The organism is Amycolatopsis sp. VC5-11 (assembly GCF_037034185.1).
Lineage (GTDB): Bacteria > Actinomycetota > Actinomycetes > Mycobacteriales > Pseudonocardiaceae > Amycolatopsis > Amycolatopsis nivea.
Genome location: NZ_JBAGKF010000011.1, coordinates 1 through 228,262 on the forward strand (window position 1 = coordinate 1; position 228,262 = coordinate 228,262).

Genomic DNA, 228,262 nt, shown 5'->3' on the forward strand with positions numbered 1-228,262 from the left:
TTGCGGAACCGGTTGCACGACGCGATCGCGGAGCTGACCGACGACGCGCCGCTGCACCCGGCGGTGAGCATGGCTGGCCCGCTCGACGCGGTGCCCGCCCAGCTGGCCGAGCACGTGGAAGCGGTGGTGCGGGAGGCGGTCAGCAACGCGGTCCGGCACGCGGGGGCTTCGGCGCTGTCGGTTTCCGTCGCGGTGCGAGACGAAACGGTGCGGATTTCGGTGACCGACGACGGAACCGGGCTGCCGGAGGGGGTTTCGCCGAGCGGGCTGGGGAATCTGCGGGAACGCGCGGAGTCGGCGGGCGGGGAGTTCATGCTCGGAACGAGCGCGGGCGGTGGGGTGCGGCTGGACTGGTCGGCTCCGCTGCGCTGACCTGGTCGTCCGACGCGCGACTCTGCAGGTTGGTGAGAAATCCGGCGCCCGGGCGTTTGACAGTCCACTGTGGACCTATGAATTCCCGGTGCAGGGCCGATTTCCCGATTGTCCATTGTGGACTCCGCTTGGTGCGGCGGGGAAACTGGTTGAGGCCGCTGCGACGGCGGGCCGAGCCGGGAGTAGGGTGGCGAAGCCGTCCGAAAAGGCGCAGTGCCGTTGGCATATTCGCGTTTCCGCTGCGGCCCAGAAAGGAGAAAACATGACCGACACGGCCGCGTCCTCCGGCGACCACGAGTTGCTGCGCGCGTTCGTGGACATGGCCGACACACTGGCCGACGAATACGACGCGACGGACCTGCTGCACCGGCTCGCGAGCTACTGCGTCACGCTGCTCGGAGCCTCGGCCGCCGGGCTGCTGCTCGCCGATCAGCGCGGCGGACTGGAGACGATCGCTCCGGACGAGAGTGCCCCGATCCGCGAGCTGCTGCGGGCCGAGCCGGGGCCGTGCCTGGACGCCTACCGCAGCGGCGAACCGGTGCGCGTCGAGGACATCGCCGCGGAGGCCGCGAAATGGCCGCGCTTCGCGGAGCAGGCGACTGCGGCGGGATTCCGGTCCGTACAAGCGCTTCCGTTGCGGTTGCGCAACCAGGTGATCGGCACGCTGAACCTGTTCGGACAGGGCCCGGACCCGGTGAGCGGGCCCGCGCTGAACGTGGCCCGCGCGCTGGCGGACGTCGCGACCATCGGGATTCTGCAGGAACGCGCGATCCGGCGCGGGGAACTGCTCGCCGAGCAGTTGCAGCACGCGCTCAACAGCCGGGTCGTCATCGAACAGGCGAAGGGCGTGCTGGCGCATGCCAGCGGGCTGGAAATGGACGCGGCGTTCGACCGGCTGCGCGCCTACAGCCGCGCGCGCAACGAACGGCTCAGCGCGTCGGCCGGGGCGGTCGTGCGCGGCGAACTGCGGCCGGAGCGGGTTCTCGGCGACGCGAGCTGAGCGTCACCCGCCGCGGCCGGGATGACCGCGCTCGTTCCTGATTCCTCGCGCGTCGATCCTGCCGATTGCTGCCCGAGTTCGCCCGCCAGGCTGTTCGACGCGGCGCCCGCTGCCGTCCTTGTCAGGCGGGCAATCCTGCTGACCCCGCCGCTCCCCGGAGAAGGCGGTGTTCCGTCCGCGTTTTCCGCGGATTCCGTTCCACTGCGCCGAAGAATGAACCGCATTCGCCGACCAACCCGTCGCAGCCGGTCCGGCGGAGCGAATCCGATCCCTGACAAAGACCATTCTGCCCGGGAATTTGACAGTTTCGGCGCGACCGAACGGAGGTTGTGCCGTTTCCCGCCGCGCCCAGACTGGAGGCAGGCGGGAACGAGCGGTCCGTGCCGTTCTCGCGGCGGCGGCCGGGAAAAGGCCGCCGGTGATGTCGAGCCCATGCCGGCAGGCCGCCTGATCGGTGCGTGGATGCCGCTCGTCGTGTCCCGCACCTTTCCGTCCGGCTCTCCCGGCGAGGCGGGAGCGAAGGAGGACGGATGAGACTTGACGGGAAGGCAGGCGTCGCGCTGGCGGCCGTCGCACTGGCGGCGGCGTCGCTGGCCGGTTCGGCGTCCATGGCCGGCGAGCGGGCCGCGGCGGCACCCCCGCCGGCGTGCTCGCCGGACGCGACGGTGACCACCGACGACGGCCCGGTGTGCGGGATCGCCGGCCCGGATGTCCGGTCGTGGGAAGGGATCCGGTTCGGCGCGCCGCCGGTCGGCGATCTGCGCTGGGCACCGCCGCAGCGTCCGGCGAAGTGGACCGAGCCGTTCCCCGCGACCGCGCCCGGCAACGCGTGCCCGCAGCTGGCCGGGCTCGGCCCCGGATCGGAGACCGAGGACTGCCTGAACCTGAACGTCCGCGTGCCCGCCAACCCGGGGCACGAGAAGCTTCCGGTCATGGTGCAATTCCACGGCGGCGGATTTCTGATCCTGCAGGCGCAGGACGCGAGCCGGCTCGTGACCGAGGGCCGCGTGATCAGCGTCGAGGTCAACTACCGGCTCGGGATTTTCGGGTTCCTCGCGCACGCGGCGTACGGCGAGCACGCGGGCGATTACGGGCTGCAGGACCAGCAGGCGGCGCTGCGCTGGGTGCAGCGCAACATCGCGAAGTTCGGCGGAGACCCGCACAACGTCACGATCTACGGGGCGTCCGCGGGCGGTTCGAGCGTCTGCGACCACACCGTTTCGCCCACTGCGGCGGGGTTGTTCCAGCGTGGCATCGCCCAGAACGGCGAGTACAACTCGTTGCTGGGCACGGACATCCAATGGCAGGCGCAGGACTGCAAGGCCGATCTTCCCGACGAGGAGGAGGCCCAGCAGGCAGGCGCGCGGTTCGCCAAAGCGCTGGGGTGCGAGTCGAATGCCGGGGAATGCTTGCGCAAGGTGCCCGTGGCGACCTTGCTGAAGCAGGCGGGCAACGGGATGAAACCGGACAGCGGCACGATCGCGCCGATCGTGAACGGGACCACGCTGCCGATGTCGCCGGGCGAGGCGTTCGCCAAGGGACGGGTCAACAAGGTCGCACTGATGCACGGCGTGGCCCGCGACGAGGTCCAGCTGCCGTCCGCCTCCACTCCGGAGGACTACCGGAAAATGGTGGCGCAGCAGTACGGCGAGCACGCGAAGGAAGTCAGCGAAAGCTATCCGCTGAAGCGATTTCCCAATCCCGCGCCGTTCCTCGCCTTCCGGACCATCGTGGCCGACTCCAATTCGGTCTGCCCCGCGCTGCTGAACGATGAGCGGCTGTCCCGGCATATTCCGGTGTATGCCTACGAAATGGACGACACCGACGTGCCGCCCGCGTTCTTCCTGGATCCCACCAAACCGAACGGCGCGTACCACGTCTCCGAGGGGATGCTGCTGACGCCGCCGCCGGGAGTTCAGCTCAACCCCAACCAGAAGGTGCTCTCCGACCAGCTGGTGGCGCAGTGGACCGGCTTCGCGCGCACCGGAAACCCCACTGTGGACGGCACTCCGCAGTGGGATCCCTTCACCGAACGCAACCCGGTCGTCATGTCCCTCAACGCGGCGGGGGACAGCCAGCTCACCACTGAGATCCCGCGCCAGCACCGGTGCGACGGCCTGTGGAACCCGTTGGCTCCGTTCGCGCAGCATCGGTGAGACGCCGGTGCCGGCAGGGTTTCCTCCTGCCGGCACCGGTTTCAGGGCCGTCCGCCTTCGAGGTGGATGGTTTCGCCGGTGAGGAATTCGGCCTGCAGCATCCACAACACCGTGTCAGTCACGTCGGCGACGGTGCCGGTGCGCCCGACGAGGGTTCGTTTCGCGGCGTTGGCGAGGACATCCGGTTTTCCGTCCCAGACACCGGAGTCGATGATCCCCGGCGACAACGCATTGACCCGGACCGGCGCGAGTTCGGCAGCAAGGTGTTGCGCGGCGAAGGCGGCCGCCCCGTTGGTCACGCCGGTCACGACGCTTCCGCGCGCCGGACGCCAGCCGACCTGCCCGGAGAACAGCAGCAGCGACCGTCGGATCGTGAAGTGTTTCGCGAGCAGCAAGGGGCCGATGACCTTGGCCGCGAAGGCGTCGACGGTCTTGTCCCGGTCGAGTTCGCGGACCGGCACCGCGTGGGGCGCCGCCGCGGTGTTGACGACATGATCGACCGGCCCGAGTTCGTCCGCCGCGGCCGCGATGGTCGCCTCGTCGCGCAGGTCGATGTGCAGTCCGCCGGGCCGATGGGACGCGACGTGCACCTTCGCACCCTCGGCGCTCGCGGCGTCGGCGATCGCCATGCCCAGGTGCCGTCCGCCCAGCACCAGCACTGTCTGTCCGGCCAGCCGGTTGTTCATGGTCCTTCTCCGTTCCGTCGGTTCGCCGTGGCCGCAGTAGGCTATGGAAAAGTAACCAGGTACTTCAACGTAACCGGAACCGGAGGAATCGCCGTGCGCTACAACGTCATGTCCGCCCGCTGCCCGTCCCGGGTGGTGCTGCACCGGATCGGGGCGCGGTGGACGGTCTTCGTGGTCAACGCGCTGGAGCACGGGCCGATGCGCTTCACCGCGCTGGTCGACCGGATCCAGGGCGTCACCCCGAAGGTGCTGACCGAAACGCTGCGCGCGATGGAGGAGGACGGCCTGCTCTCCCGCGTCGAGTACGCGGAACAGCCGCCGCGCGTGGAGTACGGGCTCACCGACCTCGGCCAGTCCCTGCTGGTGCCGCTGCGCGCGGTCCGCGAATGGGCCGAAAGCCACGTCCCCGAAATCCTCGAAGCCCGCGAACGCGCCCAGGCCGCACGGCAGAGCTGAGTTTCTTCCGGGGTCTGTCGGAGAAAATCCCGTCACCCGCTGGCTTCCGGCACGCATAGCCTCCGGGAACCGCCCGGTCGAGGACCGTGGTTGGCTAATCGGGAAAGGCTGCGGATCGTGACGCTGCGGGAAAAGGTCGAGAGCCGGCTCGCCGGAGAACTCGCGCCGGGGGAGCGTGTGCTGGACGCACTGGTCGCGTTCCGCACCGGCGGCGTGCGCAAGACGATGGTCGCCGGCGCGGCGGGCATCGCGGGCCTCGCCGGCGCGGCCGGGATGGCGCTCGCCGCGCGTCGCGGGCAGATCGAAGCCCCTCAAGTGCCGATCTCGACCCCGGGCCGGTTCGTCTTCTCGCTCACCTCGCACCGCGTCGCGCTGTTCACCGTCGGCGGCATCGTCCGGGCAGCCCCGGGAAAGCCGCTGCGGTCGTGGACGCTCGACCAGCTCGCCTGGGTCTCGGAACCCGAACTGAACTCCGGCGTGGCACAGGCGCTCCGGGGCCAGATCGGCGTCGCGGGAGAAGGCGTCCTCGGCTACGAATTCGCCCGGCTCCAGGTCGACGCGGGACGGTCCATGATCAAACGACTGGCCCGCGCGCTGCAGGAACTCGAATCCTGACTGGTTCACCGTTGCTCAAGCGGGGCGAGCTCGTCCGGCACCGGTCCAAGATGGACGATCCCCAGCCGCCGGGTCGCGCGCGTCATCGCGACGTAGAGGTCGTTGCGCCCGCGCGGAGCTTCGAGGATTCGGGCCGGGTCGACGATCAGCACTGAATCGAACTCCAGCCCCTTCGCTTCCGCGGGTGTCAGCACCGTCGTCGTGCCGCTTTCGCGCAACGACGCCAGCCGCCCCGGCGGAGCGATGACCGCGAACTGCCCGCCACGGTGCTCCTCGGCAATCCCGCCGACGACCCGCGCCAAGTCGGCAAGCGTGCTCCGTACCCGCCACGGCGATTCTCCCGCTGCCCGCACTGACCGGGGCCGCAGCTGCCCCGCGGCCAGCAACTCGTTCGCAGCCGCCATGATCTCCGTCGGCGTCCGGTAGTTGACACTCAACTCCGCCACCCGCCACCGGTCCGCCACGTGCGGCCGCAGCACCTGCTCCCACGACTCCGCTCCCGCCGGATCGCCCGTCTGGGCAAGGTCTCCGACCACCGTCATCGACGTGCCGGGACAGCGCCGCATCACCATCCGCCACGCCATCGCGGACAACTCCTGCGCCTCGTCGACCACTACATGCCCGAACGCCGGGACGGAGTCGCCGAGCACCGCGGCCGCCTCGTCCAGCAACGGAATGTCCGCCGCGCTCCATCCCTCGCCGCCGAACACCTCAACCACCACCTCGGCAGTCAGCGGTGGCCACAGCTCGTCCAGCGCCCCACACACCGCGACGTCGGCCAGCAACGCTTTACGCAGGTCAGCGACGTCAGCCTCGTCCAGCAACCGCCGCGGCCCGTCGTCCTGCTCCGGTCCGAGCACCACTCCCGCCGTCGCCAACGCCCGCAGATCCGCCGGGCTGAGCCGCCCGTCCGCACTGCCGCCGTCGATGGCCTCGCCGCCTTCGGTGAAGACGACGTTCTCCAGCTGATCGGCCAACCGCTGCGCGAGAAGTTCCGTCATCCGCTGCTGAAACACCAACCGAGCCTGCTGATATGGCAGTCCCTTGCCGAGGGCGAACTCGACCGCACCACGCCACTCGGCTGGCTCCAACCGCACGACCTGCTGCTCGAACGTCACCTCGACGGCTTCGCTGTCCTGATTCCGGACTGCCCCCACCCGTTTCCAGACCGCCGTCGCGATCCGTCCCGCCGCCTCCGCTCGCCCCTTGCCCTCCGCGACCCCGACCGGATCCACCCGGCTGACCTCGACGTCCGGCCGCAGCCCGGCGATCGTCGCCGTCACCACCGCCTGCTCGCCCAACCCGGGCAGCACCTGCCCGATGTAGTCGAGAAAGACGTCGCTGGGCCCGATCACCAGCACCCCGCGGGTACGCAACTGCGGCCGCGTGTACATCAGGTAGGCCAGCCGATGCAGCGCCACCGCGGTCTTCCCGGTCCCCGGCCCGCCCTGCACCACCAGCACACCCGCGTACCCGTCGCGGACGATCCGGTCCTGCTCGGCCTGCAACGTCGTGACGATGTCGCCCATCCGCCCGGTTCGGTCCGCTGTGAGCGCCGCCATCAACGCCGCCTCCCCGACGAGGCCCCCGGTGTCCGCCGCGGCGGGATCGAGCAACTCGTCGTCCAGCGCGGTGACCACCCGCCCCCGGGTCGTGATCCGCCGCCGCCTCCGGACCCCGTGCGCCTCCGCCATGGTCGCGGTATAGAACGGCTGCGCCGCCGGAGCCCGCCAGTCGAGCAGCAACGGCTCGTCCGCCCCGTCCTCGAACAGCCCCAAGCGGCCGATGTACCTGCGGATTCCGTCGTCCGTCTCCAGCCGTCCGAAGCAAAGCCCGTCCTCGACCGCCGCCAGCCGAGCCGACTCCGCCCGCCAGCGCGCCGCGGCCTCCGGATCCGCGCTGTCGAGCCCCCTCACCGCCTCCTCGCGCAACGCGTCGAGCCTGTCGTAAAGGCTGGTCACGCACTCCTGTTCGAGGACAAGCTCCCGCTCGACACGGTTTTCCTCCGGCACCCCAGAACTCCCCGCTGTCGGGTGATCGATGGCATCGAGGGTGCGCGGCAACCGGGGGAAAGAACAGTCTTGTCTTTGCGGGCGGCGTCAGCCGAGCCGACCGGGGGAGCACTTGCCGCGGCATCAGACCCTTGCCGCACAAGGAGTTCCGGCCTTCGTCCGGTCGCCGGAGATTCGTGCCGTGGTTGCTCGGGTTGCGTCGCTGTCCGGTTTTGTCGGTGGGGCCGGGTAGCGTTCCGGTTCGTGGACGTTCGGGAACGTATTCAGGAGCTGGCCGATCAGGTCGTAGTGCTGCGCGACGCGTACTACCGGGGTTCGCCGGTGGTGGCGGACGCGGAGTACGACGCGATCGAGGACGAGCTGCGCGGGTTGATCGAGGCGAGCCCCGAGCTGGCCCCGGACCCGAATCCGCTGGACCAGGTGGGCGGGCCCGCGGTGCTGCACGCGCCGATCCGGCATTCGCGGCCGATGCTGTCGCTGGAGAAGGCGACGAAGCCGGAGCAGGTCGAGGCGTTCTTCGACCGGTTCCCCGGCCAGCCGGTGGTCGTGATGCCCAAGCTGGACGGCCTGTCGCTGGCCCTGGTGTACGAGGACGGCCGGCTGGCCCGAGCGGTCACCCGCGGCGACGGGACCACCGGCGACGACGTCACCATGCTGGTGCGCGCGCTGACCGACGGCGTTCCGCACCAGGTCAGCGCCCCCGGCCGGGTCGAGGTGCGCGGCGAGGCGGTGATGCTGCGCTCGACGTTCGCCGCCTACAACACCGCGCACCCGGACAAACCGCTGATCAACCCGCGCAACGCCGCGGCAGGCACGCTGCGCGCGAAGGACCCGGCCGCGGTCGCCGAGCGCCGGTTGCGCTTCTTCGCCTTCGACCTGGACACCGAACCCGGCAGCTCGGAAACCGACCTGGGCAGCGGCCTGCTGGCGCTCGGGTTCACCGCGGCGGACATGCGCCGCTGCGCCGACGCGGCCTCCGCGCAGGCCGTGATCACCACGATCGAGCAGCAGCGCAACGACCTGGACTACGACATCGACGGCGCCGTCCTGCGGCTCGCCGACCGGGCCGCGTACGCCGCCGCGGGCACCCGGTCGAGTTCGCCGCGCGGGGCGCTGGCGTACAAGTTCGCCGCCGAGGAGAAGACCACCGTGCTGTCCGATGTGGTCTGGGACGTCGGCAAAACCGGCAAGATCGCCCCGGTCGCGTGGCTGGAGCCGGTCTTCGTGGGCGGGACCACGGTCACCCGCGCGACGCTGGCCAACCAGGAGGTCATCCGCGCCCGCGGCATCAAGATCGGCGACACCGTGCTGGTGCGCCGGGCGGGCGACGTCATCCCGTTCGTCGCCGGCGTGCTCGACGAGTCGAAACGCACCGGAGCCGAGCGGGAGATCGTGCCCCCGTCGACGTGCCCGTCGTGCGAACAGCCGCTCACCGAACAGGGCAACAGCCGGGAACTGTTCTGCACCAACGTTTCCTGCCCCGCGCAGACCGTGCGGCGGCTGATCCACTGGGCGTCCCGCGCGGCCGCCGACATCGACGCGATCGGCGGCGTGTGGATCGAACGGCTGGCCGAGGCCGGGATCCTGGAACACCCGTCGGACTTCTACCGGCTCACCAAGGAACGCCTGCTCGAATTCGACCGCATCGGCGAGGTCTCGGCGACGCGGATGATCGAGTCGATCGACGCCAGCCGCCGGGTCGGCCTGCGCCGGGCGCTGATCGGGCTCGCGATCCCGATGGCATCGGAAGGCACCGCCGCCCGGCTGTGCCGCGCCGGATTCGCCTCCCTGGAAGCGGTGCTCGACGCGGGCGTCGACGGTCTGGTGGAAGTAGAGGACATCGGACCGAAGGTCGCCGCCTCCCTGGTGGAACACCTCACCCGGCTTCGCCCCGAGCTGGAACGCTTGCGAGAACGCGGAGTATCGCTGGACGTCCTGGAAGAAGACCTCCCGCCCGCCGTCGTCGCGGGCGCGCCGCTGGAAGGCAAGACCGTGGTGGTCACCGGCGCGATCAGCGACCCGCGATCCGGGGAGAAAGTGCCCCGCCCCACCTTCCAACGCCTGTGCGAGACGGCAGGCGCGACCACCGCGTCGTCGGTGTCGGCGAGCACCGACCTGCTGATCACCGGTGCCGATGTCGGCGCGAGCAAGCTCACTAAGGCCGAAAAACTGGGCGTCGAGGTCGTGGACCAGGGGGTGATCTGGGAACAGCTGATCGCGGCCGGAGTGGTCTGAGCCCGCTGTTTCCCCGAACGGGCGACCGCCGCCTGGGGAAACCGGCGGGAAGAGGTCGCCGGATCGTGGCGACGGCTCGCGCTGGCGCATGCCGGAATGGTCGAGAATCCTTTGCCTGGCAATGCGTTCGTCGGGACCTTGGCGCGCCGCGCGTTCGCGACTTCGGATGGCTCGTTGATCGCTAGCTGCGCCAACGACGCGTTGTTCGTCCGGATGCCCGAGGTGCTTGGGCGTCCGGAATGGTCGAGAATCCTTTGCGCGGCAACGTGTTCGTCGGATCCTTTCGCGCCGCGGGTTCGCGGCCTCGGGCGGCTTGTTGATCGTCAGCTGCGCCAACGATGCGTTGTTCGTCCGGCTGTCCGAGGCGCACGGGCAGCCGGAATGGGCGGCCAACCCGCGGTTTCGGCGGCCGAACGCCAGGCGTCGTGCGCATTCGGCAGTGCGCTCGCTGCGCGGGCCCGGCAACAGTCGGGTCAGCGCGAGCGTGCGGTGTGATTGCGGCGAGAGGCTCGCGCGAATGGCGGGGCTCCGAGACAACAAACCCCCGGGCTCGCGCGAACCGTCGACACCCGGCGAGGCGATCAGCCGCGGCACCTCGCTGGCGTCCAGAACCCGATCCCACCGAAACGGTTTCTGGCAACACTTCGAGAAAGCCGGGGCTCACTCTGTCCTTTCCAGACCGAAGTACGGTTCCGCCGCCTCCAGCCGCGGCACCGTCACCCCCAGCCGTCGGGCCTCAGCCAGTACGTCACGGCAGATCTCGCGCGGCTCGCGGGCGTCGGGATCAGAGTGCGCCTCGAAATTCAGCCGCGCCGGGGGAAAGTGGGCCAGCATCCACCCGAGCACGGGGACCGTCAGCCAGGTCGGTGCCCGGAACAGCAGCAACGCGCCCCGATGCCGCCGCACGTCGATGCCCCGGGCTTCGAGAAGCGGCACGAGCTCGCGCCCGGCCAGCAACGCCTCGCGCAGATCGCCCCGGGACCCGGCCAGCGAACTCAACGAACCAACCCGCACGCCCTGCGAGTGCAGGCCCGCGTCCGAGACGAAGTGCACCCAGAGCCAGCCGCGAAAGTCAGGTCGCTCGCGGATCCGGAACCCAGCGTCGCGAAACACCTGCCGCACCACCCGCACGCGTTCGGTCGGAGGCTCGCCGAGCGTCCCGAACACGGCGAGCGGCAACAGCATCCCGCGCAGCACCCCGTCCTCGCCGAAACCGCCGCCGCCCTGCGGAAACCCCCACGCGACCTGCTCGACGGGAAGATCGCCGATCGCGGCCAGCGGCTCGGACCAGACGTTCCCGAAAATCAGCACCGTCGCCTTCCCGAGCCGCGGCGCCAGAAAGGCCGCCGCCTCCGCGAGCCGATAGTGCTGGACGCTCACCACAATCAGATCGAACTCATGACCCGGCCCCAGTTCCTCGCGATACCGCACCGGCCAAGTCCGGACGCCCCGCCGCCTCCGCGCCCGCAGATCACGAACATCGAGGCTGATCGACTCCCCGTACTCCGCCGCGCGACCCGGACGGACATAGAACTCGACGTCGTGCCCCGTCTGTTCCAAGGCCCAGCCGTACATCGTCGCGATCACGCCGCGTCCGAACATCAAGATCTTCACAGCCGCACCTCACGGGAACCCTGAAACTGGAGACAATCTCCGCTTTCCAAGATATGGAGACTGTCTCCAGTTGTCAACGCGCGCCGACGCCCAGCAGTCGCGGTGCCTGTTGGTTCAGGCCCGACATTCCTTCGCGACAGGCGCAGGACGGGCCGAAGTGCGAATCCGGGCGGCGACGTCGACCCCAGTGCAGCCGAGCCTGACTACGGCACGAACCGAGGATGCGCGGAAGTACCTCGGTTGCCGGGCCCAGCATGGTCCGGGAGGCGGATGTGTGTCTTCGCCCGGCCGGGGTGCCGTCCGCGCCGAGGCCGCCGGGCGTCCACTCGGGACTTCACGCAAAATCCCGCGCAGCGAGCCGCGGCGAAGTACGATTCCGCTCGGAATCGAGCATCCCTGGGGGAAATCCATGAAACGCATCGCCATCGGTCTCGTCGTGTCCGCAGTCGCCGCACTCGGCGGCGCGGGGATCGCGGACGCGGCGGGTTACCCGACGTCGGACTTCGGCGGCGACATCAGCGGCGGCCGGACTGGCGGCACGCTGACCTGGTACAACCGCGCAGTCGGCGTGAGCGGATTCGTCCGCGACGACCCGACGGCGGGCAGCACCACGGTCACCTTCGAGTTCCGCCAGGCGGGAACCCTGTTCGACGTCCAGACCCGCACCGCCTCCGACGACCAGAAGAACTTCGGCTGGACAGAACCCGGCCCGGCCGGAGGGTTCAGCAAGGTCGACATCTACCTCGGCCGCAACGGAAGCAAGATCCTCATCGCCTCGGTGCCGCGCAAGGTCTGAGCGAGGCATGGTGCCGGTGGCGGGACAGCCTTCCGGGAACGGGAAACGCGGTCGAAGCGGGGCACGTCGTGGTCGACCCGCTTGGCGCGCTGTGCCCGTGCGGAATGCGGGGCTGCCTGGAGATCTCCGCCGACGGCCGTGCGCTGACCGCGGAAGCGCCAGGCGACCCCGCGGGCCTGCTCGGCCGTGCTTTCGGAGGCGAGCCGCCGGCGGCTGCCCGGGCAGCTGCAGCCGCGGAGCACCTCGGGCGAGCGCTGGCGATCCTGACGAACTTGTTCGATCCCGAGCGTGTCGTGCTGAGCGGATTGTTGGGGCAATACCTGAGCATCGCGCCGCGCCGGATCCACGCGGAGCTGAGCGTTTCGGTGGTGGCGAGAGCGCGAAGCCGCGTCGTGATTGCGGGAAGCCTCGCGAACCCGGTGCTGATCGGCGCGGCGCAGCAGGCGTTCACGAGGTTGCTGGCTCGTCCGCGGTTGGCGGCGAAGTTCGCTCAGGTTCGCATGGCGGACCGGGTCCCGGGCGGCGGGTTTGCGGCCGGCTGATCGCACCGCGGAAGCCGCTCCGGGGAATCGGGCGGCGAACTAGTCGGTGGTAAGAATCTTGTCGTGGGCTTCCCTGAGTTCGGCGAGCGGGTCCAATCCGAGTTCGTCGTTGAGCAGACTGCGCACGCTGCGGTAAGCCTCGAGAGCTTCTTTGCGGCGGCCGGCTTTGTTCAGCGCTTCGATCAGTTGGGCGTGGAACCATTCGTTGAACGGGTGGGCGGCCGCGAGCGACCGCAGTTCGGCGATCATCTCCCGGTATCTGCCGCGTCGCGAGTTGATGGTGATGCGCAATTCCAGCGCGGATATGCGTTTGTCCTCCAAGTGCGTGGAGTAGCTTTCCAGCATTGTCCCGCAATGGACGTTGGACAGCGGGGCCCCGTTCCACAGCGACAGCGCTTCCTCGGTCGTCCGCGCGGCCCGGTCGAGTTCGTTGGCCGCGGCGAGCCGGTGGGCCTCGGCGACGAGCCGGTCGAAGACGCAGCTGTCGAGCCGGTCGGGGGAAACGTGCAGCACGTACCCGGGCTGGGTGGTTTCCAGCAGCTTCTTCGCCTGGTCGATTCCCGTGGAGAGGGCGATGACCTTCCGCAGCTGGTAGACGTAGGTTTGAAGGGTCACCACGGCGCTGCGAGGCGGCGTCTCGCCCCACATTTCGTAGACCATCGCGTCCATGCTCAGCTTGCGGTTGGCGTGCATGAGCAGCATCGCCAGCACCTTGCGGACCTTCGCGGGACTCGGCGTGACGCGGGTGCCGTGATGAAGAATTTCCAAAGGTCCTAAAATGCGGTACTCCACGAAATCCCCCATTTTTCTTTAGTTGTTCCGTAGGTTGTCCTCGCATATGTTCCGGATTCAGAGCGCGATCCCGCGAGCGAATTCAGGTGAGATCGACTTCTGCGAACCAAGTTACTCGGGATCTTGGGCACGGCTCAACAAACCTGTATCGAACGGTGCACCGGGTACGTCGGGGGAGCGTGTTCCCTGCGCCGTTCGGCGTACCGCGCGCCGCCGGGCCCGGGGGAACCCCAGAACGCCTTGACGATTGCTCAAAGGCCGCTTCGTAGATTCTCGCCATGGCATCCGAGGACGGAGGGAACTGACATCGTGATAGGCAAACTCCAGGATTTCCCTTGGGCTGCCCTCGAGCCGCACCTTCACCGCGCCGCGCAGCATCCGGACGGTCTCGTGAACCTGGCTTTCGGCACGCCGGTCGACCCGACTCCCGACGTGGTCCGGCGTGCGCTGCGCGAGGCCGCCGACGCTCCGGGGCTGCCCAGGACCGAAGGCGTCCCGGAGCTGCGCGAAGCCGTCGCTCGCTGGATCCGCGAGCGGATCGGAGCCGACGTCGCGCCGGACGCGGTGCTCCCCGTCGTCGGCAGCAAGGAACTGATCGCCTGGCTCCCGGCCCTGCTGCGGGTCCAGCCGCACGAGAAGGTGGCTTTTCCCGCCTTGGGTTTCCCGACGTTCCGCGCGAGCGCGGTGCTGGCCGGCGCGGTGCCGTTCGAGTACGCGGGTCTTGCGGAGCTGCGTGCCGAGCGCCCCCGGGTGGTCTGGCTCAATTCGCCGTCGAACCCGGACGGCAGGGTGCTCGGCGCGGCCGAACTGCGCGCCGTCGTCGAATGGGCACGCGAACACGGCGCGCTCGTGGTCAACGACGAGTGTTATCTCGACCACGGCTGGGAAACCGAGCCGGTTTCGGTCCTGCACCCCGAGGTGTGCGGCACGGACCAGCACGGGGTGCTCGCGGTGCACTCTTTGTCGAAACGTTCGAACATGGCCGGCTACCGGGCGGGCAGCGTCGCCGGCGATCCCGGCGTGATCCGGGACCTGCTCGAGGTCAGAAGGCACGCCGGATTCGTGGTGCCCGCCCCGGTCCAGGCCGCCATGGTCGCGGCACTCGGCGACGAGGACCACGTGACCGCGCAGCGCGAGCGCTACCGGCGCCGGCGCGCCGCGCTGCGGGAGGCTTTGGAGCAGGCCGGGTTCCGCGTCGAGCGGTCCGAGGCCTCGCTCTTCCTGTGGGCCACCCTGGACCAGCCGTGCTGGGACACCGTGCGGGATCTGGCCGATCTCGGCGTGCTCGTGTCGCCGGGCGAACTGTACGGACCGGACGGGGCCCGGCACGTGCGGATCGCGTTCACCGCGACGGACGCGCAGATCGAAGCGGCGTGCGCGAGATTGGCCGCATGAGGAGGCACGGGCCGCGCCGCGAGCCGCCGAAGGGGCTTGCCGTGCCGGGAACGCCAGCGGGCCGCCGGGTCGTGATCACCGGGATCGGGGTGATCGCCCCGCAGGGCAACGGGGTCAAACAGTACTGGGAACTGCTCGCTTCCGGCCGGACGGCGACCAGGGCCATCTCCACGTTCGACGCCAGCCGGTTCCGCTCCCGCGTCGCGGCCGAATGCGATTTCGATCCGGTCGCGGCGGGCTTGACCCAGCGGCAGCGTCGGCGGTGGGACCGCACGACGCAGTTCGCTGTGGTGGCCGCGCGAGAGGCGCTGGCGGACAGCGGGATCCTCGGCGAACTGGACCCGGCGAGAACCGGGGCGATGATCGGGACGGCCTGCGGGATGACGCAGAGCCTCGACCACGAGTACGCCGTCGCCAGCGACGAGGGGAGCAAGTGGCTGGTCGACGAGGAGCACGGTTCGCCTTACCTGTACGACTACTTCCTGCCCTCGTCGATGGCTGCCGAGGTGGCCTGGCTGGCCGAGGCGGAGGGCCCGGTCGGCATCGTGTCCACCGGCTGCACCTCGGGCATCGACGTGCTCACCCACGCCTGCGACCTGATCGAGGAGGGTTCCGCGGACGTGATGATCGCCGGAGCGTCGGACGCGGCGATCTCCCCGATCACGGTCGCCTGCTTCGACGCGATCAAGGCGACCACGCCGCGCAACGACGATCCGGCCACGGCTTCCCGTCCCTTCGACCGCACCCGCAACGGGTTCGCGCTGGGCGAGGGAGCCGCGGTGTTCGTCCTGGAGGAACTCGGGAGGGCCCGCCGGAGAGGCGTGCACGTCTACGCCGAGATCACCGGGTACAGCTCGCGCTGCAACGCCTACAGCATGACCGGGCTGCGGCTCGACGGCAGGGAAATGGCCGAGGCGATCACCGGGGCCCTGAACCGCTCCCGCCTTTCGCCGTCGGACGTGGACTACGTCAACGCGCACGGTTCGGCCACCAAGCAGAACGACCGGCACGAGACCGCGGCGTTCAAGCTGAGCCTGGGAGACCACGCCCGGCGCACCCCGATCAGTTCGATCAAGTCGATGATCGGGCATTCGCTCGGGGCGGTGTGCGCGCTGGAGGTCGCGGCGTGCGCCCTGGCCATCGAGCATTCGGTGATCCCGCCGACCGCGAACCTGCACGAGCCGGACCCGGACTGCGACCTGGACTACGTGCCGCTGGTGGCCCGGGAGCAGCGGGTCGACGTCGCGCTCAGCGTGGCCAGCGGATTCGGCGGCTTCCAGAGCGCGATCGTGCTGGCCAGGCCGGAGCGGGTCCGGTGACCGGCGGCACGGCGCCCGTGATCACCGGGCTGGGCGTGGTGGCTCCCAACGGGGTGGGGGCCGAGGCGTACTGGGCGGCGACGCTGCGCGGGGTGAGCGGCATCGGGGTGCTGACGAGGTTCGACCCCTCCGGCTACTCCTCGCGGATCGCCGGCCAGGCGGACATCGACGCGAAGGCTCTGCTGCCCGGCAGGCTGCTGCCGCAGACCGACCACATGACCCGGCTGGCGCTGATCGCGGCCGAGGAGGCGCTGGCGGACGCCGGCGTGACGCCCGGTTCGGCTCCGGCATACAGCACGGGAGTGGTCACGGCGGGTTCCGGAGGCGGATTCGAGTTCGGCCAGCGCGAACTGGAAGCGCTGTGGTCCAAAGGAAGCGCCTACGTCAGCGCGTATCAGGCGTTCGCGTGGTTCTATCCGGTCAACTCGGGGCAGATCTCCATCCGGCACGACATGCGCGGCCCCGGTTCCGCGCTGGTCGCCGAGCAGGCGGGCGGACTGGACGCGGTGGCCAAGGCTCGCAGGCTGATCCGGCAGGGCACGGACACGATGCTCTGCGGAGGGGTGGACGGATCGCTGTGCCCGTGGAGCTGGCTGTGCCATCTCCGGTCCGGCCGGGTGAGTGCCGCGACCGATCCGGCGGCCGCCTACCTTCCGTTCGACGAACGAGCGTCCGGGCACGTGCCGGGCGAGGGCGGCGCGCTGCTCGTGGCGGAAGACCCCGGCGCGGCTCGCAAGCGCGGCGCGGACCGGGTCTACGGCGCCGTCGCCGGGTATTCCGCGACGTTCGACCCGCGAGCCGGCTCCGGGCGGCCGTCCGGTTTGCGCCGCGCGGTCGAACAGGCTCTCGCCGACGCGAGGACGCGCGCCGACGAGGTGGACGTCGTGTTCGCTGACGCCGCGGGACTGCCCGCCCAGGATCAGGCCGAGGCCGAGACGCTCGCCGGGGTGTTCGGCGCGAAAGCTGTTCCGGTGACCGCGCCGAAGACGATGACCGGACGGCTGCTCGGCGGCGGCGCGGCGCTCGATCTGGCGACGGCGGCGCTCGCGCTGCGGGACGGCGTGATCCCCCCGACTGTGCACATAGGACAGTTCGGGTACCCGGACCTGCTCGATCTCGTCGGCGACACTCCGCGGGAGCTGCCGCTGCGCACCGCGCTGGTGCTCGCTCGCGGCTTCGGCGGATTCAACTCCGCGCTCGTGCTGCGCGCCGCCGTTTGACCATCGCAGGAAACCAGGAGAGGACAGCGCATGACCGAGTTCACCCTGAAGACGCTGATCGAGCTGCTGCGCGAGTGCGCGGGCGAAGACGAGGGGGTCGAGCTCGACGGCGAGATCCTGGACGTCCCGTTCGACGAACTCGGCTACGACTCCCTCGCCTTGTTCAACACCGTGGCCAGGATCGAGCGCGACTACCGGGTGAGCCTGCCCGACGAGGTCGTCACCGAGGCGCGGACCCCGCGCGAACTGCTGGCCGAGATCGCGGCGGGCCTCGCCGCCGTTTCCTGAGCGGAAGCGGGGCGCCATGTGCGGAATCACGGGCTGGGTCGAATTCTCCGGCCGGGCCGCGGCCGGGCGGGAAGCCGTCGCGCGGGCGATGACGGCCACGATGGCGTGCCGGGGACCGGACGCGCAAGGCGTGTGGACGGGCAGGCACGCGGTGCTCGGCCATCGGCGGCTGGCGGTGATCGACCTCGCCGACGGCAGGCAGCCCATGGCGGCCGTCCGCGACGGCGAGCCGGTCGCGGTGCTCAGCTTCTGCGGCGAGGTCTACAACTTCCGGCAGCTGCGGGGCGAACTCGCGGCGCGAGGGCACCGGTTCCGCACGCGCAGCGACACCGAAGTCGTGCTGCACGCTTACCTGGAATGGGGCGAAGGACTGGCCGACCGGCTCAACGGCATGTACGCCATGGCCGTCTGGGACGTGCGTGCCGAGCGGCTGGTCCTGCTGCGCGACCGGATGGGGGTCAAACCGCTCTACTACGCGTTGACGCCGAACGGGCTGGTCTTCGGCTCGGAACCCAAGGCGCTGCTGGAACACCCGGAGGTCGGCCGCAAGGTAGGCGCGGACGGCGTGCGCGAGGTGCTGGACATGGTGAAGACCCCGGGACAGGCGGTCTTCGCCGGAATGGCCGAGGTCCGGCCCGGCAGCCTGGTCCGCTTCGGCCGGTCCGGCGCGGCGGAGCGCCGCTACTGGTCGCTGCCCGTCCGCGAGCATTCCGACAGCCTCGCGACCACGGTCGCCACAGTCCGGGAGCTGTTGGAGGACATTGTCTCCAGGCAACTCGTGGCCGACGTCCCGCTGTGTACGCTGTTGTCCGGCGGCCTCGATTCTTCCGCGGTGACCGCGCTGGCGGCGAGGAAGCTGGGGACGGCGGTCCGGAGTTTTTCGGTCGACTTCGCCGGGGCGGCCGAACGATTCCAGCCGGACGCGGTGCGCGGCGCCGCGGACGCGCCGTTCGCTCGCGACCTTGCCCGGCACGTCGGGGCCGAGCACACCGAGATCCTGCTGGACAGCGCGGACCTGGTGGACCCCGGGGTGCGGGCCGCCGTGCTGCGGGCGACCGACCTGCCGCCCGCGTTCTGGGGCGACATGTGGCCTTCGCTGTATCTGCTGTTCCGCGCCGTCCGTGCGCGGTCGACGGTGGCGTTGTCCGGCGAGTCGGCGGACGAGCTGTTCGGCGGGTATCGCTGGTTCCGCAATCCCGCGGCGGCGAACGCGGACACGTTTCCGTGGCTGACCAAGGGATCGGCACGCTACTTCGGCGGTCTTTCCCTGCTGGACAAGGGATTGGTGGCCAGCCTCGACCTGCCCGGCTACCGCGCGGACCGCTACCGGGACGCACTGGCCGAGGTGCCCGCGCTGCCCGGGGAGCCGGAAACGGACCGCCGGATGCGGACGGTCACCCACCTCAACCTCACCCGGTTCGTGCAGACGCTGCTGGACCGCAAGGACCGGATGAGCATGGCCGTCGGACTCGAGGTCCGCGTCCCCTTCTGCGACCACCGGCTGGTGGAGTACGTCTACAACGTGCCTTGGGCGATGAAGACCTTCGACGGCAAGGAAAAGAGCCTGCTGCGGGCAGCGGTGGCCGACCTGCTGCCCCGGTCGGTGCTCGAACGGGTCAAGACGCCGTACCCGGCGACCCAGGACCCCGCTTACGAACGGGCGTTGCGGGCCGAGCTGGCGGGAGTGCTCGAGGACGGCGACGGGCCGGTGCTGCCCCTGCTCGACCTGGACCGGGCACGGCAAGCCGTTGATCGTCCGCTGCGCGACGTCAGCCTGCCCTATGCCCGCGGGGGACTGGAGATGGCGTTGTGGCTCAATCGGTGGCTTTCCGAGTACCGGGTGGAGCTCGACCTGTGAACCGCCGCGGCAGCGCGGTCCAGGGCCGAGAAATCCCGGGGCCGGCGGCCCCGGGACCGGGTCTCCCTCCCCGCCCGGTCAGGGGACGCGGCAGGTGATCAGGTGCAAGTAGCTGTCGACCGGCTCGACGCCGGTCACGGCCAGCCCGGAGCGCTCGGCCAGCGCGGAGAACTCGGCCGCGGTCCGCTTGCGCCCGCCCACGTTGAGCAGCAGCAACAGGTCCATGGCCGTGGTGAAGGCCGGCTCGGCGCTGCTGTCCGCCAGGTTCTCGATGATGAACACCCTGGCGCCCGGCCGTGCCGCCGCCGCCACGTTGGACAGCGTCTTCACGGTGCTCTCGTCGTCCCAGTCCAGGACGCTCTTGAGCAGGTAGGCGTCGGCCCGCACCGGGACGGCCGCCCGGCAGTCGCCGGCCACCAGTTCGACCCGGCCGGCGAATTCGCTGCCCTCGCGCAGCTGAGGGTCGGCTTTCGCCAGTGCCGCGGGCCGGTCGAACAACGTGCCGTGCAGCCGCGGGTGCCGCGCGAGCACTGCGGTCAGCACTTGGCCGCGTCCGCCGCAGATGTCCGCGAAGGACGTGACGCCGGTCAGGTCGAGCAGGTCGGCGATGCTCTCGATGGACAGCGAGCTGGCCTGGACCATCGCCTTGTCCATCACCTCGCCCGATCCCGGTGCTTCGGTGCGCAGATAGTCGAAGAAGGCGAGGTCGTGCACCTTGCCGAACACGCTTTCGCCGGTGCGCACGGCTTGGTCGAGGCGGGGCCACAGCTCCCAGGTCCACGGCTCGGTGCTCCACAGCACGATGTGCTTGATGCTGCCGGGTTCGTCCTCCCTGAGGTAACGGGACGCTTCGGTGTGGCGGTAGCGGCCGTCCGGCTCGGCGGCGAAGACGCCGAGCGCGGCGAGCGCGCGCAGCAGCCGGCGCAACTCCGCGGGCTTGGCCTCCACCCGCTCCGCCAGTTCGTCCACTGTGGATGGTTCGTCGGCGAGCGCGTCGGCGACGCCGAGCAGGGCGGCGGCCCGCACCGCCGCGGCCCGGGCTCCGCTGAGCGCGACCTCGCGCAGATGCCGGAGCCCGGCCGGCAGGCGGTGCGGCATCTCCTCGGACGGGTCTCCGGCCGGCGCGTTCACGCGGACACCGGGATGAACGGGCCGGGTTCGGCCTTGGCCAGCCGGAGGATTTCCGCCAGCCCTGCGCGGAATTCGGCGCCGCCGGTCGCCGACCGGTGGGACTCGGCGCGGTCCCACTCCGCGATCTCCACGTAGGTCCGCGGGTCCTTCGCCGAGCGGTACAGCCGGTGCGACAGGTAGCCTCGCTGGCCGGCCATGTACTGGTGGATGCGGTCGAGCACCGCTTCGAACTCGGCCGGCGTCCCGATGACGGTGTAGCGGTTGATGAACGTGAACACGCTGGTCCTCCTTGCCGGGTGAGAAGTCATTTCGCGGCGAGCACGGCGGCGCGCAGGTCGGCGCGGCGCACTTTCCCGGTGGGCGAACGCGGGATTTCGTCCACCGCCGACACGTGCTTCAGGTGCTCGTAGTAGGGAAGCTGTTCGTTGACGCTGGCGGCGATCTCCTCGGGCGAGGCGTCCTGCGCCAGCACGACCTGCGCATAGGCCACCGCTCCGCTGACCGCGTCGGGATAGTCGAACACGACGCAGTCGGACACCGCGGGGTGACGCAGCAGCACGCGCTCGATCTGGCTGGGGCAGACCAGCCAGTTGTCGGTCTTGAACACGTCTTTGATCCGGTCGGTCACGAACAGGTGGCCGTCCGCGTCGAGCAGGCCGACGTCGCCGGTCGCGAACCAGCCGCCGGGGAGGAAGTCCTGGCCCCGGTCCCGTCCGGAGTAGCCCAGCATCAGCTGCGGCCCCCTGACCTGGATCTCGCCCTTGTCGCCGAGCGGGACGGTCTTGCCGTCGCCGATGCCGACGACGCGGATTTCGGCGCCGGGCACCGGGATCCCGGACGAGCCGCTCTTCGGGCGGTCCAGATCGCCCAGCGTCGCCGACGGCCCGGTCTCGGCCAGCCCGAAGCCCTGCACCACCGGGACGCCGAACTGCTGCGAAAGCGCGGTCGCGGGGGCCGCCGCCAGGGTGGACCCGCCGGAGAGGATCGCCCTCAGCGCGGGCAGTTCGAGTTCGCCGAGACTCGGGTGCGCGGCGAGCCTCGTCAGGCGCGAGGGCAGCGTGTAGAAATGCGTCGCCTGCTGCCGTCCGGCTTCCGCTGCCGCTTCGACCGGGTCCTCGCCCGGGTGCAGTACGTGCGTCGCGGCTGCCGTGACCCCCGCGTTGAGATGCATCAAGTGGAATGTTGGCAAGTAATTGAACAGCACCGACTCCGGGCCCAGCTGATGCCCGTACGCGGTCTGGGCGGCATTGACCACCAGGTTCCGATGCGTCAGCTGAACGGCTTTGGCGGCGCCAGTGGTCCCGCTGGTGAACTGGAGACAGGCCACCGCCTGTTCCGGGGGCGCGGCCGGCCGCGCCCCCGGAACAGGCGGAGCGTCCCCGGCGACCAGTTCCGGCACCGTCGGCAGTTCCGGGAAATCCGGATCACGGCCGGTCAGCACCACGAGGTCGAGATCCGGGAGCCTGGACAGAACAGGGGCGAGCCGCCGGTACAGCTCCGGCGGCACTATCGCCGCGCGGGCCCGTGCGGTCGACAGCACGTGCAGCAAGGCCGATTCCCGGAGCAGAGGATTGACCAGCGCGCTGATGTTCCCGGACCGCGCGACGGCGTAGTAGGCCACCGCGAACACCGGGTCCAGCACCATCGCGAGCGCCACCACGGAATCCGGCCCGGGCACGCGCGCGGCCAGCGCCGCCGCGCAGGCCGCGGCTCGCGCGTCCAGTTCGGCGTAGCGGATTTCCGTTGTCCCGCACCGGAGGGCGACGCGTTCCGGGGCCGTTTCGGCCGCTCTGGTCAGGAGGTCCTCCACCCGGGGACCGCCGAGCAGCGCACCCAGCGCCGTCAGCGGCGGCCCGGCGGCCACGCTCGGCGGCGCCGTTGAAGGGTTCGTCATGGCCCGAGCATGCGACCCGGCGTTCGACCCGCGTTGGAGCGCGCGGGACCGGCCTCGCTCCAACCGGGATCCAACGCGCGCGGACAAGGTGGCCGGAAGGTCGTGCCGCCGGGAAGCGAGGAAACCGGGAAGCGAGGAAGCATGGACGAACGACGCGTTGAGGTGCTGGTCGCGGGCGCGGGCCCGGTCGGGCTGACCGTCGCGCACGAACTGGCCCGGCGCGGGGTGCGCGTCCGGGTGGTGGATCGCGCGGCCGGGCCCGCGACCAGCAGCCGGGCCACCGCCAACCACGCCAGGACGCTGGAGGCCTACCACCAGATGGGGGTGCTCGACGAAATCCTTCCGCGCGGGCGGAAGGCCGAGAACTTCTCGATCCACCAAGGCGGCCGGATGCTCATCCGGTTCGGCACCGACTATTCGCGGCTGCCGACCCGGTTCCCGTTCACCCTCCAAGTGGACCAGGTGATCGTCGAGAGCGTGCTGCGCGACCGGCTCGCCGGACTCGGAGTCCCGGTCGAGTGGTCGGCGGAACTGTGCGATCTGGAGCAGCGACCGGACGGGGTCGCCGTCGGTCTCCGGCATGCCGACGGAACCCGGGAAGAGTGCACGGTGCCCTGGCTGGTGGGCGCGGACGGCGCGCACAGCACGGTACGGCAGCGTCTCGGGTTGGCGCTGCGCGGCGATTCCTCCGAAACCTGGCTGGTGGCCGACGCCGTGGTGGACGCGGATCTGCCGGCCGACAGCCTGCACTGGCTGCACGCGGACGGCGGTCCGGTGCTGCTGGTGCCGTTCCCCGAACGGGGCAAATGGCGGCTGCTCGACACGGCTCCGCTCGATCGGGACACCAGCCCGGAGGCGGTCGCGGCACGTTTCGCCGAGCGGATCTCGCCCGCGCTCGGCCACCGGGTGCACGTCGAGGAGCCGACCTGGCTGTCGGTGTTCACCATCCAGCAGCGAAAGATCGACCGGATGCGAGCCGGTCGCTGTTTCGTCGCCGGCGACGCCGCGCACGTGCACAGCCCCGCGTCCGGCCAGGGCATGAACACCGGTGTCCAGGACGCGGTCAACCTCGGGTGGAAACTCGCCCAGGTCGTGCGGGGACACGCGCGGGAGGAACTGCTGGACAGCTATGACGCCGAACGGGTTCCGGTCGGCGCGGCCTTGCTGACTTCCACGAAGAAGGCCACCTCCCTGATCGCGCTGCGCAACGCGGCGGCTGCGCTGCTGCTCCCGGCCGGCCTCGGCCTTCTCGGCCTGCTCAAGCCGCTCAAGCGCCGGGTGGAACGCAAGCTGCTCAAGGGGATGTCCGGTCTGGCGCTGGAGTACTCCGCGAGCCCCCTGACCGCCCACGACGCCCGGGCGGGCGGCGTCCGGGCCGGGCACCGCGTCGCCTTTTCCGCCGAACTGGCGGCGAACTGCCCCGGGTGGCGGGAACTGCACGAGCTGTCCGCCGACCCCAGGTGGATTCTGCTCGCCTTCGCGCCCACCTCGACGGATCGCCGCGCCGCCTTGGACCACGTCGCCCGCCGCTACTCCGACACGATCGCGGTCCGTGCCGTAGCGGAGCGGACGGAGGAAGCCGACCCTTCGGCGTGGGCAGACCCGGGCGGCGCGCTGCGGGCCGGATTGGGCGTGGCACCAGGGGATTTCGTGCTGATCCGGCCGGACGGCTATCTCGCCTGCCGGGGCGCGCTGGTCGACACACCGCAGCTGAGCGCGGTGCTGCGCCGCGCGCATCTGGTTCCCTCGGCCGCCGTCGGCGTTCGCTGACCGGGAGGAGACGCCCGTGCGCATCATCGACCTGTCCACCGCGGTGGACGCAGAGCAATGGGAACCGAACCCGGTGACGCATGTCGTGCTGTCGCCTGCCGAAGGAGGCCGGCACATGGCGGAGGCGATGGCCGCCCGGTACGGCATCGCGTTCGATCCGGCCGAACTGCCCGAGGGCGAACTGCTCTCGCTGGACACGCTCACCCTGACCACGCACACCGGGACCCACGTCGACGCGCCGTCGCACTACGGTTCCGGTGCGGCCTATGGCGTGCCGAGGCACATCGACCAGATGCCGCTGGACTGGTTCGTCGGCGACGGAGTGCTGCTGGACGTGTCGGACATGCCGTGCGGAACCGTCGGCGCGGACCGGCTGCACGAGCAGTTCCGCCGCATCGGGCGGCGGCCGGGCCGGGGGGACATCGTGCTGCTGCGGACCGGCGCGGACCGGCTCGCGGGCACCCCGGCGTACTTCACCGATTTCGCCGGCCTGGACGGGCCCGCCACGGACCTGCTGCTGGACCTGGGAGTCCGGGTGATCGGGACCGACGCGTTCAGCCTGGACGCACCGTTCGGCCACATGCTGCGCCGCTACCAGCGGACCGGGGACAAGTCCTGGCTGTGGCCGGCGCACTTCGCGGGGCGGCGGCGCGAGTACTGCCAGATCGAGCGGCTGGCCAACCTGGCCGCGCTGCCGTCTCCGACCGGATTCACCGTGTCCTGCCTGCCGGTGAAGATCGCCGGGGCCGGCGCGGGATGGGCGCGGGCGGTGGCGATGCTCCAGGACTGACCGCGAGCGGGCGGCGCCGGGACCGCTGGCGCCGCCCGGCCGGTCAGTGCGAGTCGTCCCGGGTCACCCTGCGGGTGCGCACCTTCAGCACGCCGTCCTCGCGCACCAGCACGTCTTCGCAGACACACACGCGGTGCAGCGTCGACGGGTTGTCGCGGACAGTCCGGAACACCAGCGCGTAGCAGCGCACGCCGATCGAACCGTCGAGGCGCTCCGTCACGTCGAGCATGCCGTGCCAGTGCCGCCGGGTCTCTCCCGCCGCGGCGAACGCCGCGGCCGAACGGGACATCGACTCGACGATCGCCGCGCGGCCGCGCACGGGCTCGGCCGCCCCGGGGAGGTCGAGGCTGCCGTCCTCGGCGAACGTCTCGGCCCACGCCGTCGCCGACCCGGAGTCCAGCACCTGCAGGTGGCGGGCGTAGAACTGCTGAACCTGTGCGTAGAGCTGGGCAAAAGCGCTGTCCTGCAACGGGTCGTGCGATTCGGCGCGCATCGTCTGTCCTTTCGGGGCCGGGCTGGGGGCTCCACTGTCGGCCACCGGCTTGGAAACCGGCTGGAGCGGACGCGGTCCGGCAGGGCTCGAAGCGGGCCCGAACCGGGATTGTGATGCTGCCCTTCTCCGGGCGCGCGACCGGCACGCCGGGCTCCGCAACGGTTCGACAAGAAAGGAATCGCCGATGTCGGCATCCACTTCCCCGGACAGCTCGGTTGCCAGGGCGCGCTCGCTCATGCAGCTGAACAACGCCTACTTCCAGTCGAAAGTGCTGCAGAGCGCGTGCGAACTCGGCGTGTTCGAGGTGCTGGCGGACGGACCGCTCACGGCCGAGGAACTGTGCGCGAAGACCGGCATCCGGCACCGGATGTCGCGGGAGTACTTCAACGCGATGGTCGGGCTCGGCCTGCTCGACTGCGACGAGGGGGCCTACCGCAACAGCGCGCTGTCCCGGCAGTTCCTGGTGCCCGGAGCCGAGGCCTACCTCGGCGGCACCGCGCAGCAGCACGCCAAACTGCACTTCCTCGCCTGGGCCAAGCTTTCCGAGTCGTTGCGCGACGGGCACGCCAAGGGGGACGTCAAGCACCAGGGCACCTCGGCGTTCACCGACTTCTACAGCGACCTGGACCGGACGCGCCGGATGATGGCCCACCTGGACGCGCACAACGGGTTCATGGCCGACGATCTCGCGAAGCGGCTGGACTGGCGGGATTACCGGCACTTCGCCGACGTGGGCGGCGCGCGGGGCAACGTGGCGGCGAGGCTCGTGCGGGCGATGCCGCACCTGCACGGGGTTTCGATCGACCTGCCGCAGCTCGCGCCGTTGTTCGAGGAACGGATGCGGGAGCTGGGCACGACGGGCAAGGTCGAATTCCTCGGCCTCGACTTTTTCGCCGAGCCGTTGCCCGAGACCGACGTGCTGATCTCCGGGCACGTGCTGCCGGACTGGCCTGCCGAGCAGCGCGAGGAACTGGTGGGCAAGTTCGCCGAGGCGGTCCGTCCCGGCGGGACGGTGGTGATCTACGACGCGATGGTGGACGACGTCACCGACAGCCAGGACCCGTACGACCCGGACGCGCTGCTGCGCCGCATCGGCAGCACGCTCCTGCGCGACACCCACCTGACTCCGCTGGTCTCCGAGTACCGGGAACTCCTGGAGAAGGCGGGGTTCCGATTCGAGCAGACCTTCGTCTCGGACACCATCGCGCGCGACCACGTGGTGGTGGCGGTCAAACCCTGAACATCCGTCGTGCGAAGAAGAACTGCCGGGTCGCGAGTGGGAGCGACCCGGCAGTCTCCTTGCCGGCGGGGGTGGCCGGCAGGTCAGCCGAACGAGATGGGAGCCTGCGCGTAGGTGGTCAGCGCTTCGTTGCCGCCGCCGATGTAACAGCCTCCTGAAATCAGGGCACAATCCACGGAGCCCCATTCCTTCCCGTCCGGCGTGGTGCCGGGGAACACGGAACGCACGGTCAGGGTGCTCGTGGCGGTGCCGCTGCCGTCGGTCGCCACGAGCTTGCTCTCCGGGCTGTTGCAGACGACCTCGTGCTCGCTGGGGTGCGCGCACTGGGCCAGGAGGATGTTCTCCTTGGCCGCGAACCCGCTCGCGGTCACCGTCACCACGGAGCCGTCGTGCAGCCCGGACGACGGAGTCGCGGTGACCGTCGCGGTGTCTGTCGCCGCGAAGGCCGCCGAGGAGAGCCCCAGAGCGAGTGCCGTCGCCGACATCGCGACCGCGAGCACCCGGGAATTGCGTCGTGAAATCACTTGTCTGCCATCCTTAACTGTGAGGGATGCAACCGTGAGATGGGCGGATTGCCCAGGAGCGTAATTCCGGGCTGGAATGTTCTGCCGCCCACTGTGAATTTATGGCCAGATTTCCTGGGCTGTCAATAGGTTTGTCGCGGGCTTCCGGTATTCGTTTCGGGGGTGCGGCTGGGCGCGCGAATACGCCGCGGCGTATTCGCGCGATCGGCGGGATTCAGCGACTGGCCCGCCCGTAACGCCAGACCGCGACCGGGACGGCGACGGCGATGATTGCCGCGCACCAGATGAGCGAGGTCAGCACCGGATGCTGGAGCGGGAGCGCGACGTCGGTCCCGCTCCGGAAACCGGGGTTGCCCCACAGTTCCCGGCAGGCGTTGGTGATCGCGCTGATCGGGTTCCAGTCGGCGATCACCCGCAGCCAGGCGGGCATGCCGTCGGTGGGCACGAAAGTGTTGGCCACCATGGTGAACGGGAACAGCAGCGGCACCGCGTGGTCGGCCGCCTCCTCGGTCTTGAACAGCAGTCCGAGCATCACTCCGATCCAGCCCACCGCGTAGCGGAACAGGAACAGCAACCCGAATCCGGCCACGGTGGGCCACAGGCCCAGGTGCGGCCGCCAGCCGACCAGCAGCGCGCACGCCGCCACGGCCACGAAGTTGAGCGTGCCCAGCAACAGGGACGAGGCGGTGTGCCCGATCGGCACCGCGGAACGGGCCATCGGCATCGAGCGGAACCGGTCCATCACGCCCAGCGTCAGGTCGCTGGCGACGGTCGTGATGGTGACGCCGATGCCCATCATCGCCTGCATGGCGAAGATTCCGGGCATCAGGTATTCGCGGTAGTCGCCGCCGCCGGGGACAGTGATCGCGCTCCCGAAAATGTAACCGAACAACAGGACCAGAATGGCCGGAAGAATGAATTCGCTGGCCAGTTCGCCCGGCTGGCGCACAAGGTGTTCGATCTCCCGTCGCACCAGGGTCCAGCCGTCGCTGACCGCCCACCGCGTCCGGGCGGCGAAGGTCGTCGCCACCGCGGGGCGCACGGGCAGATCGGAACCCGGCTGCGAGACGGCGCCGGCCCGGGTGGTCGTGGTCATGCCGCCGCCTCCTCGCCCGCCGTTTCGGCGTGGTGCCCGGTCACCTGGAGGAACACGTCGTCCAAGGTGGGCCGCCGCAGGGTCATGTGCTCGATGGTGATGCCGGCGTTGTCCAGTTCCCGCACGATGCGGGCGAGGCCGCCCTCCTGGCCGCCGAGCGCGATGCTGGCCTCGCAGCGGTCGGGGTAGAGCGCCGGGCTGTTCCCGGTCGTCTTGCGCAGCACTGATTCGGCGACGCCCAGTTCCGCGGTGCCTGCCACGACGATGTCCACGTGCTCGGCGCCCACCTGCGCCTTCAGTTCCGCCGGAGTGCCGGTGGCGACGACCTTGCCGGTGTCGATGACCACGATCGAGTCCGCGAGCTGATCCGCCTCGTCGAGGTACTGCGTGGTCAGCAGCACGGTCGTGCCGGTGTCGGCGAGGCCGCGCACGGCGGTCCACACTTCGGCCCGGCCGCGCGGGTCGAGTCCGGTGGTCGGTTCGTCCAGGAACAGCACGGCCGGCGCGATGAGCAGGCTGGCGGCCAGGTCGAGACGGCGCCGCATGCCGCCGGAATAGGTCGAGACGACCCGGTCGGCGGCGTCGGAGAGGCGGAACCGCTCCAGCAGTTCGTCGGCTCTGCGCCGGGCGTCTCCGCCGGTCAAATGGTAGAGGCGGCCGAACATGCGCAGGTTGCCGCGGCCGGTCATCTTCTCGTCGACAGCCGCGAACTGGCCGGCCAGCCCGAGCCGGTAGCGCGCCTGGTCGGCGTCCCGGACCACGTCGATCCCGTCCACGAACGCGCGGCCGGAATCCGGGAGCAGCAAGGTGCTCAGGATGCGCACGGCGGTGCTCTTGCCCGCTCCGTTCGGGCCCAGCACGCCGTAGATCGTCCCCGCCGGAACGACCAGGTCGAGCCCGTCCAGTGCTTGTGTCGCGCCGAAGCGCTTGCTGATGCCCTCGACGAGCACCGCGATGTCCGATCCCACTGCTGCCCAACCCCTCTGATGATCCACTGTACGCGTATTGATACGCCGTATCACTCTGGATACAGAGTATCGGCTTGCTAGAGTGGGCCGCAAGGAGGCAGGTGAACGTGTCAGCTGAGGACGCCAAGCAGCCGAGGCTGCCGCAGATCTGGACCGAGGGCGGCGCCGCGCGCAAGCCGATGCTGACGAGGGAAAGCATCATCGAGGCCGCGATCGCGCTGGCCGACCGGGACGGGCTGGGCGCGGTGTCGATCCGGCGCATCGCCGGCGAGCTGGGCGCCCGGCCCATGTCGCTGTACCGGCACGTGCCGAGCAAGGACGATCTGCTCGAGCTGATCAACGACGAGGTGCTCGGCGAGGAGCCGGTGCCCGAGCAACCGTCCGACGACTGGCGTGCCGACCTGCGGCTGGTGGCGAACTTGCAGCGCCAGGTCGCGATCCGGCACCCGTGGTGCATCCAGACCGCCATCGGCAGGCCGCCGGTGGGGCCGAACGCCATGCGGATCAACGAGTTCGCGATGGCGACGCTCGACCGTTTCGGGCTCGACATCAACACGATCAACGCGCACGTGGACACCCTGAACGGCTATGTGGCGGGCACCCTCGCCGACGATCTCGCCGAGGCCGACAACGTGCGCGACGCCGAGGCCACTCCCGAGGAGTGGCAGGCGATGCTGCAGCCCTGGGTCGAGCAGCTGAAGGCGGGCGGCAAGCATCCCATGACCGTCCGCTTCATGCTCGAGGAAAACCACTGGGACGACGAGAAAAGCTTCGCGTTCGGCGTCGAACGCGTGCTGGACGGGATCGCGGCGGCCTTGCCGGAGCGCTGATCCCGCCGTCCGGCCCCCGGCTCCATCCTCGCTCAAAGTCCGGTCGACCTTGGTCGGCGAAGCTGGTCCCGCAGCGACGCCGACGAAGGGAACCGCCGTGCCGGACGCCCGACGCATCATCGATCTCAGCCACGCCATCGTCCACGACATGGTGACCAACCCGTGGCTGCAGAAGCCGTTGATCAGCGAATTCGTCACCCGTGACCAGTCCGCCTCGTTCTCCGAGACCGGGGTCACCTTCCACATGGCCCTGTTCAGCATGCCCGGGATGACCGGCACCTACCTGGATTCCCCGTTCCAGTTCCACGCCGGCGGGGCCGACGTGTCCTCGGTTCCGCTCGAGCAGCTTTTCGACGTCCCGATCGCGGTGATCCGGATCCCGGCCGGCATCCGGCCGATCGGACCGGAGCATTTCCGCCCGTTCGAAGCAGACCTCGGCGGCGCGGCGGTCCTGGTGCACACCGGGCATTCCCGGCACTGGGGCACCGGCGATTTCTTCCGCGATTCGCCGTACCTGACCGCGGACGCGGTGGACTTCCTCGTTTCCGTGCGCCCCCGCGTCGTCGGCATCGACTCGCAGAACATCGACCTGGGCACGGACAAGACGAAGCCGGCGCAGCACCGGCTGCTCGGTGCGGACGTCGTCCTGCTGGAGTGCATGACCGGCCTGGCCGAGGTGCCCGACCGGGGAGCCCTGCTGCGGGTGCTGCCGACGCCGATCCGCGGCGCGGGCTGCTTCCCCGTCCGCCCGGTCGCTCTCGTCGGCGCCTGACCGGCCGAACCCGAAGGGAAACCGCAGTGAGCAGCAAGCGCCTGGTCGACCTCAGCCACGTGCTCTACCACGACATGCCGATCCATCCGTGGATGCCGCAGGTCCTGGTCAGCGAATACATCAGCCGCGAGCAGTCCGCGAAGTTCCTCGCCGACGGCGTGAGCTTCTCCATGGTGCAGGTCACCATGCCGGGCAGCACCGGGACCTTTCTCCAGGCTCCCTTCCAGTACCACGAGGACGGGCCGGACATCGGCTCCGTTCCGCTGAACCAGCTGGTGGACCTCCCGATCGTCGTGGTCGCCGCCGAGGGGCAGGACAAGATCGGACCCGAGCTGTTCGAGGAGTGCGGCGACCTCGCGGGCGCCGCGGTGCTGGTCCGCACGGGCCACGACCGGTACTGGGGCACCGAACCGTTCTACGAGCACACCTGCTACCTGACGGCCGAGGCCGCGAAATTCCTGATCGACGCCCGCCCAGCGCTGGTCGGCATCGATTCCAAGAGCGTGGACAACGGCGCGGACCAGGCCAAGCCGGTCCACCACGGGCTGCTCGGAGCCGGGATCGTCATCCTCACCTCGGTCACGCGTCTCGAGCGACTGCCTGCCAGGGGCGCGCTGCTCACCGTGCTGCCCGTGCCCGCGCGGGGGATGGGCAGCTTCCCGGTCCGCGCCGTCGCCACCGTCGAGTCCTGAAACCCTTGTGCCAGAGAGGAAAGCCATGACGAGTTCGAAGATCGTCAGCAGTCAGGCCCGGATCGACGCACCGGTCTCCGTGCTGCGCGATCTGGTGGCCGACGCCGAGGGCTGGGTCCAGCTGCACCAGACCGCGGCGCACGCCGAATACCTGGAGCGCGGCGAGCACGAGGACGTGGTGCGGCAGTGGTCCGTCGCGGACGAACGCACCGCGCGCACCAGGGTGGTCCGGCGCCGGTTCGCTCCGGACGGGGGCGAGATCTCTTTCACTGTCGAGGAACCGGCGGGCGGCCCGGTCACCGGCGGCGGCTGGACCTTCGACGACTCCGGCCGGGGCGGCACCACCGTCACCATGCATCACGATCTCGGGCTGGGTACCGAGGCAGGCAACGGCGAAGCCGTCCAGCGGGTGCGCCAGGGAGGCGAGGCGTACCTGGCCACGCTGAAAGACGCCGCCGAGCGGCGGGAGGAACTGGCGGAGCTGACCGTTTCGTTCGAGGACCCGGTGTTCGTGTCCGGCTCGGTCAAGGACGTCTACGAGTATCTGTACGAGGCGGACAAATGGCCGCAGCGGATCCCGCACGTGACCCGGCTGGAGCTGGAGGAACCCGAGCCGGACATCCAGTTCTTCGACATGGACACCGTGAGCGCGGACGGCTCCCGGCACACCACCAGGTCCGTCCGGATCTGCCTTCCGCCGCATCTGATCGTCTACAAGCAGATCCGCACCCCGCCGCTGCTCACCGTCCACACCGGACACTGGAAATTCGCCGAGACGCCGGAAGGCGTGCTCGCCTCGGCCCGGCACACCGCGACGATCGACCCCGGACGGCTGCACGTGCTCGGCGAGGGCACCACGGTGCGGGACGCCCGCCGCTACCTGCGCCGCGTGCTCTCCGCCAACAGCGTCGGGAACCTGCGGCTGGCCAAGGAATTCGCCGAGCAGCGCGCCGGCGTGTGAGCCGGAGGAGCCATGACCGCGAGCGAGCTTTCCGCCATGGAACCCTTTCTCCCCGACTTCCAGCTCGATCCCTATCCCGCGCTGAAACGGATCCGCGACGCGGGCGGGATCGCCAAGGTGCCGCATCCGCTGCTGGACGAGATCTGGCTGGTCACCAGCTACGACCTCGTGCGGTCGGTGCTGACCGACCCGCTCTGGGTCAAACCGCTCGACGACGACGAGGTCGCTTCCTTCGACTCGGCCCCGCCCGACCACACGAGGCTGCGCGGCTTGGTGGGCAAGGCGTTCACCGGCCGCCGGGTGGAGGCGGCCAGGGCATGGGCCGAGCGGGTCACCGCGCAACGGCTGGCCGAGCTGGCCGCCCGGGACTCCGTCGACCTGGTCTCCGAGTTCGCCGACCTGATGCCGGTCGAGGTGATCTGCCATCTGTGCGGCATCCCGCGCGACCGGGCCGCCGAGCTCGGCGCGCAGATGCTGACCTTCCTGGATTTCGAGAATCTCGAACAGCACGAACAGACCTTCGCCGCCGCCGAGGGCTACGTCGCCGAGCTGATCGCCGCCAAGCGCGCCGATCCTGGCGACGACCTGGTGAGCGATCTCATCCGGGCCCGCGACGGCGGCGACCGGCTGTCCGAGGCGGAGCTGGTGCGGATCCTGATGGTGCTGCTGTCCAACGGCGCGGTGACCACCACCAACGTCATCGGCACCGGCGTGCACCACCTTCTCGAGAACCCCGATCAGCTCGACCTGCTCCGGAACCGGCCCGACCTGATCGGATCGGCGGTGGAGGAAATGCTCAGATTCGAGACGCCGCTGTCCGGCATCGCGTGGCTGGCCACCGCGGACACGGAGCTGGGCGGCGTGCGGATCGCCGAAGGGGAGCACGTGGGGGTCTCCTTGCAGGGCGCCAACCGCGACCCGAAGTGCTTTCCCGACCCGGACCGGTTCCTCGTCACCCGTTCGCCGAATCCGCACCTGTGCTTCTCGCACGGCATCCACCACTGCCTCGGTGCCGCCCTGGCCAGGATGGAACTGCAGGCTGCGATCGGCACTCTCGTCCGCGACTGGCCGGATCTGCGCCGGGCGGGAACTGCCGCGTGGCGCGGCGGATTCGCCATCCGCGGCCTGGTCGAATTGCCCGTGTGCCTCGGCGGGAAGCCGTGATTCCCGAGCAGCCGCTGCCGACTGAGCGGGAAGTGCTCGCGGGAGCGGCAGGCTACTCCCGGTTGACCCTCGCCTGGTACGACCTGTTCGTGCTCGGCCTCGTCTGCCCGGTGGTGTGGCGCTGCCACCGCCGGGAGATGCTCCGCTGGTACGACGAGAACGTCGGAGCGAGCCACCTGGATCTCGGTCCTGGCACGGGTTTCTTCCTCGACCGCTGCGCTTTTCCGGTCGCCCGGCCGAGCGTCACCCTGGTCGATCTGAACGATGCGGTGCTGCGCAAGGCCGCGGGCCGGGTGGCTCGGCTGCGGCCGGTCACCCGGCGCCGCGACGTCCTGCGGCCGCTCGACCTCGGCGGGGACCGGTTCGACTCGGCCGGGCTCAACTTCCTGCTGCACTGCTTGCCCGGCGGCATGCGGCACAAAGCCAGGGTATTCGACCACGTGCTGCCCTATCTGAAACCGGACGGCCGGGTCTTCGGCTGCACCGTGCTCGCGTCCGGCGTGGCACACGGCCGGTTCGCCCCGGCCGCGCTGCGCTCGCTCAACGAGGACGAGACGTTTCACAACTCCGACGATTCGCTCGAGGAGCTCGACCGCGAGCTGTCCGCCCGGTTCGGCCGGTACGAGCTCACCGCCTGCGGATCGGTCGGGTTCTTCCGGGCGGAGGCGGCCGGCCGGCGGCGATAGCCGTGCGGCGGCCCCGCGAGCAGGGCCTTGTTGACCGCGTCTATCCGCGAGACCGCGCCGAGCTTCGTGTAGGCGTTGTGCAGATGCCGTTTCACCGTGCCTTCGGCGATGTCCATGCGCATCGCGATCTGCCGGTTGCTCAGGCCTTCGGCGACTCGCGCCAGCACCTCGAGCTCCCGTGCGGACAACGGCTGTTCGATCCGCGGCGACGGGCGCGAGCCGCCGTCGGCCAGCACGCTGCGCACGACGTCGACGAGTTCGGCCAGGCCCGCGTCCTTGGTCAGGTACCCGCTGACGTTCAAGGCGAGAACCTCCTGCACGGAGCTGAGATCGGTGAGCGAGCTCAGCACGACCAGCCGGGACTGCGGAGCCAGGGCGTGCAGGGGCACGAGCCTGCTCGCGATCGCGCCGGCGTGGTCGACCGCGACGACGATCACCCGCGGCCGGGACTGCACCGCGATCCGCATGGCGAGCTGGTCGTCGCCGGTGTGCGCGGTGGCGGTCAGGCCCAGCTGGTGCTCCAGGACCTCGCACAGCGCCTCCCGGAGCAGCGGCTGCGCGTCCACCACCAGCACCGTGTCGCGAGCCAGTCCGTCGGCGCGGGCGGGATCGGGTCGCGATTCGGTGTGTCGTAGCACGATTCCACCCCCAAGATCGGCATCGAGCCGGCGCCCCCGCGCCGGTGTCACGCCCGCGCGCGACGGAGGGGCGGACCGGGCCCGGACCCAGCGCGGCCGGATCGCCACGGCCGTCCGGCGTTCTCGAATTGCCCGGGCAGCGCGTTCGCGATAAGCGCCCGCCGGGTCGGAATCGCATTTCGTCGGCCCTGGACGGTCCGTTCTCCGGAATTCACCTTCCCGGGTGCGCCCGGGCGGGCCGATTCGTGTTCTGCGCTGAATTCGAGGCCAGCCCGGCCGGATTCGAGCTTCCTTGAAGCAGCGCCGCCGTGTGCGTCGCAGACTAAGCGGCGTCTTCCGATTCCCCTCCGGCGGCGCTCGTCCGGGTGCGCTTTCATCAGGCGTTCTCCTGGGTCTTGCTGCGGTATCGGGCGAAACTCCGGGAAGAATGAAAATATCCGAATCGACTCTACACGTTTGTTCTTGGGTCTGACATGCCTTCTTGGTGATATGTCCTATATTCCCGGCTGCTTTTTTCCGGGCTCCCGCCGCGCCGCCGTCCTGTCCGCGACCCCCAGAGCTGCTCGAACCCATCTCGACGAGGCGTCCTTAGGCTGTTCGCCTGAGGTTGTCGTCGCGCGGGGCGCGAGGCCGCGGCTCCGGTGCTTCCCCTTCGGGCGTCCCCGGCGCCGATCCGGCGCGCACCCGTTCTCGCGCGCCTGCCTAAATCGAGGAGTGGTGAATGGAGAAGAAGAGACGTGCCCTGGTTTTCCTGGTTCAGCAGGGGGTCTGGGAAATGCCGCTCGAGTCGATGCCGCTCGCCTCTGGTTATCTCAAGGCCACTGCCGAGGCGGACGACCGGATCGCCGGTGAAACGGAAATCGTCATCCGCAACTTTCGCGGCGGGAAGACGCTTTCGGGAATGGCGAACACGCTCTTCTCGGGCCGCCCTCCGGACGTGCTCGCGTTCTCCGTGCTCGGGTGGAATTACCGCGCCTTCGGGGCGCTCGCGGAGACGTTCAAGCAGATCAATCCCGCAGGATGGGTGGTCTTCGGCGGAACGCACGTCGCCGAGCAGGCCGAGCGGGTCTTCCGGATGTTCCCCGAGGTGGACGTCGTGGTCAACGGCGAGGGTGAGTTCGCCTTCCGGGACCTGCTGCACGCCTACCTCGACCGGGTGCCGCGCACCGGTCTCGGCGCGGTGGAGGGGATTTCCTACCGCGATCCGGAAGGGAGCACGGTGACGACGCCCGCCCGCAAGCGGATCGCCGACCTCGACGAGATCCCGTCGCCGTTTCTCACCGGCGCTCTGGAGATGACCGACGAAGAGGGCCGCTTCCGCTATGACGTCGCGCTCATGGAAACGAATCGCGGCTGCCCGTACAAGTGCGCGTTCTGCTATTGGGGCGGCGCGATCGGGCAGAAGGTGCGCGCGTTCTCCCGGGAACGGCTCCGCGCCGAGCTGGAACACTTCGCGAAGCTGCGGGTCCATACGATCGTCCTGTGCGACGCGAACTTCGGGCTTCTCCCGATCGACGTGGAGTTCGTCGACGCGCTGATCGACGTTCGCGAGCAGTACGGTTTTCCGCGGGCGCTGGAAACCTCGTGGGCGAAGAACAAGTCCAAGACTTTCTACGAGATCGTCCGGAAGATGAAACAGGCCGACCTGCGCAGTTCGTTCACGCTCGCGCTGCAGACCCTCGACGAGGGCGCGCTGGAACGGATGAACCGGCGCAACATGAAAGTCAACGACTGGGAGGACCTGGCGGACTGGCTGGTCGGCGAAGGCTTCGACCTGTACGCCGAGCTCATCTGGGGCGCGCCGGGGGAGACGATCGAGTCGTTCATGGAGGGCTACGACAAGCTCGCCCGGCGCGTGTCGCGCATCGCCTGCTATCCGATGCTGCTGCTGCCGAACACCGACTACTCGGAGAAGAAAGAGGAGTTCGGCCTGATCACGGTCCGCGGCGACCACGACGACTTCGAGTACCTGCTCGCGAACGAGACGGTGTCGTTCCGCCAGAACCAGCAGATGCAGCGGTTCCTGTTCTGGGCGAGGGTGCTCGCCGAGATGGCGGTGCTGCGGCACACCTGGGCCGGACTGCGGGAATTCGGCGGCATCAGCCAGTCGGAGGCGCTGCGGAGCTTCGGCCGGTGGGTCGAAGAGACCGACGACCCCGCCGCTCCGCCGCTGCGCGCGGCCATGGAGAGCGCGATCGCCGGAACGGGCGATCTGGTGGCGGCGATCAGCTTCCTGTACACCGACCCGGCGGCCGAGAGCCTGCTGCGCCGCTGGTGGCGGGAGAGCGTGCGGAACCGGGTGCCGGCCGCGCGGGGGCCGGTGCTCGACGAGATTTTCGAGTACGACCTGCTGACCCGGCCGGTGTGCGAGCAGCGCGGAGGCGGCATGGCCGAGGACGGCGCACTCCCGGTAGTCGAAGTCCGGGGCGAGGATTACTACCTGCGCGCCGGGGTCGAACTACGGTACGACGTCCCTGGCATCATCGCGGCGGTCCGAGCGGGTGCCGAGCCGGACCTGCGAGCGCGTCCCGTGACCCTCGACTTGTACTACAAGACGGGCGCGGAGAGCGCGGTCAACTCGACCAACCACGAGACGATCGTGCATTTCATGGGGATGAGCAAAGCCGCCGTGCTGGCCAACGCCGCTGGTGGCGGCGAAGGGCGGGGAGACTCCGCCAGCCAGGCTGGCGATCGGCCAGAGAATGGAAACCCCGGCGAGCCATCGCATCCGGCCACGCCGTAGTACCGGTCGCCGGACGTCGGCCGGGCCAGTCCAGCGGCCGGTGCGCCTGGCTCAGCTGGCTTCGAGCTGCGATTTTCGTTGTTCCGGCAGCCAAGCCCGCATCATCTCGGCATACCGCGGCGATGCGGCCAGCAGTTCGTCGTGTCGGCCCAGCACCGTTTCCTGTCCGTCCATCAGCAGCACTCGGTGCGCCCGGACTGCCGACGACAGCCGGTGCGCGATCACGATCAGGGTGCCTCCCCGGGCGGCGAAGGCGCGTTCCGCGTGGACCTCCGCTGCTGGGTCCAAAGTGGACGTTGCCTCATCGAGCACGACGACTCCGGCTGGCGCGGCGTAGGCCCTCGCCAGTCCGAGGAGTTGGGCCTCCCCGGCGGAAATGCCCTCCGCGCCGGGGCCGAGTTCGGCGTCCAGGCCGCCTAGGCGGGCCAGCAGCGGGGCGGCGCCGACGGCTTCCGCGGCTGCGATCAGGCGGCGGTCGGAGGCTTCGGGGTGGAACAGGGACAGGTTTTCGCGCAGGGTTCCGGCGAAAAGGTAGGCCTGCTGCGGGACCAGCACGAGATGCCGAGGGCGGTCGGCCAGTTCGCTGGCGCGCACGCCGCCCAGCCGGACTTCGCCGTGCTGCGGGGTCAGCAGGCCGGTGAGCAGCGCGGCGAGGGTCGATTTCCCGATGCCGCTCGGGCCGACGACCGCCAGGTGTTCCCCGGGGCGCAGGTCGAGGTTCAGGCCGCGGACGACCGGTTCCGGCGCCGCGCCCCAGCGGAACGTCAGGTCGCGCACGGCGAGCCCGAGTCCGGCGGGGCTTTCGGTCGCCGGGCGGCTTTCGGGCGGGGCGGTGGTTTCGGCGAGCCGGCGCAGTGCGACGAGCAACCGGAGGACGACCGTCGACGCGGTGGCGGCGAGTCCGCGCAGCGCGGGTTGCAAGGTCGTGGCGAGGTAGACGAGCGCCCCCAGCGCGGCCCCCGCGGTCAGCTCGCCGCGGGCGACCATCGCCGGTGCGAGGGCGAGCGCTAGCACCAGCGGGACGAACCCGCCGAGCGCCACGATCACCGACCGCAGCGCCGCCGACCTGGCGACCCGTACCGCAGCCGCGGCTTGCCGGTCCACCGCGTCGTCGGCCGTCAGCGCGGCGACCGGTTCGGCTCCGCACGCGACGACGTCGCGCATCCCGGCGAAGATCGAGCCCGTGGCGGCTGCCGTTCCTTCGTCCGCCAGAGTGAGCGCGCGTTGCCGCCGGGCGAGCGAGGGCAGCAGCGCGGCGAACCCGGCCAGCGCGAGCACCACCGGCACCACGACCGGCAACGCCAGCGACCCCGCGACGGTCACCAGCCCGGCCACCGCCGCCGCCGTGGTGACGAGCATGCCGCGGGCCTGGACGAGGAGCCCGCCAGTAGCGTCGCGCACGACCTCGACATGCTGGGTGATCCGCGCGACGCCGCGCGCGTCCGGCCCACTCCGCGGCGGCGCGGGATCATGCAGCACCCCACGCACGACGGCAGTCACCAGCGCGTCCCGCAACGGCTCGACAACCTTGCCCAGCTGCCGCCACACCAGCCGCGACCCGAACGCGCCCCCGAGCGCGGCGAGCCCGAACACCCCGAGCCACCCGAGGCCGACCCCGGGCTTGCCCGCCGCGAACCCGCTGTTGACGGCCAGTTCGACGAGCCGCCCGGAGAAGAACGCGGGCAGTCCTTCGAGGACAGAGCAGGCCAGGAGAACCAGCCCGCCGCGCCATTGCCCGGCAAGGGCGCTCCAGTAGAGGCGGCCGACACTCATGGCCGCTCCGTGCGGGCGGTGCGGTGGCGTGCGTGGGTTGGTTGTGCGGTGAGGTCGGTGCGCCGTGGCGCGGGGTTCGTTTCTGGAGTGTGCTGCGGCAGCGTGGGCGTGGTGTGGTTGCGTGCGTGGGTTAGTTGCGCGGTGAGGTTGGTGCGTGGTCGCGCGGGGGTTGGTTGTGGAGTGTGCTGCGGCAGCGCTGACGTGGTGCGGTGGCGTGCGTGAGTGGGTTGCGCGGTGAGGTCGGTGCGCTGTCGCGCGGGGTTCGTTTTGGGTGTGTGCTGCGGCGGCGCGGTGCGGTCGCGAACGTGGCTTGGCTGCGCGGGATTCGTTTCTGAAGTGCCACTCAGCAGCGTGGACGCGGTGAGTGTTGCGGGCGCGGATGATCCTGGGGGAGCGGTGTACTGCGGTCCGCCATTCGCGGTCGCGCCGTGGGCGTTCCGCCACTGCACCCCGCTCACGTTTCCTCCGTGAACACCGCGCGATACCCCGGCATCTGCCACAACCGCGCATGCGGCCCAACCGCCCGGACTTGCCCCGCCGCCAGCCATATCACCACATCTGCCCGTGCGGCCATCGCGGCCCGGTGTGTCACGACTACCCTCGTCCGGCGGCCCAATTCCGCTGTCACGGCGCGTTCGGTGATCGTGTCCAGGCTGGCGGTGGCGTCGTCGAGCAGGAGCACCCGCGGGTTCCGCGCGAGCGCCCGCGCGAGGCCCACCCGGGCGCTTTCCCCGCCGGATAGCGGAGTTTCGGCTAGCGGAGTGTCGTAACCGCGCGGCAAGCGCACGAGGATGTCGTGAATGCGGGCAGTCCGGCAAGCCGCATCGACCGCCGGGACGCTCGCCCACGAGCCATAAGCGACAGCATCGGCGACAGTGGTGCCGAGCAGCGCGGGTTCGGCGGCGGCATACCCGACGACGGCTCGAAGCTCCTCTGGACGCAGTACGGCGAGGTCGCGGTCGTCTAGCAGCACCTGTCCGGCGTCGGGGCGGCGAAGACCGGCCAGCAGGGAGACCACAATGGACTTTCCTGAGCCGGAACTTCCTACTATCGCGGCGAAACAGCCACCCGGGATGGTGAGGTCTACGTCGGCTAGTGCGCCGTGCACGGTGGCGCTGCGGAGTTCCAGGGTGCCGTTTCCGGGCAGCAGTCCGAGAGTGCCGCGCGGCGGGGGTTCGGTGTCGAGGACTTCGGTGATCCGGAGCGCGGCCGAGCGGATCCGGGAAAGGGTGGTGAGCAATGGAATCTGCGTGACCAGACCGAGTCCGAGCGCGACGTAGCCCAGGGCGGCGAGCACGTCTCCGGCGCTCAAGCGTCCGTCCAGGACACCGAAACCGGCGGCGGCGAGGGTGACGATTTCCACCGTGGGGAGCAGGAGGCCGGCTCGCCACACCATCCGCGCTTGGGTGCGCCACATGCCCTGGCCGGCGAGGTTCAGCCGCGGCAGCGGGCGCAGCACCCGGGCGGCTTCGGCGTCGGCGGTGCCGGACGCGGCGATCGTTCGCAGGCCGGCGACGGCGTCGAGCAGCCGGGCGGACAGTTCCCCGGAAACCCGTTGGTAGGCAAGCACATCCTTTGCCGTTCCGCGCAGGTGCGAGCGCGCCAGCAGCAAGGCGAAGGGGAGGCTGCCGAGGAAGACCAGGGCGAGCCGCCAGTCCAAGAGCGCGAGCAGGACTATCGCGCCCGAGGACATGAGCCCGGTCGCGGCCAGCTGCACCACGACCGCGGCGATGCCTCCGGCGGCGGCGCAATCGCCGCTCACCCGGCTGACCGCGTCGCCCGGGGCGAACGGCGAGCCGGTGCCTAAGGCGAGCACGCGGTCGGTTACCCGGCGGCGCAGCCAGGCGCTTGCGTTGCTGGTCAGGCGGGCGGGAAGGACCACGATGACGGCGTCCGCGGCGATCTCCGCCGCGCCTACGGCGAGCAGCCACACCACCGCGCCGGTGCTGCTTCGGCCGCTGAGCACCGCGTCGGTGGCGGCGGCGAGGGCACCGGGCAGCAGCAGTCCGGCGCCGGCGGAGATCAGTGACGCCACGATCAGCGCGGCGAACCGGGGACGGTCCAGGCGGGCGACCGAGGTCAGGAGGCGATCGGCGGCTCCGGCCATGTCGCTCCCTTCGCGTGGTGGTCGGCGAGTTGAGATCGGCGGGTGGCGTCGGTGCCGGCAGCGAGCGTGGCGTCGGCGGAAGGCGAGGACTGGACGACAACCGAACGCACCGGAAGCCTCGCCGTGCCCGCCGACCCCCGGCAGTCGCCTCGCGGCGCTCGCCGTTTCCCGGCGGTTGCCTCGCCGCGTCCGTCGACCCTCGGCGGTTGCCTGGCCGCGCCCGTTGACCCTCGGCGGTTGCCTGGCCGCGCCCGTCGGTCCCCGGCAGCTGCCTCGCCGCGACCGCGACGAACAGTCAGTGCAGAATGAACGGGGCGGGAACGGCGCACTTGTCCTGCGCCGTTCCCGCCCTGCCCGCGCGGTCAGTAGCAGAGAAGCAGGCTGAGCGTGCTCTCGCCGCACCATGCGCTGTAGTGGCTGTGGCCGTGGTGGTCCAGTCCCTGGCCTTCGAGGGCTTCGGGGGCCTCCAACGCCTGCAGCTCCAGGACGTGTTCCATGGGTGTTCCCTTCTCTCGGGGTCCGCCGGCGCTCATCGGCCGGAGGTGTGCGGGGACGGTGCGGAGCCCAGGAAGGGCAGCAGTTCCGCGCCGTCCAGTAGTGCGGCGAGCGTGCGGAGGACCCCCGCGCTGCCGGTGCTGACGTCGGTCGACAGGCGAAGCAGCTGGTTGCCGGGGAAAGCCAGCCCGCCGTGGTACGGGACGCCGTGCCACGACAGCCGCGCCAGGTGCAGGTCGATGGCTTCGCGGTCCGGCTCGTCGGCGAAGGACAGCGCGGCGGCGAGCCCGCACCGGCCGTAGAGCAGGCCCGGGTGGATCACGAACTCCCCGCGGCACGCGGCCCGCAGCCCGGGCAGGCTCTGGGCGGCGGCCGAGTCCGGCAGGCTCCGGGCGACCTGTTCGGCGACCAGCAGGATTCCGGCGCTCCCGATCGCGGCGTAGGGGAGCAGGCGCAGGGTGCCGTCGCGGACCTGCAGCGATCCGTCGGACGCGGCGGTGCATTCCTCCAGGTCGCGGGCCAGCACCCGGTCGGCGAGCGTGAGCCACGACGGTTCGCCGGTGTGCTCGTACAGGCGCAGGAACAGCAGCGCGGGCCCGGACCAGCCGCTGAGCAGTCCGGCCCTGGCGAAGCGGCCGGGCGGGTCGGCGGTCTCGAACGCGGTCGCGAGCTTGAGGGCGATGTCCAGCGCCTGGCGGCCGAATTCGTTGTCGCCGCGAGTCGTCGCGAAATGCAGACGGGTGAGGCCGATTCCGGCGAGCCCGCTTTCCAGGCCATGGTCGGTGGTCTGGTTGACCAGCGACTGCGACGCGGACAGCAGCTCGTCGGCTTCTGCCGTGTAGCCGAATTCCTCGAGGACGTACGCGATGCCGTGGCTGCCGTCGAAGAATCCGGGCCGCGAGGGCGGTTGCCGCCGGGCGGCCGCCAGCAGCCACTGTTCGTATTCCGGAAAACGGCCGGCTCCGGCGACGTGCAGCGAGTGCAGCACGCCCGCGGCGCCGACGCCGAACCCCGCGCCGCCGGAGCGGAACTGCTCGATGTCGCCGGGGAACAGCCGGTCGGTCCGCTCTGGCGTGGCACTCGCGAGGATGGCTTCCGCGATCTGCTTGCGGACCAGCGCCCAGTCCAGCCGCGGCTCGTCCAGCGCGGTGTGGGTCGCGGGCCGGTCGGTGCGCGGGGCGAGCACGGAGACCACGCGGTCGGCGTACCCGTCCGGCAGGTCGAACCGCTGCTGGGCGAAGTCGGCGAGCCCGCGCAGTTTGCCCGGTGCGAGTTCGAGCAGCATCACCAGCGGAAGGAAGAGCCACAGCCGCAGCGCGGCCAAGGCGTGCTCGTCGATCTCGAAACCGTGCCGGTCGGCCGGCGCGCGGAAGCCGGGCGCACCCAGCCCCGGCCGGTCGCCGGAATCGGCGTCGACGGCCAGTTCGAAGTCGATCAGCGACACCCGGTCCTGCTCGTCCACCAGGATGTTCTTGCCGTGCAGGTCGCCGAACACGATCCCGTGCCGGTGGATGTCCGCGACGATGCGTTCGACCTGGGCGAGCACCGCCAGCGCGCGATCGCGGAAGGACTCGAGACCGTCTTCGCCCCGGGTGCCGCTGGTGAGCGGGTAATGCCGGGCGAGCCAGCTGCTCAGCGTGCTGCCGGGCAGGTGCTCCATCGCCAGGTAATGGTGCTCCCACACGGTGAACTGCTCGTACACGCGCGGGACGCCCGGGACGTCCGCCAGCCTTTCGAGCACCTCGCGCTCGTGGTTCAGCCGGGCGACCGCGTCGGCGCCGTCGCGGTCCAGCCCGGCGTGCGGCCGGGCCTCCTTCAGCACGACGGTCTTCCGGTCGACCCCTCGTTCGGCCAGATAAACGCCGCCGCCGTTGGAAAAGTGCAGGGAACCGGTCACCCGGTACGGGAATTCGGCTCCGCTCTTGCGCGCGGCCAGGCTGTCGGACAAACAGGACGGAATCGGCGCCCATTCCGGCACGGAAAAGGACGGTTCCCGCCGGTCGGGCACGAGCGTGCCATCCGGACGGCGGATTGCCAGCACCCTCGTTCCGGCGTGTTCGGTCCACTGTTCGGCGAATCCGCCGTATCGGACGTAAAGCGGGCCTTCGCGGTAGCGCAGATCGCTCAGAATATACGCACCGTGCTCGCCTTCTAGCTCGGCGGAAAGGTCGGACAGTATCGTCGCGAGCGCGTCTTCGGAGTGCGGGTAAATCGTGATCAGCTTGCCGCTTCCTTCGCGGGGCGCGTATTTCGAATTGCGGCTGAGCAGGGTCGCCCGGGAGCCCAGATGCTTGTACGCGACCTGATGCTCCACACAGTACCGGTGCACCCGGGACAGTACGCCGGCCGCGTTGTCCAGACCGGCGGAGACGTGGATTTTCCAGCCCTGGGCGGGAAGTTTCCGCCCGGCCGGGCGCAGCGACCGCCAGATCCCGTGCGTCTCGTCCGTCCACCCGGGCCCCGGCAACGGCAGTCCCGCGGCCAGGTCGCCTGCCGCGCCCGGGGATTCCCGCGGTTCGTCGAAGAACAGCGGATCGGCGAAGCAGAAAGCCTCGTACCGGACGTCCATGAAAACGAGCCCTTCCCTTTTCCTGAGGAAAACCGGGCGACTTCGATGTCGGACGGTGACACCATTCCCGCACGAGGGGGGTGCCCCGGCCAATCCGCCAACCCGGGGGTTCGAGGCTCCTCGTCAGGGTGACGGACGCGGGTTCGGGCCGCGAAAACCGGGACTGCGCGTGAGTCATCCCTACCCGATCGGGGTGTAACGAAGACGTTTCCCGGCGACTCGCCCAGGTCGGCGCGGAAAGAGCGGGAGAAATTGGCGGAAGGTCATCAACCCGTTCCGGTGACCCGGCTTCCGCCCGTCGTCCGGCGCGAACCCGGTGCGGATTGGGCCATTCGGGGTGGCGGCGGCGCATTCGCGTCGGGAATGTGCCGCATTCGTTACCGGAGAAGGGGGATCCGCGCGATTCTCGCCCCGCCCAGCGCGCGGTGAAGGACTCCTTGAGGGAATCAGATTCCCTCAAGGAGTCCTTCACGGCGTTTCCGGCCCGCGTTCCTGGCCGCGCGGGCGGAACCTCGGCAATCCCGGGCTCGCGGATCGGCCGTCCGTGAGGGGAACCCTCATGGCTTTCCCGGCCGCGCCTCGCCCAAGCTCCCTACCCGGCCAGCGCCTTCCCCGAACACACCAGGCTTTCCAGCAACTCCACCGCCCGCCGCGCAGCCGGGTGCTCCGCGATCGGCTTCTTCACCGCCAGGCTGAGATGCCGCACCGGCGCGGGAGAAGCCAGCGCCACGGTGGTGAGCCCGTCCGGCAGTTCGCCGATGCCGAGCTCCGGCACCACCGTCAGCCCGATTCCCGTTGCCACGAAAGACATCGCGGTGCGGTAGTCGTGCGTCTCGACGACGAAACTCGGCGAGAACCCGGCTTGCGTGCAGGCGTTGAGCAGCACCTGCCGGCACGGGCCTTCGCGCAGGTCGTTGTCGACCCAATGCCGTTCGGCGAGCGCGGCCAGCGGTACCTCCGGCAGTCCGGCGAGCGGGTCGTCCCTGCGGACGACCGCCAGGTACGGGTCCTCGGCCAGCCGGTGCACGACGACCGACCCGGGATGTTCGGCCCCGGTTTCCTCCACGAAGATGTCGATGTCCGGGTCGCCCGGGGTGAACTCGGTCAGCATCAGGTCCAGCCGCAGGCCGGGGAATTCGGTGCGCAGCGCGGCGACGGTCGGGGCCAGCCAGGTCGAGCCTGCCGAGCCGAAGTAGCCGATCGACAGGCGGCCGACGCGTCCGGCGCGCAGTTCGCTCACCACCTGCTCGACCCGGCTGAACGCCTCGAACAGCGTCTCGGCCTCCGCGGCGAGGGTGCGCCCGGCCTCGGTGGGCTCGATGCCGCGGCCGGACCGTTCGAACAGCTGCAGCCCGGTCTCCCGTTGCAGCGTGGTGATTTGCTGGCTCACCGCGGACGGCGTGTAGCCGAGCGCGGCGGCGCTCGCGCGGATCGATCCTGACGCGACGACTGCGCGCAGCACGCGGAGCCGGGGAATGTCCAGCATGCGGCGAATGTACAGCACTCCTTAACGGAGGTACAGAACTCATCGCTTGTGCTGTACAGCTGACCGAGGCGACGATGGCCTGGTGACCGATCTCGTGGAAACCGTCCCGCCCGCCGGCAAGACCGACCTCGGCAAGATCGCGGCCGCCGCCGGGCTCGCCGTCGTGCTGTGGGCTTCGTCGTTCGTCGCTATCCGCAGCGTTGGGCACGCGCTGTCCCCGGCCCCGCTGGCGTTGCTGCGGCTCGCCGTCGCAGCCGTCACCCTGACCGTGTTCGCCGTGGCCAAGGGCGCGGTTCGCGTCCGGCTGTCGCGCAAGGCGTTCCTGCTGGTCGCGGCCTACGCCGTGCTGTGGCTGGCCGCATACACCGTCGTCCTCAACGCGGGGGAGCGGCACGTCGACGCCGGGACCGCGGCGCTGCTGGTGAACCTGGCACCGCTGATGGTCGCCGTCGCGGCGGGGAAGTTCCTCGGCGAAGGCTTCTCGCGCTCGCTCGTCATCGGCTCGCTGGTCGCGCTGGGCGGGGCCGCGCTGATCGCGACCGGAGCCACCGGAAGCAACGACTGGGCTGGCGTGCTGCTGTGCTTGCTGGCCGCCGTGCTCTACGCCGCCGGGGTCATGGTCCAGAAGATCACGTTGCGCCACGTCGACGGGCTGACCGCGATCTGGCTCGGCTGCGTCGTCGGCACCGTGGTCCTGCTGCCGTGGGCACCGCAGCTGGTCGGCGAACTGCAGGTGGCACCGGCCGGCGCGGTGCTCGGCAGCGTCTACTTGGGAGTGTTCCCGACCGCGGTCGGCTTCACCGCGTGGGCGTACGCGCTGCGCCGCACGGACGCGGGTCGGCTGACGATGGTGACCTACGCCGTGCCCGCGGTGGCCGTACTGCTGTCCTGGCTGCTGCTCGCCGAAACCCCGACCGCGTACGGACTCGTCGGAGGCGTGCTCTGCCTGGCCGGCGTGGCGATCTCCCGCCGTCGTTAACGGCGTCCCCACCCCGACACGAGGGGATAGGACGACACGGTGAACCGCGGATCGGCGAGCACCCGGCGGAACTGCTCGATGTCCGCCGGCGGCACGCCGTCCGCGGCCAGCTTTTCGGCCAGCTCCACCGAATTCGCCGCCAGTAACCGGATTTCCGGCCCGCCGCCCGGCCACCGGGTCGTGACCCGCGCGCTGCCGACCTCGCGCAACCCGGCCCCGGCGAGCACCTCCGGCAGCTGCCCGGCCCATTCGACGTCGCTGCCCGCTCGTTCGAGCAGGTCCAGGATCCGGCCTTGTACGGAACGGAAAACCGTCGCGCTGGTCTCATCGGGCGTTGCGAGCACGGTTTGCCCGCGCGGCTCGATTTCTTCGAGGACCAGCCAACCGCCGGGAGCGAGCGCGCCGGCGAGTTTCGCGACCAGTTCGTCCCGTTCCGGGAAGTGGATCAGCACCAGGCGGGCGTGGATCAGGTCGAATTTCCGGTCCGGGACCGGCTCCGCGCGGACGTCGTGGCGCACCGCCGAAGCGTTCGCGGGAAGGTCGGCGAGCAGCCGGGTGTCGAGGTCGGTGGCCAGCACGTGCCCGTCCGGACCGGCCTGCCTGGCCAGCCACCGGGCGACCGACCCGCCGCCCGCGCCGATTTCCCAGCAGGACCATCCCGCGCCGACGCCGAGTTTCCCCAGGTGCTCGAACGTCGTCCGGTCGTAGCTGGCTTCCAGTGCGGACATCCGGTCGCTCGCCGGGGCGCTCGCGTTGTCGAACGGGTACTCGTCGGCCATTCCGCCACCCTGCCAGCATCCGCGCGGCGGCGCTGGCAGGATGACGGAAGTCTCAGCAGGTTTCGCGGACGTAGCCGGATTCGCCCTTCGGCGTGACGTCCCGGTCGCGCCGGACGACGCTCAGGCTGCTGCCCCACTTGGCGCACGCGTTGTGCAAACCGTCCGAGGTGTATTCGATGACGATCACGTGGTCGCCGAAATACTGGGTGTATTCCTCGCAATTGTCCTGCTCGCCGCATTCCTCGGCGACGGCGAAGTCCAGCCCGTTGTCCGTCCGCGACGAGGACAGTTCCGAGGTGTTCTTCTGGGCGATCGCCAGGCCTTTCCCGTGCGCGCGCGAGGAAAGCAGCTTGACGAGGTCCTGTGCGTTCCGCGCGCTGAGCAGGCCTTGGGACCGGGTGAAGCTGTCGTAGTTGTCCGGCTCGATCGCCTGGTAGCCCTTGCCGGCGCACTCGTCGATCCACCCGCCGACCTTGTCCGCGATCCGGCTCCGCTTGTCCGCGGTGCGCAGGTCGAGCAGCGCCTCGTTCCAGTCGGGATCCATGACGACGTCGCCGTTGCCGTCGCGCAGGACCAGGTCGCCCCATTCGCCCTCGGCGCCGGGCTGGGCCTGGAAAGCGTTGACGTAGCAGATGTTGTACACCCCGGCGGCGGCCGGGGCGCTGTGGTCGCGGCTGACCGCCTGGACGCCCGACGGCGGCGTGTACGGACCGCCGATCTGATAGTCGAACCCGGCATGCGGAGCGGGCAGCGTGACGCTGTGCGGCGCGGGCAGCGGCGCGCTCTCCGCCGGGCCGGCGGCCCCGAGCGCGCACGCCGAACTGCCGACGAGCAGTGCGGCCGCCGCGGTTCCCCGAGAAATCCGACCAGGAAGCGAATGCATCTGGTGACTCCAGCGATGGTGAGTACGGCCCCGCCTCGGAGGGTTCGAAGACATCCTGGCGACTGGGTCCGGGCTCGCGGGGCATTTCCGCATTACCGGCTGGGCGTACTTCTGGCGCCTGCCCGTCCGGCAGGCACCAGAAGTTTAGCGGATCACCGCGCCGCGCCGTCAAGACTCGTTAGCTGCCCAGGGTTTTCCGCAATCCGGGCTGGAGCGCGTCGCCGTGCGCGAGCACCATTTCGTCGCACAGTTCCCAGATCCGTTCGACCGGAAGCGCGGCCGCCGTCGCGGGATCGGCCATCGCGGCGTGGCGGATGTGCCGGGGATCGTCCTCGACCGCGGCGCGCACCACGAGTTCGGTCGTGCTCAGATACGTGCGGTTGAGCGCCGCCAGCTGCGGCGGAAGCGCGTCGACGCGGGTGGGGCGGATGCCGGTCGCGTCGGCGAGACACGGCACCTCGACGGCTCCGGTCGCGGGGAGATTCGGGATCAGCCCGCGGTTGAGCACGTTGCCGTAAACGGTCCGCGGCGTCCCGGTGACGACACTGTGGATGATTTGCGGCGCGTATTCGTTGGTGCCCTCGACGGTGAGCGGTTCGTCGCGTTCGATGGCTTGACGGGTGTGTTCGTATTCGGCCTCGTTCTCCGCCACGACGTCCAGATACGCGCCGATCGGCAGCCGCAGCCGCTCGATTTCGCTGGCGTGGCCCAGATACCAGGGCACGTATTCGGACGAGTGCTCGCTGGTTTCGGTGGGGTAGTACCCGAGCCGCCGGAACATGTCGAACCGCACGCGCCGCCGCAGCTGCGGGTCTTCGGCGAGTTCGGCGAGCCGCGGGTACAGATCGTTGCCCTGATGCTCCAGACGCAGGATCCAGGCCTGATGGTTGATGCCCGCGGCGTGGTAAGTGACCTCGGAAAGCGGCACCTCCAGCAGCTTGGCCAGGTCGTGCACGGTCCAGTACACCGAATGGCACAGGCCGACCACGCGGTCCGGGCCGAGCGTTTCGGAGAGGTACTGCACGTTCATCGCCATCGGATTCGTGTAGTTCAGCAGCCACGCCCGCGGGCACACCTGCGCGATGTCCTCGCCGAGTTCGCGCAGGAACGGGAAAGTGCGCAGGGCCCGGAAGATCCCGCCGACGCCGAGCGTGTCGCCGATGGTCTGCTTAACGCCGAACCGCGCCGGAATGTCGAAGTCGACGCGGGTGGCTTCGCCCATTCCGATTTGGACCATATTGACGACGAAGTCCGCGCCTTCAAGGGCTTCGCGACGGTCGAGGTGCGCGGTGAGGACGGGCTTGGCGCCGCGGGCTTCGGCGATGCGACCGGCCGCCGCGTGCGCGACGCGCAGGCGTTCCGGGTCGATGTCGTGCAGCGCGACGTGCACCTCGGCCAGTTCGGGATAGGCGAACAGGTCCGCGAGCAGGCCCTGGGTGAACACGACGCTGCCGGCGCCGACGAACGTGATCTTGGTGGTCATGCACTTTCCGTTTCAGTGAGGTGGAGCTCGTTCCAAGTCGGTTGGCCGTCGATCCCGCCGCGCGCGAGCGTCGAACGGCCGCCGCCTTCGACCCCGGCCCGGAGCGCGTCGGACAGCGGAAGCCCGCGCAGCATCGCGGCAAGGAACGCGGCGTTGAAGCTGTCGCCCGCCCCGACGGTGTCGAGCGGGCTGATCGGGGACGCGGGAACCGTGACGGTTTCGCCGCGGTGGCGGGCGATCGCGCCGTCGGCGCCGTTCTTGACGACGACCGTCGGCCCTTGTGCGGCGAGGTGCGCCACGGCGTCGAGCAGGCTGGATTTTCCGGACAGCTCGAGTGCTTCGGCGGCGTTGGGCAGGAGGAAGTCGGTCTCCTGAAGTACCAGCTTGATGCCGCTGGGATCCCACTGCCGCGCCGGGTCGTCGTTAGTGTCCAGCGATGTGGTCGCGCCGTGCGCCCGGGCGGTGCGGAACAGCTCCGGCAGTCCGGCGGCCAGCTTGGGCATCAGGAAGTACGACGAGGCGTGGACGTGTCGCGCGTTCGCGAGCAGCTCAGCCGGGACGTCCGCCGCCGACACCGCGTCCAGCACCCCGGAGCTGGTGACGATCGCCCGGCTGTCGTCGCGGGTCAGGATCGCGGTGAGCGGGGTCGGCAACGCCGGATCCACGGTGAGGGCCTGGGTGTCGACGCCGCGTTCGTCGAGGATGTCCCGGACGAAGCGACCGGCGGCGTCGTCGCCGATCCGCCCGGCGAAGGCGACATCGAGCCCCAGCCGGGCGGCCCCGGCGGCGGTGATCGCGGCGGACCCGCCGAGCGTGAGCGAGCCGTGGCCGACGAGGTTCTCCCGTTGCCGGAAGTCGAGGTCCCCGGTCAGCGGCCCGAGGACGACGTCGGGGTTGACGTCGCCGAGCACGAGCAGGTCGAAGCGGTGCGGCATGCGTGGTTCCTCTGGAGGAGTGCGGTTCAGCCTTTGAGGCCGCTGGAGGTGATGGACTGGATGAAGGTTTTCTGCGCGCCGAGGAAGGCCAGCAGCACCGGCAGCACGGTGATGACGTTCCCGGCCATCACCGCCGCCCAGTTGGTGTGGTGCTGTCCCTGGAAGGTGGTCAGGCCGAGCTGCAGCGTGTACTGGGTGTCGTGGTTGATCGCGATCAACGGCCAGGTCAGGTCGTTCCAGGTGCTGAGGAAGGTCAGCACGGCGACGGTGCTCAGCGCGGGCCGGGACAGCGGGAGCACGATCCGGATCAGCACCCGCAGCCGCGAGCAGCCGTCGATCCAGGCCGCCTCCTCCAGCTCGCGGGGCAGCGACAGGAAGAACTGCCGCAGCAGGAACACCGCGAACGGCGTGACCAGCGACGGGACGATCAGCGCGCCGAGCGAGTCGATGAGGCCGAGCTTCTTCATGACCAGGAACGTCGGGATCATGGTCAGCTGGAACGGCACCGCCATGGTCGCCATCATCAGCCCGAGCATCACCTTCGAACCGCGGAACCGCATGCGGGCGAACGCGTAGCCGCCGAGCGAGCCGAAGACGAGGTTGGCCGCCACGGTCACCACCGACACGATGAGCGAGTTGGTGAACCAGCGCAGGAACAGCGCGTTCTCCAGCACGTAGCGGTAGCCGGAGAAGTCGATCCCGGACGGCCACAGCGACGGCGGGAACCGGTTGATCTCCGCGTTGCTCATCACCGAGTTGAGCAGCAGCCACACCAGCGGGGCGGCGAACACCAGCGCCAGCGGGGCCAGCAAGAGGTGCCACGGGCTGAATCGCAGCCGCCAGCGCCTGGGCTGACGGATCACGCCGGGCAGTTGAGATGCCGAAACCGGGGCAACATGGGCGCGCGTGGTCATCGGACCTCCTTGTCGCGGCGCAGCAACCGGACGCCCAGCCCGAGCGCCAGCAGCACGACGGCGAGCACGTAGGCCGCGGCGGCGCCGTATCCGGCGGTGAAGTTCTGGAAGGCCTGCTGCCAGATGAAGTAGACGATCACCGTGGTCGAGCCGAGCGGTCCGCCCTTGGTGGTGACGTACGTCAGGTCGAACACCTGGAGCGATTGGATCAGCTGCCACAGCGTCAGGAACGTGGTCACCGGCAGCACGGCGGGCAGGGTGACGTGCCGGAGGATCCGGAACGGACCGGCGCCGTCCAGCCGCGCGGCTTCGATCAGCGACGGCGGCACGTCCTGGAGCGCGGCCAGGAAGACCACCATGCAGAACCCGGTGCCGCTCCACAGCGTGATGGCCACGAGGACCAGCAACGCCTGCGACGGGTCGGTCAGAAACCCTTGCGGGCTCAGGCCGATCCGGTGCAGCAGCGAGTTGGCGACGCCGAACTCCGGGTCGAGGATGAACGAGAACAGCACGCCCTGCGCGGTGGCCGACAGCACGAACGGGACGAACATCAACGTCCGGTACGCGCCGATGAAGCGCACCCGCCGGTTCAGCGCGAGCGCCAGCGCGAGGCCGAGCACGATGCTCAGCGGAACGTATAACGCCGTGTACAGCAGCGTGTTGCCGACCGCTTGGCCGAAGTGCGGGTCCTGCGCGAGCGCCGCGTAGTTGTCGACGCCGACGAAGCGGGACGGGGTGACGAGGTCGTCGGCCTGGAACGACAGGATCAGCGACCACACCACGGGCACCAGGCCGAGGCCGATGATGACGACGACCGAGGGGCTCAGGTAGGCCCAGGCGGCGGCGGTTTCGCGGCGGCGGCGGGTCTTGGCGGCCGGAGCGACTGTGATCGGGCCGGGATGTACGGACATGGGCGGGGTCCTATCGGGGGATGATGAGGGCGGCGTTGGCCGCGGAAGCGCAGTCGCGCATGGCATCGGCGGGGGTCGCGCGCCCGAGCAGCACCGAGACGATCGCCGCGGCGACGGCCTGCGAAACCTGCGGGTAGGCGGGGTGGTTCGCGCGGACGTGCGAGTTGTCGAGCGACTTGACGAACACGGAAAGCCCGGCGGTGTCCTGGGTTTTCTGCTGCCACTCCGGAAGCCGCTGCGATCCGGCGCTCAGCGGGAGGCTGCCGGCGCCGACGTCCCAGACGACGTCCTGCTTGGGCGCGGTCAGCCACCGCAGGAACGTCTTGGCCGCGGTGAGCCGCCGGTCGCCGTTGTCGAAGACCGTCCAGGTGTCGGGGCCGGAGATGGTGATCGGCTTTCCGGTGAACGTCGGCAGCGGGACGATCTGGTAGTCGATTCCCGCGTCGGCGATGTCGGGCAGCTGCCACGGACCGGTCGGCACCATCGCGATCCGGCCCGAGGCGAAGGCCTGGTACATCTGCTCGGAGCCGGGTTTCGGGTCGATGTAGACACTGCGGTCGACAGCCAGGTTCCGGATCACCTCGAGCGCCCGCACGCCGCTGTCGGCGAAGCCGATGCTGCGGCCGTCCTGGCCGACGATGGTGCCGCCGAGGTCCCAGATCATCGGCCACAGCCGCCAGACGGTGTCCTCGTCGCCCGCGCCGGGCCAGGCCGTGCCGAACTGGCCCTGGTCGCGGTTGGTCAGTTTCTTCGCGGTGGCCACGAAATCCGGCCAGCGCCAGGATTCGTCCGGCAGCGGGACGCCGTGCTGCTGGAACAGTTTCTTGTTGCATGCCACGGCCAGCGAGTCGAGCATCGCGGGCACGGCGCGGACGCGTTCGTTCACGGTGACCGCTTCGAGTGCGGGTTTCCAGAACTGGGTGCCGTCGTTGACGACGTCGCCCATGTCGGCCACGCGCGGGCTGCGGGCGATGCTGGCGAGGTCGGAGCCGAAGATGTACGCGATGTCGGGGTAGGAACCGGACGCGAGCGCCGCGGTCACCTTTTGCAGCATGGCGTCGGCGAGCACGCCACCGCCGAGGTCGATGCGGATGTCGGGGTGCTCGCGCTGGAACGCGGCGACGAGCTGCTTGAGGACTTTGAGACCGGTGTCGCTCTGGCCGTGCCACATTTCGACGGTGACCGGTCCGGACGTGGCGGCGGGGGCCTCGGCGCACGCCGCGGCGGCGGGCACCAGCGCCATCGCCGCCGCGCCGCGGAGAAAACCGCGCCGGGTCAGGGTTCGCACGCGCATGGGAGTGTTTTTCCTTCCCTTGCGCTAGCGGCGGGGACGGCGGGAGGGCGGGGTCATCTGCGATTTCCTTCCGGCGGGGAGAAATAGGCGGCCAGTTGTTCGGGCAGGGGAGGGACGTCGACCGGCACGGAGCCGGAACGCAGGGATTGCGTGGCGAGCGCACCCGCCGCCACGGCTTCGCGGGCGGCGATCGGGGACAGTTCCGGCGGGTCGCCGTGCACCACGTAACGCAGGAATTCGGTCATGGCAAGGAGATCAGCGTCCTGGTGTCCTGATGCGACACCGTCGATCGGGTACTCGCGGTCTCCGTCCAGCGCCCATCCGCGGCGGCGGTTCCATACCTTCACCACGCCGCCGCCGGTGTCGCCGAAGTTCTCCGCGCGGCCTTCGGTGCCGATCACCGTGTAGTTGCGCCAGTAGTCGGGGGTGAAATGGCATTGTTCGTAGCTGGCGAGGACGCCGTTGTCGAGTCGCATGTGGACCATCGAGAGGTCTTCGACGTCGACGACCGGGTTGAGGCCGGTTTGCGCGGCGGGAGGCCAGTTGTCGAAGGAAAACCAGTCGTCGGCGAGGCGGTCGCCCTGGCCGCTGCGGTCGGTGATGCCACCGTAGACGGTCAGGTCGCCCATCGCGGTGACGCGGCGGGTGAAGCCGCCGGCGAGATGGTGGATGACGTCGAGGTCGTGGCTGGCTTTCTGCAGCAGCAAGGAATTCACGCGGCTGCGGTCGGCGTGCCAGTCCTTGAAGTAGTAGTCGCCGCCGTTGCCGACGAAATGACGGCACCAGACGGCTTTCACTTCGCCGATCTCGCCGCGCGTCACGACGTCGCGGAGCGTGCGGACGACGGCGGAGTGCCGGAAGTTGTGTCCAATGTAGAGCGGAGTGCCGGTTTCCTGGGCGGCGGTGAGGACCGCGTCCGCGTCGGGAAGCGTTGTGGCCAGCGGCTTTTCGAGGTACACCGCGACTCCGGCGCGGAGCAGGTCGACGGCGATCTCGGCGTGCGTCCAGTCCGGCGAGGTCACGATCGCGGCGTCGACCAGATTCGCGAGTTCCCGGTGTCCCGGCACGATCTCGATGCCGCCGAACATTTCGCGCGCTCGCGCCCGGCCGCGCTCGTCGGGATCCGAAGCCGCCGCCAGTTCCGCCGCGACGCCGGATTCCGCCACGTGCCGGGCGATCCCGGCCCGCAGGCCGACACCGACCACACCGACCCGCAGCACCCCGGGGTTCACCACCGCGCCACCTCACCTCTGCGTGATATTGATCTGCATGATGGCAAAACAATCATAAATGCGCAATGGTGCGGGTCTGCTCATGGGGCGATGACCGGCTCCGCGGAGGTCGCGGCGAGGTCGGCGGGTGCTCCCTTGTGGACGGCAGTGCGGTACCGCCCGCGGACGCCGAGTCGGCTGGTTCGCAGGTCGCGACGATCTTGACCTGCGCATGGACCGACGGCTCGCAGGTGTTGGGGAGGACGGTCGAGCTGGGCTTGCCGGACCTGCACGCTCTTGTCCGGCGCGCGGGCGACCCCGTTGGGCCCCGCCGTTTCGCCTGGTCGCGGCAGGTCTGCGGTGCGGGCGGCAGTCTTGCGCTGCGGCGGCAGCTCGTACCCAGCGCCCGGTACGGCGCGGGTGGCGGTCTTGCATTGCAGCGGCAGCCCGTGCCCGGCGGCCCGTACGGCGCTGTATTGCAGCGGCAGCTCGTACCCGGCGACGCCGTGCGCCGCGGGTGGGTGATCAGCCGCTGGTCGGCAAGGGTCGAGGGATCCCGCCGCGCGGTCGCGAGCGCGTCGCCGACCTCCGCGATCGCGCCGCTGCCCCGTTAGCCCGCTCATTCGAGCAGGACGTTCGGGTGTTGCCGGGGCGTCATGCCGGGTCTCTCGTTCCTGGTCGGAGGCGGTCCGGTGCTCATTCTAGAGGCCGCACGGACTCGACTTTGTGATTGAATCTGCGCTATAACGCAAGTAGCAAGCAAAAACACTCAAGCAGAGTGCCGGAGTCGGTCACGTCTCCCGCCCTGGATCGAAAGGCCTCCATCCCGTGTCCTCCCTTCCGGATGCTCCCGGCTCCTTCGTGGCCGCCGAACTGGCTTCCCAGCCCGAAATGTGGCGCGCGGCGGCCGCGCTGGCCCCGTCCGCCGCGCTGCCTCAGCCGGGCGAACGAGTGGCCGTCGTCGGCTGCGGCACTAGCTGGTTCATCGCGATGAGCTACGCCGTCGCCCGCGAACAACGCGGTCACGGGGTCACCGACGCCTTCGCCGGCTCCGAATACCCGGCTTCGCGCGAGTACGACCGCGTCGTGGCGATTTCCCGCTCCGGCACCACGACCGAGATCATCGACCTGCTCACCGCGATGCCCGCGCAACGCACCGTGCTGATCACCGCGGTCGGCGACAGCCCCGCTGCGGCGGTCGCGGACGAGGTCGTCGAACTCTCCTTCGCCGACGAACAATCCGTGGTGCAGACCCGCTTCGCGACCACCACGCTCGCCCTGTTGCGCGCCGGTCTGGGCGACGACATCGACCAGCTCGCCACGTCCTGTGCGGACGCGCTGACCGAACCGATCGACGACCTCCTCGACGCCGAACAGGTCACCTTCATCGGCCGTGGCCCGGCAGTGGGCTTGGCTTGCGAAGCCGCACTGAAAACCCGCGAAGCCGCACAGTTCTGGGCCGAGTCGTACCCCGCCATGGACTACCGCCACGGACCGATCGCGATCGCTCAGCCAGGCCGTCTCGTGTGGTCGCTGGGCGAGGCCCCGGCCGGGCTCGCGGACGACGTCGCCTGCACCGGCGCGCGTTTCGTCCACCACGACCTGGACCCGCTCGCCGCACTCGTGGTGGCGCAACGCTTCGCCGTCGCACTGGCGGCCCGGCGCGGCCTGGATCCCGACCGTCCGCGCTCGCTGACGCGCTCGGTGATCCTCGTCTGATGATCGTCACGCTGACGCCGAACCCGGCCATCGACGTCACCTACCGGGTCGGCACCCACACGCCCGGCGACACGAACCGGGTGCTGGAGGTGCAGCGACGGCCGGGCGGCAAGGGCGTGAACGTGGCCCGGGTGCTCGCCGCGGTGGACATCCCGGTCCGGACGCTTCTCCCGCTGGGCGGCGACGCGGGCCGGTGGCTCGGGGGAGCGCTGGATGTTCCGTTCGAGGCCGTCCCGATCTCCGGCGAAACCCGGACCACCGTGACGGTGACCGGCGACGGCCATCCGACGGTCTATACGGAACCTGGCCCGGAAGTGTCCGAAGAGGAATGGGCAGCTTTCGATTCGCGCCTGTCCAGTGGCCTGTCTGCGGCCGACCTGCTGGTCGTCTCCGGATCTCTGCCCCGGGGCGCCTCGCCGGACTTGGTCGCAGATTGGGTCCGCATCGCCCGGGAAGCCGGGGTGCGGACGCTGGTCGACGCCTCCGGCCCGGCACTGCTGGCCGCCGCCCGAGCAGGTGCGGCAGTGAAGCCGAACCAGGCCGAACTCCTCGCCGCGACCTCTGCCGCGGACGAGGCTGCCGGTGCCGCGGCCCTGCTCCGGCTGGGCGCACAACTGGTCGTCGTCTCACGCGGGGCAGACGGCATCGCCGCCTACACCTCCGGTGGCGTCTTCGCCGTCCCCGCCATCCCTGATGTGCAGGGCAACCCCACCGGCGCCGGGGACGCCGCGACGGCCGGGCTGGCCGTCGCCCTCGCCGCCGGCTGCCCCCTGATCGAAGCCCTGCACAACGCCGCCGCCCTGGGTGCCGCGGCCGTCCTCCGCCCGGTTGCCGGAGAAGTCGATCTCGCCGCGTACCGCCGATTCCTGAACGGAGCCCCCGCATGATCACCCGCCCCGACCTGCCAACGCTGCTGACCGCCGCCCGCGAGCGCGGTTCCGCCGTGGGCGCGTTCAACGTGATCCTGCTGGAACACGCCGAGGCCATCGCCGAAGGCGCGGAACAGGCCGGATTGCCGGTGGTGCTGCAGATCAGCGAAAACTGCGTCCGCTACCACGGCGGACTGGCCCCGATCACCGTGGCGTCCCGGGAAATCGCCCGCCGCGCGTCGGTCGACGTGCTGGTGCATCTAGACCACATCGAAGACCCGGAGCTGATCCGCGAGGGCATCGCACTGGGCGTGGACAGCGTGATGTACGACGGATCGCATCTGCCATACGAGGAAAACCTGCGCATGACCCGGGAAATCGCCTCGCGCTGTCACGACGCGGGTGTGGCGGTGGAAGCGGAACTGGGCGAAGTCGGCGGCAAGGACGGGGTCCACGCGCCCGGCGCCCGCACCGACCCAGCCGAAGCGGCGGACTTCGTGACCGCAACCGGCGTGGACGCACTCGCGGTGGCCGTAGGAACGTCCCACGCGATGGTGGAACGAACGGCCCAGGTAGACCGCGCACTGGTCGCCCGATTGCGAGATGCGGTACCGGTCCCGCTGGTATTGCACGGCTCGTCAGGCCTGTCGGACGAGGAACTGCGCGGGGCCGTGGTGAGCGGGATGGCGAAGGTTAATATCTCAACGCACCTGAATGGTCTGTTCACGCGGTCGGTCCGGCAGTTCCTGGAGGAACAGCCGGAGGCGGTGGATCCCCGAAAGTACGTTCGGCTGGGGAGGAACGCGGTGGCTTCGGAGACTGCTCGGCTCCTGCGTTTGCTGGCTGGCTGAAGACCCGCAGCGGCATCTCTTCGTCGAACAGGTGCGGACGGCTCGACGGGACCGGGTACTCTTGGTATACCAAAGCGTCCCGTCGAGAAAGGTGCTCTCCGTGTTGATCCGTGACGTCCGTCCCTGGGGCGGTCAGTGCAGCGACGTCGAGGTGGTCGGCGGCCGGATCGCCGCGGTTCGTCCGCATGGCCCGGCGGGGTCCGGCGGCGAGGTGGTCGACGTGGTCGAGGGGCGCGGGCGGCTGTTGTTCCCGTCCTTCAGCGACGTCCACGTGCACCTCGACTCGACGCGCATCGGGCTGCCGTTCCGGGCGCACACGGGGGCGCCGGGCGTCTGGGCGATGATGCTGAACGACCGCGAGAACTGGCGGAACGCCGAGGTTCCGCTGCCGGAACGCGTCGCGGGCACGTTGGAGCGGATGATCGCGAACGGGACCACTCGCGTGCGCACTTACGCGCAGGTCGACGTCGACTGTCAGCTCGAGAAGCTCGACGCGGTGCTCGCCGCCAAGGAGCGCTTCGCCGCGCACGCGGACGTCGAGGTGATGGCGTTTCCGCAGGCAGGGATCCTGCGCGAGCCCGGAACCGTCGACGTGCTGGAGGCCGCGCTGCGTTCGGGTGCGTCGGTGGTCGGCGGGATCGATCCGTGTTCGCTCGACAAGGATCCCAAGGGGCACTTGGACGTCGTGTTCGGGCTGGCCGAGAAGTACGGCGTCGAGGTCGACATCCATCTGCACGAGCCGGGGCATCTCGGGGTGTTTTCGACCGACCTGGTGATCGAACGCGTCCGCGCGCTGGACATGCGCGGCAAGGTCACCATGTCGCACGCGTACGAACTGGGCTCGGTTTCGGAAGCGGTGAGCCGCCGGCTGATCGACACGTTCGCGGAGCTGGACATCGCGATGGCGACCGTCGCGCCGTCCGTCGACCGGCAGTTGTCGCTGGCGGACCTGACGACCGCGGGCGTGCGCGTCGGGCTGGGGGAGGACGGGCAGCGGGACTACTGGAGCCCGTACGGCAACTGCGATCTCCTCGACCGCACGTGGCAGCTGGCCTTCACGCACGGGTTCCGGCGCGACGAGCTGATCGAGATGGCGCTGGCGGTCGCGACGATGGGCGGCGCGTCGATCATGAGCCACGACGTGCCCCGGCTGGCGGGGATCGCCGACCGGCCCGGTGTGGCGGTCGGCGACCGCGCGGATCTGGTGCTGGTGGACGGCGAGACGCCGACCAGCGCGGTGATGGACCGCGGCAAGGACCGGACGGTGCTGCACGACGGCGTCGTGGTGGCGGACGGGCTCGCGGTCGTCGACCTCTGACGGGGCCTGCCTCAGCCTCGCGGAGAGTGCGCGGGGCGTCGGGCCGGAGTCGCGTGCGGTTGTTTCAGCATGGGCGGGGTCTCGCGAAGAGGGGCTGTGCCAGGTGATCCGAAAGTTGAGAGGCCAGTGCCGCGGCGAGCTCAGCGTTGCCAGAGTTGGGGTCTCGCGAAGGCCAACGGCGTCAGTCCAGCGCAGCGAGCATTGCCGCGGCGGGATCTCGCGGCCACAACAGAACCAGGGTCAGCCCGCCTCCGCAGGATGCCGCCGCACCGCCTCGCTGGCTCCGGTCGCGAGATGGGCCAGCACCAGCCGTTCCACCCGTTCGACGTCCCGGTCCACGATCGCCTCGTACAGGAGTTCGTGTTCCGCCGCCATGGCTTCCAGGTCGTCGTGCTGGCCGAGCAGCCATCGCATCCGGCTGCGCAGCGTCCGCTCCAGTTCGCCGAGCAGTTCGTTCGCCGACAGCGACGTGACGACCTCGTGGAAATCCGCGGCTGCCCGGCGCGCGGACACCGCGTCGCCGGCGCGGGCGGCGCGCAGTTCCGTGTCCAGCACCTCCCGCAGCCGCGCCAGGCCCTCGCGGGTGCGGCGCTGCGCGGCGAGCCGGAAAGTGAGGCCCTCGAACGCCGTGCGCACCTCGTTGAGGTCCGCGACATCCGACGCGGTGAACTCCCGCACCACCGACCACGACCGCGGCCGCGGCGTCACCAGTCCCTCGTTTCCCAGCGCGCGCAACGCGTCCCGCACCGGCACCCGGCTCACGCCCATCTCCGCGGCCAGATCCCGTTCGACCAGCTTGCTGCCGGGAGCCCGGGTGCCGTCGAGGATCTCGTTGCGCAGCCGTTCCGTGACGCGCTCGGACTCCGACGCGAAACCCGGCTCCATCCGATCCCCTCCCGCCGCCGTCACCGACAGTATCGGCGAACCTCCTCCCAGGTTCCCGGAAAAACCCGTCCCCGGCAAGGTCTGGTCCCCAGATTCCGCCGTTTGGTATACCTAAATGTCCCGAGCGGAAGGAACCCGATGCGCACTCGCTGGCGTGCCCGCCATGTGCTGGCCCATCAGAACGGGCGGCACGCCCTGCTGGAAAACGGCGAGGTCGTCTGGGAGGACGACGTCGTCGCCTACGTCGGCCCGCGGTATGCCGGAACGGCCGATCTGGACGTCGACCTCGGCGAATCGCTCGTCCTGCCGGGCTTGATCGACCTCGACGCGCTGACCGACGTGGACCATCTCGTCCTCGATTCCTGGGCCACGGCAGACCGTGCGGCCGGACTGCAGTGGTCCGAGGACTACTTCGCGCACCGTCGCCGCGACGTCTTCACCCCGGAAGAACGGCAGACCATTCGCGAGTACGCGCTCGTTCAGCTGGCGCTGCACGGAATCACGACGTTCATGCCGATCGCGTCGGAAGTCCATTCGTCGTGGGCCGAGCCGTACGAGGAACTCGTCGCGATGGCGGACTTCTCGCGGAACCTCGGGCTGCGCGGATATCTGGGCCCGGCATACCGATCCGGCGTCAACGTGGCCACTGTGGACGGTACCCGCACGGTCGCCTTTGACGAGCCCCGCGGCGAGGAGGGGCTGGCCGACGCACTGCGGTTCCTCGACCACGCAAAGGAACTCGACGACCCACTCGCCAACGGCGTCCTGCTGCCGTGCCGCATCGAGACGCTCACCGAAGACCTCATGCGGGCCACCGCCGTCGCATCGCGCGAGCGCGACGTCCTGGTGCGGCTGCACTGCCTGCAAGGCGTACTCGAGCGCGAACTCATCCTCGACCGTTACGGCGTGACACCGCTGGAAATGCTGAAACGCACCGGCCTGCTCGGCGACCGGTTGCTGATCCCGCACGCCCAGGTCCTCGACCGCCATCCCGCAGTCCACGGCGAAGACCGAGGCGACGTCGCGACTCTGGCCGCGGCGGGCGCGTCGGTGATCCACTGCCCGCTCACGTCCTTCCGCTACGGCCACGCCCTGCGTTCGTTCCGCGACTACCGCGAAGCGGGCCTGAACCTGTGCCTGGGAACGGATTCCTTCCCGCCGGACTTGATCCGCGGCATGGATGTCGGCGTGCATCTGGCGAAGGTGATGGGCGACCGCGCCGACGCGGCCCCGGCGGAGTGGTACGTCGAAGCGGCGACGCTCGGCGGTGCCCGTGCACTCCGTCGCGACGACCTCGGCAAGCTGGCCCCGGGCGCGCAGGCGGACCTCGTCGCGTTCCACGTCGGCGACCTGCGCGACGGTGTGCAGGACGATCCGATCCGGACGTTCTTGCTCTCCGGAACCGCCCGGCAGGCAACGCATTCCGTCGTCGCGGGCCAGCCGGTGCTGGTGGACGGGCACCTTCCCGGCATCGACGAACCGGACCTCCGCCGCCGCGCGCAGGCGCTGTTCGAGAAGATGCGCGCCGCGTATCCGGAGCGGGACGTCGAACGCCGGGAGGCGGGGGAGTTGTTCCCTCCGACCTTCCCGGCGTTCCAGCAGTAGCGGCGCGGCGGGGCTATCGCCGCGAGACGACAGCCCCGCCCTTCACCACGAGCTGCCGCGGAGGATGCGACACGACGGCTTCGGCCGGATACTCCGCGGCTACGAGGAAGAAATCGGCGCGGTCGCCGATCCGCAGGCCGTAGTCCTTGAGCCGCAACGCTTTCGCGCCGCCGTACGTCGCCGCGTGCAGTGCGAGTTCGATCTCCGGGTCGGTCCGGAACGAGCTGCGGTACGCCAGGTGCATGGTGCGCGTCAGCATGTCCCCGTCGCCGTAGGGTCCCCACAGGTCGCGGATGCCGTCGTTGCCGCACGCGGCGTTCGCGCCCGCGGCTCGCATCTTGGCCAGCGGCGGCACTGGCCGGTCGTACACCGCCGCGGTGGTCAGCGTGATCTGCTGCTCCGCGAGGCCTTCGAGCAGCCGGTCCTGCTGCGCGTCCGGGATGCCGCAGATGCCGAACGCGTGGCCGATCGCGACCTTCCCGGCAAGCCCGAGCGCCTTCGTCCGCTCGATGACGAGCTCGATTTCCCAGGCCCCGAGCGGACCTTCGTCGTGCAGGTGCAGATCGACGCCGCAGCCGTGCCGGGCGGCGATGTCGAAGATCGCGTCGAGGTGCCCGCGCGGATCGCGGTCGTAGCCCGCCGGGTCGATGCCGCCGACGTTCTCCACGCCGGACGCCACGGCCCGCTCCAGCAGTTCCAGCGTGCCGGGCCGGGTGAGCAGGCCGCCCTGGGGGAAGGCGACCTGCTCGACGGTGACCCGGCCGCGATGCCGCGCCGCCGCCTCCCGCACCGCCTCGATGCCGGACAGCCCCAGTTCGGGGTCGACATCGGTGTGCGCGCGGACGAAGGAGGTGCCGTTCGCGATCATCGTGTCGAGCAGCGCGGCCGCGGGTTCGGGCGAGGGGAGCCCGAATTCCTTGCGGCGGCGCTGTTCGTTGGAGATCCGGTCGGCGAGCACCGAACCCGAGGTGTTCGGCACCCAGGGGAGTCCCCACAAGGTTTTGTCGAGGTGGCAGTGCGCGTCGACGAGGCCGGGCAGCAGCAGCGCGCCGCCGCCGTCCTCGACGGGAACGTCCGCTTCGGTGGGCCCGAACCCGGCGATCCGGCCGTCGCGCACCAGCACGTCCGTCGGATCGCCGCCGCCGGGCCGGACGTTGCGCAGCAACAGGTTCACGCGACTCCCTCCACGGCCTCGGCCCGGACGGTCGGCTCGCGCCGCTCGGAGGTGGCGAGGCTGACGCCGACGGTGAGCACGACGTTGACGGCGATCGCGAGAAGCCCGGGATTGAGGCCCCACAACGTGTTCTTCGAAGCCAGGACCGTCCACGCGACGATCGCCACGCCGACCACGAGCCCGGTCGCCGCGCCCGCCTTGGTCAGCCGGCGCCACACCAGCCCCAGGACGATCGCCGGGAAGAACTGGGAGACGCCGTTCTGTCCGGTGAGCAGCAGGTTCACCAGCAGCGCCGGCTGGAAGATCGCGAACACCAGCGCCACCGCGGTCACCACGACGACCAGGGCGCGCGACAGCCGGAACACGCCGAGTTCGCTGGTCTTCGGCCGCAGGACGCCCTGGTAGACGTTGCGGGCGAGCAGCGTCGCGGATTGCAGGAGCAGCAGGCTGATCGGCACGATCGCGGCCAGCGCTCCCGCGCCGCCGACGAGGCCGACCACCCACGACGGCATGGTCTTCAACGTCAGCGAAAGCAGCGCGCCGTTGGTGCCGCTGCCCTTCAGCCCGGGCACGACGAGCACCGCGGCGAAGCCGACGAACAGCGTCAGCGCGATCAGGATCTGGTACAGCGGAAGGTAAATCGCGTTGCGCCGGATCGTCCGCTCGGACTTCGCGGTGTACATCGCGGCGAGCGCGTGCGGGAACATGAAGAACGCCGCGCTCGTGACGAGCAGGGTCGACATCATCCACGGCACGCCGAGCGGGCTGCCCGGCGCCGGGACGCCGAGGAAGCCGGGGTGCTGGGCCTGGACGGTGTCGATGAGATGCCCGAACCCGCCGAAATAGTGCACCGGGATCGCGATGCCGACGACCAGCACGGTGCCGATCAGCAGGATGTCCTTGAGCACCGACACCCACGCGGCGGCCTTCATGCCGGACGCGTAGACGAACACCGCGATCAGCACGACCGCGAGCACCATGCTGGTGACCCGGTTGATGCCGGTCGTCGTCTCGACGATCTGGCCGAGGCCGAGCAGCTGCGCCTCGATGTAGGGGATCATGAACGCCACGCCGACGATCGCGGTCAGCGCGCCGAACCACGGGCTGCGGAAGCGGTGGGTGAAGAAATCCGCTTGGGTGACGAGGTTGTGCTTCTTCGCGTACCTCCACAATGGAGGGAGGAAGAAGTAGGACAGGACGAACGCGCACGTGCCGTAGCCGGCGATGTAGAACGCCGCGCCGCCGTTGGCGTAGGCGAATCCCGACGCGCCGAGGTAGGTGAAGGTCGAGTAGGTCTCGCCCGCGGCGAGGACCCAGAACAGCAGCGTCCCGTAGGACCGGCCGGCGACCGTCCACTGTTCGAGGTTCATCTGCTTCCGGCCGCGCGCGGCGAGTCCGATGACCACCGCCAGCGCCACCACGGCCAGCGCGACGACTGCGCCCGCGTTCATCGCTGCTCCTGCTCGGTTTCGGCGGCGCCGGGGCGCCGGATGCGGTCGGCGACGCCGAGGAACACGGGCGTGAGGGCCACCCAGAGGAGGATCCAGAACCCGATCTCGGGCAGGAACCAGATCCGGCCGTCGCCGCTGAACCAGGGCAGGCCGGCGATCATCGCCACGTAAGGGGTGAAGGCCACCGCGGCCACCACTGCGGAACGCTTCATCGCGCACACCCTTCGTTGTTTGGTATACCATAAGCGCGGCCGGTGGCGGGTTGTCAAGGGCGCGGACGGGAACGATGCGGGCTCGCGACCCGGGTGTCCGGCCGGGTGCCGCGATTTGTCCGCTTTGGACGCCGGGCCGCCCGGCTGTGCTTTGGTAGACCGGATCATGGGTGCTGAGCCGAGGTAAAACCGGTCGCTGGCGGATCCTTTCGGCAGCTAGCTTGTGCCCTCGAGAAGGGGGACGAGATGGACAAGCCGACGACGGAGCTGTGGCGCCCGACCGGCCCGGCCGAGCTGGAGCTGGTGCGCCGGTCCGGCTGGCGCGCGTGGCCGCCGCGGCTGCCGGACCAGCCGATCTTCTACCCGGTGCTGAACGAGGACTACGCGGTGAAGATCGCCCGAGACTGGAACGTCCGGTTCGACGGCACCGGTTACGTGACCCGGTTCCGCGTGGAAACGGCGTTCCTCGACCGCTACCCGGTGCGGCAGGCGGGCGGCGAGACGATTCTGGAGTTGTGGGTTCCTGCTGAGGAACTGGACGAGTTCAACGCGCACTTGGTCGGGGAGATCGAGGTCGTGCACGAGTTCCGCTGAGCAGTGCCCGAGGCGGGTCACTCACAGGGCCGCACGGGTCTGCGCTGGGTGAGGGCGGCGATCCGCCTCCGGGGTGGTTGACGTCGGCACCTAGGCGACGGTGAGTGACCGCACGGGCTGGCCTGCGTCACCGTGGACAGATGGATGCGGCACTGGCAGGGCTTTCCGGGCGGCTCCTGATCCAGTGCCGGCCCGCGCAGTCCGAGGAACTGCTCGGCATCTGCGCGGCGCACGACACCGGGCTCGTCCTGACCGGGAGGTCGGCACCGGATGCTGTCAAGAGCCTGCGCGAGAAGGGGTTCGACGGGCCGCTCCTGTGCGACGCCGAGCGTTACGCAGGGAAGCGGCGGGTACTCGCCGGGGCCGGAACGCATCCGGCGTGGTGCCGGAAGCAGCGGGAACTCGGGTTGCTGCCGCTGACGGATTCCGGCTATCTCGCGGCGCGCGACTGGACGGGTTTGCGCGGCATCCTGCTGGCCGCCGCGAGGAAGCCCGCGGCCGTTGCGACGCTGCCTCTCGCTCCTTGGTGGTTCGACCACGGATCGATCGCCGCCGCGCTGGCGAGGGAGGTCAACCGGCACGGGGTACCGGTCGCGGTCGTTCTCGAGCACCGGACTGATCCGTTCGGGGTTCAGAAGCTGCTGCGCGCATTTCTGCGGTTCCTGGCCGACTGCGCGGTTCCGGTGCTGGTGTTGCGCTGCGACATTTCGGCCGCAGGCCTTCTCTGTCACGGTGCGCACGCTGCGGCGGTGGGCACGAGAAGCTCGTTGCGGCACCTGTATCCGGCCTCCGGCGGCCGCCCGGGCGGGCCTTCGGTGTTCGTGCCTCGCCTGCTCAGCTACCACCGGATCGAGACCTGCGCGAAGATATTCGGCCGGACTCCGGAGATCGAGCAGCTGTGGACTTGCCCGTGCCCGGTCTGCGAGGACCGGACCCCCGTCGGTCTCGACCGGTCTTCGGCGGTCCGGCACGACCTCGACCGTCAGCTGGCGCTGCGGGACGAGTTGTTCCGGCGGCCGCTCACCGCGGAGCAGCGCCGGAGTTCCTGGCACGAGACGTGCAGCCACGCGAGCTTTGTCCATCGGCAGGTCGCCGAGGCGGTGCGGGGATGGACCGAACCGGCGAACCTCAGGGCCTGGTGTCGGGTGACCGAGGATCCGTTGCCGCGCAACATCCCTGGCCAGTCGACGACGGGGGCCGCCAGGGCGAGCGGTGGCGGCAGGCGGAGGGTGTCCGATCGCGGGGCGCGCCGATCAGACGCATAGGCAACTGTCCTCGGCGCGGAAAGGTCAGTGGTCTCGCGAGACGTCGAGCCCGCTCGACAACCCGCGGAAACACCGCACCGCCAACTCCACTGGTGCCGCCTTCTCCTCAGTCCCAGCCCACAGCTCCAGCGAGATCCGAATCGCATCCGTCGCCGCGGCCGCCACCAAATGCACCGTCACCTCGTCAGTCTCCGGTGCCAGCCGCGCCAGCACCGGTCGCAGCCGGGTCTCGGACTCGCCGTTCACCCGGTGCCACACGGCTGCCAGTGCCGAGTCGTCCCCGCTGGCGGCGCGCAGCAAGCCGCGTGTCCAGCTGAATTCCTGGGTCGCGTCCGCGGCGGAGATTGTCTTGTGGATCGCGTCCTCGACCGCCTTCAGCAGCGGCGTTCCTTCGGGCGTCGACGCGAGGTGGTCCCGCCACGAATCGGCGCCCACGACCAGCAGCGGGGCGACCGCGTCCTCTTTCGTGCGGAAGTAGCGGTAGAAGGTGCGCGGCGCGACGCCCGCCGCGGCGGCGATCGCTTCCGCGGTCGTTCCCTGTGCGCCATGCTCGGTGAACAGGCGTGCGGCGGCGCGGGCGATGTCGAGTTGCGTCGCCGCTTTGCGCCGTTCGGTCAGGGTCGGGGTCTTTCCGCTCACCGCGACCACGCTACCTGATCACTGTCAAGTATGCAGATCTCGTCAATGTGGCACAGTGTGCCATGTAGGCGTAAGGTGGCGGCAGACGAAAGGAGTGGACCATGAACCGTTACGAAGGACGCCGGGTGCTGGTCACCGGAGCGGGCTCGGGCATCGGGCAGGCGACGGTGCTGCGGATGCTGGCCGAGGGCGGGCGCGTCGTAGCCGCTGACGTGAGTGAAGCGGGTCTGGCGGACACCGTCGAGAAGGCGGGCGACGCGGCGGACCGGCTGAGCACTGTGGTCGTGAATGTCGCTGACGAGGCGTCGGTGAAGGCTGGGGTCGCGGAGGCGGTCGAGCAGCTCGGCGGGCTGGACGCGCTCGTCAACGCCGCGGGCATCCTGCGGTCGGCGCACACCCACGAGATGCCGCTCGAGGCGTTCGAGCAGGTGCTGCGCGTCAACCTGGTCGGCACGTTCCTGGTGATCCGCGAGTCGATCCCGGCGCTGCGCGAGGGCAGCGGCCCGGCGGTGGTGAACTTCAGCTCGACGTCGGCGATGTTCGCGCACCCGTACATGGCGGCGTACGCGGCGAGCAAGGGCGGCATCCAGTCGATGACGCACGCGCTGGCGTCCGAATACGCGAAGGACGGCATCCGGTTCACCGCCGTCCAGCCCGGTTCGATCTCCTCGGGCATGACCGACGGCAGCGGCAAGAGCAAGCAGAGCGTCGGCCCCGGCTTCCCCGAGGACGCCGACTTCACCCTGCTCGGCAAGCTGCTTCCGGCGCTGGGCCAGGGCTTCGCCGGTCCGGAGACGGTCGCGTCGGTCGTCGCGATGCTCGCCAGCGAGGACGCCGCTTTCGTCACCGGCACCGAGGTCCGCATCGACGGCGGCACGCACTTCTGATGCGCGATTTGTTCAAGAACTAGCCGCGGGCCGGGTCGTAGCGTCGCCGCATGACAAAGTTTTCGACCACCCGATGCGGGGTGCGGCGATGATCCTCGTGACCGGCGGCCTCGGCATGATCGGCGCGCACACGGCCCGGGCGCTGGCGGATCTGGGGCAGGACGTCCTGGTCACCGGGCACCGGCGGACGGACGTCCCGTCGTTCCTGGCGGGCCGGGTCGCCGTGGAAACGCTCGACGTCACCGACCGGGACGCGTTCCTCGCGCTCGGCGACCGGTACGACATCACCGCGATCGTCCACCTGGCGGGCAGCATCCCCGGCGACGACCCGGTCGCGTTCTTCCGGACGGACCTGACCGGCCTGGCCAACGCCCTCGACGCGGCCCGGACGTGGCGGGTGCGGCGGTTCGCGGTCGCGAGCAGCCTCGGCGTGTACGTCGGCCGCGACGAGCCGAGCTGGCACGAGGAGCTGCCGCTGCCGACCGCGGCTCTGCCGCATCTGATCGTGGCGTTCAAGAAAGCCGTCGAACCGCTGACGACGCACAGCCTGCGGGGGAGCGGCGTCGAACCGGTGGTGCTGCGGATCGGGACGGTGTGGGGTCCGCTGGTCGACCCGGAATCGCCGTTCTTCCCGATCCCGTCCTACCTCAACGCCGGGCTCCGCGGTGACCCGCCGCCTCCGCTCGTCGCGGACGAGGGGTTCGACTGCTGCTACGCACCGGACGCCGGCCGCGCGATCGCGTTGCTCACCACGGCACCGTCGTTGAAGCACGACACATACAACGTGTCGAGCGGGCAACCGGTGACGAACCGGGAGTTCGCCGAGGCGCTCGCGGAGATCGCGCCGGGTGTGCCGAATCAGCTGCAGCCTGGCGGGGCGACCGGGCCGTATCTGGATATTTCGCGGCTCAAGGAGGAAACGGGCTTCGCGCCGGAGTTCGACGTGCGGGCGGCGGTGGCGGATTACGCGGCGTGGCGGAAGACGAACCCGCGCTGACATCGGCCACAGTGGACGGTCCGGGCGGTGGTGCGAGAATGGCCGGATGGCAGCGGAACAGGGCGGCGAATCCGAGACCGAACGGGTCGTCCGGCAGCTCCGGGACGAGATCCTGGACGGGGTGCGCACACCGGGCAGCAAGCTCGTCGAACGGGACCTCGCCGCGGATCTCGGGGTGAGCCGGGTCCCGGTGCGGGACGCGCTGAAAGCGCTGGTCGCCGAAGGCCTGGTCACGCCGCGCCCCCGGACGTGGGCGGTGGTGCGCGAGTTCAGCGCGAGCGACATCGCCGACCTGCAGGAAGTGCGCGCGGCGCTGGAAGTCCTGACGTTCAAGCTCGCGGCGACCCGCCATTCCCGCGCCGGGCTGGACCAGCTGCGCGCCGCGTTGGACGAGGAAACGGCCGCCGCCGCTGCCGGTGACGCCGTAACCGCTCACCGCGCGGCGGCGGATTTCCACGAGGCCGTGACGGCGATGGCGGGGAACGAGCTGCTCAACGAGCTGGAACTGACGCTGCGCAGCCGCATGCGGTGGCTGCTCGGCCAGCACGAGGATCTGGAGCGGGTGGCGGGGGAGCACCGGGAGCTGCACGACGCGATCGCGCGGCGGGATGTGGATGCCGTGGAAGCGTTGCTGATGGAGCACATGGAGAGCGGGCGGCATCTGCGCGGGCTGGGGCGCGAGCGCGGCTGACGGGCAAAGGGAAACCCTCCGGATGCGATGGGGGTTTCTCAGCGGCGCGGGTGCGGCGTTGCTGTGGCGATGCACGACATCGGCGGGGCGGCCCCTCAGTTCGGATGCGAGATTTCGAGGTAATGCTTGCCGTTCATGGGAATGCACACGGCACCGTCGGCCGTGGGGTCCGGCGGCAGGGCGCGCAGTGCGCGGACACAGGCGTCCGGGGTTTCGTAAGGTCCTTTGTACTCGAGATGGCTGGCGAACGCGGTGCCGCTCAGCACCAGCGCAGCGCCGGTCGTAGCGAGGCAAACGGCAGCTGTGACCACGAATTTCCGCATAGGCGAATCCCTCCCGTTCCGGCGGTCGCGCCGACCGCCTCTTCACCATCGCTACCCTCGGCTGCGCGCGGCGAAGCAGTCCTTGCCTGTTCGGCGCAAAGGAATTGATCGAACGGGCACCGGACGCAACCCCTTGCCGGAACGGCAAGTTTCCGTGCCATTGCCGGTCCGGGCTGGCGAAACTGACCGCATGATCACCGCATCCCGGCTGGTGTCCCGCTCCGTCGCGGCGCTGGCGCTGTCCCTCCTGCTCACGGTCGGCGGCGTGGCCTGTTCCGCGCCGCCTGCCGAGCCTTACGCCGCCGCCACCCAGAACGATCCCGCGTTCCGAAGCACGTTCCGGCACGAATTCGCCGATGTCGACGGTGTCCGCATGCACTACGTCACCGGCGGCAGCGGCAGCCCGGTCGTCCTGATCCACGGGTGGCCGCAAACCTGGTACGGCTGGTGGCCGGTGATGCCGGAGCTCGCGAAACACCACACCGTCTACGCGATCGACCTTCCCGGTTTGGGCGACAGCACCGGTTCGCCGAGGGGATACGACAAAGCCACGCTGGCGCGTTATGTGCACACCCTGGTGGCTTCGCGGCTCAAGATCCGGAACGCCGCGGTCGTCGGACACGATTTCGGTGCTGCGGTGGCATTCCAGTACGCGAGCCAATTCCCCGGCGACACCGCGCGTCTCGGCTACTTCGATTTGCCGCTTCCCGGGCCCGCGATCAATGCCACCGTATACAGGACGTTGAGCTGGCACATCGCTTTCCACTCCCAACGCCGCGTTCCTGAAGCGGTGGTCGGCGATGATGTGCGGGAATATCTTGCGCTGTTCTATCCGCAGGTTTCCTTTGGCGGGACGGCTTTCGGCGGGACGTCGCAGCGGTCGCCGTTCACCGAGGCGGAGGTCAACGAGTACGCCCGGACCTACAGCCGTCCCACCGTTTTGTCCGGCGGGTTCGAGCTTTATCGGGCGCTGGACAAGGATGTCCGCGACACCGTGGCGGCAGCGCCGGTGAAGGTGCCGACGTTGCTGCTGACGGCTCAGGGCCAGCTCGACGCGATCCGGGCCACGGTGGCTCCGCGGCTGACTGACATCGTCCAGGCGGCGGACGTGCCGCATGCGGGGCATTGGCTGGTCGAAGAGAATCCGCAGTTTGTCGCGGGGCAGTTGGAGCGCTTCCTGAACGGCTGACGCTCGCGGAACCAGCCCCGATCCCCGGACGCGGCAGGCCGGGGATCGGGGCGAGTTCTTCCGGCGCGGTTCAGTCAGGCTCCGGACACCGCCACCACGCCGGTCATCGTGCCTACGTAGGCGTGGTCGCCGGACAAGGTGGGCGAGGCGAAGTGCGGAAGAGCGCCGACGTCCAGCTGAGCCAGTACGGTTCCGTCAGCCGGTGACAGCGCGTACAGCACACCGTCGTTCCAGTCCGTCACCCATACCGCGCCGCCGCCTACGGTCGGCGAGCCGTTCGCTGTCCCGTCGGCGTGCCACGCCACGGTGGGGGTGCCGTCCGCTGCGATGCGGACCGCGCGCGGACCGTCGTTGCACGGCAGGTACGCGGTGTCGCCCTTGGTCGAGCTGCCGCCAAAGGACTGGCAGATCTCCGCCTTGGCCTGCTGCCCGCCGATTCCGCCGAGATTGTCGTGGTGCAGCACGTATCCGGTGCCGCGTTTGCCGACCGCGATGACGTGATCGCCGAGCAGGGTCGGGCTGGACGAACCGAGATCGAGGTCCTGCGCGTTGTCGTCGGCCCAGGTGTCCGGGGCGAACAGGTCCACCCGCTGCAGCGTGGGCGACAAGGCCAGCACGGAATCGCTGTCGTCGTAGCCCGTGGTGGATTCGCCGTTGCCGACCGCGTAAAGCAGCCGCTGCCCGTCGACCACGCCGCCGCCTGGCGCCCAGATGCCGGCTTCCCTGGTGGTCGGCACGCTGTAACTGATCGGGTCGGCCCCGCTGGTGGTCGCCGACACCACGGAACCGATGTAGTTCGCGCAGTCCCCGGCCAGCCCGCCGTACGCCACGTACACGCGGTCGCCAAGCACGGTCAGCGCCGCTCGCTGCTGGTGCGCCAGCCGGTCGCCCTTGGGCGGTTCCAGCTCGGTGCGCACCTCCACCGCGCCGGTGGTGACGTTCACCCCGACCAGCACGTGCTGCCCGCCGGTGAGCTCGGCCAGCGCGAAAACCCGGGACGTGGCCTGGTCGTAGGCCATGGTGCCGGTGATGCCGAGCGGGTCGATGTTCCCGCACGGCAGCTCGGCTCTTCTCGCCGGTTCGCCGATGTGCGCCGACCAGCGAACCGCGCCGGTGGCCGGGTCGAGCGCGTAGACCGTGTCATTCTCCGTGGCAGCAAGGATCTGACCGCCGACCACCAGCGGCTGTCCGTACACCGCACCGTCCAAAGTGGCCTGCCAGGCGGTGCCGAGAGTGCCCAGCGGAGCGAGATCCGCAGCTTCGCCGGTGCGGGCGTTGTCGTGGTGATAGGTCGGCCAATCGCCCGCGGCGAGCTGCTGCCGGGCATGGCCGGCGGTCGCCGATGCCGGCGCCGGCGGACCGGCGCCGAGGGCGACGACTGCGATCGCGAGAACCGTGCGGAGACAATTCCTGTTCATGAGGTATCACTCCTGGTCGCTGACTAGCGACTCCCCGTATCGCAGTATCCAGCGGGGCTTTCGGTCGCGATACCTCCGAACGGCAGAACACGCGGTCACCGGGCGATCTCGACATCGCGCGCACGACCGGGACGATCCATCAGATCACTGGGCCTCCGCCACGTCCGCCGCGAAGCCGCGAGCAGAAGGCTTGGAACAGCGCTGATCCAAGCCTCGGCGGCTGGGTGAAAGCGAGACCTCCTCCGCCGATTAGGTCTAGACATCCGATGGATACCCGACTTACGCTCCCCGCCGTCACCGTTCGGTCACGGATCCGACAGGAGGACCGCCGTGTCGATTCCCGCGAGCCTGGCGCTGGCCGCGGTACTGGCGGCCGGGGGGACCGCCGTTCCCGCCGCCGCGGAAACAACCGCCTGTCATGGGCCGATCCGGCCGGCCGCGATACAGGCAGTGCAGTCGTGCGACGGCATGGACCGGATCCTCGCCAAGGCCGCCGCGACCGTGCCGCGTTCCGGGCAGATTGCCTGGCAGCAGCGGCCGGTCACCGCGTTCACGCACTTCGGCATGAACACCTTCACCGACCGGGAATGGGGTTCCGGCGCGGAGAAGGAGTCGACGTTCGCGCCTGCCGCGGTCGACACCGACCAGTGGATGCGGTCGATGAAGGCGGCCGGCGTGACGCAGGTGATGCTGACCGCGAAGCACCACGACGGGTTCGTCCTCTATCCGACGCGCTACACGAATCACTCCGTCGTCGCGAGTCCGTGGTGGGTCACGCCTGGATGTGCCGACGACGCGGTGACGAAGGCCCGTGCAGCGGCGCAGAACGGGCGGGCGCAGGATCCGTCCGCGTACTGGCAGGTTCGCGCCGCCGGGTGCGCCAATCCTCGGGGCGACATCCTGCGCGATTACGTCGATTCCGCGCGGAAAGCCGGGCTGAAGGTCGGCGTTTACCTGTCGCCGGCGGACGGCGCTGAGTTGCCCAAGCAGTTCTTCGCGGACCAGGTGAAACGGGTCGAGGCGAAGGTCGCCGCGGGGCAGCCGTTGAGCATCGAAGAGCAGGCGACTTACGACGACCGCGCGAATACACCTGCTGGTCAGGGGCGGTACGGCACGGGCAGCGCGGCGAAGGTCCGCACTATTCCGTCGCTGGTCCCGAACGACGACCGTGCCGCGGCCCTCGCCGCCGGGAAACTGCCGAAATTCACCGTGACCGAGGACGATTACAACGCCTACTACCTGAACCAGATCTACGAACTGTTCACGCAGTACGGGCCCATTGACGAGCTGTGGCTGGACGGGGCGAATCCCTGGCGCGGCAACGGAATCAGCGAAACCTACGACTTCACGACCTGGTTCCGGATGATTCACGCGCTGTCGCCGGACACCGTCACGTTCGCCGGACCGGCGGGCGTGCGCTGGGTCGGCAACGAGCGGGGCCAAGCTCGGGAGACCGAGTGGAGTGCGCTGCCGACCACGGGCGATCCGAACACCGCGCACAACGAGGAGCTGTTCGTCGGCGGCGCGGAGGGCGCCGATCTCGGGTCGCGGCAGGTGCTCGCCGACCCGTCCGTGCGGTACCTGGAATGGGCACCGGCCGAAGCTGACGTATCAATCCGGCCCGGTTGGTTCTACCACCCGGACGAACAGCCGAAAACGCCTGCGCAACTCGTCGATCTTTACCGCGCCTCGGTGGGACGCAATGCCTCGCTGCTGCTGAACGTTCCGCCTGGCCCGGACGGTCGCGTCGCTCCGGCCGATGCCGCCGCGTTGGCGTCCTTCGGGCAGGCCATCGCCAGGACACAGGCGGTGAACCTCGCCGCCGGTGCGCGAGGGCTGGACGCGGTCACGGATTCCTCGCTGACCACGTCGTGGTCGCCGCCGCGCGGTGCGCTCGCCGGGACGATGGACGTGGTGTTGCCGAAGGCGGCCACCTTCGACCAGATCCGCTTGGGGGAGGACATCACCCGCGGTCAGCACGTCGAGGGCGCGAGCGTACAGGCCGAAGTGGACGGTTCCTGGCGCACGATCGCGACCGTCACCACGATCGGCGCCAACCGCCTCGTTACTCTTCCGTCGCCGGTCACCGCCCGCCACCTGCGCGTGGTCGTCACGCAGTCGCGGGCGACGCCTTACCTGGCTACCTTCGCGTTGTACCGCACTGTCCCCGCCGCCTGAGAGGAAGTCATGACTCTACGCCGCAGAGTTTGGCTCGCCGCTGCTGTCGCGACGAGTGCCCTGACCATCGTCCAACCGGCCTCGGCCAAGCCGGGTCCGGTACCGGTGGTTTCCCCGACGCCGCAACAGATCGACCGCGAGGCTGGCGACGTGTCGCTGCCGTCCTCGGTGGGACTGGTCACCGACAGCACGACTGACGGCCCGGCCAAAGATCTCTTGCTCGACCTGTTGAAACAGCACGGAGTCAAGAAGATCAACACAGGACCGCAGCGCGGGTTCGTCATCCGGCTCAGCAATGGCGGAGACGCGCCAACGCAGGCGGAGGGCTATTCGCTTGCTGTGCGCCGCGACGGCGTGACGATCAAGGGCAGGGATGGTGCCGGGCAATACTACGGCGTGCAGACGTTGCGGCAGCTGTTCGTCCGAAGTGGACACAGCTGGGCATTGAGCGGTGTCGCAGTACGAGACTGGCCGAACATGGCGCTGCGCGGGTCGATCGAAGGCTTCTACGGTCCACCGTGGACGAACGACGACCGGGTGCGGCAGATCAAGTTCCTCGGCGAAACCAAGGCGAACACTTACATCTACGGCGCGAAGGACGACGCGTATCTGCGGGCACAGTGGCGGGATCCGTATCCGCAGCAGGAGTTGGCCGCGCTCGGCCAGCTTGTCCGCACAGCGAACGCGAACCACGTCGACTTCACCTACGCGTTGTCGCCCGGGGTCTCGATCTGCTTCTCGTCGCCGCAGGACGTCGTCGCGGTGAAGGCGAAATTCCAAGCGGTGTACGACCTCGGCGTGCGCTCGTTCTCCTTGCCGTTCGACGACATCTCGTACACCAAGTGGAATTGCGCTGGCGACCAGGCGGCGTTCGGCGCGCCCGGTCAGGCCGCCGCGGGCAAGGCGCAGGTTTCGTTGCTCAACGAGATCACCAAGAACTTCGTGAAGACGCACGACGGCGTCCGTCCTTTGCAGACTGTGCCGACGGAGTACAGCGACCTCAAGGACTCGCCGTACAAGACGCAACTGCGGGAGAACCTCGACCCGTCCGTAGTCGTGCAGTGGACCGGCACCGCAGTGGTGCCGCCGAGCGTGACGAACGACGAAGCGCAGCAGGTGTCCACTGTGTACGGGCGAAAAGTGTTCCTCTGGGACAACTACCCGGTCAATGATTACGAGCAGTCCGCCGGGCGATTGCTGCTCGCGCCGTACGCGCATCGCGAAGCGGGGCTGTCGAAATATCTCAACGGGATCGTCTCGAATCCGATGAACCAGGAGGCGGCCAGCGAGGTCGCCGAGTTCGGGGTCGCCGACTTCTCCTGGAACGACGCGGGCTACTCGCCGGAGCGCTCGTGGCCGCAGGCGCTGGCCCGGCTCGCGGGCGGCGACCAACGCGCGACCGCGGCGCTGAAGGTATTCGCGGACCTCGAACACCTGGCACCCGTCTTCGGGCCGACGCCGTGGCAGCCGCAAGCGCCGGTTCTCGCTGCCCGGGTCGCCGAGTTCTGGCAGCACTGGAATGCCGGCGACCACCGTGCGCTGGGCAAACTGCGCTCGTACGCCGAACAGATCCGCAACGCTCCCGCCGTGATCCGGGGCGGGCAGGTGCAGAGCGCGTTCGTCAGCGAGGCAGGCCCGTGGCTGGACGCGACCGCGCTCTGGGGCGACGCCATGGTGACCCGGCTGGACGCCCTCGCCGCAGCGACCCGCGGTGACGACGCCACGGCCCAGCGTCTGACCGCAGCCGCGGACGCGCTGGTCAAGCGGGCGGAAGCGGTGAAGACCGGCAACAGCAACCGGTGGGGCGTGCGGCAGGCCCTCGTCGGCGACGGCGTGCTCGACGCTTTCCTCGTCCAGGTCCGCGCGGTGACGGCCGGATGAGCGGGGGAGGGATGGACGTGAGCAGGAGGAGCTTCCTCGGCGGCGCGGCCGCGGTCGCCGCGAGCACTGTGTTCGCCGGACCGGCGGGTGCGGCCGGCCGGCGCGGGCTGAGCGTGTCCGGCGACCGGTTCTTGCTGGACGGCAAGCCGTTCCAGATCGTTTCCGGCGCCATCCACTACTTCCGGTTGCGCCCGGACCAGTGGCACGACCGGCTGTCGCGGCTCAAAGCGCTGGGCCTCAACACTGTCGAAACCTATGTGGCGTGGAATTTCCATCAGCCGACGCCGGGCCGAGCGAATTTCCGCGGCGACCGCGACCTCGCGGGATTTATCCGGCTGGCCGGCGACCTCGGATTCCAGGTCATCGTCCGCCCGAGCCCGTACATCTGCGCGGAATGGGAATTCGGCGGCCTGCCCGCCTGGCTGCTCGCCGACCGCGACATGGAGCTGCGCTGCGCCGATCCGGCTTACCTCAAGGCAGTCGACGCGTGGTACGACCAGCTGATCCCGCAGCTGGCCCCGCTGGAAGCGCAACACGGCGGCCCGGTCGTGGCCGTGCAGATCGAAAACGAATACGGCAGCTACGGCAACGACACGAGCTATCTCGCACACCTGCGGGACAGCCTGCGCGCACGCGGAATGACGAGTCTCCTGTTCGTCGCCGACGGTGCTTCCGAATTCTTCATGCGCTTCGGCGAGCTGCCGGGAACGTTGGAGGTCGGCACCGGCGACGGCGACCCGGCGCCGAGCATCGCCGCGTTGAAAGCCTTCCGCCCCGGAGCGCCGGTCATGATGGCCGAGTACTGGGACGGCTGGTTCGATCACTGGGGCGAGTCGCACCACACCACCGATGCGCAGCAAACCGCCGCCCACATCGATCAGCTGCTCGCGACGGGTGCTTCAGTGAACCTGTACATGGCCTGCGGCGGCACCAACTACGGCTTCACTGCTGGCGCCAACACCTCCGGGCTGCAATATCAGCCCACCGTGACCAGCTACGACTACGATTCCCCGGTCGGCGAGGCAGGCGACGTCGGCGCGAAGTTCACCGCGTTACAGTCGGTGATCACCAAGTACACCAAGCAACCAGTCGTCCCGCCGCCCGCTCGCTCGCCGCGCCTGCCCGCGCAGTCGGTCACTCCGTCCGGCTCAGTGTCCCTTCTGGACTCGCTGCCCGCACTGTCCACAGTGGTCCGCTCGGCCCAGCCGGTCTCCATGGAACGACTGGGACAGTCGACCGGCCTGATCCACTACCGCACGACTGTGCAAGGCCCGCATTCCGGCCCGCTGAGCATCCACGGCCTGGCGGACCGGGCACTGGTGTTCGCCGACGGGGTGCAGCTGGGGATCCTGGACCGCAACCATCCGGACGGGACGCTGGACCTGAAGCTGGAGAAACCGCGGACCCGCCTGGACATCCTGGTCGACCCGATGGGCCGGGTGAACTACGGCCCGTACCTGGCCGATCGGAAGGGCATCGACGGCTGGGTCGCGATGAACACCCAGCAGAAGCTGTTCGGCTGGGAGATCCGTCCGCTGCCCCTGGACGACCTGTCCCGGCTGCGGTTCTCGTCCGCTCCGCCGGGCGCCGGCCCGGCCTTCCACCGCGCGACCGTCGCGGTCGCCGAGCCCGCGGACGGGTTCGTCGCCCTCCCCGGCTGGGAGAAGGGCGTGGTGTGGCTGAACGGGTTCAACCTCGGCCGGTACTGGAAGATCGGGCCGCAGAAGACGCTGTACGCGCCAAAGTCGTTGTGGCGGAAGGGGAAGAACGAACTGGTGGTGCTGGAAATGCATCATGCGGGGACGGCGATCGAGATCCGTCCGGAGGCCGACCTGGGCTGAGGGCGAGCCGTCCCGGCCGATGGCCGAGGGGTCACTGCTCCCCGGCGAGGTTCTCGATCGCCCGCTTCCGGCTGTGGTCGAACACGATCGAACTGCGGAACTGCACGACCTCCTTGCGGCTGCTGAGATCCTCGACGAGGAACGTGTGCAGCCGGGAGACGTCCGGGACCGCGACGTGCAGCAGGAAATCGTCGCCGCCGGCGAGCACGAAGACGGCCATCACCTCGGGCATGGCGAGCGCGTCGCGACGGAAGCGGTCGATGATCGGCTGGCTGAGCGGGCGGATCTGGGCGAACACCATGGCCTGCACCGACCGGCCCAGCGCGGGCAGGTCGACCTCGGCGTGGAATCCGGTCAGCACCTGGCGCGCCTGCAGCCTGCCGATCCGGTCGGAACAGGTCGACGCCGCGACGCCGACGCGCTCGGCCAGGTCGCGCATCGGGATCCGGGCGTCCTGCTGGAGTTCGCGGACGATGAGGCTGTCGATCCGATCGAGGTTCGGAGATTCGCTCATTTGCCGAACATATCACCGTCGTTGCTCCGACCAGGCGGTGGAAGGGGCAGTGTTGCGTCCGTGAACCGAACAGAGAGTTTTGCCGGGGAAGCACTGCAGGTCGTCCGCGGGGCTAGGTCGGGGGTCGCGATCGCCGTCGCGATCCATTCGACGGCGCGCGGTCCGGCGATCGGCGGGTGCCGGATCAAGGCGTACCCGTCGTGGCGGGACGGGGCGGACGACGCGCTGCGGCTTTCGGCGGCGATGACCACGAAGTGCGCACTGGCCGGTCTTCCCTACGGGGGTGGCAAAACCGTGGCGGCGCTGCCCGCGGATGGGATCGACCCGGCGCGGCGGCCGGACCTGATCGCCGACATCACCGAGGCGATCGCCGCGCTGGGCGGGCGGTACCGCACCGGGCCGGACATCGGGTCGACGTCCGAGGACATGGCGGAGATCCACCGGCTCGCGCACGGCTGGGCGTTCTGCCGTCCGGAGAGCCAGGGCGGCAGCGGGACGTCGAGCGTGGCGACGGCGAGGGGAGTCCTGGCGGCGCTTGAGGCCGGGGTCGCGCCAGGCTCGGTCGACGGGTCGCGGATCGGCGTGCTCGGGTTCGGCAGCGTCGGGCGGCTGATCTGCGAAGCGCTGATCGAGCGCGGCGCGAAGGTGGTGGTCACCGACGTCGACAACGGGCTGCGGCCGGTCGCGGAGCGGCTCGGTGCCGCTTGGACCACGGCCGACCTGGTGCGGGAGCCACTGGACGTGCTCGTGCCTGCGGCGACGGGCGGCTTGCTGACGGTCGAGTCGGCCGCCGCTTGCGGTGCGTCGCTGATCGTGGGACCGGCGAACAACCAGATCGCCGCCGAGGAGGTAGCGACGGTGTTGCGCGACCGGGGAGTCACGTGGATTCCGGATGTCGTGGCGAGTGCGGGCGGGATCATTCACGCCGTCGGCCGCGAAGAACTCGGAATGGACGAGGCGGCGGTGAACGCGAAGATCGACGCTATCGGTGACACGACGAATTCAGTACTGGCGCTTGCCCGGGAACGGGAGTGGACGACAGTGCGGGCTGCCCGGGAACTGGCGGCGCTCGCCTGAACGAAGAGCACGCCAAGGCTCTGGGAGCCTTGGCGTGCATTTCCTTTTCCGTGCGGTCAGTACCAATGCGCGCGGCCGCCGATACGGCGTCCGGTCCCGCCGAGCACCGCCAGGATCGCGCCGATCACTACGAGGGCGATCCCGATGCTCCACAAAATCTGGATCGAGGTGATGAACCCGATCACGAGCAGAATGACGCCGAGAACAATCACGGGGAGAACCTCGTCTTTCTTCTCTCGGTGGGGAATGTGGCGTGCTTACTCCCGGATACCCTCACTCGCTCGAGTGAAACATGACTTCGGCGGAGAATGCGGTCCGCGGGCATTCCCGGACACGCACCGTGAATTTGTCACCGCGTTGATCGGTTCGACGGCAGGAATTCAGGCAAATGGCGTAAGGGAGCGCGCCGGCGCCGGGGCCGCCGGGAAACCGGACGAAGCGGCCGATTCCGCGCTCGCCTGCGTCGGCGCGCCCGGACGGGCATCATGGGGTGGTGGCCGGGCCGCCTGCCCGGCAGGAACGACCGAGGACGGGACCGTGACGATGGACGAGCCGACCGACCCCAGTGCCGACCCGGCGCGCGACTTCCGCGTCGAGCGAGCGGACCGGCCCCCGGTCGCGGTGCTGGCGGTGTACGGCGAGGTCGACATGGTCACCGCGCCGCTGCTGACCGCCGCGGTCGACGAGGCGCTCGCCGGGGCCCCGCCGGTGCTGGTGCTGGACCTCGCCGCGGTGGAATTCCTGGCCTCCGCCGGGCTGACCGCGCTGGTGACCATCACCCAGCACCGGGCGTCCGGAGCCAGCCTGCGGATCGTCGCGTCCGGCCGGGCGACCATGCGGCCCATCCAGCTCACCGGGCTGGAGCAGACCCTGCCGCTGTACCCGACCGTCGACGCGGCGCTGGCCGGGTCCTGACCTGGGAAGTCTCCTTCGGACAGACAGCACGGGTGAACTCGCGCCGCACCGGGTAACCGGGCGGCGGAGAGGTTCCGGCGCAGCCGCAAGCGCTGGCGCCGCGAGCAGAAAGCCCGTCGAACGGGGGAGAACATGCGCATCGGCTACACCTTGATGACTGAACAGACCGGGCCGCGCGAGCTGGTCGGCTGCGCGACCGCCGCTGAGCAGGCCGGATTCGACTTCGCGGCCTGCAGCGACCACTATTCGCCGTGGCTGGCCGAACAGGGGCACGCGCCGTACGCGTGGAGCGTGCTGGGCGCGGTGGCCCAGGCGACCGAGCAGCTCGAACTCATGACGCTCGTGACCTGCCCGACGATGCGGTACCACCCGGTGGTGGTCGCGCAGAAGGCCGCGACGGTGCAGTTGCTGTCCGACGGCCGCTTCACCCTCGGGCTCGGCTCGGGGGAGAACCTGAACGAGCACGTCGTCGGCTTGGGCTGGCCGTCGGTGTCGGTCCGGCACGACCGGCTCGCCGAGGCCGTCCAGATCATCGGCGGCCTGTTCGACGGCGGCACGTTCACCTACACCGGAAAGCACTACCGGGCCGACGGGGCGAAGCTGTGGGACCTGTCGCCGACGCGGGTGCCGATCGCGATCGCGGTATCCGGCCCGAAGTCCGTGAAGCGGTTCGCGCCGGTGGCCGACGCGATGGTCGCGGTCGAGCCGAAAGCCGAGCTGTGCACGGAATGGGACCACGAGCGGCTCGGACCGCCGACGCGCAAGATCGGGCAGCTGCCGGTCTGCTGGGACCCGGACCGCGGGGCGGCGATCCGGCGGGCGCACGAGCAGTTCCGGTGGTTCGGCTCGGGCTGGCCGGTGAACGCGGAACTGCCGGGAACGCAGGCGTTCGACGCGGCGACCCAGTACGTGCGCGAGGACGACGTGGCGGCGGGGATTCCGTGCGGCCCGGATGCCGGGCCCATTGTGGACGCGGCGAAGCAGTTCGCTCAGGCGGGGTTCACGGATCTGGCGTTGGTGCAGATCGGTGGGCCGGAGCATCAGCCGGAGTTCATGAAGTTTGCTGAGCGGGAGTTGTTGCCCGCGTTGCGGTAGCGGATCGAGGGAGCTGGGCCCGGGTGTCGAGGTGCCCGGGCCCAGCTGTGGGTCACGGGTGGCGCAGGAGCGCGCCGAATCCGTCGGTGAGGTCGCTCGTCACGCAGGCCGGGTTCACGGATCTAGCGTTGGTGGGCCGGAGTATCAGCCGGAGTTCATGAAGTTTGCGGAGCGGGAGTTGTTGCCCGCGTTGCGGTAGCAGATGGAGGAAGCTGAGCCCGGGCGTCGAGGCGCCCGGGCCCAGCTGTGTGTCACGGGTGGCGCAGCAGCGCCCCGAATCCGTCGGTCAGGTCGAGCCGTTCGTCGATCACCACGACGTCCGCGCCGACTGCCACCGCTGCGTAGGGCAGGGCTTCGTCCGCGCGTCGACGGGCTGGGTCGGCCACACCGAGTGCGTCCAAACGGGATTGGGCGACGCCGACCTGCGTCGGTTCCGAACCGGTGTACACACTGGCCTCGCCGGAGTCGCCGACCAGCAGCGTCTCGACATTCGCCTCCGCCAGCGCCGCGGTGACGGCGGACAATCCCGTGACCGCCAGGGCCGATTCGCGAGCGGCGTCGGCACGGAAGCGTTCGGCAAGATCGTCCAGCTCGCGCAATCGTTGCCCGGTAAGCACTTCGTGCACGGCCCGGTCCAGTTCGGCCCGGCCGGCGCCGGAGGCTCGGCTGCCCGCGTCGACCTCCGCGGCGAGCGAACGGGCCGGTTCGGGCAGGCGCTCGTGCAGTTCGGTGCGGGCTTGGACCTCGCCGGCCAGCACGATCGCTCGCGGCCGCACGCGTTCGGCGGTCTTCGCGAGGTGATCGGCGACCTCCGAAAGGTTGTTGTGCGCGGTCTGCTCCGCATGCGACTGGATGTCGCGGTGCGCGGGACCGCCGCCGCGAACCTTGTGCACCGGGTGCTCCTGCCCGTGCACGGTCTCGGTTTCGACACTGCCGTCCGGCCGGTGCACCTCGATGTCCGCGCCGGTCCGGTCGACGAGCACCACCAGATGCGCGGGCGCTTCTTCCAGATGGCTCACGGTCGGCAGGAAGTACGGCAGCGCGGAGAACCGCGCCACCTGCGTCGGCGGCGGAGCCGCGAGCCGCCGGTCGAGCAGGACGTTGCCGTGCGCGGCGACGAGCGTGCGCCCGGCCCGGCCGACCGGCGGCGAGCTTTCTTCAACGGCGCGCAGGACGGCATCGACGCTCGGCCGGTCGGCGCCCTGGTCCTCGAGCGCGGCCTCGATCTCCTTGAGCCGCAACCGCAATTGCTTCGCCGCGTCCTCGGTGTCGTGCGATTCGTCGAAGTGCACCGAGACGAACGGTCCGTCTGTCAGCAGCGCGCGCAGTTCGTGTGTGTCCATTTCGGATTCTTCCTCCCAATGTTCGGGACAGCCTCACCGGGTCCGCGGCAGCTCGGGCGAGGCGGTGTCCAGCGGGACCGCGCCGGAACGGACGAGTCCCAGCTGGACAGTCTGTCGCCGGCCCGCCTTCTCCAGCGCCCAGTCGGTCGCGGTGCGCAGGCGGTTTCCCGGCAGCGACAGCAGGTGGTAGCCGCGGGTCACCAGCCGGGCGGGAAGGCCCGCCAGCGGGATGTGCAGCGGATTGGCCGCGCCCTGGCCGGACCCGAGGTCGACCGCGAAGCCGAGGTCGTGGTGCCGGTACTTGCGCGCGCGGCCGACGCCGAGCGACGCGGCGACGTTGTTCCCGGCCAGTTTCCCTTGCCGCTGCGCGTGTTGCGCGGTCATCGGCGTGGTTTCGCCGGGACGGGTCAGGTCCGGCACCGCCGCCGCGTCGCCGCAGGCGAACACGTCGGCGCGGCCCGGCACGTTCAGCTCCGGCGTGACGACCAGCCGGCCCTTCACGGTTTCCAGGCCGAGGTCGGAGACCAGCGGATCGGGGCGGACGCCCACGCACCACACGAGCGTGTGCGTCGGGACGGCGTCGCCGGTGGTCAGCGTGACGCCTTCGACGTCCGCCTGGTCGACCGAGGTCTTCATCCGGACCTCGACGCCGCGCTCGCGCAGCACCCGGTCGGCGGTGGCGCCGAGCCGGGGGTCCAGTTCGGGCAGCACGCGTTCGGCGATGTCCAGCAGCAGCCAGCGAATCTGCTGCCCCTCGAGTTCGGGATGGCGGCGCGCGAGGGCCGCGGTGAACTCCGGGCCCTGCGCGGCGACCTCCGTGCCGGTGTACCCCGCGCCGACGACGACGAACGTGCACCGGGCGTCGCGCTCGGCCTGGTCGTCGGTCGCGGCGGCCAGTTCGATCTGCCGGGTCACGTGGTCGCGCAGGTACAGCGCTTCGGGCAGGCCGCGGAATCCGTGCGCGCACTCGGCGACGCCGGGGATCGGCAGCAGCTTGTTGACGCTGCCCGCGGCGAGGATCAGCCGGTCGTAGTCCAGCTTCCGCTCGCGGTCTTCGGGGTCGGTGTAGGTCACGGTGCGGGCGTCGAGGTCGACCGATCCGGCGGTGCCCAGCGCCAGCCGCACGCCGCGCAGAGTGTCCGGAATGGACACCGCGACGTGCCGGGGGTCGACGATCCCGCTGGCCACCTCCGGCAGCAACGGCAGGTACAGGAAATAGTCGGTGGGGTTCAGCACGACGATCTCGGCGCGGTCCCCGAGGGTGCGCAGCAGTTTGTGCGCCGCGTGGTACCCGGCGAACCCGCCGCCGACGATCACGACTCGCATGGGCGGCCTCCTTTCGCTCGACGGGTACCCGGAGCGCGGCCGCGCAATCGCGCCGGTTTCGCCCCGCCGCGTCCCGGGCACCCGGGTCCGGTACCCGATGGCGAGGAGGAGCGCATGAGCAGCACGATCACCGAAATCGTGGACGTGGACGTCCCGGTGTCGACCGCGTACAACCAGTGGACGCAGTTCGAATCGTTCCCCGAGTTCATGGAGGGCGTGGAGGAGATCCGCCAGCTCGACGCCACGCACACGCACTGGGTGACCCGGTTCGGCGGCGTCGGCAGGGAGTTCGACGCGACGATCACCGAGCAGCACCCGGACGAGCGGGTCGCGTGGCGCTCGGACTCCGGGCCCGACCACGCCGGGGTGATCACCTTCCACCGGCTGGGGGACACCAAGACGCGCGTCACCGCGCAGATGGAGCTCGACCCCGAGGGACTCGCCGAGAACGCCGCCGACAAGCTCGGCATCCTCGACCGGCGCGTGAAGGGGGACATGCTGCGGTTCAAGCAGTTCATCGAACAGCGCGGACGCGAAACGGGTGCGTGGCGCGGCGACGTGGAACGCCCGAGCTGACCGCGGGGTAGCGAACCCCGCACGAGATCCGTAGCGAAAGGAGAACAGCATGGCCCGCGTGGCAGTGCTCGTGGACGAAATGACCGAGGACGACGAATTCCGGGTGCCGTGCGAGCGGTTGCGCGCCGCCGGGCACGAGCCGGTGGTGGTCGGCCTGGCGAAGGGCAAGAAGCTGACCGCGTTGCACGGCACCGAAATCACGACCGACCAGGCCGTGGACGACGTGGCCGCGGCGGACTTCGACGCGGTCGTGGTGCCCGGCGGGTACTCGCCGGACAAGATCCGCACCAGCGAGCCGATGGTCGCGCTGGTCCGGGAAACGGCCGCCGCGGGCAAGCCGGTCGCGGCCGTGTGCCACGGTCCTTGGCTGCTCGCCGAGTCCGGATTGGCGCGCGGCCGGACGGTGACGTCGTGGCCGTCGCTCCAGACCGACCTGCGCAACGCCGGTGCGGAGTGGGTCGACCGCGAAGTCGTGACGGACGACGGCGTGATCACGTCGCGGAATCCGGACGACCTGCCCGCGTTCTGCGACGCGCTGCTGGAACGGCTGAAGTAGAGCTGGACGTACGTGAGGGGAACCCTGAAGGAATCAGATTCCTTCAGGGTTCCCCTCACGTATCTCTGTTTCGCCGTGGCGGCTAAGGCTCAGGACAGCGCGAACCGGATGCCGAAGTGGTTGAGTGTCGCGGGGAGCCGCCCCGGCTGGAGGCCGGCGGCGGTGCCTCGCGGCGCGAAACCCGCTTGCTGCAACAGAGCGGCGAGCAGCGTTGACGCGGTGAAGAGCACGACGTCGCGGCCCGGGCACACGCCCGGCCCGGCGCTGAACGGCACGAGCGCGGGATTGGCTTTGGCGCGGCCGTCCAGCCAGATGTCCGGGACGAAGGAATCCGCGTACGGCAACGTTTCCGGGTCGCGATGGAAGAACGGCGTGTAGATCAGGAACGACGTTCCCTCGGGGCCCCACGCGGTGTCCTCGGTGCTTTCGCGCAGCAGAGCGGGTGTCGTCGGCCAGAGCCGGATGGACTCCAGGACACAGGCGCGCAAGTACGGAAGCTGTTGCGGCTTCGAGAGATCCGCTTCGGCGACTTCCCGGCGGGCCTCGGCGAGCTCGTCCGGATGCGTTGCGAGCAAGGCAAGTGCGCGCAGGGTGGCGATCGCGGCGGCGTCGAAGGCGAACAGCCAGTGCGGCACCTGCCCGGTCGGGTCGTCCTCCTCATCGGCCGGCTGGTTCGCCATCGCCGCGCCGAGGCTGCCCGGGCGGTCCAGGCCGAGCTGACGGTCGAGCAAAGACTGGAACTGGCGGCGCTGGTCCTCGCGGCGCGGGTGCGCGAAGGCCCAGTTGGCGTTGAGCCGCAGCTGGTCCAGCAGATCGGTGACGCGCCGGTCGGCCGTGGTGTCGCCGCCGAGCACGATCTTGCGGATGATCGTCCAGAAGTGCTCGGTGAACTGGGTCGCGTCGAGGTCGGGGAAGCCGGAAAGCATTTCGTGCGCCTCGGTGCGGATGGTGTCTGCCCAGGTGCCCGCGAGTTCGTGTGCGGCCCGGCCTGGTTCGAGGACGGTTTCGTTGAGCTTCCGCCGCCGCGCGCGGTTGGCGCCGCCGGAGATCAGGACGCCGTGCGGCTGGAAATGGCGCAGGGCCGCGTCTTTTTCAGTGGTGTCCGGGCTGAACGGGCTCGGCGTGCCCGCCAGCAGCGAGCCGACGTGGTTCGCCTCGAGCACCAGGCGGAACGAGCGGCCCGGGACCGGCAGGTCGAGCGGACCGGGCCCGTAGCGGGCGCGCAGGTCGTGCAGCAGGCGGATGCCCGAGCGGTCGACGTGCAGTTTCTGCGCCGCGGCCATCGCGCGGGGGCGGCGTTTGATCAGTCCGATGCCGACGGTGGGGGCGACCACCCGCGCGAGGATGCGTCCGGTGTCGCGGGCCGACGCCCGCTGCGGGCGGATGTCGGCCGGGGGCAGTTCGGACAAGTCCGGGCTCGCGGTCGCGTGGGTAGTCGCCATGCTGTTCGGATACCCGGGCCGGTCCGGGCGAAACCTGGCGATGCTCGTGTCCATTGTGGACGATTGGAACCGCCAGGTGCGGAACGGTTCCGCGGGCGAGAGCGAGGTCCGGACAGTCCACAATGCCGTCGGCGGGGCCGGATTCGGGCTGGTCGCGGGCACTGCGCTGCGGTACCGTCGTCTCAGGAGCGGTTCAGCCCACGTGCCGTCGCCTTACCCCAAGCGGCCCGCTTGATCCGGGCCCGGGGCCGGGCCGCACTGATTCGGCCCGGTCTCGCATCCGCGAGGAGGGCTCGATGCACGAAACGTTTGCTTGCCTGCCGGGCGCACCGGCGAGAATCGCGATCACCGCCACCGCCGGCGAAACCGTCGTCGCGGTGTCCGACGAACTGGACCGGCGCTCCACCGACCGGCTCCGCGACGTGCTGGCCGAGGAGACCGCGCTGGGCCCGCCGAAGGTGGTCGTCGACGTCTCCGGCCTCACGTTCTGTTCGGTCAGCGGCCTGGAAGTACTGGTCGAAGCCGCGCGGGAGGCGTCCCTGGCGGGCGTCGCGTTCGTCGTGGTCGCCGCACAGCACGCCGTCCTGCGGCCGCTGCGCGTTCTCGGGCTCGACCGGGAGCTGCGGGTGGTCGAACGCCTCTCCGACGCCCTCGCGCCGAGCGCTGCCCCGAGCACGCTGGCGGCTGACGTCCGTTAACCCCGTTCGCCCGGCCCGGCCCGCTCAGCGGGCCGGGCTCGAACTGTGCCCGTGAGCTGGGCGGAGCCGAGCGAGGACCCTGCCGCGCGCCCGAGATCCGAGTACCGTGGCAAGCGCTGGAGAACATCCGGGCCGAAGGGAGGTAACCGTGGAGGGCGGAACGGTCGATTGCTCGGCCGTGGTGCGGCTGAGCGGCGACCCCACGGGGTTGCGCGGAGAGGTGGGCAAGGCGCTGGCCGCGGAGCCGCGGACGGTGGTTTTCGAGCTGAGCGAGCTGACCTCGTTCTCCCGCGAAGACCTCGCAGCGCTGCGCGAGACCGCCCAGCCGAGCGAAGCGGTCTTCGCCTGCCAGGAGGGCGGGGTGGCCCGCCAGGTGCTCGAGGAGGAGGGCGTCCTGTTCTCCGATTCGGCGTCCGAGGCGCTGGCGTACGACGACAAATCGCTGCGGCCGTCCGGCGAGCGGTTCCGGACTCTCACGGAGATGCTTCTGGCGGCGCGGAGCGTCGGCGATGTCCTGCAGCTGATCGTGGACGCGACGGCTTCGCTGGTGCCCGCCGCGGATCTGGTGTCGATCACCCTGCGCGCGCCGGACGGCAACTTCCACACCGCGGCCTACACCGATCCGGCGGCCGCCGACCTGGACCTGCTGCAGTACAAGCTCGAGGAAGGCCCGTGCCACGACGCGGCGGTGCCGGACCGCCCCGAGTTCCTGGAAGCCGCTGACCTGCGCCGGGACGCACAGTGGCCGCGGTGGTCCCCGGCGGTAGCCGAGCTGGGCTGGCGCGCGGTGCTGGCGACCGCACTGGCCGACGACGCCGTGGCGCGGTTCTCCGGCGCGCTCAACCTCTACTCGCGCACTCCCGGCGGCCTGACCGATGCCGACCGCGACGTCGTGCTGCTCCTGGCCAGCCACGCGACCCTCGCGGTGGCCGAAACGGACGCGGTGACCCGCAACGAGCTGAACCAGGCCCAGTTGCGGCGCGCGCTGGACAGCCGCGACGTGATCGGCCAGGCGAAAGGCATCATCATGGCGCGCCGGGGGCTCGACGCGCAGCAGGCGTTCGACCTGCTGCGCCGGACCTCGCAGCAGCTGAACGTGAAGCTGGTCCACCTGGCGGGCACGCTCGCCGCCCGGCACGAGGAACTGGACGGGCCGATCGCGGAGCTGGGGGAGCCCGACCCGGTGTGACGGCCGGGGCGTCGCGGGCGGGGTGTCGAGGGCACTGGCCGGGCGATCGCGTGGCGGGGATGGTTTTTGCCGGTTGAGCAGCGGCTGGCTTCCGGCTCTCTGCGTGGGGAACGGCCGGGGACGTGGGCTCGGGTGATCGCGAGTCGGGCACGGCTTCCTGCTTGCTGAGCTCCGGGCGCGGGCTTCCGGCTCTCGTCGCGGTCGGGGGCGTCCGATACGGGTTTCGCTTCCTCAGCAGCAGACGCAGCGTGCGGAGCACGGACTCGGTTTCCCCACTCGGGCAGCGCGACTGACCGCCGAATACGAGGTGTCCGGAGCCGCTCCGCCGGGTAGCCGGGGACGGAGGATTCGACTGAGGAAGGAGCCCGTCATGGTGCACCCCGTGCCGCCCGGACCGGAGCCCGTCCCGTCGCCGCCGGAGCCGGTGCCGCCGTTCCCGCCGGAGCCCGCCCCGCCGCCGCGTCCCGGGCCGGGACCGTTGCCGCCGCCGGAGCCGCCCGTCCCGCCGAAGCCGCGGTGACGGGGTAGCCAGCTTGGGCGCGGGGCCCGATTGCCGGGCGAGGCGACCGGGTACCTCCCGGGAAAGCGCCGCACGGGAACGGAGGCCGGTGATGGACGAAGCGGACCGGGCCGAACCGGGAGTCGTGGTCGGGGACGACGGATCCGACGGCGCCCGCCTGGCCGTCGACTGGGCGGCCGCCGAGGCGGAGGCGCTCGGGACCTGTCTCGTGCTCGTCCGGACGATGACGCTGCCGATGCCGAACGTGGATTTCGTGCCCGGCGTGATCACCCCGGTCGCGGGCGAGATCGTGGCCGATCAGTCCGTGGTGGACTACGCGGAGAAGGAGCTGGCCGAGGTCGCCGCCGAGATCGGCCGGAAACGGCCGGGGCTGCCGGTGCGCACGCGGGTGCGGTTCGGCCGGGCGAGCTGGGAACTGGCGGACATCGGACGGCAGGCGGAGCTGATCGTGGTCGGCGCGTCCGGCCGCGGCGGGCTGCCGCGGCTGCTGCTCGGGTCGACCGCCTCGCAGGTGGTGCACACGAGCGCGCGTCCGGTCGTCGTGGTCCGTCCGTCGGGGAAGAAGACCGGGCGCGTGGTCGTCGGCGTGGACGGATCGCCGGCGAGCGTCGCGGCGGTGCGGTACGCGTACGACTTCGCCGACCGGCACGGTTGCGCCTTGCACGCGGTGCACGTGTGGTCGGAACCGCCGGAGGACGTCTTCGGCCCGGCCCGCTCCGGCGGCGAGGGGCAGCAGACCCCGGAGGACGAGGGCGAACGGCTGCTCGCGGAGTCGCTCACCGGTCTCGGCGAGCGACATCCGGACGTCGTGGTGCGGCGGGAGGTCGCGCTCGGCAGCGTGGCCGAGGTGCTGCTGGACCACGCGGAATCGGCGACGCTGCTGGTGGTCGGCGGGCACGGTCGCGGTGCGTTGCGGGGCGCGTTCCTCGGTTCGGTGAGCCACGCGATGGCCTATCACGCACCGTGTCCGGTCGCGATTGTCCGGGAGGGCGTCGAGGAACACCCGGGCTAGCGCTGCAAGCTCCGCCGCACCAGCGCTGCGGCCAGCCGGGCCGAAACTTCGCCAGGCACCAGTTTCGCGAGACGTTTCGGATCGGTGGGCAGACCGGCTTTCTTCGCGCCGGCCAAGGCTTTTCGGTCGAAGTACGGGCGCAGCCACGGCCACACCGCCTGTGCCTCGCGGCAGAAGATCTGCGCGCCGGTCGGGCCGATCCGGGGGAACTCGGCGATGAGCTTTTCCAGCCGTCGCGGGTCGCCGTCGGCGGCGTCGGCCATGCGGCGCAGATCGTCGCGATACTGGTCGCGGATGAACTCGGCGCCTTCGCCGAGGTGGTGCGAAGTGCTTTCGTCGTACCGGACGTAGTGGGCGCGACCGAGCGCGTCAACGCGTTGCTGCCACGTGGAATCGCGCATCGCGGCCGGGGACCGCCAGCCCGAACGGGAGAGTTCGCGTGCGGCGGCGACTGCGATGCCGGCGCTGATCCGCGTCGACAACAGGGTGGCGAGGACCAGCAACCGGTACAGCGGCTGCGGTTTGTCGGCCAGCTTGATCCCGGCTTCCTCGGCGAACGTCGTGCCGTGTTCGGCGAGGAGTTCGTCCACTCGGCGCATGCGGGCCGGTTTCCCGTTCGGGCGGAAGCAAAACTCAGCGCTGGTCAGGGAAAGGTTCCTTGGCGAACTCGACGCACAGCCGCCAGCCGTCCGTGCCGGGCGCGGGTTCGGTCCAGGCGTCGAGCGCGTCGGTCAGCGCGCGCAGGATGTGCCAGCCGACCTCGTCCGGTCCGGGCGGGAACGCCCACGACGACGTGGTGGCGACGGTGACCGTCATCCGGCCGGCGCAGCGGAACGCGCATTCGAGAACCGCGCCGTCGTCCGCCCGGCGGGCCTGCGCCGCCACCGCCTCGTCCACGGCCAGCCGGAGATCGGCCACCTCGTCGACGGTGAACTCCGCCGGGGCGGCGACGTCCTCGGCCACCATCCGGGCGAGGAAGAGCAGTTCTCCGTGTGCCGGAAGACGCAGCTCGACCACGGGGGAAACCGCGGCCAGCACGCCCGTTCCGTCCGTGTCGCGCTGAACCATGCGTTTCGGGTTACCCCGCCCCGCGCCACGCCAATCATCCCCGTCCGGCGGCACCCGAACGGCCCGTTTCCGGCGCGGCACGGCGGGTAACCGGGGGATCGGAGCACGCAGGGAAAGGAGTACCCGGCATGAGCACCAACGCATACCTCTCGTTCCTCGCGATCGGGATCGCGCTGGTCCTGGTGGACGGCCAGATCATCTACCGCAGCGGCCGCCGTTACCTCGCGAACGCCTACGGGGACCCCGGAGCCGGCGCGTCGATGACCCGGCTGGTGACCGTGTTGTTCCACCTCGTGACCCTGGGCGTCCTGGCCCTGGTGTCGCTCGTCGACCTCGGCGGCAGCGACCTGCCGGGCGTGGTCGGCCGGGTGGGCGTGCTGTTGCTGATCCTGGCGTTGGCGCACGCGGCGACGCTGGGTGCGCTGGCGCGGATTCGCGGGGAGCAGGACGTGGCGGACGCGATCGCGCATCGCGACGAGCGGCGGGCGCGCCGGTCGGAGACGGATCTGCAGGCTCCGACGGTGACGCCGGTGCCGGGTCAGGAGGGCCGGCATCCGGATGTGAGCCCGTCGTTGGAGCAGCGGTCGCCGTATACGGCTTGAGCTTGAGTGCGCAGGGACCGGTGCGTTTCCGCGAAAATACCGCGGGAACGCACCGGTCTCTCTGTGTCGCACTGTCTACAAGCGAGGGTCGACCGGCTCCGATTCCAAGGCCAGCACGGCGAAAACGCACTCGTGCACGCGCCACATCGGCTCGTCGCGGGCGAGGCGGTCCAAGGCTTCGAGGCCGAGGCCGTACTCCCGCAGCGCCAGCGATCGCTTGTGGCCGAGGCCTCGTTGCCGCAGCCGGGTCAGGTGGCGTTCTTCGGTGTAGTCGGGGCCGTAGATGATCCGCAGGTACTCCCGTCCGCGCACCTTCAGCCCTGGCTGCACCAGCCCGCGCGAGCCGCGGACCAGGTTGGCGGCCGGTTTGACCACCATGCCCTCGCCGCCGTTCGCGGTGAGTTCGGTCCACCAGTCGAGGGCCGCCGCGACTGAGGCGGGGTCGGTGGTGTTGACCGGCAAACGTCCCGTCGGGGCCAGGAAACCGTCGCTGCTTTCGACGAGTCGGTCCGCCAGGGCGAGATGCCAATCGTGCGGCCGCTTGTGGTGGGCCTGGCCCGCCGACGCCAGCACCTGGAACGGCGCGAAGCGCACGCCGTCGAGGCCGTCGGTCGGCCAGCAATAGCGTCGGTACGACTCGGCGAACGCGTCCGCGTTGGTGGCGCGGGAACGCGTGCGCTCCAGCAAAGCGGACACGTCGAGACCGGACTTCTCAGCGGCGGCCAGCGCACTCACGGCAGCCGGGAGAGCCGAGCGCGCAGCAGCGCCGACCGCCGCGTACTGGTCGCGCAGCAACTGCTCGGCCTTCACGCTCCACGGCAGCAGTTCGCCGTCGAGCAGCAGCCAGTCTGAGCCGAGTTCGTCGAACAGACCGGCCTTCTCCGCGGCCGCGCGGATGCGGTCGACCGCTTCGGCCGTAAGCGTTTCGGGGAAGAAATGCCGTCCGGTCCGCGTCCACACCGCGCCGAGGGCGTCGCCGGGTGCGCCGAAGCGGGCGCGGGCCGCGTCGAGCGAGCGGCACACGAGGGCGACGGCGCGCGAACCCATGTGCTTTTCCTCGCACACCACGGAATCCACGCCTTCCGCGCGGAAATAGTCGAACGCCTGCGAAGGGTGTTCCAGCAGCCCGTCGGCCGTCGCGGTGGCGACCGGCGACATCGTCGGCGGCAGGTAGACCAGCCAGCGCGGGTCGATCGCGAACCGCGACATCACCTCCAAAGCCGCCGCGGCGTTCTCCTCGCGGACGCCGATCCGCTTCTGGTAGGCAGTCTCGATCACGCGGCGGCCCAGGACGTCGGTGACGTCGAGAACGCCCGGGTCGCGCCGTGCGACCGGCTCCGCGGCGGCCGGGTTGGCGGGGAACGGCTTGGCGGGCTCGTAATAAACCTCGGCCGCCGGGACGGAGACGATCTCCTTTTCCGGATACCGCAAGGCCGTGAGCGTCCCGCCGAACACGCAACCGGTGTCCAGGCACAGGGTGTTGTTCACCCATTCCGCGGAGGGCACCGGGGTGTGGCCGTAGACGACCATCGCGCGGCCGCGGTACTCGTTCGCCCACGGATAACGCACGGGCAGGCCGAATTCGTCGGTCTCGCCGGTGCTCTGCCCGTACATGCAGAAGCTCCGCACCCGTCCGGACGCGCGGCCCTGGAAGCGTTCGGTGATCCCCGCGTGCGCGACGACCAGCTTGCCGCCGTCCAGGACGTAGTGGCTGATCAGGCCGTCCATGAATTCCTGTGCTTCGGCCCGGAACTCGGCCGTCTCCGCCGCGAGCTGCTCGATCGACTCCGCGAGCCCGTGCGTGACCTGCACGTTCCGGCCGCGCAGCGCGCGCAGCAGCTTGTGCTCGTGGTTTCCGGTGACGCAGAAGGCATTTCCCGCACGCACCATGCCCATGACGAGCCGCAGCACGCCCGGAGTGTCCGGGCCGCGGTCGACGAGATCGCCGACGAACACCGCCCTTCGCTCCGGATGCCGCGCCCCGATCGCACGGCCCTCGTCGTCGCGCTCGACGGCATAGCCGAGTTCGCCGAGCAGCGCTTCAAGCTCTACGCGGCAGCCGTGGATGTCGCCGACGATGTCGAACGGCCCGGCCTCGTGCCGCAAATCGTTGTACAGCGGGACGCGCGTGATCGTCGCCTCGGCGGTCTCCTCCGGCGTGCGCAAGACGTGCACTGTCCGGAAGCCTTCCTTCTGCATGCTCCGCAACCCGCGGCGTAGCTGATCTCGCTGCCGCCGGACCACGTGCGCACCGAAGGTCCGGTCCGGGCGCTCGGCGTTGCGCGCGACGCACAGCGATTCCGGCGGGTCCAAGACGATCGCCACCGGCAGGACGTCGTGTTCCTTCGCCAGCGCGACCAGCGATTTGCGCGAGTCGGGCTGCACGTTGGTGGCGTCGATCACGGTCAGCCGTCCGGCGGCGAGCCGCTTGCCGACGATGTAGTGCAGGACGTCGAACGCGTCGTTGGTCGCCGACTGGTCGTTCTCGTCGTCGGACACCAGCCCGCGGCAGAAGTCCGACGAAATCACCTCGGTCGGCTTGAAATGCGTACGGCCGAACGTCGATTTGCCGGACCCGCTCGCGCCGACGAGGACGACGAGGCACAGATCGGGGATCTCAAGGGTGCTCATGCCGCGTCTCCTTTCGTGAACAGGGCCAGCTGCGTCGCCGGACCGACCTCGGGGTCGTCGGAACCGACCGGCAGCATCCGCACGCCGTAGCCGTGACTGCTCGCGACCCGCTCCGCCCACGCGCGGAACTCGGCGCGCGTCCACTCGAAACGGTGGTCGCGGTGACGCAGCTTGCCCGCGGGCAGCGACTCGAAACGCACGTTGTACTCGCGGTTGGGCGTGGTCACGATGACCGCTCGCGGCGCGGCGAACTCGAACACCGTGCGCTCCAGCGCTTCGAGCCGCGGCGGGTCGACGTGCTCGACGACCTCCATCAGCACCGCCGCGTCGAGCCCGGCGAGCCGGTCGTCGCGGTAGGTGAGCGAGGACTGCAGCATCTCCAGCCTCGAACGCTCCATTTCGGACCTGCGCTCCAGCCGCAGCTTCCGCGCCGCGACCTGCAGCGCGCGAGCCGAGACGTCCGTGGCCACTATCCGCTCCACCGACTTCTCGGCCAGCAGGTCGCGCACCAGCGCGCCCTCGCCGCAGCCGAAGTCGCCGACCGAACGCGCTTGCAGCGACCGGAGCACGGCCATGATCGTGCCGCGCCGCTGCTCGGCCAACGGCACCGGACGGTCCGGCGCTTCGAGGACCGCGGGCGCAGCGAGCGCGTTGTCGATTTCCTCGGGCTCGGAATCGTCCACTTCGGCCAGTCGCGTCAACGCAGCGGTCGTCAATGCCCGGCGATGCGCGAGGTAGCGGCGGGTGATCAGCTCCTTCTCTGGATGCCCGGCGAGCCAGTCGCCGCCGGCGCGCAGCAGCTTGTCGATCTCCTCTTCGCCGACCCAGTAATGCTTCGCGTTGTCGAGGACCGGGAGCAGCACGTAGACGTGGTTGAGCGCGTCGGCCAGCCGGAACTCGCCGGTGAGCCGCAGGTCGACATAGCGTGAATCGCCCCACTGCGGGAACTGCGGATCCAGCGGAAGCACGGTGGCCTCGACCGTCCAGCCGAGCGATTCGAACATCCGGCGCACCAGGTCGGCGCCGCCCGGACAGGCGGGCACCCGGATGTCGAGCGGAATCGCAGCGGCCGCCAGCTCCGGATGCGACTTGCACCGCCCGGCGAGCGCGGTGCGGAAAACTTCCTTGAGCGCCACGGAAAGCAGGCTCGACGCCGCGTAGGGACGGTCGTTGACGTACTGGCCGAGCGTGAACCCGTCGCCGGCACCGGTCTTGCCGCGCACCAGCGCCACTGGGTCGACCTCGAGCATGAGCGCGGCGGTGCACCGCTCGTCGGACGTCTCGGGGTAGAAGACGTGCGCTTGCCCGGCGGAAAGCTCGAACGACTGCACCCGGCCTGGGTGCTTGTGCAGCAGGTACCCCAGGTCGGACGCGGGCTGGTGGGTGGTGGTGACTGTCAGGAACACCAGGGGAGTATTCCGGATGGCATTCGCCCGTGTCGCGGGAGTTTCCGTGATGTGTCTTTGATGACGTCCAGCGCCGGTAACGATTCGCGAAACCGGAAAGATCTACCACCGAGCACGAGACGGGGAGTTCTTTCAGGCGGCAACGGTGCACTGCCTGTGCGGCTTACCCGAGCACTGTCAATTTCTTCGACGACCACGGCTGGTCCAGAACAAGGAAACACGATGAGCGACCAGGACTCCGCCGCACCGCGCACGGATCGCCGATACCGGCTGGCGACCGCGGCGGTCGTGCTGGCCGTCACAGCCGTGCTGGGCGGTTCGGGCTGGTGGCTGTTCAGCGGACGCACCGTGGGCGGGTACGCGCTGCCGGACGGCGCGATTCCGATCGGCGACCGTGACGTCTGCGCCAACACCGTGACGGTCATGCTCGGCACCGATGCCGAGATGACGGCGGTCGCCCGGGCGCTGCGCGGCGATCCCCGGGTCCTGCGGTCCTACACCGAGAACAAGCAGGACGGCTACGTGAGGTTCCGGAAGATGTTCGCGAACGAGCCGGAGCTGCTCGAGCTGACGTCAGCCGACGCCCTGCCCGCTTCGGTGACCGTGGTGCCGAAGGACCAGACCGACACCGAGGGCATCGCCGAGCAGCTCCGCGTCCAGTTCCCCGAGGCTCGGAAAGTCAGCGACAACACGGAGCTCCGCAGCAGGATCACCGGCCCGGGCTATCGGGATCCGACGTGCCCGCCCAGCGGAGAACGCTCCCCCTGAGCAGCCGCGGACTCCGGACGCTCCGCACACAGCCAATCACCGGGAATAAACTTCCCATTAACTGGGAAAAGCGGCTAGGAACCCGCCCGTCCGCGACGTAGCGTGCCCGCCATGACAAGCGCGGATGCCAACCGGAGAGCCGGGACCAGGGCGGCGCGGATCCTGGCGGTGTTCGCCGAGCGGGAGAGCGCCACGGCGGAGGAGATCTCCGTCGGCACAGGGATCCCGTCCAGTGCCGTGTACCGCTACCTGACGACGTTCGTCGAGACCGGCCTCGTGCACCAGTCACGCACTCGCGGCCGGTACTGCGCGGGCTCGCTCACCGTCCAGATGGCCGAGAACTACCGCCGCGAGGCGCTCGGCCAGGGCGGCGTCAAGCGGCGGCTCCGGCAGCTCGCCGCGGACACCGACGAGCTCGCGGCGTTCCTCATCGCGCGCGACAACGACGTGCTCTGCGTCGAAGCGGCCGAGGGGACCCGCGTCATCCGGTGCAGTTTCTCGCCGGGGCTGAGCAAGCCGCTCGTCTTCGGGGCGAGCGCGCAGGCGTTGCTGGCGCACCTGCCGGAGGACCGGGTCGCGAATTCGGCGAAGGCGCACGGGCTGAGCGGGGAACAGGTCGCGAAGCTCGAAACGGAGCTGCGCCGGGTCCGGGACCAGGGCTTCGCGGAGAGCGTCGGCCAGGTCGACCCGGGGGTGTGGGGCGTGAGCGTGCCGGTGCTGGACCGGCACCGCAAGCTCGTCGGCGCGGTGAGCACGATGGCCCCCGACTTCCGCGTGCGTCCGCGCCGCGACTCCCTCGTCACGCTCACCCACGCCGCCGCGCAGGACATCAGCCGATTGCAGGAGCACGTGTGAGCACCAGGAAGTGGACCGGACGCGAGGACGGCAGCGGTCCGGAACACCGCCGCTGGCACCACTCCGTCAACGAATTCTCCAGCGGCCCCGGGGTTTCGCTGATCGGGTTCGCCAGCGACGCCGGGGTCCGGCGCAACGGCGGACGGCCGGGAGCGCGCGGCGGACCGGAAGCGATCCGGCAGGCGCTGGCGTCGTTCGCGATCCGGCCGGAGTTCGTGCTCAGCGACGCAGGCGACGTCGTCGTCGAAGGCGACGAGCTGGAAGCGGGGCAGGAAAACCTCGGCGAGCTGGTCGCGAAGCAGCTCAGCGACGGAAATCTCCCGCTGGTGCTCGGCGGCGGCCACGAAACGGCGTACGGCTCCTACCTCGGCCTCGCCCGCAGCGGCCTGCTGGACGGCCGCCGCCTCGGCATCCTCAACCTCGACGCGCATTTCGACCTGAGGACGGCCGACCGGGCGTCCTCGGGCACCCCGTTCCGGCAGATCGCCGCCGCGGAAGCCGAACGCGGCGCGGAATTCGCCTACGCCGTGGTCGGAATCAGCGAACCCGGCAACACCGCCGCGTTGTTCGAGACGGCCGCCGGGCTGAACGTCCGCCACCTCCTGGACCTCGACTGCCAGGAACGCTGTCTGGAAAGAGTTCTCGACTTCGTCCGGGCCTTCGTCGCGGACGTCGACGCGCTGTACCTGTCGATCGACCTCGACGTGCTCCCCGCCGCGCAGGCGCCGGGCGTCAGCGCTCCCGCGACCCTCGGCGTACCCGCCGCGGTCGTCCTCGAGGTGTGCCGGCTGGTCGCGAGCGACCCGAAGCTCGCCCTCGCCGACCTCACCGAACTGAACCCCGTCTACGACGTCGACCACCGCACAGCCCGGATCGCGGCGCGCCTCGCGCACACGCTCGTGACGAGCCGTCCGGTCCCGGAAGGACAGTGACCATGCCCCCTCAGCGAATTTGGCCGCGGCTCGGCGCCGTGCTGCTGGCCTGCCTGCTCGCGTTCCTGCCCGTGAGCGCGGCGAGCGCGGCCGAGCCGCCGGGCGGGAAGCTCGCCGCGCTGCGGTCCGGGCAGACCGCGCTCCGGGTCGGCACCGACGCCACGTTCCCGCCGTTCGAGTTCACCGACGCGAAGGGCGGTCAGCTCGGTTTCGACATCGACCTCGTCCGGGCGCTCGCGCAGCGCGCGGGCATCAAGAAGGTCGACTTCGTCCAGATGCCGTTCGGGAACATCGTCCCGGCGCTGCAGGCGAACCAGATCGACGTCGGCGCGTCGGCCATCTACATCAGCCCCGCGCGGGAGAAGGCCGTCGACTTCTCGGACATCTACTATCCGGGCGGGCTCGCGGTTTTCGTGTCCGACAAGGACAACTCGGTCACCTCGCTCAAGGATCTCGCCGGCAAGCGGGTCGCGGTCCAGGTGGGCACGAAGTCGGTCGACTGGCTCACCCAGCACCAGCCCGCCGCGCAGCTGATCACGGCGCAGACCAATGAGCAGATGTTCTCGTCGGTGAAGCTGGGCCAGGCGGACGCGGTCGTCACCGGGGCTCCCGCCGGGAAGTACTTCATCGCGCAGCAGGGCGGCCTCAAGCAGGTCGGCGACCGGCTGACCGAGGAGAACTACGGCTACGCCTTCCAGAAGGCCGACACCGAACTGCGGACCGCGTTCAACACCGCGCTCAAGCAGATGCACGACGACGGTACGTACAAGCAGTCCACCGAAAAGTGGTTCGGCGCGGAGAGCACCGCTGCGAAGTCGGGCGGGCACTCGCTGTTCAACTTCTCCACCATCGTCGACTCCTCGGGACAGCTCTGGCAGGGTCTGCTGGTCAGCCTCCAGGTCATCCTGCTCGCGCTGGCGCTGAGCCTGCTGCTCGGCACGCTCGGCGGATTCGCCAAGCTCAGCAAGATCGCGCCGGTCCGGTGGATCGGCAACGTCTACGTGTCGGTGATCCGCGGGACGCCGTTCGTGGTGCAGCTGTTCTTCATCTACTTCGGACTGCCGCAGCTCGGCCTGCAGCTCCCGCCGATGACCGCGGGCATCATCTCGCTCGGGCTCTACAGCGGCTCGTACGTGACCGAAATCTTCCGCGGGGCCGTGCAGTCCATCGACCGCGGACAGCTGGAAGCGGCGCGGTCGTGCGGCATGTCGCAGGTGTCGGCGATGCGGCACGTGATCATCCCGCAGGCGTTCCTGCGGATGCTTCCGCCGCTGGGCAACGAATTCGTGTCGCTGACGAAGAACTCGGCACTGGTGTCCTTCGTGACCATCCACGAACTGTTCCTGGTCGGGCAGACCATCATCTCCCGCACCTTCGACGCGCTGACCGTGTACCTGTTCATCGGCCTGCTGTATTACCTGCTCACCAACCTGATCAGCGGCACCACGCGCACCCTCGAGAAGAAGATGGCGGTGTACATCTGATGGCACTGTTGGAAGTTCACGGCCTCGCCAAGTCCTACGGGGACGTCCAGGTGCTCGACGGGATCGACTTCGCGATCGAACCCGGCCAGGTCGTCGCGGTGATCGGGCCCAGCGGCGGCGGGAAGTCCACCTTCCTGCGCTGTCTCAACCTCCTGGAGACCCCGACGTCGGGCCGCGTCTCGTTCGACGGCGAGGAACTCACCGGGCGCGGCGTCGACCTCGACCGGCTGCGGTCCCGGATGGGCATGGTGTTCCAGCACTTCAACCTGTTCCCGAACATGACGGTGCTGCGCAATGTCGTGCTGCCGCAGATGAACGTGCTCAAACGGTCCAAAGAGGAGGCCGAGGCGAAGGCGCGCGCCCTGCTGGAACGCGTCGGCATGCTCGAACGCGCCGGCGCTTATCCGAACCGGTTGTCCGGCGGGCAGAAACAGCGCGTCGCGATCGTCCGCGCCGCCGCGATGGACCCGAAGCTGATGCTGTTCGACGAACCGACCTCGGCGCTGGATCCCGAGGTGGTGCAGGACGTCCTCGACATCATGTCCGAGCTCGCGAAGGACGGCATGACGATGCTCGTGGTCACCCACGAGATGGGGTTCGCCCGCAAGGTCGCCGACCGCGTGGTCTTCGTCGACGGCGGGAAGATCGCCGCCGACCTGCCGCCTGCCGAGTTCTTCTCCGCGGGCAACGCGAATCCGCGCGCCCAGGCCTTCCTGGAAAAGGTGCTCTGACCGACGCGTGCTCGCGGGCCGCTTGACGCCCGCGAGCACGCCGCTTAATCTTGCGTTCTCAGACAGGCACAGACGAAGAGCCACTGTCAGCGGTCTTCGTCGTGTCTGTTTTTTGTATGCCGGGATCGCTGACAGCCAGCGCAGAAAGTTGGCGGTCCATGAGTTCACCTACGGTCGCAACGCCGCGATCGATCGCGAATGTTTCGCAGGTCACCGCGCTGATCAACACGTTGTCGAAGTTGCCGCGCAAGGCGAACCTGCTGTGGTACCTGGTCCTGGGCGGGCTGTTCCTCGACGCCTACTCGAACGCCGCGCTCGGCGCCGGCCTCGCTCCGATGACCAAGGAACTGGGGCTCAGCGCGGGCCAGGTCGGCCTGCTCACCGCGACCGCGCCCGCGGTCGCCATCCTGTTCAACCCGGCGGGCGGCTGGCTGGCCGCCCGGATCGGCCGGGTCAAACCGCTGATCGCGGCGAAAGCGATCGCCGGGCTCGGCGCGGTGCTCACCGCGACCGGCGGCAGTTTCGAGGCGGTCTGGGCCGGTCGCGCGCTGGTCGGCGTCGCCTACGGCATCGACTTCGCGGTCGCGATGGCGCTGCTCGCCGAGTACACCCCGGCGAAGCTGCGCGGACGGCTGAACCTGTGGCAGTCCGTCTGGTACGTCGCCACCACGGTGAACCTCGCCCTGACGCTGCTTTTCTACCAAGCCGGCGTTTCGGTGGAGATCTGGCGCTGGTCGGTCGGCTCGGCCGGGGTCTTCGCGCTCGCGCTGCTGGTGCTGCAGATCGCGTTCCTCACCGAAAGCCCGTCCTGGCTCGCGTCCAAGGGCCGCTTGGCCGAAGCGGCGCGCAGCCTCCGCCGGATTTACGGTTTCGACGTGGAGCCGGGAACGGCCAGCGGCGGCGACGTCGCGGCCGAGGAGCGCAAGATCGGGTTCCGGCACGCGGGCGTGCTGTTCCGGAAGCCGTACCTGCAGCGCACCTTCCTGTCCACGGCGATCTCGCTGACCCAGGCGATGCAGTACTTCGCGATCGGCTGGTACCTGCCGGTGATCAGCCTCGCGATCTTCGGCAACGAATTCGAGACGGCCACGCTCGGGTCGATGGTGTTCAACGTCGCCGGGATCGTCGGCGGCGCGCTGTCGGCGTGGTTCGGCCGGAAGATCGGGCTGCGGGTCAGCTCGGCGGTCGGCTACGCCTTCGCGTTCGCCATCCTGCTGGTGATGGGGCTGGGCTTCGGGAAGCTGCCGATCGCGATCGGGTTCCTGCTGCCGTTCCTGTTCATCTTCTTCCATTCCGCCGGCCCCGGCGCGAACGGCAAGTCGATCGCGGCGCTGTCCTACCGCAGCGACGTGCGCACCCTCGGCACCGGCGTGACCGGCATGCTCGGCAGCTTCGGCAGCGTCATCGGGCTGTACGTGTTCCCGCAGATCAAGGAGGCGATCGGCCTCGGCCCGACGATCGCGCTGCTCGCCGCGGTGCCCGCGCTCGGCCTGGTGTCCTGCCTGGTCGTGCGCTGGGACCCGACCCGCAGCGGCGTCGACCCGGACGACGAGGAGATCTCGCTGCCGGGGAGGACGGCGTGACGCGGCGCGGAATCCTGGCGGTCGACGAGGGTTCGACCGGCACGCGGGCAGCGGTGGTCGGCGAGGACGGGATGTCCGGCCCGTCGTTCTACACCGCCGTCGACGTCGTCCATCCGGAACCGTCGCGGGTGGAGCAGGACGCGGCGCAACTGCTGGAGCGCACCGTCGACGTCGCCCGTCAGGCGATCGCGTGGGCGGGGGAGAACGGCGTCGAGATCGTCGGGATGTCGGTGTGCACGCAGCGCGCCACCGCGATCCTGTGGGACCGCGAGACCGGGCGGCCGCTGGCTCCGGCGGTGGTGTGGCAGGACACCCGGTACGCGGACGAGCTGGCGAAGCTCGCTCCGGAGTGGGATCCGGTGCTGTGGGAGCGGACCGGCCGCCCGGTCGGCACCCGCGCGCCGTTCCTGTGGGCGGCGCGGCAGCTCGACCAGCTCGACGTGCCCGCCGACCGCGTGCTGTTCGGTTCGGTCGACACGTGGCTCGTGTGGCATCTCAGCGGCCGCACCAGGTATGTCATGTCGGCGACCAACGCCGTTGCTTTCGGCGGGTACCGGCTGCGCGAGCACGCGTGGGACCGGGAATGGCTGGCCGCACTGGGTTTCCCGGCCGAGCTGGCCCCGCCGCCGGTCGACGACGACGGCGATTTCGGGCGCACCGACCCGGGTCTGCTCGGCATCGAGGTGCCGATCGCCGCGGTGATGGGCGACCAGCACGCCTCGCTGATCGCGCTCGGCGCGCTGACCCCGGGCCAGGGCACCTGCGTGCACGGCACCGGCACGTTCGTCGGCGCGCTGGCCGGGGACGAACCGCCGGACGGGCTCGGCAAGGTCGACGGCGTGCTGTGCCTCGTCGGCTGGCGCAGCGCGGGACACAGCCGGTTCAGCCTGGAGGCCTACACCTCCACCACCGGTTCCGCTTTGCGGTGGCTCACCGAGGATCTCGGGCTGTTCCGGTCCGCCGCCGAGATCAGCGAACTGGCGGCGGCCCAGCCGGGCAGCACGTCGACCTGGTTCGTGCCGACGCTGGCCGGGCTGCGCACGCCGGTGCAGCGTCCCGGTGCGCGCGGATTGCTGACCGGGCTGAGCCTGGCCACCACCCGCGACGTGGTGGCGCGGGCGGTGCTCGACGGGATCGCGCACGCGGTGAGCGACACCGTCGACGCGCTGCGGACGACGATGAACCGGCCGGTGACCCGCCTGCGTGCCGGCGGCGGATTGGCCGCCAGCGACGTCCTGCTGCAAAGCCAAGCCGATTTCGCCGGAGTCGAGATCGAGCGAGTGGCCGATTCGGCGACCGCCAGCCTTCGGGGCGCCGCGTATCTCGCGGGCGTCCGGCTCGGCGTGTGGCCGTCGTTGGCCGAAGCCGTTGCGAACCTGGGGAACGGCGAGGTCTTCGAGCCTCGGCTGCCCGAGGACGAACGGCGCGAACTGCGTGCCCGCTGGCAGAGCGTGCTCGCGGCTTCGCTGTCCTGACCGTCCTCTGTGGACGCTTTCAACTGTTGAGTGGAGAGACAAGCTCATGTTCACACTGCCGTCCCGACGGCCGAACGCCGTCGCCGCGAGGGCGACCCTGTCCGCGCCGTTGCGGCTGGACCGCCGCACCGCGCTGACCGACCTCGAAACCGGCACGTTCGACGTGCTGGTGATCGGCGGCGGCGTCACCGGCGCCTACACCGCGCTCGACGCCGCCTCCCGCGGCCTCAAAGTGGCGCTGGTGGAGCGCGACGACTTCGCGTCCGGAACCTCGTCGAAGTCGTCCAAAATGGTGCACGGCGGGCTGCGCTACATCGAGCAGGGCAACCTCGACCTGGTCCGGCATTCGCTGCTGGAACGGCAGCGGTTCCGCCGCAACGCCCCGCATCTGGTGCAGCGGCTGCCTTTCCTGTTCCCGATCCTGGCCAAGGACGGCGTGTTCGACGCGCGCATCGCCAAGGCCTTCGAGAGTCTCTTGTGGACCTACGACCTCGCGGGCGGCTGGCGGATCGGCAAGCTGCACCAGCGGTTGACCGTGGACGAGGTGCTCGCGCACGCGCCGACGCTGCGCGCGGAGAACCTCAAGGGCGGGCTGATGTATTACGACAGCCGTGCTGATGACGCACGGCTGACGCTGGCGATCGTCCGCAGCGCTGCCCGGCTCGGCGCGGTGGTGGTCAACGGTGCCGAGGTGACCGGATTGCGCACCGCGGGCGGGCGGGTCACCGGCGCGACCCTGCAGGCCGGCGGCGAGCAGATCGACATCCGGGCGCGCGTCGTGGTCAACGCGACCGGCGTGTGGGCGGACCGGGTCGAGGGCATGGCCGACAGCGGGCACCAGCCGCAGGTCCGCCCGGCCAAGGGCGTGCACATCGTGCTGCCGTGGTCGAAGATCCGCAACGACTGCACCGTCACCGTGCCGATCCCGGGCCGCGCGCGGCGGGCCACCTGCACGCGCTGGGGCGACGTCGTCGTGGTCGGCACCACCGACACCGACTACACCGGCTCGACCGACGACGTGCACTGCACCCGCGAGGAAATGGACTTCCTCCTCGAAGGCGCCCAGATCGCCTTCGACACCAAGCTCGACGCCAGCGACGTGCTGGGCAGCTACGCGGGCCTGCGTCCGCTCGTCGGCGGCAAGGAGGGCGCGACGCTGGACATGCGCCGCGACCACCACATCACCGTGTCCGCGGGCATGGTCACGGTGACCGGCGGCAAGCTCACCACGAGCAGGCACATGGGCGAGCTGGTCGTGGACAAGGCGCTCGGGCTGCTGGGCCGGAAAGCCAAGTGCCGCACCAAGAACCTGCCGCTGATCGGCGGCGCCGGATACGACGCGGAGGCGACGGCCGCGACCGGTGGCGTCGCCGCGCATCTCGGCGGCCGCTACGGCACCGAGGCACGGTTCGTGAGCGCGCTGGTCGACGAGAACCCGGCGCTGGGGGAGCCGCTCATCGAGGGGCAGCCGTTCCTCAAGGCGGAGGTCGTGTTCGCCGCTCGTTCGGAGATGGCGCGCTCGGTGGACGACGTGCTGTCGCGGCGGACCCGGCTGCGGCTGTTCGCGCGGGACGCGTCGGTCGAGGCCGCCCCGCTCGTGGGCGATCTGCTCGGCGCGGAACTCGGCCTCAGTCCGGAAACCGTTGCGGCGCAAGTGGAGCAGTACCGGGCGGACGTCGCCCGGGAGAAGTCGATCCTGTTCGGAGACAACCTGTTGGGAGCCAACGCATGATCAGCCGTCAGACCGTCACGCACCCGTTCAACCGGGGCAATTACGTGGTCGGCGCGCCGACGCCGCCGCGCTGGGGCGGACGCACCGAACCGGGCAAGGGCGACGCGTCGCTGCAGACCGCCGCGGTCGCCGTGCCCGCCGCGCTGACCGAGGCGCTGCGCGAGCTGGCGGACGCGGTGCACACCGAACGCGACGAGGTCGTGCTGCGCACCCGCGACTGGTGGGCGGGCTCGATGATCGGCGAGACCGCGGGCGCCCCCGCGACGCCGGACGCGGTGATCGCCGAGGTGAGCACCGTGGAGCAGATCCAGGCCGCGGTGCGGCTGTGCGCCGAGCACCGGGTGCCGCTGACCGTGTCGGCGGGCCGCAGCAACGTCACCGGGGCCGCGCTGCCGGTGTACGGCGGGGTCGTGCTGGATGTGTGCGGTCTCGACAAGATCGTGTCGTTCGACGCCGAATCGCAGATCGTCGAAGTGCAGGCGGGCATGTTCGGCGACCTGTTCGAGAAGGAACTGCAGGAGACGCACGGCGCGACCACCGGGCACTGGCCGTCCGCGTTCGCGATCTCCACCGTCGGCGGCTGGGTGGCCTGCCGCGGCGCGGGCCAGCTGTCCAGCCGGTACGGGAAAATCGAGGACATGGTCGTCGGCCTCGACGTCGTTCTCGCCGACGGCACCCTGGCCCGCTTCGGCGACTACCCGCGCGCCGCGACCGGCCCCGACCTGCGGCAGCTGTTCGTCGGCTCGGAAGGCACCCTCGGCGTGATCACCGCGGTGCGGCTGCGCACGCACCCGCTGCCGACGTACTCGAAGGCCATCGCGTACGGCTTCGAGACCTTCGCCGCCGGGCTCGACGCCTGCCGCCGGATCATGCAGCGCGGCGCGACCCCGGCCGCGATGCGGCTGTACGACAAGCACGAGAGCGGCACGCACTTCGGGCAGCCGGACACCAACCTGCTGCTCATCGCCGACGAGGGCGACCCGGTGCTGGTCGACGCGATGATCCAGGTCAGCGCCGAGGAATGCGCCGCGACCGGGTCCGAATTGGACGGTCAGCCGGTGTTCGACCGCTGGCTGGACGAGCGGATGCTGGTCGGCAAGTCCGCCGACGGGTTCACCCCGGGTCCGGGCTTCGTCGCCGACACCCTCGAGATGGCCGGTGCGTGGTCCGCGCTCCCGGCGATCTACGACGAGGTGGTGGCCGCGATCCAGGCCGTGCCGGGGACTTTGGCGGCGTCGGCGCACCAGTCGCACGCTTACACCGACGGGGCCTGCCTGTACTTCTCGCTGCGCGGCGACGTGGAGCCGGAGAAGCGGCGGCACTGGTACCGGTCGGCGTGGGATGCCGCGAACGCGGTGCTGGTACGGCACGGGGCGGCGCTGAGCCACCACCACGGGTCGGGGCTGCTGCGCGGGCCGTACCTGGAGGATGCGCTCGGCAGCGGGTTCGGGACGTTCGTCGAGGTGAAGCGCGCTCTGGACCCGGCCGGGCTGCTGAACCCGGGGAAGCTCGGCTTGCCCACCGACCTGGGCCCGAACCCGCTGGACTCGGCCGGCTGACCCGGGCTTGAGGTCCGTGAAGGACTCCTTGCGGGAACCAGATTCCCTCAAGGACTCCTTCACGGACAGCGGCGGGAGTCCAGTGGGTTCGCGAGCTGACCGGCCGCGGCTGGCGGGGCTGCGCCGGTCCGTGAGGGCCACCCGCACGGAACCAGATTCCTTCAGGGTTCCCCTCACGGACCTTCGAGGCGGCGGGGACGGGGGAGCGGCAGCGGGCATGAAACGGTGGAGGCCATGAACGAGAAGATCACGGCGGCGTTCGAAGACGTCCCGGTGTGCGCGTCGGTCGTCGGTGTCGCGAAGGTGCCGGATTTCGTGGCCGCGGCGTCCCGGGTCGGGATCCTGGCGTCGGTTCCGGTCGGGCAGCTGCCGAAGATCGTGGCGGCGCTCGCCGGGCGGGACAAGCTCGTGTTCGTCAACATCGATTCGTGCCCCGGGCTCGCCACCGACCGCGCGGGCGTGGACTTCCTCCAGGAGATTGGGGCGGCCGGGGTGGTCAGCACCCGGGTCGCGCCGATCGAACGGGCGCGGGCGCTGTCGATGCTGACGATGCACAAGGTGTTCGTCACCGACCGCTCGAACCTGAACCGGAGCCTGGAGGCGGTCAAGCGCAGCGGGCCGGACCTGGTGGAGCTGATGCCCGCCCCGATCATCCCGTGGATGTCCGAGTCCGCGAGGGAAGTCATGTCGCCGTTCGTCGCGGCCGGTTTCGTCACCGACCGCGACGGGGTGGCGCATTCGTTGGCGATGGGCGCGGCGGCTGCCGCGTCCTCCGATCCGGGGCTGTGGTCGCTGACCCGGTCCCGGCTGCGTACAGGAGAAGAATGAGTTTCGTAGTGGTGGCCCGGTATGTAACTGCGGAACGGGACCGGGTCGTCGAACTGCTCGGCCCGATGGCGGAGGCGTCGCGGCGCGAGCCTGGATGCCTGCGGTACACCGTCCACACGGGAATCGAGGACGGTGTCGTGGTGATCGTCGAGGAGTACGGCAGCGAGGCGGATTTCACCGCGCACTGCGAATCGGAGCACTTCGCCCGGATCGTGCTCGGCGAGGTCGTGCCGCTGTTGTCCGACCGGCAAGTCACCCGCTGCGTCCCGGTCGGCGCGTGATGGAGGTCCGCGGCGCGGTCCTGCGCGAGGTCGGGAAACCGCTGGAGATCGAGACGCTGACGCTGGCCCCGCCCGGTCCCGGCGAACTGCTGGTGCGGGTGCGCGCGGCCGGGCTGTGCCATTCGGACCTGTCGGTGATCGACGGGTCGAGGCCGCGTCCGGTGCCGATGGTGCTCGGCCACGAGGCCGCCGGCGAGGTCGTCGAAGCGGGGCCGGGCAGCGACTTCCGGCCCGGCGAACACGTAGTCCTGACGTTCGTGCCCTCCTGCGGCGACTGCGCTCCGTGCACGGCCGGCCGCCCCGCGCTGTGCGGTCCCGCCGCGGCGGCCAACCGCGAGGGCACGCTGCTGGGCGGCGACGTCCGGTGGTCGTCGCCGGCCGGGAACCCGTTGCACCACCTCGGGGTTTCGGCGTTCGCCTCGCACGTGGTCGTGTCCGACCGGTCGGCGGTGCGGATCGACGAAGCGCTGCCGTTCGACATCGCGGCATTGTTCGGCTGCGCGGTGCTGACCGGCGCCGGAGCGGTGTTCAACGCGGCGGACGTGCGTCCCGGCGACAGCGTGGCCGTGTTCGGCCTCGGCGGGGTCGGCCTCTCCGCGTTGCTCGCCGCGAAGGCCGCGGGTGCCAGCACGCTGCTCGCGATCGATCCGGTCGCGAGCAAGCGGGAACTGGCGCGTTCGCTGGGCGCCACGGTGGTGAGTGACGTCGCGGAGATCCGCGAGCGGACCGGCAGCGGGGTGGATTACGCCGTCGACACCACCGGCGTGGTCGCCGCACTGAGCCAGGCTTACGACGCGACCCGACCCGGCGGGACGACCGTCACCGTGGGCCTGCCGGACCCCTCCGCCGGACTGACCCTGCCCGCGCAAAGCCTGGTAGCCGAGGAGAAAACCCTGCGGGGGAGCTACCTGGGTTCGTGTGTGCCGCGGCGGGATGTACCCCGGTTCATCGCGCTGTACCAGGCGGGGTTGCTGCCGGTGGAGGCGTTGCTGACGCATTCGATCGCGCTGGACGAGATCAACGCCGGTTTCGCCCGGCTGCGGGACGGGGGCGCGGTCCGTCAGGTGATCACTTTCTGAACCGCGCCCCCTGCTCCGCTACGAGTTACCGCGCAGCGAAGCGGTCGCGATGGTGGCCGCGTCGATGGCGGTCTCGGCGGCCTGGGTGGACGAGTTGGCGTCGAGCTCGGTGAGCGATTCCTTGTTCAACGCGTGCACGGCCCACTCGTAGGTGTGGTTCGTCGTGCACGGCCCTTGGTATCCGAAGAAGTTCGCGCTGCCGCGGTAGTAGGCCTGCCGTGACCCGGCAGGAACCGAGGGCTGATACGCGTGGTCGACGTTCTGCGGCAGCTCGGCGGCGGTCGCCGGGATGTCGTAGATGACCCAGTGGATGATGCCGTTGTCGAGGTCGTGCATGACGATCGCGTAGCTCTTCGCCTGCTCCGGCGCCCCGGACCAGGCCAGCGGCGGCGACTCGTCCTTCTTCTCGGGGTCGCCGTCGCCGCTGCTGGCGCAGTCGTGGACCTTGGGAATCATCCCGCCGTCGGCGAAGGCGGTGCTGGAGAGCGCGAAAGCGGCGCGCCCCGGACTCGCCGACGCGGCGGCGGGGCTCGCGGCGCAGAGGACGAGCAGGGCGAAGAGAGCGATTCTGGTGCGTCTCACTGGAAGCTCCCGAGGCGGCTGGTGGTCTCTTGTCCTTTCGTGGGAAGAGTGTGCGCCGCAATCGGCGAGGACCGGCGCGCCAGCGGCAGGGAGTACCACGTTTCCCGCCAAGAGTGACATGCGGCGCGGCGGTAGGGTGCCAAGGTGAGCGAACCCCGGGGGAGGCTCGGCCGTCACGACCTGGCCGAGGTGGCGCGCGCGGTGTTCGGCGCCCGCGAATTGGCGTCGGCGGAACGATTGCGCGGCGGTTCGAAGAAGGGCGTCTACCGGCTGACGCTCGACGACCGCACGACCAGCGTCGCCTACGTCTGGAACGCTGACGAGGACTACTGGCCGGACGCGGCATCGCCCGACCACAGCGATCCCTTCGGGCACAGCACCGGCATCGGGTTGTTCGAGGCCGCGCACGCCGCGCTGTCCAGAGCTGGCGTCCGGGTGCCGCGGATCTTCCTGCTCGACCGCAGCAAAACCCTCCTCGCCGGTGACGTCGCGGTGGTCGAGGACGTGCGCGGCGGCACGCTGGAAACTCTCGGGGACCGGTCGTGCGTGCTGGCCCGCCTCGGCGACGCGGTCCGGTCCCTGCACCGCACCCGGCGTGCTCACTACGGCCGTCCGGGCGCCGATAAGCCTGGCTTGCCGGTGCAAGATGTTGTGCTGCGCCGCGCATTGGATCACCTCGCCCAGGCCGCCGCCCGGGTGCCGGAGATCGCGGCCGTCGAACACCTCCTCGCCTCGCTGCTCGGGGAACGGCATGCAGCAGTGGAGCCACGCACCGAGTACGGGTTGATCCACGGCGAACTAGGCCCTGACCATGTCCTCGTCGACGAGCACGACCAGCCGGTGCTCATCGACATCGAGGGCGCGATGTTCTTCGACGTCGAATGGGAACACGTTTTCCTGGAATTGCGCTTCGATGAGAACTATCGCTATTTCCATGCTGCGAGCCTGGACGACCGCCGAATGCGGTACTATCGCCTCGCGATGTATTTGTCCCTCGTCGCGGGCCCATTGCGGTTGCTCGACGGCGACTTCCCGCACCGGGAAGCGATGCTGGACATCGTGGACCAGAACGTCGTCCGCACTCTCGGCCAGCTTGGCTGACGGCGCAGACATTATTGTGGCGCCCCACAATCCGGCCTTCTCCCGCCCTTCGCGCAGGTATCGTAAGACAACCGGCCGATCCCGGTGACTTCCCGTCAGACGATCAAGCGGAGGACAGGTGCCGGTGGCGACCTCGGCCGCAGCCGCGCGCTCGTTCGACGGCGGCGAATGGTGGCATGCCGGCCGGGTCGCGGCCGGGCTGCTTATTCCCGGGCTGGCCCTGCTCGCGGCGGGCCGTCCGGACTTGATCATTTTCGCCGCGTTCGGTTCGTTTGCCGGGATGTACGGCCGGGCCGAGTCGCGTGCACTCCGCTTCCGGCACCAGCTCCAGGCGGGTGCCGTGCTGTTGAGCGGCGTCTCACTGGGTGTGCTGCTGTCCGCCTGTCACGCGCCACCTTGGCTGCTGGTGGTCACCGAGGCCACGTTCTCGTTCGGCTGCGCACTGGTGACGAATCGCCTGGACTTGAGCCCGCGCGGACCGTTCTTCGGCATCTTCGCGCTCGGTGCGATCGCGTTGGTGCCCGCCGGTCGGGTCGAACCGTGGGTCGGAATCGCCTTGTGCGCGGGCACAATCGCCGGTTGTGTCCTCATTGGACTGACCGGGCCGGAACGCCCGCCCACGCCGGGGACGCCGACGTGCGCCCCGGAATGCGGTGCCGCCTGCGCCGTCGTGCACGCCGCCCGGTACGCGCTGGCGATCGCCGCCGCGGGTGCGGTCGGTCTGCTGCTCGGCGTGGACCACGCGAACTGGGCGATGGCGTCGGCGGCGGTCCCGCTGGCAGCGGCGGATCCGCGCAGCCGGTTGCATCCCGGCCTGCGCAGCGTGCTGGACCGCAGCGCGCACCGGGTCGTCGGGACGCTCGCCGGACTGGTCGTCACGGCCTTGCTGCTCTTGCCGGGATTCGCGGCCGCGCCGCTGGCGTTGGCGGTGGTCGTGCTGCTGTTCCCGACGGAGTTGTTCATGTCCCGGCATTACGGGATCGCGCTGGGGTTCTTCACGCCGCTGATCCTGGTGATGACGGAACTGGCCGCACCCGCCGCCCCCGCGACGCTGCTGACGGCGCGGGTGGCGGACACCCTGGTAGGCGTGGCGGCGGGCATCGGGGCGGCGGTGCTGGTCCGCGCCCCGTGCCGGACCGCGGCGGTCAGGCGGAGCGTTCGACCGTGACGTTGCTGTGTTCGCCGGTGGCGCACAACACGTTCATCTCCGGCCGCGCAGCTGCCCGCCACTCGGGCGCGGTGCTGGTCCGCGCCCCGTGCCGAACCACGGCGCTCAGGCGGAGCGTTCGACCGTGACCTTCAGATGCTTCATCAACGGCTGATCGCTCTGCGTGCTGTAATCGCCAATCGCGCACAACACGTTCATCTCCGGCATATACCCCGCCGCGCACCCGCGCGGGATGTCGTACGGGATTGCCCGGTACCGCTGCACCGAACGCGTCGTCCCGTCCTTCGCCGTGGCCGTGATGTCCACCTCGTCGAACTCGCTCAACCCCCGGTCCCGCATGTCCTCGGCGTTCAGGAACACCAGCGTGCGGAGGTTCTTGATGCCCCGGTACCGGTCGTCGTCCGAATAAATCGTCGTGTTCCACTGGTCGTGCGAGCGCATCGTGCCCAGCGCCAGCGTCCCGGCGGCGGGGACCACGTCCGGCAACTCCGCGGTGGAGAACTCGGCGCGTTCGGACGGCGTGTGGAAGACCCGTTCGCGCGCGGCCTGGTGGATGCGGAAGCCCAGAGGCTGCCGGACCCGCGTGTTGAAGTCCTCGAAACCGTCCAGCACCCGCGCCATCGTGTCGCGGATCCGGTCGTAGTCGCCGACGTAATCATCCCACGGCGTCGGGCTTTCCGGCAGCGTCGCGCTCGCCATCCCGGCGATGATCGCGGGTTCGGACAGCAGGTGCGGCGAGGCGGGCTTCTTCATGCCGGTGGACAGGTGGACCATGCTCATCGCGTCCTCGACGGACGTCGACTGCAGCCCGGCCGTCTGGAAGTCCTTTTCGGTCCGGCCCAGGCAGGGCAGGATCAGCGCCTGCTTGCCGTGTTCGAGGTGGCTGCGGTTGAGTTTGGTGCTGACCTGCACGGTCAGCTCGCACTTGCGCAGCCCGGCCGCGGTGTAGGGCGTGTCGGGCGCGGCGAGGGCGAAGTTGCCGCCCATGCCGACGAATACGCGCACGTCGCCGCGGTGCATCGCTTCGATCGTCCCGACCGTGTCGAGCCCGTGGTGGCGCGGCGGGTCGATGCCGCAGACCTCGGCGAGCTTGTCGAGGAACTCCGGCGCCGGGCGGTGGTCGATGCCGCAGGTGCGGTTGCCCTGCACGTTGCTGTGCCCGCGCACCGGCGACGGGCCGGTCCCGGGGCGGCCGATGTTTCCGCGCAGCAGCAACAGGTTCACGATCTCGCGGACGGTGTCGACCCCGTGTTCGTGCTGGGTCACGCCGAGGCACCAGCTGATGACCGACCGGTCGGCGTCGCGGTAGATCTTCGCCGCCGCGCGGATTTCGGACTCGGTCAGCCCGGACTGCCGCTCCAGTTCGGCCCAGGACGTGGTTTCGCAGACGACCCGGTACTTCTCGACGCCGCTGGTATAAGTCTCCAGGAACTCCGAATCGATCGCCCGGGGATCGGTCTCCGCCATCTCGAGCAGGGCTTTCGCCATGCCGCGGATGAACGCCAGGTCGCCGCCGATGCGCGGCTGGAGGTTGAGCGTGGACGTCGGGGTCGCCTGGAAGGTCGCCATCCGGACGAAGTCGTGCGGGATGATCGTGCGCGTGGCCCCGGCCTCGACCAGCGGGTTGACGTGCACGATCTGCGCGCCGCGCCGGTGCGCTTCGGCGAGCGCGGTGAGCATCCGGGGCGCGTTCGACGCCGCGTTCACGCCCATGATGAACAGCGCGTCGGCGGCCTCCCAGTCGTGGATGTCCGCGGTGCCCTTGCCGGTGCCGAGGGCGGCCTGCAGCGCGCGGCCGCTCGCCTCGTGGCACATGTTCGAGCAGTCCGGCAGGTTGTTCGTGCCGAACTCCCGCGCCCACAGCTGGTACAGGAAAGTCGCCTCGTTGCCGAGCCGCCCGGAGGTGTAGAACGCCGCCTGGTCCGGGGAGTCGAGACCGCGCAGCGTCGCGCCGACCAGCTCGAACGCCTTGGCCCACGAGATCGGCACGTACCGGTCGGTCTTCTCGTCGTAGCGCAGCGGCTCGGTGAGCCTGCCCTGCGCCTCCAGCGCGGTGTCGCTCCAGCCGTCCAGTTCGGACACGGTGTGCGCGGCGAAGAATTCCGCGCCGACGCGTTTCCGCGTCATCTCCCAGGTGACGTGCTTGATCCCGTTTTCGCAAATGTCGAGATGCAGGCCCTTGGTGTCGTCCGGCCACGCGCAGCCCGGGCAGTCGAAGCCGCCGTTCTCGTGGTTCATCTTCACGATCGCGCGCGGTCCGGCGACGAGTTCCCGTTCCCGGACGAGGAACTGCGTCACGCTTTTCGCCGCGCCCCAGCCCGCGGCCGGGTGGTGGTATGGCTTGAACTCCGGCTGGCCCTCGCGCTGCTCGTCCACCGTAACCCTCTCGACCGCGTCTGTGCTTCCCTGTCGATTCAAGCACGACGGCCCGCTCCGGGCATCCGGGCGGGGAATGCGAACAGGCTTATTGTGGAGCGCGACAAACATTTCTGTGCCGGTCCACAAAATGCGCGGGAAAACGGAGAACGTTTCCCCGGGAGGGAAATCCGCGTGGGCGGCCGCTCCGGGACGCGGGTACGATCCCGGACGTGGCCGACCGGGAGGAAAACGCTGTGCGGACCGCCGCCCTGACCGAACTCGTCGCCTGGGCCGACGAGAGGCTGCCCCGGCTGATCGACGACGTCTGCGCGGCGAGCTGCGAGCGGATCGGGATGTACCGGGACGAGAAGATCGTCCCGCGCGCCGACCTGCACCGCTCGATCGCGGTGAACCTCCGGTTCATGGTCGACGCGCTCGGCGGCGGCGAGGCCCCGGACCAGCGCGCGCCGAAGGAGACCGGCCGCCGCCGGGCGCACCAAGGCGCGCCGCTGCCCGAGGTGCTGCAGGTGTACCGGATCGCCTGCGCGATGCTGTGGGACCTGCTCGTGGGCCGCGCCCGCGAAACCGGGAGCACCGACGTGCTGATCGACGTCGCGAGCCTGTTATGGCAGGTCACCGACGAGCACGCGGTCCGCGTCACCGAGGCGTACCGGGCGGCGAGCGCGGAACTGCTGGTCGCGCAGCAGCGGCGGCGGTCCGCGCTGGCCGAAGCGCTGCTGACCGGCGCGCGCGGGTCCGATTCCGGGCCGTGGGAGGCGGGACGGCTGCTCGGCCTGTCGCTGGACGGCAAGCTGACCGTGGTCGCCGCCGAGACGCGCGGGCTGGCCGAAGAAAGCCTGGTCGGCGTCGAGCGGCGGCTCGGCCAGCTCGGCATCGTGTCGGCGTGGCATCTGTCGCCGACGCTGCAGGCCGGCGTGGTTTCGCTGCGCGAGGAGCAGTACGACACGATGCTCGGCCTGCTTCGCGAGCTGGCGCTGGCCCGCACCGGCGTCAGCCCGCTGTTCCGCTCGCTGACCGAAACCCCGCGCGCGGTCCACCTGGCGCGCACGGCGCTGTCCGGCATCCCGCCCGAACGGGGCGAGGTCCGCGCGTTCGACCCGAGCCCGCTGGCCGCGTTCGTCGCCTACGACCCGGACGAGGGCCGCCGGCTGGGGGAGCAGGTCTTCGGGGCGGTGCTGGAACTGCCCGCCGAGGAACGCGACGTGCTGCTGGAGACGCTGGACGCGTACTTCGCGCACGGCGGCTCCTCCGAACGCGCGGGGCAGGTGCTGCACTGCCACGCCAATACCGTCCGGTACCGGTTGCGCCGGATCCGGGAACTGACCGACCGGACGCTGACCGATCCGCGGGACCTGGCCGAGCTGGTCACGGCGATGCAGGCGCTGCGGGTCGATTCGGTGCGCTCGATCGATTCTCTTGGGAGCTGACGATGTCTGAAGAGTGGTACTACAACACCCGCACGAACGAGGTCGAGCGCGACCGCCAAGCGCGCGGCGTCGACCGGCTCGGCCCGTACCCGGACGAGGCCACCGCGCGGCGGGCGCTGGAGCTGGCGCGCGAACGCACGAAGGCGGAGGACCAGGCTGACGCGGAGTGGAACAACCCCCAGTGACGGAACCGGATTTCCGCGGCGCGTCGACCGTCGGCGAGGCGATGCTCCGGGCGCCGAAGGTGCTCGACGCGTCGGCGACGGTCGGCGAGGTGCGCGCGCTCTTCGAGGACGACCACGTGCACGCCGCGCTGGTCGTTTCCGGGGGAACGCTGCTGAGCGTCGTGGAACGGCCGGATCTGGACGGGCAGCCGGACGCGCTTCCGGCGTACCGGGCGGGCCAGCTGACTGGCCGGGTGGTGGCTCCGGAGGCGGACCTGTACGCGACGTGGCTGGGGATGTCGCGCCGCAGGCTGGCGGTGGTGGACGCGAGCGGCCGGTTGCTGGGGCTGTTGTGTTTGAAGCGCAGCGGCCGCGGCTTCTGCTCGGACGCCGACGTGGCGGCCCGCGCGCAAGACCGGGAGAGCGGTTGCCGGGGCGGCCCGTCGCGGACCGCCCCGGTCAGTCTCAGCGCCAGTCCACTTTGAACACCCACGCGTGCTTCCCCGCCGCACGCGCCGCCGCCGGAACGTCGATGACCAGCCGTCCGTCGCTCTGGCTCCAGTGCAGCGGACCGCCGTAACCGAGCATGCTCACGCGGTCGCCGCGGCGGATCGGGACCGGGGCGTCGACCACGAGCTGCGAGCCGGGCGCGACGAGCGACATGACGTAAAACGCCGAACCGGGCCGCACCGTGAACCGCAGGTCGCCGAGCTGGGCCATGCGCGACCAGTACGTGGTGCCGTAGATCGCTTCCCCGTTCGTGCGCAGCCAAGCCCCGGTCTCGCGCAGGCGCTGCTGCATCACCGCCGGAATGGTGCCGTCGAAATCGGGGCCGATGTCCAGCAGGAAGTTGCCGTTCTTCGACACCACGTCGACCAGCGTGTGCACCACGTCGTCGGTGGTCATGTACTTGTCGTCCGGCGTCGCGCGGTTGTAACCGTAGGAGAACGGGTCCAGGCCCCGGCTCGACTCCCACTTGGCGACGACGGTGTTCGGGTACGTCGTGTACTCCGGCGTGGTGAAGTCGTGGTCCGGGATGCCGCCGCGGTCGTTGTACGTGACGTCCTTGGGACGACGCCGGTTCTTGGCCCGGTTGAAGTACTCGGTGAGCACTTCGCGGCTGTCGTTCACGCCGCCGATGTCGAACCACAGCACGTCCGGGTCGAAGCCGGAGATCAGCTCCAGCACCTGCGGCGCCTGCAAGTCCTTCACGAAATCGCGTCCGGCGGTGTACCCGGTGTAGGGCAGCGGCGCGCCGGTGTACGGATTGCGCGGCGCGTGGCCCATCCACGGGTTGTCCGGGTTGAACCATTCCGGCAGCGAGAAATACAGGCCGTTGCGCAGGCCCGGCGTGTACTTGCGCGAGGCGGCGAACAGGTCGGCGACGAGGTCGCGGCGCGGGCCTAGCTTCTTGGCGTTGCGGCCGCTGACTTTGGTGTCCCACAGGGCAAAACCGTCGTGATGCTTGGACGTGAGCACGTAGTACTGCGCGCCCGCGTCCTCGATCAGATGCACCCACGAACGCGGATCGAACCGGGCGGCGGTGAACTTCGGGATGAAGTCGTCGTAGACGAACGATTCGCCGTAGGTCTTCGCGTGATAGGCGTAGGTGGCGCCGTGGGGATCTTGCTGGTTGTTCCAGTACCACTCGGCGTACTGCTGCCCGACCGGAGCCCACGCGGGCACCGAGTACACGCCCCAGTGGATGAAGATGCCGAATTTGGCGTCGCAGAACCAATACGGCGCGCGGTGCGTGGACAGCGACGCGTCGGTCGGCCGGAAATCCGGGATGCCGAGCGGCACCGGCAGGGTCCGGGTGGCGATCGTCGACCGGTCGGCGAGCACGCGGATCCGGCCGGTCGCCGGAGTCCCCGCGGGCAGGCCGCGGTCGGTGGTGAGGCCGAGCCGCACCGTAGTCTGTTCGCCGGGCGCGAGGCGGGGGATCGGCGCGGGCGTGCGCACCCGGCCGCCCGGGACGTCGAGCGTGACGGTGATCCGGTCGCGGGTTTCGAGCCAGACGGTGCCGGTGTTGACGATCGTCGCCTCGACGGCCTGCGGACCGCCGTCCTGCAGCAGATTCGCGGTCGCCCGGGCGTCGAGGACCGTCGCCGAACGGCCTTGCGCGATCGGCTGCAGCGTCAAGGCGAACACGTGCAGGCTCGCCACGTTCACCGCCGGTGCGGCGGTCTTGGGCAGAGTCAGCGCGACCGCCTCGCGCGCCGGGTCGATCCACACCTGCGCGGTGCTGATCGACACCGGGTTCTGGTCGGTGACGCCACCCGGGCCGTAGCGGAAGGTCGAGACGACAGCGCCGCCGGAGCCCCACCAGTCGGAGCCGGACAGGGTGGCGGTGCTGGTGCTGCCGTCGGCGTAGTGGACGGTCGCGTCGCCTCCGGTGGCGCCGTAACTGCACGCGACGAGGAACGCGGCGCCGTAATACCGGCCCTTCGGCAGGTCGATGCGCTGGCCGAGCGCGATGACGTTGTTCTTCGCCCCGGCCGCCGCCGAGCCGAGCAGATACGGCACGCCGCCCGCGGTGACCGTGCTGCCCGCCGGGATCTGCTCCGCCGGGAAGGTGTAGCCGGAGCCGTCGAAGTTCCCGTCGTGCGCGCTCGCGGAGTCGATGCCGTCGTTGTCGAACCACGCGTCGAGCGGGACCGGCACCGGCGGGGGCGGCGGCACGACCGGCGCGCCCGCCCCGTCCGTCACCACCGGCTGCGCCGGCGCGCCCGCCGCTGCCGCGGTGCTCGGCAGTCCGAGCAGCACCGCGCCGCCGAGTGCCATGCCGAGTGCGTGCCGACGAGGATAGGTCGTCATGGAACCTCCACAGTGAAGTCCAGTGGTCCGATGCCTAGCGCGGAATTTCTCGATCATCCGGGGAATCAGGGCAAGCGAGTGGCCGATACATCTGATGAATCATCGTCGGCGCGCACTGGGGTGCTGTCAAGGAGATCCCGCTCAGCGGAGCACCGCGAAAAGCCGACCACCGCAGCGGTGATCGGCTTTTCGCGAGCGAGGGTCAGGAGCGCAGCCAGACCGCCGTATCCGTCGGCAGTTCGGCCGGCACCGGGTCGCTGGCCAGCAGGATTTCCGCGTGCGGCGGCAGCGGGACCGGGGAACCGGAGAAGTTGAGGACGAACGTGAATCCCGGTCCCCGGCGGAAAGCCAGCACGCCGTCGCCCAGCGAAAGCCACTCGAGTTCTCCGCTGAGATTCGCGCGCAGCCGCAGTCCGGCGCGGTACAGGCTGAGCATCGACGCCGGGTCGCCCGCTTGCGCTTCCGCCGTGTACGCCTGCCATTCCGCGGGCTGCGGCAGCCACGCGCCGCCGGGACCGAAGCCGAACGGCGGCGCGTCGCCGGACCACGGCAGCGGCACCCGGCAGCCGTCCCTGCCGGGATCGGCGCCGTTCGTGCGCGTCCACACCGGGTCCTGCCGCAGTTCGGCGGGAATGTCCTCGACCTCCCACAGCCCCAGCTCTTCGCCCTGGTAGACGTACATCCCGCCGGGCAGCGCCATGGTCAGCAACGCCGCCGCGCGGGCGCGCCGGGTGCCCAGCACCAGGTCCACCGAACTGCCGTGCAGCCGGTCCGCGAACGAGAACCCGGTGTCGCCCGCGCGCCCGTACCGCGTGACGTGCCGGGTGACGTCGTGGTTCGACAGGACCCAGGCGGGCGGCGCGCCGACGGCGTCGTGCGCTTCCAGCGTCCGCTCGATGACCTCCCGGAAGCGCGCGGAGTCCCACGGGCAGACCAGGAAATCGAAGTTGAACGCCGAATGCAGTTCGTCGCGGCGCAGGTACCGCGCGGTGCGGGACATGTCCGGCAGCCACATCTCGCCGACCAGCACGCGCTCGCCCGGATAGCTGTCGGCGATCTTGCGCCACGACCGGTAGATCTCGTGCAGCCCCTCCTGATCGGAGAACGGCGTCTCGTCGCCCGCCTCGACGTCCGGCAGCCGCGCGTCCTTCACCAGCCCGTCGGCGACGTCGATGCGGAAGCCGTCCGCGCCGCGGTCGAACCAGAACCGCAGGACGTCCTCGAATTCCGCGCGCACGTCCTGGTTGTCCCAGTTGAAATCCGGCTGCCGCGAGCTGTAGAGGTGCAGGTACCACTCGCCGTCCGGCACCCGCGTCCAGGCGGATCCGCCGAAGCGCGACTTCCAGTTGTTCGGCGGCTCGGCACCGCCGGGACCGCGGCCCGGACGGAACCAGAACCGTTGCCGCTCAAGCGAACCCGGCCCGGCGGCGAGTGCCTCGCGGAACCAGCGGTGCTCGTCGGAACAGTGGTTCGGCACGATGTCGATGATCACCCGCAGGCCGCGTCCGTGCGCCTCGGCGATCAATGCCTCGGCCTCGGCGAGCGAGCCGAAAAGCGGGTCGATGTCGCGGAAATCGGCGACGTCGTAGCCGCCGTCGTCCATCGGCGACGGGTACCACGGGGTGAACCAGAGCGTGTCGACACCGAGCGCGGCCAGGTGGTCGAGCCGGGCGCGGACGCCGGCGAGATCGCCGATGCCGTCGCCGTTGCCGTCGGCGAAACTGCGGACGTAGATCTGGTAGATCGCCGCGGTGCGCCACCAGCTGTCTTGTCTTCGCGATGCGGTCACGGAAAAACCCTCCTCGTGGTGGGGGAAAGCGAGAGGTGCGGGACGGGCTCAGCCCTTGAGCCCGCCCGCGGTGAGCCCGGACAGGATCTGCCGCTGGAACACCAGGAACAGCGCCACCATCGGCAGGCTGGCGAGCACCATCCCGGCGGTCAGCACGTTGAGCGGCATGTCGATGGCGACCCGTTGCAGCATCACCGAAAGCGTCTGCTTGCCGCTGTCCGGGAACACCAGCAGCGGCCAGATGAAGTCCTTCCACGCGGTGACCACCGCGAGGATCGACACCACGGCCAGGATCGGCCGCGAGATCGGCAGCACGATCCGCCACAGCGTGCGCACCGGTCCGGCGCCGTCGAGCCGCGCGGCCTCGATCAGCTCGTCCGGGATCCGGTCGAAGAACCGTTTCAGCACATAGACGTTGAACGCGTTCGCGGCGGCGGGCAGCCAGACCGCGGCGGGGGAGTCGATCAGGTTCAGGTGCAGCAGCGGCAGATCGGTGATGGTGACATAGGTCGGCACCAGCAACGCGGCCGCGGGCAGCATCAGGGTGGCGAGCATGATCCCGAGGACGGCGTTGCCGAACTTCGGCCGCAGTTTCGACAGCGCGAAGGCGGCGGGCACGTCGATGGCCATCTGCGCCAGCCACGCCCCGCCCGCGACGACCAGGGTGTTGAGGAAGTACTTGCCGAGGTTCAGCTGGTCCCAGGCCTCGCCGAAGGTCTCCGGATGCCACTCGTGCGGGACGAGGGTCGCCGGGGTCTGCGCCAGTTCCTGCGGCGTCTTCATCGCCCCGGTCACCGCCCAGTACAGCGGGAACAGGAAGGCGAGCACGAACACCAGGAGCGTGCAGGCGAAAACGGCGCCGTAGACCACCTTGCCGCGGCGGCTGCGCAGCGCGCCGGGCGAGACGAGCGTCCTCATGCCTGGTCCGCCTTCCTGGTCAGCCGGACGTACAGCGCGGAGAACACGCCGAGCGCCAGGAACAGCAGCAGGCTCATCGCGCTCGCCGAGCCGAAGTCGTTGTAGACGAAGGCGTAGCGGTAGAGCAGCAGGAGCACGGTCACCGTCGAATCGTCCGGGCCGCCGCCGGTCATCACGTACGGTTCGGTGAACACCTGCATGGTCGCGACGATCTGCAGCAGCAGGAGCATCAGCAGGACGAACCGGGTCTGCGGGAACGTCACGTGCCGCAGCCGTTTCCACATCCCGGCCCCGTCGAGTTCCGCGGCCTCGTACAGTTCGCCGGGGATCGTGCCGAGCGCGGCCAGGTAGATCAGCGTGGTGCTGCCCATGTTCGCCCAGGTCGAGACGAACACCAGCGACAGCATCGCGGTGCCGCTCGAATCCAGCCACTGCGGCCCGGACAGGCCCAGCGCGCCGAGCGCGGAGTTGAACAGGCCGGAACCCGGGTCGTAGAACCACTTCCACATCAGCGCGGTCACCACCGGCGGCAGCATCACCGGCAGGTACACCGCGAGCCGGAAGAACGCGCGGGCGTGCCGCATCTCGTTGAGCAGCACCGCGGTCAGGAACGGGACCGCGAACCCGAAAACGAGCGCGAGACCGGTGAACAGCAGCGTGTTCCGCCAGGCGACGCCGAAGAGCGGGTCCGCGAACAGCCGGGCGAAGTTGTCGAGCCCGACCCAGGCGGGCGGGTTGACGAAGTCGACCTGCTGGAAGCTCAGCAGCACCCCGCGCACGATCGGGTACCAGGAGAACATCGCGAACACGACCAGCGCGGCGCAGAGCAGCCCGTAGGCGGTGAGGTTCTCCTTGAGCTTGCGGCGCAGCCGAGCCCGGCGCCGCGCGGCGGGGGAGGCGGCCGGTCGCCTGGCCGGCGACGAGGACGTCGCGGGCCAGGCGAGGAGGCTACTTGACCTGGGCGAGGACACTGGTGACCTTCGCCGCGGCGGACGAGAGCTGCTGGTCGATATTCGCGTTCCGATCGGTGAGCACCGCCTGCATCACGCTGTCCAGGATCGCGTAGACCTGCTGTGCGTTCGGCGGTTCGACGCTGCCCTTGATCGTGCCTGTGGAGTCCACATAGGACTGGTAGTTCTGCGCGGGGACGTTGGCGTACTTGGCCTTCAGCGCCAGCTGCTGGTCGCGCACGGCGCCCTGCCAGACGTCGGGAGTCGGCTCGGCCGGGAGCCCGACCGGCTGCTTGCCGTCGACGTACTGCTTGATGTGCTTCTCGAACCGGTCCGGGTTGAGGTACTTCCACTGGATCCACTCGAGACCGGCCTTGATCTTCTCCGGCGACGCCTTCGGGTTGATCATGTAGCCCTCGCCGCCGAGCAGCGTGCCCTTGCCGTCCGGCATCCCGGCGATGCCGTAGTCCGCGTACTTGCCGTTGAACTGCTTGACGAGCACGGGAACGTTGTCCGGGGCGGCCATGTACATGCCGAGCTGGCCCGCGCCCATCATCCGCTGCACGTCCTGGGCTTCCAGCAATTGCTTGCTGCCCATGGAATCGTCGGTCCAGCGCAGGTCGTGGAGCATGGTGAGCGCGGCTTTGCCTTTTTCGTTGTCGAAATCGGCGACCCATTTGCTGCCGTCCTTGCGCGCGACGGAGCCGCCCATCGACGCGAGCCAGCCGGTGAGGTGCCAGCCGCCCTGGTTGTTCTTGCTGTAGTCGGCGTATCCGACGATTCCGTTGCCCAGCGCGGAAATCTTCTTGGCCGCCGCGCGCACCTCGTCCCAGGTCCGCGGCGGCTTGTCCGGGTCGAGCCCGGCCTTCTGGAACAACGGGCGGCTGTAGAGCAGGCCCATCGTGTAATTCATCGTCGGCAGGCCGTAAAGCTTGCCGTTCGGGCCGCGGAAATTGTCGAGCAGTTCGGGTTTGAGGTCGTTGATGTGCGGGACTTTCTTGACCGCTTCGGTGATGTCCGCGGCCTGGTGCCGGGCGATGATCTGCGCGGGATCGGTGAAGTAGACGTAGTAGACGTCTTCGAGCTGCCCGCCCGCCAGCTTCGCGCCGAACGTCTTCGGGTCCATGAACCCTTCGTGCGGTTCGATGCGGATATTCGGGTGCGTCGCCTCGAATTCCTTGACGTCGGCGTCGAACACGCCGCGTTCGAACGGCTGGCTTGTCGGCGGCTGGCCGGTGACGGTGATGGTGACCTTGCCCCCGGCGGAGCTCCCCGGATCGCCGCCGCCCCCGCACGCGCTGGCGCCCAGGAGCAGGCCCGCCGCGGCGAGCAGGGCGAACGTCCGGCGGGGAACGGCGGGGGACCAGGGTCTGCTCATCTCAAGCCTCATCTCGCGGGGGAGCACAGCAGGTGATGGCGGTCACCCTAGAGCCGCAGACCGCGTCTCCGCAAGAATCAGATGAGAATCTGCAATTTATGAACAGCCGCTCACGCTGTCCGGCGGGCGGTGGACCCGCGCACCACCAGTTCCGGCGCGAACAGCAGCTCCTCCACCGCGACCTCGCCGCCGTTGATGCGTTTCACCAGCAGTTCGACCACCGCCCGGCCCATCGCCTCGATCGGCTGGCGGGTCGTGGTCAGCGGCGGGTCGGTGCAGTTCATGAGCGCCGAGTCGTCGTAGCCGACCACCGAAATGTCGCCCGGCACGGACAGCCCCTGCCGCCGGGCCGCGCGGATCGCGCCCAGCGCCAGCGGATCGCTCGCGCACAGCACCGCCGTAGCGCCGCGCGGGTACAGCCGGGCCGCGGCCGCGTGCCCGCCCTCGATGGAGAACATCCCGTGCTCCACCAGTTCGTCGAGCACCGGGAGCCCGAGTTTCGCGGCGTGCACCCGGAACGCCTCGAGCTTGCGCCGCGACGGCACGTGATCGCTCGGCCCCAGCACCAGGCCGATCTTTTCGTGGCCGAGCGAGCTCAAGTGCCCGACCGCCTGCTCGACGGCCACCGCGTCGTCGCACGACACCTGCGGCAGCCCGAGGTGGTCGACGGCCGCGTTGATCAGCACCGTCGGCAGCCGGCGTTCCACGAGGTGGTGGTAGTGCGTGTGCGCGGCGTCGGCCTGCGCGTACATCCCGCCGGCGAACACCACGCCGGACACCTGCTGCTGCAGCAGCATCTCGACGTACTCCGCCTCCGACACCCCGCCCGCGGTCCGCGTGCACAGCACCGGCGTGAAGCCCTGCTGCGCCAGCGCGTTGCCCATGACCTCGGCCAATGCCGGGAAAATCGGGTTCTGCAGCTCGGGCAGCACCAGCCCGACGAGCCGGGCCCGTTCGCCGCGCAGCTGCGTCGGCCGCTCGTAGCCCAGCACGTCCAGCGCGGTGAGCACGGCGGCCCGGGTGCTCGCGGACACCCCGGCCTTGCCGTTGAGCACCCGGCTGACCGTGGCTTCGCTGACCCCGACCTGGCGGGCGACTTCGGCAAGACGACGTGTCATGAGTGAAAGTTACCGCAAACCAGCGCAAGTTTCCGACGAGGCGGGCGGTTTGCTTGCTCTCCCGGTGAAACCGCTGGTCGCGTGCGCCGCGGATCGACGAACGGCGTTGACTTACCGGCGGCGGTCGGCTGTAATTCTTGAACGAATCAGTGAAAATACCTGACGAGATCCCGGGCAATCGCGCCAGCGTCCTGCCCAGCCTCAACGAAGAGGTGCCATGCCGACTGCTCCGCGCTGTTCTCGTGCGCCCCCGGACCCGGCGCCCCGCCGGTCCGCTCCCTGGTCCCCGCCGTCCCGCGCCACGCGGGGCGCTTCTGCCCGAGTCGTCTCCCTCCTCCTTGGATCAGAGGAACCCCATGAGAACGAAGCGACTGCTCGCGCGCGCCGCGATCGCCGCCCTGTCCCTGCTCCTGACCGCGCCCGCCTGGCCGGCGAGCGCCGCGCCGCCCCTTGCCGCCAAGCCAGCTGTCCAGCCCGCCGCCCAAGCCGCCACCGCGACATACACCGCGAGCAGCCAGCTCCCCGGCTATCCCGTCGCCAACGTGGGCGACGGCAACCAGGCCACCTACTGGGAAAGCACGAACAACCAGTTCCCCCAATGGATTCAGGCCGATCTCGGCGCCGCGACGAACGTCGCCCAGCTCGTGCTCAAACTCCCGGCGAACTGGGAAGCCCGCACCGAGACCTTCGCGGTGCAGGGCAGCGCGAACGGAGCGAGCTTCAGCGACCTCGTGCCGTCGGCCGGTTACCGGTTCGACCCGGCGACCGGCAACACGGTCACGGTGAACGTCACCGGCAACACGCGCTACGTCCGGCTGAACATCACCGCCAACACCGGCTGGCCCGCTGCGCAACTGTCGGAGTTCGAGGTGCACGGCCCGGCGGGCGGCGACACACAGCCGCCGTCCGCGCCCGGCAACCTCGCCTATACCGAACCGGCGAGCGGCCAGATCCGGCTGACCTGGTCGGCATCTACGGACAACACCGGCGTCACCGGCTATGACGTGTACGCCAACGGTCAGCTCCGCGGCAGTGTCGCGGGGAATGTGCTGACCTACACCGACAATCAGCCAGCCAGTGCCAGCGTCGCGTATTACGTTCGGGCTCGCGACGCGGCGGGCAACCAGTCGGCGAACAGTGCCACGGTGACCCGCAACGGCACCCAGAGCGGCACGAATCTCGCGCTGCACAAGCCGATCACGGCCTCGTCGACCCAGCAGACCTACGTCGCGGCCAACGCGAACGACGACTCGGCGACCACGTACTGGGAGGGCAGCGGGGCGTACCCGAACCTGCTGACCGTCGCGCTCGGCGCGCACGCCGACCTCGACCGGGTCGTCGTGAAGCTCAACCCGGACCCGGCGTGGAGCACGCGGACGCAGACAATCGCCGTCGAGGGCCGCGACCAGGGCGCGACGGACTTCACCACACTGGCGCCCGCGCAGCCGTACACCTTCGACCCGGCGAGCGGCAACCTCGTGACCATCCCGGTCAGCGGCCGGGCCAGCGACGTCCGCCTGCGCTTCACCGCCAACTCCGGCGCGGGCGGCGGTCAGGCGGCGGAATTCCAGGTCTTCGGCGTGCCCGCGCCGAACCCGGACCTGACGGTCTCGGCCGTGTCCTGGACGCCGCAGAAACCGGTGGAGACCGACGCGATCACCGCGTCGGCGACCGTCCGCAACGCCGGGACGGCCGCCTCGGGCGCGACCGACGTCAACCTGTATCTGGGCAAGACGAAGGTCGGCACGGCGGCGGTCGGCGCGCTCGCGGCCGGAGCGTCCGCGACGGTGTCGGCGAACATCGGCGCCCGGGACGCGGGCAGTTACGACGTGACCGCGAAGGTCGACGAGGCCAACACCGTCGTCGAACAGAACGAGGACAACAACTCCTACACCAGTTCGACGCCGCTGGTCGTCAGCCCGGTGCAGAGTTCCGACCTCGTCGCGGCCACCGCGTGGTCGCCGAACAATCCGGCGGCGGGCAACACGGTGACCTTCACCGCGACCCTGCGCAACCAAGGCACGGTCGCCTCGGCGGACGGCACCCACGGCGTCACGGTCACGGTCGCCGACCAGAACGGGACGGTCGTCAAGACGTTGAGTGGTTCCTCCGCCGGTGTTCTCGCGCCCGGAGACACCGCGTCGGTCAACCTCGGGAACTGGACCGCCGCGAACGGCCGGTACACGGTGAAGACGGTCGTAGCGAACGATGCCAACGAGCTTCCGGCTAAACAAGGCAACAACACTAGTACGCAATCGCTGTTCGTCGGCCGCGGTGCCAACATGCCGTACGACATGTACGAAGCCGAAGACGGCGTCGTCGCGGGCGGTGCGGCGGTGATCGGTCCGAATCGGACGATCGGCGATCTCGCGGGCGAGGCGTCGGGCCGCAAAGCCGTGACGCTGAACGCGACCGGCTCCTCGGTCGAGTTCACCACGCGCGCGGCGACCAACACGCTCGTCACCCGGTTCTCGATGCCGGACGCCGCGGGCGGCGGCGGGCAGAACTCGACGCTGAACGTCTACGTCGACGGCACGTTCCTCAAGGCCATCGACCTGACCTCGCATTACGCGTGGCTCTACGGCGCCGAAGCCTCGCCGGGCAACTCGCCGGGCGCCGGACCGGCCCGCCACATCTACGACGAGGCCAGCCTGCTGCTCGGCACGACGGTCCCCGCCGGGCACAAGATCAAACTGCAGAAGGACGCCGCGAACAACTCGAACTACGCGATCGACTTCGTGAACTTCGAGCTCGCCGCCGCGGCCGCGAACCCGGACCCGGCGCACTACGCGGTCCCGGCCGGGTTCAGCCAGCAGGACGTGCAGGCCGCGCTGGACAAGGTCCGCCAGGACCCGAACCTCACCGGCGTCTACCTTCCGGCCGGGCAGTACCCGATGACGAGCAAGGTCACCGTGTACGGCAAACCGGTGACGGTGCTCGGCGCCGGGCCGTGGTTCACCAGGTTCACCGCGCCGGCCGGGCAGGAGAACACCGACATCGGATTCGACGCGCAGGCCAGCGCGAGCGGGTCGACCTTCAGCGGGTTCTCCGTGTTCGGGAACTACACGTCGCGCATCGACGGCCCGGGCAAGGTCTTCAACTTCACCGGCGTCACGAACATGACCATCGACAACATCTGGGTGGAGCACCAGATGTGCCTGCTCTGGGCGACCAATGTGGACAACTCCACGGTGAAGAACTCCCGCATCCGCGACACGTTCGCCGACGGCGTCAACTTCACCAACGGCAGCACCGGAAACCACGTCACCAACAACGAGGCCCGGTCCACCGGCGACGACAGCTTCGCGTTGTTCGCCGCCACGGACCTCAACCAGGGCAACCAATACGACAACGTGTTCGAGAATCTCACCGTGCTGCTTCCGTGGCGTGCGGCGGGCATCGCGGTGTACGGCGGGTACAACAACACCTTCCGGAACCTCTACATCGCGGACACGCTGACGTACTCCGGGATCACGCTCAGCTCGCTCGACTTCGGCTACCCGTTCCTCGGGTTCGGCCCGCAGCCGACAACTGTCCAGAACGCCTCGCTCGTCCGCACCGGCGGCCATTTCTGGGGCAAGCAGACGTTCCCGGCGATCTGGATGTTCTCCGCGTCCAAGGAGTTCCGCGGCATCCGGGTGTCCGATGTGGACATCCAGAGCCCGACCTACAGCGGCGTCATGTTCCAGACCAAATACGACGGCAGCCAGCCGGAGAACCCGGTCCAGGACACGGTGCTGACGAACGTGTCGATCAGCGGAGCGCACCGCAGCGGCGACGAGTTCGACGCCAAGTCCGGCATCGGGATCTGGGCCAATGAACTGCCCGAACCCGGCCAGGGCCCGGCGGTCGGGTCGGCGACGTTCACCGGCCTCGCGTTGAGCGACAACGACCAGGACATCCGGAACACGACGACCACGTTCACGATCAACCGCAGCTGAGCGCGCGGGTGCCCGTCCGGTCCTCCCGGCGGGCACCCGCCCTTTCTCCCCGTCCCCGCGAAAGAAGAGATGCCATGACACGCATGCGTTTGTCCCGGCTCGTCACCGGATTCCTCGCCGCAGGGCTCCTCGCGGCAGGCCTCACCCCCGCCGCCGCGGCCGGCGGCCCCTCACCGGGTCCGGCTCCGAACGCCGCCGACGTGCAGTTGACGCGCACGGTCTCGGCGAGCAGCGTGCAGCCCGGCTACCCGGTCGCCAACGCCTTCGACGGCAACCAAGCCACCTACTGGGAATCGGCCAACAACGCCTTCCCGCAATGGATCCAAGCCGACCTCGGCTCCGTCAAGCCGCTCTCGCGGATCGTGCTGAAACTGCCTGCCACCTGGGAATCCCGCACCCAGACGCTCACCGTGCGCGGCAGCGCCGACGGCACGTCTTTCACCGATCTGGTCCGCTCGACCGGCTACACGTTCGCCTCCGGCACGGTGACCATCCCGGTGACCGCGTCCGCGCGTTACGTACGGCTGGACGTCACCGCGAACACGCAGTGGCCCGCCGCGCAACTCTCGGAGTTCGAGCTGTACGGCCCGGACACCGGCGACACGCAGGCACCGACTGCCCCCGCGAACGTGACGCTGACCGAACCCGCCTCCGGGCAGGTCAAGCTGACGTGGTCGGCGTCGACCGATGACGTCGGCGTCACCGGCTACACCGTCTACCGCGACGGCACGCCCGTCACCACGGTCACCGGCACCGCGTTCACCGAGAACCGGCCCGCGGGCACGCGGATCGAGTACTTCGTCCGCGCCAAGGACGCGGCCGGGAACGTGTCCGCAGACAGCAACCACGTCGTCCGGGCCGGGACGCAGACCGGCCAGAACCTCGCCGCGGGCAAGCCGATCGAAGCGTCCTCGACGGTCGGCGCGTTCGCGGCCGCCAACGCGAATGACAACAACACGGGTACTTACTGGGAGTCCTCCGCAGGCTACCCGAACACCCTGACAGTAAAGCTCGGCACCGACGCAGACCTGTCTTCGGTCGTCGTGAAGCTCAATCCGGACCCGATCTGGGGCGCGCGGACGCAGAACTTCGAGATCCTCGGCCGCGCCCAGGGCGCAGGAGAATTCACCACGCTGTCCGCACGAGCCGACTACCGCTTCGACCCGGCCGCCAACCAGAACATCGTGACGATCCCGGTCACCGGCCGCGCCTCGGACGTGCAGCTGCGGTTCTTCGCCAATTCCGGCGCACCCGGCGGACAGGCCGCCGAATTCCAGGTACTCGGCACGCCCGCGCCCAACCCGGACCTGGTCGTCACCGACACGACCTGGACCCCGTCGAACCCGACGGAAAGCAGCGACCTCGCCGTGTCGGCGACCGTGCGAAACGCGGGTTCGGCCGCTGCCGCCGCGACGACGGTCAACGTCAGCCTGGGCGGCACCGTCCTCGGGTCCGCGCCGGTCGGTGCACTCGCCGCCGGAGCGTCCACCACGGTGACCGTGCAGGCGGGCAAGCGACCGCAGGGCACCTACCGGGTGGCCGCCACCGTCGACCCGGCCAACTCGGTGATCGAGCAGGACGAAACCAACGACACGTTCACCGCGCCGACGCAGCTGGTGATCGCGCAGGCCCCGGGGCCGGATCTCGAGGTCACCGGCATCACGTCGAACCCGCCGAACCCGGCCGTCGGCGCGCCGGTGTCGTTCACCGTCGCCGTGCACAACCGCGGCACGAGCGGCGCGGGCGCCTCAGTGACCCGGCTGACCGCCGGCGAAACCACTCTGAACGGCGACACCCCCGCGATCGCAGCCGGGGCCACGGCGAACGTTGCGCTGGCCGGCACGTGGACCGCCGCGAACGCGACCCTCACCGCGACGGCCGACGCGACGGACACGGTCGAGGAAACCAACGAAGCCAACAACACGCTTTCGCAGGTGATGGTGGTCGGCCGAGGCGCGGCGCTGCCCTACGTGGAGTACGAAGCGGAAGCCGCGCAGTACCAAGGTCAACTGCTGGAGACCGATCCGCTGCGGACGTTCGGGCACACGAACTTCGCGACCGAATCGTCCGGCCGGAAGTCCGTGCGCCTGGCGAACCAGGGCCAGTACGTGGAATTCACCTCGACGAACCAGGCGAACTCGATCGTGGTCCGCAACTCGATCCCGGACGCGCCCGGCGGCGGGGGACAGGACGCGACGATCAGCCTGTACGTCAACGGCGCCTTCGCGCAGAAGCTGAACCTGTCGTCCACGCACAGCTGGCTCTACGGCACCACCGACGACCCCGAAGGCCTGACGAACACTCCCGGCGGCGACGCGCGGCGGCTGTTCGACGAATCGCACGCGTTGCTGACGCAGTCGTACCCGCCGGGCACGAAGTTCAAGCTGCAACGCGACAACGGCGACACCGCCGCGTACTACGTCATCGACCTGATCGACCTCGAACAGGTCGCACCGGCCCTGCCGAAACCGGCCGGATGCACGTCGATCACCGACTACGGCGCCGTGCCCGGCGACGGGATCGACGACTCGGCGGCGATCCAGCGCGCGGTCACCGACGACCAGAACGGGGTGATCAGCTGCGTCTGGATCCCGCCGGGCCAGTGGCGGCAGGAACGCAAGATCCTGACCGACGACCCGAACGTGCCCAACGGCGGCGGGCAGTACAACCAGATCGGCATCTCGAACGCCACGATCCGCGGCGCCGGGATGTGGTACTCGCAGCTGTACTCGCTGATCCAGCCGCAGGACGCGGGCGGCATCAACCATCCGCACGAGGGCAACTTCGGGTTCGACATCGACAAGAACGTCCAGATCTCCGACCTGGCGATCTTCGGCTCCGGCCGGATCCGCGGCGGCGACGGCGGGGCGGAAGGCGGCGTCGGGCTGAACGGCCGGTTCGGCACCGGCACGAAGATCTCGAACGTGTGGATCGAGCACGCGAACGTGGGCGTGTGGGTCGGCCGGGACTACAGCAACATCCCGGCGCTGTGGGGCCCTGCCGACGGACTGGAGTTCAGCGGCATGCGGATCCGCGACACCTACGCCGACGGCATCAACTTCACCAACGGCACCCGGAACTCGCGGGTGGTGAACTCGTCGTTCCGCACCACCGGCGACGATTCGCTCGCCGTCTGGGCGAACCAGTACGTGAAGGACCCGGCCGTCGACATCGCGCACGACAACGTGTTCCGCAACAACACCGTCCAGCTTCCGTGGCGGGCCAACGGAATCGCGGTCTACGGCGGGTACGGGAACAAGATCGAGAACAACCTGGTCTCCGACACGATGAACTACCCGGGCATCATGCTGGCGACCGACCACGACCCGCTGCCGTTCTCCGGGCAGACGCTGATCGCGAACAACGCCCTGTACCGCTGCGGCGGAGTGTTCTGGGGCGAGCAGCAGAAATTCGGCGCGATCACGTTCTTCGCCCAGGGCAAGGACATCCCCGGCATCGTGCTGCGGGACACGGAAATCCACGATTCGACCTACGACGGAATCCAATTCAAAACCGGCGGCGGCTCGATGCCGGACGTGACGATCAGCAACGTCAAGATCGACAAGTCGAACAACGGCGCGGGCATCCTCGCGATGAGCGGCGCCCGGGGCAGCGCGACGCTGTCGAACGTGACGATCACGAACTCGTCGGCCGGCGACGTGGTCCGCGAACCGGGCTCGCAGTTCACGATCACCGGAGGCCCAGTCCCGGCGGCGGCGCGGGGCCGGCGCGGGACGCGGTAAAGGGGGAGCGGTCCGGCGCCGGGACGGGTGACCGTTCCGGCGCCGGGCGTGCGCGAGCCAGGGTATTTCCGCGGATCCGCCGGTACCGTGTCGAAATCCCGCGGCCAGGTTCGTACCTCGAGGTGAACGTCCCGCCCGATCCGAAGGAGAACCCGATGAAGACCGGCGAACTCGACGAGAAATTCACCGCGACCCTGCGCAAGAGCCCGGCCAAAGGCGGCCACACGTACCTGATCTGGCCCGGGTCCGCGGAGTTCTTCGGCACCCGCGGCCTGGTGAAGGTCCGCGGCACCGTCGACGGCGAACCGTTCCGCAGTTCCTTCATGGCGCTCGGCGACGGCACCCACAAACTCCCGGTCAACGCCTCGCTGCGGAAAGCGATCGGCAAGGAGGCCGGGGACACGGTGACCGTCGTCCTGCTCGAACGCCTCGCCCGCTGAGCCGTTGGGCTGATCGGGTGGTAGTCCGGCCGCCGGGTAAACGCCCGGCGGCCGGACGAGCGTTTACCCCATCAGACGTGTGCGAGGGGACGCACACCGAACTCCTGGGGGAGACATGGGGATTCTCAGCGGCCGTCCGGCATTGCCGATCGCCGAAGCAGCGGAAGCACGTCCGGAAGCAGCGCTGGAAACCGGAGCGTTCGATCCGCACCAGCGCTGGAGCAGGCTCGTCGGCGGAGGCGACGGGATCGTCTACGCCGTGCAGGCGGACGGCGCCCTTTACTGGTACCGGCACCGGGGCTGGGCCACCGGCGCGTTCGACTGGGCCAACCAGGGCAGCGGGCTGCTGATCGGGTCCGGCTGGCAGGACTTCGTCACGGTGCTGGGCGATCTGAACGGCGTCCTTTACGGCGTGCGCGCGGACGGGACGGTGCTGTACTACCAGCGGCTCGTCACCAACCTGGACACCGGCGCGGGCAGTTGGGCCAACAACGGCACCGGGGTCGTCGTCGGGACCGGATTCAACGCCTTCCCGCGCATCTTCGGCGGCCCGGGCGGCGTCATCTGGTGCGTGGACGCCAACGGGATCCTGTACCGGTCGCGGCGGATCAACGGCACCTTCGAAACGCCGCAGGCGCTCGGCGACGGGTTCAACGTCGCGCGCTATCTGTTCTCCGACACCGCGAACGTCATCTACGCGGTCAGCGGCACCGGCGCGCTCACCTGGTTCCGCTACCGCGACGGCAGCGGTTGGGCGAACAACGGGCAGCCCATCGCGATCGGCGACAACGACTGGTTCGAGCTGTTCCGCCGGGACCTGTTCGCCGGAGGCGGCAACGGCGCGGTCTATCTCATCCGGATCGACCACTCGACGGTGCCGGGCGACGACGGCGATCTCGTCGAACTGCGCCTCACCAACCACGAGACGGTCGACACCGACGGCGGGCCGCGCTGGATCAACAACGGCACCGGGATCGTCGTCGGGCACGGGTTCACCGTCGAACGCAGCGCCGGGCTGCAGGGGTACCCGCAGCAGCAGAGCGTGCCCGCTGGCGGGCGGGTGTCCATCGCGCTGTCGACGGCGTTCAGCACGGTCACCGCGCAGCTCGTGCGCGTCGCGCCCGGCGGGGACACCCCGGAGGCGGTCACCGGGACGACCACCGTCACCGGCGGCCTGCAGATGGTGGGCGCGAACTACCGGTCCGCCGGATGCGGCTGGGCCGAGCGCTACGCCGCGGACATCCCCGCGACCTGGCCGTCCGGGGTGTACGCCGCGCGGTTGACCGGCCGGTTCGGCCGGGTGCAGCACATCCCGTTCGTGGTGCGGCCCGCGGCGCCCGCGCAGAAGATCGCCGTGGTCCTGCCGACCAACACCTACCACGCGTACAACGGCTGGAGCGGGCACGACCAGTACTCCGAGGGCCAGGCCGGCGTCCGGCGGGTGATCTCGTTCCTGCGGCCCAGCTACACCTGGCTGATCGCGCCGAAAGGCCAGTACGACCTGGAGCTCTACAGCGATCTGGAACTGCTGCGCTGGCTGAGTGCCGAGCAGGTCGGGTTCGACTGCTACACCGACCACGACCTGCACACCGGCGGTTGGCTCGAGGACTACAGCGCCGTCGTGCTCGGCTCGCACCCGGAGTACTTCTCGATGGCCATGCGCATCAACCTGGCCGGCTACCTCGCGGCCGGCGGCAGCGTGATCGCCACCGGCGGCAACCAGATCTACGAACGCGCGGAGTTCGACGCCGCGGGCACCACGCTGACGTTCCGTGCCGCCGACGGCAGCCGCGACCTGTTCCTCGACCACTACGACCTGCCGGAGTCGCAGCTGCTCGGGGTGAATTTCGAGTACGACGGCTGGATGACCTTCGCGCCGTACCGCGTCCTGCGCGACCACCCGTTCCTGGCCGGGACCGGCCTGACGGCCGGCAGCGAGTTCGGCGCGCACGGCCGCAACGGCGCGGCGAGCGCCTGGGAGTTCGACACGCTCCAAGGCCTCGACGGCGAGGTGCCGCCGAGCGGGGTCATCGCGCAGGGCACGAACCCGACCGACCGCGCGGGCGCCGCGATGGCGTGCAAGGAACTGCCCGGCGGCGGTTTCGTGTTCAGCGCGTCGTCGCTGACGTTCAACGGCGCCGTCCGGGTGGACCCGGTGGTGGCGCAGGTGTTGCGGAACGTGGTCGACCGGGCACTCAGCCGTCCCGCACCGGCACATCTCGGCGCCGCGGCGGCCGCCGGGGAATGAGACGGGGTAGTTGAACGTTTGACGATGCGTGAAGAACATTGGCTTCCTGTCGTTCGGCCACTGGTCGCCGAGCCCGCACTCCGAGACCCGGTCGGCCGCCGACTTCCTGCACCAATCGATCGACCTCGCGGTCGCGGCCGAGGAGCTGGGCGTCGACGGCGCGTACTTCCGCGTGCACCACTTCGCGCGGCAGGCGGGCAGCCCGTTCCCACTGCTCGCGGCCATCGGCGCGCGGACGTCGAAGATCGAGATCGGCACCGGCGTGATCGACATGCGGTACGAGAACCCGCTGTACATGGTCGAGGACGCCGGCGCCGCCGACCTCATCTCGCGGGGCAGGCTCCAGCTCGGCGTGAGCCGGGGATCCCCCGAGCAGGTGATCGACGGCTGGCGGTACTTCGGCTACGCCCCCGCGGAGGGCGAGACCGACGCGGACATGGCCCGCGACCGCGTCGAGGTCTTCCTGAAGCTCCTCGAAGGCGAGGGCTTCGCGAAGCCCAACCCGCGGCCGATGTTCGCCAACCCGCCGGGCCTGCTCCGGCTCGAACCGCACTCCGAGGGGCTGCGCGACCGCATCTGGTGGGGTTCGGGCTCGAACGCGACGGCCGTCTGGGCGGCGAAACTCGGCATGAACCTGCAGAGTTCCACGCTCAAGGACGACGAGACGGGCGAACCGCTGCACGTCCAGCAGCGCAAGCAGATCGAGGCCTACCGCGAGGCGTGGAAGGAGGCGGGCCACGAACGCGAGCCGCGCGTTTCGGTCAGCCGCAGCATCTTCGCGCTGACCAACGACCTGGACCGCGCGTACTTCGGCAGCGACCGCAACTCGCGCGACCAGATCGGCATGATCGACGAAAACACCCGGGCGATCTTCGGCCGCTCGTACGCCGCCGAACCGGACGAACTGGTGCGGGAACTGAAGGAGGACGAGGCCGTGCAGGCCGCGGACACCTTGCTGCTGACCGTGCCGAACCAGCTGGGTGTCGACTACAACGCCCATGTGCTGGAGAGCATCCTGACGCACGTCGCTCCGGAGCTGGGCTGGCGTTGAGCACACGCTGATCGAGGGGGCGGCGGCTGGAACGGGCCGCCGCCCCCTCGGTTTTGTGTTGCTGGTGAAAATGCTTTTTGCACTGTGCCAATAAAGCGCTTTTCTCGCCGAAGTGCCGTGTCAACACTTTCGAACCGGTAATGGCTCGAAAGAAGGAGAACGGCGTTCTCCGGTGTTTCTTTCCTGTTCCGCTCCGTGCTGCCGCTCCTAGGCTCGCCGCATGACCATTCCTTCCGAACCCATCGGCAGCATTCCGCGTTCGCCCGAATTGCTCGGCGCTCTCGCCGCGCGCCAAAGCGGGCAGCTCGGCGACGCGGCCTTCGCCTCCGTTCTCGACCGGGCCGTCCGCGAGACCATCGAAACGCAGGCGGAGCTGGGCGCGACCGTGGTCACCGACGGCGAGCAGCGCAAACCCAGCTTCGTCACCTACCCGATCGCGGGCTCGGGCAACCTTTCCGCGGACGGCGTCGTCATCCCGTTCGCCGACGGCCACCAGCGGCAGCTGCCCTGTTTGACCTCCGGGCCGTTCCGTTACCAGGAGCACGCCGAGCAGTATGTGCGGGCCGCGCGGCAGTGCACGAATATTCCAGTGAAACAAGCGGTTATCGCGCCTTCCGCGCTGTCGCTGCTTTACCCGGCCTCGGGCATCGACGGCTATTCGCGCGAGAAATTCCTCGAAGACCTGGTCGACGGGGCCGAGGCCGATATTCGCGGGTGCCTCGACGCGGGCGCGCACGTCGTCCAGCTGGATTTCACCGAGGGACGCCTGTCGCTCAAACTCGATCCCAGCGGCCAGGTGCTGCGCGATTTCGTCGAGCTGAACAACCGGGTCCTGGCGAGGTTCAGCGAATCCGAGCAGGCGCGCATCGGCGTCCACACCTGCCCCGGCGGCGATCTGGACTCGACGCACAGCCTCGACGTCGACTACGCCGACCTGCTCCCGACGCTGTTCCGGCACACCGTCGGCAATTTCTATGTTCAACTGGCCAGCGAGCCCGATCCGGACCGGGTCCTGCGCGTCATCGCGGATCAGCTCAGGCCGGGAGTCCGCGTGTTCGTCGGGGTGATCGACCCGATCGACCCGCGCGTGGAGACGGCCGAAGTGGTGCGCGACCGGGTTCTGCGCGCTGCTCGTCATATCCCGGTGGAGCAGCTCGGAACCTGTGACGACTGCGGCTTTTCCCCGTTCGCGGACGACCAATCGACCTCGCGGCAGACCGCGTTCGCCAAGATCCGCGCGCGGCTGGAAGGCACCGCGCTCGCGGCGGATCAGCTCGGCGTCGGTTTTCCCGCTGCCCGCACTGGCCAGGATGCGCACCAGGCCGCCGCTGTCGACTGATTATCGCGCGCGGTAAGGGAAATCGCCCCGCGGTCGCTACGCACCGTGTTTTTGGGTGCCTGGATCGGGGCAGGCGAGGGTACGGCTGAGGCGGCGGCGGTGACCCGCGGCCGACCATGTACAGGAAACCGGGCCGGGTTCCCGGCCACGAAAGGGAAACGGCTTGCCCGGCCGGGTGTTTCTGGCCCGGTTTCGCTGGAACGGATGGTCCTGTAGTAACAGAGTGCATTCGTCGCGCTACTGGTTGTAATGTCGGTCGTCGGCAGTGCGGCCGGACGGCGAAGGGGAGAGATGACGTTTTCGAGAATCAGCGGCGGCGCGGTGGCGCTGCGGACGGTGCGGGCCTTAGCGGTCCTCGCCGGACGGTCGCTGCTGCTGGGACCGGCGACGGCAGCGGCGTGGCTGCGCGGCGAACGGTTCGACCGGGACGGCTGGCTGGCAGACACCGTGGTGGCGCTGGGACCGGCGTTCGTGAAGGCTGCCCAGCTTCTGAGCACCCGGGCGGACCTCCTGCCGCCGAGCGGATGCCGCGCGCTTTCCCGGTTGCACGACCAGGTTCGCCCAGCACCGCTGCGCACGATGCCGCCCGCGCTGCGGTTCGGCGCGGCCGAACCGCGGCTGGTCGGTGCGGGCAGTATCGCCTGTGTGTACCGGGTGGGCCTCCCGGACGGCCGGACGGTCGCGGCGAAAGTGCGCAGGCCGGGGATCGTCCGGTCCCTCTCGGCTGATCTCGCGATGCTGGAATGCGGCGCGCGCTTGGCGGCTCGGCTGCCGATGCTGCGCGGGGTGCCGGTCAACGCGGTGGCCGCGCAACTCGCCGAAAGCATTCGTGCGCAACTGGATTTCTCGCGGGAAGCGGAGCGGCTGGAAGGCTTCCGTGAAGCGCTCAGCGCCGCCGACGGAGTGACGGTGCCCGGAGTTCATCGCGGACTGTCCACTGAGGACATTCTGGTGATGGACTTCCTGGACGGCCTGGCGCGTCGCCGTCCGGAAGACCTCGGCGAGGAGGAGCGCCGGAACGCGGTGGTCACGGCGTTGCGCGCGGTGTACCGGATGCTGTTCCTGGACGGCGTGGTCCACTGCGACCTGCACCCCGGCAACCTCTACTTCCGGGAGGACGGCTCGATCGTCGTGCTGGACGCGGGTTTCATCGTCCAGCTGTCCGAGTCCGCGCGGGAGAAGTTCGCGGCGTTCTTCTACTGCATGAGCCAGGGCGACGGCGAAGCTTGCGCCGACATCGTGCTGTCGACCGCGACGGCACCGCCCGGGTCCGACCCCGCGGGATTCCGCGCCGAACTGTCCGCACTGGTCGATGAGCACACCGGGCGCAGCGCGGCCGACTTCGACCTGGTTTCGTTCGCCGCCAAGCTGTTCGACCTCCAGCGCCGCCACGGCCTCCACGCCGATCCGCAGTTCGTGTTCCCGATTCTGTCCCTGCTGGTCCTGGAGGGCACAGTGCGCGAATTCCATCCCGACGTCGATTTCCAGCGCGAAGCCCGGCCCATGCTGGTCACCGCCCTGATGGAACGCGTCGTCGCCATGCCTCAGGAAACGCGGTGATGCCCGGCGTCGTGGCCCGGGCGCTGCGCCAGGACATGCGGCAGGTCGACTTCGGGCTGCGCCGGTTCCGGCTTCGTCCCGGCCCCGCCCGCGGTGTCCTGGAGGCGTCCGGACGAGCGTTCCTGACCGGACTGAACGCCTCGGTCGAGCCGGACCGGGACGCGCTCGGGCAGCGGGTGTCCGCGCTCGAACCGGAGCTGCGCGGGTTCGCGTTCGAGGGTGCGGGAATGGGCTGCGCCCTGCTGGACCTGCTCCTCCCGGCCCGGCGCGGGCGGGTCGCGGCCCTGCTGAACGGACCGGCTGCGGACTATCCGCACCTCGTGCACGTCGGCATCGGCTGGGCCTATGCGCGGCTGCGGCTGCGCCCGTCGCGGAACGCGGGAACGGATCCGTTGCTGCGGTGGCTGGCCTGGGACGGATTCGGCTTCCACCAAGGCTTTTTCCACACCGACCGGACAGTCGGCCGCCATCGCGTCGAACCCGGGATCGGGCCGGGACCACGGCATATCCGCGACCAGGGGCTCGGTCGGGCGCTGTGGTTCTGCGAATGCGCCGACCCGGACGGCGTCGCGCTGCGGATCGCGGAATTCCCCGTCGAACGGCAGGCGGACCTGTGGAGCGGAGTCGGCCTCGCCGCGACGTACGCGGGCGGTGCCGATGCCGGGGAGCTCGCCCGGCTCGCCGATCTGTCCGGGCCGCTGCGCGCGCACCTGGCACAGGGGTGCGCGTTCGCCTGCGCCGCGCGGCGGGTCAGCGGAATCGTGCCCGCGCACACCGACAAAGCGGCCGAGGTGCTGGCCGGGACCAGCACCGGCGCCGCCGCGGACTGGACCGACCAGGCGCTCGGCCGGCTGCCCGCTCCGTCGACGCTCGCGCACTACCAGCGCTGGCGCGCGGAAATCCGGTATCTCTGGGAGAGGAAGAGCCGATGAGGCCTTTTCTGCGCCGGCATCTCGCCCGCGTGGTCGCGTTGTTCGGCTGCGCGGCGGTGTTCGCGTTCACAGTCGTTCCGCAGTCGTCCTCGGCCGAGGAAACCGAGCTGGCGCACCAGTTCTCGTTCGCCGCCGCGCCGGTCAGCCCGGACAACGCGCCCGGCGGACGGCACGTGCGGACCGTCGCTCCGGCCTACGAACAGATCCGGTCGTGGATCTCCTCCGTGGGCGCGGCGACCGCCCTGTTCGCCGTGGACGGCGGCCCGGTCGCGCACGACATCTGTCTGGTAGACCCGCGCACGGACACGGTCACCGTCGAGCCCGCCCCTGGCACCGGCGCGCGGTACCAGCCGTTCGCGCTGACGCCGTCAGGGCTGGAGATGCCGTCCTTCGCGGCACCGATGGGCTGCCTGCCCGCGGACGTCGACGAGAACGGCCGCCAGGACGTCGTCGTCTACTACTGGGGCCGGTCCCCGGTCGTCTTCGAGCGCCTGCCGGGGGCCGCGCCGTCCGCGGCCGCGTTCCGCGCGCGCGAACTGGTCAGCCCGTGGCAGGTCTGGAACACCAACGCCGCCACCATCGGTGATTTCGACGGCGACGGGCACACCGATCTCGTCTTCGGCAACTACTTCCCGGACGGCGCGCGCGTGCTCGATCCGACCGCGCACCAGCCGGAACTGACGATGAACGATTCGCTGTCGCACGCCGCGAACGGGGGCACGCTCCGGTTGTTCCGCTCCAGCGGAGCCGGGCGGTTCGCCGAGGTGCCCGACGCTTTCCCGCCGGAGACGCGAACCGGGTGGGCGCTCGCGCTCGGCGCCCAGGACATCGGCGGCCGGGGACTGCCGGATCTCTACGTGGCGAACGACTTCGGTCCCGATCACCTGCTGGTCAACGAGTCCGCTCCGGGCCGCGTCGCGTTCCGCACGGCGACCGGGACCAGGCACGCGACGACACCGAAATCGAAGGTGCTGGGCAACGATTCGTTCAAGGGCATGGGGGTGGCCTTCGCCGACCTCGACGCGAAGGGCGTCCCGGACATCCTGGTCAGCAACATCACCGAGCCGTATGCGTTGCAGGAAAGCAACTTCGCCTATCAGTCCACTATGGATCGCGCGCAGACAGCCGCCCGATTGCGCGAGGGAGGGGCACCCTACGACGATCACAGCGAGGACCTCGGACTGTCCCGCACCGGATGGTCGTGGGACGTCAAAGCGGCTGACTTCGCCAACTCCGGTTCCGACGAGGTCATGCACGCGACCGGTTTCGTCGCGGGCGAGGTGAACCGGTGGGCGCAACTGCAGGAGACCGCGATGTCGAACGACCTCGTGCTGAGCCACCCCGCGTTGTGGCCGCGATTCACCGAGGGGACCGACCTCTCCGGACACGACCACAACTCGTTCTTCGCCCGCGGCGCGGACGGCCGCTACGTGAACGTCGCGGACCGGGTCGGAGTCGGCACCGACGCGGTGAGCCGCGCGTTCGCGGTCGGCGACGTGGACGGCGACGGGCGGCTCGACTTCGTCGTCGCCAACCAGTGGGCACCGTCCACTTTGTACCGCAACACCTCGCCGGCCGGTGCCTTCCTCGGACTGCGCTTGCGAAAACCCGTCGGCGGCACCGCGTGCGGGACAGGCGGGCCGGTTTCGCCTGCCATCGGAGCCGAGGCCGAGGTCGCCGCACCCGGTGGCGGGAAGCGGCTGGAACAGGTGTACCCGGCCAACGGGCACAACGGCGTCAACGCCCCTGACCTGCACTTCGGTCTGGGCAGCGAGCCGCCGTCCACGGTGCCGGTCCGCCTGGCGTGGCGAGACGGCTGCGGACACCGCCACGAGGGTTCGGTGACGCTCCCGCCCGGCTGGCACCAGCTGCGGCTCAACCCCGACGGCACCATCGAGGAGGACCGGTGACCAAGTCGCCGAGCGAACGCCGTTCCGCTGCCCTGCGCCGGTTCGGCGCGTCGATCACCGTGCTGACCGTGCTCGGGCACACCGTGCTCGGCTTCGAACAGGCGTATCTGACCCCGGTGGTCGCCGTGTTCGCCGCGCTGGCCGCGGAGATCGTGCTGGAGTCCGTGGAGGCCGCGGCCGTCGAACGTCGCCCGCGCTACCTCGGCAAACCCGGTGCGGTGGTCGATTTCCTGCTCCCCGCCTACATCACCGGCATGGCGTGCGCGATGCTCCTGTACGCCAACGACCGGTTCATGCCGACAGTGCTCGCCGCGGTGGTCGGGGTCGCTTCCAAGTACCTCGTGCGGGTGCGGGTCGGCGGCAAGAGCAGGCACGTGCTGAACCCGAGCAACGTCGGGATCGTGGTGGTCCTGCTGCTGTTCGGCTGGGTCGGCATCGCGCCGCCGTACGAGTTCACCGAATGGGTCACCGGCTGGTGGGGCGCGCTCGTGCCCGCCCTGCTGCTGATCGCCGGGACCATGCTGAACGCCAAGCTCACCGGCAAGGTCCCGCTGATCCTCGGCTGGGTCGGCGGCTTCCTCGGCCAAGCGTTGCTGCGCGCGCTGTTCACCGATATTTCGCTGGTCAGCGCGGTGCTGCCGCTCACCGGGACGGCGTTCGTCCTGTTCACCAACTACATGATCACCGACCCGGGCACCACGCCGTCTTCGCGACGGAACCAGGTGTACTTCGGGCTCGCCACCGCCGCGGTGTACGGCGTGCTCGTGCAGTTCCACGTCGTGTTCGGCCTGTTCTTCGCGCTGACGATCACCTGCGCACTGCGGGCCGCGGCGCTCGCGATCGCCGCCCGGAAGAGTCCGCAATGGACGGTTCTGATCCCGGCACCGCGTCCCGCCGCCGAGCCGGTGCCTGCTCGGGAGCCCGCATGACCCGCCGCGAACCCGGCGAGCCGATCGCGATCGTCGGGATGGCCTGCCGCTACCCGGACGCGGCCGACCCGGCGCAGCTGTGGGAAACCGTGCTCCACCAGCGCCGTGCGTTCCGGCAGTTGCCGCCGGGGCGGCTCGACCTCGCCGACTACTGGAGCGCCGACGCCAGCGTCCCCGACCGGACCTACAGCACCCAGGCCGCGGTGCTGGCGGACTGGGAATTCGACCGGGAGGCGTTCCGGATTCCCGGCTCGACGTTCCGCGCCGCCGATCCCGCGCACTGGCTCGCCTTGGAAACCGCGGACCGGGCGCTGGCCGACGCGGGCCATCCGGCAGGCGCCGGCCTGGACGCGGACCGGGTGGCCGTCGTGGTCGGCAACAGCCTCACCGGCGAAGTGACCCGCGCCCGGACCCTCCGGCTGCGCTGGCCGTACGTCCGTGACGTCCTGCGCGCCACGCTGTCCGAGGTCGACCTCACGGAAGTGGAGAAACGGTACCTGGCAGCGTTTCCCGAGGTCGGGGACGAGACGCTGGCCGGAAGTCTCGCCAACACCATCGCGGGCCGGATCTGCAACCACTTCGGCTTCCACGGCGGCGGGTACACAGTAGACGGTGCGTGCGCCTCGTCGATGCTCGCCGTGATCACCGCCTGCCGCGCGCTGCGAGACGGTGGTGCCGATTTCGCGCTGGCCGGGGGAGTGGACCTGTCGCTCGACCCGTTCGAGCTGGTCGGCTTCGCCAAGACCGGTGCGCTGGCCGCCGAGGAGATGCGGATCTACGACGAGCGTTCGGCGGGCTTCTGGCCCGGCGAGGGCTGCGGAATGCTCGCGCTCGCCCGCGCCGAGGACGCCCGCGCGGCGGGGCTGCCGGTGTACGCGGAAATCCTCGGCTGGGGCGTTTCCTCGGACGGCCGCGGCGGTATCACCCGGCCCGAGCCGGACGGGCAACTGCTCGCGCTGCGCCGCGCGGGCGAGATGGCCGGGATCGAGCACGCCGAGGTCGGACTGTACGAGGGACATGGCACCGGAACGGCGGTCGGCGATCTGGTCGAGCTGACAGCGTTGAACCGGGCCCGGGCGGGGGCGTCGTCGGCCGCCGCGCTCGGCTCGGTCAAAGCGAACATCGGGCACACCAAAGCAGCTGCCGGAGTCGCTGGGGTGGTCAAAGCCGCGCTGAGCGTGTCCTCCGGACTGCTACCGCCGACCACCGGTTGCGCGACGCCGCATCCGGCGCTGGGCGAGACTCTGCGGGTGCTGTCGGCGGCGGAGCCCTGGCCGGAGGGCCGCCGGTTCGCCGGGGTGAGTGCGATGGGGTTCGGCGGCATCAACACCCACGTCGTGCTGGGCTCTCCGGCGCGGACCCGACCGGTGCGGTCGTCGGTGGCGGATCGGCCGACTCCGGAATTCGACGTCATCGCGGTCAGCGGACCGGACCCCGCTTGCGTCGCTTTCCCTGCGCACCGATCCGTGGCTGGACGGTCACCGGATCGACGGAGCAGCCCTGCTGCCCGCCGTCGTCGGGCTGGAAGCCATGGCGCAGGCCGCTTCCGTGGTCGCTGGTCGGGCCTTGACAACCGCGTGCGACGTCAAGTTCGACCGGCCGGTCATCATTCCCGACACCGGCGAGCACGTCGTCCGAGTCTGCGCGCTGCGGGACGGCGACGTGATCACCACCGTGTTGCGCTGTGCCGAATCCGCCTTCCAGGCAGACCACTTCACTGCCACTTTCCCCTTGTCTACCAGCGAAAACACTGCGCCGCCGGTCGTCCCCGACCACGGCCGCATCGAGCCGACCGAACTGTACGACCGGCTTCTGTTCCACAAAGGACAGTTCCGCCGGGTCACCTCGGCAGCCGTCCCGGACCCGTGGTCCTGCCTGGCCACGATCACCCCGAACGACGAGCCCTGGTTCGCCTCGGTACTCGGCGACCCGGCCGCCCACGACGCCACCGTGCACGTCCTCCAAGCCTGCGTCCCGACGCGTCGGCTGTTGCCCGTCGCCTGCGACCGCGTCGACTTCGACCCGCGCGCGGCAGGCCCGTGGCAACTCCGCGGCACCGAACAAGACGCCGCGGACGGCCGCTACACCTGGAACGTCGCGGCGACTGACGCGGACGGCCGCACCGCCGTCCGCTGGACCGGCTTACGCCTGGCCGACACCGGCTCACTGCCCGACGACCGGCCGTGGCCCGCGTCCTTGTTGTCCGTGGCGATCACGCGGACAGCGGTGGCGCTCGGACTCGATCCGTCGCTGCGCATATCGATCGGCGAACCGTTCAGCGTGGCTGCCGACAGCTCCTGCCCGGCCGCCTGTGCCTGGGAATTCGTGGAACCACACGAACCACCAGACCCCAGGCTGCTCCGCGTGCTCTCAGGCCCGTGCGACGAGTCGCCTGAACGCCTGGCCGCGCGAGTCTCGACAGTGACGCGGTGCCTGACCCAGGTGAGCACGAGTCCTTCGGAGGCAAGGTTTTCCGGAGCGTATGACGGAGGCTGGCTCGTCCTCGCCGCGGGCCGCGCGCGGATCGCCTCCGCAGTGTTCACTGTGGACGGTTACCCGCTGCCAGTCGCGATCGCTCTGCTCACGGTCGGCATCGCATGACCCCCGCCTACCGATACCGCCATCCCGTCACGTTGGAGGAGACCAACCTCGTCGGCAACGTCTACTTCGCGCATTACGTTCGTTGGCAAGGACATTGCCGGGAACGGTTCCTCGCCGAACACGCCCCGGACGTCCTCGCCTCGCTCACCGACGGCTTCGCCGTGGTCACCACCGGCTGCGGCTGCGAGTACTTCGGCGAACTGACCGCCGGGGACGTCGTCGAACTGCGCATGACCCTGACCGAACTCGAGGGCCACCGGGTGGCGATGGCGTTCGACTACTACCGGACCGAGGTCGCGGTGCCGCAGCTGGTGGCGCGCGGGCACCAGTCGGTCGCCTGCATGACCCGCGGCCCCGCCGGACTCGAACCAGTCCCGGTCCCCGAGCAGCTCCGGACGGCCCTGACGCCGTACTTGAAAATCGCGTAGTAAACTGGGCTGGTGACGACCACCGCCCGAGGAGAACGCCAGTACCGCCAGTACTGCGGGCTCGCCGCCGCCCTCGACACCGTCGGCGAACGCTGGACGCTGCTCATCGTGCGCGAACTGCTGCTCGGCCCGCGCCGCTACACCGAACTGCTCGCGGACCTGCCCGGCATCGGCACCAACCTCCTCGCGGACCGGCTGAAGAAGCTGAGCGGCGCCGGAATCGTCGAACGCTCCGAAACCGGCGCCGGACACGCCTACCGGCTCGGCCCGCTGGGCGAACGACTGCGGGAACCGGTGCTGGCGCTGTCGAAATGGGGCATCGGCCTGCTGGGCGAACCGAGCACGGACATGGTCACCCGCCCGCACTGGGCACTGCTGGCCGTCCAGTCGATGGCGGACGCCAGCCGGCTGCCGGAGGTCTCGGAAACGTACGAATTCCAGGTGGACGACGAAACCTTCCACCTGACCGTCGACCACGGCGCACTCACCACGGCACGCGGCCCCGCCGAAACCCCGGTGCTGAGCATCCGCACCGACGCGACAACATTCGTCCGCATCGGCACCGGCGCGCTCGGCCCATTCGAGGCGCTGGCGACGGGAAAACTGACGTTCTCCGGCGACCCCGACGCGGTAGTCCGCTGCTCGACGGTACTGGGGCTGATGGCACGACCCGCTGCGCGCGCGGACGGGTGATCTGGGCGGCGAACTCGCCGACGGGATGACCGGCGAGCAGGTGGCTGGTGAGCGGCAATGCCGGTTCTCACCGGAATCGCCGCCCACGAGAACCGCCCCGCACGGCAAGCGTGCCGCCGCCCCGAACTCGCGAAGCGGCCCGGCCGCTGCAGGGCAAGCGCGCCACCGTTGCCCGCTGTCCCAGGACTGGCGGCCCGGCCTGCTGTGCGGGGCAAGGGCGCTGTCGTCGCCCGGTCGCTGCAGAGTTCGCGAGGTGGCCCGGCCCGGCGTGCGGGGCCGGGCCGCCGCCCCAGCACCTGCGCGGCGGCGGCGCGTCCTGTAGGCAAGTGCGCCGCCATTGCCCGCTGGCCCAGGACTGGCAGCCTGGCCTGCTGTGCGGGGCAAGGGCGCTGTCGTCGCCCGGTCGCTGCAGAGTTCGCGAGGTGGCCCGGCCTGCCGTGCAGGGCTAGCACGCCGCTCCAGCACTTGCGGGGCGGCCCGCCGCGTTCTGCGGGCAGGCGCGCCGCCGTTGCCCCGCTGTCTCACGACTGGCTGTCCGGCCCGCGTTGCAGGGAAATGCGCTGTCGTCGCCCGGTCGCTGCAGAGTTCGCGAGGCGGCTCGGCCCGCCGTGCAGGGCTAGCGCGCCGCCGCCCCAGTACTTGCTGGGCGGCCTGGCGCGTTCTGCAGGCAAGCGCGCCGCCGTTGCCGCTGTCCCTGCCAGGCCGCCCGGCCCACTTTGCAGGGCAAGGGCGCTGCCGTCGCCCCGTCGTCCCAGAACTCGCGAAGCGGCCCGGCCCGCCCTCGCAAGGGCGAACCGGGCCGCGAGCCGGATATCCCGAGGGGCGTCAGAGGCCGCCCACCTTCACCGGGAATTTCTGGATCGACGCGATCGTCGTGTCCGGGTCGTCCGGGAGGACCAGGTCGATCGGGTTCTGCAGCTGGTACAGGTCCCCGCGCGGCGGGAACTGGGTCAGCTGTCCGACGAGCATCCCCGGTTCCTTCGTGGTCAGCACCAGCGGCTCGTACGCCTTCCGGGACCGGATGCCCGCCCGGCGCAGGAGGCCGTCTGGCTGGTCGATCGTCATGGTGAAGCTCAGCACCATGACCTGCTCGTAGCGCGGCGGGAACTTCTGCGTGAGCTTGAGCAGGCTCTTGGCGTCCACGTCGACGTCGTTCTGTTCGATCGTGATCGTGCCGCCGCCCTGCTCCGCGCTGTCGCCGCCGGGGAGTTCGGCCGTCACGCGGTGGCCGACGACCCGCAGTCGCACCGAGTTGACCGGGTCGTCCGGGTTCACGTCGACCCGCACTTTGATCCCACCGCGGAAGTCGACGCTGACCAGGGCTGTCCGGATCTGCAGCGGCGTGTTGATCGCCAAGCAGCTGCACGGGATCTCCGCCCCGATAGGTGGCAGCCCGGTCTGCTGCGGGAAGGCCTGGGCCTGCTGCCCGCCCAGCAAGCCGCCGGCCGCGACCCCGCCCACCCCCAGCGCGGCCGCGGCGGCGGCCCCCTTCAGGAAGTCCCGCCGGTCCTTGCCGGAACCTTGCCGGTCGGGTTTCTCGTCGTTCGGAGCAGGCATCCTCTACCTCCGCGAGTGCGTTTCGAAGACTCTGGCTCGCTTGAATTTAAGGTAGTGCCCGCTCGTGCGACCAGGGTCCGGAGCAAGATCGACCCGGTCGTGTCCGCCGCCGATGACCCACGGCGACCGGACCCGGGGGACCCCGCCAGCCGGACAGGCGACCCCGGTCATCAGGTCGGGTGTCGCTCGCCGGACCTCCGCGACGATCTCCCCGGAATGCGGACGAGAACGCTTCTGCCAAGGCGAATCCGGTTCAGATCCCGTCCACAAAGGACGCTCGGCGGCGCGGGCCGGTACCTGCGCCGGGACTCGTGGCGTGGGCAACACCGACGGGAGCGCAGTCAAGCCTCGGAGTGGCTGCGCCGCGGCCCTAGCAGCGCGGTGCCGAACTCGCTCAAGGGCCTTCATCCGGATCGGAGATCGCCCGAGCCATTCCCGAGAACATCGGCCGAATCGAGCACTGCCAACCCGTGCACGGCGGCGAAGACAACTGCCTCGTCCGCCCCAGCCATCCGCGTCGGATCTTCCGGACTGACCAGTGCGGCAAAAGCGGCCGCAGCGGGCAGTCCGGCTCGCTGGCACAGGTCGACCCCCGCTTCGGGGATCCCGAAAACCCCGTGCGGACGGGTGGCGTACGGCAGCACGTGCCCGGGCCGGTTGAGGTCGTCCGGCCGGGTCGCGCGGTCGGCGAGGCGGCGGATCGTCTCGGCCCGGTCCGCGGCGGAAATCCCGGTGGTGACGCCCGTCGCGGCGTCGACCGCGACGCACCAGCCAGGGCCGCCGTCGTGGCGGAAGGTCGGTCGCATCGGCGGCAGTTCGAGTGCGTCGCACCGGTCGCCGGGCAGGGCGACGCCGACCAGTCCGGACGAGTGCCGGATGACGAACGCCAGCGCCGCCGTGGAGGCCTCCGCCGCGGGCAGGACGAGGGCCGGGTCGCCGGGGGTGGTGAGCACGATCGGCTGTCCGGCCGATAGCGCGTCGAGGGCGGCGTCGACGGGGCGTGCGTCGAGCGAGAGCGTCATGCGACCGTCCGGATCTCTGCGGTCGCGAACCGGGCGACCTGCTCGGCGACGGTCGCGAGCTGGGCGGCGAGTTTCCGGTCGGTGACGTGGCCGTTGGCGGAGAACGGCTGGTTCGTCGAGTCGACCACGACGCCGAGCGGGGTCGGCCAGCCGCGCAGGGCGTGCACGGTCGAGCGCAGCGACGTCAGCGTCGTGACCCCGGCTTGTGGCCCGTACGCGCTGACGATGCAGCCGACGGCGCGTCCGTGCAGGTAAGGGCGGTCGTCGTCGGCGAGGTCCTGGAGGTAGTCCAGCGCGTTCTTGAGCAGGCCGGACAATCCGCCGTGGTATCCGGGCGTCGAGATCAGCACGCCGTCGGCGCGGCGGACGGCGTCGAGGAACGCGGTCGCGGACGGGGAGCGGTGTGCGAGATCCGGTTCGTACATGGCGAAATCGAGCTCGCGCGCGGTGAACAGTTCGGTGCGGGCCCCGTGTGCCCGCACGTTGTCGAGCACTGTGCGGAGGGCTCGTTCGGAGGAGGAGTCGGGGCGGACAGTGCCGCCGATGCCGACGATCAGGGGTGTATGCATGGCGAACCGGCTTCCTGCGGCGAGAGGGGCTGAGTCATCGGGCGGAGTCGGGGAAATCGAAGCGGACGACTTCCGCGAGCTGGTGGCCCAAGGTCGCGACCATCGACTTGAACCCGCTCGCGCCCGCTTCGGCGCTGGCCAGGGTCGGGTCGCCGAGATAGCCCTCGGGGCCGAAATCGTTGGCCAGCCAGCCGAAAGCGACGCTGCCGCCGAAGCGGGCGTGGACGTTGTCGGCCATCTGCTCGGGGATCCGCCGTTCCGCCGCGGAGAGGTCGACCAGGTCGGGGCGCAGATGCAGCATCAGGGACGTTTCCGCGGCCCCGCCGTGGATTCCGAGACCGGTTTCGCTCGCGGCCCAAGCCGGGTCGTGCTCCTCGGGGAGGAAGACGTTGATACTGAACGTCAGGAGACCGTAGGCCAAGCGCAGATCGCGCAGCGCGGTTTGGATTTCGGACACGTTCCCGCCGTGGCCGTTCACCAGGACGATCCGGCGGATGCCCGCGGCGGCGACCGAACGTCCGATGTCGTCGAGCACCGCGGCGAAGGTCGCGGTGGACAGGGACAGGGTGCCCGCCGCCCAGGTGTGTTCGACGGAGCGGCCGTAGCTGAGCGTCGGCAGCAGCCAGAGGTCTTCGTCGTGCGTGGCAACGACTTCCTTCGACACCGCTTCGGCGACGAGCGCGTCGGTGGCCAGCGGGAGGTGCGGGCCGTGCTGTTCGATGGCGCCGACGGGCAGCACCGCGACCGAGGACGGGCCGCAGGCAGCCTTGACCTGCGACGCGCGAAGCTCGGCGAAAAACCGTGAAGCCATAGGGAATCTCCTTCAAGCACCCAGATAGGCGACGACCCGGATTTCCACCCGCATCTCGGGGGTGGCCAGCGGGGGATAGATCAGCAGCGACGCGTACGAACGCTCGGACAGCAGCTTCGGCGCGTGCTCGGCCAGCCATTCGTCGCGCACCCGCATGTACTCCGCGCGGTCGGCGGGATCGGCGAGGAACTGGTCGAACTGCACGATGTCCTCGAACTCCGCGCCCGCGTCGGCGAGCAGCCGGTGCACCCGGTTGAGCGTGACCAGAGCCTGCGCGGCGACGCCGTGGGCGGGCCGGCCGTGCTCGTCGGTGACGCCGTCGATTCCGCTGAGGAAGACGAAGCCGCCCGCCGCGGCTCCTCTGCCCCAGGGCATGACCGTGGTGCCGTATTTCAAGGGGCCAAGCGCTTGTTTCGTCACTCGTCGGCCTTCCGGTAGCGTCGGATGAGGTAGTAGGCCACGGCGGCGACCGCGCCCGCGACCCACGGGGTGAGGTCGCCGAACTGCGGGAAGCGGGCCGCGAAAACGCCGGTGTAAAGGCTTTGGTCCATGAACGGCACGGAGACCGCGATGGCGATCACGAACGCCGCCAGGCCGGGGCGGAACCGCCGGGTGCGGTCGAAATACCGTTGCGGATCGATCTCCTGGCGGCCGAAGACCACTGCGTCCACGACGACGATCCCGAGCCAGGGGCCGATCCAGTAACCCATCAGGAACAGGAAATTCTGGAAGGTGCCGAAGACCGATCCGGCGTTGTGCCCGGCGATGAAGCCGACCGCGGTGCCCAGTACGCCGATGATGATCGCGGAGATCCAGCGGCGCACCTTCGCGCCGACCATCAGCAGGCCGAGCGAAGCGGTGTAGATGTCCAGGACGCTGCCGGAGATCGAAGCCGCGAGCAGCGCCACCAGGATCACGGCGGCGAGGCCGGCCGGGATCAGCTTCGCCACCAGGTCGGTCGGACTGTCCACAGTGATCACGGTGCCGATCGCCGCGCCGACGACCGCCATCCACAGCCCGGCCAGCGACGCGCCGGAGAACGCCGCGAGCAGCACGCGCCGCCGGGACGTGTCGCGCGGCAGGTAACGCGTGTAGTCCGAGCCGCCGATCGACCAGCCGAACGTCCGGGTCGAAGCGAGCGCGACGGTGGTCAGCATGCCTCCGGCGACCCCGCCCGCGCCGCGGTGCAGGACGTCGCCGGACGCGGCGAGATCGCCTTTCGCCAGGCCGTACCAGGTGAGGATCACGAAGAGCACGGACGCGACGATCGCGAGGAAACGTTCGGCCTGGTGCACCAGATCGTGCCCGACGATCGCGATGACGATCTGCACCGCCGCCACCGCGACGAGCGAAACCAGGAACGGCAGCCCGAACAGTTCGCGGACGATGTAGGCGCCGAGCACGGTGTTGACCGCGAAGTAGCCGAGACCGGTCAGGCACAGGAGCAGCACCGGCAGGAAATTGCCGTAGTAGCCGAACGGAATCCGCGACTGGATCATCTGCGGCACGCCGGCGCGCGGCCCCATCGAGGCGGCGAAGCCCAGCAGCACGCTGCCGATCAGGATGCCGATGGCCAGCGAGAGGACGGCTTCGCCGAACCCGAGGCCGAGGAACGCGGTGGGAATGGCGCCGACCGCGAGCGCCGAGTACTGCAGATTTCCCGCGAACCACAGGGAAAAGGCGGAGCGCGGCGAACCGTGGCGCTGGTCGTCGGGAATCCTTTCGATGCCGTGGTGCTCGACGGACACGGCGGGTGGGCGGACTGCCTGGGCGTCTTTGACCATCTGTCCTCCAGCGGAAGAGCCCCCTGCGGCGGAAGTGTTGGTATAGGTAACACGGATGCCACAGCCTGCGCTGCGGCTTCCCGAGATGTCAAGAGGCTGCTTGGGGCTTGACACCCCGCAGGTCGCGCCGCACAGTGTTGATATTACTTACACTTTTGCGGACGACCCGGCCGAGCCCGGGCGGGATGGAGGCGCTGTGCGGCACGGAGTGTTTTTCTTCGGCTCGGTCGAGATGCCGGACGTGCTGGCCGGGAACCCGGTGCCCGCCGCGCGCCGCCGCGCCACCCGCGAGCAGGTGTGGCACGCGCACGAGCGGCTGGTCGGGATGGGCGAGCTGGCCGAGGAGCTGGGGTACGACAGCTATTGGCTGGCCGAGCACCATTTCCAGCACGAGGGCTACGAGGTCGTGCCCAACGCGATGCTGCTCGAAGCGCATCTGGCCGCGCGAACGTCGCGGATCCGGCTGGGGTCGATGTTCAGCATCGTCCCGCAGTGGAATCCGCTGCGGCTGGCCGAGGATTTCAGCAGCCTGCTCAACCTCTCCGGCGGACGGGCGGTGCTCGGCGTCGGCCGGGGCACGGTGTCGCGCGAATTGCGCAGCCTCACCGCGCATCAGGCGGACATCGGCGTGATGACGTCCAGCGAGGAACGCAAGGTCATCGACGCGCACAACCGCGAGGTGTTCGCGGAGTACATGGACATCGTGCGCACCGCGTTGAGCCAGGAAACCTTCTCGTACAACGGGAAGTTCTTCGAACTGCCGCCGCCGGACAACCGCGACCCCGACCACGACGCGGACACCCTGACGCTGGTGCCGGGCCCGCTGCATCCCGTCGAGATCTGGCAGGCGGTCACCAGTCCGCCCACTTTGGACTACGCGGCCGAGGTGGGCCACGGCTGTGTCTGGTGGAACCAGTACCACGGATACATCCGCGAGCAGTGGGAGCGTTACGCCGAACTGTACGAACAGCGCCACGGCACCCGGCTGGCCCCGGGGCAGAACCGCATTCTGGTGCTGCCGGTGCACATCGCCGACACCCACGAGGAGGCCTGGCGCACCGGGCGGATCGGGCACGACGAGTTCTGGAACCTGCTCGCCCCGTTCGGCTGGAGCAGCGGCTACCGCGGCGACGACGGCAACCGGGCCCCGGCCGGGCTGGTGCCGACGCTGGAGCAGTCCACGCGGCAGAAGTGCTGGGCGGTCGGCACGCCGGAAGAGGTCGCGGAGATCGTGCAGCACCACAAGGACACGCTCGGCCTCGAACAGCTCGTGGTGTTCCCGCATTTCCCCGGGCACACCTACGACATGGCCGCCGAGCAGATGCGGCGCTTCAGCGAGCAGGTCGTGCCGCTGCTGCGCTGAGCCTGGCTTTTCCGGACCGCGCGGCTTCTCCCGGCCGCGCGGTCATTCCCCGGCGTTGATCAGCAGGACCCGGACCGGTTCGTCGCCCAGTCTGCGCCAGCGATGCGGCCGCGACCCGGGGTAGGTGGCCACGTCGGCCTCGCCCAGCTGCTCGCGGCGCCCGTCGGCGAAATCCAGCTCGATCCGCCCGGTGACGACGTACAGCATCTCCTGCCCGACGTGCTCGAAATACTCGCCGAACTCCGCCGGGCCGCCGGTGTATTCGATGGGCTGCACCGGAAACCCCGCCCTGGACAACGCCCGCGCCGTGGACCCGGTCGGGATTTCGGCCCCCGGCATCACCATTCCCTCGTCGGCGCGCAGCAATCCCACGCCCTGTTCGGCGGGACCCGCGAGCAGCGCCGACACCGTGGTGTCCAGCGCGACCGCGATCCGCTGCAACGTGCTGACGCTCGCGGCGGCCAGCCCGCGCTCGAACTGGCTGAGAAAAGCGTGCGAGAGACGGGAAACCTCGCCGACCTGCTTCAGGGTGAGCCCTCGGCCGCGCCGCAGCTCGCGCACCCTTGCCCCGAGCAGCTGCGCGGGATCGGGCGCAGCGCCGGAATCGGGGGAGGGAGGGGTTCGCATTGGCCCGACTATACCGGAGCTGGGGTGTTCCGAAGTGGACGTTGGAGGGGGACGGGGCGATGTGCAAGGGAAAGCGCGCGGGAATCGCGGGTAGCGCCCGCGGCTGGGGCAGAGATCCGTGAAGGGCTCCTTGAGGGAATCAGATTCCCTCAAGGAGCCCTTCACGGACGTCGGGGCCTGGGTGCCTCGGGTGAAGCGGGAGCCTAGTTGACACACTTAGTACACTAAGTTGCATGACCGGTCGACCCAGCCGTGCGCCGCTTTATCGCACGATTCAGAGCGAGATCCAGCGCGACATCCTCAGCGGCAGGCTGAAGCCGGGGGACTGGCTGCCGTCGGAGAGTCAGTTGCGGGCGCAGTACGGGGTGTCCCAGACGTCCGTCCGGCGTGCCTTTCAGGAGTTGCAGCGGCTCGGGCTCGTGGAGCGGTTCCATGGTCGCGGCAGCATCGTCGCGTCGAACGAGATTCGGGCGATGAGCCCGATGCTCGGTCTGGGGCGCGAGCTGCGGCAGCGCGGTTTCGCGATCCGGCCCGAGTTGCTCAGCAATGCCGAAGAACCCGCCGCCGAAGCGGTTGCCAAGGCGCTCGACCTCGAAACCGGCGACACGGTGAGCCACATCGAGCGGCGGTACTGGATCGGCGACGATCCGTTCGTCTTCCTCGACCATTATCTTTCGCCCCAGCCCGGGATCGACTTCGCCGAGTTCACCGGGGATTCGCTGTACGCGTTCCTCTCCGGCCGCGACGCGCAGCCCACGCATGCGCGGGAGCGGGTCAGCGCCGTCAATCTCTCCGCGGCGGAGGCCGAACGGCTCCAGGTCGAGCCCGGGGTCGCGGCGATGCTCCGCGAGCGCACGTCGTTCGGCGCTGATCAGCGGCCGGTGGAGTTCACCCGCTACATCCTGCGCGGCGATCGCTACCACCTCGACATCGACCTCAGAAGCGAGCGATGAGCGCCGGGCCGCGGCTCGTCGTCGTGGGGGACGCGAGCATCGACTACTTCGTCCAGGTCCCGCACATCGCGGGCAACGACAACAAGGCCATCGGCTCCCTGTCCGGCGTCTACGGCGGCGGGATGAGCGCCAACCTCGCCGCCGCGGCCGCGCGGCACGGCATCGCGGTCGACCTGATCACGAAGACCGGAGCGGGGCCGGACACTGACGCTGCGCTGGCCGAACTCCGCAGGCTCGGGGTGTCGCTCGAGCATTCGCTGCGCGACCTCGAGCGTCCGACCTGGATGTGTTTCGTCCAGCTCGACGCGAGCGGCGAGAAGGCGCTGACCGGCGCGGACACCGGGATCAAGATTCCGGCGATCGAGGAGATCGACGCGTCGGTCTTGGCAGGGGCGGACATCGTGGCTCCGCTGGCCGACGATCTCGAGTGGGCGGCCGCCGTCGCCGAACTCGGCCGGGAGCGTGGGGCGCGGGTCGCCGTCGATCTCGAACCGGACGCGTTCGAGCCGGACCAGCCTGAGCTCGCGCGGCTGCTCGGGCTCAGCGACATCGTCTTCCTCAACGCCGCCTCGGCGGCCAAACTCGCTGCCACCCCGCGGGAAGCGGCCGAGCGGGTGATCCGGCTCGGCGCGGAACTTGTTGTCCTCAGCGAAGGCGCGCACGGAGCGTCCACTGTGGACCGAGACGGGGTGGTGCATCGCGCGCGGTTGACCGGCGAGGTGACCGCCGTCGACACGACCGGGGCCGGTGACGCGCTGGCCGGGGCGTTCCTGGGCGCGTTGCTGGCCGGGGCCGGAGTGTCCGAAAGCCTTCGCCGGGCGGTGGCCCAGGCGACCCGGTGCGTGACCGCTGTCGGCGGCCGCACCTATCTGTCCGGCTCGCAGCGCGGCGGGTGGCCAGACGACTTGATCACGATCACGACTGAGAGGTAACCGAGTTGAATTCTGTGCTGCGTTCCCAGATCCACGGCAGTCTCGCCGCGGCCTGCCTGGCCGACGCGCTCGGCGCGCCGACCGAGGAACTGAGCCGGGACCAGATCCGCGCCGCGTTCGGCGGCTACGTCACCGAGTTCCACGCCCCGCTTCCCGGCGCGCCTTACGCCAAGGGGCGCGCCGCCGCGCAGATCACCGACGACTCCAGCCAGATGATCCTGCTGACCCGGCTGCTCGCCCGCACCGGAGCCGCGCTGAGCCCCGACGACATGGCGCGGCTGCTGATCGAATGGTCGAAGAACGAGAACTACTTCCCGCACTTCGCCGGCCCGACCACCCGCGAGGCGATCGCCCGGCTGGAACGCGGCGAGGACCCGCGCGAGGTCGGCCGGACCGGGACGATCATGACCCAGGGCGCCAGCAACGGGGCCGCGATGCGGGTCGGGCCGGTCGGGCTGTTCCACCACGGCGACCCGGAGGCGGCCGTCCGCACCGCGTTCACCACCTGCGTGCCCAGCCACAACACGCCGCCCGGCGTCGCGGGCGCCGCGGCCATCGCCGCCGCCGTCGCGCGGGCTTGCACTCCCGGCGCGGAGATCGTCGACATCGTCCGCGCGGCCGTCGACGGCGCGCGAGCGGGTGCCGAACTCGGCCGGACCGAGGGCCGGGACGTGCCGGGCGCGTCGGTCGAGCGGCGGATCGAGCGGGCAGTCGCGCTGGCCATCACGGCTCGCGACGACGAGCACGCCATCGACCTGATCGCCGGAGAAATCGGCGTCGGCCTGCCTGCCGCGGAAGCGGTGCCGGCGGCGCTCGGGTTCTTCGTTGCCGCAGGCGGGGATCCGGTGCGCGTCGCGCGGCTCGCGGCCAACGCGGGCGGGGACAGCGACACCATCGGCTGCATGGCGGCCGCGATCGCCGGCGCGTACCGGGGCATCGAGGCGATCGACCCGGCCGCCGTCGCCGAGGTGGAGCGCGCGAACGACCTCGACCTGGCCGCGCTCGCCGACGAACTGCTGGCCGCGACCCAGCACTGATCTCCCCACCCCGATCCGAAGGGACGCTCGACGATGAGCGCACGAAGCGAAGAATTCGCCACGGTGAGCCGGAAGGAACGCCTCTCCTTCGGAGGCGGTGACCTGGCCACGAACATCGCCTGGGGCGCGCTGGCCACCTACGTGGTTTTCTTCTACACCAACGTGATCGGGGCCGCGGCGTCGGCGGTCGGCACGATCGTGCTCGTCGCGCGGCTGTTCGACGGCGTGGTCGACGTCGGGATGGGCGCGATCGTCGACCGGACCTCGACCCGCTGGGGCAAGGCGCGTCCGTGGGTGCTGTGGGCCGCCGGGCCGTTCGCCGTCGCGCTGATCCTCGTGTTCACCGTGCCGGGCATGGACCCGGCACCGACGCTGGTGTACATCGCGATCACCTACGCGCTGATGAACATCGCCCTCAGCGCGGCGGTGATCCCGTACGGAACGCTGAACACCCGGATGACGCGGGACTTCACCGAACGGTCCCGGCTCAACGTCACCCGGATGTTCGGCGCCACCCTCGGCTCGCTGGTCGTCACCGTCCTCACCCTGCCGCTGGTGAGCGCGCTCGGCGACGACCAGCGGGCGTGGATCATCACGTTCTGCCTGTTCGGCGCGGTCGCGGCGGTGCTGTTCTTCATCACCTTCCGCAACACGCGGGAACGTCTCGTCGACACCGCGCCGCCGAAGGACCAGCCGGGGATCGCCGAATCGCTGAAGCTCGCGGGACGGAACCGTTACTGGCTGCTGCTGTTCGCGATCTTCATCGTGTTCAGCGTCGCGGAGTCGCTTTACACCGGGGCGACGGCCTACTTCGCCCAGTACTTCCTGGGCAACGCCGGGTTCGCCGCGCTCATGTCCTTCCTGCTCTACATCCCGGCGCTGCTCGGGATGCTGTTCATGCAGCCGGTCTACCAGCGGTTCGGCAAGGTCGCGCCGATGATCGTCGGCGCCGCGATCTTCGTGGCGGGTTCCCTGGTCATCGCGATCGACCCGACGGACATGACCCTGGCGGTCGCCGGTTCGGTTCTCCGCGGCATCGGGCGGATCCCGATCTTCGGCGCGATCTGGGGCATGCTGCCCGACACCATCGAGTACGGCGAGTGGAAGAACGGCCGCCGGCTGGAGGGCGTGCTCTACAGCGCGGGCAGCATGGGTCAGAAGCTCGGGTACGGGCTGGGCGCGGCGGTGCTCGGCTGGGTCATGGGCGCGGCGGGCTACAACGGTTTGAACCATACGCAGCCGGATTCGGCGCTGTCCGCGATCAACGCGTTGTTCGTTTATGTGCCGATGGCGTTGTTCGTGCTGTTGATCATTCTGTTCTGGGCGTACCGGCTGGAGCGGATCTACCCGACAGTGGAGAAAGACCTGGCCGAACGGCGCGCGGCGGCTGGAGAACGCTCTCTTCCGCTCGGCGACTGAGGTGGGGTTGCCCCTACTGCGCTTGGGCAGCCAGCGGTATCGCGTTCGACTGGATTCTTCGCAACGCTGGGGTTGTTTCTTGGCGCGTGGAGGGGGATCCAGTGACGAATTCTGGTGTACGGCAGGGAAAAGCGCGGCTCGCTGCCCTGGTGGCGGCGGTTGTCGCGATCGGCGGCGCGGCTGCGTGCGCTGGTGCGGCCGATCCTCCGGCCGCCGGACCGCACTTGGTCCCGGTGAATGGCCGCAAGATGGCGTTTTCCGTGACTCCGGGCCGGTTGCCCGCGATTGTGCTCGACGCGGGCGGCGGGATGGATTCTTCGGAATGGCGCAAGGTCGTTCCGGAACTCGCGGCGAAGACCGGATCCGAGGTGATCGCCTACGACCGGGCCGGGGAAGGCAAAAGCGACGAGGCACCCGGCCCGTGGCGGGCGGACAATGCCGCCGCCGATCTCGCCGCGGGGCTGACGCAGCTGGGAGTAACGGAAAACGTCTTTCTCGTGTCGCATTCGCTGGCGGGCGAAGTCGCCTTTTCCTTCGCCCGGAGCCATCCGCGCTGGGTTGCGGGCGCGGTGTTCGTGGACGCTAATCTGCCACAGTTCTTCACCCCGGCTGAGACCGCCAAATTAGTGGCGTTGAACGAGAGACAAGTGGAAGAGCTCAAGAAGGCGCCGTCCACCCGGCAGACGCGCCAGTTGCTCGCCCAAGCCGACGGCTACGGGCCGGTGCACGCGGCGTATCACAAGCTGACCTGGCCGTCCGGCATTCCGGCGGCCGTGATCGTGTCCGCCGAGACGCCGTTTCCGACTCCCGAGGACGCGCAGTTGTGGCGGCGGGCGCAGCAGGACTTCGCGCACGCCGCGCCGAACCGGACACTGGTCACTGCTGAGCGCAGTTCTCACGACGTCCCGCTCGACCGGCCGGACGTGGTCGTCGCGGCGGTGGCGAATCTGCTGCAGCGTTGAGGTCCGCCACGCAGCCCGGCGGCAGTGCATCGCCGCAACGGGGCCGCCCGCCGCCGCTGCCGAGAAAGCTCACTGATCCCCGGAAAGCGAACGCGGGACCCCGGCTTTGTGCCGGAATCCCGCGTTCTCGAGGAGAAAGTCAGTCTTTCTTCAGCGCGTTCTTGACTTTGCCCGCCGCGTCGCCGAGAGCGTCCTTCACGTTTTCGGCGGCTTCCTTGATCCCGGCCTTCGCCTGGTCGGCTTTGCCTTCGTTCTCCAGCTTCTCGTCGCCGGTCAGCGAACCGGCGGCCTCCTTGGCCTTGCCGCCGAAGTCGTCTGCCTTGGCGCCGATCTTGTCGCCCATCGACATGAGTGCCCTCCTTCATTGCCGAACAACGAACGCGGGAATGCGTCAGAGTGAACGACAGCGCGGATCCCGAATCGTCACTCACCCGATGATGTGATCGTCGCCACTCGTTCGGGGAGTGAGTTTTGCGCGGCGGCGGGGTCGATCCGATGAACTGAACAACGGGAACCGACTGGAGGAGAATCGATGGCTTCGACGACTGACACGGCGGCCAAGACCCAGGACGTGGAGAAGGTCAACGCCGGTCCGCTGACCAGTTCGCAGGGGACGACCACCGTCGCGGACGTGGTGGTGCAGAAGATCGCCGGGCTCGCCACGCGGGAGATCCCCGGCGTGTACGACCTCGGCGGCGGCGCGGCGCGGGCGTTTTCGGCGCTGCGCGAGCGGATCCCGGGCGCGACGGCGTCGGCCGGGCAGGGCGTTTCGGTCGAGGTGGGGGAGAAGCAGGCCGCGGTGGACCTGCAGATCGTGGTCGAGTACGGCGTGTCGATCGCGGAGGTCGCGCGCTCGATCCGGCGGAACGTGATCAGCGCGGTGGAGGGGATGACCGGGCTCGAGGTGGTCGAGGTCAACATCAACGTCGGCGACCTGCACCTGCCGTCGGACGACGAGGAGGACGCGTCCGGCGACAGCGGCCGGGTGCAGTGAGCGGACGGGACCGATGAACCCGCTTGAGGAGGCCCGCCGGATCGCCGCCGCGGTGCGCGAACTGCCCGAGGTGGCGGACGTGCACGGCGGCGAGTTCGGCCGGGTCGCGACGCTCGGGGCGGGCGGCCGGGTGGGCGGAGTCCGGGTGACCGACGAGGACGTCACCGTCGGCGTGACGGTCCGGGCCCCGTTCTCGGCGGGCGACGTGGCGGCCGCGGTGCGCGCGGCCGCCGCGTCCCCCGGCCGTCCGGTGCACGTGCTGATCGCCGACGTCGAAGTGCCGGCCGCGGGGGAACCCGGGCCGGAAAACCGGAAGGAGACGGTGTCGTGAACGCAACGGGATTGGGGCTGGTCACCGGCCTCGCGCTGGGCCTCGCCGCCGCGATCGGCGGGTTCGGGGCGTTCCTGCTGGTCCTCGTGCTGGGCGCGGCGGGACTGCTCGTCGGCCGCCTGCTCGACGGCAAGCTCGACCTCTCGCAGCTCACCGGCCGCGACCGGGGGTGAGCCGTGGCTGTCGCAGCGGAGGTGCGGGGGACCCTCACGATCAGCGAGCACACCGTCGAGCGGCTGGCCGCCCACGCGGCGGGCGAGATCGACCGGGTGGGCGGGGCCGCCGGGCGGACGCTCGGCATCAGCCTCGGCGGTGAGGCGCTGGACCGGTCGGCGAAGACGTCCGCGCGGATCGCGGGCGGCGAGGTGGAGCTGGACGTGCGGATCTCGCTGGAATACCCGGCTCCGGTCGGGGCGACCACCGAGCGGGTGCGCGGCCATCTGCGCGGGCGGGTCGAGGAACTGACCGGGATGCCGGTCCGCCGCGTCGGCATCACGGTGACGGCCTTGCACACCGAGGCCGCGGGACAGAGGAGGGTGGAGTGAAACGCCGAACCCGCCGGTCTCTTCCGGCGAGCCTGACCGCCGCGGTGCTGCTGGCGGTGTGCGTCCTGGTCGCTGTCGCGGCCATCCAGCGGCTGACCGGGAATCAGCCGTGGCTGGACTATCGCGCGGTCGCGACCGCGGTCCACAACGCGCGCTGGACCGACCTCGTCCCGGCGCTGATCTCAGCCGCGGTCGCCCTGGTCGGGCTGGTGCTGCTGTGGGCGGCGCTCCTGCCGGGCAAACGCCGGATCCTCCCGCTGACGGGAGACCCGGATTCCGGGGCCGACACCACGGGCTACCGGTCCGCCTTGCGCGCAGCAGCGGCGGACGTGGACGGAGTCGAGCAAGCGCGGCTCACGACCGGTTCGCGCAAGGTCAAGGTGCGGGTGAAGACCGCCCGCACCCGGACGGACGGACTGTCCGACGCGGTCCGCGCGGCCGTCGAATCCCGGCTCGACCACATCTCGCCGGCCCGGCGGCCCGCCGTGTCGGTGCGAGTCCGTGCGACGAGGGAGGCCTCATGAACCGCCCGGCCACGCTCAACCGCTTCCTGCTCGCGGTGATCGGCCTGGTGCTGCTCGCCGCGGGCGGATTCGGGCTGGCTACGCACTTCCGCGTGCTCAGGCTCATCGATCCCGAGGCGCCGCTCGTGCCGGGCACCGCGGAGCCGCCCACCTGGGTGTTCTACGCGATCGCCGCGGCTGCCGTCGTGGCGGGGCTGCTCGCGCTGCGCTGGCTGCTGGCCCAGCTCGCGCACCGGCCGCGCACGGGAGTGTGGCGGTTCGAAACCGATCCCGCCTACGGACGCACCGAACTGCGCGCGGACGACGCGGTGGCCCCGTTCGTCGAGGAACTGCGCGGGCATCCCGGTGTGCACAAGGCGAGCGCGTCGCTCGCCGGAACCCGGGAGACGCCGTCGCTGGCGCTGATCCTCACGTGCGAGCGGGACGCGGATCTGGGCGAGATCCGCGGCCGCGTCACCGGAGAAAGCCTGCCGCGGCTCGAGGAAGCGTTGGAGCTGAAGGACATTCCGGTCGCGATCGAGTTCCGGTTCACCGGCAAGGCGGCGTCCCGTGTCGGGTGAGGGGTAGGGGAGACCCCGGCGTTACCATCTGCGCGTGGGCGACAACGTGTCGAATGAATCGACGGAGCTGCTTTCGGTGCGCGAGGAGCAGCGGAGGATGACGCGGCAGCGGATCATCACCGCGGCGCGGCAGGTGTTCGAGGAACGGGGCTACGGACAGGCCTCGATCGGCGACATCGCCAAGGCGGCGAAGGTCAACCGGGCGACGTTCTACCTGCACTTCACCAACAAGGCCGAGGTGTTCACCGAGGTCTACCGCGCGGTCCGCGAGGACCAGAGCGCGCAGTACTGGTCGCTGCTCGGGCGGGCGCTCGCCGAGGGCAGGGCGGCGAGCGTGCGCGCCTGGCTCGACGGGGCGCTGTCCTGGTGGGAGAGCCAGGCGGCGCTGCTGCCCGCGATCCACGAGGCGATGGCCAGCGACCTCGAGGTCGCGGCCCGGTGGAAGGACCAGATCGACCAGCTGGCCGGCGGGCTCGAGGAGTACCTCGTCCAGTTCCCGCAGGCGCGGCGCGAGGAGCGGCGGCTGCGGGTCGAACTGCTGATGGTGCAGCTCGACCAGGTGTGTTTCCGCGCGATTGTGCAGAAGGTGTTCGTCATCGAGCGGACGCAGCTGCTCGACGTGGTGACCGGGCTGTGGGTCGACGCGCTGGGGCTGGAGCGCGACTAGATCAACAGCTTGACGCTTGACTCGACACAGTGTCGTCCTTATTCTTCCGAGGACACCTGCGCCGCCAGTGAACGCGCAGGTCAGGCGAGGACGGCCGCAGCCCTGTGCGGCCTGCCCGCCTGGTGTCGAGGCGTCGACAGGGAAGACGCCGGTCTTCGCCCACCTGTCAACGACGACTCGGGAGCGTCCCCTATGTCCTCCAGTCCTGGCGTCGCCGCTCCGTCTCCGGCGCTGATGCGGCGCGTGGTTTTCGCGTCCGCCATCGGCAACACCGTCGAGACCTACGATTACGCGGTCTACGGCTTTCTGACGGTCGTGCTTTCGAAACTGTTCTTCCCCGCCCAACAGCCGGGCGTCGCGTTGCTGTCCGCCTTCGCGGTGTTCGGCGTCGCCTTCGTGGTGCGGCCGCTGGGTTCGCTGCTGTTCGGCTCGATCGCGGACCGGATCGGGCGCAAACCCGCGCTGGTCGCCACGGTCGCGCTGATGGCGGGCAGCACGGCGGCGATCGGCGTGCTGCCGCCGGTGGCGTCGATCGGCGTCTGGGCACCGATCCTGCTGGTGCTGTTCCGGTTGCTGCAGGGCCTCGCGGCGGGCGGCGAGTACGGCACGGCGATGACTTACGCGGCCGAGTTCACCCCGCGCGGCAAACGCGGCGCGATGACCAGCCGCGTGCAGATCGGGAGCGTGGCGAGCCTGCTGCTGGCCGCGGGCGCGGTGCTGTTGCTGAGCACCCTGCTGACGCCCGCCGCGATGGCGAGCTGGGGCTGGCGGATCCCGTTCCTGCTCGCCCTGCCGCTCGGCCTGGTCGGGCTCTACATCCGTTCCCAGCTCGACGAATCCCCCGAGTTCCGGGCGCTGGAGCACCGCACGCAGGTGCCCGCCTCGCCGGTCAAGGAGTCGTTCACCGCGCACTGGCGGCTGATCGTGCTGATCTTCGGCATCGCCGCGTTCCAGCAGGTCGGCTACTACGTCGCCTTCACCTACGCGCAGACCTACCTGATCCGGCTTGGGTTTTCGCAGTCGCAAGCCACTTTGGCGACGGTGATCAGCATCGCGGTAGCGGTCGTGTTGGTCGCGCTGGGCGGGCCGTTGTCGGATCGCTGGGGCCGGTGGCCGATGCTGCTCGGGCTGTCCGCGGGCACCTTCGTGCTGGCCTATCCGCTGTTCATCGGGCTCTCCTCGGCGAAAAGCCTGGGCGCGGCCATCGGGATGACGGTGCTGCTCGGCGTCCTGCCCGCGCTGTACACGGCGGTGGCTCCGGCGTCCTATGTGGAGGTTCTTCCCGCCCGGGTGCGCGCCACCGTGTTCGCGGTCGGGTTCGCGTTGGCGGCGACGTTGCTGGGCGGTCCGGCGCTGTATGTCAGTCAGACGCTCGTCCAAGCCACCGGGGACAACCGTGCGCCCGCGCTGTTCCTGATGTTCGGTGCGCTGTTGAGCTTGATCGCGGCGTTGTTCGTGCGGCGGGCGACCAAGCGGGTGGAGGACGCGGAGCCGGCTCCGGCGGTCAGCGAGCGGTCTCCCGAAGGGGTGTGACCCGTGTTGCTCACCGATCTCGCTGAGCAACTCGACACCGCGGCCCCGAGGATTACCGGCGAGCTGATCGACCAAGCCGGTACTTGTCTTCTCGATGCACTGGCCTGCGCCTACGGCGGACGCGACCTGCCGTGGGCCAGGCAGGCCAGGGCGATCGCGGGCAGCGGCGACGACGCCACGATCTGGGCGACCGGCGGCCGAAGGACAGGGCTCGTGGACGCGGTGTTCGCGAATTCCGTTGCCTGCCATGCGTTGCTGCATGAGGACACGCATGCCGAAAGCCGGGTGCATCCCGGAACAGTGGTGATTCCGGCGGCGCTCGCGATCGGGGAACGGCTGCGCACGCCGTTGCCCGCGCTGCTGCGGGCGATCGTCCTCGGCTACGAGGCCATCGCGCAGGTTTCGGCCGCAGTGCTGACCGAGGAGTTCGGCGTTCGCGGATGGCGGGCCAGCAGTGTCTTCGGTCCCTTTGGCGCGGCGGCTGCGGCAGCGCATTTGCTGGGGCTCAGTCCAGTGGCCACCGCGCACGCGTTCGGGATTGCTGCCAGTTCCGCTGCGGGGCTGTGCCAGTGGGCGCACGACGGGACCACCGAGGTGTTCTTCCAAAACGCCGGAGCGTCACGGGCAGGCGTCGTCGCGGCACTGCTCGCCCAGGAAGGCGCGACTGGCGCGGCGTCGGCGGTGGACGGGATTTTCGGCCTGCGCCAGGCATTCGGCGGCGCACGGGACGAAGCCCGGCCGCCGGACGTCCGGCTGGACCGGATGGCGATCTCGCAGACGTTTTTCAAGGCGTACCCGTCGTGTGCGTTGACTCAGGAACCGATCGACGCGGCCATCGTCCTTGCCGGACAAGGAATCCACCCCGAGCAGGTCGTCGAAGCCACGGTGCACACGTCCGGCGTGGCGGCGCGCTATCCGGGCTGTGACAACGCGACTGCCTTGGCAGCACCGATTTCCCGGCAGATGAGCCTGCAGTTCGCGGTGGCGGCCGCGTTGACCGACGGCGCGATCCGTCCGGGCCGCTATGCCGGAGCGCTCGATCCGGGGCTGGCGAAGCTGGCGGCGCGGATCTCGGTAGCCGTGGATCCCGTTGCGGACGCGGCTTTCCCGGCGCGCCGGGACGCGCGAGTGGCAGTCCGGCTCGTCGACGGACGCGTCGTGTCCGCGGAAAGCCGGGAGCAGGTACCGGTATCCGTGCCCGCGAAGTTCCGCTCCTACGCGGAACCGATGCTGGGCGCGGGGATCGACACCGTCCTGCGGGCCGTCCGGGAACCCTTCTCCGGCGCCGATTCCGCGGAGTTCGCCGCGCATCTGCGCTGAATCGACAAGTTGTCGCTTGACTCGACACTATGTCGTGTCTAATCTGGCTCGCAGGCCGGGAGCCGTTCCACGGAAGGACAATGACGTTGCGTTCCGAAGTCACGTTTCAGATCGGGTGCGACATCGGCGGTACGTTCACCGACGTCGTCGCGCTCGCCTCGGACGGACAGTCCTATGCGGACAAGTCCGACACCGTTCCGGACGACCTCGCCGCGGGATTGCTTGCCGCGCTGGAGAATCTCGCCGCCCGCGTCGGGTTGCCGCTGACCGGGCTGCTCGCCGCGACGACGCGGTTCGTCAACGGCACGACCGTGGTGACGAACGCCGTCGCCGAACTGCGCGGCGCGAAGGTCGGGCTGATCACCACGCAGGGATTCGGCGACAACCTGCTGATCGCGCGGTCGGCCCGCAACGCGCACCGCGACCACCACAAGCAGCTCAGCCTTCCGCAGATCGTCGCCCGCGAGAACGTGCTCGAGGTGCCCGAGCGGATCGACCGCAAGGGCCGGGTCGTCGTTCCGCTCACCGAGCGGCGGGCGCGCGAGGCGGTGGAAGCGCTGGCGGCCAAGGGCGTCGAGTCGATCGCCGTGTCCCTGTTGTGGGGCTTCGCGAACCCGGAGCACGAGGAACTGCTGGCCTCGATCGTCGAGACCGAGCATCCGGAGCTGTTCTTGAGCGTCGCGTCGCGGCTGCACCCGGTCATCCGGGAGTACGAGCGGACGATGACCACGGTGCTCAACGCGTTCACCGGGATCCGGGTCGCCGAGTACACCGAGCGGATCGAGCGCGAGCTGGCGGCGCGCGGGCTGCGCGAACCGGTCGCGTTCATGCAGGGCTTCGGCGGTACGTCGAGCGCGGCGGAAGCCCGGCAGCGGCCGATCACGCTCATCGACTCCGGACCGGCCGGCGGCGTGATCGGGGCGCGGGCGCTGGCTGACCGGCTCGGTCTCAAGGACATCGTCACCGCGGACATGGGCGGCACGTCGTTCGACGTCTCGGTGCTGCGCGACGCGACTCCGAACGTCACCCGGCGGGTGATGCTGGGGGAGCGGTTCCTGACCGCGTTGTCCAAGATCGACGTGCTGCCGATCGGCACCGGCGGCGGCAGCATCGCGTGGCTGGATTCGCGCGGAGTTCCGCAGGTCGGGCCGCACAGCGCGGGAGCCGAGCCGGGGCCGATCTGCTACGGCAAGGGCGGCGCCCGTCCGACGGTGACCGACGCGTCGGCGGTGCTCGGGCTGCTGGATTCCGGGTCCTTTCTGGACGGTCGCCGGGCGCTCGACACCGGCAGTGCCAGCGAAGCCCTCGCCCGCGAGATCGGGAAACCGCTGGGCGTGGACGCGGTTCAGGCCGCGGCGGCGGTGCACCGGATGGTGGTCGCGGACATGGGCAACGCGGTCCGCGCCGTGACGGTGGAGCGCGGGCACGATCCACGCCGGTTCGCGATGGTGGCTTTCGGCGGCGCGCTCGGCCTGTTCGCCGCGGACATCGCCCGTTCGGTCGGCATCCGGCAGATCGTGATCCCGGCCGAAGCCGCGGTGTTCTCCGCCCGCGGGCTGCTTTCCAGCGACGACGTGCGCACTCGCGCGCGCTCGGTGATGTGGCAAGGCGGCGGGGCCGAGGCGGTGCACGACGCGCTGAAGGAACTCGACGCGGAACTCGTCGAGGCGTTGCACGTCGCGGGCTACTCGGACGGCCGGATCGACGTCCGATGGGAGGGCGACTTCAAGTTCCTTGGCCAGCAATGGGAACTGCGGGTGCCGATCCCGCGCCGAGACGAGTTCGGCGAAGCGGACCTGGTCGCGATCCAGGAAGGGTTCGCCGCGCGCTACGAGCAGGAGTACGGCGAGGGCACGGCTTGGGTGGGCAGTCCGGTGGTGCTGATGTCGGTGCGGGTCACCGCGACCGGCCGGGTCGACTTCTTCGAACCGGCCAAGCAGGCGCTGACCGGCGACGCAGCCGAACCGGTCGGGCGCAGGCGGATCCGGCGGGCCGGAGAGTCCGAAGTGGACGTTTACGACGCGCGCCGGATCGCCGCCGGGGCCAGGATTTCCGGTCCGGCGCTGATCGAACACTCGCTGACCACCGTCTCGCTGCCCGCGGGCTGGGAACTGAACGTGGACGGCTGGGGCAACTACCTGCTGACCGACACCGCCCGGACGACCGGGTGCACCGGGGAGGAAACCGCATGACCGCCGCCGCGACCGGGCTCGACCCGGTGGACGTCGAAATTCTCGCCAAGGCGCTGGACAACGTCGCCGCGGAAATGGGCGTGGTGATGATGCGCGCCTCCGGCAGCCCCGCGATCGCCGAGGCGGTGGACTTCTCCACCTTCATCGCCGACGCCGAGGGCGACATCATCAGCTACGCCGGCTACATCACGATGTACCTGGGCGCGGCCCGCCAGGCGGTCCGGCACCTCCTCGCGACGTATCCCCGCGAGCAGATCCGGCCGGGGGACATGTTCCTCTGCAACGACCCGTTCACCACCGGCAACGCGCACGCCGTCGACGTCGGCGTGGTGCGGCCGATCTTCTTCGGCGAGCAGCTGGTGGCGTGGTGCTGGGCCGAGGCGCACGTCAACGATTTCGGCGGCGCCGCGCCCGGCGGGATGGACCCGACGGCCACCGAGGTCTACGGCGAAGCGCTGCGGCTGCCCGGGATCAAGATCGTCGACCAGGGGCGTCCGGTCGAGGACGTGTGGCGGATCATCGAGACCAACATCCGGGTGCCGGAGCTGGTGCTCAACGACATCCGGTGCTTCATCGCCGCCTGCCACCGCTGCGACGAACGGCTGCAGGCGCTCGTGGAGCAGTACGGGGCGGACACTTTCCGCCGGTATGTCGAGGCCGCCAAGGACCTGGCCGAGCAGGCCGTCCGGCGCAGGATCGCGGATCTGCCGAAGGGCACGTTCACCGCCGAGGAATTCGCCGAGCACAACGGGCACGCCGACGAGCTGTACCCGATCCGCTGCACGCTCACCGTCAGCGAGGACGCGCTGCGGTTCGACCTGACCGAGTCCGCGCCGCAGACCGACGGGTTCATCAACGTCAGCGCGGCGACCACGCTGGGCGCGGTCGTGTCCCCGCTGCTGATCACCCTGCTGCCGGACCTGCCGATCAACCAGGGCACGCTGCGCCCGATCGAGGTGGTGACCCGGCCGGGCACGATCTGCGACGCGCGCCAGCCCGCGCCGATGGGGGCCGGGCACATCGAGACCGGGTTCCGGATCGGGAAGGTGGTCACGAGGCTGCTCGCCGATCTCCAGGCAGGCAGCGAAAACGCCTTCGTCCGCGAGCACGTGACGGCGCCGTGGCAGGACTCGTGGAGCGCCAGTTTCTTCTACGCTCCCGACGAATCCGGCCGGCTCGTGCCGTTCCCGGACATGAACGGCGGGGGCAGCGGAGCGGGCGCGCAGGCGATCGCGGACGGCATGGACGTCAGCGGCGTGCTCGCCCAGCCGCAGAACAGCATTCCGGACATCGAGATCAACGAACTCGCCTATCCGGTGCTGTACCTGTGGCGCAAGCTGAACCCGAACTCCGGCGGACCGGGCCGGACCCGGGGCGGCGCGGGCATCGACCTCGCGTTCACGCCGTGGTACACGCCGGGCGGCCAGGAGCACGTCATGGCGGCCTGCTGGCAGGTTCCGCCGTGCGGGGTCTTCGGCGGCTATCCCGGTTCCACGAGCGGTTCGGCGCTGGTCTCCGGGGCCCGGGCAGACGAGGCGTTCGCCCGAGGCGAGGTCCCGCGCGCCGTCGAGGACCTCGCTGCCGCGCCGAAACCGTTGCAGGGAAAGCAGTTCGGGCTTTCGGTCGGTGCCGGCGACGTGGTGGTGCTGCGGGTCGGCGGCGGTGGCGGTTACGGGGATCCGCTGGAACGCGACCCGGACCTGGTCGCGGCGGATGTGCGCGCGGGCGTGGTGACGGCGGACGCGGCGCGGGTTTCCTACGGCGTCGTGCTCGATGCCGCGGGCGGCCCGGACCTCGCCGAGACCAACCGCGAGCGGGACGGAATCCGTGCGAGCAGGCGGGAATGGCCCCGGGAAGACGGCTTGGCGGTGCGCCGGAGCCCGGCGCACGAACGGCTGGCCGAACGCGGCCAGTGGTGCCAGCCGAGGCCGGGGGTCGAACTCGCGGAGTTCGCCGACCCGGACACCGGAACCCTGCTGCGCGCGGACGTGGTCGTGCACCCGGACGCCCGATGACGGGCCACAACGAAAGGCGGAACGACGTGGTTGCCCCGGATACTTTCCCGGACGCGCTGGCGGCGCTGGCGAAACTGTTTCCCGGCGAGGAGGCGGTGGTCGCGCCCGAGGGGCGGCTGACCTTCGCCGAATTCGCGCAGCGGTGCGACGAGCTGGCCGGCGCGTTCCGCGCGGCGGGGCTGCGGCCGGGCGAGCGGGTGGGGATCCTGCTGCCGAACGGGCTGCGCTGGCTGGTCACGATGCTCGGCGCGCAGCGGGCCGGGCTGGTCGCGGTGCCGGTCAACACCTGGTACCGGTCGGCGGAGCTGGCGCACCTGGTGGGCACCGCAGATCTGCGGCTGGTGGTCACCGAACAGCGGGTGTTCGGCAAGGACATGCTCGCCGAGCTCACCGCGGCCGGGCACGGCGAGGTCTTCGAGCCCGGAGCCCGCGCCGACGGGTATCTGGGCGCGCTGTTCTGGCCGTCCGCCGAGCCGTTCCCGTCGGGGCTCGAGCCCGCCCCGGCTCCGGAACGCAGCGCGGGACCCGACGACCTCGCGATGATCCTCTACACCAGCGGCAGCACGGCGTTGCCGAAGGCGGTGCCGCTGGAACACGGCAAGCTGCTGCGCAACGGGTACGAGATGGGCGAGCGGATGCACGTCGGTCCGGGCGACCGGCTGTGGTTCGCGATGCCGTTGTTCTTCGGCTACGGGGCCTGCAACGCGTTGCCGGTCGCGCTGAGCCACGGCCTGACCTTGTGCGTCGAGGAAAAGGTCGACGGCGACGCGTCGCTGGCCTTCATCGAGCGCGAACGGTGCACTGTCTCCTATGGGCTCGCGACGGCGGTCCGGGCGCTGCTGGCCGCGCCGAGTTTCGGCAGCCGGGACATCTCCTCGCTGCGGACCGGCCCGGTCGGGTTCAACGCCGAGGACAAGCGGCTGGCCATCGAAGGGCTCGGCATCACCGAGGCGTGCAGCGCCTACGGGCTGACCGAGTCCTACGGCTTCGTGACCATGACCGACGCGAGCGACCTGCCGGAAGTCAAGCTGCACACCCAGGGCAGGCGGCTGCCGACCCAGGAGATCCGCATCGTGGACAAGTCCGGGGCGGTGTGCCCGCCCGGCGCCACCGGCGAGATCGAGATCCGGGGCTGCGTGATCGACGGCTACCTCAGCGGGTCGGACGTCAGCGGCGGCACGCATTCCCCGGACGGCTGGTTCCGCACCGGCGACCTCGGGTCGGTCGACGCGGACGGGCGGCTGTCGTTCGGCGGCCGGTGGAAGGAAATGCTCAAGATCAAGGGCATCAACGTCGCGCCGGTGGAGATCGAGGGAATCCTGGGCGAGCACGCCGAGGTCGACCAGGCGTACGTCTTCGGACTGTCCACTCCGGACGGCGACCAGGAGATGGCCTGCGTCGTCGTCGCGGACGAGCGCAGCGGCGCCGACGGGACCGAACTGGCGGACCGGCTGCGGGAGTACGTCCGGTCGCGGGCCGCGAGCTACAAGGTGCCCGCCCGGGTCGTGGTGCTGGATTCGGCCGCGGTGCCGCAGACGCACACCGGCAAGGTCAGCAAGCTCAAACTGCGCGAGATGCTGGAGGCGGCGGGATGACCGGGCGGCGCACCCCGGCGTTCGCGGACCTGCCGACGCTGCCGGACCGGGACGAGCACCACGCGTGGGACGTGTGGGGGCGCGCGGACGAGATCGGCACGCTCAACCTGATCGGCCCGCAGCAGCGGATCGCCGCGGCGAAGACGGTGCGCAGCGGGCAGATGATTTCGCTGACTCTGCCGCTGAACGAACCCGCTCCCGGACTGTTCGAGGAACGCGAGCTGTTCCGGCACGTCGTGGAGGACACCGCGGCCGGGCACGACGACCGGCTGGACGGGTTCTACCTGCAGGGTTCCTCGCAGTGGGACGGGCTGCGACACATCAACGCCGGACGGCACGGGTACTGGGGCGGCCGCAGCGAAGCCGACCTGGCGAGCAGCGAGGTGCTGGGCGTCGACCGGTGGGCCGAGCACGGCTTCGGCGGTCGGGGAGTGCTCGTCGACGTTGCCGGGCACCTGGCGGCGCAAGGCACGCCGCTCGCTCCGGACGAGCCGGTGGAGATCACCGCCGCGTTGCTCGACGAGGTCGCCGCCGCGCAGGGAACCGTCTTCGAATCCGGGGACATCCTCGTAGTCCGCACCGGATGGACGGAGTGGTACCGGGAGCTGCCGGAGCGGGAGCGGGCCGCGCTGCGCGGCACGATCGGCACCGGTTTCGCTTGCCCCGGGCTGGAGTCGGCGAAGGACATGGCCGGGTACCTCTGGGACCGGGAGTTCGCCGCGGTCGCGATGGACAACGTCGGCGTCGAGGTCTTCCCGGTGAACCGCGCCAAGGGCTTCCTGCACCGCCGGCTGATCGCGTTGCAGGGCATGCCGCTGGGCGAGCTGTGGCTGCTGGACCGGCTCGCGCGGGCGTGTGCGGAACGGGGGAGCTACGAGTTCCTCCTCGTCTCCGGGGTGCTGCCGCTGCCGCGCGGGGTCGGCAGCCCCGCGAACGCGCACGCGATTCTCTGACGCTTCGAGAAAGGAACGAACATGCCGCTAGGACCGGTACGCCAGGTGGCGATAGTCGGGATCGGCATCACCGAGCTGTCCCGGAAATCCGCGCGCAGCGGTCTCGACCTGGCCGCGGAGGCGCTCCAGTCCGGGCTGGACGACGCCGGGCTGAGCGCCGGCGACGTGGACGGGCTGTTCACGAACGTCGGCTATCCGCTGTCTATCGATTACGACCGGATGGCGGAGGCGTTCGGACTGCAGATCCGCGCCGCCGTGCAGACCTGGAGCCACGGCCGCTTCGTCGGTCCCGCGCTGCAAGCGGCCGCCCAGGCCGTGGCGCTCGGCACCACCGAGGTCGCCGCCTGCCTGGCCGGGGTGTCTTTTTCCGGACTGGGCATGGTCGGCGGCGCGGGCGACGCGGAAGGGCTGCGGCAAGGCGGCGGCTCGCACGGGGAACTGCCGCATTACGGCATGACCGCTCCGGGCGCGGGCGCAGCGATGGCGTTCCGCCGGTACTGCGAGCGGTACGGCGTCGACCCCGCGCTGATCTCCGCGGTGCCGATGGCGATGCGCCGTCACGCGCGGCTCAACCCGAACGCGCAGATGACCAAACCGCTGGAACAAGCGGATTACGACGCGCAGCCGTACATCGTGGAACCGTTGCGCCGTCCGGACTTCGCGCTGCTCAGCGACGGCGGCGCCTGCCTGCTGGTGACCACGGTGGAGCGAGCGCGCGATCTGCGGCAGCCCGCGGTGATCGTCTCCGGCATGCAGGGCCTGCGCGCCGGCCGGGACGAGTTCATCTTCGCGCCGCCCGGGCTGGGCGTGTTCACCCAAGGCGACGAGCGCCGGGTCGAGGACCATCCGGTCTACGCGATGGCGGGGCTGTCCGGGCCGGGTGACGTGGATTCGCTGCAGCTCTACGACGCTTTCTCGCCCAACGTGGTGTTCGTGCTGGAGCGGTTCGGCTTCACCGGCGAAGGCCAAGCTCTCGAATGGCTGCAGGACGGCCGGATCGAGCTCGGCGGCGAACTGCCGGTCAACACCGCTGGCGGGCTGCTGTCCGAGGCACACCTCTGCGGCTGGGGGCACATGGCCGAGGCAGTCCGCCAGATCCGCGGCCAGGCCGGCGACCGCCAGGTGACCGGATGCGAAGTCGTCCAGTGGGCGACGCCGTTCGGCGATTCGACTGTCTTCACGAAGGACCGGTGACCACGATGACCACTGCGCGACCTCTTCCGCTTCGCTACCCCGAGGACGTCGAACACCTCGACGGCGCGGCTCGCGGCGAACTGCGCGTGCCGGTGTGCGGCTCGTGCGGCGAGGCGTTCTGGCCGCCGTCGCCGGTGTGCCCGCGCGATTTCCGCCGCGCCGTCGAGTGGACGACCGACGCCGGGACCGGCCGGGTGCACAGCTGGGTCCGGTTCCACAAGCGGTACTTCGAGGGCGACGACGTGCCGTACGTCGTGGTGCAGGTCCGGCTCGACAGCGGCCCGAACCTGACGACGACGTGGACCGGCTCCGGCGATCCGGTGCTCGGCGAACCGGTCGTCGTGTCGTTCCGCGAGGTCGGCGACGGGGTGTGGCTGCCGGAATTCGGGCCGGGGGAGCGGGCGTGAACCTGTCTCGTGAACTGGCGGCCCGGATCAAACCGGCCGGCGTGTGGCTGTCCGTCCTGGCGGAGGTCCCCGCCGCCGAGGCCGCGAAGGCGGCGCGGGTGGTCGAGGACCTCGGGTACGGTGCGCTGTGGATCGGGGAATCCCCGGCGCACAAGGAAATCTTCACCAACGCCGCGTTGCTGCTGGCGGCGACCACACGGCTGACCGTGGCCACCGGAGTCGCCACCATCTGGGCCCGGGACGCGGTCGCCACTGACGGCGCGGCCCAGACTCTCGGCGAGGCGTTCCCCGGACGGTTCGTGCTCGGCCTCGGCGCCAGCCACGCGGAGGCCGGACGCGGGAGCGGCCATGACCGGCCGCTGACGGCGTTGCGCGAGTACCTCGATGTGCTGGACAGCGACCGTTACCAGGGGCCGCGCCCGGAACGCGCAGTGCCGCGGGTGCTGGCGGCGTTGCGGCCCCGGATGCAGGAACTCGCCCGCGACCGGGCCGCCGGAATGCACTCGTTCTTCGTGCCGCCAGCGCATACCGCCGCCGCCCGGGAACGGCTCGGTCCGGAACCGTTGCTCGTTCCGGAACAGGCGGTGGTTGTCGACCCAGACGCTGTGCGGGCGCGCGAGGTGGCGCGGAAGCACATCGCGACCCGGCTGGCGCTGCGGAATTACGTGAATCACTTGCGTGCCTTGGGTTTCGGCGACGCTGACTTCGCCGACGGCGGGAGCGAGCGGCTGGTGGACGAGCTGGTCGTCTGCGGTGATCCGCGACTGGTGGCGGCGCGGGTTCGCGAGCATCTCGCCGCGGGGGCCGACCACGTGGCGATCCATCCGTTGACCGGTACGCCGGGTGTCGAGCCGGTGCTGGACCAGCTTCGGGCGCTGGTTTCCGAGGGAGGAATTCCGTCGTGACTGATCGTTATCGCGCGGGCGAAGGGCAGTTCCAGCTGACCGGCGTCCAGGCGCTGGCCCGGCTGCCCTTCGACGTCCGCCGCGCCGACCAGCGGGCGGGGCTGCGCACGGCGGCGTTCGTGTCCGGCTACGAGGGTTCGCCGCTCGGCGGATACGACCTCGAACTCGGCAAACAGGCCGAACTGCTGGCCGAGCACGACGTCGTGTTCAAACCGGGCGTCAACGAGGAACTGGCGGCCACCGCGGTGCAGGGCGCGCAGCTGGCGGCCCAGTCGGAGAACCGGCGGGTCGACGGCGTCACCGGCTATTGGTACGGCAAGTCTCCTGGCCTGGACCGCGCCTCGGATGCCTTGCGGCACAACAACCTCATGGGCACCCACCGCCTCGGCGGCGCGCTGGCGCTGGTCGGCGACGACCCGGGCGCGAAGTCCTCGACGGTGCCCGGCAGCTCCGAACTGCTGCTGGCCGACCTGGGCCTGCCGACGCTGTACCCGGCGGATCCGCAGGAGGTGCTCGACCTCGGGCAGCACGCGGTCGCGCTGTCCCGGGCCTGCGGGCTCTGGGTCGGGTTCAAGATCGCCACCAACGTCGCCGACGGGACCGGCGCCGTACGCGTCGATCCCGGCAGGTTCCGTTCCGTGGCACCGGATCCGGTGGTCGACGGGCGGCCGTTCGTCCACGAGATGACCGCCCGGATGCTGCAGCCGGACCTCGGCAGGCTGGAGCGCAGCCGGGACGGTGCGCGGCTCGAACTCGCCCGTCGTTACGCCGCGGTCAACGGGCTGAACACGATCGTCGGCGGTCGCGATGCCCGGATCGGGATCGTCGCCGCGGGCAAGACCTATCACGATCTCCGCCAGGCGCTGGAGATTCTGGGCCTGGACGAGTCCGAATGGGAGCGGCGCGGAGTCCGGCTGCTGCGGCTCGCGATGGTGCACCCGCTCGACCCCGAAATCGTCGCCCGGTTCGCGGCGGGACTGCGCGAAATCGTGGTCGTGGAAGAAAAACGCTCCTTCATCGAGACCGCGGTCAAAGACCTGCTCTACGGCCGCGCCGACGCACCGGTGGTCACCGGCAAACGCGGACCCGACGGCACGGCGCTGGTCCCGGCCGACGGGGAACTGGATCCGGATCGCATCGCCGCGGCGCTCGCACGCCGGTTGCGTGCGCACGGCGGCTTCCCGTCCGTGGAATCCTGGCGGGCCCCGCGACGCACGATCGCCCTTCCGCTCGCCGCGCGCACCCCGTACTTCTGCTCGGGCTGCCCGCACAACTCGTCCACGAAGACGCCGGAGGGTTCGCTGGTCGGCGCTGGGATCGGATGTCACAGCCTGGTTCTGATGACCGGGCGCGAGGACTACGGCGACATCACCGGACTGACCCAGATGGGCGGCGAGGGCACGCAATGGGTCGGCATGTCGCCATTCGTGCGCGACGACCACCTGGTGCAGAACCTCGGCGACGGCACCTTCCACCACTCCGGCAGCCTGGCGGTGCGCGCGGCCGTCGCGTCCGGGGTCAACATCACCTACAAACTGCTGTACAACTCGGCCGTCGCGATGACCGGCGGGCAGCAGCCGACCGGGGGCATGACCGTTCCCCAGGTGATCGCGGCGATGCGGGCCGAGGGTGTGCGCCGGATCATCGTCACCACCGAGGAACCGGCGCGGTACCGGCGGGTGCGGCTGGGCCGCGGCGTGCGGGTCTGGCACCGGGACCGGCTGGCCGAAGCGCAGGAGACGCTCGCCCGCGTCCCGGGCGTGACGATGCTGATCCACGACCAGGAGTGCGCGACCGAACTGCGCCGCAAACGCAAGCGCGGGCTCGCCCCGGAACCGCCGCAGCACGCGGTGATCAACGAACGCGTCTGCGAGGGCTGCGGCGACTGCGGGGAGAAGTCGAACTGCCTTTCGGTGCAGCCGGTCGACACCGAGTTCGGCCGCAAGACCCGGATCGACCAGTCGTCCTGCAACAAGGATTTCTCGTGCCTGGACGGGGATTGCCCGTCGTTCCTCACCGTGCTTCCCGGCAAGAGCACGGGGAAACAGCCGCTTGCCGAACCGTTGGCGGCACCGCTTCCGGAGCCGAAGCGGACGGTCTCGGCTGAGCGCTTCACGGTGCGGGTGACCGGGGTCGGCGGCTCAGGCGTGGTCACGCTGTCGCAGATCCTCGCGACCGCGGCGAGCATCGCCGGGCTGCCGGTGCGGTCGCTGGACCAGACCGGGCTCGCGCAGAAGGGCGGTGCGGTCGTCTCCGACGTCAAGATCGGCGCGGCACACGCGAACAAAGCCAGCGACGGCGAGTGCGACCTCTACCTCGGCGCCGACGTGCTCGTCGCCGCCGATCCGCGCTACCTCGCCGTCGCCGATTCGGGCCGGACCACCGCGGTGGTCTCGACGTCGAAGGTCCCGACCGGGGCGATGGTCGCCGACACCAGCGTCACCTTCCCGGAGGAAACGGCGTTGCTCGACCGGCTCCGCGAAGCGACCGGAACCGTGACGGCGCTGGACGCCCGGGAAATGGCCGAGGTGTTGTTCGGTCAGGACCAATACGCCAACCTCCTGCTGACCGGGGTGGCCTACCAGCGCGGTGCGCTGCCGATCCCGGCCGAGGCGATCGAAGAAGCCATCTCCCGCAACGGGGTTCGGGTCGAGACCAACGTGCAGGCGTTCCGCCGCGGTCGGCAGTGGGTCGCGGACCAGGGGGCGCTGGCGGCTGTGCTCGCGAGCTTGCGCGGAGAACCCGAAGCGGAGCCCGCGCTGACTCCGGTAGCCCGCGAACTTCTGTCCACTGTCGGCGAGAGTGCTGAACTGGCGCGGTTGCTGCAGGTCCGGGTGCCGGATCTGATCGCGTACCAGAACGTCGCCTACGCACGCCGCTACGTGGAGCAGGTCGAACGGGTGCGCCGTGCCGAGTCCAGCGCGGTCCCGGGTTCGACGGCGCTGACCGAAGCAGTGGCGCGGAATCTGTACAAACTCATGGCCTACAAGGACGAGTACGAGGTCGCGCGCCTTTCGCTGGATCCGGCGCAGGAACGCCAGGTCCGCGCGCGGTTCGGCGCTGACGCCCGCATCGCGTACCGGTTGCATCCTCCGGTGCTGAAGGCGCTCGGCATGCGCCGCAAGATCGAACTGGGGCCGTGGTTCAAGCCGGTTTTCCGGGTGCTGGTGGCGGGACGGCGGTTAAGGGGCACCCCGCTGGACCCGTTCGGCCGCGCTGCGGTCCGGCGGCTGGAACGTGACCTGATCGCCGAATACGAACGGGTCGTCGGCGAGCTGGCCGAGCGGCTGGACCCGGAAAACCATGCCCTGGCAGTGGAAACGGCTCTCTTGCCCGATCTGGTGCGCGGGTACGAGGACGTCAAGCTCGGCACGGTCGCGACATACCGGAGCACGCTCGCGCAGCGGATGGACGAGTTCCGTGCGGCGAAAGCTGGTGCGCCGTGCTGAACGAACTCCGCCGGGCCTTGCCTGCTGGCCGGGTCCTCACCGATCCGGACGTCCTCGCTGCCTACGCCCACGACGAGGCGGTCTGGGCTCCGCACGAGCTGCCGTTGGCTGTCGTGCGGGCGCACACCGCCGAGGAAATCCAGCAGGCCGTGCAGGTGTGCCTGCGCCACCGCGTGCCGATCGTGCCGCGCGGGGCCGGCACGGGTCTGTCCGGCGGCGCGAACGCGGTCGGCGGCGGGATCGTGTTGTCCACCGAGCGGATGACCGCCATCCGCGAGATCAACGCCGCCGAGCGGCTCGCGGTGGTCGAACCCGGCGTCGTGAACGAAACCCTGCGGTCGGCGTGCGCGGAACACGGCCTCTGGTACCCGCCGGACCCGGCGAGTGCTCCGTGGTCGACCATCGGCGGCAACGTCGCGACCAACGCCGGCGGACTGTGCTGCGTCAAATACGGTGTCACCCGCGATTACGTGCTCGGGATGGAAGTCGTCACCGGGACCGGGGACCTGGTCCGGCTCGGCCGGCGGACCGCGAAAGGCGTCGCCGGATACGACCTCACCGGGCTGATGGTCGGCTCGGAAGGCACGCTCGGCATCGTCACGGAGGTCACCGTGCGGCTGCGCGGCGCGCGGGCCGCCGAACGCACGGTCGCCGGGTATTTCCCCAGCTTGTCGGCGGCGGGGGACGCGGTCGCGGCCGTCAGCGAGTCGGGTGTGGTGCCGTCGGCGCTGGAGCTGATCGACCGGCACACCCTCGCCGCGGTGGACGCCTGGAAGAACATGGGCCTGTCCGCCGAAGCCGAAGCGGTGCTGCTCGGCCGCACCGACGTACCCGGCGAGGACGAGGCGAAGGTGCTGACTGACTGCTTCACCGCGGCCGGAGCCACCTGGGCGGCCGCATCGTCCGATGTGGACGAAGCCGAGGCGCTGTTCGCCGCGCGGCGGCTGGCGTATCCGGCGCTCGAACGGCTGGGTCCGGTGCTCACCGAGGACGTCTGCGTACCCCGCGGCGCGGTGCCGGAAATGCTCCGGCGGATCGAAGCCATCGGCACCCGGCACGCCGTGCGGATCGCGAATGTCGCGCACGCCGGGGACGGCAATCTGCATCCGGTGCTCGTCGTCCCGGCCGAGGACAGGGCACGGGCGGAGGCCGCGTTCGAGGAGATCCTCGACGAGGCGATCGCGCTGGGCGGCACGGTCACCGGGGAACACGGCGTCGGCCTGCTCAAACGCGGCGGGCTCAGCCGGGAACTCAGCCCGGCGGTGCTGGCGATGCACGCGGCGGTCAAGAACGCGCTCGATCCGCACGGAATCCTCAACCCGGGCAAGGTGATCGCGTCGTGCGCGCCGTCGTCCTGACTGCTCCGGGAGAGCTGGCGGTCGCTGAGGTGGAGTGTCCGGAACCCGGCAGCGGCGAGGTCCTGGTGAAGGTCGCCGCCTGCGGGGTGTGCGGGCACGACCAGGCCGACCGGGCCGGTTTGCTGAACCTTCCGCTGCCCGCGGTGCTCGGCCACGAGATCGCCGGAACCGTCGTCGCCGGTGGAACCCGGTTCGCGGCCGGTGCTCGGGTCGCGGCGAAGCAGTTCGGCACCTGCGGCCGCTGCGAACCGTGCGCGAGCGGCGATGAACTGCGCTGTCCGCAGCGTGCGTTCCTCTACGGCGGGTTCGCCGAATACGCCGTCCTGCCGGAATCCGCCCTGCTCCCGGTGCCGCCCGGGGTGCCGCTGGCCGAGGCCGCGGTCGTTGCCTGCGCAGTCGGCACCGGACTGCAAGCTCTCCGCCGGGTAGCGCGCGTCGAGCCCGGCGAGACGGTCCTGGTCACCGGAGCCGGTGGGGGATTGGGGTTGCACGCAGTTCAGGTCGCCGCCGCGCTCGGGGCGCGCGTGCTCGCACTCACCGGGAGCCCGGACAAGGCCGCGCAACTGGGGAATGCCGCTCAGGTGGTGCTCGCCGGAGACACCGCCGGGCAGGACATCCTCGACGCGACCGACGGCCGGGGCGTCGACGTCGTGCTCGACAACACGGGCCACCAATCCGTGTTCCGCCAAGCTTTCCGTGCCCTCGCCCATGCGGGCCGGTACGTGCTGACCGGGCAGGTCAGCGGGGAGCCGATCCGGGTCCACCCGGCTTTCGTGTTCGAGAAGGAAGCCGTCATCACCGGCTCGGGGTCCACGCTGATGCGCACCTTCGCCGACGCGATGGCCTTGGTCGCGGAGGGCCGGGTGCGACCCGTGGTGACTCCTTACCCGCTCGAAGCCGCCGCGCGCGCTTTCGCTGACCGGGTGACCGGGCGGGCTGTGCTGGTTCCTTCTGGAGGAGAGTCGTGACTAGACCGCTGGCCGGTACCCATGTCGTGGAGTGCGCGAGTTTCGTCGCCGGGCCGACCGGTGGCCTGACTCTCGCGCAACTGGGCGCCGACGTCGTCCGCGTCGACCCGATCGGCGGTGGCAGCGATTACCTCCGCTGGCCGGTCGCGCCGACGGGGGAGAGCTACTACTGGGCGTCCCTGAACAAGGGCAAGCGTTCAGTCGCGATCGACCTGCGGAATCCGGAAGGCCGCGAACTGGTCCTCGCCCTGGCCACCGTTTCCGGCCGCGATCGCGGAATCCTCATCGACAACGCGGTCGGCCGCCCGTGGCTGGCCCACGAACGGCTGGCTGACCGCCGTCCCGACGTGATTCACGTGCGTGTCCAGGGATATCCGGACGGACGGCCCGCGGTCGACTACACGGTGAACGCCGAGGTCGGGGTCCCGGGCATCACCGGCAGCGGCGACTGGGCCGCCCCGGTGAACCACGTGCTGCCCGCGTGGGATCTCGTCACCGGGCTGAGCGTCGCGACCGGCGTGCTCGCCGCGCTGCACCGTCGCGACCGCGCCGGCGAAGGGTCCTATGTGGAGCTTGCGCTGTCCGATGTGGCGCTTGCCGGAGTCGCGAACCTGGGCTGGCTGTCGGAAGCCGCTGACCGGCAAGGGGAACGGCCTCGGCACGGCAACCACGTCTACGGCAGTTTCGGCGTCGACTTCGCCTGCCGCGACGACGCGCGCGTGATGGTCGTGGCGCTCACCGACGGCCAGTGGCGCGCGTTGCAGTCGGCGACCGGTACCGCGGAAGTGTTCACCGCACTGGAAAAGGCACTGAACGCGGACCTCTGCGACGAAGCCGAACGGTACCGCCTGCGCGAGACCATCGCGGCGGTCCTGCGGCCGTGGTTCGCCGCGCGCTACCTCGGCGAGGTGGGCAAGGAACTCGACGCCGCCCGGGTCCTGTGGGGCCGCTACCGCGGGATGGCCGACCTCGTGGCCGAACACCGCGAGCAAGCCCACGACGTGCTTGCCGACCTGCGGCTGCCCAGCGGCAGCCCGGCCGTCACGGCGCGGTCGCCGCTGCGCTTCTCCGGCGAACGCGGTCCCGCCGGAGCGTGCCCGGCGCTCGGCGCGGACACCGATTCCGTACTGGCCGACGTGCTCGGCCTCACCGCCGCCGAACTCGGCGGCCTGCACGACCGGCGGGTCATCGCCGCGCCGGAAAACCCGTACAAGGAGGTACGTTGACCATCGATTCGAGCATCGCCCTCGACCGCACCCGGTTCTTCATCGACGGCGCCTGGACCGAGCCGAAGGGCACCGAAACCCACCTCGCGCTGGAAGCCGCCACCGAGAAACCGCTCGGCCGCGCCGCGCTGGGTTCCGCCGCTGACATCGACGCTGCCGTCCGAGCCGCCCGCCGCGCGCTGGACGAGGGACCGTGGGGCCGGACCACCGCGGCGGAACGCGCGGCGACGATGCGCCGGTTCGCCGCAGCGCTGGCCGCTCGCGCCGCCGAGACGGCCACGCTCGTCAGCCGGGAGAACGGCATGCCGATCGGGCTGTCGAACGCCTTCAACGGCGACGCGCCGGCCGGGCTGCTGAACATGTATGCCGACCAGATCGAGGCGACGCAACTGGAGGAAATCCGGCCGAGCGCGTCCGGATCGACGGTCGTGCGCCGCGCGCCCGTAGGTGTCGTCGCGGCGATCACGCCGTGGAACTACCCGCAGGTGCTCGCGATGATGAAGATCGCCCCGGCACTGGCCGCGGGCTGCACCGTGGTGCTCAAGCCGTCGCCGGAAACCGCGCTCGACGGGTACGTTTTCGCCGACGCCGCCGCGGAAGCCGGGCTGCCGCCGGGCGTGCTCAACATCGTGGTCGCCGGTCGCGAAGCCGGTGCCTCGCTGGTGTCCCACCCGCTGGTGGACAAGGTCGCGTTCACCGGATCCACCGCCGCGGGCCGGACCATCGGCGCGGAATGCGGGCGGCTGATCCGCCGGTGCACGCTGGAACTGGGCGGGAAGTCGGCGGCCATCGTGCTCGACGACGCGGACCTCGACACCTTCGTCGCCGGTCTCGACAACGCCTGCTTCCAGAACAACGGCCAGACCTGCACCGTCCAGTCCCGGATTCTCGCCCCGCGCTCGCGCTACGCCGAGGTGGTCGACGCGGTCGCGCAGTACGCGCGCGAAATGGTGCTGGGCGATCCGCTCGACCCGGCCGTCACGTGCGGTCCGATGGCCAGCAAGGCGCAGCTCGAAAGGGTCCTCGGCTACCTCGAACTGGGTCGCGCCTCCGACGCCCGGCTGGTGGCGGGCGGCGGCCGTCCCGCCGCGCTGTCCCGCGGCTGGTTCGTGGAGCCGACGGTGTTCGCCGACGTGGACAACCGCGAGCGGATCGCGCAGGAGGAGATCTTCGGCCCGGTCGTCACCATCACCTCCTACGAGGACGAGGACGACGCGGTCCGCCTCGCCAACGACAGCGAATACGGGCTCGGCGGCTCGGTCTGGACCGCCGACGAAGACCGCGGCCTCGCCCTCGCCCGCCGCGTGCGGACCGGGACCATCGGCCTCAACTACTACCTCCAGGACCTCGGCGCGCCGTTCGGCGGGATGAAGGGCAGCGGCGTCGGCCGCGAACTCGGGCCCGAGGCGCTCGACAGCTATCTGGAATTCCAGTCCGTCTACGCCAGCGCCGCCCAGCTCTGACCCAGCGCCGCCCCGGGGCCGCACCGTGCGGCCCCGGGGACCGACCGCGGAGGAGAAGACCCGTGCCCCCTGTTCGACGCCTGCGCTCTGTCGCGCTCGCCCTCGCGCTCGTCCTGCCCCTGACTGCTGTCCCGGACGCTGCCGCCGCCACCCGCTACCGGGTCCAGCGGCTGGTCAGCGGCACCACGCTGCACTCGCCGAACGGCATCGCCCTCGCCCCGAACGGCGACCTGCTCACCGCCAGTCTCGCCAGCGAAACCATTTCCGCGGTGGACCCGCGCACCGGGCGGAACCACACCCTCGTCGGCCCGCGCGACGGCCGTTCCGACGACCTCGCGGTGGCCCCCTCCGGCGAAATCCTGTGGACCGACCCGGTCGGCGGCGTGGTGAAAGGCCGCGCGCCGGACGGCCGGATCCGCACCGTCGCCCGCGACCTGCCCGGCGTCAACTCCATCGCGTTCGACCGGTCCGGCAAACACCTGTACGTCGGGCAGCTGACCTTCGCCGACGCGCTGTGGGAGATCGACCTCGCCGGCCAGGCCGCGCCCCGCCTCGTCGTGCGCGATCCGGGCGGGCTCAACGCGTTCGCCTTCGGCCCGGACGGCATGATCTACGCGCCGCGATCGAAATACGGGGAAGTAGCCCGGGTCGATCCGCGAACCGGAGCGATTTCGGTGCTGGCCCAAGGATTCCGGCAGCCGGTGTCCGTGCGTTTCGATCCGCGGAACCGCCTCTACGCGCTCGACGGCGCGACCGGTCAGCTGGCCCGGATCGACCCGGACGGCGCCAAGCACACCGTGGCGATGCTGCCCGCCGCGGACGACAACATGATCATCGACTCCAGCGGGCGCGCCTATGTCAGCAACATGGCCGACAGTTCCGTCTCCCGAGTGGACCTGAACACCGGCGTTGTCACGGTCATTACGTCCAGCCGACTGGCTTTCCCCGCCGATCTCGCCTCCGACGGGCGGACGCTCTACATCGCGGACGCGACCGCGCTGCGCACCGTGGACCCGCGCACCGGTGCGGTCGGCGAAATCCAGCGTCGGCTGTCGTCCTCGCTGGAGTTTCCGTCCGGGATCAGCGTCACCGCAGGCCATTTCGTGCTCACCTCGGAACTGATCGGGTCCGTCCAGGTGATGGACCGCCGCACTGGGAAGGTCGTCCGAGAGGTGCACGGCCTCGACAATCCCGCGGATGCCGTCGAACTGTCCGACGGCAGCCTGGTGGTTTCCGAACCCGCGAAGGGAAGGCTGCTTCGCGTCGTCGGCGAGGACGTCCGTCCGCTGGCGGGAAACCTCGGCGCACCAACAGGTCTTGCGGCCACGAAGCGTGGGACAGTTCTGGTCGCCGATGCTCGCGGCCGTCTCCTCGAGGTCGAACCCGCCTCGGGAAAGGTTCTCGCACGAGCTGCCGGACTCGGCGGGCTGCGGGCCGTCGCGGTCCGGCCGGACGGAACGGCCGTCGTCCTCGACGCCACCGGTCACCGCGTGCTTTCGGTGAACCGGCAAGGAAAAACCGAGGTGCTGGCGACCGGGCTCGACGTCGGCTACCTGGACGTCCCGTACGCCCGTTCCGGCGGTCTCGCGCTCGGCTCCGACGGGACTGTCTACGTCGCCGCGGACCGGCACAACGCCGTCGACGCGATCCGGAAGACCCGCGGATGACCGCACGGGAGTTCCGGTTCGGCGTCAACCTGCTCACGCCGTCCTCGCGCGCGGAATGGCAGGCGCGGTGCCGTGAAGCCGAAGACCTCGGCTACGACGTCATCGCGGTCGCCGACCACCTGGGCATGCCAGCGCCGTTGCCCGCGCTTGTTTCGGCGGCCGAAGCCACCACCCGGCCGCAGCTCGCGGTGTTCGTGCTCAACTCCGGGTTCTACAACGCGGTGCTGCTGGCCCGCGACCTCGCCGGAACGGACGCGCTGCTCGACGGACGCCTCGAGGTCGCGCTCGGAACCGGCTACGTCAAAGCGGAATTCGACCGTGCCGGGATTCCGTGGCGCAGCGCGTCCGAACGGGTCGACCACCTCGAGCGCACCGTGCTGGAGGTGGGGCGGCTCCTCGCGGACCCGGACCACCGTCCGAGCCCGGTCCGGCGGCCGCCGTTGTGCGTAGCGGGCAACGGCGACCGGGTCCTGCGGATCGCCGCTGAACATGCCGACATCGTCGCGTTCAGCGGGGCCGCACCCGGGCAACGCCCCGGCATGCTCCGGTTCCTCGGCGCGGACGCGCTCGCCGCTCGCGTGGACCACGTGCGGCAAGCGGCCCCGCACCGCTTCGCGGACCTCGAACTGAACCTGCTGATCCACGCCGTCGCCCTCGACGGCGACCGCCAGTCCGCGGTCGACCGGCTGCCCCGGTTCGAGGCGCAACCGATCGACTTGGCGCAGGTGCCCACTGTCCTTTCCGGACCTCCGGCGGAGATCGCGGAAACCCTTCACCAGCACCGGAAGACGTTCGGCGTCAGCTACGTCACGGTGCCCGAACCGACGATGCGCGATTTCGCTCGCGTCATCGCCGCGATGAGGAGCTGACCCCTGATGGCTCGTTTGGCCCGGACCGCGGGTTTGTCCGATGTGCAGCAGGAGATTCTGTCCACGGTGCGTTCGTTCGTGGACAAGGAGATCATCCCGCATGCGCAGGCGCTGGAGCACGCGGACGAGTATCCGGCGGAGATCGTCGAGGGCATGAAGGAAATGGGCCTGTTCGGGCTCACCATTCCGGAGGAGTACGGCGGCCTGGGCGAGTCGCTGCTCACCTACGCCTTGGTGGTGGAGGAGATCGCGCGCGGCTGGATGAGCGTGTCCGGGGTGATCAACACGCATTTCATCGTGGCGCACATGATCAAGCAGCATGGGACGCCGGAGCAGAAGCAGCATTTCCTGCCCCGGATGGCGACCGGCGAGGTCCGCGGCAGCTTCTCGATGTCGGAGCCGGACCTCGGGTCGGATGTGGCGGCGATCAAGACCCGGGCTAAGCGCGAGGGCGACGACTACGTGATCGACGGCGCGAAGATGTGGCTGACCAACGGCGGCTCCTCCAACCTGATCGCGCTGCTGGTGAAGACCGACGAGGGCGCGGAGAAGGCGCACCAGAACCTGACGACGTTCCTGGTGGAGAAGCCCTCCGGGTTCGGCGAGGTGCTTCCGGGGCTGACGATCCCGGGCAAGATCGACAAAATGGGCTACAAGGGCGTCGACACCACCGAAGCGGTGTTCGACGGCTTCACGATCGGCGCGGACAAAGTGTTGGGGGAGGCTCCGGGCAAGGGTTTCTCGTACATGATGGACGGGGTCGAGGTCGGCCGGGTGAACGTGGCCGCGCGGGCGTGCGGGATCGCGATCCGGTCGTTCGAGCTGGCGATCGCGTATTCGCAGCAGCGGTCGACGTTCGGCAAGCCGATCGCGCAGCACCAGGCGATCGCGTTCAAGCTGGCGGAGATGGCGACGAAGGTCGAGGCCGCGCACCTGATGATGGTGAACGCGGCCCGGTTGAAGGATTCTGGCGCCCGCAACGACGTCGAGGCGGGGATGGCGAAGCTGATCGCCAGCGAGTACTGCGCCGAGGTGACCCAGGAAGCGTTCCGGATCCACGGCGGCTACGGCTACTCGAAGGAATACGAGATCGAGCGCCTGATGCGCGAAGCCCCGTTCCTGCTGATCGGCGAGGGCACCAGCGAAATCCAGAAAACCATCATCAGCCGCGGCCTCCTCCGCGAATATCAGGCCTGACGCGGGGCAAGCACCACGACCGGAATCTCGCGTTCCGTCCAGTCCTGGTACTTCGCGAAATCCGCGTACAGCTCGACCAGCCGCGGCCAGAGTTCGCGTCGTTCGTCCGGCGACGCGACTCTTGCCGTGACCGGGACGTCGCGGCGGCCCTTGAGATGCACGCGGGTTTCCGGTTCCGCGCGCAGATTGAAGTACCACTGCGGATGTTTCGGCAGCCCGCCCTGGGAGGCGACGACGACCAGGTCGTCGCCGGAACGCAGGTACAGCAGCGGCGTGGTGAACCGCCGCCCGGACTTGCGGCCGCGGTGGTCCAGCAGCAGCGTCGGCACGGGCTTGCGGAAACCCGCGCCGACGCGCCAGTTGTGGCCGACCCGGCCGTTGGTCAGGGTGAAGACTTTGACCTGGATCCGGGACATGTATTTCATGAGCGCCGCTGTCACCGGCGAGTCCAGGCCTTTCGGCGCCTGTGCGGGAAGGGAAAAGCGGCCCATCGTGACCTCCTGGCGGGCGAACGCGTCAGCGGGCGGTCGATCCGGCGAGCGGCATCGGGTCCAGCCCGAGTTTGCGGTGGTCCCAGGACCGGACCCGCTCCACGTCGACGCGGATCGCGACCCGTTTGCGGAGCATGAATTCCACCATCGGCTTCACCTCGTCGGTGTACTCGCCGTGGTATCGCTCCCACACGTTGACCCCGACCGCCCAAAGCGCGTCCGGATCGTCGACGACCTCGGCGCGCCCTTCGAGCGAGACGCCGCGCAGGACGTCGTAGGTCAGGCCGTCCTCGATCAGCACGGTGACGCGCGGGTCGCGGCGGAGGTTGACTGCCTTCTGCGCCTTGGCTTTCGTCTCGAACCACAGCCCGCCGTCGATGACCGCGTACCACATCGCGACCGCGTGCGGATGCCCGTCGGGGCCGAGCGACACCAGCGTCGCGGTGCGCTGCGAGGCGAGGTACGCCGACACCTCCTCGGGGGTCATTTCGATCTGCGCTCGCTGGTTGGTTCCCATCGGTTCCTCACTTCCTGCGGCGGGCCCCGGGCGGGCCGGCGAGTATCGAGGTGACGACGTCGACGAGGTCGCCGACGATCTGGCCGGTGGTCCAGTCCGCCGCGTCCGGCCCGTGCAGGCGGCGGGTGCGGCTGACGTCGCCGAGGACGTTCAGCGTCACGGTCATCGCTTGGGACAGCCGGAAATCGAGCGTGCGGCGGGGGACTCCGGGGCACAGCCGGTCCAGTTGTGCGACGAACGCGGCGTTGCGCTCGAAGAACGACTCGGCGACCGCGTCCAGCCCGTCGCCGCCGGTCGCCAGCAGCCGGCCGACCAGCCGGATCCAGCATTCGCCGCCCGATTCGAGCACCGCGACCACCGGCTGCACGAACGCGCGCGCCAATTCGCGTGCGGTGGCGTCTTTTCCGGGGGACTCCCGCAGCACCGCGTTCCGCTCGCCGGTCACCTGGTCGAGCCGGCTGCGCAGGACCGCGTCGAGCAGGCCTTCCTGGGAACCGAAGTGGTAGTGGATCGCCGCGACGTTCGTCCGCGCCTCCTGCATCACGGTCCGCAGCGACACCGCGCCGACGCCGTGCTCGGCGAAAAGCCGTTCCGCGGCGGCGATCAGGCGCTGCTCGGTCGCCTCCCCGCGAGCGGGGATCCGCGCGGCTTCGGTGCCCATGCCGCGGACTCTATCAGCCGTTTCAATCACGTGATAGAGGCTGCGGCGAGGGTCAGAGCCGGTCGTACAGGTCGGCCAGCCGGGTGAGCACCGTGCCCGCGGCGTCGATCGCCTGCTCGTCGAGGTCTTCGGTCAGCTCGCGCAATCCGGCGGCGAGGACCTGCTCGCGCTCCTCGTGCCGGCGGCGGCCCGCGTCGGTCAACGCGACGATCGACGTGCGGCGGTCCCCGGAGGCGGCCCGTTCGCGCGTGACGTAACCGGCGTTGGCCAGGCCGTTGACCAGCTGGGTGACCGCCGCCCCCGTCGTTTCGACGTGCCCGGCGAGCTGGTTGACCGTCATCGGCCCGTGTTCGGCCAGGCTCTTGAGCGCGCGGGCGTGCGCGAGCGAAAGGGCTTCGGCGCTGCGGGTCGCGCGGCCGCGCAGCCGGGAATCGGCCGCGCTGAGCCGGTAAGCGGCTCGTGCCAGCCGGGTGATCGCCTCGTCGCCCATCGGGTCTTCTCTCCTGTGGTGCCCGCCGCATTCCTTGCCGCGCGGAGTCTAGCCGTGGCACATTAGCTAAGTACTTAGTTATTTGAGGAGGCGAGCATGACGACACGTTCGGCCGGGCAGAGCTGGGCCCTGGACATCGCGCTGGCGCAGGGCGGCTTCGACGCGCTGCACCCGGAAGGCAAGGGCACGCTCGAACAGCTCGGGCACGATCACGCCGACTTCGACAAGGTGTTCGCGATGGTCCGCGCCGGAGCGATGCTGCCGAAGGCGTGGGCCGTCGTCGCGGGACAGGCGGAGGAGCGGGCCGCGCACCACGAGCGGCTGGGCTACCGCCGGACGGCGTCGGACCTGTACCTGCGGGCGGCGGTGATGTACGGCCGCGCGCAGTACTCGATCTTCGACTCCGCCGACGGACGCAAGGCGAAGTTCCGCGAACGCTGCGATTCGTGCGTGGCGCGGCTGGGAGAGCTTCGGGGCAACACGGTCCGCCGGGTCGAGCTGGACTTCGAGGGCGGCAAGATCTTCGCCCTCCTGCACCTGCCGGCACAGCCGGTTTCCGGTGCTCCGGCGGTGATTCTCGGCCCCGGCATGGACATGATCAAGGAGGACTACATCTTCGCGGCCGAGCGCTACTACACCTCGCGCGGAGTCGTGGCGCTGTCCATCGAAGGACCGGGACAGGGGGAGACGCGGGCGCGCGGGCTGACCGTGACCCTGGACAACTACGAGCGCGCCCTCGAAACCTATGCCGCGTACCTCGCCGGTCTGTCCGAAGTGGACGAAAACCGGATCGGCATGTTCGGCATCAGCATGAGCGGGTACTGGGCCCTGCGCGCCGCGGCGACGCCCGGCACCCGCCTGCGCGCGGTCGCCGCGTTCGAGGCGGTGTCCGGCGATTTCGAGACGATTTTCGAGCGGGCGCAGCCGAGTTTCAAGAACAACTACCTGTACATGGCGGGCTACACCGACGAAGCGGCGTTCGACCGCGACCTGAAGGAGAAGATGCCGCTCGGCGACCTCGTGACCAGTATTCGTTGCCCGGTGCTGCTCGGCATCGGCGAATTCGACGAGCTGACGCCGGTGGAAAGCGCGCTCGAGACCTACGAAAAGATCCGTGCGCCCAAGGAAATGCGGGTTTACGAGGACGAATTCCACCCGCTGGGCGGCACGGCAGCGGAGGTCTTCGCCTTCGGCGCGGAGTGGCTGACGCGCGGTCTCGACGGGGAGTTCGACACGCTCGGGCGGGACGAGCGGTTCTTCGTCCACCGCGACGGCCGCACGACCGAGGGGACGGCGGACCCGCGTTGGTGGCTCGGGGCGACTCCGGTCGGTTTGGCGAAGGCCCGGAGCTGAGCGGTTCGAGCGCTGGGGTCGGCGCTCGAGCCGGGGCTTTCATGGAGTGAGGACGGTCTTGCCGACGAGTCGTCCTGAGGTTGCTTCTTCGTGCACCGCGGGGAGATCGGCGAGCGGCCGCCGGTCGGCGACGGTGATCCGCAACGTCCCCGCGTCGACGTGCCCGGGCGGGGCGAGCGGTTCTTCGTCCACCGCGACGGCCGCACGACCGAGGGGACGGCGGACCCGCGTTGGTGGCTCGGGGCGACTCCGGCCGGTTTGGCGAAGGCCCGGAGCTAAGCGGTTCGAGCGCTGAAGCCAGCGCTCGAACCGGGGCTTTCAGGGAGTGAGGACGGTCTTGCCGACAAGCTGTCCCGAGGCTGCTTCTTCGTGCACAGCCGGGAGATCGGCGAGCGGCCGCCGGTCGGCGACGGTGATCCGCAACGTCCCCGCGTCGACGCGCTCGACGAGTTCGGCCAGTTGCTCGGCGTTGCTGACGACGAACACCCGCGCCGTCCGGATGCCGCGTCCGGGATTTTCCGGCGGGGGAGTGGTGGTGCTGACCAGCGCTCCGCCGTCGGCGACCAGGCCGGCGAGCGCCGCGGTCTCCTCCGGGGTGGTGGGCACGAGGTTGAGCACGACGTCGAACGGCGCTCCGTCGACGGCGCCGGAAGTGAAGTCGAGGTGCCCCATGATCCGGTCGGCGCCGTAGTCGCGGAGGCGTTCCGCGGTGCGCGGGCTCGAGGTCGCGGTCACCGTCGCGCCTGCCTGATGGGCGAGTTGAACGGCGAAGCCACCGACCGCTCCGCCTGCGCCGTTGATCAGGATCGTCTGGCCCGCTTGCAGGCGAGCGTCGTCGAAAAGCGCCTGCCAGGCAGTCAATCCGCCGACCGGCAGCGCGGCGGCGTCGGGCAGTTCGACCGTCTTCGGAGCGGCCGCCAGCGCGTCGGCGGGAATGACGGCGTACTCGGCGGCCGCACCGTCGACGTTCATCGGCAGGAAGGCCACGACCGGGTCGCCGACCTGGCGTCCGTCGACCCGGGGACCGAGCTCGGCGATCGTCCCGGCGACCTCGATGCCCGGCACGTGCGGGAAGGTCAAGGGAAACACCTCCTGCAGGCCGCCCGCCCGGATCCCGAGGTCGACGGGGTTGAACGAGGTGGCGGCCACCTGGACGAGCACCTGTCCCTCGCCGGGCGTCGGCCGCTCGGCCTCTTCGAGCGCCAGGACTTCGCTTCCGCCGTAGCGGTGGTAGCGCACTGCCTTCATGACATCCTCCGTAATGTGTTTCGAAGTCGAAGCACCTCTGAGTATGCTTCGATATCGAAGCAAAGTCGCGGAGACGTGAGGACGGCCACAATGATTCGACTTCGAAGCATCTAGACTGGCGGCATGGCGGACGCGCTGGAGCCCAAGCAGCTCAACACCTATTTCGCGCTCATGGAGGCGGTGAGCCTGCTGCAGCACGCCGTCAGTCAGCAGCTGCGGGCCGAGGGCGACCTCAGCTACGTGCAGTTCGAACTGCTCGCCCGGCTCGCCGACTCCGCCGGGCCGCTGACGATGACGGAACTGGCGGACGGCGTCGTCTACAGCCGCAGCGGCCTGACTCACCAGGCGGGCCTGCTCGAAAAGGCGGGCCTGGTCACCCGCGGCCCCAGTGCGGACGACCAGCGGGCCACCGTCGTCGGCATCACCGACGCCGGCCGGGAGCTGGTCGCGAAGGTGCTTCCCGGGCACATCGACGCCGTTCGCCGGTTGCTGTTCGCCCCACTGTCCACTTCGGACCTGGACGCACTGGGCGGCATCATGACCCGCGTCCGCGACCACATGCGCACCGAGCCGCCCCGGTCGGTCTCGACGCGGAGGAGCTCGAAGGGGAACGGCGTCCTCTAACGCGCATTGTCGTTGTTCTTAGACTGGCGGCGTGGAAGACATCGAGGCGATCGCTGTCCTGCAGGACCCGGTCAGACGGCGGCTGTACGACTACGTGGTCTCCCAGGACCACGACGTGAGCCGGAACGAGGCGGCCGAGGGGGCCGGGATCCAGCGCACGCTCGCCGCCTTCCACCTCGACAAACTCGTGGATGCCGGGCTGCTGGAGACGGAAAGCAAGCGGCTGAGCGGACGTTCGGGCCCGGGTGCCGGTCGCCCGGCGAAGCTCTACCGCCGATCCGGAGCCGAACGCCAGTTCTCCGTCCCGGCGCGCGACTACCGCACCGCCGCCGACCTCCTGGCCGAGGTCGCCGAAGTCGCCCGCCTCGACACCGAACTGCAGGCCGCCGCCCGCCGCGAGGGCCGCGCCGCCGCTTGTCCGGTCGAAGACCTCGCCGCCGCGAAGGAACTGCTGGCCGCCCGCGGGTACGAACCGCGTGAGGACGGCGACGTCCTGCGCCTCGTCAACTGCCCGTTCCACGTCCTCTCGCAACGGCATCCCGGGCTGGTGTGCGGCATGAACCTGGCGCTGCTGGAAGGACTGCTCGACGACGCCGAAGGCCTGCGCGCCCGGATGGATCCGCGTCCGGGCCTGTGCTGCGTCGTCGTCGAGCCTTCTAAAAATAATGAGAGTTGACATAGAACGTCCGGCGATGGTGAGGTGAACGAGTGACGGAACATCACCTCGCCCAGCTCAACGTGGGCATCCTCAGACATCCCCTCGAAGACCCCCGGATGCACGGCTTCACGTCGATGCTCGACACGCTGAACGAGGTCGCCGACAACGCGCCCGGCTTCGTATGGCGCCTGGTCGAGGACGGCGGCAACGACGCGACCTCGCTGCGGACCTCGCTCGGCGACGACGTCCTGGTGAACATGTCGGTCTGGGAGAGCCGCGACGCGCTGTGGGACTACGTCTACCGCAGCGGCCACCTGGACATGCTGCGCCGCCGGTCGGAATGGTTCGAACTGCCGAAGGCGCCGTTCCAGGTGCTGTGGTGGGTGCCCGCCGGGCACGTCCCGACGGTCGAGGAGGCCGTCGAGCGGCTGGAACTGCTGCGGGAGAAGGGACCTTCGCCGAGCGCGTTCGGTTTCCGGGACAGCTACCTGCCCGAGGGCGCCGCCTCCGCGCCGTGACGGTTTCCGCGACACGTCCGGTGGGTCGCCGGGACCGGCCCGCGGGATGGCTAGGGTGTCCGGCGTGGCGAACATGTCCCGTTGGTCGGATGAGAATGGCGGCTTGGACTTCGGTCTGCTGGTGCTGCGGCTGATGCTGTCGGTCGCGATGGGGGCGCACGGGCTCACGCAGGTCTTCGGCCTGTTCGGCGGTGCGGGCATGGCACACTTCGAGAACGTGTTGCGCGGCTACGGGTTCAGCCACAACATCGAATTCCTGACCTGGCTGACCGGCATCACCGAAGTCGCCGGCGCGGTCCTGCTGGCGCTGGGCCTGCTGACCCCGCTCGCCGCGGCAGGCCTGCTGGGCGTGGCGATCAGCGCGGTCCGGGTCAAGTGGTCAGGCGGCCTGTTCGGCACCAGCGGCCCGGGATTCGAACTGGAACTGACCCTCGCGGCGATGGCATTGGCATTGCTGCTGACCGGCCCGGGGTGGTACGCCCTGGACCGGCACACGGCATGGCGGCAGAAACCCCTGGGCTTCGCGGTGGGCGGACTGTTCTTGTCGGTATGCGCGGCGATCGGGGCGGGTTCGCTGTTCTGACCGTCGCCAAGTTGGGGGACTCGAACGCAGCGGGCCTGCCGCCGAAGCCGCATTAGGGCCGGAGTGGGCGGTCGCCAGCCCGTCGTCGCACGTCCGCTGGGAGGACGGTCGATCCGGCGCGGCGTTGCTGTTCAGAGATCCCGCAAACCGCCCCCGCTCAACGCATGGCGTTCCCGCCTCCTCGGTGCTATCTTCCTCCCAACCGCTTGCAAACCGCAATCACTCGGGAGGTCCGCCATGCCGGACACCACCTGTCACATGTCGATGTCGCTGGACGGGTTCGTCGCCGGGCCGGCGCAGAGCCGGGAGGACCCGCTCGGCAAGCGGGGGGTGGAGTTGCACGGCTGGCACATCGGCGACCCCCGCGCCACCGACGCCGACAAGACCGCCAGCGAGTGGCTGATGCGGCCCCGGGGTGCGTATGTGATGGGGCGGAACATGTTCGGTCCCGTCCGCGGCGACTGGGACGAGGACTGGTCCGGCTGGTGGGGCGCCGAACCCCCGTATCACGCGCCGGTGTTCGTGTTGACTCATCATGCTCACGAGCCGATCGAGATGGAGGGCGGGACGACCTTCTACTTCGTCACCGACGGGTTCGACGCCGCCTACGCAGCGGCGTGTGAAGCCGCTGGGGACAAGGGCGTCGACATCGCCGGCGGGGCGTCGACGGTTCGGCAGGCGCTGATCGCCGGAGTGATCGACGAGTTCACGCTCGACATCGCGCCCGTGCTGCTCGGGTCGGGCGAGAGCATGTTCGACGGGGTGGAATCCTTCGGTTTCGAGCCCGTCGAGGTGCTGCATTCGCCGCTCACCACCCACATCCGCTATCGCCGCGTCAGCTCGTAGGCACCTCCAGCGTCGCGGCGAGCAGGCTCCGCGTGTACGGATGCGACGGCGCGGCGAGCACCTCGTCAGTCCGTCCTGACTCGACGGCCCGGCCTTCGCTGAGCACGACGACCTCGTCCGAAATGCTGCGCACGACCGCCAGGTTATGCGTCACGAAGATCATCGAGGGGCCGTCGTTCATCAATGAGCGCAGCAATTCCACTACGGACGCTTGCACGGAAACGTCCAAAGCGGACGTCACCTCGTCGCAGATGATCAGCTTCGGCTCGCACACCAGCGCCCGGGCGATCGCGACTCGCTGGCGTTGTCCGCCGGACAGTTCCGCCGGGTAGCGGCCGGCCAGCCGGGCGGGGATCTCGACGCGGTCGAGTGCGGCGCGGGCCCGGCGGCGGCCTTCGCGGGCGGTTACGCCGAAATAGTGCCGCAGGGGGACCAGCAGACCGTCCTCGACCGTCCGATGTGGACTCAGCGAGCCATAGGGGTTCTGGAAAACGTATTGCAGTTCGCGCCGGGTGCGGGAGTCCCGCCGGGCGGCGGCGGGCGGGACTGGCTTGCCTTCGAAGATCACCGAACCCTGCTGCTCGGTGTGCAGCCCGGCCAGGCAGCGCGACATGGTGGTCTTGCCGCTGCCGGATTCGCCGACGACCGCGAGGCATTGGCCGGGCCGCAGGTCGAAGGAGACGTCGAAGACGACCTGCCGTCCGCGGTAGCTGGCGTTCAGGCCGGAGACCGACAACAGCGCCGCTTGGTCCGCGGCAGGTGGGTCCGGCTCGGGCGCGCGCGGCACGCGCCGCGCAGTCCGAGCTACTTCGTCCGCGTGGATGCACCGTGCGAGGGTTCCCGAAGCCGAGCGGGTCAACACCGGATGTGTTGTGCCGCAAGCAGTCGTGGCGTGATCGCAGCGTGGCGCGAAGGCGCACCCGGCACGAGGATCGTCGATACCGGGCGCTCGGCCACGGATGGGGACTAGCCGCTGCCGGTGGGTCGCGGAGGGCACGGCTGCCAGCAGCGCGCGGGTGTAGGGGTGCGCGGCGCGGGTCAGGACCTCGCGGGCGGGACCGTGTTCGACCACCTCGCCGCCGTACATCACCATCACCTGGTCGGCGACGTCGGAAACCACCGCGAGATCGTGCGACACGTAGATCGCCGCCAGGTCGCGGGTCCGGCACAGGTCCCGGACCAGGCCGAGCACGCGCGACTGGGTGGCGACGTCGAGTCCGGTCGTCGGTTCGTCGAGCACGATCAGCCGCGGCCCGGCGGCGACGGCCATCGCGATGGCGACCCGTTGCTGCTGGCCGCCGGACAGTTGACGCGGGCGGCGGCGCAGGAACGCGTCGTCGCCGGGCAGTCCGACGGTGTCCAGCAGCTGTCGTACCTGGGGCAGCAGCTGGCCCGATCCCTCGGTCAGCTGGGTCGAGACACGCAGGGCCGGGTTCAGCGCGGTAGCCGGATCCTGGGGCACGTACGCGACTCTCCGGCCTCGCGCACGACGCAATTCCGCGGCGGGCAAGGAAAGCAGATTCACCCCGTCGACCACGACCTGTCCGCCCGTGATCTTCGCGCCGGACCTGGCGAAGCCCAGCAACGCGAGCGCGAGCGTGCTTTTTCCGGACCCTGACTCGCCGACCACGCCGAGGACCTCGCCCCGGCCGAGTTCGAAGCCGATCTCCCGGACGATGGGATTCCCGGCGGCCTCGACGGTCACCCCCGACACCACGACTTCCTTGCTCACGTCAGCTCTTTCCTTCCGTGCGGCTGACCGTCCGGGCGACGGACTCGGCGACGAGGTTGCCGCCGAGCGCCATCATCAGGATCAGCGCGATCGGCGCCAGCACGGGCAGCGGCGCGGCCGCCAGACCGTCCTGGTTCTCGCTGACCATGAGCCCCCAGTCCGGAGCGGGCGGCGCGATGCCGAAGCCGAGGTAGTTCAGCGAGGCGATCGCGGTGACCGCCCACACCAGCCGCATTCCGGTCTCCACCATCAGCGGCGACGTCACCCCGGGTAGTACCTCGCTGAGGACGATCTGCCGCCCGGGCAGTCCGTTCGCCTTGGCCCACAACACATATTCGCTGTCGAGCACCGGCAGTGCGGCACCACGCAGCACGCGCGAGACGCCGGGCGCGAACGCCACCCCGACGAGCGACGCGGTGAGCAGCGGGTGCCGGCCGAACGCAGCCACGAAAACCAGCACGAAGATGGTCTCCGGGAAACTCAGCACGACGTCCATCGCACGCATGAGGACGGTATCGGCGACCCCGTCGCGGTAGGCGGCGGTCAGGCCGATGAGTGCGCCGAGGACTACGCCGATGGCGGTGGCCAGCAGCGTCATCCAGGTGAGGGTGCCGCCTCCGGAGAGCAGGCGGCTGAGCACGTCCCGGCCGAGAAGATCCGTGCCCAGCGGGAATTCCGCGCTCGGTCCCTCCAGCGGCGGAGCGACGATGGCGGTCGGCGGCCACGGCGCGAGCAATGGGCCGAAGATGACGATAAATGCCGTAGCAGCAAGCAAACCGAGCCCCAGCCGGGCGCGTCCGGTCCGGACCGCGCGGCGCACCACCGAGATGCTCATCGGCTCCGCCCTGCCGCGGCGAGGACGTCCGCGAGGAGATTGCACAGGTAGTACGTGGCGGCGAGGATGAGCACGCACGCCTGCAGGACCGGCAGATCGTGCGAGTTCACCGCGCTGACCAGCGCCGTGCCGAGCCCGGGGTACGAGTAGACGTATTCGACCACCACGACGCCGGTGATCGTGACCGCGGCGACCAGACCGGCGGCGGGCAGGCTCGCCGCGATCGCGTTGGGCAGCGCGTGCCGGAAGAGGATGCGGCGGCGGCTCAGTCCTTTGAGGACGGCCATCTGCACGTACTCGCTGTCCAGCGCGTCGATGACCGAAGCGCGGACGAGGCGTCCCAAGTACATCACCCCCATGAACGCGAGCGTGGCGACCGGCAGCACGAGTTCCGCCGGATGCCACCACGGCAGGTCGCCGGGCGGGATGTCCGAAACCCCCGGCAGCACCCCGAGCATCGAGGTGGCGAACAGCGCGATCAGCAGCATTCCCACGACGAACGGCGGCAGCGCCATGCTCAACGACGTGACCGCGACGAACGCTTTGTCCGCGAAACTGTCGCGGCGCGCGGCGCTCAGCACTCCGGCGACTACCGAGAGCGGGAGGATCAGCAGCATCGAAATGAAGCCGAGGGTGAACGAGTTCAGGATCCGCGGTCCGAGGATTTCCGAGACCGGTTCCCGGTTCTGCAGCGACACTCCCGGGTCGCCGGTGAGCAGCCCGCCGAGCCAGCGGCCGTACTGCGTCACGAGCGGCTGGTCGAGCCCGAGCTGATGCCGCAACGCCGCGACTTGCTCGCCGGTGGCGTCCTTGCCGAGCACGATCCGGGCGACGTCGCCCGGCAACGCTTGCGTCACCAGGAAAACCAGGATCGAGACCAGCAGCAGCACGAGCACGCCGAGCGCGAGCCGGCGCGCGAGCCAGCGCGCGGTCATCCGACGGTCACCCCGGTCAGGAACGACAGCGGGCGGCCGTTCACGTCCGGCACCAGCCCGCGCACGGCCGGCCGGTGCGGCATCAGCACGTCGGAGAACGCGGGCGTGATGTTCGGGCCGCTCGTGTACTCGATCTCGTGCATCCGGTTCATGAGCGGGCACTGGTCTTTTTCGGGCGAGGAGAACAGCTTTCCCGCGAGCTTCACGAACGCGGGGTCGTTCCAGTTTGCGCCGTTGCCGATCCGGTCCGGCAGCAGCGAGCCGAGCACGGACGGCAGGTAGGGGACCGGGTTGTAGTCGACGTAAGCCGGCCACTTGCCCCATTTCGCCAGCAGTTCCGGCGTGGGGACCACGTTGACGCTCACCTTCACCCCGGCCTGCGCGGCGTTCTGCGCGAAGACCTGCGCCAGTTCCGACATGCCCGGCAGCAGGCCGTCAGTGGTGATCGCAAAGGCCAGATCAGTCTGCCCGGCCTCGGCCAGCAGCCGTTTCGCGGCCGCGACGTCCGGAGCGCGCTGCGGGATGTCCGGCGCGGCACACGGGGGCGCGGTGGTCTCGTAATCGTTGGCGATCCGGGCGTAGCCGCTGAAGACGTTGGACACGATCTGCTGCCGGTCCACCAGCAGCCGCAAAGCCTGCCGGACCCGGACGTCGCTGAACGGCGGGACAGCGGTGTTGAGCCCGATCCGCAGGCTGAAGTTCCCTTTGCTGTCCAGCAACTGGATGCCGTCCCGGCCGACGAGGGACTTCGCGATCGTCGGACTCGTGTTCGAGGCGATGTCGACCCGCCCGGACAGCAAGGCGTTCGCCTGCGCCTGCTGGCTTTGGTACTCGACCAGCTGGACCGCGTTGAGCTTCGGTTTCTCGCCCCAGTAACCGTCGAACCGCTCCACTGTGGACTCGCGACCGGGCGCGAACGACTTGACCGCGAACGGCCCGGTCCCGATCGGCTTCGCCGGCGCCGAACCGGTTTTGGTCATCGGCAGCAGGACGCTCGCCCAGATCTCCTTGAACGGACTGAACGGCTCGGTCAGTCCGACCCGGACAGTGAGCTTGTCCACCGCCCGGACCGAACCGGGGTCGATCATCTGGATCAGCGCCAGGCCTTGGGCGGCATGCGCGGGATCGCGCAGGTACTTGATGCTCGACACGACGTCGGCGGAGGTGAATTCGGTGCCGTCGGTGAACTTCACGCCGGGGCGCAGCGTGATCGTCCACTGTGTCCGGTCGGCGTTCGAGGTCATCCCGGTGGCGAGCCTCCATTCGGCTTTGCCCTCGGGGTCCAAGGCGGTGAGCCCCTCGAAGAGCAGGGAGCTGCGCAGCTCCTGGATCGGGCTCTGGGTGCCGACGTAGGGATTGAGGCTCTCGCCCGCGTCGGCGGAAACGGCGACGCGAAGCGTGTTCGGCCCGCCCGCGGCCGCGTCGTACGGCGGGCTGCAGCCGGCGAGTAGCGCGACGGCGAGCAGGAGGGTTGGCAGGCATCGGGGTCTGCGCGACACTGGGGACCTCCAGGGAAGCCAGAAATCTAAGCGTTTAGATCTGCCGAGCGTCGCCACAGGGTACGGCCAGTTCCGGCGCGAGGGAAGAGTCTACAAGTGGAGAAGCTAATCGTTTAGAGTGAGCTCCGGCCGGACCGCGACGTCCGGCGGAGCAGAGGAGGAAGCAGCCCCATGACCAGCCCGTACGAGCGTCTGTTCGTGAGGAAAATGCCCAACTGTCTCGACGATCTCGTCAACGAGGGAGCCGCGGCGGGCGTCGTCGAACCGCCCAACGTCGGCGAATCGCTCGCCCTCATGCGCGCGAAGGAGGTCCCGGAGAGCAAGATCCACCTCACCTACACGTGGATCAGCGAATGCGACACCCCCGTGCAGTGGGTCAAGGAACACCAGCACGACTACGACGAGGTCCTGATCTGGCACGGGAACAACCCGGCGGACCCGGACGACCTCGGCGCGGAGATCTACCTCGACATCGAGGGCTTCCGCCACGTGATCACGACCAGCGGTTCGGTCTACCTGCCCGCGGGCACGCGGCATTGCCCGCTCGGCTTCACCCGGGTGGATCGCCCGTTCCGGTTCAGCGCGCTGTCGCTGAACGCGGAGTACGCGTCGGACGAGCACAACACTCTGGCGGTTTAACGGATCGCCCCGCCGTGGTGACCGCGGCGGGGCGGTTATCCGGTTGCGGTGGCTTTGGCGTGCGCGGTTTCCTCGGCGGCACCGGGTTCGCAGCCGCAGGTCACGCCGATGCTGAGCGTTCCGTCCAACACGGACGAATCACCGCGCCCGTCGAGCGCGTCGAAAGCCCGGACCGCGAATTCCTCCAGCGGGACGCGGACCGTCGTGAGCGGGACGTCGCCGAGGCGGGCCTCGCGGGTTCCGTCGAAGCCGACGACCGCGAGGTCTTCCGGCACGCGCAGACCCAGGCTGTGCGCGATGCGGATGGTCACCAGCGCCTGCTCGTCGGTGGTCGCGTAGACCGCGCGGATCCGGCGGCCGCTCGTCAGCACCTCGCGTACCGCGCGGCCCGCTTCGACCTTGTCGAACGACGTCCGGACCAGCCTGCCTTCGGTGGGCAGCCCGGCGTCCGCCATCGCGCGCCGCCAGCCGCCTTCGCGGCCTTCCGCCGGTCCTACCGCGAATTCGCCTGCCACGCACAGAATGTCTTCGTATCCGTGGCCGAGCAGGTGTTCGGTGACGAGCCGCGCGCCGTCGAAGTCGTTGAACGCCACGCTGGGCGAATCGTCTGGCGCCGCCCATTGCAGGTACACGCACGGCGTTTCGGTCGAGAGCCGCGGCTTTTCGCCGGTGGTCACGAAAATCCCGCGTGGACGCAGTTCGGAGAACGCTTCGCCGTACTCGTCGGCGAGGCCCGGGCGGTAATCGGTGTTGCCGAGCAGGGTGAGCAAACCCCGGCGGCGGCCCTCGGCCTCGAGGCAGCGCGACATCTCGCCGAAGAAAGCGTTCGCGGTGTCCGGCACCAGCAAACCGACCAGATTGGACCGTCCGCCGCTCAACGCGCCGGCGAGCGGGTTGCGCCGGTAGCCGAGCATCCGGATGGCGTCCTCGACCTTGCGCCGCGTCTTTTCCGCCACCGGACGGGGTCCGTCGTTGAGGACGTAGCTGACCACTGCCGTCGAGGTCCCGGCCAGCCGCGCGACATCGGAGAGAACCGGCCGGCGCCCGGGACGCTCGGCGCGGGGGAATTCGCCGGTTTCCGCTGCCACAGTGCCACTCTAAAGCACCGGCGCGAGAGCCGCGTCCATCCGGCACAGTGGGAAGTGGACGGCGCGGCGGTGACCGAACTTTCCGCCGACCGCGGGCGAAGCGGGTCAGCCGCCGTACCGCGCCGGTGCCTGGAGCGGTTCGAGGACGTCGTCGACGCTGGCGTGCGACCGCGTCCGCTGGAGCCGTTTCACGCCGACCGGCGGCCGTCCCACCCACAGCACCGCCTGGGGCGCGTGCCCGAGCGTGACGCGTTCCGCGAGCGTCTCGCGCATCCGGCGGCTGGCCCGGCTCAACCGGCCGGACGAGAGCCCGTGGACGGTGGCGGTCAGCAGTACCGAACTCAGCGCCTCTCCCGCGCGCAGCCACGCGAGGTGATCGTCGCCGGGCGTGCTGAGGACGACCAGCGTCGCGCCGTCGCTTCGCGGTTCGGCTTCGCTTCGAGGGATCCGGTATCCCGCGGCTGCGCGGACGAGGACGCCTTGCGGAGCCGCGAGGGATGCGCTTCGCGCATACGCCCCTTCCCGAGGCAGCTGAGCAGGGACCCGTGCGCCTTCGCCGAGCGCGGTCATGAGGTATCTGCGAACCGCGCGGTCTTCCACTGGGTGCAAGACCGCGCCTTCGCGGGCGGCGGCTTGCGAAAGCCGGTCAAGGCAGTCCGACGGCACGGGCCGTCCGCCGCACGGCCGTAAATCCTCCCGGCGGCGGGCGATCGACGTCGCCAGAGCAGTCTCTCCGGGAGCCGGTTCGCCGGGATGCGGCGTCACGACGGCCAGGTGGCCCGGTTCCAGCGGGCACGGCAGCCGGTCCACCGTGCAGGCCCAGCCGAGACCGGCGAAGGCGACCCGGAGGTGGTGCAGGGCCGCGCCGCTGGCGAGCGTCTGCCATCGCCCGGCGGAGTCGTTGGCGGCTCGCCAGTGGGCCGGGTCCGCGTACAGGTGGAGGGTGCGGTACCCGGTGCGCCAGTGCCAGAACGGGGCGTCGGAGGCGCCCGGCGCGAGGAGAGCGGCGGCCACCGCCGCCTCGACGGCCGCGGGTCCGGGAACCCGCGAACTCGCCAGTGAATTCGGCCGTGAATTCGGCATTGTTGCTTCCCGCTCGGGTTGGGGGGAGTGCGTCCGGTCGGTGCCAGGCTCCATGGTGCGCTCCCTCGGCGGCCCGCGATAGAGGCCGGGGTTCATCAATTCGGAGCGACCTGCGTCCGCGAAGCTCGCGGTCCTCGCGTCCGGGCGGCGGCCCGGCCCGGAGTTTGCCCGTCTCCTCCGGGGGAATCCGGCGGGAAACGAGGAGGAGACGCATGGTCGAAGTGAGCCGGACGGTGCCCGCGCCGCCGGAAGCGGTGTTCGAGGTGCTGGCGGACGGCTGGTCCTATTCCGGCTGGGTGGTGGGCAGCTGCCACATCCGCGACGTCGACGCGAGCTGGCCCCAGCCGGGCGCGCGGATCCACCACAGCGTCGGCGGATGGCCGGTCCAACTGGAGGACACCACGGTGGTGCTGGCGGTCGAACCCGGCGTTTCGCTGGAGCTGGAAGCCCGGGGCGGCGCGCTCGGCACGGCGCGGATCGAGCTGTCGCTGGCTCCGGACGGCGAGGGCCAGACGGTCGTGCGGATGGCCGAGCGGGTGACGAGCGGGGCGGGCGGTTTGGTCCCGGAAAGCGTGCTGGCACTGGTGCTGGGGCCGCGGAACCGCGAGTCGCTGGCACGGTTGGCGGCGTTGGCGCTCGGGCGGTGGAGGGGGACCGGAGAGAGTCAGCCGTAGACGGCCCGGTTCGCCGCGCGGATCACCGCGGCGTACCCCGGCCCGAGCAGGTGCTCGCGGGCCAGCGCGGCGCGGGCGGCGTTCGCGCCCGGCCCGCCGTGGACCGCGCCGCCGGGGTGCGCCGCGGCGCCGGCCAGGTACAGCCGGTCCACCGGCGTGTCGGCCCGACCGAGCCCCGGCACCGGACGGAAGAACAGCTGCTGGTGGATCGCCGTCGTGCCGCCGTTGATCGCGCCGCCGACGAGGTTCGCGTCGTGGTCGGCCAGGTCCGCCGGGCCTTGCACGCGGCGGGCGAGGATCAAATCCCGGAACCCCGGGGCGTTGCGCTCCACCGTCGCTTCGATGCGTTCGGCCTGTCGCCGCACCGTGTCGCGGTCGCTGCCGCGCGGGACGTGCGTGTACGCCCACACGGATTCGGTACCGGCGGGAGACCGCGTCGAATCCGCTGTCGTCATCTGGCCCAGCAACAGGAACGGCTGCTCCGGCACCCGGTCCCGGGCCAATTCCGCGCCGAAAGCGGACAATCCGTCCTCATCGCATCCTAAATGGACGGTTCCGGCGCCGCGGGCGTCCTTCGCGGTCCACGGGATCGGCTCGGACAACGCCCAATCGAGCTTCACCGTCGCACTGTCCCATTCGAACACCCGGAGATCCGCCAGCAACCGCGAAGGCAGCCATCGCGGTGCGACGAGCTTGCCGTACAACGTCTCCGCGGTGACGTCCGCCAGCACCGCCTTGCGAGCCCGGATCGGCTCGCCGTCCGCGCAGCGCACCCCGACCGCCTTGCCGCGCGCCACCAGCACCTCAGTCACCGGTGTTCCACAATGGACAGACCCGCCCTTGGAACGGAGCCTGCGCACCATCGCGGCCACCAGTTCGCTCGCCCCGCCCTCCGGGACCGGGAATCCGACGTCCTGGGCCAGCATCCCCAGCAACCAGCCGAAAACCGCGCTCCCGGCGTTGTCGACGGAAATGTCGCTGTGCGCGGCGTTTCCGGACAGCAGCAGTCGAGCGCCCTCGCCCTCGAACCGTTCGCGGGCGAATCGGCGGGCGGGCAGCGTGAGCATCCGCGCGAGCCGCAGCACCTCGGCGGTTCCGGTGCGGCGCAGGAACCGGGCACCGGCGCGCACCGGCGGGAACGGAGTGAACAGCGCGTCCAGGAATTCGTCGCGGAATCCTTGCCATTGCGAGAAAAGCTCCCGCCACGATCGGGCGTCTCCGGGAGCGAACTGCGCGATCGATTCCGCGGTGCGGTCGAGGTCGCGGGAGAGGACGGCGCAGCGGTCGTCCGGGAAGACGTGCGCGAGCGCGTCCGGCGCGTGGAGCCAGCGCAGGCCGTGCTCGGTCAGGTCGAGGCCGCGGAGCACCGGGGACGCCGCGCCGAGCGGGAAGAACGCGGCGCACAGGTCCGAACGGAAGCCGGGGGCGGTGATCTCCTCGGTGCGCAAGGCCCCGCCCGGAGCGGGTTGTTCCTCCAGGACCACGACCTCCCAGCCCTCGTCGGCGAGCAGGTTCGCCGCGACGAGCCCGTTGTGCCCGGCTCCGATGACGATCGCGTCGGCGGTGTGCACGGGCTCAGGCCTGCGACTGGCGGGTCGGACGGCCCCGGCCCAGCGCCCTTGCGCGGTCGAGGAGCCCGGGGCGCGACGAGGCGAGCGGGGCCGACGGCGCGCCGTCCTTCCGGCGCATCCCGGCGACCAGGTCCTGGACGGTTTCGGCCGAGCTGTACCGCGGCGTCCAGCCGAGCACGAGCCGCGCCCGCGAGGCGTCGACCAGCGCGGCCTGATCAGCGAGCTCAAGCCAGCCAGGGTGCAACGGCTGGAGCCCGGCCAGCCAGGCCGCGCGAGCGACCGTCCGCGCGACCGGCTTCGGTACCGCGATCCGGGTGCCGCCGACGGCATGCGCGAACGCGGAGGCGTCGAGTACGTCCTCGGCGGCGAGGTTGAACGGGCCGACCGCGCGCTGCTCGAGAGCCAGCCGGAACGCTTCGGCGACGTCGTCGGTGTGCACGGCCTGGAGCCGCAGACCCTGCCACAGCGGCACCGGCGAGAACCGGCCGCCGATCAGGCGAGGCGGCAGTGCGGGCGGGAGCAGCCACCGGGTGAATTCCCCCGCCGCTCGCCGTTGCAGGATCGCGCACGGGCGCATCCACGCGACCGCGACGTCCGGGTGCGTGGACGTGAACAGGTCCAGCGCGTCTTCCAGATCCGCTTTGCCCCGGCTGTACGCGCTGGCCGCGATCCCGCGACAGGGCCAGTCCTCGGTGACTTTCTCGTCGTTCGGCTCCGGTGCGTAGGCGGCTGCTGACGACGCGCACACCACCTGTCCGACGCCTGCCTTGCTGACCGCTTTCAGGACGTTCGCGGTCCCGCCTTCGTTGGTGCGCGCCATCGGCGGGTCGCTCCAGGCGGGGGAGATGGCCCAGGCCAGGTGCACGACTGCGTCCGCGCCGGTGAAGATTTCCGTCAGCAGTTCGTCGGCATCCGGCGCGCCGATGTCCACCGAATGCCATTCCGCGCGCGAGTACGGTTCAGCGGCGCGATCCGGCACCCGGCGGGCGGCACCGGCGACGTCGTGGCCGGGTCCGAGGGCACGCAACAACGCGGTGCCGACGTTCCCGCTGGCGCCTGTGATCACGATCCGCATGCGGGCCGTTTACCCGCTCCGCACTGGCGGAAACGTCCAGGTGCCGAGCGTCTCAACCGGTTCGGGCGGCTACTGCGTCGGAGAGGCGGAACTGCGGGTCGCGCGCGTCGTCCGGGCTGAGGCGCGCCTCGCCGGCGAGGAGGCGGCGCGCGGCGACGTGGTCGACCGGCCGGTTCACCGACTCGACCGCGACGAGCCGGCCGCGGTGGAAATGCAGGACGGAGAACGCGTCGTCCCCGGCGAGGCGCACCGTCTCGGTCTCGCGGTCCGGCAGCAGCCCGGCGATCTGCAGTTTGGCCGAGAACTGCTCGGTCCAGAACCACGGCACCGCGTCGAACGGCACTGTCCGCCCGGCGAGGCGGGCGGCGAGGACGCGGGCCTGATCGGCGGCGTTCTGGACCGATTCGAGCCGTCGGCGGCGTCCGTCGCCTGCCGGGAACGAGGCGCAGTCGCCGACCGCGGAGATCAGCGGATCCGACGTGCGCAGCGCGCCGTCGACCTCCACTCCGTCGCCGACCGCCAGTCCGCACTCGCGGGCGAGCCCGGCTTCGGGCTCCACACCGATGCCGAGCACCACGAGGTCGGCCGGGATCCGCGTGCCGTCGGCGAGCTCCACCTGCCGGACCCGGGTGTCGCCGCGGAACGCCCGGACCGTCGTGCCGGTCCGGACGTGCACGCCCTGTGCCTCGTGCAGCGCACGGAAATGCCCGGAAATCCCGGCCGACACGACCCGCTGCATGACCCGGGGCAGGCTTTCCACGACCGTGACCGCGCAGCCCCGGCGGCGCGCGGCGGCGGCTGCCTCGAGTCCGATGAACCCACCGCCGACCACGACGACATCGCGCGCCGCGGCCAGCGCGTCCCGGACGGCACGGGCGTCGTCCGGGACCCGCAGCACGCGGATCCCGGCGAGCCCGGATCCCGGCACGGTCGTTTCGCGCGCACGGCAGCCGGTCGCCAGGACCAGTTCGCGGTAGCCGAGCGATCCGCCCGACCCGAGCCGCACGACGCGCCGGTCCCGGTCGATCCGGGCGGCCGTGTCGCGCAGCAGCGTGATGCCCCGCGCCGCGTAGAACTCCGGTTTGCGGAACTCCAGCCGCGGTTCGGTGTCGCTCAGCAGCATCGCCTTGGACAACGGCGGCCGCTGCACCGGCGGGCCGTCGAGCCGGTCGACGAGGACGATCGGGACGTCTGAGCCCTCCTCGCGCAGGAACAGCGCGACGTGGAAACCGGCGTGCCCGCCGCCCACGATCACGACCGGAGCGGTGCCTGGCGTGCCGGTCACTGTTCTTCGGGCAGGTCGACGAGCACGTCGTGCTCCGGTGCGGGCAGCTGGCAGCTCAGCCGGCTGGACGGGCGGCGCTCGGACGCCGTGCAGTTCAGCATCTCGTCCTCCGCCTCGCCCATCGGCGGGAAGTCGTCCGCGGCGTCCTCGGGGACGTAGACGTGGCAGGTCGCGCACATGGCGTTGCCACCGCATTCGCCGACGATTCCCTCGACGTCCCCGTCGAGGGCGGCCTGCATCAGGGGAGTGCCCGGCGGCACGTCGACGGCCCAGTCGCCGTCCGGCGCCCGGAAGATCACCTTCGGCACTTCAGATCCTCTCCAGCGAGTGCTCGACGACGGGGGAGCGCATGCGGCCGAGCCCGTCGATCTCGGCCTCGACGACGTCTCCGCCGGCGAGGAAACGGGGCGGGTCCAGCTGGAAGCCGCAGCCCGGCGGCGTGCCGGTCAGCAGGACGTCCCCCGGGCGCAGCGCCATCGACCTGCTGACCGACTCGATCAGCCCGGCGACCCCGACCGCCATGCCCGCGGTGGAGTCGTGCTGGCGGAGTTCGCCGTTGACCCACAGCCGCAGCCCGGCCCCGACGGGGTCGAACTCGTCCGGGGTCGCCAGCCACGGCCCGGTCGGGCAGAACGAAGGGGACCCCTTCGCCCGCGCGATCTGGAACAGCAGCGGATGGTCCGCGCCCGCGCCGAAGGCGACGTCCCGCGCCGTGACGTCGTTGGCGACCATGTACCCGGCCACGTGCTTCAGCGCTTCGGCGCGCGGGATCCGTTGCCCGCCAAGGCCGATGACCACCGCCAGTTCGACCTCGTAGTCGAGCTGGCGGGTCTCCGGCGGGCAGACGATGGGGTCGGCCGGGCCGCACACGCTGCTGGCGGGCTTGAGGAACACGACCGGCTCGCCCGGGGGCCGCGCGCCGAGCACCTCGCCGCCGTGGGCCGGGTAGTTGAAGCCGATCGCGATGACTGTGCCGGGACGGGGCACCGGCGGGCCGAGCCGCGTCCCGGCCAACGGCACCAGGTCGGTGCCCGCGTGTCCGGCGACCGCGGCCCGCACCAGCGGTTCGGCGACCGGCCAGCGCGCCAGCAGTGCGCTCCATCCCCCGGCGAACGCGGCTCCGCGCAGCGGAAGGATCGCGTCCGGCCGGACCAGCACCCCTGGTTCCTCCGCCCCGGGCGGTCCGAAACTGACGAGCTTCACGGGTTCCTCCTGGCTTCGGTGACGGCCGCGAACGACAGCGCCAAATCGGTGAACGACCGCACGTCGAGCCCGGTCAGCTGGTGCCATCGGGAGAGGCGGTAGGAGACGGAGTTCGGGTGCAGCGCGAGCGCGGATCCGGTGCCGCGCAAGGTGAATCCGGACTCGGCGTAGGCGACGACGGCGTCGGCGAGATCGGGCTGCTCGCGCGCGATCCGGGCCGCCGGGTCGAGGAGAGGGCCGATGAGCGGGGCGAGATCGGGGATCGTGGCGCGGAACCATTCGGTCTCGAACCGGACCGCCGCGCGGCCGTCGGCCTCGGCGAGCCGCAGGGCCCGCGCGGCGTCGCCGAGGCCGAGCCGGATCCCGGCCGGGCCCGTGCGGGCGAGCCCGATGCCGAGCGGCCGGTTCTCGCCGCCGACTTCGGCGGCGAGCGCCACGACGTCGTCGACCGCCGCGCCCTGGGACACGACCGTCATCAGCCCCGCCCGCGCGTCGACGTGCAGCACCCCGGTGATCCGCCGTCCCGCGCGCTGCAGCGCGTCGACGGATTCGCGCGGCCACCAGCGGCTGCCCGCGACGAGGACGGTGAACTCCCCGTCCGGGTCGAAGGCGAGTTCGCGCATCACGTCGGCGATGCCCTCGCCGGGCCCGTCGGCGTGCAGGAGATCGAAAAAGCGCGCCCGCGTCTCGCGTTCGTGCTGCTCGCGGCCGCCCTGCTGAGCCACGTAAGCGTCCACGACCGCCTGGCTCATCGCCTGCGACCAGTGCGCCATCGGGCCGACCAGTTCGACCAGCAGCGCCTCCGAGGCCAGCTCCGATCGCCGCAGCGCCTCCCACAAATCCCGGTGCGCGTAATGGAAAGCGGCCAGCACGTCGTACACCGGCATGTCGTAGTACGCGCGCCGCCGGGCGGAGGCGCGGATCGATTGCAGCACTTCGGGATCCGGCGGTGACCCGGCGGCGAGGCTGCGCGTCATCGTCCCGTAGAGCGCCCGGACGTTCCGGAAGTGCTCGTCCTCCGGAAGCCGCGCGTACGACGGCAGTTCGGCCCGGATCCGCGCGACCAGCCCACGCGCCAGTTCGTCCAGCGTGTCCTCGACCGACGCCCAGAACCGGTCGCGGTCCACCGGTCCGGGGACCGCCGACAACCGCGGCCGGGACGCCTCGCTCACCACGCCGGCACCCGGTCGACGTGGGCGGCGGCGGGGAAGTCCGCCGGATGGCTGCGGACCCAGTCCGCGATTTCGTCGGCCCGGGCGAGCCAGACGCGGTCGTCCGCGGCCAGCCGGTCCACCAGCGTCCCGATCGCCGCGACCCGGTCGGGGCGGTCCTGCCACGGCACGTGGAAGATCAGTCCGGTGCAGCCGCCGGCGGCCGCCGTGTCGTCCACGATCGCCGCGTAGCCGTCGAGAAGTCCGCCGGGGCCGACGGGCTCGTCGCCGGGCGGCTGGCGGAGCCGGGTGAAACCGGGGATGTAGTAGGCGCCGTCGACGCCGTGCCAGGGATACGGCAGAAGCGGAAGCCTCGCCGCGTCGCCGATCGCGGTCCCGAAGGCCGTTCCGGCGAGCGAGACGTAGTCGAAGCCGTGCTCGGCCAGGAGGTCGATCGAGTGCGATCCGAGCAGTCCCGCAGGAGGCCGGGCGCCGCGCGGGCGGATGCCTAGCTCGACGAAGGCGTCCAGGCTCAGCCGGAGGGACTCGTCGATCTCCTCCGCCGACGAACGGTGCCACGGCTCGTGCAGCCAGCCGTGCCAGCCGACCTCGTGGCCCGCCTCCGCGATCGCGCACACCGCGTCCGGGTACTGCCGGAAATTCCACGCCTCCACGAAGAACGTCGCGGAGTACTGGTGAGCGGCCAGCATAGTCAGCAAGGCCGGAAGCTCTCGCGTCACGCTGTGGTGATCGCCTGTCGGCTGGGCCGAACCGAGCTGGATCTCGGCTGCTTCGCCGAGGTGGTCGAACGTGACCGCGACCGCGCACTGCGCGCCGCCGGGGCCCCACCGGCCGCCCATCACCGACCCCGGGGCGCGACGTCGAGCCGGGAAATCATGGCGAAAGTCAGGTCGGTCGTGCGGGGCGGTTCGGCGTCGCACAGTTCCAGATCGGGCAGCCGCCGCGGCAGTTCGCGCAGCAGGATCTCGCCCTCCAGCCGGGACAACGGCGCGCCGAGGCAGAAGTGCCCGCCCGCGGTGAACGCGAGATGCCGGTTGTCGGGGCGGCGCGGGTCGAACGCGTCGGGCCGTTCGAACCGGGCCGGGTCGCGGTTCGCGGCGGCCAGCCCGAGCAGCAGATGGTCGCCCTCGGGGATCGGGATTCCGCCCAGTTCCAGGCCGGCTCCCGCGTAGCGCCACACGAAATGCACCGGGGCCTCGAACCGCAGGTTCTCCTCCCACGCCGCCCTCGCCGTCGACGGGTCGCCGGCCAGCGCGCGGAACTGGTCTTTGTTCGAGGTCAGCGCGTAGACCGCGTTCGTCATCGCGACCATCGTCGTGTGGTAGCTGGCGACGAAGAACCCGACCAGGGTCACCACCAGCTCCGTCCGCGACAGCCGCTCGCCGTCCGCCTCCGCGAGCAGCAGCGCGCCGACCGGGTCGTCCTCGTCGAGCTTTCCGCGCAGCGTGTCGACGATGTCGCCGATGTAGTCGAAATAGAACTGCGCCGTCGCGTCGGCTTCCGCGAGCTGTTCCGGCGTGATGTCGCCCTGGCTGAGGACGGCGTTGAGGCCGGGCATGCGTTCCAGGACCGTCGCGGCGTCGGCCATCGGCGCGTGCAGCAGCCGGCACGCGATCAGGGCCGGGATCTTCATCGCGTACTCGCGCACGAAGTCGACCACGCCGTCGCGCCCGGCCAGTTCGTCCAGCCCCGCGGTGACGATCTCCTCCACCCACGCGCGCATCCGCTTGACCGACCGCGGCTGGAACGCGGGCGACGCGAGCTTGCGCAGCCGGGTGTGCGCGGGCGCGTCGACGTTCGGCAGGGAGAACCGGTAGAACTCCGCCGCCGGGCCGGAGCCGATGTGCGCCGGGAACTCGCCGGGGTGCGGCTGCACCGTGTTCGCCGGGGACTTGAGGACCTTCTCGACCTCGGCGTACCCGGTGAGCAGCCAGGAATCCTGCCCGTTGACCACGGTCCGCGCGACCGGGGCGGCCTCGCGGAGACGGCGGTAGGCGGCGTGCCGGTCGGCGCCGAACGCCGGGTCCGACGGATCAAGGCGAACGACTTCTGCGGCGTTGGTCATCACGAAATCCCCTTCGATCTCGCTCGGGCACCCGGGCGTCTGCCCCGACGATGCTAAGCAGCGGCCCCGACGCGCGTCATCGGCGAAAACACGAAAATCGCCGCGTCCGTTTGTGCCTTGTCCCGAAGCCGGGAGCGGCCCCGAGACGCCGGTCACCCGCGGTCCAGTCCCATTTGACACCCGATGCGAACACATGTTCGACTCCCGTGCGGGCCGCCGGGAACCGCGGGCGGTCCGGGAGCGGGGAAGCGAGCAGGTGAGCCTGAGGTGAGCGAGTGGCCGTCGACGGTGCGGAAAGTGGATCCGCCGATTCCGGTGTGGGTGGGCGTGCGCAAGCTGCTCGTGCTCGGCACCGAGATCCTCGCGCCGCGCGACCGCGCCGGGCTGCGGATCGAGACCGAGCACCCCGGGCTGCTGTTCGAATGGGCGCGCCGCGAGGACGGCGGGCTGCTCGGCTGGGTGACCTACCAGCTCGTCACCGGCGACGAGCAGTGGTCGCGGCCGGTCAGCCACTACGTGCCCGCGCACCTGCTCCGCCGCCGCGGACCCGCACGCCGTCACCAGTACGGCGACTACCGGCCCCGGACCCACGGATGACCGCGCCCGGGTAGTAATTTCCCTTGCGAGCGAGGGGAGCGGACGAGAAGTGGCACGGCTTCATGTCGGCTGCGCGATGTGGACGCACAAGGCGTGGCCAGGGCGGTTCCTGCCGCCGTCGCTGCCCGCGAAGGAGCGCCTGCGGGCCTACGCGGGCTGGTGCAACGCGGTCGAGGGCAACACCACCTTCTACGCGACCCCGGCCCGGAGCACCGTCGAGACGTGGGCGCAGCAGACCGGTCCCGACTTCCGGTTCGTGGTCAAGGTGCCCAAGACCGTGACGCACGAGCGGCGGTTCGCCGGGGTCGAGACCGAGATGCGGGCGTTCCTGGACGCGCTCGAACCCCTCGGCGAGCGGGCCGTGCTGTGGACCCAGGTGCCCGGTTCGTTCGGCCCTTCGGACGTCGACGTCCTCGGCCGCTTCCTGCGCCGTCTCCCCGCCAACCTGCGGCGCGCGGTGGAGGTGCGGCATCCCGAGTTCTTCAGCGACGCGAGCGCGGCGTCGCTGCTGGAAGGGACGCTCGCGACCGCGGACGCGGAGTGGGTGCCGTTCGACACCACGGTCTTTTTCCAGCGCCCGCCGACCAGCGAGGCCGAGCAGGACGCCTGGGCGAAGAAACCGCGGCTGCCGCGCCGGACGCGAGCGCTGACCGACCGGCCGGTCGTCCGTTATCTGGGCCGGGACTCGGTGGAGGAGACGGTGGCGGGCTGGCAGCCGTGGGCCGAGGTGGTCGCCGGCTGGCTGCGGGAAGGCCGCTCGCCGACGGTTTTCCTGCACACTCCCGACAACGACGAAGCACCGGCGCTCGCCCGCCGGTTCCACGACGACGTGCGCGCGCTGGTGCCCGGCCTGGAGGCGCTGCCCGAGCCGGAGCCGGTGGAACCCGCGACGCTGTTCTGAGCACCGGGCCGGCTATCCAGCCGGGACGAACGCGATCAGCCGCTGATGCGGATCGTCGACCACCTGCAAGACAATCTGGTCCACCGTCTCCTCGACCCCGCCCGGCAGCCGGAGGCGCACCCGCAGGTGGGTGTGCGGCCGGACGACGTCGTTGCGTTCCCAGAGCGCCGCGAACTCGGCGTCGGTCCGGAGCAGTTCGTCGATCCAGTCCCCGGTCGGCGGGCCCGCCGGGCTGCTCGCGCGCACGATGCCGATCGTCGTGCGCCGCATCGCTTCCAGGTCCGCGAACCGGCTCTGGAGCACCGGATCGGTGAACAGCATCTGCACGTACCGGCGGCGTTCCGGCGGGACCGCGCCGAAATCGGTCATCAGCCGAGCGGCGGCGGCGTTCCAGGCCAGGATCGCCGTCGCCGGTCCGACGAGCACCGCGGGAATCTCGCCCATCCGGTCGACAAGGCGGCGCAACGGATCGCTCGGCTCGGGGTTCGGCGGAGGGACGTCGGGGACGGTGACGAGATCCAGCGCGTACTGCGTCTGGTCGTCGTCGAGCCCGAGCGCGGCGGCGATGCGGCGGACCACGTCGGCGCTCGGCATGACCCGGCCCTGCTCGATCCGCGTGTAGTACTCGTCGCTGACGAACGCCAGCGCGGCGACCTCACCGCGCCGGAGACCGGGGACTTGACGACGGCCCGTTTCGGCGGAGACGGGCGGCGGGGCTTCGTCGCGGCGGGCGTGCAGGAACGCGCCGAGCTGGACGAGCCGAGGGTCGCGCGCCATCAGCGCGGGCTCCGGGGGAGGGGGATCGGTTTCTTCCCCTCCCACGCCGGACGGCGAGGGCGCACGGTGGAGGCATGATCGACCGCGAACGCATCGACGTCCACACCCACCTGGTCCCTCCGTTCTGGGGCGAGGCCCTCGCACAGCACGGCGGCGACCCGTCGGGCTGGACGCTGCCCCCGTGGACGCCCGATGACCACTTGAAGTTCATGGACGCCAACAGCATCGCCGCGAGCGTACTGTCGCTCACCGCCCCGAGCGTGACCGGCTGGACCGGCCCGGCGCGTCGCGAGACGGCCCGCCGCGTCAACGAATACACCGCCGAACTGGTGCGGGAACGCCCGGACCGGTTCGGGTTGTTCGCCACGGTTCCGTTGCCCGACGTCGAAGGCGCGGTAGCGGAGGTCGACCACGCGTTCGGCGCGCTCCGGGCGGACGGCGTGGTCCTGCTCTCCAACTACGACGGCGTCTATCTGGGCGACGGCCGGTACGCGCCGCTCTGGGAAGCGCTCGACCGCCACCGAGCGGTGGTCTTCATCCATCCCGCGCATCCGCTCGTGCCGTTGCTGCCCGGGATCCCGGGACCGATGGTGGACTATCCGTTCGACACCACGCGCAACGCGGTGCACATGGTGTTCAACGGCATCACCGAGCGCTTCCCGAACGTGCGGATCATCCTTTCGCACGCGGGCGGTTTCGTCCCCTTCGCGGCGTTGCGGTTCTGCCAGATCCAAGCCGCGCTGGAGCCCGCCGGACCCACCGCCGACGACTGGCTGGCCCGCTTCCGCAGCTTCTACTGGGACACGGCGCTGTCGTCGGGCGAATACGCTCTCGGCGCGCTCGCCCGGTTCGCCGATCCCGCGCGGATTCTGTACGGCAGCGACTTCCCTTACGCGACAATGGAAGTGAGCACCCGGTTCACCGAGATCCTGGACACCGAAAGCGGGTTGACCGCCGAACAAAGCCGGGCGATCGACTCCGGGAACGCCCGCGCGCTGTTCCCTCGGCTGGGCTGAAACCCCGGTCAGCCCGCGTCGACGAGATCCACCGCGGTCGGCCCGTCCGGCAAGTCCGCGAGCAGCACCCCGGCGTCCACCGCGACGGTCCGGTCGCCGTACGGGGTGCGGGCCCGGTATTTCCCCGGCGGCGGCAACAGCGTGGTGCACGGCGTGACGATTTCGCCCGCGACAGTCCCGTGCACGCGGTGCGGGCGGCCGAGGATCGCTGCGGCGCCAACGAGATCGCCCGCGGTGACCAAGGTGCGGACCAGAGTCGAGGAACAGCCGGGAAGCAGGTCGACGGCATGCGCGGTGAAGCCGTGGGCGGGTCCGAGCTTCCGCAGCAGGGCGGTGTCCCCGGCGCCTCGGTGGCCGAACCGGAAGTTGCTGCCGGTGACCACGGCGGTGGCGTTGAGGGTGCGCATCAGGACGCCGTCGACGAATTCCTCGGCCGGCGTGCGCGCGAGGCATTCGGTGAACGGGAGGACGAGCACCTGGTCGGCACCGTGCCGGCGGGCCAGTTCGGCGCGATGTTCCACCGTCGCCACCGGAGTCGTGTCGCGCGGCCGTCCGGCGATGGTCGCCGGATGCGGGTCGAAGGTCGTGAGGACCACCGGCGCGCCGCGCTCCCGGCCGAGGCGCGCCGCGTGGTCCAGAACCCGCTGGTGGCCGCGGTGCAGTCCGTCGAAGACGCCGAGCGCGACGACGGACGGACCCCATCCGTCCGGCACCTCGGCGATGCCGTGCCAGAAAACCGTGCTCACGCGAACCTCCCGCGCTCGTGCCGGGACCGGAACCGCGGCGCCCCCGGGGATGCGGGGGCGCCGCGGCGGACCGGTCAGCGCCGCTTCAGGAACGAGACGTCGTCGTTGCCGATGAGGTCCGGCACGGTCCAGCCGTCGAGGTCGTATTCGGCGAGGCACTGCTCGGCCAGGCCCTTCATCGACTCGGTCGTGCCCTGGGCCTCGGCGGCGAACAGCAGCTCCGCCTTGACGTTCTCGTGGTTGCCGGAGTAGTTGCGCTCGTAGAGCTCGTGCCGTCCGCCGAACTCCGACCCGACCGCGTCCCACAGCGCCTTCATCACCTTGACCCGGTCGACCGCCTCGTAGCCGTTGGAGCCGCGCACGTACTTGTCCAGGTACGGCCGCACCTCGGGGGTCTTGAAGTCGATCGAGTGCGAGTTGAGGTAGATCAGGCCGCTGGCCACGTCGGATTCGATGATCTCCTTGATCCGCGGGTAGGCCTGGATCATCAGCATCCGGTAGGTCAGGCCGTAGTCGAGCTTGGGCAGCAGCGCCCCGTTGGTCCACTCGTCCGGGTTGCGCGCCATCGCGTCGGCGAGCGCGAAGAACGTGTTGCGCCATCCGACGACCTCCCCGACCCGGGTCTGCACGCCGCGGAAGTCCTTGCTGCCGGTGATCTCCAGCGCCTTGAGCAGCAGCCCGGCGATGAAGTCGATCTTCGTCGCGAGCCGGATGCAGCCGTGGAAGGTGAACCGCGGGATGAAGCCGGAGACCGGGAAGAACCCGTTGATCTTCTCGATGTCGCCGTAGAGGAACACGTTCTCCCACGGCACGAGGACCTTGTCGAACACGAAAATGGTGTCGTTCTCGTCCATCCGGGAGGACAGCGGGTAGTCGAACGGGCTGCCCATCACCGCGGCCTGCTGCGTGTAGGACGTGCGGCAGATCAGCTTCACGCCCGGCGCGTCCATCGGCACCGTGCAGATGAGCGCGAACTCCTTCTTCTTGATCGGCAGCCCGTAGTGGGCGATGAAGTTGTAGTTCGTGATGGCCGAACCGGTCGCCACGACCTTCGCCCCGGACACGATCAGGCCCGCGTCGGTCTCCTTCTCCACCTTCATGAACACGTCGCCGACCTCGTCCGGCGGCAGGTTCCGGTCGACCGGCGGGTTGATGATCGCGTGGTTCCAGTACAGGACCTTCTCCTGCGATTCCTTGTACCAGCGCTTCGCGTTCTCCTCGAACGGCGCGTAGAAGTCGGAGTTCGCGCCGAGCGTGCCGAGGAAGCTGGCCTTGTAGTCCGGGCTGCGGCCCATCCAGCCGTACGTCATCCGCGACCAGGTCTCGATCGCGCGGCGGTCGGCGAGCAGGTCGTCCACGGTGTGCGGGCTGCGGAAGAACGGGTGCGTGACCCCGCCGTTGCCGGTGTCGGTCGGCACGGTCAGCGCGTCGCGGGTGTCGGGCGAGTGCAGCGCGTCGTACAGCCGGGCGGTCATCCGGACCGGGTTGCGGAAGGCGGGGTGCGTGGTGACGTCCTTGACGCGCTCGCCGTAGATCCACACTTCGCGTCCGTCCTGGACGGACTGGATGTATTCGTCGCCGGTCATCGGCGCGGAAGCGGTGGGGGCGGCGGTCTCGGAGGTCTCTGAGCGGTCCTGCTGGATGGTCATGGCGATGTCCTTTCGGGTGGCGGTCAGGCGGCGTACGGCCGCAGCGGGGTGAACGTGGTCGAGGCGCCGAACCAGCCCGCCTCGGGGCAGTCGAGCGAGCCGCCCCAGTGGGTGCCGGTCTCGCGGGGGCCGAGTTCGCGGAACGCGCCGGCGTAGAAGAGCAGCGGCTGCCGGTTTTCGACAGCGACGTCGACGACCTCGCCGACCACGATCAGGTGGTCGCCGCCGTCGTAGGTCCGCCACGGGCGGCACGAATACACCGCGGCGGAGCCGACCAGGACCGGCGCGACCGGCCCTTCGGCCCATTCAGGTCCGGGATCGGCCGGACGTCCGGCGAAGTGCCAGGCGGTGTCTGCCTGGTCGGCGCCGAGCACGTTGACGGCGAAGGCGGCGCCGTCGAGGTAACTGCAGGCCTTGGACTGCCGGGTCAGCGTGACCTGGCACAACGCGGGTTCGAGCGAGACCGCGGTGAACGCGTTGACCGTGGCCCCGTGCGGGGTGCCCTGGTCGCTGCGGCAGGTCACCACGGTGACGCCGGTGGCGAACCGGCCGAACGCGTCGCGCAGTTCGCGGGACGGAACCGTCATCTCGCACCTCCTCGTGCGATGTACGCTATGCGTACGATGTGAACGCTATGCGTGCAGTGGTTGGAAGGATGCATCAGGAGGCGACGGAGGTCAAGGCCAGTACCGGAGCGGGTGAAATACTGCGGAGCGTGACGGCAGCCGGAAACGAGCGCGACTTCGTGCAGAGCCTGGAGCGCGGGTTCGCCGTGCTCCTCGCCTTCGACGAGGAGCGCACCAACCCCACGCTCGCCGAACTGGCGACCGCGACGAACCTGTCGCGCCCCGCGGTGCGCCGCCTGCTGCTGACCCTGCAGCGGATGGGCTACGTGACCAGCGACGGACCGCGCTGGTCGCTGACCCCGCGCGTGCTGACCATCGGCCAGCACTACACGGCGACCCGCGCGATGATCGACCTGGCGCAGCCGCACCTGCTGCGGCTGGCGGAGGCGACGGGGGAGTCCGCGTCGCTGGCCGAACTCGACGGCAACGACGCGGTCTACGTCGCCCGCGTGCCGGTGCGGCGGATCATGAGCATCAACGTCGCGGTCGGCACCCGGCTGCCCGCGCACGCGACCTCGATGGGCCGGGTGCTGCTGGCGTGGTCGGGCCCGGAGCGGATCACCCGCTACCTGGAGGATGTTCCGCTCCGCTCGTACACCGGGCGCACGGTCACCGATCCGGCGGAACTGCGGCTCGCGCTCTCCGCGGTGCGCGAGGACGGTGTGTCCATTGTGGACGGCGAACTGGAGGAAGGCCTGCTGTCCGCGTCGGCCCCGGTGCGCGACCGGAGCGGGGCGGTCGTCGCGGCACTGGCCTCGTCGACGGCCACCGGACGGCTCGCGCCGGAACGGCTGCGCAAGGAAACCGTCCCAGTGCTGCTCGAAACGGCGGCGGCGATCAGCACGGACCTTGGGTACGACCCGCGACCGGTGCCGGTGAGGCGGGACGGCTTCTACTGAGGTCGCTGCCGGGTCGTTCTCGTCGCGGCGACTTGCACGACAGCGTCATGCGCTGCGCGAGGATGTCTCTGTTGCTCTAAGGCAACGAGTCGTTTCGCGGGGGAACTCTGCCCAGACTGAGTGCATGCGCGCCGCCCTTGCGCGGGACGCCGAACTCTGCCTCAGCGGGCAGGCTGCGCGTGCTGTTCGCCCCTGGGCGGGGTGCCGAACTCGGCCTCGAACAAGCAGACTGAGCGCATACTCGCCGCCCTTGAGCGGGACGCCGAACTCGGTCTGGGCGGGCAGGCTGGGCGCGTGCTCTTCGCCCTTGCGCGGGACGCTGAACTCGGCATCGAGCGAGCACCCTTGGCGCATACTCACCGTCCTTGATCGGTGCCACGATCGAGTGTCCTCCGCGATATTTCTGTTTCTCTTCCCACCGCGTCATCCGAATTCCGTTCTCCGCCCGTCGCCTTTTCGCGAATAGCGTTGCGAGCCGCGCGAGATTATCCAGCACTGACACCGGCGAAATCCCGCTGCCGCCGAAATTGTCAGACCTCGCCGCTACCTTGCTGGGCATGACGCTTCTGGGGTTCTCCGAGGAGGACGAGTACCTGCCCGACTACGGCACCATTGTGCTTCGAGACGACGTATACCGCAGCGCGCCCGCGCTGGACAACAAACTGCTCGGCGAACTCGCGACGAACGCGTTGTCCGGCACGGTCGCGACAGCGGGCGACGGCTGGCTGCACTGCTCGGCAAGCCATCCCTGGCAAGCAGTGCGCTGCGAAGCCCACGACGGGCCGCCGGAACTGCGGCTCGAGGCATGGGAAGACGTTGTCGAGTCGCCGTTTCACAGCCGCTCCGGGGCCGTGAGCCTGGGATTGCTCACCGGCGGCGCCGGCGGCGACGCACTGAACCTGGGAGCGAAAGGCCTTTTCCGTACGCGGGTCTGCCGGAAACCGGCGGAGGCCGGAGAAGAGGGCGACGTCTGGCTGATCCAGTTCTGGCCGTCACCCGACGGACCGGAGCCGCCGCGGTGGCTCAAACGCACCCGTCCCGCGTTGCATCCGGAAGACCCGGGCTGGCAAGAGGTATTGGGTTACCACCTGATCGAAGTCTCGTGGTACTTCACGCTCGTGGGCATGTCGCGCCAGGACGGCTGGCTCGACGAACCGTTGCCCGGTGAACCGCCTTCGGACACCGTGTGTGCTCAGTTGGGCGTCGTCCCGCCGCGCACGCGACGGGACGCGATTCCCTTGCTGGTCGCGGCAGGCCTGCTCGTGGACGACGACACCGGCGGATACTCGGAGGGAACGCCGCGGCGCGCCACGGAGGTGCTCGACCTGCCAGCGGACCTGGCCGCCCGGTTGGACGCGGCCGCCGTCCGCGCCGTGTACATCCTGCTCGCGGCCGATCTCGTCAGCATCGCGGCGTGGTCGGATCCGGCGCACGTCAAGGATTTGGCCGCTTTGCTGGCGGTCCCGGAGGAAACCGTTGAGCCGTTGCTCGAGTATTCGGTCAGCGACAAGCTGATCCGCCGGGAGAACGACACCGTCGCGGCGCTTCCCCGCCCGCCGTTGCGGCATGAGCCCGTGCCGCTCGTCCGAAGGGTTCGCGAAGAGGAACCGCCGACCGTGGCCGGTCCTCCGCCGCGAGCCGGGTTTGTTTCCGGCGACGGCACGGTCGGCGTCTGGCGCGGGGGAGAGCTGGCGATCCTCGGCCGGGTCGAGAGCGACTACCGGTACCGCGCGTTCGAGACCCTGGCCGGGATTTACGTCGCCGCGTCCGGCGGGCAGGGACAGCTGATCGACTGGTCGGGCACGGCCCGGCAGCTTCCGGTGGACCTGGACATCCGGCCCGTCCGCAGCGCGGACGGACGCTACCTGGCGGGCGTGCAGACCCATATCGGCCGACGGACGTGGGACCAGGTGCATTTGTACGACGTGACCACGGAAGAAGCGTGGAGCCTGCCCCCATCGCCTGAGCTGACCCGGAGCGTCCTGGGCATCCACGACGGCGCTGTCTACTTCACGACGGATTCGGGAGCCCTCGTCGCTTCCCGCTGGACACCGGGTGCGGAACCGGTGGACCTCGCCTCGCCTGTCCATCGGCTCGATCCGTTGTCCGGGGCGCAATTGCGCGAAGAAGCCGGGGGACTGGCGGTATTCACCGCGTCCGGGGAACGGCGGGAAGTCCCGGAACCCCACCGCTGGCGGTTCGTGCCGGGCGGCACGCGGATGTATTCGTTCGGGTACGACCCGCTCGTCGCGCAACTGCTCGACCTTGCCACCGGGACCATCGGCGAACACCCGCTTCCCGACGGCTGCGAGTCCGGCGAAGCCGTGCCGTCCGCGCCGGTCTGGGAAACCCCCGACACCCTGGTCTTCTCCCAGCCGCACCGCGGACTGACTCGCCGCGTCGTCCGATGGCACGTGCGGCGCAACGAGTTCGAGCATTTCGACCTGCCCGAACTCGCGGGACACCGCCCGTTCCTGATCGGACCGATTCTCGCCGGAGAGCCGGACACTCCGGGTCGCCGTCTTCGCGACGGCGGCCCGGAGCGGGTGCCCGGTCCGGGCGCTGGAAGTCAGGATCAGCGATGAGCCGCCGCGACCGCCAGCTTCCACACCGCGTAGCCGATCGCGTCGGAGTTCTTCTCCAGCGGCGTGTCCGGGATGTTCGACGTCGTGTCGCAGGCGCGGTGGTAGCAGTTGTCGAACGCCGCGCCCGGCGTGCCGCCCCACTTCTCGGCCTGTTCGTAGCTCTTGATGTCGCCGGCACCCGTCGCGAGGCCGCCGACCGGGATGCCCGCGCGCTTGAACGACGCGTGGTCGGACCGTCCGTCGCCTTCGGTGTCGCCCTCGGTCTCGATGTTGATGGAGGCGAAGTACTCGTCGAACACGGCCTTGACCGAAGCGACGTCGTCGTAGACGAAGTAGCCCCAGTTCTTCGAGCCGATCATGTCGAAGTTGAGGTAGGTGGTGATCTTCGCGCGCTCGGCGCTCGACAGCGTGCTCACGTAGTACCGCGAGCCGACCATGCCGGACTCCTCGTCGGCCCACCACGCGAACCGGACGCGCTTGGCCATCGCCGGGTTGGTGCGGGCCAGCGTCAGCGCGACCTCGAGGATCGACGCGCTGCCGGAACCGTTGTCGTTGATGCCGGGGCCTGCGCTCACCGAGTCGAGGTGCGCGCCGAGCATCAGAACCTGGTTCGCGTCGCCCTGCGGCCATTCCGCGATCAGGTTCTGCGACCGGCCGGTGCAGCTCGTGCAGGTCTGGCGCTTCGTGGTGTAGCCCGCGTTCTTGAGCAGGTTTTCCACATAGGACACCGACGCCGCGTATCCGCCGCCGCGCGGCGAGCGCGTGCCGCCGTTGTTGCGGGCGATGGCCTGGAACTGGTTGAGGTGGGTCTTGATGTTGGCCAGCGAGATGTCCGGGGCCGCGAGCGCCGAGGCGGGCGCGGCGGTGGCCGCGGGCACGCTGACGACGCCCAGTACCGCCACCAGGGCGGTGACCCCGGCGCCGATTCTTGTCTTCCACTTCATGACGGTGCGTTCCTTCGGTTGGGGTGGGGAGAGCGGGTGTTCTCGGGGGATTGGCCGGGCAGGCCGGGTCCCGTCGCGCGGCGGCGAGCGGGACCCGGCCGCGTCAGGTCAGCGCGTGGTGCGCGTCGTGCAGGTCGGCTCGCCGGACACCGCGGGGACGGAGACGGCGTTCCAAGCTGCCTTGGTGGCGTTGAACTCGGTGCAGCTGCCCGGGTAGAGCGCGATCGCGGCCTGGAGCGTCGCCTTGCGGGCCGCCTTGTGGTTCCACGACGAGGTCTTCTTCAGCAGGCCGTTGTAGAAGATCTTGGCGGCCTTCTGGATGCCGATCCCGGTGACGCTGCTGTTGTTGCAGGTCGGGCTGGCCGGCTTGCCGCCGCCCGGGTTCGAGCCCTCGGCGAGCAGGTAGAACCAGTGGTTCTGCGGACCGGCCGCGGCGTGCACCTCGGTGCTCGGGATCGACGACGAGTAGCAGTTCGGGTCGCCGACCTTCGACGGGTTGTACATGTAGCGGATCGGGCCCTGGCCGACCAGGTTGACGCCTTCGCCGACCTCGTAGTCGGGCCGGTCCTTCGCGTTGTTCGCGTATGCCTCGGTCATCGCGCCGAAGATGTCGCCGGTCGACTCGTTCAAGCCGCCGTTCTCGTTGCCGGAACCCGCGCCGCCCGGCGTGGTCTGGAAGATGCCGTGCCCGAACTCGTGGCCGACGACGTCCATCGACGTGGCCTGGCGCCGGTTGTCCTGAGAGTGCCCGAAGTGGGTCGAAGAGCCGTCCCAGTAAGCGTTGACGTCGTTCAGGCCGACGGACGCCGGGTAGCCGCGCCCGCTGCCGTTGATGCCGTTGCGGCCCAGCCAGTCCTTCAGCATCTTCCATTCGGTCTGGACGCTGAAAAGGGTGTCGACGCAGCCGGTCTCGAGGTTCGTCCCGGAACCGTTGCCCCAGCTGTTGTCCGGTCCACTGTAGACAGACCCGCCCTCGCGGCCGCAGCTGATGCCCGGGCGGCCCGGGTCGCGCATCGAGTACGAGCTGCCGGATCCGGTGGTGTCGATGGAGACGGTGCCGACGTAGTAGCTGTTGCCGGTGCCCGCCGCGTTCACCGCGTTCGGCCGCGCCTGGGACTTCGCCCCGGAGCTGAAGGTCTTGATGTCGTCCCGCTGGTCGAGCACCGCGCCGGTGGCGGCGTCGACGAACACGTGCAGCCTGCTCGGCGCCGTGGCCGTGCGCCCGGTGACGACGACCTCGTACGCCAGTTTCGGATTCGCCCCGGCCAGCACCACCTTTTCGGGCGTGCTCACACTGTCCACAGTGGGCAGTTGGGCGCGTGCCGTGGAGGCAGCCTTCGCGGCGTCGAGAACGGCTTGCGTCCCGACGGCGATGGGCGCGGTTTCCGCGGCGCTGGTGTCCCGGACGTTGCCGGCCCCGTCCGCGACGACGACCGCGTCCCCGCCGACGACCCGCAGGCCTTGGTAGGTGCGCTCGTAGGCGCTGTAGAAGAGCCCGGCGTCGCCCGCGGTCTGGCCGACGCGCCGGAACGCCTCCGCCGGGCCGCGGCTGAGCCCGCCGAGCCCGGAGGCGACCGCCTGGTCGGCGGCGCGAGCGGCGGCGACGTCCGGGGAAACGGGCTGGGCTGGGGAGGCTGCGCTCGCCGGGACCGACGGCAACGCGAGGGACAGGGCGAGACCGGCGGCGGCCGCCAGGCCCGTGGTGAGTCCGCGATGGGGCATCGAGGTCTTCCTTCCCTGAAGGCAGGACGGTGGGTGCGGGGAGAGGGAACACGCCCGGCTGCTCACGGTGGGTATGCGGCCGAGCACAGTCGAGTAAAGGATCGGCGCCCGGGAGCGTCAATGCTCCAAACGGACCAACGGAATGTTCCGGATTCAGCGGTCAATTCGTATATGCGTTGCCGGTGCTGGGATTTTTCGCGTTTTCGGGCACTGGGCGACTTTCGTAGGGAATGTCCCGGGTGCCGTACGAATGTCGGAAGAGTCCGGACGGCGGAAAGGCCGGGCCAGCGGAAGGTCGTTCCCCGGCGGGGACCGCCAGTGCGAGTGCGAGTGCGGCGCTGCCTGCCGCGGGTCGGCGAAGCATTGCTGCCAGGCGAACTCGGCGCGTTCGCATGCCCCGGACCAGAGGCTGGGTTCGCGACGGAGCGCTGCCGGACCAGCGGGCCGCCCGGCGTGGCCCGGTCGGGCTCGTTAGGAGCTGGACTTACGGTGCTGCGCTGCCGGGCCAGAGATCCGCCCGGCTTGATCCGGATGGGCTCGTTACGGGCTGGACTCGCGCGGCGGTGCGCTGCCGGGCCAGGGGTCTGCCCGGTCTGATCCGGACGGGCTCGCCGATCGCGGCGGGACGCGCCGTGTGCCCGGCACGCCCCGGGTGTCCGGACCTCGCTGCCTCAGCGACGTCCGGGAAGAGATCCCTCCGGCCCGGTCATGGCCGCGCACACTTCGGCGGCCGCTGTCCACAGTCCTAAGTGGCCGGTCGCGACGGTCCGGCATTCCATGCCCTGCTCCCGAGCGCGGGCAGACATAACCGAGAAAGGAGAATGCTCGCCGAAAAGAACGTAGCGGCCAGGCGGCCGCGTGGCCGAGGACGGCGGCAGGGGTTCTTCGTGGCTGGCGAGGTCGATCGGCCGCAGCCGGGAGACCACGGCAGACTCGGTGAATCCGAGCGCGTCGAGCCCGAACGGCGGAACGGCCCGGCCCGACGGGTCGTGAGACTGCGCCGCTTCGGCGAACAGCCGACGCAGGACCGGCATGAGGTCGAACGCGGATTCGCCGGGCGAGGGAAGGAAAGCGTCGAGGTAGATCGCTTCGCGCACCTGCTCGGGATGCGCGTCCGCGAGCCCGGCGACGACCATCCCGCCGTAACTGTGGCCGACGAGGACGACCTGGTCTTCGAGCAGTTGCCCGACTTCGTCGAGGTGCTGCCGCAATCCGAGGCCGGTGAGCGTGGGCGCGGCGACAGTGTGCCCTTGCTGGGACAACCGCGCCGCGATCCGGTCCCATATCCAGCCGCCGCACCACGAGCCGTGCACCAGGACGTAGTGGCTCATGGCGCGGGCACCTTCGCGATGACGTCGACCTCGACCAGTACGTCGGGGACGAACAGCGCGGCGACTCCGACCAGGGTGCTCGCCGGAGCTGCGGGCATTCCTTCGCGCAGTGCGGCGAAGAGTCCGGAGAGCAGCTCGGGGCGATAGTCCACGACGTAAACGGTTTCCTTGACGATGTCCTCGCGGCCGCAGCCGGCGGCGGCGAGCGCGACGTCGAGG

207 protein-coding genes and 2 pseudogenes (1 of these 209 cut by a window edge) are annotated in these 228,262 nt (G+C 70.2%); 124 read left to right on the forward strand and 85 right to left on the reverse strand.

What is annotated here, in order from left to right; translation table 11 throughout:
• From WA670_RS28490 to WA670_RS28500, 3 genes are all read left to right on the forward strand, one after another.
• Positions 1-372, forward strand: a 372-nt coding sequence (locus WA670_RS28490) for a sensor histidine kinase (protein ID WP_336159369.1), incomplete at its 5' end; no start/stop codon positions are given.
• Between the two features lie 262 nt (positions 373-634).
• Positions 635-1,372: a GAF and ANTAR domain-containing protein gene (locus tag WA670_RS28495; RefSeq protein WP_336159370.1), complete on the forward strand. Its 738-nt coding sequence runs from the start codon at positions 635-637 to the stop codon at positions 1,370-1,372.
• A 530-nt stretch (positions 1,373-1,902) separates the two neighbouring features.
• Positions 1,903-3,528 carry a carboxylesterase/lipase family protein gene (locus WA670_RS28500; protein WP_336159371.1) on the forward strand — a complete coding sequence of 542 codons (1,626 nt, stop codon included), beginning with the start codon at positions 1,903-1,905 and terminating at the stop codon, positions 3,526-3,528.
• A gap of 41 nt (positions 3,529-3,569) precedes the next feature.
• Here WA670_RS28500 and WA670_RS28505 read toward each other — a convergent pair whose 3' ends face one another.
• Positions 3,570-4,214 carry an SDR family oxidoreductase gene (locus WA670_RS28505; protein ID WP_336159372.1) on the reverse strand — a complete coding sequence of 215 codons (645 nt, stop codon included), beginning with the start codon at positions 4,212-4,214 and terminating at the stop codon, positions 3,570-3,572.
• A 93-nt stretch (positions 4,215-4,307) separates the two neighbouring features.
• Between WA670_RS28505 and WA670_RS28510 the strand changes: the two genes are divergently transcribed.
• Together WA670_RS28510 and WA670_RS28515 are read left to right on the forward strand one after the other, a co-directional pair.
• Complete coding sequence (locus WA670_RS28510; RefSeq protein WP_336159373.1) at positions 4,308-4,670, forward strand: winged helix-turn-helix transcriptional regulator; 363 nt, start codon at positions 4,308-4,310, stop codon at positions 4,668-4,670.
• Between the two features lie 90 nt (positions 4,671-4,760).
• Positions 4,761-5,285 carry a hypothetical protein gene (locus WA670_RS28515; protein ID WP_336159374.1) on the forward strand — a complete coding sequence of 175 codons (525 nt, stop codon included), beginning with the start codon at positions 4,761-4,763 and terminating at the stop codon, positions 5,283-5,285.
• Between the two features lie 5 nt (positions 5,286-5,290).
• Here the strand turns inward: WA670_RS28515 and WA670_RS28520 are convergent, their stop codons facing one another.
• On the reverse strand, positions 5,291-7,297 hold the full coding sequence (locus WA670_RS28520; protein ID WP_336159375.1) for a HelD family protein: 2,007 nt from the start codon (positions 7,295-7,297) through the stop codon (positions 5,291-5,293).
• 243 nt (positions 7,298-7,540) lie between these two features.
• Between WA670_RS28520 and ligA the strand changes: the two genes are divergently transcribed.
• Entirely contained in the window at positions 7,541-9,532 is a 1,992-nt protein-coding gene (gene ligA, locus WA670_RS28525) for an NAD-dependent DNA ligase LigA (protein WP_336159376.1), read from the forward strand.
• A 660-nt stretch (positions 9,533-10,192) separates the two neighbouring features.
• Here the strand turns inward: ligA and WA670_RS28530 are convergent.
• The gene (locus WA670_RS28530; protein ID WP_336159377.1) at positions 10,193-11,146 is read right to left on the reverse strand and encodes a ketopantoate reductase family protein; all 954 of its coding nucleotides are present in this window, start codon (positions 11,144-11,146) and stop codon (positions 10,193-10,195) included.
• Positions 11,147-11,555: 409 nt separating this feature from the next.
• On the opposite strand from WA670_RS28530, the gene WA670_RS28535 reads away from it, so the two are divergent.
• Both WA670_RS28535 and WA670_RS28540 read left to right on the forward strand, forming a co-directional pair.
• Positions 11,556-11,942, forward strand: coding sequence for a hypothetical protein (locus WA670_RS28535; RefSeq protein ID WP_336159512.1), 387 nt, complete (start codon positions 11,556-11,558; stop codon positions 11,940-11,942).
• Entirely contained in the window at positions 11,939-12,484 is a 546-nt protein-coding gene (locus WA670_RS28540) for an ROK family protein (RefSeq protein ID WP_336159508.1), read from the forward strand. Before WA670_RS28535 ends, WA670_RS28540 begins: the two co-directional genes overlap by 4 nt.
• Positions 12,485-12,523: 39 nt before the next feature.
• Here the strand turns inward: WA670_RS28540 and WA670_RS28545 are convergent, their stop codons facing one another.
• Entirely contained in the window at positions 12,524-13,252 is a 729-nt protein-coding gene (locus tag WA670_RS28545; RefSeq protein WP_336159378.1) for an AfsR/SARP family transcriptional regulator, read from the reverse strand.
• A 333-nt stretch (positions 13,253-13,585) separates the two neighbouring features.
• On the opposite strand from WA670_RS28545, the gene dapC reads away from it, so the two are divergent.
• From dapC to asnB, 5 genes are read left to right on the forward strand one after another with little or no spacing between them, the layout of a single operon-like run.
• A complete protein-coding gene (gene dapC, locus WA670_RS28550; protein WP_336159379.1) occupies positions 13,586-14,671 on the forward strand; it encodes a succinyldiaminopimelate transaminase in 1,086 nt (361 codons plus the stop codon).
• Positions 14,668-15,990, forward strand: coding sequence for a beta-ketoacyl-[acyl-carrier-protein] synthase family protein (locus tag WA670_RS28555; RefSeq protein WP_336159380.1), 1,323 nt, complete (start codon positions 14,668-14,670; stop codon positions 15,988-15,990). Before dapC ends, WA670_RS28555 begins: the two co-directional genes overlap by 4 nt.
• Positions 15,987-17,210 (forward strand): ketosynthase chain-length factor, encoded by a 1,224-nt coding sequence (locus WA670_RS28560; RefSeq protein WP_336159381.1) that lies wholly within the window; start codon positions 15,987-15,989, stop codon positions 17,208-17,210. The genes WA670_RS28555 and WA670_RS28560 overlap by 4 nt, the downstream gene beginning before the upstream one ends.
• A 30-nt stretch (positions 17,211-17,240) precedes the next feature.
• Entirely contained in the window at positions 17,241-17,498 is a 258-nt protein-coding gene (locus tag WA670_RS28565; RefSeq protein WP_336159382.1) for an acyl carrier protein, read from the forward strand.
• Between the two features lie 16 nt (positions 17,499-17,514).
• Positions 17,515-19,356 carry an asparagine synthase (glutamine-hydrolyzing) gene (gene asnB, locus WA670_RS28570; RefSeq protein WP_336159383.1) on the forward strand — a complete coding sequence of 614 codons (1,842 nt, stop codon included), beginning with the start codon at positions 17,515-17,517 and terminating at the stop codon, positions 19,354-19,356.
• Between the two features lie 78 nt (positions 19,357-19,434).
• Here asnB and WA670_RS28575 read toward each other — a convergent pair whose 3' ends face one another.
• The 3 genes from WA670_RS28575 to WA670_RS28585 are packed head-to-tail and all read right to left on the reverse strand — an operon-like array spanning position 19,435 to position 22,381.
• Positions 19,435-20,487 carry a methyltransferase gene (locus WA670_RS28575; protein WP_336159384.1) on the reverse strand — a complete coding sequence of 351 codons (1,053 nt, stop codon included), beginning with the start codon at positions 20,485-20,487 and terminating at the stop codon, positions 19,435-19,437.
• On the reverse strand, positions 20,484-20,765 hold the full coding sequence (locus WA670_RS28580) for an antibiotic biosynthesis monooxygenase family protein (RefSeq protein WP_336159385.1): 282 nt from the start codon (positions 20,763-20,765) through the stop codon (positions 20,484-20,486). Before WA670_RS28580 ends, WA670_RS28575 begins: the two co-directional genes overlap by 4 nt.
• A gap of 26 nt (positions 20,766-20,791) precedes the next feature.
• Positions 20,792-22,381 carry a class I adenylate-forming enzyme family protein gene (locus WA670_RS28585; RefSeq protein ID WP_336159386.1) on the reverse strand — a complete coding sequence of 530 codons (1,590 nt, stop codon included), beginning with the start codon at positions 22,379-22,381 and terminating at the stop codon, positions 20,792-20,794.
• A gap of 141 nt (positions 22,382-22,522) precedes the next feature.
• Between WA670_RS28585 and WA670_RS28590 the strand changes: the two genes are divergently transcribed.
• Both WA670_RS28590 and WA670_RS28595 read left to right on the forward strand, forming a co-directional pair.
• Complete coding sequence (locus WA670_RS28590; RefSeq protein ID WP_336159387.1) at positions 22,523-24,151, forward strand: FAD-dependent oxidoreductase; 1,629 nt, start codon at positions 22,523-22,525, stop codon at positions 24,149-24,151.
• 16 nt (positions 24,152-24,167) lie between these two features.
• Positions 24,168-24,941, forward strand: a complete 774-nt coding sequence (locus tag WA670_RS28595; RefSeq protein WP_336159388.1) for a cyclase family protein — start codon at positions 24,168-24,170, stop codon at positions 24,939-24,941.
• Between the two features lie 43 nt (positions 24,942-24,984).
• On the opposite strand, the gene WA670_RS28600 is transcribed toward WA670_RS28595, so the two are convergent.
• On the reverse strand, positions 24,985-25,434 hold the full coding sequence (locus tag WA670_RS28600; RefSeq protein WP_336159389.1) for a nuclear transport factor 2 family protein: 450 nt from the start codon (positions 25,432-25,434) through the stop codon (positions 24,985-24,987).
• Positions 25,435-25,618: 184 nt separating this feature from the next.
• Here WA670_RS28600 and WA670_RS28605 point away from each other — a divergent pair, with 184 nt between their 5' ends.
• The gene (locus WA670_RS28605; protein WP_336159390.1) at positions 25,619-26,674 is read left to right on the forward strand and encodes a methyltransferase; all 1,056 of its coding nucleotides are present in this window, start codon (positions 25,619-25,621) and stop codon (positions 26,672-26,674) included.
• Between the two features lie 83 nt (positions 26,675-26,757).
• Here WA670_RS28605 and WA670_RS28610 read toward each other — a convergent pair whose 3' ends face one another.
• The 3 genes from WA670_RS28610 to WA670_RS28620 form a co-directional block, all read right to left on the reverse strand.
• Positions 26,758-27,198 carry an enediyne antibiotic chromoprotein gene (locus WA670_RS28610; RefSeq protein ID WP_336159391.1) on the reverse strand — a complete coding sequence of 147 codons (441 nt, stop codon included), beginning with the start codon at positions 27,196-27,198 and terminating at the stop codon, positions 26,758-26,760.
• Between the two features lie 214 nt (positions 27,199-27,412).
• Entirely contained in the window at positions 27,413-28,294 is an 882-nt protein-coding gene (locus WA670_RS28615; protein ID WP_336159392.1) for an ABC transporter permease, read from the reverse strand.
• Positions 28,291-29,262: an ATP-binding cassette domain-containing protein gene (locus WA670_RS28620; protein WP_336159393.1), complete on the reverse strand. Its 972-nt coding sequence runs from the start codon at positions 29,260-29,262 to the stop codon at positions 28,291-28,293. Before WA670_RS28620 ends, WA670_RS28615 begins: the two co-directional genes overlap by 4 nt.
• Before the next feature lie 101 nt (positions 29,263-29,363).
• On the opposite strand from WA670_RS28620, the gene WA670_RS28625 reads away from it, so the two are divergent.
• From WA670_RS28625 to WA670_RS45225, 6 genes are all read left to right on the forward strand, one after another.
• Complete coding sequence (locus tag WA670_RS28625) at positions 29,364-30,092, forward strand: TetR/AcrR family transcriptional regulator (protein WP_051171903.1); 729 nt, start codon at positions 29,364-29,366, stop codon at positions 30,090-30,092.
• Positions 30,093-30,189: 97 nt separating this feature from the next.
• Entirely contained in the window at positions 30,190-30,864 is a 675-nt protein-coding gene (locus tag WA670_RS28630; RefSeq protein WP_336159394.1) for a cyclase family protein, read from the forward strand.
• A 26-nt stretch (positions 30,865-30,890) separates the two neighbouring features.
• Positions 30,891-31,556 carry a cyclase family protein gene (locus WA670_RS28635; protein ID WP_336159395.1) on the forward strand — a complete coding sequence of 222 codons (666 nt, stop codon included), beginning with the start codon at positions 30,891-30,893 and terminating at the stop codon, positions 31,554-31,556.
• 25 nt (positions 31,557-31,581) lie between these two features.
• Positions 31,582-32,517, forward strand: a complete 936-nt coding sequence (locus tag WA670_RS28640; RefSeq protein ID WP_336159396.1) for an SRPBCC family protein — start codon at positions 31,582-31,584, stop codon at positions 32,515-32,517.
• Positions 32,518-32,529: 12 nt separating this feature from the next.
• A complete protein-coding gene (locus WA670_RS28645; protein ID WP_336159397.1) occupies positions 32,530-33,681 on the forward strand; it encodes a cytochrome P450 family protein in 1,152 nt (383 codons plus the stop codon).
• Positions 33,660-34,367, forward strand: coding sequence for a class I SAM-dependent methyltransferase (locus WA670_RS45225; protein WP_442893133.1), 708 nt, complete (start codon positions 33,660-33,662; stop codon positions 34,365-34,367). Before WA670_RS28645 ends, WA670_RS45225 begins: the two co-directional genes overlap by 22 nt.
• A gap of 38 nt (positions 34,368-34,405) precedes the next feature.
• Here WA670_RS45225 and WA670_RS45230 read toward each other — a convergent pair.
• Positions 34,406-35,578: pseudogene (locus WA670_RS45230) on the reverse strand (LuxR C-terminal-related transcriptional regulator); the annotation flags it as partial.
• Positions 35,579-35,726: 148 nt separating this feature from the next.
• On the opposite strand from WA670_RS45230, the gene WA670_RS28660 reads away from it, so the two are divergent.
• On the forward strand, positions 35,727-37,748 hold the full coding sequence (locus tag WA670_RS28660) for a KedN5 family methylcobalamin-dependent radical SAM C-methyltransferase (protein ID WP_336159399.1): 2,022 nt from the start codon (positions 35,727-35,729) through the stop codon (positions 37,746-37,748).
• Between the two features lie 51 nt (positions 37,749-37,799).
• On the opposite strand, the gene WA670_RS28665 is transcribed toward WA670_RS28660, so the two are convergent.
• The 5 genes from WA670_RS28665 to WA670_RS28685 form a co-directional block, all read right to left on the reverse strand.
• Complete coding sequence (locus tag WA670_RS28665; RefSeq protein ID WP_336159400.1) at positions 37,800-39,521, reverse strand: ABC transporter ATP-binding protein; 1,722 nt, start codon at positions 39,519-39,521, stop codon at positions 37,800-37,802.
• A gap of 454 nt (positions 39,522-39,975) precedes the next feature.
• Positions 39,976-41,628 carry an ABC transporter ATP-binding protein gene (locus WA670_RS28670; RefSeq protein WP_336159401.1) on the reverse strand — a complete coding sequence of 551 codons (1,653 nt, stop codon included), beginning with the start codon at positions 41,626-41,628 and terminating at the stop codon, positions 39,976-39,978.
• Between the two features lie 362 nt (positions 41,629-41,990).
• A complete protein-coding gene (locus WA670_RS28675) occupies positions 41,991-42,125 on the reverse strand; it encodes a class III lanthipeptide (protein WP_158691391.1) in 135 nt (44 codons plus the stop codon).
• Between the two features lie 32 nt (positions 42,126-42,157).
• Complete coding sequence (lanKC, locus tag WA670_RS28680) at positions 42,158-44,692, reverse strand: class III lanthionine synthetase LanKC (RefSeq protein ID WP_336159402.1); 2,535 nt, start codon at positions 44,690-44,692, stop codon at positions 42,158-42,160.
• Between the two features lie 592 nt (positions 44,693-45,284).
• Positions 45,285-46,178 carry a LysR family transcriptional regulator gene (locus WA670_RS28685; protein ID WP_037813014.1) on the reverse strand — a complete coding sequence of 298 codons (894 nt, stop codon included), beginning with the start codon at positions 46,176-46,178 and terminating at the stop codon, positions 45,285-45,287.
• Positions 46,179-46,260: 82 nt separating this feature from the next.
• On the opposite strand from WA670_RS28685, the gene WA670_RS28690 reads away from it, so the two are divergent.
• A complete protein-coding gene (locus tag WA670_RS28690) occupies positions 46,261-47,157 on the forward strand; it encodes a DMT family transporter (RefSeq protein WP_336159403.1) in 897 nt (298 codons plus the stop codon).
• Here WA670_RS28690 and WA670_RS28695 read toward each other — a convergent pair.
• The 8 genes from WA670_RS28695 to WA670_RS28730 form a co-directional block, all read right to left on the reverse strand.
• Positions 47,154-47,936, reverse strand: a complete 783-nt coding sequence (locus tag WA670_RS28695; protein WP_336159404.1) for a class I SAM-dependent methyltransferase — start codon at positions 47,934-47,936, stop codon at positions 47,154-47,156. The two genes, WA670_RS28690 and WA670_RS28695, sit on opposite strands and share 4 nt — an antisense overlap.
• 52 nt (positions 47,937-47,988) lie before the next feature.
• The gene (locus WA670_RS28700; protein WP_336159405.1) at positions 47,989-48,819 is read right to left on the reverse strand and encodes an endo alpha-1,4 polygalactosaminidase; all 831 of its coding nucleotides are present in this window, start codon (positions 48,817-48,819) and stop codon (positions 47,989-47,991) included.
• A 178-nt stretch (positions 48,820-48,997) separates the two neighbouring features.
• Positions 48,998-50,302: an alpha-glucosidase/alpha-galactosidase gene (locus WA670_RS28705; RefSeq protein ID WP_336159406.1), complete on the reverse strand. Its 1,305-nt coding sequence runs from the start codon at positions 50,300-50,302 to the stop codon at positions 48,998-49,000.
• Positions 50,299-51,237, reverse strand: coding sequence for a carbohydrate kinase family protein (locus tag WA670_RS28710; protein ID WP_336159407.1), 939 nt, complete (start codon positions 51,235-51,237; stop codon positions 50,299-50,301). The genes WA670_RS28705 and WA670_RS28710 overlap by 4 nt, the downstream gene beginning before the upstream one ends.
• 26 nt (positions 51,238-51,263) lie before the next feature.
• Entirely contained in the window at positions 51,264-52,151 is an 888-nt protein-coding gene (locus WA670_RS28715; protein ID WP_336159408.1) for a carbohydrate ABC transporter permease, read from the reverse strand.
• Entirely contained in the window at positions 52,148-53,062 is a 915-nt protein-coding gene (locus WA670_RS28720) for a carbohydrate ABC transporter permease (protein ID WP_043829941.1), read from the reverse strand. Before WA670_RS28720 ends, WA670_RS28715 begins: the two co-directional genes overlap by 4 nt.
• Before the next feature lie 10 nt (positions 53,063-53,072).
• Positions 53,073-54,356 (reverse strand): ABC transporter substrate-binding protein, encoded by a 1,284-nt coding sequence (locus tag WA670_RS28725; RefSeq protein WP_107051043.1) that lies wholly within the window; start codon positions 54,354-54,356, stop codon positions 53,073-53,075.
• Positions 54,357-54,409: 53 nt separating this feature from the next.
• Positions 54,410-55,591, reverse strand: coding sequence for a Gfo/Idh/MocA family protein (locus WA670_RS28730; RefSeq protein ID WP_336159409.1), 1,182 nt, complete (start codon positions 55,589-55,591; stop codon positions 54,410-54,412).
• 134 nt (positions 55,592-55,725) lie between these two features.
• Between WA670_RS28730 and WA670_RS28735 the strand changes: the two genes are divergently transcribed.
• The 5 genes from WA670_RS28735 (at position 55,726) to WA670_RS28755 (ending at position 60,324) form a co-directional block, all read left to right on the forward strand.
• Positions 55,726-56,181, forward strand: coding sequence for a hypothetical protein (locus tag WA670_RS28735; protein WP_336159410.1), 456 nt, complete (start codon positions 55,726-55,728; stop codon positions 56,179-56,181).
• A gap of 277 nt (positions 56,182-56,458) precedes the next feature.
• Positions 56,459-57,286 (forward strand): SIS domain-containing protein, encoded by an 828-nt coding sequence (locus WA670_RS28740; RefSeq protein WP_336159509.1) that lies wholly within the window; start codon positions 56,459-56,461, stop codon positions 57,284-57,286.
• Entirely contained in the window at positions 57,286-58,173 is an 888-nt protein-coding gene (locus tag WA670_RS28745; RefSeq protein ID WP_336159411.1) for a 1-phosphofructokinase family hexose kinase, read from the forward strand. The genes WA670_RS28740 and WA670_RS28745 overlap by 1 nt, the downstream gene beginning before the upstream one ends.
• Positions 58,170-59,006 (forward strand): class II fructose-bisphosphate aldolase, encoded by an 837-nt coding sequence (locus WA670_RS28750; RefSeq protein WP_051728950.1) that lies wholly within the window; start codon positions 58,170-58,172, stop codon positions 59,004-59,006. Before WA670_RS28745 ends, WA670_RS28750 begins: the two co-directional genes overlap by 4 nt.
• 100 nt (positions 59,007-59,106) lie before the next feature.
• A complete protein-coding gene (locus WA670_RS28755) occupies positions 59,107-60,324 on the forward strand; it encodes an amidohydrolase family protein (protein WP_336159412.1) in 1,218 nt (405 codons plus the stop codon).
• 240 nt (positions 60,325-60,564) lie between these two features.
• Here the strand turns inward: WA670_RS28755 and WA670_RS28760 are convergent, their stop codons facing one another.
• Complete coding sequence (locus WA670_RS28760) at positions 60,565-61,209, reverse strand: GntR family transcriptional regulator (protein WP_037812994.1); 645 nt, start codon at positions 61,207-61,209, stop codon at positions 60,565-60,567.
• 138 nt (positions 61,210-61,347) lie between these two features.
• Between WA670_RS28760 and WA670_RS28765 the strand changes: the two genes are divergently transcribed.
• The gene (locus tag WA670_RS28765; RefSeq protein ID WP_336159413.1) at positions 61,348-62,814 is read left to right on the forward strand and encodes a chlorohydrolase family protein; all 1,467 of its coding nucleotides are present in this window, start codon (positions 61,348-61,350) and stop codon (positions 62,812-62,814) included.
• A 13-nt stretch (positions 62,815-62,827) separates the two neighbouring features.
• Here WA670_RS28765 and WA670_RS28770 read toward each other — a convergent pair whose 3' ends face one another.
• Genes WA670_RS28770 through WA670_RS28780 form a run of 3 tightly spaced genes read right to left on the reverse strand, consistent with a single transcriptional unit; the run spans position 62,828 to position 65,651 of the window.
• Positions 62,828-63,988, reverse strand: coding sequence for an amidohydrolase (locus tag WA670_RS28770; protein WP_238606882.1), 1,161 nt, complete (start codon positions 63,986-63,988; stop codon positions 62,828-62,830).
• A complete protein-coding gene (locus WA670_RS28775) occupies positions 63,985-65,439 on the reverse strand; it encodes a sodium:solute symporter family protein (RefSeq protein WP_336159414.1) in 1,455 nt (484 codons plus the stop codon). The genes WA670_RS28770 and WA670_RS28775 overlap by 4 nt, the downstream gene beginning before the upstream one ends.
• The gene (locus tag WA670_RS28780; RefSeq protein ID WP_037812989.1) at positions 65,436-65,651 is read right to left on the reverse strand and encodes a hypothetical protein; all 216 of its coding nucleotides are present in this window, start codon (positions 65,649-65,651) and stop codon (positions 65,436-65,438) included. Before WA670_RS28780 ends, WA670_RS28775 begins: the two co-directional genes overlap by 4 nt.
• 246 nt (positions 65,652-65,897) lie before the next feature.
• Here WA670_RS28780 and WA670_RS28785 point away from each other — a divergent pair, with 246 nt between their 5' ends.
• Both WA670_RS28785 and WA670_RS28790 read left to right on the forward strand, forming a co-directional pair.
• Positions 65,898-66,245 (forward strand): hypothetical protein, encoded by a 348-nt coding sequence (locus tag WA670_RS28785; RefSeq protein ID WP_336159415.1) that lies wholly within the window; start codon positions 65,898-65,900, stop codon positions 66,243-66,245.
• Between the two features lie 140 nt (positions 66,246-66,385).
• Positions 66,386-67,510, forward strand: a complete 1,125-nt coding sequence (locus WA670_RS28790) for a hypothetical protein (protein ID WP_336159416.1) — start codon at positions 66,386-66,388, stop codon at positions 67,508-67,510.
• 24 nt (positions 67,511-67,534) lie between these two features.
• Here WA670_RS28790 and WA670_RS28795 read toward each other — a convergent pair whose 3' ends face one another.
• Positions 67,535-68,149, reverse strand: a complete 615-nt coding sequence (locus tag WA670_RS28795) for a TetR/AcrR family transcriptional regulator (protein ID WP_037813407.1) — start codon at positions 68,147-68,149, stop codon at positions 67,535-67,537.
• A 101-nt stretch (positions 68,150-68,250) separates the two neighbouring features.
• Here WA670_RS28795 and WA670_RS28800 point away from each other — a divergent pair, with 101 nt between their 5' ends.
• The 3 genes from WA670_RS28800 (at position 68,251) to WA670_RS28810 (ending at position 70,724) form a co-directional block, all read left to right on the forward strand.
• Positions 68,251-69,036, forward strand: coding sequence for an SDR family NAD(P)-dependent oxidoreductase (locus tag WA670_RS28800; protein WP_037812983.1), 786 nt, complete (start codon positions 68,251-68,253; stop codon positions 69,034-69,036).
• An 88-nt stretch (positions 69,037-69,124) separates the two neighbouring features.
• Positions 69,125-70,033 (forward strand): NAD-dependent epimerase/dehydratase family protein, encoded by a 909-nt coding sequence (locus WA670_RS28805; protein ID WP_336159417.1) that lies wholly within the window; start codon positions 69,125-69,127, stop codon positions 70,031-70,033.
• Between the two features lie 46 nt (positions 70,034-70,079).
• Positions 70,080-70,724: a GntR family transcriptional regulator gene (locus WA670_RS28810; RefSeq protein WP_336159418.1), complete on the forward strand. Its 645-nt coding sequence runs from the start codon at positions 70,080-70,082 to the stop codon at positions 70,722-70,724.
• A gap of 95 nt (positions 70,725-70,819) precedes the next feature.
• Here WA670_RS28810 and WA670_RS28815 read toward each other — a convergent pair whose 3' ends face one another.
• Positions 70,820-71,047: a hypothetical protein gene (locus WA670_RS28815; protein ID WP_238606878.1), complete on the reverse strand. Its 228-nt coding sequence runs from the start codon at positions 71,045-71,047 to the stop codon at positions 70,820-70,822.
• A gap of 190 nt (positions 71,048-71,237) precedes the next feature.
• On the opposite strand from WA670_RS28815, the gene WA670_RS28820 reads away from it, so the two are divergent.
• Entirely contained in the window at positions 71,238-72,236 is a 999-nt protein-coding gene (locus WA670_RS28820; RefSeq protein ID WP_336159419.1) for an alpha/beta fold hydrolase, read from the forward strand.
• Positions 72,237-72,310: 74 nt separating this feature from the next.
• On the opposite strand, the gene WA670_RS28825 is transcribed toward WA670_RS28820, so the two are convergent.
• Positions 72,311-73,654, reverse strand: a complete 1,344-nt coding sequence (locus WA670_RS28825) for an outer membrane protein assembly factor BamB family protein (protein ID WP_336159420.1) — start codon at positions 73,652-73,654, stop codon at positions 72,311-72,313.
• A 330-nt stretch (positions 73,655-73,984) separates the two neighbouring features.
• On the opposite strand from WA670_RS28825, the gene WA670_RS28830 reads away from it, so the two are divergent.
• From WA670_RS28830 to WA670_RS28840, 3 genes are read left to right on the forward strand one after another with little or no spacing between them, the layout of a single operon-like run.
• Positions 73,985-75,832, forward strand: a complete 1,848-nt coding sequence (locus tag WA670_RS28830; protein WP_336159421.1) for an alpha-L-fucosidase — start codon at positions 73,985-73,987, stop codon at positions 75,830-75,832.
• Positions 75,833-75,841: 9 nt separating this feature from the next.
• On the forward strand, positions 75,842-77,713 hold the full coding sequence (locus WA670_RS28835) for a beta-N-acetylglucosaminidase domain-containing protein (RefSeq protein WP_336159422.1): 1,872 nt from the start codon (positions 75,842-75,844) through the stop codon (positions 77,711-77,713).
• An 11-nt stretch (positions 77,714-77,724) separates the two neighbouring features.
• Positions 77,725-79,554, forward strand: coding sequence for a beta-galactosidase (locus WA670_RS28840; RefSeq protein ID WP_336159423.1), 1,830 nt, complete (start codon positions 77,725-77,727; stop codon positions 79,552-79,554).
• Between the two features lie 31 nt (positions 79,555-79,585).
• Here WA670_RS28840 and WA670_RS28845 read toward each other — a convergent pair whose 3' ends face one another.
• Positions 79,586-80,068: an Lrp/AsnC family transcriptional regulator gene (locus WA670_RS28845; RefSeq protein WP_134662247.1), complete on the reverse strand. Its 483-nt coding sequence runs from the start codon at positions 80,066-80,068 to the stop codon at positions 79,586-79,588.
• 60 nt (positions 80,069-80,128) lie between these two features.
• Between WA670_RS28845 and WA670_RS28850 the strand changes: the two genes are divergently transcribed.
• On the forward strand, positions 80,129-81,145 hold the full coding sequence (locus tag WA670_RS28850; protein WP_167754198.1) for a Glu/Leu/Phe/Val dehydrogenase: 1,017 nt from the start codon (positions 80,129-80,131) through the stop codon (positions 81,143-81,145).
• 56 nt (positions 81,146-81,201) lie between these two features.
• Here the strand turns inward: WA670_RS28850 and WA670_RS28855 are convergent, their stop codons facing one another.
• Entirely contained in the window at positions 81,202-81,357 is a 156-nt protein-coding gene (locus WA670_RS28855) for a hypothetical protein (protein ID WP_086024889.1), read from the reverse strand.
• 331 nt (positions 81,358-81,688) lie between these two features.
• On the opposite strand from WA670_RS28855, the gene WA670_RS28860 reads away from it, so the two are divergent.
• Both WA670_RS28860 and WA670_RS28865 read left to right on the forward strand, forming a co-directional pair.
• Positions 81,689-82,060, forward strand: a complete 372-nt coding sequence (locus WA670_RS28860; protein WP_037812961.1) for an STAS domain-containing protein — start codon at positions 81,689-81,691, stop codon at positions 82,058-82,060.
• 132 nt (positions 82,061-82,192) lie between these two features.
• Positions 82,193-83,155, forward strand: coding sequence for a TIGR03557 family F420-dependent LLM class oxidoreductase (locus tag WA670_RS28865; protein ID WP_336159424.1), 963 nt, complete (start codon positions 82,193-82,195; stop codon positions 83,153-83,155).
• A 251-nt stretch (positions 83,156-83,406) separates the two neighbouring features.
• Here the strand turns inward: WA670_RS28865 and WA670_RS28870 are convergent, their stop codons facing one another.
• Together WA670_RS28870 and WA670_RS28875 are read right to left on the reverse strand one after the other, a co-directional pair.
• Positions 83,407-84,498 carry an Rv2629 family ribosome hibernation factor gene (locus WA670_RS28870; protein WP_037812958.1) on the reverse strand — a complete coding sequence of 364 codons (1,092 nt, stop codon included), beginning with the start codon at positions 84,496-84,498 and terminating at the stop codon, positions 83,407-83,409.
• Positions 84,499-84,531: 33 nt separating this feature from the next.
• Positions 84,532-85,824 carry an NAD(P)/FAD-dependent oxidoreductase gene (locus WA670_RS28875; RefSeq protein ID WP_336159425.1) on the reverse strand — a complete coding sequence of 431 codons (1,293 nt, stop codon included), beginning with the start codon at positions 85,822-85,824 and terminating at the stop codon, positions 84,532-84,534.
• Between the two features lie 114 nt (positions 85,825-85,938).
• On the opposite strand from WA670_RS28875, the gene WA670_RS28880 reads away from it, so the two are divergent.
• Together WA670_RS28880 and WA670_RS28885 are read left to right on the forward strand one after the other, a co-directional pair.
• Positions 85,939-86,400, forward strand: a complete 462-nt coding sequence (locus WA670_RS28880; protein WP_134730148.1) for an SRPBCC family protein — start codon at positions 85,939-85,941, stop codon at positions 86,398-86,400.
• 49 nt (positions 86,401-86,449) lie between these two features.
• A complete protein-coding gene (locus tag WA670_RS28885) occupies positions 86,450-86,956 on the forward strand; it encodes a type 1 glutamine amidotransferase domain-containing protein (RefSeq protein WP_037812954.1) in 507 nt (168 codons plus the stop codon).
• An 89-nt stretch (positions 86,957-87,045) separates the two neighbouring features.
• On the opposite strand, the gene WA670_RS28890 is transcribed toward WA670_RS28885, so the two are convergent.
• Positions 87,046-88,398: a cytochrome P450 gene (locus WA670_RS28890; protein WP_238606865.1), complete on the reverse strand. Its 1,353-nt coding sequence runs from the start codon at positions 88,396-88,398 to the stop codon at positions 87,046-87,048.
• Here WA670_RS28890 and WA670_RS28895 point away from each other — a divergent pair.
• From WA670_RS28895 to WA670_RS28915, 5 genes are all read left to right on the forward strand, one after another.
• Positions 88,397-88,633: a hypothetical protein gene (locus tag WA670_RS28895; protein ID WP_037812953.1), complete on the forward strand. Its 237-nt coding sequence runs from the start codon at positions 88,397-88,399 to the stop codon at positions 88,631-88,633. The genes WA670_RS28890 and WA670_RS28895 overlap by 2 nt on opposite strands.
• A gap of 61 nt (positions 88,634-88,694) precedes the next feature.
• Complete coding sequence (locus WA670_RS28900; RefSeq protein WP_051728945.1) at positions 88,695-89,096, forward strand: STAS domain-containing protein; 402 nt, start codon at positions 88,695-88,697, stop codon at positions 89,094-89,096.
• 148 nt (positions 89,097-89,244) lie between these two features.
• The gene (locus tag WA670_RS28905) at positions 89,245-90,285 is read left to right on the forward strand and encodes a GAF and ANTAR domain-containing protein (protein ID WP_238606863.1); all 1,041 of its coding nucleotides are present in this window, start codon (positions 89,245-89,247) and stop codon (positions 90,283-90,285) included.
• Between the two features lie 370 nt (positions 90,286-90,655).
• Entirely contained in the window at positions 90,656-90,805 is a 150-nt protein-coding gene (locus WA670_RS28910) for a hypothetical protein (RefSeq protein WP_200864586.1), read from the forward strand.
• Positions 90,806-90,896: 91 nt separating this feature from the next.
• The gene (locus tag WA670_RS28915) at positions 90,897-91,817 is read left to right on the forward strand and encodes a universal stress protein (protein ID WP_238606861.1); all 921 of its coding nucleotides are present in this window, start codon (positions 90,897-90,899) and stop codon (positions 91,815-91,817) included.
• Here WA670_RS28915 and WA670_RS28920 read toward each other — a convergent pair.
• The gene (locus WA670_RS28920) at positions 91,814-92,416 is read right to left on the reverse strand and encodes a hypothetical protein (RefSeq protein WP_037812949.1); all 603 of its coding nucleotides are present in this window, start codon (positions 92,414-92,416) and stop codon (positions 91,814-91,816) included. The two genes, WA670_RS28915 and WA670_RS28920, sit on opposite strands and share 4 nt — an antisense overlap.
• A gap of 34 nt (positions 92,417-92,450) precedes the next feature.
• On the reverse strand, positions 92,451-92,885 hold the full coding sequence (locus WA670_RS28925; protein WP_238606858.1) for an anti-sigma factor: 435 nt from the start codon (positions 92,883-92,885) through the stop codon (positions 92,451-92,453).
• Positions 92,886-93,013: 128 nt separating this feature from the next.
• Between WA670_RS28925 and WA670_RS28930 the strand changes: the two genes are divergently transcribed.
• On the forward strand, positions 93,014-93,487 hold the full coding sequence (locus WA670_RS28930) for a hypothetical protein (RefSeq protein ID WP_037812946.1): 474 nt from the start codon (positions 93,014-93,016) through the stop codon (positions 93,485-93,487).
• 75 nt (positions 93,488-93,562) lie between these two features.
• Here the strand turns inward: WA670_RS28930 and WA670_RS28935 are convergent, their stop codons facing one another.
• Both WA670_RS28935 and WA670_RS28940 read right to left on the reverse strand, forming a co-directional pair.
• Positions 93,563-96,118 (reverse strand): polynucleotide kinase-phosphatase, encoded by a 2,556-nt coding sequence (locus WA670_RS28935; protein WP_336159426.1) that lies wholly within the window; start codon positions 96,116-96,118, stop codon positions 93,563-93,565.
• Positions 96,115-97,524: a 3' terminal RNA ribose 2'-O-methyltransferase Hen1 gene (locus WA670_RS28940; protein ID WP_336159427.1), complete on the reverse strand. Its 1,410-nt coding sequence runs from the start codon at positions 97,522-97,524 to the stop codon at positions 96,115-96,117. Before WA670_RS28940 ends, WA670_RS28935 begins: the two co-directional genes overlap by 4 nt.
• Before the next feature lie 222 nt (positions 97,525-97,746).
• Between WA670_RS28940 and WA670_RS28945 the strand changes: the two genes are divergently transcribed.
• The 12 genes from WA670_RS28945 to WA670_RS29000 all read left to right on the forward strand — a co-directional run bounded on the left by WA670_RS28945 (position 97,747) and on the right by WA670_RS29000 (position 110,831).
• The gene (locus tag WA670_RS28945) at positions 97,747-98,292 is read left to right on the forward strand and encodes a permease-like cell division protein FtsX (protein WP_037812940.1); all 546 of its coding nucleotides are present in this window, start codon (positions 97,747-97,749) and stop codon (positions 98,290-98,292) included.
• Positions 98,293-98,403: 111 nt separating this feature from the next.
• Positions 98,404-99,147 (forward strand): IclR family transcriptional regulator, encoded by a 744-nt coding sequence (locus WA670_RS28950; protein ID WP_043840082.1) that lies wholly within the window; start codon positions 98,404-98,406, stop codon positions 99,145-99,147.
• Complete coding sequence (gene hutG, locus WA670_RS28955; RefSeq protein WP_336159428.1) at positions 99,144-100,079, forward strand: formimidoylglutamase; 936 nt, start codon at positions 99,144-99,146, stop codon at positions 100,077-100,079. The genes WA670_RS28950 and hutG overlap by 4 nt, the downstream gene beginning before the upstream one ends.
• Before the next feature lie 2 nt (positions 100,080-100,081).
• On the forward strand, positions 100,082-101,563 hold the full coding sequence (locus WA670_RS28960; RefSeq protein WP_336159429.1) for an ABC transporter substrate-binding protein/permease: 1,482 nt from the start codon (positions 100,082-100,084) through the stop codon (positions 101,561-101,563).
• Positions 101,563-102,294, forward strand: a complete 732-nt coding sequence (locus tag WA670_RS28965) for an amino acid ABC transporter ATP-binding protein (protein ID WP_134662231.1) — start codon at positions 101,563-101,565, stop codon at positions 102,292-102,294. The genes WA670_RS28960 and WA670_RS28965 overlap by 1 nt, the downstream gene beginning before the upstream one ends.
• Before the next feature lie 158 nt (positions 102,295-102,452).
• The gene (locus WA670_RS28970) at positions 102,453-103,877 is read left to right on the forward strand and encodes an MFS transporter (protein ID WP_275292238.1); all 1,425 of its coding nucleotides are present in this window, start codon (positions 102,453-102,455) and stop codon (positions 103,875-103,877) included.
• Positions 103,874-105,352 carry an FGGY family carbohydrate kinase gene (locus WA670_RS28975; protein ID WP_336159430.1) on the forward strand — a complete coding sequence of 493 codons (1,479 nt, stop codon included), beginning with the start codon at positions 103,874-103,876 and terminating at the stop codon, positions 105,350-105,352. Before WA670_RS28970 ends, WA670_RS28975 begins: the two co-directional genes overlap by 4 nt.
• A 46-nt stretch (positions 105,353-105,398) precedes the next feature.
• Positions 105,399-107,084 carry a glycerol-3-phosphate dehydrogenase/oxidase gene (locus WA670_RS28980; RefSeq protein WP_336159431.1) on the forward strand — a complete coding sequence of 562 codons (1,686 nt, stop codon included), beginning with the start codon at positions 105,399-105,401 and terminating at the stop codon, positions 107,082-107,084.
• On the forward strand, positions 107,081-108,643 hold the full coding sequence (locus tag WA670_RS28985; RefSeq protein WP_336159432.1) for an FAD-binding oxidoreductase: 1,563 nt from the start codon (positions 107,081-107,083) through the stop codon (positions 108,641-108,643). Before WA670_RS28980 ends, WA670_RS28985 begins: the two co-directional genes overlap by 4 nt.
• A gap of 234 nt (positions 108,644-108,877) precedes the next feature.
• The gene (locus tag WA670_RS28990) at positions 108,878-109,471 is read left to right on the forward strand and encodes a glycerol-3-phosphate responsive antiterminator (protein ID WP_134662227.1); all 594 of its coding nucleotides are present in this window, start codon (positions 108,878-108,880) and stop codon (positions 109,469-109,471) included.
• Positions 109,468-109,752: a putative quinol monooxygenase gene (locus WA670_RS28995; protein WP_336159433.1), complete on the forward strand. Its 285-nt coding sequence runs from the start codon at positions 109,468-109,470 to the stop codon at positions 109,750-109,752. Before WA670_RS28990 ends, WA670_RS28995 begins: the two co-directional genes overlap by 4 nt.
• Positions 109,752-110,831, forward strand: a complete 1,080-nt coding sequence (locus WA670_RS29000) for a zinc-binding dehydrogenase (protein ID WP_238608361.1) — start codon at positions 109,752-109,754, stop codon at positions 110,829-110,831. The genes WA670_RS28995 and WA670_RS29000 overlap by 1 nt, the downstream gene beginning before the upstream one ends.
• A gap of 18 nt (positions 110,832-110,849) precedes the next feature.
• On the opposite strand, the gene WA670_RS29005 is transcribed toward WA670_RS29000, so the two are convergent.
• Entirely contained in the window at positions 110,850-111,413 is a 564-nt protein-coding gene (locus WA670_RS29005; protein WP_336159434.1) for a YbhB/YbcL family Raf kinase inhibitor-like protein, read from the reverse strand.
• Positions 111,414-111,557: 144 nt separating this feature from the next.
• Here WA670_RS29005 and WA670_RS29010 point away from each other — a divergent pair, with 144 nt between their 5' ends.
• Together WA670_RS29010 and WA670_RS29015 are read left to right on the forward strand one after the other, a co-directional pair.
• Positions 111,558-112,514, forward strand: coding sequence for a phosphotransferase family protein (locus WA670_RS29010; protein WP_336159435.1), 957 nt, complete (start codon positions 111,558-111,560; stop codon positions 112,512-112,514).
• A 118-nt stretch (positions 112,515-112,632) separates the two neighbouring features.
• Positions 112,633-113,682: an FUSC family protein gene (locus WA670_RS29015; RefSeq protein WP_336159436.1), complete on the forward strand. Its 1,050-nt coding sequence runs from the start codon at positions 112,633-112,635 to the stop codon at positions 113,680-113,682.
• A gap of 105 nt (positions 113,683-113,787) precedes the next feature.
• Here the strand turns inward: WA670_RS29015 and WA670_RS29020 are convergent, their stop codons facing one another.
• A complete protein-coding gene (locus tag WA670_RS29020) occupies positions 113,788-116,058 on the reverse strand; it encodes an FdhF/YdeP family oxidoreductase (protein ID WP_336159437.1) in 2,271 nt (756 codons plus the stop codon).
• A 212-nt stretch (positions 116,059-116,270) separates the two neighbouring features.
• Here WA670_RS29020 and WA670_RS29025 point away from each other — a divergent pair, with 212 nt between their 5' ends.
• From WA670_RS29025 to WA670_RS29035, 3 genes are read left to right on the forward strand one after another with little or no spacing between them, the layout of a single operon-like run.
• Positions 116,271-117,488, forward strand: coding sequence for a PucR family transcriptional regulator (locus tag WA670_RS29025; RefSeq protein WP_037812920.1), 1,218 nt, complete (start codon positions 116,271-116,273; stop codon positions 117,486-117,488).
• A 2-nt stretch (positions 117,489-117,490) separates the two neighbouring features.
• Positions 117,491-117,673 (forward strand): hypothetical protein, encoded by a 183-nt coding sequence (locus tag WA670_RS29030; RefSeq protein ID WP_336159438.1) that lies wholly within the window; start codon positions 117,491-117,493, stop codon positions 117,671-117,673.
• Positions 117,670-118,137, forward strand: coding sequence for a CBS domain-containing protein (locus tag WA670_RS29035; RefSeq protein WP_336159439.1), 468 nt, complete (start codon positions 117,670-117,672; stop codon positions 118,135-118,137). Before WA670_RS29030 ends, WA670_RS29035 begins: the two co-directional genes overlap by 4 nt.
• Here WA670_RS29035 and WA670_RS29040 read toward each other — a convergent pair.
• From WA670_RS29040 to WA670_RS29065, 6 genes are all read right to left on the reverse strand, one after another.
• Positions 118,118-120,469, reverse strand: a complete 2,352-nt coding sequence (locus WA670_RS29040) for an alpha-L-fucosidase (protein ID WP_336159440.1) — start codon at positions 120,467-120,469, stop codon at positions 118,118-118,120. The genes WA670_RS29035 and WA670_RS29040 overlap by 20 nt on opposite strands.
• Before the next feature lie 202 nt (positions 120,470-120,671).
• A complete protein-coding gene (locus tag WA670_RS29045; protein ID WP_336159441.1) occupies positions 120,672-122,258 on the reverse strand; it encodes a glycoside hydrolase family 13 protein in 1,587 nt (528 codons plus the stop codon).
• 48 nt (positions 122,259-122,306) lie between these two features.
• The gene (locus tag WA670_RS29050; protein ID WP_043840057.1) at positions 122,307-123,176 is read right to left on the reverse strand and encodes a carbohydrate ABC transporter permease; all 870 of its coding nucleotides are present in this window, start codon (positions 123,174-123,176) and stop codon (positions 122,307-122,309) included.
• Positions 123,173-124,147 carry a carbohydrate ABC transporter permease gene (locus tag WA670_RS29055; RefSeq protein WP_336159442.1) on the reverse strand — a complete coding sequence of 325 codons (975 nt, stop codon included), beginning with the start codon at positions 124,145-124,147 and terminating at the stop codon, positions 123,173-123,175. The genes WA670_RS29050 and WA670_RS29055 overlap by 4 nt, the downstream gene beginning before the upstream one ends.
• On the reverse strand, positions 124,125-125,504 hold the full coding sequence (locus WA670_RS29060) for an ABC transporter substrate-binding protein (RefSeq protein WP_336159443.1): 1,380 nt from the start codon (positions 125,502-125,504) through the stop codon (positions 124,125-124,127). The genes WA670_RS29055 and WA670_RS29060 overlap by 23 nt, the downstream gene beginning before the upstream one ends.
• Positions 125,505-125,614: 110 nt before the next feature.
• Positions 125,615-126,622: a LacI family DNA-binding transcriptional regulator gene (locus WA670_RS29065; protein WP_037812904.1), complete on the reverse strand. Its 1,008-nt coding sequence runs from the start codon at positions 126,620-126,622 to the stop codon at positions 125,615-125,617.
• A 356-nt stretch (positions 126,623-126,978) separates the two neighbouring features.
• Between WA670_RS29065 and WA670_RS29070 the strand changes: the two genes are divergently transcribed.
• The 14 genes and pseudogenes from WA670_RS29070 to WA670_RS29135 all read left to right on the forward strand — a co-directional run bounded on the left by WA670_RS29070 (position 126,979) and on the right by WA670_RS29135 (position 148,437).
• Positions 126,979-130,563, forward strand: coding sequence for a discoidin domain-containing protein (locus tag WA670_RS29070; RefSeq protein WP_336159444.1), 3,585 nt, complete (start codon positions 126,979-126,981; stop codon positions 130,561-130,563).
• Positions 130,564-130,637: 74 nt separating this feature from the next.
• On the forward strand, positions 130,638-134,306 hold the full coding sequence (locus tag WA670_RS29075; RefSeq protein ID WP_336159445.1) for a CARDB domain-containing protein: 3,669 nt from the start codon (positions 130,638-130,640) through the stop codon (positions 134,304-134,306).
• A 155-nt stretch (positions 134,307-134,461) separates the two neighbouring features.
• A complete protein-coding gene (locus WA670_RS29080; RefSeq protein WP_037813387.1) occupies positions 134,462-134,746 on the forward strand; it encodes a DUF1905 domain-containing protein in 285 nt (94 codons plus the stop codon).
• Between the two features lie 115 nt (positions 134,747-134,861).
• On the forward strand, positions 134,862-136,994 hold the full coding sequence (locus WA670_RS29085; protein ID WP_336159446.1) for a N,N-dimethylformamidase beta subunit family domain-containing protein: 2,133 nt from the start codon (positions 134,862-134,864) through the stop codon (positions 136,992-136,994).
• A 28-nt stretch (positions 136,995-137,022) separates the two neighbouring features.
• Positions 137,023-138,045: an LLM class flavin-dependent oxidoreductase gene (locus WA670_RS29090; protein WP_037812899.1), complete on the forward strand. Its 1,023-nt coding sequence runs from the start codon at positions 137,023-137,025 to the stop codon at positions 138,043-138,045.
• 220 nt (positions 138,046-138,265) lie between these two features.
• Positions 138,266-139,384, forward strand: coding sequence for a cobalamin-independent methionine synthase II family protein (locus WA670_RS29095; RefSeq protein ID WP_275292252.1), 1,119 nt, complete (start codon positions 138,266-138,268; stop codon positions 139,382-139,384).
• Positions 139,385-139,675: 291 nt separating this feature from the next.
• The gene (locus WA670_RS29100) at positions 139,676-140,944 is read left to right on the forward strand and encodes an ABC1 kinase family protein (RefSeq protein ID WP_336159447.1); all 1,269 of its coding nucleotides are present in this window, start codon (positions 139,676-139,678) and stop codon (positions 140,942-140,944) included.
• Entirely contained in the window at positions 140,944-141,876 is a 933-nt protein-coding gene (locus WA670_RS29105) for a DUF1702 family protein (RefSeq protein WP_037812896.1), read from the forward strand. Before WA670_RS29100 ends, WA670_RS29105 begins: the two co-directional genes overlap by 1 nt.
• On the forward strand, positions 141,873-143,786 hold the full coding sequence (locus WA670_RS29110) for a CRTAC1 family protein (RefSeq protein WP_336159448.1): 1,914 nt from the start codon (positions 141,873-141,875) through the stop codon (positions 143,784-143,786). Before WA670_RS29105 ends, WA670_RS29110 begins: the two co-directional genes overlap by 4 nt.
• Complete coding sequence (locus WA670_RS29115) at positions 143,783-144,715, forward strand: enediyne biosynthesis protein UnbU (RefSeq protein WP_336159449.1); 933 nt, start codon at positions 143,783-143,785, stop codon at positions 144,713-144,715. The genes WA670_RS29110 and WA670_RS29115 overlap by 4 nt, the downstream gene beginning before the upstream one ends.
• Positions 144,712-145,914: pseudogene (locus tag WA670_RS29120) on the forward strand (polyketide synthase); the annotation flags it as partial. The gene WA670_RS29115 and the pseudogene WA670_RS29120, both read left to right, overlap by 4 nt.
• Positions 145,915-146,017: 103 nt before the next feature.
• The gene (locus WA670_RS29125; protein ID WP_442893134.1) at positions 146,018-147,316 is read left to right on the forward strand and encodes a polyketide synthase dehydratase domain-containing protein; all 1,299 of its coding nucleotides are present in this window, start codon (positions 146,018-146,020) and stop codon (positions 147,314-147,316) included.
• Positions 147,313-147,744 (forward strand): acyl-CoA thioesterase, encoded by a 432-nt coding sequence (locus WA670_RS29130; protein WP_037812894.1) that lies wholly within the window; start codon positions 147,313-147,315, stop codon positions 147,742-147,744. Before WA670_RS29125 ends, WA670_RS29130 begins: the two co-directional genes overlap by 4 nt.
• Before the next feature lie 12 nt (positions 147,745-147,756).
• On the forward strand, positions 147,757-148,437 hold the full coding sequence (locus WA670_RS29135) for a winged helix-turn-helix transcriptional regulator (RefSeq protein WP_336159450.1): 681 nt from the start codon (positions 147,757-147,759) through the stop codon (positions 148,435-148,437).
• 825 nt (positions 148,438-149,262) lie between these two features.
• Here the strand turns inward: WA670_RS29135 and WA670_RS29140 are convergent.
• The 6 genes from WA670_RS29140 to WA670_RS29165 all read right to left on the reverse strand — a co-directional run bounded on the left by WA670_RS29140 (position 149,263) and on the right by WA670_RS29165 (position 154,180).
• Positions 149,263-149,994, reverse strand: a complete 732-nt coding sequence (locus WA670_RS29140; protein WP_051728937.1) for a twin-arginine translocation signal domain-containing protein — start codon at positions 149,992-149,994, stop codon at positions 149,263-149,265.
• A gap of 404 nt (positions 149,995-150,398) precedes the next feature.
• Positions 150,399-151,016 (reverse strand): 3,4-dihydroxy-2-butanone-4-phosphate synthase, encoded by a 618-nt coding sequence (locus WA670_RS29145; protein ID WP_336159451.1) that lies wholly within the window; start codon positions 151,014-151,016, stop codon positions 150,399-150,401.
• Complete coding sequence (locus WA670_RS29150) at positions 151,013-151,585, reverse strand: NADPH-dependent FMN reductase (RefSeq protein WP_336159452.1); 573 nt, start codon at positions 151,583-151,585, stop codon at positions 151,013-151,015. Before WA670_RS29150 ends, WA670_RS29145 begins: the two co-directional genes overlap by 4 nt.
• Before the next feature lie 34 nt (positions 151,586-151,619).
• Positions 151,620-152,396, reverse strand: a complete 777-nt coding sequence (locus WA670_RS29155; RefSeq protein ID WP_336159453.1) for a creatininase family protein — start codon at positions 152,394-152,396, stop codon at positions 151,620-151,622.
• Positions 152,397-152,408: 12 nt separating this feature from the next.
• Positions 152,409-152,816: a RidA family protein gene (locus WA670_RS29160; protein WP_158714479.1), complete on the reverse strand. Its 408-nt coding sequence runs from the start codon at positions 152,814-152,816 to the stop codon at positions 152,409-152,411.
• Entirely contained in the window at positions 152,813-154,180 is a 1,368-nt protein-coding gene (locus tag WA670_RS29165) for a purine-cytosine permease family protein (RefSeq protein ID WP_037812889.1), read from the reverse strand. Before WA670_RS29165 ends, WA670_RS29160 begins: the two co-directional genes overlap by 4 nt.
• Before the next feature lie 196 nt (positions 154,181-154,376).
• Between WA670_RS29165 and WA670_RS29170 the strand changes: the two genes are divergently transcribed.
• Positions 154,377-155,543, forward strand: a complete 1,167-nt coding sequence (locus tag WA670_RS29170; protein ID WP_134730083.1) for an LLM class flavin-dependent oxidoreductase — start codon at positions 154,377-154,379, stop codon at positions 155,541-155,543.
• Positions 155,544-155,585: 42 nt separating this feature from the next.
• On the opposite strand, the gene WA670_RS29175 is transcribed toward WA670_RS29170, so the two are convergent.
• On the reverse strand, positions 155,586-156,170 hold the full coding sequence (locus tag WA670_RS29175) for a helix-turn-helix domain-containing protein (protein WP_051728933.1): 585 nt from the start codon (positions 156,168-156,170) through the stop codon (positions 155,586-155,588).
• 233 nt (positions 156,171-156,403) lie between these two features.
• Here WA670_RS29175 and WA670_RS29180 point away from each other — a divergent pair, with 233 nt between their 5' ends.
• From WA670_RS29180 to WA670_RS29200, 5 genes are all read left to right on the forward strand, one after another.
• Positions 156,404-157,123: a GntR family transcriptional regulator gene (locus WA670_RS29180; protein WP_037812885.1), complete on the forward strand. Its 720-nt coding sequence runs from the start codon at positions 156,404-156,406 to the stop codon at positions 157,121-157,123.
• On the forward strand, positions 157,120-158,055 hold the full coding sequence (locus WA670_RS29185) for a carbohydrate kinase family protein (RefSeq protein ID WP_336159454.1): 936 nt from the start codon (positions 157,120-157,122) through the stop codon (positions 158,053-158,055). The genes WA670_RS29180 and WA670_RS29185 overlap by 4 nt, the downstream gene beginning before the upstream one ends.
• A gap of 14 nt (positions 158,056-158,069) precedes the next feature.
• Positions 158,070-159,092, forward strand: coding sequence for an ADP-ribosylglycohydrolase family protein (locus WA670_RS29190; protein ID WP_336159511.1), 1,023 nt, complete (start codon positions 158,070-158,072; stop codon positions 159,090-159,092).
• 33 nt (positions 159,093-159,125) lie between these two features.
• Positions 159,126-160,511, forward strand: a complete 1,386-nt coding sequence (locus WA670_RS29195; protein ID WP_275292259.1) for an MFS transporter — start codon at positions 159,126-159,128, stop codon at positions 160,509-160,511.
• A gap of 101 nt (positions 160,512-160,612) precedes the next feature.
• Positions 160,613-161,473 carry an alpha/beta fold hydrolase gene (locus WA670_RS29200; RefSeq protein ID WP_275292260.1) on the forward strand — a complete coding sequence of 287 codons (861 nt, stop codon included), beginning with the start codon at positions 160,613-160,615 and terminating at the stop codon, positions 161,471-161,473.
• Between the two features lie 139 nt (positions 161,474-161,612).
• Here the strand turns inward: WA670_RS29200 and WA670_RS29205 are convergent, their stop codons facing one another.
• Positions 161,613-161,822, reverse strand: a complete 210-nt coding sequence (locus WA670_RS29205; RefSeq protein WP_037812879.1) for a CsbD family protein — start codon at positions 161,820-161,822, stop codon at positions 161,613-161,615.
• 183 nt (positions 161,823-162,005) lie between these two features.
• On the opposite strand from WA670_RS29205, the gene WA670_RS29210 reads away from it, so the two are divergent.
• The 24 genes from WA670_RS29210 to WA670_RS29325 all read left to right on the forward strand — a co-directional run bounded on the left by WA670_RS29210 (position 162,006) and on the right by WA670_RS29325 (position 189,405).
• On the forward strand, positions 162,006-162,467 hold the full coding sequence (locus WA670_RS29210; RefSeq protein WP_037812877.1) for an Asp23/Gls24 family envelope stress response protein: 462 nt from the start codon (positions 162,006-162,008) through the stop codon (positions 162,465-162,467).
• Between the two features lie 13 nt (positions 162,468-162,480).
• The gene (locus tag WA670_RS29215) at positions 162,481-162,798 is read left to right on the forward strand and encodes a hypothetical protein (RefSeq protein ID WP_037812876.1); all 318 of its coding nucleotides are present in this window, start codon (positions 162,481-162,483) and stop codon (positions 162,796-162,798) included.
• Positions 162,795-162,971: a hypothetical protein gene (locus WA670_RS29220; protein WP_037812875.1), complete on the forward strand. Its 177-nt coding sequence runs from the start codon at positions 162,795-162,797 to the stop codon at positions 162,969-162,971. Before WA670_RS29215 ends, WA670_RS29220 begins: the two co-directional genes overlap by 4 nt.
• A gap of 3 nt (positions 162,972-162,974) precedes the next feature.
• Positions 162,975-163,343 carry an Asp23/Gls24 family envelope stress response protein gene (locus tag WA670_RS29225; protein ID WP_336159455.1) on the forward strand — a complete coding sequence of 123 codons (369 nt, stop codon included), beginning with the start codon at positions 162,975-162,977 and terminating at the stop codon, positions 163,341-163,343.
• Positions 163,340-163,867 carry a DUF6286 domain-containing protein gene (locus tag WA670_RS29230; protein ID WP_336159456.1) on the forward strand — a complete coding sequence of 176 codons (528 nt, stop codon included), beginning with the start codon at positions 163,340-163,342 and terminating at the stop codon, positions 163,865-163,867. The genes WA670_RS29225 and WA670_RS29230 overlap by 4 nt, the downstream gene beginning before the upstream one ends.
• Positions 163,864-164,427, forward strand: coding sequence for an alkaline shock response membrane anchor protein AmaP (locus WA670_RS29235; protein WP_336159457.1), 564 nt, complete (start codon positions 163,864-163,866; stop codon positions 164,425-164,427). The genes WA670_RS29230 and WA670_RS29235 overlap by 4 nt, the downstream gene beginning before the upstream one ends.
• Positions 164,428-164,461: 34 nt before the next feature.
• Complete coding sequence (locus WA670_RS29240; RefSeq protein WP_275292263.1) at positions 164,462-165,094, forward strand: TetR/AcrR family transcriptional regulator; 633 nt, start codon at positions 164,462-164,464, stop codon at positions 165,092-165,094.
• A 192-nt stretch (positions 165,095-165,286) separates the two neighbouring features.
• A complete protein-coding gene (locus WA670_RS29245; RefSeq protein WP_200864585.1) occupies positions 165,287-166,627 on the forward strand; it encodes an MFS transporter in 1,341 nt (446 codons plus the stop codon).
• 3 nt (positions 166,628-166,630) lie between these two features.
• Positions 166,631-167,947 (forward strand): MmgE/PrpD family protein, encoded by a 1,317-nt coding sequence (locus WA670_RS29250; RefSeq protein ID WP_336159458.1) that lies wholly within the window; start codon positions 166,631-166,633, stop codon positions 167,945-167,947.
• Between the two features lie 80 nt (positions 167,948-168,027).
• Positions 168,028-170,139, forward strand: a complete 2,112-nt coding sequence (locus tag WA670_RS29255) for a hydantoinase/oxoprolinase family protein (RefSeq protein ID WP_336159459.1) — start codon at positions 168,028-168,030, stop codon at positions 170,137-170,139.
• On the forward strand, positions 170,136-172,154 hold the full coding sequence (locus WA670_RS29260; RefSeq protein ID WP_336159460.1) for a hydantoinase B/oxoprolinase family protein: 2,019 nt from the start codon (positions 170,136-170,138) through the stop codon (positions 172,152-172,154). The genes WA670_RS29255 and WA670_RS29260 overlap by 4 nt, the downstream gene beginning before the upstream one ends.
• Before the next feature lie 26 nt (positions 172,155-172,180).
• Positions 172,181-173,749: a class I adenylate-forming enzyme family protein gene (locus tag WA670_RS29265; RefSeq protein ID WP_336159461.1), complete on the forward strand. Its 1,569-nt coding sequence runs from the start codon at positions 172,181-172,183 to the stop codon at positions 173,747-173,749.
• Positions 173,746-174,702: a cyclase family protein gene (locus WA670_RS29270; RefSeq protein ID WP_336159462.1), complete on the forward strand. Its 957-nt coding sequence runs from the start codon at positions 173,746-173,748 to the stop codon at positions 174,700-174,702. Before WA670_RS29265 ends, WA670_RS29270 begins: the two co-directional genes overlap by 4 nt.
• A gap of 21 nt (positions 174,703-174,723) precedes the next feature.
• Entirely contained in the window at positions 174,724-175,896 is a 1,173-nt protein-coding gene (locus WA670_RS29275; protein ID WP_336159463.1) for a thiolase family protein, read from the forward strand.
• 5 nt (positions 175,897-175,901) lie between these two features.
• Positions 175,902-176,303, forward strand: coding sequence for a Zn-ribbon domain-containing OB-fold protein (locus WA670_RS29280; RefSeq protein ID WP_158691547.1), 402 nt, complete (start codon positions 175,902-175,904; stop codon positions 176,301-176,303).
• Positions 176,300-177,208 carry a TIGR03620 family F420-dependent LLM class oxidoreductase gene (locus WA670_RS29285; RefSeq protein WP_336159464.1) on the forward strand — a complete coding sequence of 303 codons (909 nt, stop codon included), beginning with the start codon at positions 176,300-176,302 and terminating at the stop codon, positions 177,206-177,208. Before WA670_RS29280 ends, WA670_RS29285 begins: the two co-directional genes overlap by 4 nt.
• Positions 177,205-180,657 (forward strand): indolepyruvate ferredoxin oxidoreductase family protein, encoded by a 3,453-nt coding sequence (locus tag WA670_RS29290; protein ID WP_336159465.1) that lies wholly within the window; start codon positions 177,205-177,207, stop codon positions 180,655-180,657. Before WA670_RS29285 ends, WA670_RS29290 begins: the two co-directional genes overlap by 4 nt.
• Entirely contained in the window at positions 180,651-182,015 is a 1,365-nt protein-coding gene (locus WA670_RS29295) for an FAD-binding oxidoreductase (protein WP_336159466.1), read from the forward strand. Before WA670_RS29290 ends, WA670_RS29295 begins: the two co-directional genes overlap by 7 nt.
• Complete coding sequence (locus tag WA670_RS29300; RefSeq protein ID WP_336159467.1) at positions 181,997-182,983, forward strand: alcohol dehydrogenase catalytic domain-containing protein; 987 nt, start codon at positions 181,997-181,999, stop codon at positions 182,981-182,983. Before WA670_RS29295 ends, WA670_RS29300 begins: the two co-directional genes overlap by 19 nt.
• On the forward strand, positions 182,980-184,209 hold the full coding sequence (locus WA670_RS29305) for a CoA transferase (protein ID WP_336159468.1): 1,230 nt from the start codon (positions 182,980-182,982) through the stop codon (positions 184,207-184,209). The genes WA670_RS29300 and WA670_RS29305 overlap by 4 nt, the downstream gene beginning before the upstream one ends.
• A gap of 2 nt (positions 184,210-184,211) precedes the next feature.
• Positions 184,212-185,672 carry an aldehyde dehydrogenase gene (locus WA670_RS29310; RefSeq protein ID WP_442893135.1) on the forward strand — a complete coding sequence of 487 codons (1,461 nt, stop codon included), beginning with the start codon at positions 184,212-184,214 and terminating at the stop codon, positions 185,670-185,672.
• 62 nt (positions 185,673-185,734) lie between these two features.
• Positions 185,735-187,339, forward strand: coding sequence for a DUF6923 family protein (locus WA670_RS29315; protein ID WP_336159469.1), 1,605 nt, complete (start codon positions 185,735-185,737; stop codon positions 187,337-187,339).
• A complete protein-coding gene (locus WA670_RS29320) occupies positions 187,336-188,208 on the forward strand; it encodes a TIGR03621 family F420-dependent LLM class oxidoreductase (RefSeq protein WP_336159470.1) in 873 nt (290 codons plus the stop codon). The genes WA670_RS29315 and WA670_RS29320 overlap by 4 nt, the downstream gene beginning before the upstream one ends.
• A gap of 6 nt (positions 188,209-188,214) precedes the next feature.
• The gene (locus WA670_RS29325; protein WP_336159471.1) at positions 188,215-189,405 is read left to right on the forward strand and encodes an acyl-CoA dehydrogenase family protein; all 1,191 of its coding nucleotides are present in this window, start codon (positions 188,215-188,217) and stop codon (positions 189,403-189,405) included.
• Here WA670_RS29325 and WA670_RS29330 read toward each other — a convergent pair.
• The 4 genes from WA670_RS29330 to WA670_RS29345 are packed head-to-tail and all read right to left on the reverse strand — an operon-like array spanning position 189,396 to position 191,564.
• Positions 189,396-189,896: a nitroreductase family deazaflavin-dependent oxidoreductase gene (locus tag WA670_RS29330; RefSeq protein ID WP_238606803.1), complete on the reverse strand. Its 501-nt coding sequence runs from the start codon at positions 189,894-189,896 to the stop codon at positions 189,396-189,398. The genes WA670_RS29325 and WA670_RS29330 overlap by 10 nt on opposite strands.
• A gap of 25 nt (positions 189,897-189,921) precedes the next feature.
• Positions 189,922-190,413 carry a pyridoxamine 5'-phosphate oxidase family protein gene (locus WA670_RS29335; RefSeq protein WP_336159472.1) on the reverse strand — a complete coding sequence of 164 codons (492 nt, stop codon included), beginning with the start codon at positions 190,411-190,413 and terminating at the stop codon, positions 189,922-189,924.
• Positions 190,414-190,420: 7 nt separating this feature from the next.
• Positions 190,421-191,074, reverse strand: coding sequence for a TetR/AcrR family transcriptional regulator (locus WA670_RS29340; RefSeq protein WP_275292277.1), 654 nt, complete (start codon positions 191,072-191,074; stop codon positions 190,421-190,423).
• Between the two features lie 52 nt (positions 191,075-191,126).
• On the reverse strand, positions 191,127-191,564 hold the full coding sequence (locus WA670_RS29345) for a MarR family winged helix-turn-helix transcriptional regulator (RefSeq protein ID WP_037820697.1): 438 nt from the start codon (positions 191,562-191,564) through the stop codon (positions 191,127-191,129).
• Positions 191,565-191,660: 96 nt separating this feature from the next.
• Between WA670_RS29345 and WA670_RS29350 the strand changes: the two genes are divergently transcribed.
• On the forward strand, positions 191,661-192,917 hold the full coding sequence (locus tag WA670_RS29350; protein ID WP_336159473.1) for an alpha/beta hydrolase: 1,257 nt from the start codon (positions 191,661-191,663) through the stop codon (positions 192,915-192,917).
• 39 nt (positions 192,918-192,956) lie between these two features.
• Here the strand turns inward: WA670_RS29350 and WA670_RS29355 are convergent, their stop codons facing one another.
• Complete coding sequence (locus tag WA670_RS29355; protein ID WP_199818209.1) at positions 192,957-193,109, reverse strand: hypothetical protein; 153 nt, start codon at positions 193,107-193,109, stop codon at positions 192,957-192,959.
• A 126-nt stretch (positions 193,110-193,235) separates the two neighbouring features.
• Positions 193,236-194,165, reverse strand: a complete 930-nt coding sequence (locus tag WA670_RS29360; protein ID WP_336159474.1) for an NADP-dependent oxidoreductase — start codon at positions 194,163-194,165, stop codon at positions 193,236-193,238.
• A gap of 123 nt (positions 194,166-194,288) precedes the next feature.
• Between WA670_RS29360 and WA670_RS29365 the strand changes: the two genes are divergently transcribed.
• From WA670_RS29365 to WA670_RS29385, 5 genes are all read left to right on the forward strand, one after another.
• Positions 194,289-194,789 carry a MarR family winged helix-turn-helix transcriptional regulator gene (locus WA670_RS29365; protein ID WP_336159475.1) on the forward strand — a complete coding sequence of 167 codons (501 nt, stop codon included), beginning with the start codon at positions 194,289-194,291 and terminating at the stop codon, positions 194,787-194,789.
• Between the two features lie 31 nt (positions 194,790-194,820).
• Positions 194,821-195,465, forward strand: coding sequence for a helix-turn-helix transcriptional regulator (locus WA670_RS29370; protein WP_134730031.1), 645 nt, complete (start codon positions 194,821-194,823; stop codon positions 195,463-195,465).
• A 32-nt stretch (positions 195,466-195,497) separates the two neighbouring features.
• The gene (locus WA670_RS29375; protein ID WP_037820688.1) at positions 195,498-195,965 is read left to right on the forward strand and encodes a DUF3291 domain-containing protein; all 468 of its coding nucleotides are present in this window, start codon (positions 195,498-195,500) and stop codon (positions 195,963-195,965) included.
• A gap of 103 nt (positions 195,966-196,068) precedes the next feature.
• Positions 196,069-196,548: a DoxX family membrane protein gene (locus WA670_RS29380; RefSeq protein WP_200864202.1), complete on the forward strand. Its 480-nt coding sequence runs from the start codon at positions 196,069-196,071 to the stop codon at positions 196,546-196,548.
• Positions 196,549-196,785: 237 nt separating this feature from the next.
• The gene (locus tag WA670_RS29385) at positions 196,786-197,394 is read left to right on the forward strand and encodes a dihydrofolate reductase family protein (protein WP_037820686.1); all 609 of its coding nucleotides are present in this window, start codon (positions 196,786-196,788) and stop codon (positions 197,392-197,394) included.
• Here the strand turns inward: WA670_RS29385 and WA670_RS29390 are convergent.
• From WA670_RS29390 to WA670_RS29405, 4 genes are read right to left on the reverse strand one after another with little or no spacing between them, the layout of a single operon-like run.
• The gene (locus WA670_RS29390) at positions 197,384-199,126 is read right to left on the reverse strand and encodes an ABC transporter ATP-binding protein (RefSeq protein ID WP_336159476.1); all 1,743 of its coding nucleotides are present in this window, start codon (positions 199,124-199,126) and stop codon (positions 197,384-197,386) included. The two genes, WA670_RS29385 and WA670_RS29390, sit on opposite strands and share 11 nt — an antisense overlap.
• A 1-nt stretch (position 199,127) precedes the next feature.
• Positions 199,128-199,961: an ABC transporter permease gene (locus WA670_RS29395; protein ID WP_336159477.1), complete on the reverse strand. Its 834-nt coding sequence runs from the start codon at positions 199,959-199,961 to the stop codon at positions 199,128-199,130.
• Positions 199,958-200,896: an ABC transporter permease gene (locus WA670_RS29400; RefSeq protein ID WP_336159478.1), complete on the reverse strand. Its 939-nt coding sequence runs from the start codon at positions 200,894-200,896 to the stop codon at positions 199,958-199,960. The genes WA670_RS29395 and WA670_RS29400 overlap by 4 nt, the downstream gene beginning before the upstream one ends.
• On the reverse strand, positions 200,893-202,395 hold the full coding sequence (locus WA670_RS29405) for an ABC transporter substrate-binding protein (protein WP_336159479.1): 1,503 nt from the start codon (positions 202,393-202,395) through the stop codon (positions 200,893-200,895). The genes WA670_RS29400 and WA670_RS29405 overlap by 4 nt, the downstream gene beginning before the upstream one ends.
• Positions 202,396-202,566: 171 nt before the next feature.
• Between WA670_RS29405 and WA670_RS29410 the strand changes: the two genes are divergently transcribed.
• Complete coding sequence (locus WA670_RS29410) at positions 202,567-203,034, forward strand: hypothetical protein (RefSeq protein ID WP_037820679.1); 468 nt, start codon at positions 202,567-202,569, stop codon at positions 203,032-203,034.
• Between the two features lie 35 nt (positions 203,035-203,069).
• Here the strand turns inward: WA670_RS29410 and WA670_RS29415 are convergent, their stop codons facing one another.
• Both WA670_RS29415 and WA670_RS29420 read right to left on the reverse strand, forming a co-directional pair.
• Complete coding sequence (locus WA670_RS29415) at positions 203,070-204,122, reverse strand: LacI family DNA-binding transcriptional regulator (protein WP_134730013.1); 1,053 nt, start codon at positions 204,120-204,122, stop codon at positions 203,070-203,072.
• A gap of 105 nt (positions 204,123-204,227) precedes the next feature.
• Entirely contained in the window at positions 204,228-205,205 is a 978-nt protein-coding gene (locus WA670_RS29420; protein WP_336159480.1) for an NAD(P)H nitroreductase, read from the reverse strand.
• A 212-nt stretch (positions 205,206-205,417) separates the two neighbouring features.
• On the opposite strand from WA670_RS29420, the gene WA670_RS29425 reads away from it, so the two are divergent.
• The gene (locus WA670_RS29425; protein ID WP_336159481.1) at positions 205,418-205,879 is read left to right on the forward strand and encodes an SRPBCC family protein; all 462 of its coding nucleotides are present in this window, start codon (positions 205,418-205,420) and stop codon (positions 205,877-205,879) included.
• Here the strand turns inward: WA670_RS29425 and WA670_RS29430 are convergent.
• Genes WA670_RS29430 through WA670_RS29465 form a run of 8 tightly spaced genes read right to left on the reverse strand, consistent with a single transcriptional unit; the run spans position 205,870 to position 214,250 of the window.
• Positions 205,870-207,450 (reverse strand): phytoene desaturase family protein, encoded by a 1,581-nt coding sequence (locus WA670_RS29430; protein ID WP_336159482.1) that lies wholly within the window; start codon positions 207,448-207,450, stop codon positions 205,870-205,872. The two genes, WA670_RS29425 and WA670_RS29430, sit on opposite strands and share 10 nt — an antisense overlap.
• Positions 207,451-207,454: 4 nt before the next feature.
• The gene (locus WA670_RS29435) at positions 207,455-208,525 is read right to left on the reverse strand and encodes an NAD-dependent epimerase/dehydratase family protein (protein ID WP_134730007.1); all 1,071 of its coding nucleotides are present in this window, start codon (positions 208,523-208,525) and stop codon (positions 207,455-207,457) included.
• Positions 208,526-208,577: 52 nt separating this feature from the next.
• Positions 208,578-209,810, reverse strand: a complete 1,233-nt coding sequence (locus WA670_RS29440; RefSeq protein WP_336159483.1) for an NAD(P)/FAD-dependent oxidoreductase — start codon at positions 209,808-209,810, stop codon at positions 208,578-208,580.
• Positions 209,807-210,118 (reverse strand): 2Fe-2S iron-sulfur cluster-binding protein, encoded by a 312-nt coding sequence (locus WA670_RS29445; protein WP_336159484.1) that lies wholly within the window; start codon positions 210,116-210,118, stop codon positions 209,807-209,809. The genes WA670_RS29440 and WA670_RS29445 overlap by 4 nt, the downstream gene beginning before the upstream one ends.
• Before the next feature lies 1 nt (position 210,119).
• The gene (locus WA670_RS29450; RefSeq protein WP_336159485.1) at positions 210,120-211,013 is read right to left on the reverse strand and encodes a fumarylacetoacetate hydrolase family protein; all 894 of its coding nucleotides are present in this window, start codon (positions 211,011-211,013) and stop codon (positions 210,120-210,122) included.
• A complete protein-coding gene (locus WA670_RS29455) occupies positions 211,010-212,185 on the reverse strand; it encodes a helix-turn-helix domain-containing protein (protein WP_336159486.1) in 1,176 nt (391 codons plus the stop codon). Before WA670_RS29455 ends, WA670_RS29450 begins: the two co-directional genes overlap by 4 nt.
• Entirely contained in the window at positions 212,182-213,024 is an 843-nt protein-coding gene (locus tag WA670_RS29460) for a polysaccharide deacetylase family protein (RefSeq protein ID WP_336159487.1), read from the reverse strand. Before WA670_RS29460 ends, WA670_RS29455 begins: the two co-directional genes overlap by 4 nt.
• The gene (locus WA670_RS29465; protein ID WP_336159488.1) at positions 213,024-214,250 is read right to left on the reverse strand and encodes a cytochrome P450; all 1,227 of its coding nucleotides are present in this window, start codon (positions 214,248-214,250) and stop codon (positions 213,024-213,026) included. Before WA670_RS29465 ends, WA670_RS29460 begins: the two co-directional genes overlap by 1 nt.
• A 267-nt stretch (positions 214,251-214,517) precedes the next feature.
• Between WA670_RS29465 and WA670_RS29470 the strand changes: the two genes are divergently transcribed.
• Both WA670_RS29470 and WA670_RS29475 read left to right on the forward strand, forming a co-directional pair.
• Complete coding sequence (locus WA670_RS29470; RefSeq protein ID WP_051171685.1) at positions 214,518-214,847, forward strand: hypothetical protein; 330 nt, start codon at positions 214,518-214,520, stop codon at positions 214,845-214,847.
• A 76-nt stretch (positions 214,848-214,923) separates the two neighbouring features.
• The gene (locus WA670_RS29475; protein WP_134730164.1) at positions 214,924-215,748 is read left to right on the forward strand and encodes a DUF72 domain-containing protein; all 825 of its coding nucleotides are present in this window, start codon (positions 214,924-214,926) and stop codon (positions 215,746-215,748) included.
• Between the two features lie 12 nt (positions 215,749-215,760).
• Here the strand turns inward: WA670_RS29475 and WA670_RS29480 are convergent, their stop codons facing one another.
• Positions 215,761-216,525, reverse strand: coding sequence for a helix-turn-helix domain-containing protein (locus tag WA670_RS29480; protein ID WP_134729995.1), 765 nt, complete (start codon positions 216,523-216,525; stop codon positions 215,761-215,763).
• A gap of 74 nt (positions 216,526-216,599) precedes the next feature.
• On the opposite strand from WA670_RS29480, the gene WA670_RS29485 reads away from it, so the two are divergent.
• Entirely contained in the window at positions 216,600-217,541 is a 942-nt protein-coding gene (locus tag WA670_RS29485) for an amidohydrolase family protein (RefSeq protein ID WP_134729993.1), read from the forward strand.
• 8 nt (positions 217,542-217,549) lie between these two features.
• Here WA670_RS29485 and WA670_RS29490 read toward each other — a convergent pair whose 3' ends face one another.
• The 3 genes from WA670_RS29490 to WA670_RS29500 form a co-directional block, all read right to left on the reverse strand.
• Complete coding sequence (locus WA670_RS29490) at positions 217,550-218,287, reverse strand: adenylyltransferase/cytidyltransferase family protein (RefSeq protein ID WP_167754189.1); 738 nt, start codon at positions 218,285-218,287, stop codon at positions 217,550-217,552.
• Between the two features lie 74 nt (positions 218,288-218,361).
• Entirely contained in the window at positions 218,362-219,936 is a 1,575-nt protein-coding gene (locus WA670_RS29495; protein WP_134729989.1) for a 4-hydroxyphenylacetate 3-hydroxylase family protein, read from the reverse strand.
• Positions 219,937-219,959: 23 nt separating this feature from the next.
• A complete protein-coding gene (locus WA670_RS29500) occupies positions 219,960-220,523 on the reverse strand; it encodes a flavin reductase family protein (RefSeq protein WP_134729987.1) in 564 nt (187 codons plus the stop codon).
• A gap of 128 nt (positions 220,524-220,651) precedes the next feature.
• Between WA670_RS29500 and WA670_RS29505 the strand changes: the two genes are divergently transcribed.
• Complete coding sequence (locus tag WA670_RS29505) at positions 220,652-221,461, forward strand: IclR family transcriptional regulator domain-containing protein (protein WP_439098607.1); 810 nt, start codon at positions 220,652-220,654, stop codon at positions 221,459-221,461.
• Positions 221,462-222,018: 557 nt separating this feature from the next.
• Entirely contained in the window at positions 222,019-224,046 is a 2,028-nt protein-coding gene (locus WA670_RS29510) for a hypothetical protein (RefSeq protein ID WP_336159489.1), read from the forward strand.
• Here WA670_RS29510 and WA670_RS29515 read toward each other — a convergent pair.
• The 4 genes from WA670_RS29515 to WA670_RS29530 form a co-directional block, all read right to left on the reverse strand.
• The gene (locus tag WA670_RS29515; RefSeq protein WP_134729981.1) at positions 224,037-224,990 is read right to left on the reverse strand and encodes a M28 family metallopeptidase; all 954 of its coding nucleotides are present in this window, start codon (positions 224,988-224,990) and stop codon (positions 224,037-224,039) included. The two genes, WA670_RS29510 and WA670_RS29515, sit on opposite strands and share 10 nt — an antisense overlap.
• A gap of 108 nt (positions 224,991-225,098) precedes the next feature.
• Positions 225,099-226,712, reverse strand: coding sequence for a M4 family metallopeptidase (locus WA670_RS29520; RefSeq protein WP_134729979.1), 1,614 nt, complete (start codon positions 226,710-226,712; stop codon positions 225,099-225,101).
• A gap of 671 nt (positions 226,713-227,383) precedes the next feature.
• A complete protein-coding gene (locus tag WA670_RS29525) occupies positions 227,384-228,043 on the reverse strand; it encodes an alpha/beta hydrolase (RefSeq protein ID WP_134729977.1) in 660 nt (219 codons plus the stop codon).
• A protein-coding gene (locus WA670_RS29530; protein ID WP_205673216.1) for a RidA family protein crosses the window boundary here: on the reverse strand, positions 228,040-228,262 show its 3' portion. Its footprint extends 167 nt past the window's final position; the window shows 223 of its 390 coding nt (coding positions 168-390); its start codon lies off the right edge, out of view; the stop codon is at positions 228,040-228,042. The genes WA670_RS29525 and WA670_RS29530 overlap by 4 nt, the downstream gene beginning before the upstream one ends.

What these genes read in the sequence shown, in the direction of transcription:
- WA670_RS28495 (WP_336159370.1), top strand. Translation starts at nt 635, where the DNA reads ATGACCGACACGGCCGCGTCCTCCGGCGACCACGAGTTGCTGCGCGCG.
- WA670_RS28500 (WP_336159371.1), top strand. Translation starts at nt 1,903, where the DNA reads ATGAGACTTGACGGGAAGGCAGGCGTCGCGCTGGCGGCCGTCGCACTG.
- WA670_RS28505 (WP_336159372.1), bottom strand. Translation starts at nt 4,214, where the DNA reads ATGAACAACCGGCTGGCCGGACAGACAGTGCTGGTGCTGGGCGGACGG.
- WA670_RS28535 (WP_336159512.1), top strand. Translation starts at nt 11,556, where the DNA reads ATGAAACGCATCGCCATCGGTCTCGTCGTGTCCGCAGTCGCCGCACTC.
- WA670_RS28555 (WP_336159380.1), top strand. Translation starts at nt 14,668, where the DNA reads ATGAGGAGGCACGGGCCGCGCCGCGAGCCGCCGAAGGGGCTTGCCGTG.
- WA670_RS28565 (WP_336159382.1), top strand. Translation starts at nt 17,241, where the DNA reads ATGACCGAGTTCACCCTGAAGACGCTGATCGAGCTGCTGCGCGAGTGC.
- asnB (WP_336159383.1), top strand. Translation starts at nt 17,515, where the DNA reads ATGTGCGGAATCACGGGCTGGGTCGAATTCTCCGGCCGGGCCGCGGCC.
- WA670_RS28585 (WP_336159386.1), bottom strand. Translation starts at nt 22,381, where the DNA reads ATGACGAACCCTTCAACGGCGCCGCCGAGCGTGGCCGCCGGGCCGCCG.
- WA670_RS28590 (WP_336159387.1), top strand. Translation starts at nt 22,523, where the DNA reads ATGGACGAACGACGCGTTGAGGTGCTGGTCGCGGGCGCGGGCCCGGTC.
- WA670_RS28600 (WP_336159389.1), bottom strand. Translation starts at nt 25,434, where the DNA reads ATGCGCGCCGAATCGCACGACCCGTTGCAGGACAGCGCTTTTGCCCAG.
- WA670_RS28605 (WP_336159390.1), top strand. Translation starts at nt 25,619, where the DNA reads ATGTCGGCATCCACTTCCCCGGACAGCTCGGTTGCCAGGGCGCGCTCG.
- WA670_RS28615 (WP_336159392.1), bottom strand. Translation starts at nt 28,294, where the DNA reads ATGACCACGACCACCCGGGCCGGCGCCGTCTCGCAGCCGGGTTCCGAT.
- WA670_RS28640 (WP_336159396.1), top strand. Translation starts at nt 31,582, where the DNA reads ATGACGAGTTCGAAGATCGTCAGCAGTCAGGCCCGGATCGACGCACCG.
- WA670_RS28645 (WP_336159397.1), top strand. Translation starts at nt 32,530, where the DNA reads ATGACCGCGAGCGAGCTTTCCGCCATGGAACCCTTTCTCCCCGACTTC.
- WA670_RS28660 (WP_336159399.1), top strand. Translation starts at nt 35,727, where the DNA reads ATGGAGAAGAAGAGACGTGCCCTGGTTTTCCTGGTTCAGCAGGGGGTC.
- WA670_RS28665 (WP_336159400.1), bottom strand. Translation starts at nt 39,521, where the DNA reads ATGAGTGTCGGCCGCCTCTACTGGAGCGCCCTTGCCGGGCAATGGCGC.
- WA670_RS28670 (WP_336159401.1), bottom strand. Translation starts at nt 41,628, where the DNA reads ATGGCCGGAGCCGCCGATCGCCTCCTGACCTCGGTCGCCCGCCTGGAC.
- WA670_RS28675 (WP_158691391.1), bottom strand. Translation starts at nt 42,125, where the DNA reads ATGGAACACGTCCTGGAGCTGCAGGCGTTGGAGGCCCCCGAAGCCCTC.
- lanKC (WP_336159402.1), bottom strand. Translation starts at nt 44,692, where the DNA reads ATGGACGTCCGGTACGAGGCTTTCTGCTTCGCCGATCCGCTGTTCTTC.
- WA670_RS28685 (WP_037813014.1), bottom strand. Translation starts at nt 46,178, where the DNA reads ATGCTGGACATTCCCCGGCTCCGCGTGCTGCGCGCAGTCGTCGCGTCA.
- WA670_RS28695 (WP_336159404.1), bottom strand. Translation starts at nt 47,936, where the DNA reads ATGGCCGACGAGTACCCGTTCGACAACGCGAGCGCCCCGGCGAGCGAC.
- WA670_RS28700 (WP_336159405.1), bottom strand. Translation starts at nt 48,819, where the DNA reads ATGCATTCGCTTCCTGGTCGGATTTCTCGGGGAACCGCGGCGGCCGCA.
- WA670_RS28705 (WP_336159406.1), bottom strand. Translation starts at nt 50,302, where the DNA reads ATGACCACCAAGATCACGTTCGTCGGCGCCGGCAGCGTCGTGTTCACC.
- WA670_RS28710 (WP_336159407.1), bottom strand. Translation starts at nt 51,237, where the DNA reads ATGCCGCACCGCTTCGACCTGCTCGTGCTCGGCGACGTCAACCCCGAC.
- WA670_RS28715 (WP_336159408.1), bottom strand. Translation starts at nt 52,151, where the DNA reads ATGACCACGCGCGCCCATGTTGCCCCGGTTTCGGCATCTCAACTGCCC.
- WA670_RS28720 (WP_043829941.1), bottom strand. Translation starts at nt 53,062, where the DNA reads ATGTCCGTACATCCCGGCCCGATCACAGTCGCTCCGGCCGCCAAGACC.
- WA670_RS28725 (WP_107051043.1), bottom strand. Translation starts at nt 54,356, where the DNA reads ATGCGCGTGCGAACCCTGACCCGGCGCGGTTTTCTCCGCGGCGCGGCG.
- WA670_RS28740 (WP_336159509.1), top strand. Translation starts at nt 56,459, where the DNA reads ATGTGGCGCGCGGCGGCCGCGCTGGCCCCGTCCGCCGCGCTGCCTCAG.
- WA670_RS28745 (WP_336159411.1), top strand. Translation starts at nt 57,286, where the DNA reads ATGATCGTCACGCTGACGCCGAACCCGGCCATCGACGTCACCTACCGG.
- WA670_RS28750 (WP_051728950.1), top strand. Translation starts at nt 58,170, where the DNA reads ATGATCACCCGCCCCGACCTGCCAACGCTGCTGACCGCCGCCCGCGAG.
- WA670_RS28760 (WP_037812994.1), bottom strand. Translation starts at nt 61,209, where the DNA reads ATGGAGCCGGGTTTCGCGTCGGAGTCCGAGCGCGTCACGGAACGGCTG.
- WA670_RS28765 (WP_336159413.1), top strand. Translation starts at nt 61,348, where the DNA reads ATGCGCACTCGCTGGCGTGCCCGCCATGTGCTGGCCCATCAGAACGGG.
- WA670_RS28775 (WP_336159414.1), bottom strand. Translation starts at nt 65,439, where the DNA reads ATGAACGCGGGCGCAGTCGTCGCGCTGGCCGTGGTGGCGCTGGCGGTG.
- WA670_RS28780 (WP_037812989.1), bottom strand. Translation starts at nt 65,651, where the DNA reads ATGAAGCGTTCCGCAGTGGTGGCCGCGGTGGCCTTCACCCCTTACGTG.
- WA670_RS28785 (WP_336159415.1), top strand. Translation starts at nt 65,898, where the DNA reads ATGGACAAGCCGACGACGGAGCTGTGGCGCCCGACCGGCCCGGCCGAG.
- WA670_RS28790 (WP_336159416.1), top strand. Translation starts at nt 66,386, where the DNA reads ATGGATGCGGCACTGGCAGGGCTTTCCGGGCGGCTCCTGATCCAGTGC.
- WA670_RS28800 (WP_037812983.1), top strand. Translation starts at nt 68,251, where the DNA reads ATGAACCGTTACGAAGGACGCCGGGTGCTGGTCACCGGAGCGGGCTCG.
- WA670_RS28805 (WP_336159417.1), top strand. Translation starts at nt 69,125, where the DNA reads ATGATCCTCGTGACCGGCGGCCTCGGCATGATCGGCGCGCACACGGCC.
- WA670_RS28810 (WP_336159418.1), top strand. Translation starts at nt 70,080, where the DNA reads ATGGCAGCGGAACAGGGCGGCGAATCCGAGACCGAACGGGTCGTCCGG.
- WA670_RS28815 (WP_238606878.1), bottom strand. Translation starts at nt 71,047, where the DNA reads ATGCGGAAATTCGTGGTCACAGCTGCCGTTTGCCTCGCTACGACCGGC.
- WA670_RS28820 (WP_336159419.1), top strand. Translation starts at nt 71,238, where the DNA reads ATGATCACCGCATCCCGGCTGGTGTCCCGCTCCGTCGCGGCGCTGGCG.
- WA670_RS28825 (WP_336159420.1), bottom strand. Translation starts at nt 73,654, where the DNA reads ATGAACAGGAATTGTCTCCGCACGGTTCTCGCGATCGCAGTCGTCGCC.
- WA670_RS28835 (WP_336159422.1), top strand. Translation starts at nt 75,842, where the DNA reads ATGACTCTACGCCGCAGAGTTTGGCTCGCCGCTGCTGTCGCGACGAGT.
- WA670_RS28840 (WP_336159423.1), top strand. Translation starts at nt 77,725, where the DNA reads ATGGACGTGAGCAGGAGGAGCTTCCTCGGCGGCGCGGCCGCGGTCGCC.
- WA670_RS28845 (WP_134662247.1), bottom strand. Translation starts at nt 80,068, where the DNA reads ATGAGCGAATCTCCGAACCTCGATCGGATCGACAGCCTCATCGTCCGC.
- WA670_RS28860 (WP_037812961.1), top strand. Translation starts at nt 81,689, where the DNA reads ATGGACGAGCCGACCGACCCCAGTGCCGACCCGGCGCGCGACTTCCGC.
- WA670_RS28865 (WP_336159424.1), top strand. Translation starts at nt 82,193, where the DNA reads ATGCGCATCGGCTACACCTTGATGACTGAACAGACCGGGCCGCGCGAG.
- WA670_RS28870 (WP_037812958.1), bottom strand. Translation starts at nt 84,498, where the DNA reads ATGGACACACACGAACTGCGCGCGCTGCTGACAGACGGACCGTTCGTC.
- WA670_RS28875 (WP_336159425.1), bottom strand. Translation starts at nt 85,824, where the DNA reads ATGCGAGTCGTGATCGTCGGCGGCGGGTTCGCCGGGTACCACGCGGCG.
- WA670_RS28880 (WP_134730148.1), top strand. Translation starts at nt 85,939, where the DNA reads ATGAGCAGCACGATCACCGAAATCGTGGACGTGGACGTCCCGGTGTCG.
- WA670_RS28885 (WP_037812954.1), top strand. Translation starts at nt 86,450, where the DNA reads ATGGCCCGCGTGGCAGTGCTCGTGGACGAAATGACCGAGGACGACGAA.
- WA670_RS28895 (WP_037812953.1), top strand. Translation starts at nt 88,397, where the DNA reads ATGCTGTTCGGATACCCGGGCCGGTCCGGGCGAAACCTGGCGATGCTC.
- WA670_RS28890 (WP_238606865.1), bottom strand. Translation starts at nt 88,398, where the DNA reads ATGGCGACTACCCACGCGACCGCGAGCCCGGACTTGTCCGAACTGCCC.
- WA670_RS28900 (WP_051728945.1), top strand. Translation starts at nt 88,695, where the DNA reads ATGCACGAAACGTTTGCTTGCCTGCCGGGCGCACCGGCGAGAATCGCG.
- WA670_RS28910 (WP_200864586.1), top strand. Translation starts at nt 90,656, where the DNA reads ATGGTGCACCCCGTGCCGCCCGGACCGGAGCCCGTCCCGTCGCCGCCG.
- WA670_RS28915 (WP_238606861.1), top strand. Translation starts at nt 90,897, where the DNA reads ATGGACGAAGCGGACCGGGCCGAACCGGGAGTCGTGGTCGGGGACGAC.
- WA670_RS28920 (WP_037812949.1), bottom strand. Translation starts at nt 92,416, where the DNA reads ATGCGCCGAGTGGACGAACTCCTCGCCGAACACGGCACGACGTTCGCC.
- WA670_RS28925 (WP_238606858.1), bottom strand. Translation starts at nt 92,885, where the DNA reads ATGGTTCAGCGCGACACGGACGGAACGGGCGTGCTGGCCGCGGTTTCC.
- WA670_RS28930 (WP_037812946.1), top strand. Translation starts at nt 93,014, where the DNA reads ATGAGCACCAACGCATACCTCTCGTTCCTCGCGATCGGGATCGCGCTG.
- WA670_RS28935 (WP_336159426.1), bottom strand. Translation starts at nt 96,118, where the DNA reads ATGAGCACCCTTGAGATCCCCGATCTGTGCCTCGTCGTCCTCGTCGGC.
- WA670_RS28945 (WP_037812940.1), top strand. Translation starts at nt 97,747, where the DNA reads ATGAGCGACCAGGACTCCGCCGCACCGCGCACGGATCGCCGATACCGG.
- WA670_RS28950 (WP_043840082.1), top strand. Translation starts at nt 98,404, where the DNA reads ATGACAAGCGCGGATGCCAACCGGAGAGCCGGGACCAGGGCGGCGCGG.
- WA670_RS28960 (WP_336159429.1), top strand. Translation starts at nt 100,082, where the DNA reads ATGCCCCCTCAGCGAATTTGGCCGCGGCTCGGCGCCGTGCTGCTGGCC.
- WA670_RS28965 (WP_134662231.1), top strand. Translation starts at nt 101,563, where the DNA reads ATGGCACTGTTGGAAGTTCACGGCCTCGCCAAGTCCTACGGGGACGTC.
- WA670_RS28970 (WP_275292238.1), top strand. Translation starts at nt 102,453, where the DNA reads ATGAGTTCACCTACGGTCGCAACGCCGCGATCGATCGCGAATGTTTCG.
- WA670_RS28980 (WP_336159431.1), top strand. Translation starts at nt 105,399, where the DNA reads ATGTTCACACTGCCGTCCCGACGGCCGAACGCCGTCGCCGCGAGGGCG.
- WA670_RS28985 (WP_336159432.1), top strand. Translation starts at nt 107,081, where the DNA reads ATGATCAGCCGTCAGACCGTCACGCACCCGTTCAACCGGGGCAATTAC.
- WA670_RS28990 (WP_134662227.1), top strand. Translation starts at nt 108,878, where the DNA reads ATGAACGAGAAGATCACGGCGGCGTTCGAAGACGTCCCGGTGTGCGCG.
- WA670_RS28995 (WP_336159433.1), top strand. Translation starts at nt 109,468, where the DNA reads ATGAGTTTCGTAGTGGTGGCCCGGTATGTAACTGCGGAACGGGACCGG.
- WA670_RS29000 (WP_238608361.1), top strand. Translation starts at nt 109,752, where the DNA reads ATGGAGGTCCGCGGCGCGGTCCTGCGCGAGGTCGGGAAACCGCTGGAG.
- WA670_RS29030 (WP_336159438.1), top strand. Translation starts at nt 117,491, where the DNA reads ATGTCTGAAGAGTGGTACTACAACACCCGCACGAACGAGGTCGAGCGC.
- WA670_RS29040 (WP_336159440.1), bottom strand. Translation starts at nt 120,469, where the DNA reads ATGACGACCTATCCTCGTCGGCACGCACTCGGCATGGCACTCGGCGGC.
- WA670_RS29050 (WP_043840057.1), bottom strand. Translation starts at nt 123,176, where the DNA reads ATGAGGACGCTCGTCTCGCCCGGCGCGCTGCGCAGCCGCCGCGGCAAG.
- WA670_RS29060 (WP_336159443.1), bottom strand. Translation starts at nt 125,504, where the DNA reads ATGAGCAGACCCTGGTCCCCCGCCGTTCCCCGCCGGACGTTCGCCCTG.
- WA670_RS29065 (WP_037812904.1), bottom strand. Translation starts at nt 126,622, where the DNA reads ATGACACGTCGTCTTGCCGAAGTCGCCCGCCAGGTCGGGGTCAGCGAA.
- WA670_RS29070 (WP_336159444.1), top strand. Translation starts at nt 126,979, where the DNA reads ATGAGAACGAAGCGACTGCTCGCGCGCGCCGCGATCGCCGCCCTGTCC.
- WA670_RS29075 (WP_336159445.1), top strand. Translation starts at nt 130,638, where the DNA reads ATGACACGCATGCGTTTGTCCCGGCTCGTCACCGGATTCCTCGCCGCA.
- WA670_RS29080 (WP_037813387.1), top strand. Translation starts at nt 134,462, where the DNA reads ATGAAGACCGGCGAACTCGACGAGAAATTCACCGCGACCCTGCGCAAG.
- WA670_RS29085 (WP_336159446.1), top strand. Translation starts at nt 134,862, where the DNA reads ATGGGGATTCTCAGCGGCCGTCCGGCATTGCCGATCGCCGAAGCAGCG.
- WA670_RS29095 (WP_275292252.1), top strand. Translation starts at nt 138,266, where the DNA reads ATGACCATTCCTTCCGAACCCATCGGCAGCATTCCGCGTTCGCCCGAA.
- WA670_RS29100 (WP_336159447.1), top strand. Translation starts at nt 139,676, where the DNA reads ATGACGTTTTCGAGAATCAGCGGCGGCGCGGTGGCGCTGCGGACGGTG.
- WA670_RS29105 (WP_037812896.1), top strand. Translation starts at nt 140,944, where the DNA reads ATGCCCGGCGTCGTGGCCCGGGCGCTGCGCCAGGACATGCGGCAGGTC.
- WA670_RS29110 (WP_336159448.1), top strand. Translation starts at nt 141,873, where the DNA reads ATGAGGCCTTTTCTGCGCCGGCATCTCGCCCGCGTGGTCGCGTTGTTC.
- WA670_RS29130 (WP_037812894.1), top strand. Translation starts at nt 147,313, where the DNA reads ATGACCCCCGCCTACCGATACCGCCATCCCGTCACGTTGGAGGAGACC.
- WA670_RS29140 (WP_051728937.1), bottom strand. Translation starts at nt 149,994, where the DNA reads ATGCCTGCTCCGAACGACGAGAAACCCGACCGGCAAGGTTCCGGCAAG.
- WA670_RS29145 (WP_336159451.1), bottom strand. Translation starts at nt 151,016, where the DNA reads ATGACGCTCTCGCTCGACGCACGCCCCGTCGACGCCGCCCTCGACGCG.
- WA670_RS29150 (WP_336159452.1), bottom strand. Translation starts at nt 151,585, where the DNA reads ATGCATACACCCCTGATCGTCGGCATCGGCGGCACTGTCCGCCCCGAC.
- WA670_RS29155 (WP_336159453.1), bottom strand. Translation starts at nt 152,396, where the DNA reads ATGGCTTCACGGTTTTTCGCCGAGCTTCGCGCGTCGCAGGTCAAGGCT.
- WA670_RS29165 (WP_037812889.1), bottom strand. Translation starts at nt 154,180, where the DNA reads ATGGTCAAAGACGCCCAGGCAGTCCGCCCACCCGCCGTGTCCGTCGAG.
- WA670_RS29175 (WP_051728933.1), bottom strand. Translation starts at nt 156,170, where the DNA reads ATGCGAACCCCTCCCTCCCCCGATTCCGGCGCTGCGCCCGATCCCGCG.
- WA670_RS29180 (WP_037812885.1), top strand. Translation starts at nt 156,404, where the DNA reads ATGACCGGTCGACCCAGCCGTGCGCCGCTTTATCGCACGATTCAGAGC.
- WA670_RS29185 (WP_336159454.1), top strand. Translation starts at nt 157,120, where the DNA reads ATGAGCGCCGGGCCGCGGCTCGTCGTCGTGGGGGACGCGAGCATCGAC.
- WA670_RS29195 (WP_275292259.1), top strand. Translation starts at nt 159,126, where the DNA reads ATGAGCGCACGAAGCGAAGAATTCGCCACGGTGAGCCGGAAGGAACGC.
- WA670_RS29205 (WP_037812879.1), bottom strand. Translation starts at nt 161,822, where the DNA reads ATGTCGATGGGCGACAAGATCGGCGCCAAGGCAGACGACTTCGGCGGC.
- WA670_RS29210 (WP_037812877.1), top strand. Translation starts at nt 162,006, where the DNA reads ATGGCTTCGACGACTGACACGGCGGCCAAGACCCAGGACGTGGAGAAG.
- WA670_RS29215 (WP_037812876.1), top strand. Translation starts at nt 162,481, where the DNA reads ATGAACCCGCTTGAGGAGGCCCGCCGGATCGCCGCCGCGGTGCGCGAA.
- WA670_RS29235 (WP_336159457.1), top strand. Translation starts at nt 163,864, where the DNA reads ATGAACCGCCCGGCCACGCTCAACCGCTTCCTGCTCGCGGTGATCGGC.
- WA670_RS29245 (WP_200864585.1), top strand. Translation starts at nt 165,287, where the DNA reads ATGTCCTCCAGTCCTGGCGTCGCCGCTCCGTCTCCGGCGCTGATGCGG.
- WA670_RS29255 (WP_336159459.1), top strand. Translation starts at nt 168,028, where the DNA reads ATGACGTTGCGTTCCGAAGTCACGTTTCAGATCGGGTGCGACATCGGC.
- WA670_RS29260 (WP_336159460.1), top strand. Translation starts at nt 170,136, where the DNA reads ATGACCGCCGCCGCGACCGGGCTCGACCCGGTGGACGTCGAAATTCTC.
- WA670_RS29270 (WP_336159462.1), top strand. Translation starts at nt 173,746, where the DNA reads ATGACCGGGCGGCGCACCCCGGCGTTCGCGGACCTGCCGACGCTGCCG.
- WA670_RS29275 (WP_336159463.1), top strand. Translation starts at nt 174,724, where the DNA reads ATGCCGCTAGGACCGGTACGCCAGGTGGCGATAGTCGGGATCGGCATC.
- WA670_RS29280 (WP_158691547.1), top strand. Translation starts at nt 175,902, where the DNA reads ATGACCACTGCGCGACCTCTTCCGCTTCGCTACCCCGAGGACGTCGAA.
- WA670_RS29320 (WP_336159470.1), top strand. Translation starts at nt 187,336, where the DNA reads ATGACCGCACGGGAGTTCCGGTTCGGCGTCAACCTGCTCACGCCGTCC.
- WA670_RS29325 (WP_336159471.1), top strand. Translation starts at nt 188,215, where the DNA reads ATGGCTCGTTTGGCCCGGACCGCGGGTTTGTCCGATGTGCAGCAGGAG.
- WA670_RS29330 (WP_238606803.1), bottom strand. Translation starts at nt 189,896, where the DNA reads ATGGGCCGCTTTTCCCTTCCCGCACAGGCGCCGAAAGGCCTGGACTCG.
- WA670_RS29335 (WP_336159472.1), bottom strand. Translation starts at nt 190,413, where the DNA reads ATGGGAACCAACCAGCGAGCGCAGATCGAAATGACCCCCGAGGAGGTG.
- WA670_RS29340 (WP_275292277.1), bottom strand. Translation starts at nt 191,074, where the DNA reads ATGGGCACCGAAGCCGCGCGGATCCCCGCTCGCGGGGAGGCGACCGAG.
- WA670_RS29345 (WP_037820697.1), bottom strand. Translation starts at nt 191,564, where the DNA reads ATGGGCGACGAGGCGATCACCCGGCTGGCACGAGCCGCTTACCGGCTC.
- WA670_RS29350 (WP_336159473.1), top strand. Translation starts at nt 191,661, where the DNA reads ATGACGACACGTTCGGCCGGGCAGAGCTGGGCCCTGGACATCGCGCTG.
- WA670_RS29360 (WP_336159474.1), bottom strand. Translation starts at nt 194,165, where the DNA reads ATGAAGGCAGTGCGCTACCACCGCTACGGCGGAAGCGAAGTCCTGGCG.
- WA670_RS29365 (WP_336159475.1), top strand. Translation starts at nt 194,289, where the DNA reads ATGGCGGACGCGCTGGAGCCCAAGCAGCTCAACACCTATTTCGCGCTC.
- WA670_RS29385 (WP_037820686.1), top strand. Translation starts at nt 196,786, where the DNA reads ATGCCGGACACCACCTGTCACATGTCGATGTCGCTGGACGGGTTCGTC.
- WA670_RS29395 (WP_336159477.1), bottom strand. Translation starts at nt 199,961, where the DNA reads ATGAGCATCTCGGTGGTGCGCCGCGCGGTCCGGACCGGACGCGCCCGG.
- WA670_RS29400 (WP_336159478.1), bottom strand. Translation starts at nt 200,896, where the DNA reads ATGACCGCGCGCTGGCTCGCGCGCCGGCTCGCGCTCGGCGTGCTCGTG.
- WA670_RS29410 (WP_037820679.1), top strand. Translation starts at nt 202,567, where the DNA reads ATGACCAGCCCGTACGAGCGTCTGTTCGTGAGGAAAATGCCCAACTGT.
- WA670_RS29420 (WP_336159480.1), bottom strand. Translation starts at nt 205,205, where the DNA reads ATGCCGAATTCACGGCCGAATTCACTGGCGAGTTCGCGGGTTCCCGGA.
- WA670_RS29425 (WP_336159481.1), top strand. Translation starts at nt 205,418, where the DNA reads ATGGTCGAAGTGAGCCGGACGGTGCCCGCGCCGCCGGAAGCGGTGTTC.
- WA670_RS29435 (WP_134730007.1), bottom strand. Translation starts at nt 208,525, where the DNA reads ATGCGGATCGTGATCACAGGCGCCAGCGGGAACGTCGGCACCGCGTTG.
- WA670_RS29460 (WP_336159487.1), bottom strand. Translation starts at nt 213,024, where the DNA reads ATGGGCGGCCGGTGGGGCCCCGGCGGCGCGCAGTGCGCGGTCGCGGTC.
- WA670_RS29465 (WP_336159488.1), bottom strand. Translation starts at nt 214,250, where the DNA reads ATGACCAACGCCGCAGAAGTCGTTCGCCTTGATCCGTCGGACCCGGCG.
- WA670_RS29475 (WP_134730164.1), top strand. Translation starts at nt 214,924, where the DNA reads ATGTGGACGCACAAGGCGTGGCCAGGGCGGTTCCTGCCGCCGTCGCTG.
- WA670_RS29480 (WP_134729995.1), bottom strand. Translation starts at nt 216,525, where the DNA reads ATGGCGCGCGACCCTCGGCTCGTCCAGCTCGGCGCGTTCCTGCACGCC.
- WA670_RS29485 (WP_134729993.1), top strand. Translation starts at nt 216,600, where the DNA reads ATGATCGACCGCGAACGCATCGACGTCCACACCCACCTGGTCCCTCCG.
- WA670_RS29495 (WP_134729989.1), bottom strand. Translation starts at nt 219,936, where the DNA reads ATGACCATCCAGCAGGACCGCTCAGAGACCTCCGAGACCGCCGCCCCC.
- WA670_RS29500 (WP_134729987.1), bottom strand. Translation starts at nt 220,523, where the DNA reads ATGACGGTTCCGTCCCGCGAACTGCGCGACGCGTTCGGCCGGTTCGCC.
- WA670_RS29510 (WP_336159489.1), top strand. Translation starts at nt 222,019, where the DNA reads ATGACGCTTCTGGGGTTCTCCGAGGAGGACGAGTACCTGCCCGACTAC.
- WA670_RS29515 (WP_134729981.1), bottom strand. Translation starts at nt 224,990, where the DNA reads ATGAAGTGGAAGACAAGAATCGGCGCCGGGGTCACCGCCCTGGTGGCG.
- WA670_RS29520 (WP_134729979.1), bottom strand. Translation starts at nt 226,712, where the DNA reads ATGCCCCATCGCGGACTCACCACGGGCCTGGCGGCCGCCGCCGGTCTC.
- WA670_RS29525 (WP_134729977.1), bottom strand. Translation starts at nt 228,043, where the DNA reads ATGAGCCACTACGTCCTGGTGCACGGCTCGTGGTGCGGCGGCTGGATA.